At 37.0% G+C, this 230,686-nt stretch carries 238 protein-coding genes, 1 riboswitch and 1 other annotated feature (2 of these 240 only partly in view); of the genes, 11 read left to right on the forward strand and 227 right to left on the reverse strand.

From position 1 onward, the window contains the following. The 90 genes from pnp to DIS06_RS08715 all read right to left on the reverse strand — a co-directional run. Positions 1-483, reverse strand: the 5' portion of a protein-coding gene (gene pnp, locus DIS06_RS08270; protein ID WP_110112787.1) for a polyribonucleotide nucleotidyltransferase. It extends 1,641 nt beyond the left edge of the window; the window shows 483 of its 2,124 coding nt (coding positions 1-483); the start codon lies at positions 481-483; its stop codon lies beyond the left edge, outside the window. Between the two features lie 170 nt (positions 484-653). Next, positions 654-923, reverse strand: a complete 270-nt coding sequence (gene rpsO, locus DIS06_RS08275; protein WP_110112788.1) for a 30S ribosomal protein S15 — start codon at positions 921-923, stop codon at positions 654-656. A gap of 196 nt (positions 924-1,119) precedes the next feature. Continuing rightward, positions 1,120-2,091, reverse strand: coding sequence for a bifunctional riboflavin kinase/FAD synthetase (gene ribF / locus DIS06_RS08280; RefSeq protein WP_110112789.1), 972 nt, complete (start codon positions 2,089-2,091; stop codon positions 1,120-1,122). A gap of 33 nt (positions 2,092-2,124) precedes the next feature. Further along, complete coding sequence (truB, locus tag DIS06_RS08285) at positions 2,125-3,036, reverse strand: tRNA pseudouridine(55) synthase TruB (RefSeq protein WP_110112790.1); 912 nt, start codon at positions 3,034-3,036, stop codon at positions 2,125-2,127. 156 nt (positions 3,037-3,192) lie between these two features. Then, positions 3,193-3,546, reverse strand: coding sequence for a 30S ribosome-binding factor RbfA (rbfA, locus tag DIS06_RS08290; protein ID WP_110112791.1), 354 nt, complete (start codon positions 3,544-3,546; stop codon positions 3,193-3,195). Positions 3,547-3,564: 18 nt separating this feature from the next. Continuing rightward, on the reverse strand, positions 3,565-3,843 hold the full coding sequence (locus DIS06_RS08295) for a DUF503 domain-containing protein (protein WP_110112792.1): 279 nt from the start codon (positions 3,841-3,843) through the stop codon (positions 3,565-3,567). Beyond that, the gene (gene infB, locus DIS06_RS08300; RefSeq protein ID WP_110112793.1) at positions 3,840-5,978 is read right to left on the reverse strand and encodes a translation initiation factor IF-2; all 2,139 of its coding nucleotides are present in this window, start codon (positions 5,976-5,978) and stop codon (positions 3,840-3,842) included. Before infB ends, DIS06_RS08295 begins: the two co-directional genes overlap by 4 nt. Positions 5,979-5,997: 19 nt before the next feature. Next, positions 5,998-6,303, reverse strand: coding sequence for a YlxQ family RNA-binding protein (locus DIS06_RS08305; protein WP_110112794.1), 306 nt, complete (start codon positions 6,301-6,303; stop codon positions 5,998-6,000). Further along, positions 6,300-6,581, reverse strand: coding sequence for an RNase P modulator RnpM (rnpM, locus tag DIS06_RS08310; RefSeq protein WP_110112795.1), 282 nt, complete (start codon positions 6,579-6,581; stop codon positions 6,300-6,302). Before rnpM ends, DIS06_RS08305 begins: the two co-directional genes overlap by 4 nt. A gap of 13 nt (positions 6,582-6,594) precedes the next feature. Beyond that, positions 6,595-7,713 (reverse strand): transcription termination factor NusA, encoded by a 1,119-nt coding sequence (gene nusA / locus DIS06_RS08315; RefSeq protein ID WP_110112796.1) that lies wholly within the window; start codon positions 7,711-7,713, stop codon positions 6,595-6,597. A 36-nt stretch (positions 7,714-7,749) separates the two neighbouring features. Further along, positions 7,750-8,217: a ribosome maturation factor RimP gene (rimP, locus tag DIS06_RS08320; protein ID WP_110112797.1), complete on the reverse strand. Its 468-nt coding sequence runs from the start codon at positions 8,215-8,217 to the stop codon at positions 7,750-7,752. Positions 8,218-8,569: 352 nt separating this feature from the next. Next, positions 8,570-12,877, reverse strand: a complete 4,308-nt coding sequence (locus DIS06_RS08325; protein ID WP_110112798.1) for a PolC-type DNA polymerase III — start codon at positions 12,875-12,877, stop codon at positions 8,570-8,572. A gap of 137 nt (positions 12,878-13,014) precedes the next feature. Continuing rightward, complete coding sequence (locus DIS06_RS08330; protein WP_110112799.1) at positions 13,015-14,718, reverse strand: proline--tRNA ligase; 1,704 nt, start codon at positions 14,716-14,718, stop codon at positions 13,015-13,017. A gap of 203 nt (positions 14,719-14,921) precedes the next feature. Further along, the gene (gene rseP, locus DIS06_RS08335) at positions 14,922-16,181 is read right to left on the reverse strand and encodes an RIP metalloprotease RseP (protein ID WP_110112800.1); all 1,260 of its coding nucleotides are present in this window, start codon (positions 16,179-16,181) and stop codon (positions 14,922-14,924) included. A 6-nt stretch (positions 16,182-16,187) separates the two neighbouring features. Further along, a complete protein-coding gene (dxr, locus tag DIS06_RS08340; protein WP_110112801.1) occupies positions 16,188-17,342 on the reverse strand; it encodes a 1-deoxy-D-xylulose-5-phosphate reductoisomerase in 1,155 nt (384 codons plus the stop codon). Positions 17,343-17,379: 37 nt separating this feature from the next. Further along, positions 17,380-18,168, reverse strand: coding sequence for a phosphatidate cytidylyltransferase (locus tag DIS06_RS08345; RefSeq protein WP_110112802.1), 789 nt, complete (start codon positions 18,166-18,168; stop codon positions 17,380-17,382). 18 nt (positions 18,169-18,186) lie between these two features. Beyond that, on the reverse strand, positions 18,187-18,969 hold the full coding sequence (locus tag DIS06_RS08350) for an undecaprenyl pyrophosphate synthase (RefSeq protein ID WP_110112803.1): 783 nt from the start codon (positions 18,967-18,969) through the stop codon (positions 18,187-18,189). Between the two features lie 136 nt (positions 18,970-19,105). Beyond that, the gene (gene frr, locus DIS06_RS08355) at positions 19,106-19,663 is read right to left on the reverse strand and encodes a ribosome recycling factor (RefSeq protein ID WP_110112804.1); all 558 of its coding nucleotides are present in this window, start codon (positions 19,661-19,663) and stop codon (positions 19,106-19,108) included. A gap of 2 nt (positions 19,664-19,665) precedes the next feature. Then, positions 19,666-20,388 carry a UMP kinase gene (gene pyrH / locus DIS06_RS08360; protein WP_110112805.1) on the reverse strand — a complete coding sequence of 241 codons (723 nt, stop codon included), beginning with the start codon at positions 20,386-20,388 and terminating at the stop codon, positions 19,666-19,668. A gap of 81 nt (positions 20,389-20,469) precedes the next feature. Further along, a complete protein-coding gene (gene tsf, locus DIS06_RS08365) occupies positions 20,470-21,351 on the reverse strand; it encodes a translation elongation factor Ts (protein ID WP_110112806.1) in 882 nt (293 codons plus the stop codon). Between the two features lie 99 nt (positions 21,352-21,450). Then, on the reverse strand, positions 21,451-22,167 hold the full coding sequence (gene rpsB, locus DIS06_RS08370) for a 30S ribosomal protein S2 (protein WP_110112807.1): 717 nt from the start codon (positions 22,165-22,167) through the stop codon (positions 21,451-21,453). A gap of 151 nt (positions 22,168-22,318) precedes the next feature. Continuing rightward, on the reverse strand, positions 22,319-22,846 hold the full coding sequence (locus DIS06_RS08375; protein ID WP_110112808.1) for a hypothetical protein: 528 nt from the start codon (positions 22,844-22,846) through the stop codon (positions 22,319-22,321). A gap of 22 nt (positions 22,847-22,868) precedes the next feature. Beyond that, positions 22,869-23,630, reverse strand: coding sequence for a FliA/WhiG family RNA polymerase sigma factor (locus DIS06_RS08380; RefSeq protein ID WP_110112809.1), 762 nt, complete (start codon positions 23,628-23,630; stop codon positions 22,869-22,871). A gap of 102 nt (positions 23,631-23,732) precedes the next feature. After that, positions 23,733-24,230, reverse strand: a complete 498-nt coding sequence (locus DIS06_RS08385) for a chemotaxis protein CheD (RefSeq protein ID WP_204166774.1) — start codon at positions 24,228-24,230, stop codon at positions 23,733-23,735. After that, entirely contained in the window at positions 24,220-24,864 is a 645-nt protein-coding gene (locus tag DIS06_RS08390; RefSeq protein ID WP_110112810.1) for a chemotaxis protein CheC, read from the reverse strand. Before DIS06_RS08390 ends, DIS06_RS08385 begins: the two co-directional genes overlap by 11 nt. Next, the gene (locus tag DIS06_RS08395; protein ID WP_110112811.1) at positions 24,861-25,307 is read right to left on the reverse strand and encodes a chemotaxis protein CheW; all 447 of its coding nucleotides are present in this window, start codon (positions 25,305-25,307) and stop codon (positions 24,861-24,863) included. The genes DIS06_RS08390 and DIS06_RS08395 overlap by 4 nt, the downstream gene beginning before the upstream one ends. 43 nt (positions 25,308-25,350) lie before the next feature. After that, a complete protein-coding gene (locus DIS06_RS08400; protein ID WP_110112812.1) occupies positions 25,351-27,369 on the reverse strand; it encodes a chemotaxis protein CheA in 2,019 nt (672 codons plus the stop codon). A 14-nt stretch (positions 27,370-27,383) separates the two neighbouring features. After that, the gene (locus tag DIS06_RS08405; RefSeq protein ID WP_110113026.1) at positions 27,384-28,487 is read right to left on the reverse strand and encodes a protein-glutamate methylesterase/protein-glutamine glutaminase; all 1,104 of its coding nucleotides are present in this window, start codon (positions 28,485-28,487) and stop codon (positions 27,384-27,386) included. A 7-nt stretch (positions 28,488-28,494) separates the two neighbouring features. Next, a complete protein-coding gene (locus DIS06_RS08410) occupies positions 28,495-29,361 on the reverse strand; it encodes a MinD/ParA family protein (RefSeq protein WP_110112813.1) in 867 nt (288 codons plus the stop codon). 1 nt (position 29,362) lies between these two features. Continuing rightward, complete coding sequence (flhF, locus tag DIS06_RS08415; protein ID WP_110112814.1) at positions 29,363-30,478, reverse strand: flagellar biosynthesis GTPase FlhF; 1,116 nt, start codon at positions 30,476-30,478, stop codon at positions 29,363-29,365. Further along, positions 30,478-32,517, reverse strand: a complete 2,040-nt coding sequence (flhA, locus tag DIS06_RS08420; RefSeq protein WP_110112815.1) for a flagellar biosynthesis protein FlhA — start codon at positions 32,515-32,517, stop codon at positions 30,478-30,480. Before flhA ends, flhF begins: the two co-directional genes overlap by 1 nt. A 46-nt stretch (positions 32,518-32,563) precedes the next feature. Further along, the gene (gene flhB, locus DIS06_RS08425; protein WP_110112816.1) at positions 32,564-33,640 is read right to left on the reverse strand and encodes a flagellar biosynthesis protein FlhB; all 1,077 of its coding nucleotides are present in this window, start codon (positions 33,638-33,640) and stop codon (positions 32,564-32,566) included. A gap of 2 nt (positions 33,641-33,642) precedes the next feature. Then, a complete protein-coding gene (gene fliR, locus DIS06_RS08430; RefSeq protein WP_110112817.1) occupies positions 33,643-34,419 on the reverse strand; it encodes a flagellar biosynthetic protein FliR in 777 nt (258 codons plus the stop codon). Positions 34,420-34,422: 3 nt separating this feature from the next. After that, positions 34,423-34,692 carry a flagellar biosynthesis protein FliQ gene (gene fliQ / locus DIS06_RS08435; protein WP_110112818.1) on the reverse strand — a complete coding sequence of 90 codons (270 nt, stop codon included), beginning with the start codon at positions 34,690-34,692 and terminating at the stop codon, positions 34,423-34,425. Between the two features lie 13 nt (positions 34,693-34,705). Further along, positions 34,706-35,371, reverse strand: coding sequence for a flagellar type III secretion system pore protein FliP (gene fliP / locus DIS06_RS08440; RefSeq protein WP_110112819.1), 666 nt, complete (start codon positions 35,369-35,371; stop codon positions 34,706-34,708). A 4-nt stretch (positions 35,372-35,375) separates the two neighbouring features. Next, a complete protein-coding gene (locus DIS06_RS08445) occupies positions 35,376-36,014 on the reverse strand; it encodes a flagellar biosynthetic protein FliO (protein WP_110112820.1) in 639 nt (212 codons plus the stop codon). A 33-nt stretch (positions 36,015-36,047) separates the two neighbouring features. After that, the gene (locus DIS06_RS08450; RefSeq protein WP_110112821.1) at positions 36,048-36,410 is read right to left on the reverse strand and encodes a response regulator; all 363 of its coding nucleotides are present in this window, start codon (positions 36,408-36,410) and stop codon (positions 36,048-36,050) included. Between the two features lie 24 nt (positions 36,411-36,434). Further along, positions 36,435-37,628 carry a flagellar motor switch phosphatase FliY gene (gene fliY / locus DIS06_RS08455; RefSeq protein ID WP_110112822.1) on the reverse strand — a complete coding sequence of 398 codons (1,194 nt, stop codon included), beginning with the start codon at positions 37,626-37,628 and terminating at the stop codon, positions 36,435-36,437. Then, the gene (gene fliM, locus DIS06_RS08460; protein ID WP_110112823.1) at positions 37,618-38,619 is read right to left on the reverse strand and encodes a flagellar motor switch protein FliM; all 1,002 of its coding nucleotides are present in this window, start codon (positions 38,617-38,619) and stop codon (positions 37,618-37,620) included. Before fliM ends, fliY begins: the two co-directional genes overlap by 11 nt. 31 nt (positions 38,620-38,650) lie before the next feature. Beyond that, entirely contained in the window at positions 38,651-39,079 is a 429-nt protein-coding gene (fliL, locus tag DIS06_RS08465; protein ID WP_110112824.1) for a flagellar basal body-associated protein FliL, read from the reverse strand. 4 nt (positions 39,080-39,083) lie between these two features. Continuing rightward, entirely contained in the window at positions 39,084-39,293 is a 210-nt protein-coding gene (locus DIS06_RS08470) for a flagellar FlbD family protein (protein ID WP_110112825.1), read from the reverse strand. Between the two features lie 59 nt (positions 39,294-39,352). Continuing rightward, on the reverse strand, positions 39,353-40,159 hold the full coding sequence (flgG, locus tag DIS06_RS08475) for a flagellar basal body rod protein FlgG (protein ID WP_110112826.1): 807 nt from the start codon (positions 40,157-40,159) through the stop codon (positions 39,353-39,355). A gap of 19 nt (positions 40,160-40,178) precedes the next feature. Further along, a complete protein-coding gene (gene flgD, locus DIS06_RS08480) occupies positions 40,179-40,817 on the reverse strand; it encodes a flagellar hook assembly protein FlgD (protein ID WP_110112827.1) in 639 nt (212 codons plus the stop codon). A 10-nt stretch (positions 40,818-40,827) separates the two neighbouring features. Next, on the reverse strand, positions 40,828-42,081 hold the full coding sequence (locus DIS06_RS08485; protein ID WP_110112828.1) for a flagellar hook-length control protein FliK: 1,254 nt from the start codon (positions 42,079-42,081) through the stop codon (positions 40,828-40,830). A 16-nt stretch (positions 42,082-42,097) separates the two neighbouring features. Beyond that, a complete protein-coding gene (locus DIS06_RS08490) occupies positions 42,098-42,697 on the reverse strand; it encodes a MotE family protein (protein WP_110112829.1) in 600 nt (199 codons plus the stop codon). 6 nt (positions 42,698-42,703) lie between these two features. Further along, entirely contained in the window at positions 42,704-43,147 is a 444-nt protein-coding gene (fliJ, locus tag DIS06_RS08495) for a flagellar export protein FliJ (RefSeq protein WP_110112830.1), read from the reverse strand. A 2-nt stretch (positions 43,148-43,149) separates the two neighbouring features. After that, entirely contained in the window at positions 43,150-44,475 is a 1,326-nt protein-coding gene (fliI, locus tag DIS06_RS08500) for a flagellar protein export ATPase FliI (RefSeq protein WP_110112831.1), read from the reverse strand. Then, positions 44,453-45,223: a flagellar assembly protein FliH gene (fliH, locus tag DIS06_RS08505; RefSeq protein WP_162595920.1), complete on the reverse strand. Its 771-nt coding sequence runs from the start codon at positions 45,221-45,223 to the stop codon at positions 44,453-44,455. Before fliH ends, fliI begins: the two co-directional genes overlap by 23 nt. Then, the gene (gene fliG / locus DIS06_RS08510; RefSeq protein WP_110112833.1) at positions 45,216-46,235 is read right to left on the reverse strand and encodes a flagellar motor switch protein FliG; all 1,020 of its coding nucleotides are present in this window, start codon (positions 46,233-46,235) and stop codon (positions 45,216-45,218) included. The genes fliH and fliG overlap by 8 nt, the downstream gene beginning before the upstream one ends. Before the next feature lie 13 nt (positions 46,236-46,248). Then, a complete protein-coding gene (fliF, locus tag DIS06_RS08515; protein ID WP_110112834.1) occupies positions 46,249-47,847 on the reverse strand; it encodes a flagellar basal-body MS-ring/collar protein FliF in 1,599 nt (532 codons plus the stop codon). Between the two features lie 83 nt (positions 47,848-47,930). Next, complete coding sequence (gene fliE / locus DIS06_RS08520) at positions 47,931-48,203, reverse strand: flagellar hook-basal body complex protein FliE (RefSeq protein ID WP_239421976.1); 273 nt, start codon at positions 48,201-48,203, stop codon at positions 47,931-47,933. Between the two features lie 41 nt (positions 48,204-48,244). Continuing rightward, a complete protein-coding gene (gene flgC / locus DIS06_RS08525) occupies positions 48,245-48,700 on the reverse strand; it encodes a flagellar basal body rod protein FlgC (RefSeq protein WP_110112836.1) in 456 nt (151 codons plus the stop codon). Between the two features lie 2 nt (positions 48,701-48,702). Beyond that, positions 48,703-49,098 (reverse strand): flagellar basal body rod protein FlgB, encoded by a 396-nt coding sequence (flgB, locus tag DIS06_RS08530; protein WP_110112837.1) that lies wholly within the window; start codon positions 49,096-49,098, stop codon positions 48,703-48,705. A 467-nt stretch (positions 49,099-49,565) separates the two neighbouring features. Then, positions 49,566-50,345 (reverse strand): GTP-sensing pleiotropic transcriptional regulator CodY, encoded by a 780-nt coding sequence (gene codY / locus DIS06_RS08535; protein ID WP_110112838.1) that lies wholly within the window; start codon positions 50,343-50,345, stop codon positions 49,566-49,568. Between the two features lie 100 nt (positions 50,346-50,445). Then, positions 50,446-51,846, reverse strand: a complete 1,401-nt coding sequence (hslU, locus tag DIS06_RS08540; RefSeq protein ID WP_110112839.1) for an ATP-dependent protease ATPase subunit HslU — start codon at positions 51,844-51,846, stop codon at positions 50,446-50,448. A gap of 15 nt (positions 51,847-51,861) precedes the next feature. Beyond that, positions 51,862-52,404, reverse strand: coding sequence for an ATP-dependent protease subunit HslV (hslV, locus tag DIS06_RS08545; RefSeq protein WP_110112840.1), 543 nt, complete (start codon positions 52,402-52,404; stop codon positions 51,862-51,864). 14 nt (positions 52,405-52,418) lie between these two features. After that, positions 52,419-53,303 carry a tyrosine recombinase XerC gene (gene xerC, locus DIS06_RS08550; protein WP_204166779.1) on the reverse strand — a complete coding sequence of 295 codons (885 nt, stop codon included), beginning with the start codon at positions 53,301-53,303 and terminating at the stop codon, positions 52,419-52,421. 83 nt (positions 53,304-53,386) lie between these two features. Then, positions 53,387-54,691, reverse strand: a complete 1,305-nt coding sequence (trmFO, locus tag DIS06_RS08555) for an FADH(2)-oxidizing methylenetetrahydrofolate--tRNA-(uracil(54)-C(5))-methyltransferase TrmFO (RefSeq protein ID WP_110112842.1) — start codon at positions 54,689-54,691, stop codon at positions 53,387-53,389. 78 nt (positions 54,692-54,769) lie between these two features. Beyond that, positions 54,770-56,845, reverse strand: coding sequence for a type I DNA topoisomerase (gene topA, locus DIS06_RS08560; protein ID WP_110112843.1), 2,076 nt, complete (start codon positions 56,843-56,845; stop codon positions 54,770-54,772). A gap of 100 nt (positions 56,846-56,945) precedes the next feature. Next, complete coding sequence (gene dprA / locus DIS06_RS08565; RefSeq protein WP_110112844.1) at positions 56,946-57,836, reverse strand: DNA-processing protein DprA; 891 nt, start codon at positions 57,834-57,836, stop codon at positions 56,946-56,948. A 200-nt stretch (positions 57,837-58,036) separates the two neighbouring features. Continuing rightward, positions 58,037-58,939: a succinate--CoA ligase subunit alpha gene (sucD, locus tag DIS06_RS08570; RefSeq protein WP_110112845.1), complete on the reverse strand. Its 903-nt coding sequence runs from the start codon at positions 58,937-58,939 to the stop codon at positions 58,037-58,039. 18 nt (positions 58,940-58,957) lie between these two features. Next, positions 58,958-60,118 (reverse strand): ADP-forming succinate--CoA ligase subunit beta, encoded by a 1,161-nt coding sequence (sucC, locus tag DIS06_RS08575; protein ID WP_110112846.1) that lies wholly within the window; start codon positions 60,116-60,118, stop codon positions 58,958-58,960. Between the two features lie 158 nt (positions 60,119-60,276). Continuing rightward, positions 60,277-60,978, reverse strand: a complete 702-nt coding sequence (locus DIS06_RS08580) for a DUF554 domain-containing protein (protein WP_110112847.1) — start codon at positions 60,976-60,978, stop codon at positions 60,277-60,279. A 14-nt stretch (positions 60,979-60,992) separates the two neighbouring features. Continuing rightward, a complete protein-coding gene (locus DIS06_RS08585; RefSeq protein WP_110112848.1) occupies positions 60,993-61,283 on the reverse strand; it encodes an EscU/YscU/HrcU family type III secretion system export apparatus switch protein in 291 nt (96 codons plus the stop codon). Further along, positions 61,280-62,974 carry a hypothetical protein gene (locus tag DIS06_RS08590; RefSeq protein WP_110112849.1) on the reverse strand — a complete coding sequence of 565 codons (1,695 nt, stop codon included), beginning with the start codon at positions 62,972-62,974 and terminating at the stop codon, positions 61,280-61,282. The genes DIS06_RS08585 and DIS06_RS08590 overlap by 4 nt, the downstream gene beginning before the upstream one ends. Before the next feature lie 15 nt (positions 62,975-62,989). Further along, positions 62,990-63,763, reverse strand: coding sequence for a ribonuclease HII (locus DIS06_RS08595; RefSeq protein ID WP_110112850.1), 774 nt, complete (start codon positions 63,761-63,763; stop codon positions 62,990-62,992). 141 nt (positions 63,764-63,904) lie between these two features. Further along, positions 63,905-64,777 (reverse strand): ribosome biogenesis GTPase YlqF, encoded by an 873-nt coding sequence (ylqF, locus tag DIS06_RS08600; protein ID WP_110112851.1) that lies wholly within the window; start codon positions 64,775-64,777, stop codon positions 63,905-63,907. 28 nt (positions 64,778-64,805) lie between these two features. Next, a complete protein-coding gene (lepB, locus tag DIS06_RS08605; protein ID WP_110112852.1) occupies positions 64,806-65,360 on the reverse strand; it encodes a signal peptidase I in 555 nt (184 codons plus the stop codon). Positions 65,361-65,484: 124 nt separating this feature from the next. Beyond that, entirely contained in the window at positions 65,485-65,829 is a 345-nt protein-coding gene (gene rplS / locus DIS06_RS08610; RefSeq protein ID WP_110112853.1) for a 50S ribosomal protein L19, read from the reverse strand. A gap of 182 nt (positions 65,830-66,011) precedes the next feature. Next, positions 66,012-66,746: a tRNA (guanosine(37)-N1)-methyltransferase TrmD gene (gene trmD, locus DIS06_RS08615; RefSeq protein WP_110112854.1), complete on the reverse strand. Its 735-nt coding sequence runs from the start codon at positions 66,744-66,746 to the stop codon at positions 66,012-66,014. After that, positions 66,746-67,264 (reverse strand): ribosome maturation factor RimM, encoded by a 519-nt coding sequence (gene rimM / locus DIS06_RS08620; RefSeq protein ID WP_110112855.1) that lies wholly within the window; start codon positions 67,262-67,264, stop codon positions 66,746-66,748. Before rimM ends, trmD begins: the two co-directional genes overlap by 1 nt. Positions 67,265-67,278: 14 nt before the next feature. Next, on the reverse strand, positions 67,279-67,668 hold the full coding sequence (locus DIS06_RS08625) for a YlqD family protein (protein WP_481746851.1): 390 nt from the start codon (positions 67,666-67,668) through the stop codon (positions 67,279-67,281). Positions 67,669-67,728: 60 nt separating this feature from the next. After that, positions 67,729-67,959 carry a KH domain-containing protein gene (locus tag DIS06_RS08630; protein WP_110112857.1) on the reverse strand — a complete coding sequence of 77 codons (231 nt, stop codon included), beginning with the start codon at positions 67,957-67,959 and terminating at the stop codon, positions 67,729-67,731. Positions 67,960-67,970: 11 nt separating this feature from the next. Beyond that, positions 67,971-68,243: a 30S ribosomal protein S16 gene (gene rpsP, locus DIS06_RS08635; RefSeq protein WP_110112858.1), complete on the reverse strand. Its 273-nt coding sequence runs from the start codon at positions 68,241-68,243 to the stop codon at positions 67,971-67,973. Positions 68,244-68,343: 100 nt separating this feature from the next. Beyond that, complete coding sequence (ffh, locus tag DIS06_RS08640) at positions 68,344-69,687, reverse strand: signal recognition particle protein (RefSeq protein ID WP_110112859.1); 1,344 nt, start codon at positions 69,685-69,687, stop codon at positions 68,344-68,346. Between the two features lie 12 nt (positions 69,688-69,699). Then, a complete protein-coding gene (locus DIS06_RS08645) occupies positions 69,700-70,032 on the reverse strand; it encodes a putative DNA-binding protein (protein ID WP_110112860.1) in 333 nt (110 codons plus the stop codon). A gap of 228 nt (positions 70,033-70,260) precedes the next feature. Continuing rightward, positions 70,261-71,250, reverse strand: a complete 990-nt coding sequence (gene ftsY, locus DIS06_RS08650; RefSeq protein WP_110112861.1) for a signal recognition particle-docking protein FtsY — start codon at positions 71,248-71,250, stop codon at positions 70,261-70,263. A gap of 96 nt (positions 71,251-71,346) precedes the next feature. Continuing rightward, a complete protein-coding gene (gene smc, locus DIS06_RS08655) occupies positions 71,347-74,907 on the reverse strand; it encodes a chromosome segregation protein SMC (RefSeq protein ID WP_110112862.1) in 3,561 nt (1,186 codons plus the stop codon). Positions 74,908-75,066: 159 nt separating this feature from the next. Beyond that, complete coding sequence (gene rnc, locus DIS06_RS08660; protein ID WP_110112863.1) at positions 75,067-75,810, reverse strand: ribonuclease III; 744 nt, start codon at positions 75,808-75,810, stop codon at positions 75,067-75,069. Positions 75,811-76,003: 193 nt separating this feature from the next. Continuing rightward, entirely contained in the window at positions 76,004-76,237 is a 234-nt protein-coding gene (gene acpP / locus DIS06_RS08665; RefSeq protein ID WP_110112864.1) for an acyl carrier protein, read from the reverse strand. Positions 76,238-76,305: 68 nt separating this feature from the next. Beyond that, a complete protein-coding gene (gene fabG, locus DIS06_RS08670; protein WP_110112865.1) occupies positions 76,306-77,049 on the reverse strand; it encodes a 3-oxoacyl-[acyl-carrier-protein] reductase in 744 nt (247 codons plus the stop codon). A 4-nt stretch (positions 77,050-77,053) separates the two neighbouring features. Next, complete coding sequence (gene fabD, locus DIS06_RS08675) at positions 77,054-77,992, reverse strand: ACP S-malonyltransferase (protein ID WP_110112866.1); 939 nt, start codon at positions 77,990-77,992, stop codon at positions 77,054-77,056. 49 nt (positions 77,993-78,041) lie between these two features. Continuing rightward, the gene (plsX, locus tag DIS06_RS08680) at positions 78,042-79,043 is read right to left on the reverse strand and encodes a phosphate acyltransferase PlsX (RefSeq protein WP_110112867.1); all 1,002 of its coding nucleotides are present in this window, start codon (positions 79,041-79,043) and stop codon (positions 78,042-78,044) included. Positions 79,044-79,130: 87 nt separating this feature from the next. Beyond that, a complete protein-coding gene (gene fapR / locus DIS06_RS08685; protein WP_110112868.1) occupies positions 79,131-79,688 on the reverse strand; it encodes a transcription factor FapR in 558 nt (185 codons plus the stop codon). A gap of 267 nt (positions 79,689-79,955) precedes the next feature. Continuing rightward, the gene (gene recG / locus DIS06_RS08690; protein ID WP_110112869.1) at positions 79,956-82,004 is read right to left on the reverse strand and encodes an ATP-dependent DNA helicase RecG; all 2,049 of its coding nucleotides are present in this window, start codon (positions 82,002-82,004) and stop codon (positions 79,956-79,958) included. Then, the gene (gene sdaAA, locus DIS06_RS08695) at positions 82,004-82,885 is read right to left on the reverse strand and encodes an L-serine ammonia-lyase, iron-sulfur-dependent, subunit alpha (protein WP_110112870.1); all 882 of its coding nucleotides are present in this window, start codon (positions 82,883-82,885) and stop codon (positions 82,004-82,006) included. The genes recG and sdaAA overlap by 1 nt, the downstream gene beginning before the upstream one ends. A 26-nt stretch (positions 82,886-82,911) precedes the next feature. Next, the gene (gene sdaAB / locus DIS06_RS08700; protein WP_110112871.1) at positions 82,912-83,574 is read right to left on the reverse strand and encodes an L-serine ammonia-lyase, iron-sulfur-dependent subunit beta; all 663 of its coding nucleotides are present in this window, start codon (positions 83,572-83,574) and stop codon (positions 82,912-82,914) included. A gap of 202 nt (positions 83,575-83,776) precedes the next feature. After that, complete coding sequence (locus tag DIS06_RS08705) at positions 83,777-84,808, reverse strand: PTS sugar transporter subunit IIC (RefSeq protein WP_110112872.1); 1,032 nt, start codon at positions 84,806-84,808, stop codon at positions 83,777-83,779. A 284-nt stretch (positions 84,809-85,092) separates the two neighbouring features. After that, complete coding sequence (locus DIS06_RS08710; protein WP_110112873.1) at positions 85,093-86,772, reverse strand: DAK2 domain-containing protein; 1,680 nt, start codon at positions 86,770-86,772, stop codon at positions 85,093-85,095. 15 nt (positions 86,773-86,787) lie between these two features. Next, positions 86,788-87,150 carry an Asp23/Gls24 family envelope stress response protein gene (locus DIS06_RS08715; protein ID WP_110112874.1) on the reverse strand — a complete coding sequence of 121 codons (363 nt, stop codon included), beginning with the start codon at positions 87,148-87,150 and terminating at the stop codon, positions 86,788-86,790. Between the two features lie 251 nt (positions 87,151-87,401). On the opposite strand from DIS06_RS08715, the gene rpmB reads away from it, so the two are divergent. After that, a complete protein-coding gene (gene rpmB / locus DIS06_RS08720) occupies positions 87,402-87,590 on the forward strand; it encodes a 50S ribosomal protein L28 (protein ID WP_110112875.1) in 189 nt (62 codons plus the stop codon). Positions 87,591-87,743: 153 nt separating this feature from the next. Here rpmB and spoVM read toward each other — a convergent pair whose 3' ends face one another. The 17 genes from spoVM to DIS06_RS08805 form a co-directional block, all read right to left on the reverse strand. Next, positions 87,744-87,824, reverse strand: a complete 81-nt coding sequence (gene spoVM, locus DIS06_RS08725; RefSeq protein ID WP_034328571.1) for a stage V sporulation protein SpoVM — start codon at positions 87,822-87,824, stop codon at positions 87,744-87,746. Between the two features lie 134 nt (positions 87,825-87,958). Beyond that, positions 87,959-88,603, reverse strand: a complete 645-nt coding sequence (locus DIS06_RS08730) for a thiamine diphosphokinase (protein ID WP_110112876.1) — start codon at positions 88,601-88,603, stop codon at positions 87,959-87,961. 158 nt (positions 88,604-88,761) lie between these two features. Continuing rightward, positions 88,762-89,415, reverse strand: coding sequence for a ribulose-phosphate 3-epimerase (rpe, locus tag DIS06_RS08735; protein WP_110112877.1), 654 nt, complete (start codon positions 89,413-89,415; stop codon positions 88,762-88,764). A 2-nt stretch (positions 89,416-89,417) separates the two neighbouring features. After that, the gene (gene rsgA / locus DIS06_RS08740) at positions 89,418-90,299 is read right to left on the reverse strand and encodes a ribosome small subunit-dependent GTPase A (RefSeq protein WP_110112878.1); all 882 of its coding nucleotides are present in this window, start codon (positions 90,297-90,299) and stop codon (positions 89,418-89,420) included. Between the two features lie 17 nt (positions 90,300-90,316). Then, positions 90,317-92,302: a Stk1 family PASTA domain-containing Ser/Thr kinase gene (gene pknB / locus DIS06_RS08745; RefSeq protein WP_110112879.1), complete on the reverse strand. Its 1,986-nt coding sequence runs from the start codon at positions 92,300-92,302 to the stop codon at positions 90,317-90,319. A 5-nt stretch (positions 92,303-92,307) separates the two neighbouring features. Continuing rightward, complete coding sequence (locus tag DIS06_RS08750) at positions 92,308-93,051, reverse strand: Stp1/IreP family PP2C-type Ser/Thr phosphatase (RefSeq protein WP_110112880.1); 744 nt, start codon at positions 93,049-93,051, stop codon at positions 92,308-92,310. A 4-nt stretch (positions 93,052-93,055) separates the two neighbouring features. Next, entirely contained in the window at positions 93,056-94,147 is a 1,092-nt protein-coding gene (gene rlmN / locus DIS06_RS08755) for a dual-specificity RNA methyltransferase RlmN (RefSeq protein ID WP_110113027.1), read from the reverse strand. Between the two features lie 2 nt (positions 94,148-94,149). Next, positions 94,150-95,493 (reverse strand): 16S rRNA (cytosine(967)-C(5))-methyltransferase RsmB, encoded by a 1,344-nt coding sequence (gene rsmB / locus DIS06_RS08760; RefSeq protein ID WP_110112881.1) that lies wholly within the window; start codon positions 95,491-95,493, stop codon positions 94,150-94,152. Then, complete coding sequence (fmt, locus tag DIS06_RS08765) at positions 95,480-96,433, reverse strand: methionyl-tRNA formyltransferase (protein ID WP_110112882.1); 954 nt, start codon at positions 96,431-96,433, stop codon at positions 95,480-95,482. Before fmt ends, rsmB begins: the two co-directional genes overlap by 14 nt. A gap of 3 nt (positions 96,434-96,436) precedes the next feature. Next, on the reverse strand, positions 96,437-96,916 hold the full coding sequence (def, locus tag DIS06_RS08770) for a peptide deformylase (protein WP_110112883.1): 480 nt from the start codon (positions 96,914-96,916) through the stop codon (positions 96,437-96,439). A 55-nt stretch (positions 96,917-96,971) separates the two neighbouring features. Then, positions 96,972-99,386, reverse strand: a complete 2,415-nt coding sequence (priA, locus tag DIS06_RS08775) for a primosomal protein N' (protein WP_110112884.1) — start codon at positions 99,384-99,386, stop codon at positions 96,972-96,974. Continuing rightward, on the reverse strand, positions 99,383-100,597 hold the full coding sequence (coaBC, locus tag DIS06_RS08780; protein WP_110112885.1) for a bifunctional phosphopantothenoylcysteine decarboxylase/phosphopantothenate--cysteine ligase CoaBC: 1,215 nt from the start codon (positions 100,595-100,597) through the stop codon (positions 99,383-99,385). The genes priA and coaBC overlap by 4 nt, the downstream gene beginning before the upstream one ends. A gap of 165 nt (positions 100,598-100,762) precedes the next feature. Beyond that, positions 100,763-100,993: a DNA-directed RNA polymerase subunit omega gene (rpoZ, locus tag DIS06_RS08785; RefSeq protein WP_110112886.1), complete on the reverse strand. Its 231-nt coding sequence runs from the start codon at positions 100,991-100,993 to the stop codon at positions 100,763-100,765. A 2-nt stretch (positions 100,994-100,995) separates the two neighbouring features. Continuing rightward, positions 100,996-101,610 (reverse strand): guanylate kinase, encoded by a 615-nt coding sequence (gene gmk / locus DIS06_RS08790; protein WP_110112887.1) that lies wholly within the window; start codon positions 101,608-101,610, stop codon positions 100,996-100,998. Positions 101,611-101,622: 12 nt separating this feature from the next. Beyond that, positions 101,623-101,883: a DUF370 domain-containing protein gene (locus tag DIS06_RS08795; RefSeq protein ID WP_110112888.1), complete on the reverse strand. Its 261-nt coding sequence runs from the start codon at positions 101,881-101,883 to the stop codon at positions 101,623-101,625. A gap of 68 nt (positions 101,884-101,951) precedes the next feature. Beyond that, positions 101,952-102,827, reverse strand: a complete 876-nt coding sequence (locus DIS06_RS08800) for a YicC/YloC family endoribonuclease (protein ID WP_110112889.1) — start codon at positions 102,825-102,827, stop codon at positions 101,952-101,954. Positions 102,828-103,096: 269 nt separating this feature from the next. After that, the gene (locus DIS06_RS08805) at positions 103,097-105,775 is read right to left on the reverse strand and encodes a calcium-translocating P-type ATPase, SERCA-type (RefSeq protein ID WP_110112890.1); all 2,679 of its coding nucleotides are present in this window, start codon (positions 105,773-105,775) and stop codon (positions 103,097-103,099) included. A gap of 162 nt (positions 105,776-105,937) precedes the next feature. On the opposite strand from DIS06_RS08805, the gene DIS06_RS08810 reads away from it, so the two are divergent. Further along, complete coding sequence (locus tag DIS06_RS08810; RefSeq protein ID WP_204166776.1) at positions 105,938-107,647, forward strand: Rqc2 family fibronectin-binding protein; 1,710 nt, start codon at positions 105,938-105,940, stop codon at positions 107,645-107,647. 87 nt (positions 107,648-107,734) lie between these two features. Here the strand turns inward: DIS06_RS08810 and pyrE are convergent, their stop codons facing one another. The 21 genes from pyrE to DIS06_RS08915 all read right to left on the reverse strand — a co-directional run bounded on the left by pyrE (position 107,735) and on the right by DIS06_RS08915 (position 128,759). Beyond that, positions 107,735-108,373 carry an orotate phosphoribosyltransferase gene (gene pyrE, locus DIS06_RS08815; protein WP_162595927.1) on the reverse strand — a complete coding sequence of 213 codons (639 nt, stop codon included), beginning with the start codon at positions 108,371-108,373 and terminating at the stop codon, positions 107,735-107,737. 2 nt (positions 108,374-108,375) lie between these two features. After that, the gene (gene pyrF, locus DIS06_RS08820) at positions 108,376-109,098 is read right to left on the reverse strand and encodes an orotidine-5'-phosphate decarboxylase (protein ID WP_110112892.1); all 723 of its coding nucleotides are present in this window, start codon (positions 109,096-109,098) and stop codon (positions 108,376-108,378) included. Then, positions 109,070-110,011: a dihydroorotate dehydrogenase gene (locus tag DIS06_RS08825; protein WP_110112893.1), complete on the reverse strand. Its 942-nt coding sequence runs from the start codon at positions 110,009-110,011 to the stop codon at positions 109,070-109,072. Before DIS06_RS08825 ends, pyrF begins: the two co-directional genes overlap by 29 nt. Next, positions 110,008-110,781 carry a dihydroorotate dehydrogenase electron transfer subunit gene (locus DIS06_RS08830; protein WP_110112894.1) on the reverse strand — a complete coding sequence of 258 codons (774 nt, stop codon included), beginning with the start codon at positions 110,779-110,781 and terminating at the stop codon, positions 110,008-110,010. The genes DIS06_RS08825 and DIS06_RS08830 overlap by 4 nt, the downstream gene beginning before the upstream one ends. Then, positions 110,778-113,990, reverse strand: a complete 3,213-nt coding sequence (gene carB / locus DIS06_RS08835) for a carbamoyl-phosphate synthase large subunit (RefSeq protein ID WP_110112895.1) — start codon at positions 113,988-113,990, stop codon at positions 110,778-110,780. The genes DIS06_RS08830 and carB overlap by 4 nt, the downstream gene beginning before the upstream one ends. Continuing rightward, the gene (locus DIS06_RS08840) at positions 113,990-115,075 is read right to left on the reverse strand and encodes a carbamoyl phosphate synthase small subunit (protein WP_110112896.1); all 1,086 of its coding nucleotides are present in this window, start codon (positions 115,073-115,075) and stop codon (positions 113,990-113,992) included. Before DIS06_RS08840 ends, carB begins: the two co-directional genes overlap by 1 nt. Further along, positions 115,072-116,355, reverse strand: coding sequence for a dihydroorotase (locus DIS06_RS08845; RefSeq protein WP_110112897.1), 1,284 nt, complete (start codon positions 116,353-116,355; stop codon positions 115,072-115,074). The genes DIS06_RS08840 and DIS06_RS08845 overlap by 4 nt, the downstream gene beginning before the upstream one ends. Continuing rightward, positions 116,318-117,256 (reverse strand): aspartate carbamoyltransferase catalytic subunit, encoded by a 939-nt coding sequence (locus DIS06_RS08850; protein WP_110112898.1) that lies wholly within the window; start codon positions 117,254-117,256, stop codon positions 116,318-116,320. The genes DIS06_RS08845 and DIS06_RS08850 overlap by 38 nt, the downstream gene beginning before the upstream one ends. A 130-nt stretch (positions 117,257-117,386) precedes the next feature. Beyond that, the gene (locus DIS06_RS08855; protein ID WP_110112899.1) at positions 117,387-118,700 is read right to left on the reverse strand and encodes a solute carrier family 23 protein; all 1,314 of its coding nucleotides are present in this window, start codon (positions 118,698-118,700) and stop codon (positions 117,387-117,389) included. Between the two features lie 166 nt (positions 118,701-118,866). After that, entirely contained in the window at positions 118,867-119,409 is a 543-nt protein-coding gene (pyrR, locus tag DIS06_RS08860) for a bifunctional pyr operon transcriptional regulator/uracil phosphoribosyltransferase PyrR (protein ID WP_110112900.1), read from the reverse strand. 210 nt (positions 119,410-119,619) lie between these two features. After that, the gene (locus DIS06_RS08865) at positions 119,620-120,534 is read right to left on the reverse strand and encodes an RluA family pseudouridine synthase (protein ID WP_110112901.1); all 915 of its coding nucleotides are present in this window, start codon (positions 120,532-120,534) and stop codon (positions 119,620-119,622) included. Next, positions 120,534-120,998, reverse strand: coding sequence for a signal peptidase II (gene lspA / locus DIS06_RS08870; RefSeq protein ID WP_110112902.1), 465 nt, complete (start codon positions 120,996-120,998; stop codon positions 120,534-120,536). Before lspA ends, DIS06_RS08865 begins: the two co-directional genes overlap by 1 nt. 86 nt (positions 120,999-121,084) lie before the next feature. Further along, positions 121,085-121,375, reverse strand: coding sequence for a conjugal transfer protein TraR (locus tag DIS06_RS08875; protein ID WP_110112903.1), 291 nt, complete (start codon positions 121,373-121,375; stop codon positions 121,085-121,087). Positions 121,376-121,580: 205 nt separating this feature from the next. Next, positions 121,581-124,349: an isoleucine--tRNA ligase gene (ileS, locus tag DIS06_RS08880; protein WP_110112904.1), complete on the reverse strand. Its 2,769-nt coding sequence runs from the start codon at positions 124,347-124,349 to the stop codon at positions 121,581-121,583. An 87-nt stretch (positions 124,350-124,436) separates the two neighbouring features. Continuing rightward, positions 124,437-124,682, reverse strand: a binding site (T-box leader). Between the two features lie 68 nt (positions 124,683-124,750). Continuing rightward, on the reverse strand, positions 124,751-125,245 hold the full coding sequence (locus DIS06_RS08885) for a DivIVA domain-containing protein (protein ID WP_110112905.1): 495 nt from the start codon (positions 125,243-125,245) through the stop codon (positions 124,751-124,753). A gap of 81 nt (positions 125,246-125,326) precedes the next feature. Further along, positions 125,327-126,100, reverse strand: coding sequence for a YlmH family RNA-binding protein (locus DIS06_RS08890; protein WP_110112906.1), 774 nt, complete (start codon positions 126,098-126,100; stop codon positions 125,327-125,329). A 55-nt stretch (positions 126,101-126,155) separates the two neighbouring features. Further along, positions 126,156-126,425 (reverse strand): YggT family protein, encoded by a 270-nt coding sequence (locus tag DIS06_RS08895; RefSeq protein WP_110112907.1) that lies wholly within the window; start codon positions 126,423-126,425, stop codon positions 126,156-126,158. A 6-nt stretch (positions 126,426-126,431) separates the two neighbouring features. After that, a complete protein-coding gene (locus tag DIS06_RS08900; protein ID WP_110112908.1) occupies positions 126,432-126,887 on the reverse strand; it encodes a cell division protein SepF in 456 nt (151 codons plus the stop codon). Between the two features lie 14 nt (positions 126,888-126,901). After that, entirely contained in the window at positions 126,902-127,582 is a 681-nt protein-coding gene (locus DIS06_RS08905) for a YggS family pyridoxal phosphate-dependent enzyme (protein WP_110112909.1), read from the reverse strand. 7 nt (positions 127,583-127,589) lie between these two features. After that, positions 127,590-128,423, reverse strand: coding sequence for a peptidoglycan editing factor PgeF (gene pgeF, locus DIS06_RS08910; protein WP_110112910.1), 834 nt, complete (start codon positions 128,421-128,423; stop codon positions 127,590-127,592). 81 nt (positions 128,424-128,504) lie between these two features. Further along, positions 128,505-128,759 carry a YlmC/YmxH family sporulation protein gene (locus DIS06_RS08915; RefSeq protein WP_110112911.1) on the reverse strand — a complete coding sequence of 85 codons (255 nt, stop codon included), beginning with the start codon at positions 128,757-128,759 and terminating at the stop codon, positions 128,505-128,507. Between the two features lie 418 nt (positions 128,760-129,177). Here DIS06_RS08915 and sigG point away from each other — a divergent pair, with 418 nt between their 5' ends. After that, on the forward strand, positions 129,178-129,957 hold the full coding sequence (sigG, locus tag DIS06_RS08920) for an RNA polymerase sporulation sigma factor SigG (RefSeq protein WP_162595921.1): 780 nt from the start codon (positions 129,178-129,180) through the stop codon (positions 129,955-129,957). 33 nt (positions 129,958-129,990) lie between these two features. On the opposite strand, the gene sigE is transcribed toward sigG, so the two are convergent. From sigE to DIS06_RS09035, 23 genes are all read right to left on the reverse strand, one after another. After that, a complete protein-coding gene (gene sigE / locus DIS06_RS08925) occupies positions 129,991-130,710 on the reverse strand; it encodes an RNA polymerase sporulation sigma factor SigE (RefSeq protein WP_110112913.1) in 720 nt (239 codons plus the stop codon). 66 nt (positions 130,711-130,776) lie between these two features. Further along, positions 130,777-131,715: a sigma-E processing peptidase SpoIIGA gene (gene spoIIGA / locus DIS06_RS08930; RefSeq protein ID WP_239421963.1), complete on the reverse strand. Its 939-nt coding sequence runs from the start codon at positions 131,713-131,715 to the stop codon at positions 130,777-130,779. A gap of 295 nt (positions 131,716-132,010) precedes the next feature. After that, positions 132,011-133,150 carry a cell division protein FtsZ gene (gene ftsZ / locus DIS06_RS08935; RefSeq protein WP_110112914.1) on the reverse strand — a complete coding sequence of 380 codons (1,140 nt, stop codon included), beginning with the start codon at positions 133,148-133,150 and terminating at the stop codon, positions 132,011-132,013. 42 nt (positions 133,151-133,192) lie between these two features. Continuing rightward, on the reverse strand, positions 133,193-134,497 hold the full coding sequence (ftsA, locus tag DIS06_RS08940) for a cell division protein FtsA (protein ID WP_110112915.1): 1,305 nt from the start codon (positions 134,495-134,497) through the stop codon (positions 133,193-133,195). A gap of 118 nt (positions 134,498-134,615) precedes the next feature. Then, the gene (locus DIS06_RS08945; protein ID WP_110112916.1) at positions 134,616-134,978 is read right to left on the reverse strand and encodes a small basic family protein; all 363 of its coding nucleotides are present in this window, start codon (positions 134,976-134,978) and stop codon (positions 134,616-134,618) included. Positions 134,979-134,994: 16 nt separating this feature from the next. Next, positions 134,995-135,696, reverse strand: a complete 702-nt coding sequence (locus DIS06_RS08950; RefSeq protein WP_110112917.1) for a DUF881 domain-containing protein — start codon at positions 135,694-135,696, stop codon at positions 134,995-134,997. Between the two features lie 74 nt (positions 135,697-135,770). Continuing rightward, complete coding sequence (locus DIS06_RS08955; RefSeq protein ID WP_110112918.1) at positions 135,771-136,481, reverse strand: DUF881 domain-containing protein; 711 nt, start codon at positions 136,479-136,481, stop codon at positions 135,771-135,773. After that, positions 136,456-137,238: a cell division protein FtsQ/DivIB gene (locus tag DIS06_RS08960; RefSeq protein WP_110112919.1), complete on the reverse strand. Its 783-nt coding sequence runs from the start codon at positions 137,236-137,238 to the stop codon at positions 136,456-136,458. Before DIS06_RS08960 ends, DIS06_RS08955 begins: the two co-directional genes overlap by 26 nt. Positions 137,239-137,404: 166 nt before the next feature. Beyond that, complete coding sequence (gene murB / locus DIS06_RS08965; protein WP_110112920.1) at positions 137,405-138,307, reverse strand: UDP-N-acetylmuramate dehydrogenase; 903 nt, start codon at positions 138,305-138,307, stop codon at positions 137,405-137,407. Positions 138,308-138,981: 674 nt separating this feature from the next. Then, on the reverse strand, positions 138,982-140,082 hold the full coding sequence (gene spoVE, locus DIS06_RS08970) for a stage V sporulation protein E (protein ID WP_110112921.1): 1,101 nt from the start codon (positions 140,080-140,082) through the stop codon (positions 138,982-138,984). 75 nt (positions 140,083-140,157) lie between these two features. Then, complete coding sequence (gene murD, locus DIS06_RS08975) at positions 140,158-141,507, reverse strand: UDP-N-acetylmuramoyl-L-alanine--D-glutamate ligase (RefSeq protein WP_110112922.1); 1,350 nt, start codon at positions 141,505-141,507, stop codon at positions 140,158-140,160. Beyond that, positions 141,508-142,482, reverse strand: a complete 975-nt coding sequence (gene mraY / locus DIS06_RS08980; RefSeq protein ID WP_110112923.1) for a phospho-N-acetylmuramoyl-pentapeptide-transferase — start codon at positions 142,480-142,482, stop codon at positions 141,508-141,510. It lies immediately after the preceding gene. Positions 142,483-142,546: 64 nt separating this feature from the next. After that, the gene (locus DIS06_RS08985) at positions 142,547-144,010 is read right to left on the reverse strand and encodes a UDP-N-acetylmuramoyl-L-alanyl-D-glutamate--2,6-diaminopimelate ligase (protein ID WP_110112924.1); all 1,464 of its coding nucleotides are present in this window, start codon (positions 144,008-144,010) and stop codon (positions 142,547-142,549) included. 219 nt (positions 144,011-144,229) lie between these two features. Continuing rightward, positions 144,230-146,146: a stage V sporulation protein D gene (locus DIS06_RS08990; RefSeq protein WP_110112925.1), complete on the reverse strand. Its 1,917-nt coding sequence runs from the start codon at positions 146,144-146,146 to the stop codon at positions 144,230-144,232. A gap of 73 nt (positions 146,147-146,219) precedes the next feature. Then, entirely contained in the window at positions 146,220-148,460 is a 2,241-nt protein-coding gene (locus DIS06_RS08995; RefSeq protein ID WP_110112926.1) for a penicillin-binding protein, read from the reverse strand. Next, positions 148,460-148,825 carry a cell division protein FtsL gene (gene ftsL, locus DIS06_RS09000; protein WP_110112927.1) on the reverse strand — a complete coding sequence of 122 codons (366 nt, stop codon included), beginning with the start codon at positions 148,823-148,825 and terminating at the stop codon, positions 148,460-148,462. The genes DIS06_RS08995 and ftsL overlap by 1 nt, the downstream gene beginning before the upstream one ends. A 58-nt stretch (positions 148,826-148,883) precedes the next feature. After that, a complete protein-coding gene (gene rsmH / locus DIS06_RS09005) occupies positions 148,884-149,816 on the reverse strand; it encodes a 16S rRNA (cytosine(1402)-N(4))-methyltransferase RsmH (RefSeq protein WP_110112928.1) in 933 nt (310 codons plus the stop codon). Positions 149,817-150,287: 471 nt separating this feature from the next. Next, complete coding sequence (bshC, locus tag DIS06_RS09010) at positions 150,288-151,913, reverse strand: bacillithiol biosynthesis cysteine-adding enzyme BshC (protein ID WP_110112929.1); 1,626 nt, start codon at positions 151,911-151,913, stop codon at positions 150,288-150,290. 91 nt (positions 151,914-152,004) lie between these two features. Then, a complete protein-coding gene (locus DIS06_RS09015) occupies positions 152,005-152,388 on the reverse strand; it encodes a DUF3397 domain-containing protein (RefSeq protein ID WP_110112930.1) in 384 nt (127 codons plus the stop codon). Further along, complete coding sequence (locus DIS06_RS09020; RefSeq protein WP_162595922.1) at positions 152,388-153,293, reverse strand: 2-dehydropantoate 2-reductase; 906 nt, start codon at positions 153,291-153,293, stop codon at positions 152,388-152,390. Before DIS06_RS09020 ends, DIS06_RS09015 begins: the two co-directional genes overlap by 1 nt. 108 nt (positions 153,294-153,401) lie before the next feature. Next, positions 153,402-154,943 carry an acyl-CoA carboxylase subunit beta gene (locus DIS06_RS09025; protein WP_110112932.1) on the reverse strand — a complete coding sequence of 514 codons (1,542 nt, stop codon included), beginning with the start codon at positions 154,941-154,943 and terminating at the stop codon, positions 153,402-153,404. Between the two features lie 21 nt (positions 154,944-154,964). Continuing rightward, positions 154,965-155,177 (reverse strand): biotin/lipoyl-containing protein, encoded by a 213-nt coding sequence (locus DIS06_RS09030; RefSeq protein WP_110112933.1) that lies wholly within the window; start codon positions 155,175-155,177, stop codon positions 154,965-154,967. A gap of 18 nt (positions 155,178-155,195) precedes the next feature. Then, the gene (locus tag DIS06_RS09035; protein ID WP_110112934.1) at positions 155,196-156,536 is read right to left on the reverse strand and encodes an acetyl-CoA carboxylase biotin carboxylase subunit; all 1,341 of its coding nucleotides are present in this window, start codon (positions 156,534-156,536) and stop codon (positions 155,196-155,198) included. 182 nt (positions 156,537-156,718) lie between these two features. Here DIS06_RS09035 and DIS06_RS09040 point away from each other — a divergent pair, with 182 nt between their 5' ends. After that, positions 156,719-157,201, forward strand: coding sequence for an N-acetyltransferase (locus DIS06_RS09040; protein ID WP_110112935.1), 483 nt, complete (start codon positions 156,719-156,721; stop codon positions 157,199-157,201). A gap of 15 nt (positions 157,202-157,216) precedes the next feature. Here the strand turns inward: DIS06_RS09040 and DIS06_RS09045 are convergent, their stop codons facing one another. From DIS06_RS09045 to DIS06_RS09060, 4 genes are all read right to left on the reverse strand, one after another. Beyond that, positions 157,217-157,822 carry an RsfA family transcriptional regulator gene (locus DIS06_RS09045; protein WP_110112936.1) on the reverse strand — a complete coding sequence of 202 codons (606 nt, stop codon included), beginning with the start codon at positions 157,820-157,822 and terminating at the stop codon, positions 157,217-157,219. 152 nt (positions 157,823-157,974) lie between these two features. Continuing rightward, positions 157,975-158,742 carry an enoyl-CoA hydratase/isomerase family protein gene (locus DIS06_RS09050; RefSeq protein ID WP_110112937.1) on the reverse strand — a complete coding sequence of 256 codons (768 nt, stop codon included), beginning with the start codon at positions 158,740-158,742 and terminating at the stop codon, positions 157,975-157,977. A gap of 114 nt (positions 158,743-158,856) precedes the next feature. Next, positions 158,857-159,030 (reverse strand): 50S ribosomal protein L32, encoded by a 174-nt coding sequence (rpmF, locus tag DIS06_RS09055; RefSeq protein ID WP_110112938.1) that lies wholly within the window; start codon positions 159,028-159,030, stop codon positions 158,857-158,859. Between the two features lie 67 nt (positions 159,031-159,097). After that, positions 159,098-159,616 (reverse strand): YceD family protein, encoded by a 519-nt coding sequence (locus DIS06_RS09060; RefSeq protein WP_110112939.1) that lies wholly within the window; start codon positions 159,614-159,616, stop codon positions 159,098-159,100. 161 nt (positions 159,617-159,777) lie between these two features. Here DIS06_RS09060 and DIS06_RS09065 point away from each other — a divergent pair, with 161 nt between their 5' ends. Further along, positions 159,778-160,998 (forward strand): nucleotidyltransferase, encoded by a 1,221-nt coding sequence (locus DIS06_RS09065; RefSeq protein ID WP_110112940.1) that lies wholly within the window; start codon positions 159,778-159,780, stop codon positions 160,996-160,998. A gap of 37 nt (positions 160,999-161,035) precedes the next feature. Here DIS06_RS09065 and DIS06_RS09070 read toward each other — a convergent pair whose 3' ends face one another. Together DIS06_RS09070 and DIS06_RS09075 are read right to left on the reverse strand one after the other, a co-directional pair. After that, a complete protein-coding gene (locus tag DIS06_RS09070; RefSeq protein ID WP_110112941.1) occupies positions 161,036-162,055 on the reverse strand; it encodes a SepM family pheromone-processing serine protease in 1,020 nt (339 codons plus the stop codon). Further along, on the reverse strand, positions 162,045-162,839 hold the full coding sequence (locus DIS06_RS09075) for a patatin-like phospholipase family protein (RefSeq protein ID WP_110112942.1): 795 nt from the start codon (positions 162,837-162,839) through the stop codon (positions 162,045-162,047). The genes DIS06_RS09070 and DIS06_RS09075 overlap by 11 nt, the downstream gene beginning before the upstream one ends. A gap of 181 nt (positions 162,840-163,020) precedes the next feature. Here DIS06_RS09075 and ylbJ point away from each other — a divergent pair, with 181 nt between their 5' ends. Next, positions 163,021-164,244, forward strand: a complete 1,224-nt coding sequence (gene ylbJ, locus DIS06_RS09080; protein WP_110112943.1) for a sporulation integral membrane protein YlbJ — start codon at positions 163,021-163,023, stop codon at positions 164,242-164,244. 37 nt (positions 164,245-164,281) lie between these two features. Here ylbJ and coaD read toward each other — a convergent pair whose 3' ends face one another. After that, on the reverse strand, positions 164,282-164,770 hold the full coding sequence (gene coaD / locus DIS06_RS09085) for a pantetheine-phosphate adenylyltransferase (RefSeq protein WP_110112944.1): 489 nt from the start codon (positions 164,768-164,770) through the stop codon (positions 164,282-164,284). A gap of 70 nt (positions 164,771-164,840) precedes the next feature. Then, complete coding sequence (gene rsmD, locus DIS06_RS09090) at positions 164,841-165,404, reverse strand: 16S rRNA (guanine(966)-N(2))-methyltransferase RsmD (RefSeq protein WP_110112945.1); 564 nt, start codon at positions 165,402-165,404, stop codon at positions 164,841-164,843. 390 nt (positions 165,405-165,794) lie between these two features. Here rsmD and DIS06_RS09095 point away from each other — a divergent pair, with 390 nt between their 5' ends. After that, positions 165,795-166,184 carry a DUF7147 family protein gene (locus tag DIS06_RS09095; protein WP_110112946.1) on the forward strand — a complete coding sequence of 130 codons (390 nt, stop codon included), beginning with the start codon at positions 165,795-165,797 and terminating at the stop codon, positions 166,182-166,184. A gap of 30 nt (positions 166,185-166,214) precedes the next feature. On the opposite strand, the gene DIS06_RS09100 is transcribed toward DIS06_RS09095, so the two are convergent. After that, positions 166,215-166,490, reverse strand: a complete 276-nt coding sequence (locus DIS06_RS09100; protein WP_110112947.1) for a YlbG family protein — start codon at positions 166,488-166,490, stop codon at positions 166,215-166,217. A gap of 88 nt (positions 166,491-166,578) precedes the next feature. On the opposite strand from DIS06_RS09100, the gene DIS06_RS09105 reads away from it, so the two are divergent. After that, a complete protein-coding gene (locus tag DIS06_RS09105; RefSeq protein ID WP_239421965.1) occupies positions 166,579-166,905 on the forward strand; it encodes a hypothetical protein in 327 nt (108 codons plus the stop codon). Here the strand turns inward: DIS06_RS09105 and DIS06_RS09110 are convergent, their stop codons facing one another. From DIS06_RS09110 to DIS06_RS09285, 36 genes are all read right to left on the reverse strand, one after another. After that, positions 166,906-167,352 carry a YlbF/YmcA family competence regulator gene (locus DIS06_RS09110; RefSeq protein ID WP_110112949.1) on the reverse strand — a complete coding sequence of 149 codons (447 nt, stop codon included), beginning with the start codon at positions 167,350-167,352 and terminating at the stop codon, positions 166,906-166,908. Positions 167,353-167,427: 75 nt separating this feature from the next. Continuing rightward, the gene (locus DIS06_RS09115) at positions 167,428-167,844 is read right to left on the reverse strand and encodes a hypothetical protein (RefSeq protein WP_110112950.1); all 417 of its coding nucleotides are present in this window, start codon (positions 167,842-167,844) and stop codon (positions 167,428-167,430) included. Positions 167,845-168,322: 478 nt separating this feature from the next. Next, on the reverse strand, positions 168,323-168,559 hold the full coding sequence (locus tag DIS06_RS09120; RefSeq protein ID WP_110112951.1) for a YlbE-like family protein: 237 nt from the start codon (positions 168,557-168,559) through the stop codon (positions 168,323-168,325). A 10-nt stretch (positions 168,560-168,569) separates the two neighbouring features. Beyond that, on the reverse strand, positions 168,570-168,980 hold the full coding sequence (gene ylbD / locus DIS06_RS09125) for a YlbD family protein (RefSeq protein WP_110112952.1): 411 nt from the start codon (positions 168,978-168,980) through the stop codon (positions 168,570-168,572). Positions 168,981-169,056: 76 nt separating this feature from the next. Beyond that, a complete protein-coding gene (gene lhaT / locus DIS06_RS09130; RefSeq protein ID WP_239421967.1) occupies positions 169,057-169,635 on the reverse strand; it encodes a lipoprotein heptaprenylglyceryl N-acetyltransferase LhaT in 579 nt (192 codons plus the stop codon). A gap of 137 nt (positions 169,636-169,772) precedes the next feature. Next, positions 169,773-170,540 carry a menaquinol-cytochrome c reductase cytochrome b/c subunit gene (locus DIS06_RS09135; protein WP_110112954.1) on the reverse strand — a complete coding sequence of 256 codons (768 nt, stop codon included), beginning with the start codon at positions 170,538-170,540 and terminating at the stop codon, positions 169,773-169,775. Positions 170,541-170,600: 60 nt separating this feature from the next. Further along, positions 170,601-171,275, reverse strand: coding sequence for a menaquinol-cytochrome c reductase cytochrome b subunit (gene qcrB, locus DIS06_RS09140; protein ID WP_110112955.1), 675 nt, complete (start codon positions 171,273-171,275; stop codon positions 170,601-170,603). 3 nt (positions 171,276-171,278) lie between these two features. Further along, entirely contained in the window at positions 171,279-171,788 is a 510-nt protein-coding gene (locus tag DIS06_RS09145; RefSeq protein ID WP_110112956.1) for a Rieske (2Fe-2S) protein, read from the reverse strand. A 272-nt stretch (positions 171,789-172,060) separates the two neighbouring features. Beyond that, positions 172,061-172,525, reverse strand: coding sequence for a YpiF family protein (locus DIS06_RS09150; protein WP_162595923.1), 465 nt, complete (start codon positions 172,523-172,525; stop codon positions 172,061-172,063). Positions 172,526-172,807: 282 nt separating this feature from the next. Continuing rightward, a complete protein-coding gene (locus tag DIS06_RS09155; RefSeq protein WP_110112958.1) occupies positions 172,808-173,347 on the reverse strand; it encodes a ReoY family proteolytic degradation factor in 540 nt (179 codons plus the stop codon). A 96-nt stretch (positions 173,348-173,443) separates the two neighbouring features. Further along, entirely contained in the window at positions 173,444-174,700 is a 1,257-nt protein-coding gene (locus DIS06_RS09160; protein ID WP_110112959.1) for a tetratricopeptide repeat protein, read from the reverse strand. Between the two features lie 334 nt (positions 174,701-175,034). Next, complete coding sequence (gene aroA, locus DIS06_RS09165) at positions 175,035-176,336, reverse strand: 3-phosphoshikimate 1-carboxyvinyltransferase (protein ID WP_110112960.1); 1,302 nt, start codon at positions 176,334-176,336, stop codon at positions 175,035-175,037. 51 nt (positions 176,337-176,387) lie between these two features. Continuing rightward, the gene (locus DIS06_RS09170; protein WP_110112961.1) at positions 176,388-177,491 is read right to left on the reverse strand and encodes a prephenate dehydrogenase; all 1,104 of its coding nucleotides are present in this window, start codon (positions 177,489-177,491) and stop codon (positions 176,388-176,390) included. Between the two features lie 167 nt (positions 177,492-177,658). After that, on the reverse strand, positions 177,659-178,762 hold the full coding sequence (hisC, locus tag DIS06_RS09175) for a histidinol-phosphate transaminase (RefSeq protein WP_110112962.1): 1,104 nt from the start codon (positions 178,760-178,762) through the stop codon (positions 177,659-177,661). Positions 178,763-178,766: 4 nt separating this feature from the next. Further along, the gene (gene trpA, locus DIS06_RS09180) at positions 178,767-179,585 is read right to left on the reverse strand and encodes a tryptophan synthase subunit alpha (RefSeq protein ID WP_110112963.1); all 819 of its coding nucleotides are present in this window, start codon (positions 179,583-179,585) and stop codon (positions 178,767-178,769) included. Further along, complete coding sequence (trpB, locus tag DIS06_RS09185) at positions 179,545-180,783, reverse strand: tryptophan synthase subunit beta (protein WP_110112964.1); 1,239 nt, start codon at positions 180,781-180,783, stop codon at positions 179,545-179,547. The genes trpA and trpB overlap by 41 nt, the downstream gene beginning before the upstream one ends. Then, positions 180,764-181,408, reverse strand: coding sequence for a phosphoribosylanthranilate isomerase (locus DIS06_RS09190; protein ID WP_110112965.1), 645 nt, complete (start codon positions 181,406-181,408; stop codon positions 180,764-180,766). The genes trpB and DIS06_RS09190 overlap by 20 nt, the downstream gene beginning before the upstream one ends. Next, complete coding sequence (trpC, locus tag DIS06_RS09195; protein WP_110112966.1) at positions 181,398-182,165, reverse strand: indole-3-glycerol phosphate synthase TrpC; 768 nt, start codon at positions 182,163-182,165, stop codon at positions 181,398-181,400. Before trpC ends, DIS06_RS09190 begins: the two co-directional genes overlap by 11 nt. Next, a complete protein-coding gene (trpD, locus tag DIS06_RS09200; protein WP_110112967.1) occupies positions 182,158-183,180 on the reverse strand; it encodes an anthranilate phosphoribosyltransferase in 1,023 nt (340 codons plus the stop codon). The genes trpC and trpD overlap by 8 nt, the downstream gene beginning before the upstream one ends. Continuing rightward, positions 183,173-184,690 carry an anthranilate synthase component I gene (gene trpE / locus DIS06_RS09205; protein ID WP_110112968.1) on the reverse strand — a complete coding sequence of 506 codons (1,518 nt, stop codon included), beginning with the start codon at positions 184,688-184,690 and terminating at the stop codon, positions 183,173-183,175. The genes trpD and trpE overlap by 8 nt, the downstream gene beginning before the upstream one ends. A gap of 303 nt (positions 184,691-184,993) precedes the next feature. Then, on the reverse strand, positions 184,994-185,359 hold the full coding sequence (aroH, locus tag DIS06_RS09210; protein ID WP_110112969.1) for a chorismate mutase: 366 nt from the start codon (positions 185,357-185,359) through the stop codon (positions 184,994-184,996). A gap of 12 nt (positions 185,360-185,371) precedes the next feature. Further along, positions 185,372-186,445, reverse strand: coding sequence for a 3-dehydroquinate synthase (gene aroB, locus DIS06_RS09215; RefSeq protein ID WP_110112970.1), 1,074 nt, complete (start codon positions 186,443-186,445; stop codon positions 185,372-185,374). A gap of 249 nt (positions 186,446-186,694) precedes the next feature. Further along, the gene (locus DIS06_RS09220) at positions 186,695-187,468 is read right to left on the reverse strand and encodes a CheR family methyltransferase (RefSeq protein WP_110112971.1); all 774 of its coding nucleotides are present in this window, start codon (positions 187,466-187,468) and stop codon (positions 186,695-186,697) included. A 139-nt stretch (positions 187,469-187,607) separates the two neighbouring features. Further along, positions 187,608-188,054, reverse strand: coding sequence for a nucleoside-diphosphate kinase (ndk, locus tag DIS06_RS09225; RefSeq protein ID WP_110112972.1), 447 nt, complete (start codon positions 188,052-188,054; stop codon positions 187,608-187,610). A 105-nt stretch (positions 188,055-188,159) separates the two neighbouring features. After that, a complete protein-coding gene (hepT, locus tag DIS06_RS09230; protein ID WP_110112973.1) occupies positions 188,160-189,125 on the reverse strand; it encodes a heptaprenyl diphosphate synthase component II in 966 nt (321 codons plus the stop codon). Positions 189,126-189,238: 113 nt separating this feature from the next. After that, the gene (gene menG, locus DIS06_RS09235) at positions 189,239-189,943 is read right to left on the reverse strand and encodes a demethylmenaquinone methyltransferase (RefSeq protein ID WP_110112974.1); all 705 of its coding nucleotides are present in this window, start codon (positions 189,941-189,943) and stop codon (positions 189,239-189,241) included. Between the two features lie 5 nt (positions 189,944-189,948). Next, a complete protein-coding gene (locus tag DIS06_RS09240) occupies positions 189,949-190,722 on the reverse strand; it encodes a heptaprenyl diphosphate synthase component 1 (protein ID WP_239421969.1) in 774 nt (257 codons plus the stop codon). A gap of 376 nt (positions 190,723-191,098) precedes the next feature. Beyond that, the gene (mtrB, locus tag DIS06_RS09245; RefSeq protein WP_110112976.1) at positions 191,099-191,329 is read right to left on the reverse strand and encodes a trp RNA-binding attenuation protein MtrB; all 231 of its coding nucleotides are present in this window, start codon (positions 191,327-191,329) and stop codon (positions 191,099-191,101) included. A 30-nt stretch (positions 191,330-191,359) separates the two neighbouring features. Further along, positions 191,360-191,926 (reverse strand): GTP cyclohydrolase I FolE, encoded by a 567-nt coding sequence (gene folE / locus DIS06_RS09250; protein ID WP_110112977.1) that lies wholly within the window; start codon positions 191,924-191,926, stop codon positions 191,360-191,362. Between the two features lie 137 nt (positions 191,927-192,063). Beyond that, entirely contained in the window at positions 192,064-192,336 is a 273-nt protein-coding gene (locus DIS06_RS09255; protein ID WP_162595924.1) for an HU family DNA-binding protein, read from the reverse strand. Positions 192,337-192,625: 289 nt separating this feature from the next. After that, a complete protein-coding gene (gene spoIVA / locus DIS06_RS09260; RefSeq protein ID WP_110112979.1) occupies positions 192,626-194,104 on the reverse strand; it encodes a stage IV sporulation protein A in 1,479 nt (492 codons plus the stop codon). Between the two features lie 239 nt (positions 194,105-194,343). After that, positions 194,344-195,069, reverse strand: coding sequence for a hypothetical protein (locus tag DIS06_RS09265; protein WP_110112980.1), 726 nt, complete (start codon positions 195,067-195,069; stop codon positions 194,344-194,346). Between the two features lie 32 nt (positions 195,070-195,101). Further along, on the reverse strand, positions 195,102-195,305 hold the full coding sequence (locus DIS06_RS09270; protein ID WP_110112981.1) for a DUF2768 domain-containing protein: 204 nt from the start codon (positions 195,303-195,305) through the stop codon (positions 195,102-195,104). Positions 195,306-195,568: 263 nt separating this feature from the next. Continuing rightward, positions 195,569-196,612: an NAD(P)H-dependent glycerol-3-phosphate dehydrogenase gene (locus tag DIS06_RS09275; protein WP_110112982.1), complete on the reverse strand. Its 1,044-nt coding sequence runs from the start codon at positions 196,610-196,612 to the stop codon at positions 195,569-195,571. Positions 196,613-196,630: 18 nt separating this feature from the next. Further along, the gene (der, locus tag DIS06_RS09280) at positions 196,631-197,941 is read right to left on the reverse strand and encodes a ribosome biogenesis GTPase Der (protein WP_110112983.1); all 1,311 of its coding nucleotides are present in this window, start codon (positions 197,939-197,941) and stop codon (positions 196,631-196,633) included. 309 nt (positions 197,942-198,250) lie between these two features. Continuing rightward, positions 198,251-198,859 (reverse strand): YphA family membrane protein, encoded by a 609-nt coding sequence (locus DIS06_RS09285; RefSeq protein ID WP_110112984.1) that lies wholly within the window; start codon positions 198,857-198,859, stop codon positions 198,251-198,253. 121 nt (positions 198,860-198,980) lie between these two features. Here DIS06_RS09285 and DIS06_RS09290 point away from each other — a divergent pair, with 121 nt between their 5' ends. After that, a complete protein-coding gene (locus DIS06_RS09290; protein ID WP_110112985.1) occupies positions 198,981-199,112 on the forward strand; it encodes a YpzI family protein in 132 nt (43 codons plus the stop codon). A gap of 33 nt (positions 199,113-199,145) precedes the next feature. Here the strand turns inward: DIS06_RS09290 and fni are convergent, their stop codons facing one another. The 8 genes from fni to prsW all read right to left on the reverse strand — a co-directional run bounded on the left by fni (position 199,146) and on the right by prsW (position 206,604). After that, entirely contained in the window at positions 199,146-200,195 is a 1,050-nt protein-coding gene (fni, locus tag DIS06_RS09295; protein WP_110112986.1) for a type 2 isopentenyl-diphosphate Delta-isomerase, read from the reverse strand. A gap of 12 nt (positions 200,196-200,207) precedes the next feature. Next, the gene (rpsA, locus tag DIS06_RS09300) at positions 200,208-201,347 is read right to left on the reverse strand and encodes a 30S ribosomal protein S1 (protein WP_110112987.1); all 1,140 of its coding nucleotides are present in this window, start codon (positions 201,345-201,347) and stop codon (positions 200,208-200,210) included. Positions 201,348-201,598: 251 nt separating this feature from the next. Continuing rightward, positions 201,599-202,177, reverse strand: a complete 579-nt coding sequence (locus DIS06_RS09305) for a lysophospholipid acyltransferase family protein (RefSeq protein WP_110112988.1) — start codon at positions 202,175-202,177, stop codon at positions 201,599-201,601. A gap of 4 nt (positions 202,178-202,181) precedes the next feature. After that, a complete protein-coding gene (gene cmk / locus DIS06_RS09310) occupies positions 202,182-202,853 on the reverse strand; it encodes a (d)CMP kinase (protein WP_110112989.1) in 672 nt (223 codons plus the stop codon). Between the two features lie 169 nt (positions 202,854-203,022). After that, positions 203,023-203,199, reverse strand: coding sequence for a YpfB family protein (locus tag DIS06_RS20125; RefSeq protein ID WP_162595925.1), 177 nt, complete (start codon positions 203,197-203,199; stop codon positions 203,023-203,025). 90 nt (positions 203,200-203,289) lie between these two features. Further along, a complete protein-coding gene (gene ypeB, locus DIS06_RS09315) occupies positions 203,290-204,639 on the reverse strand; it encodes a germination protein YpeB (RefSeq protein ID WP_110112990.1) in 1,350 nt (449 codons plus the stop codon). A gap of 16 nt (positions 204,640-204,655) precedes the next feature. Continuing rightward, positions 204,656-205,771 carry a cell wall hydrolase gene (locus tag DIS06_RS09320; RefSeq protein ID WP_110112991.1) on the reverse strand — a complete coding sequence of 372 codons (1,116 nt, stop codon included), beginning with the start codon at positions 205,769-205,771 and terminating at the stop codon, positions 204,656-204,658. Positions 205,772-205,953: 182 nt separating this feature from the next. Beyond that, the gene (gene prsW, locus DIS06_RS09325) at positions 205,954-206,604 is read right to left on the reverse strand and encodes a glutamic-type intramembrane protease PrsW (protein ID WP_110112992.1); all 651 of its coding nucleotides are present in this window, start codon (positions 206,602-206,604) and stop codon (positions 205,954-205,956) included. Between the two features lie 139 nt (positions 206,605-206,743). On the opposite strand from prsW, the gene DIS06_RS09330 reads away from it, so the two are divergent. After that, the gene (locus DIS06_RS09330; protein ID WP_110112993.1) at positions 206,744-207,715 is read left to right on the forward strand and encodes an asparaginase; all 972 of its coding nucleotides are present in this window, start codon (positions 206,744-206,746) and stop codon (positions 207,713-207,715) included. A 78-nt stretch (positions 207,716-207,793) separates the two neighbouring features. On the opposite strand, the gene DIS06_RS09335 is transcribed toward DIS06_RS09330, so the two are convergent. From DIS06_RS09335 to DIS06_RS09380, 10 genes are all read right to left on the reverse strand, one after another. Continuing rightward, a complete protein-coding gene (locus DIS06_RS09335; protein WP_110112994.1) occupies positions 207,794-208,765 on the reverse strand; it encodes a YpdA family putative bacillithiol disulfide reductase in 972 nt (323 codons plus the stop codon). A 192-nt stretch (positions 208,766-208,957) separates the two neighbouring features. Then, positions 208,958-210,238 carry a Glu/Leu/Phe/Val family dehydrogenase gene (locus DIS06_RS09340; RefSeq protein ID WP_110112995.1) on the reverse strand — a complete coding sequence of 427 codons (1,281 nt, stop codon included), beginning with the start codon at positions 210,236-210,238 and terminating at the stop codon, positions 208,958-208,960. 404 nt (positions 210,239-210,642) lie between these two features. After that, the gene (locus DIS06_RS09345; protein ID WP_110112996.1) at positions 210,643-211,239 is read right to left on the reverse strand and encodes a genetic competence negative regulator; all 597 of its coding nucleotides are present in this window, start codon (positions 211,237-211,239) and stop codon (positions 210,643-210,645) included. Between the two features lie 125 nt (positions 211,240-211,364). Beyond that, positions 211,365-212,282 carry a MerR family transcriptional regulator gene (locus tag DIS06_RS09350; RefSeq protein ID WP_110112997.1) on the reverse strand — a complete coding sequence of 306 codons (918 nt, stop codon included), beginning with the start codon at positions 212,280-212,282 and terminating at the stop codon, positions 211,365-211,367. A 99-nt stretch (positions 212,283-212,381) separates the two neighbouring features. Continuing rightward, positions 212,382-213,152 carry a metallophosphoesterase gene (locus DIS06_RS09355; RefSeq protein WP_110112998.1) on the reverse strand — a complete coding sequence of 257 codons (771 nt, stop codon included), beginning with the start codon at positions 213,150-213,152 and terminating at the stop codon, positions 212,382-212,384. Between the two features lie 8 nt (positions 213,153-213,160). Next, positions 213,161-213,550 (reverse strand): hypothetical protein, encoded by a 390-nt coding sequence (locus tag DIS06_RS09360; protein WP_162595926.1) that lies wholly within the window; start codon positions 213,548-213,550, stop codon positions 213,161-213,163. Positions 213,551-213,634: 84 nt separating this feature from the next. Beyond that, entirely contained in the window at positions 213,635-214,093 is a 459-nt protein-coding gene (locus DIS06_RS09365; protein WP_110113000.1) for a YpbF family protein, read from the reverse strand. A gap of 142 nt (positions 214,094-214,235) precedes the next feature. After that, complete coding sequence (locus DIS06_RS09370) at positions 214,236-214,826, reverse strand: CPBP family intramembrane glutamic endopeptidase (RefSeq protein ID WP_239421971.1); 591 nt, start codon at positions 214,824-214,826, stop codon at positions 214,236-214,238. A 5-nt stretch (positions 214,827-214,831) separates the two neighbouring features. Then, the gene (locus DIS06_RS09375; protein WP_110113001.1) at positions 214,832-216,346 is read right to left on the reverse strand and encodes a RecQ family ATP-dependent DNA helicase; all 1,515 of its coding nucleotides are present in this window, start codon (positions 216,344-216,346) and stop codon (positions 214,832-214,834) included. 30 nt (positions 216,347-216,376) lie between these two features. Beyond that, complete coding sequence (locus DIS06_RS09380; protein ID WP_110113002.1) at positions 216,377-217,426, reverse strand: YpbB family protein; 1,050 nt, start codon at positions 217,424-217,426, stop codon at positions 216,377-216,379. A 253-nt stretch (positions 217,427-217,679) separates the two neighbouring features. Here DIS06_RS09380 and DIS06_RS09385 point away from each other — a divergent pair, with 253 nt between their 5' ends. After that, positions 217,680-217,928, forward strand: coding sequence for a ferredoxin (locus tag DIS06_RS09385; RefSeq protein ID WP_110113003.1), 249 nt, complete (start codon positions 217,680-217,682; stop codon positions 217,926-217,928). 46 nt (positions 217,929-217,974) lie between these two features. Here the strand turns inward: DIS06_RS09385 and DIS06_RS09390 are convergent, their stop codons facing one another. The 13 genes from DIS06_RS09390 to DIS06_RS09450 all read right to left on the reverse strand — a co-directional run. Then, the gene (locus tag DIS06_RS09390; protein WP_110113004.1) at positions 217,975-218,550 is read right to left on the reverse strand and encodes an ECF transporter S component; all 576 of its coding nucleotides are present in this window, start codon (positions 218,548-218,550) and stop codon (positions 217,975-217,977) included. Between the two features lie 155 nt (positions 218,551-218,705). After that, positions 218,706-218,846: riboswitch (FMN riboswitch) on the reverse strand. A gap of 218 nt (positions 218,847-219,064) precedes the next feature. Further along, entirely contained in the window at positions 219,065-219,772 is a 708-nt protein-coding gene (locus DIS06_RS09395; protein WP_110113005.1) for a peptidoglycan DD-metalloendopeptidase family protein, read from the reverse strand. Between the two features lie 88 nt (positions 219,773-219,860). Continuing rightward, positions 219,861-221,012 carry a hypothetical protein gene (locus DIS06_RS09400; RefSeq protein WP_110113006.1) on the reverse strand — a complete coding sequence of 384 codons (1,152 nt, stop codon included), beginning with the start codon at positions 221,010-221,012 and terminating at the stop codon, positions 219,861-219,863. Continuing rightward, positions 220,978-221,538 (reverse strand): RNA polymerase sigma factor SigX, encoded by a 561-nt coding sequence (gene sigX, locus DIS06_RS09405; RefSeq protein ID WP_110113007.1) that lies wholly within the window; start codon positions 221,536-221,538, stop codon positions 220,978-220,980. Before sigX ends, DIS06_RS09400 begins: the two co-directional genes overlap by 35 nt. A 248-nt stretch (positions 221,539-221,786) precedes the next feature. Beyond that, positions 221,787-223,574 (reverse strand): ATP-binding protein, encoded by a 1,788-nt coding sequence (locus DIS06_RS09410; RefSeq protein ID WP_110113008.1) that lies wholly within the window; start codon positions 223,572-223,574, stop codon positions 221,787-221,789. After that, on the reverse strand, positions 223,574-224,290 hold the full coding sequence (locus DIS06_RS09415) for a response regulator (protein WP_110113009.1): 717 nt from the start codon (positions 224,288-224,290) through the stop codon (positions 223,574-223,576). The genes DIS06_RS09410 and DIS06_RS09415 overlap by 1 nt, the downstream gene beginning before the upstream one ends. 289 nt (positions 224,291-224,579) lie before the next feature. After that, on the reverse strand, positions 224,580-225,761 hold the full coding sequence (gene ccsB, locus DIS06_RS09420; protein WP_110113010.1) for a c-type cytochrome biogenesis protein CcsB: 1,182 nt from the start codon (positions 225,759-225,761) through the stop codon (positions 224,580-224,582). Further along, a complete protein-coding gene (gene resB, locus DIS06_RS09425; protein ID WP_110113011.1) occupies positions 225,761-227,401 on the reverse strand; it encodes a cytochrome c biogenesis protein ResB in 1,641 nt (546 codons plus the stop codon). Before resB ends, ccsB begins: the two co-directional genes overlap by 1 nt. A 12-nt stretch (positions 227,402-227,413) precedes the next feature. Beyond that, positions 227,414-227,935, reverse strand: coding sequence for a thiol-disulfide oxidoreductase ResA (resA, locus tag DIS06_RS09430; protein ID WP_110113012.1), 522 nt, complete (start codon positions 227,933-227,935; stop codon positions 227,414-227,416). Between the two features lie 115 nt (positions 227,936-228,050). Beyond that, the gene (locus DIS06_RS09435; protein ID WP_110113013.1) at positions 228,051-228,776 is read right to left on the reverse strand and encodes a pseudouridine synthase; all 726 of its coding nucleotides are present in this window, start codon (positions 228,774-228,776) and stop codon (positions 228,051-228,053) included. A gap of 122 nt (positions 228,777-228,898) precedes the next feature. After that, positions 228,899-229,435, reverse strand: a complete 537-nt coding sequence (locus DIS06_RS09440) for a spore maturation protein (RefSeq protein ID WP_110113014.1) — start codon at positions 229,433-229,435, stop codon at positions 228,899-228,901. Then, positions 229,432-230,031, reverse strand: coding sequence for a nucleoside recognition domain-containing protein (locus DIS06_RS09445; protein ID WP_110113015.1), 600 nt, complete (start codon positions 230,029-230,031; stop codon positions 229,432-229,434). Before DIS06_RS09445 ends, DIS06_RS09440 begins: the two co-directional genes overlap by 4 nt. After that, positions 230,024-230,686, reverse strand: the 3' portion of a protein-coding gene (locus tag DIS06_RS09450) for a D-alanyl-D-alanine carboxypeptidase family protein (RefSeq protein ID WP_110113016.1). Its footprint extends 489 nt past the window's final position; only the last 663 of its 1,152 coding nucleotides appear in the window; the start codon falls outside the window, past its right edge; the stop codon is at positions 230,024-230,026. Before DIS06_RS09450 ends, DIS06_RS09445 begins: the two co-directional genes overlap by 8 nt.

Raw genomic sequence — 230,686 nt, forward strand, 5'->3', positions numbered from 1 at the left:
AAACTCATCATTGATACGACCAACGATTACACCAGCAATTGGCCCTTCAAACGGAATGTCTGATACTGAAAGAGCTAGAGATGAACCAAACATTGCAGCCATTTCAGAAGAGCAATTTTGGTCTACACTCATTACAATGCTAATTACTTGTACTTCATTACGGAATCCATCTGCAAAAAGTGGACGGATTGGACGGTCAATTAAACGACTCGCTAAAATTGCTTTCTCACTAGGTCGTCCCTCACGCTTAATAAATCCACCAGGAATTTTCCCGACAGCGTATAAACGCTCTTCATAGTTTGTTGTCAATGGAAAGAAATCTAAATTTTTTGGTTCTTTTGAAGCTGTTGCTGTACTTAATACTACTGTATCTCCGTAACGAATTAATGCAGCACCGTTTGCTTGCTTTGCTAGTTGTCCAATTTCAACCTCTAACTTACGGCCCGCTAAATCCATGGAGAACACTCGCTTTTCTTGTTCCATATAAAGGAGTACCCCTCTCTACTTATAAAATATGTATGTAAACAAATGTGATAGTGTTAGTATAAACGAAATAAGAAAAAACAAAAGTTTTTTTCACATTATGTAACATCTTTCGGTAATTTTAAATCTACATACTAAAAAAGCGGGAATGCTCCCGCTTTTTTTTCTGATTATCGACGTAAACCAAGCTTGTTGATTAACTCACGATAACGAGTAACATCTTTGTTACGAAGGTAGTTTAGTAAATTACGGCGTCTACCTACCATTTTTAGAAGACCACGACGTGAATGGTGATCTTTCTTGTGCGTACGTAAATGTCCGTTTAAGTTGTTAATTTGCTCAGTTAGGACAGCAATTTGAACTTCTGGAGATCCAGTGTCATTTGCATGAGTTTTGTACTCGTTGATAAGTTCATTCTTGCGCTCTTGTGTGATAGCCATCCTATTCACCTCCTCATTAATTAAACCCCAATTCCCTAGCACAACGTTGGTGAATCGTTACGCCAAGCAATGGTTGTTTTTCATACATTTGTAATCATACTACTTTCATCATATAATTGCAAGTTTCTATGCATGTTTTTTAAAAATAAATATTTAAAACTGGTTCAACTTTAAACAAGTACCTTTTAAAAACAACCTAATTAATTGATTCTTTCACGTGATCATATGAAGACAAAAAATATTGTTGAGCTTCTTTTTTATCTTGAGCAATTTGTGCTACAAGATCATCGACACTCGAGAATTTTTTCTCTGTTCGAATCTTTTTATGCCATTTCACAGTAACTGATTTATCATAAATTTGTTCATTAAAGGAAAACAAATGAACTTCAATTGTTGGTTTATCAAGCTGCTCTTTATGAAAAGTTGGTTTATATCCTATGTTACATACACCTTTATACCACACATTTTCCACTTTCATCTCAACTGCATATACGCCAATCCGAGGTGTTAAATAGGTATCTGAAAGTGCCACATTAGCGGTAGGAAAACCAATTTGTCTTCCTCTTTTATCTCCATGAACAACATGACCTGCTACTGTATAATGTCTTCCTAATAAACGAGGAATTCTTTCTACCTCTCCTTCAGCTATACATTGACGAATAAGTGTAGAACTAATCTTTTCTTTATCATTTGTCAACTTGTTAACAATGGTTTGTGTAAACTGATTGCGAGAATGAAATGGCAATGTTTCCATTGTACCCTTTCCTAGCTTTCCATACGAGTAATCAAATCCTGCCACCACATGTTGAACATTTAGACCAATGATATACTCATCCACAAATTGTTGAGGTAGTAAGCTAGCAAATTCTTTGTCGAAATGAACAATATAAAGAAAATCAATTCCTAGCTCTTCCATGATCTTTTGCTTTTCATTTAGCGGTGTAATCATCTCTACATGTTGAACATTCCGTCCAAGGACAACGGAAGGGTGAGGATCAAACGTCATAACAGCACTTGCTATGGCTTTTTTATCTGCCAATTTTTTAGCGGTTTTAATTACTTCTTGATGACCTAAATGAATGCCATCAAAATAGCCAAGCGCCATGACTGAAGGTTGTATTGCATCTCGCTGAAAATGATGTGGATGTCGAATTTCAATCGTTTCCAAAGTAGAACTCACCTTTTCTTTTAACCGACTTTCTTAAATTACAAGCACTTTCGTCGGTTTAATTAAATGTTGTTTACTAGGATGTTGTGCATAAATTGCTAAACATTGACCGCTCTCATTCATCATTAAGATTGGGCCTTGTGATACATCAACATCTGTCGGACATGGTAATAACGCTCCATTTTTCACTTTCATTGCTAATGTATCATTTATTGTTAGTTTCGGCAAATGAAAAAGAGCACGTTCGATTGGATACAAATGAGATTGAATCGTTCCATCTTCTACTGCTTTTGCAATCTCCTCAAAAGTTAAACAGTCATCCAATGTAAACTGACCTGACCCTGTTCTTTTTAAATCAGACATGTGAGCTGGATAACCCAATTTCTCTCCCATCATAACGGCCAATGTTCGGATATATGTTCCTTTGCTGCATGCTGCACGAAAACGAAAAGAAATTGTTTCTCCTTTGAATTCTGTTCGTTCATCTAGCAACTCACACTTGTAGATGGTCACTCTTCTTGAAGGACGTTCAATTTCAATGCCTTTTCGTGCATACTCGTATAGCCTTACACCGTTTACTTTTACCGCTGAATACATAGGCGGCGTTTGTTCAATCTCTCCCGTAAGTGATTGTAATAAACGTAAAATGTCTTCTCGCGTATATGTTTCCGTTACTTTCTTTTGCTCAACGATTTCTCCTGACTTATCCTCAGTTGTCGTTGAAAAACCAATTGTTACTTCACCTTCATATATCTTTGTTGCACCTGTTAAATATTCAACAATCTTAGTTGCTCGTCCAATACAAATTGGAAGAACGCCCGTCACATCTGGATCTAATGTTCCAGTATGTCCAACCTTTTTGGTATGCAACAGCTTACGCACTTTAAATACACAGTCATGAGAGGTCATTCCTTTTGGCTTATGTAAAACTAAGACACCATCCATTGTAGACCAACTCCTTTCCCTTTTCTTCATTTTCTGCTTACAATGCTCCTACTATGTATCCTTAAAAAAAGGCTGTCCTAGAAGCATAAACCATACTTTTAGGACAACCTCTTAGAAAGATAGAATACCACCATATTTCATGGCATGACAATTCAATTACTGATCGTCATTTTCTTTTTTTATTTCATGTAACAGTGTATCAATACGGTTACCATAATCAATTGACTCATCAAACTCAAAGATAATCTCTGGCGTTTTACGCAAGCGAATACGCTGACCAATTTCAGAGCGAATGAATCCTTTTGCTTTCGCAAGACCTTTTAAAGTATTTTCTCGTTGCTCAGCATCTCCTAACACCGAGATAAACACTTTTGCTTGCTGAAGATCACCTGATACTTGAACGTCTGTAACTGTTACAAAACCAATGCGAGGGTCTTTGATTTTACGACCAATAATCTCACTTAACTCTTTTTTCATTTGCTCGCCGACTCTATTTGATCTTAATTTCATCTTTCTCACCCCTTCTCTCTATAACCACTCAAACGTTGTTACTGTTCGTTCGATTTCAGGAAAAGAATCAATTAAGCTTAATGCTTTTTGCAACTCTTTTTCTGTTGCTATTCGATTTGATGAGATGGCGACGATGCCAATCTTTGTTCGTTGCCATACGTCTTGAAAATCAATTTCTGATACTGAAATGTTGTATTTTTGTTTTAAGCGCATTAAAATACGCTGCAAAACTGCTCGTTTTTCTTTTAAAGAAGCTGCATTATAAATCATGCACTCACACTCTACAACACCAATCATTTACGTTCGATTTCCTCCATCACATACGCTTCGATTATATCGCCTTCTTTAACATCGTTAAAGTTTTTAATGGTAATACCACATTCATATCCTTGTGCTACTTCTTTTGCATCATCCTTGTAACGTTTTAATGCATCAATTTCACCTTCAAAGATAACAATGCCATCACGGATTAGACGAATACTACTATGACGAGTAATTTTTCCGTCTGTTACATAACTTCCCGCAATTGTACCGATTTTAGACACTTTAAATGTTTGACGTACTTCTACTTGACCAATTACTTTCTCTTCGAATTCTGGATCAAGCATTCCTTTCATCGCAGCTTCAATTTCTTCGATTACTTTGTAGATAATGCGGTGTAAACGAATGTCTACTTTTTCAGCTTCAGCTGTACGCTTAGCTCCACCATCTGGACGTACGTTAAATCCGATGACAATTGCATTTGATGCTGTAGCAAGAATAATATCAGACTCAGTAATTGCTCCTACACCTGTGTGGATAATGCGGACATTCACACCTTCAACATCAATCTTTTGAAGAGCTGCTGCTAATGCTTCTACAGAACCTTGTACGTCAGCTTTTACAATTAGGTTTAAGTCTTTCATTTCACCTTGCTTGATTTTCTCAAACAAATCATCAAGACTAACACGTGATTTTTCACCACGTTGTTGTTCTAATTGTTTTTGAGCACGTGCTTCACCAATTTGACGAGCTTTTTTCTCATCTTCAAATACCATGAAGCGATCACCCGCTAATGGTACTTCGTTAAGACCTGTGATCTCAACTGGTGTAGACGGCCCCGCTTCTTTCACACGACGACCAAGATCGTTTACCATTGCACGTACACGCCCAAATGTATTACCTACAACAATCGGATCTCCAACACGTAGTGTACCGTTTTGAACTAGTAACGTTGCAACAGAACCGCGTCCTTTATCAAGTTGTGCTTCTACAACTGTTCCTAGTGCACGACGGCTTGGGTTTGCTTTTAATTCTTCTACTTCACTAACTAATAAAATCATTTCAAGTAACTGATCAATACCTTCTCCTGATAATGCAGATAACTTACAGAAGATTGTATCTCCGCCCCATTCTTCTGCTACAAGACCGTGTTCCATTAGCTCTTGCATTACACGTTCTGGGTTTGCGGATTCTTTATCCATTTTATTAACAGCTACAATAATAGGTACCTCTGCTGCTTTAGCATGGTTAATCGCTTCTATTGTTTGAGGCATTACTCCATCATCTGCTGCTACTACTAGGATTGTAATATCTGTTACTTGCGCTCCACGTGCACGCATTGTTGTAAATGCAGCATGTCCTGGTGTATCAAGGAATGAGATTTTTTTATCATTAACCATTACTTGATAAGCACCGATATGCTGTGTAATTCCACCTGCTTCTCCAGCCGTTACTTTTGTGTTACGAATTGAATCAAGAAGCGTTGTTTTACCATGGTCAACGTGACCCATGATCGTCACAACTGGTGGACGCTCTTGTAGATTTTCTTCATCATCTGCAATATCCATTGTTTCGAAGTCCGCTTCGTCAACAACAATTTCTTCTTCTACAGGTACACCATACTCCCCTGCAATTAATTCAATTGAATCTTTATCAAGCTCTTGGTTGATTGTGGCCATAACACCAAGCATAAATAGCTTTTTAATAATTTCTGATGGCTCTTTTCCTAACGCTTTTGCTAGTTCAGAAACCGTCATACTTCCAACAAATGTTACCTTTTCTGGTAACTCTTTTGTTTTTGGCTGTGGCTTTGGCGCTGACTGTGGTCGGTTGCCACCTTTTTGATTTCGGTTGTTGCCTTTTTTACCTTTATTTGCAGGCTTTTGAGATGGGTTATTTGGTTTCTTGCCATCACGGTTGTTAGGTTGAGGCTTTTTATTTGCAGGTTTCTCTTCACTTGTAGAGAACTCCTGATTGTATTTTTGATTAGCTGCTGATGGAGAAGGTGTATTCTCTTTTTTATAAATAGAATCTAACTTTCCAATTGCATCTGCTTCAAGCGTACCCATATGGTTTGATACCTCGATGCCCATTTCACCTAGCTTCGAAATAACATCTTTACTTGAAATATTAAGTTGTTTTGCATATTCATATACGCGTACTTTACTCATACTTTCACCCCCAAAAGAATTAATCGAGCATCGTAACTAGCTTACTGGCAAAGCCACCATCTAATACAGCTACAACGACACGGGCTTCTTTTCCTATCGCTTGCCCTAGTACGTAACGATCATCCACAAACTTCACTTGAACATTGTAGTGTGTACATTTGTCGGTTACTTTCTTTAATGTATTAGCTGATGCATCTTTTGCTAAGATGACTAACTTTGCATTTTGTTTTCGAACTTCTTTTACAACAAGTTCTTCACCAGAAATAATTTTACGAGCTCGATTTGCAAGTCCTAAAAAAGAGCGCCATCGTTCATCATTCTTCACTTTGACTGTTTCTCCTTTTCCACAAGCGCTAGTAATTCATCATAAAGTTCTTCAGGAATTGCTACATTTAAATGGTTAGCTAAACTGTTTTTTTGTTTTGCTAACGCAATCGCTGCTTCATCTTTACTTAAATAAGCTCCACGCCCGGACTTTTTACCAGTTAAATCAATCGACACGTCGCCTTCTTTTGATCGTACAATGCGTACAAGCTCTTTTTTAGGCTTCATCTCTTGTGTTGCTACACATTTTCGCATCGGGACTTTTTTACGATTGTTCACCTGGTTTCACCTCTTATTCCATTTCTTCGTCATCTTCAACATCGAATGCATCTCGACTAACTAATGTATCTTGATGATTTTGAACGTAAATACCTTCTTGTTCTGCTTCAGATTGACTCTTAATATCGATTTTCCAACCTGTTAGTTTTGCTGCTAAACGAGCATTTTGTCCTCTTTTACCAATTGCTAGTGATAACTGATAATCAGGTACAATAACCGTTGTAGCTTTTCCTTCTTCATCTACCATTACTTCAAGTACTTTTGATGGACTTAATGCATTTGCCACAAATTCAACCGGATCACTAGACCAGCGAACAATATCAATTTTCTCACCTTTTAGCTCATTTACAACTGCTTGCACACGTTGACCTTTTGGACCTACACATGAACCAACTGGATCTACTTCATCATACTCTGAATGAACAGAGATCTTTGAACGGTCTCCCGCTTCACGTGCAACAGATTTTAATTCCACTGTGCCATCATAAATTTCAGGTACTTCTTTTTCAAACAAACGCTTTAAAAGACCCGGGTGCGTACGAGATACATAGATTTGAGGCCCTTTTGTTGTACGCTCAACTTTTGTAATGTACACTTTAATGCGGTCATGTGGCTTGTACTGTTCGTTTGGCATTTGTTCCGTTTGTGGAAGTAATGCTTCAATTTTCCCAAGACTTACATAGATAAATCGTGCATCTTGTCTTTGAACAATTCCTGTCATAATATCTTCTTCACGATCGCTAAATTCAGAGTAAATAACTCCACGTTCTGCTTCACGTACACGTTGTGTTACAACCTGTTTTGCGGTTTGAGCTGCAATACGTCCAAAATCTTTAGGTGTCACTTCAATCTCAACCACATCGTCTAACTGATAGTTTGGATTGATTAATTGTGCTTCCTCAACTGAAATTTCTAAACGAGGATCGTATACGTCAGCTACAACGTCTTTACGTGCAAACACACGCATTGTTCCTTTATCTAAATTCATATCTACTCTTACGTTATGCGCTTGATTAAAGTTTCGCTTGTAAGCAGAAATTAGTGCTGCTTCAATCGCATCAATAATGACATCTTTACTAATACCCTTCTCTTTTTCGAGTAAAATTAGGGCATCTAATAACTCGCTGCTCATCGTCGTTAATCCCCCTTTAATGATTACCATTCAACGTTAAAATACAATTGCTAACCTAGCAAATGCAACTTTGTCATACGGAAGGACTACTGTCTTTGTACGTGTTTTAATTTTCACTACTAACGTAACAGTTTGTCCGTCAAATGATTGAAGTTCACCTTCAAACTCCTTCTCACCCTCAATTGGTTCGTATGTTTTTATGTATACATGTTTACCAACAGAACGTTCAAAGTCTGATTCCTTTTTAAGAGGTCGCTCAGCACCCGGAGAAGAGACTTCGAGGAAGTAGTTATGTTGAATTGGATCAAGCTCATCCATTTTTTCACCTAATCGCTCACTCACAGTACCACAGTCCTCAATATCTACTCCTGTTTCAGAATCAATAAACACACGTAAAAACCAATTAGGACCTTCTTTTACATATTCAATATCAACAAGTTCTAAACTCATCTCTTGGAGAATAGGTGTCACTAATTCTTCTACAACTTCTGTTATCTTACTCATTCTATTCCTCCTTTCAAGAACCCTTCTCTTTAAAAGGCTTTCCTTGAGCTTATGTTATACGTTTTTTATATCTCTTATGAAAAAGAGTGATTGGTCATTGATAAAAATTCCCTGCTAAAATAGCAGGGTATCATAAGCTTGCTCTGTTAAAAATTAAAAACGAGCCTACGCACAATGAGCAATCTCGCCTGAAGCACTAGAAAGAAACGTACTGCTACTTCCACGACTAGGACTTCACCTTACTAAGTAAACCCGTACCAATAAGAAAGAGTGGGTTTCCCCACTCCTTCTTCGTCCGTATCCTTAGCATTTCCAACATTACTATATCATAATCAACCTTTTTATGCAAATGTTAGAAGAGCGAGAGCTGGTTTTGATCAGGAAGTGATCCTAAACAACCGTGGTTATCTAAATACTCCAAAATAGTTTTTGATATTTTCCCACGCTGTTGTAAATCTTCTTTCGATAAGAATTCACCATCTGCTCTTGCTTTTACAATGTTAATTGCAGCGTTGGTACCAAGCCCTGGAATTGAATTGAATGGTGGAATAAGTTTATCTCCATCAATAATAAATTCACTTGCACTTGAACGATACAAGTCCACTTTCCCAAACGAGTACCCTCGTTCGCACATTTCAAGTGACAATTCCAATACTGTTAGTAAGTTCTTTTCCTTCGGTGAAGCATCTAACCCTTTTCCATTAATCTCTTCAATTTTTGCACGAATAGCTGTAGAGCCCTTCACCATTGTATCAATATCAAAGTCATCCGCACGTACTGTAAAGTAAGCTGCATAATAAAGTAACGCGTGATGCACTTTAAAATAAGCTATACGTACAGCCATTAGTACATAGGCTGCAGCATGGGCTTTTGGGAACATATATTTTATCTTCTTACAAGAATCAATATACCAAGCCGGTACATCATTTTTAATCATTTCCTCTTCAAATTCTGGTGATAACCCTTTTCCTTTACGTACAGATTCCATGATTTTAAATGCTAAGGAAGGTTCTAGTCCTTGATAGATTAAATAAACCATAATATCATCACGACAACCAATTACTTCACTAAGCGTACATGTTCCATTATGAATTAACTCTTGAGCATTACCTAACCATACATCAGTTCCATGCGATAACCCAGAAATTTGGACTAACTCTGAAAAAGTTGTCGGCTTCGTGTCTTCTAACATTTGACGAACAAACCGTGTACCGAACTCAGGGATACCTAGTGTCCCTGTTTTACACATGATTTGCTCTTGTGTCACACCAAGAGATTCCGTTCCACTGAAAATCTTCATCACTTCCGGATCGTCAGTCGGGATGGTTTTAGGATCAATTCCACTTAAATCTTGAAGCATACGAATAACGGTTGGATCATCGTGTCCAAGTATATCAAGTTTTAGCACATTATCATGAATTGAGTGGAAGTCAAAATGGGTGGTTCTCCATTCTGCACCTTTTGCATCAGCTGGATATTGAATTGGTGTAAAATCAAACACATCCATATAATCAGGGATAACAATAATTCCTCCTGGATGCTGTCCTGTTGTTCTCTTTACACCTGTACACCCTGACACTAAACGATCTACTTCTGCGCCACGTAAATGAAGGTCGTGATCTCCTGCGTATCCTTTTACATATCCATAAGCTGTTTTTTCTGCTACCGTACCAATCGTACCCGCTCGATACACATTATCTTCTCCAAACAACACTTTTGTGTAATGATGCGCACGTGGTTGGTATTCACCTGAAAAGTTCAAGTCGATATCAGGAACTTTATCTCCTTTAAACCCAAGAAAGGTTTCAAATGGAATATCGTGTCCATCTTTTTTATACACACTACCGCAATTAGGACAGTCTTTATCTGGTAAGTCAAATCCTGACCCAACTGAACCATCATTAAAGAACTCCGAGTGTTTACACTCAGGACATACATAATGAGGTGGTAGGGGATTGACCTCTGTAATTTCTGTCATAGTGGCAACAAAAGAAGAGCCAACTGATCCACGCGAACCAACAAGATAACCATCATCTAATGATTTTTTTACAAGTTTATGAGAGATTAAATAAATAACCGCAAATCCATGTCCAATAATACTTTTTAACTCTTTTTCAAGACGGGCTTCAACAATTTCCGGTAATTCATCTCCATAAATGCTTTTTGCCATTGCATAACTCATTTCACGCATTTCTTCATCTGCGCCTTCAATCTTCGGTGTGTACAATTCATCCTTAATTGGTTTAACTTCCTCAATCATTGCTGCTACTTTTTGTGTATTCGTTACAACAATTTCTTTTGCTTTTTCTTCTCCTAAGAACGAGAAACATTCTAGCATTTCATCTGTCGTTCGAAAGTGCACATTTGGTAATTGATGACGATTAAGTGGATTAGCTCCACCTTGTGAGCTAACTAAAATTTTTCGGTATATCTTGTCTTCTGGATTTAAATAGTGAACATTTCCTGTTGCAACAACTGGTTTATTAAGCTTTTCACCGAGTTTTACGACGTTCCCAATGATTTCTTTTAGTGCTTGCTGATTATGAATCAAATCAAGTTCAATTAAATGGTCATAATTAGTCGGTGGTTGCACTTCAATATAATCATAAAATTCCGCCGTTTGTTCAACCTCTTCAGGTGATTTTTGCATCATCCCTTCAAACACTTCACCTTTATCACAAGCTGTTCCAATTAATAATCCTTCACGTAACTTCTCAAGTTGAGACCTAGGAATACGTGGCACGCGATAAAAATATTCGAGGTGAGCAATCGAAACTAATTTAAATAGATTTTTTAACCCTCGATCGTTTTTAGCTAAGATTGTCACGTGATAAGGCCTTGCTCGCTGATAAGCATTCCCTTGTCCCATGTAATCATTTAATTGATTATGATGCGTAATGTCTTTCTCCAATGTATCTTTTAACATTTTAGCTAACAAGTAGCCCGTTGCTTCTGCATCATATATCGCTCGGTGATGCTGTGTGAGGTCAACATCAAATTTCTTCGCTAATGTATTTAAACGATGGTTTTTCATATCAGGATATAAGAACCTTGCTAATTCCAGTGTATCAATGACCCCATTTGGCGCTTTTTCTAAACCTATTTTCTTCAGTCCTACGTTTAAGAACCCCATATCAAAACTGGCATTATGGGCAACTAAAATTGCATCACCCATCCAATCATGAAACTTTTTTAGCACCTCTTCTACCTCAGGCGCCTCTTGAACCATGTCATCTGTAATACCAGTTAAATCAATGGTTGTTGCTGATAGAGGATGGTGAGGGTTAGCAAATGACTCAAATCGGTCAATAATCTCTCCTTCCTTCATCTTAACAGCAGCAAGTTCAATAATTGTATCATACACAGCTGAGAGGCCCGTTGTTTCTACGTCGAACACAACATATGTTGCTTCAGTTAAATCAATAGGTTGGGCATTATAAGCAATGGGGACACCATCATCAACAAGATTCGCTTCGACACCATAAAGAATCTTAATGCCATTTTTCTTACCAGCTGAATACGCTTCTGGAAATGACTGAGCAACTGCATGGTCTGTGATAGCAATGGCTTCATGTCCCCACTTTTTAGCTTGTGCTACTAATTTACTAACAGGTGTCACAGCGTCCATTTGGCTCATTGGTGTGTGCAAATGCAGCTCAACACGCTTGTCTCCTTCAGGAGCTGTGTCTTTTCGCTCTTGTGGTTGGATTTCGTTCACATCTTTCCCGATCATCACAAGGTCACGTACAAACGTATCGTTTTGTACACTTCCTTTCACTTTCAACCACATGCCTTTTTTAATGGCTTGTAACAGTGGGATGTCTTCTTTATCACGCGAGAACATTTTGACCATAATGGAATCTGTATAATCTGTAATTTTGAATACCAGTAACGTTCTTCCACTACGTAGCTCTTTTGTCTCTGCATCAAACACATATCCTTGAATTGCGATTGCTTTCTCTTCATCATTAATGGATTGAATCGTTTTAATTTCATCCTTAATGGTATATCCAATCGTGACAGGACCTGTTGGACCCTCACCGTCTTGTTGTTCTTTTTCTTTATTTTGCATATCAGTAATGGCTTGCAATACCCGTTCTTTGTCTTCTTGCTCTTTCTGCTCAACAAACTTACTATATTCCTCTTGAGAGTGAACCACTTCTGTGACAACTTGCAAAGTCGGAAAGCCATATGCAGTGTATTGATCACTAATAAGCTGACCATACTTTTTCTTCAACGCTATTCCTTCTGCATCATTTCGAACACATAACTGTAGCTTAATTCCACTAGAGGTTGGTTCTTGTTCTTTCAATAAGGATAAAAATAGCGGTGAAATGCCTTGCAATTCACTTACACAATGTTGCCAGTATGCTTGTATATCATTTTCTTGACATTCTTTGTCATCTGTTCGAATCGAAAAGGACACGTTGGCAATATGTGAAAATTTTGCTTTCATTTGTGTTAAAAGCATTTCATATAGTTGAAAGGGCAATACTTTTTTGACATAAAGATGAAAATGCCATTTTTTTTGCTCTTTATGAATCACGACTTTTTCAATAGCTCCTTGCTCAAAATAAGGAACTACTTGATCACTCGTTAACTCTAATTGTTGCAATAGCAAAGCAAATCTCTCTTTTTGTTCTGCTGATTGTGGGCTCACTTCGCTCCCCCCCTTATTCGTTCATTTCACTGTTTGTTATTTTAACATAAAGATCATTCAAAAAAGAAGAGAAGATAAGGCTGATTCAAAAAGGGTCACAAACACCTTTTTGAATCAGCCTCCTCTATAGATAACAATTATTTAGTTGTGAGTAATTGTTGAATCGTTTGTTGTAACTCTGCGACAGCAACTTCTAATTGTTCACCTGTTTCACGAACCTTTACTTCTACAATTCCCTCTGAAGCACGTTTACCAATTGTAACACGCACCGGTACACCGATAAGGTCAGAATCAGCAAATTTAACACCTGGTCGCTCTTGACGATCGTCAAGCAATACTTCATAACGGTTATCTAACAATTCATTATATAATTGTTCAGCCACTTCTTTTTGTTCTTCATTTTTCATATTCACTGGGATTAAGTGAACATGGTAAGGGGCTACTGCCGTTGGCCAAATTAGACCATTCTCGTCATTGAATTGTTCAGCAATAGCTGCTAGTATACGAGATACTCCAATACCGTAACAACCCATGATCATTGGTTGAGTACGTCCATTTTCATCTAAGTATGTTGCATTCATTGCTTCACTATAACGTGTACCAAGCTTGAATACATGTCCTACTTCAATTCCTTTAGCAAACTTAATGATACCTTGTCCATCTGGAGAAGGATCACCTTCTTTAATAAAGCGCAGATCAACATATTCAGCTTTGAAATCACGCTCTGGGTTGACTCCTTTATAATGGTAGCCTTCTTTGTTTGCTCCGCAAATACCATTCACAACAGCTTGTACACCATTATCTGCAATTACTTCGATACCTTCTGGTAATGCAATTGGTCCAAGAGAACCAACGGCACAATTCATCGCTTGTTTTGTTTCTTCCGCTGAAGCTAATTCTACTACAGATGCTTCAAAATAATTTTTCACTTTAATGTCATTTACTTCATGATCTCCACGTACTAAAACAAGAACATAACGATCATCAACTTTGAAAAGTAATGATTTAATACATTTGGCTTCTTCTACGTTAAAGAACTTTGCCACTTCTTCGATTGTTTTTTCATTCGGTGTTTCAACTTTTTCTAATGACTCTTCCGCTACATTTTCTTTTTCATATGTTGTCACAACAGGCGCCATTTCAACATTTGCTGCGTAAGAAGATGTATCTGAATAAGCAATCGTATCTTCCCCGATTTCTGATAACACCATAAATTCATGCGTATCTTTTCCACCCATGGCGCCAGAATCCGCAATTACTGCACGGAAGTTCAGGCCACATCTTGCGAAGATTCGACTATAGGCATTATACATTTTGTCATACACTTCATCTAAGCTTTCTTGTGACGCATGGAATGAATAAGCATCTTTCATAATGAATTCACGACCACGTAATAAACCAAAGCGCGGACGCTTTTCATCACGAAACTTTGTTTGAATTTGATACAGATTAAGTGGTAAGCGCTTATATGATTTGATTTCATCACGTAATAAACTTGTAATAACTTCTTCATGTGTTGCACCTAGTGCAAATTCACGTTGATGACGATCTTTCATTCGCATTAACTCAGGACCATACGAATACCATCGACCTGATTCTTGCCATAATTCAGCTTGTTGTAAAGCTGGCATTAATAATTCAACCGAACCTGCGCGGTCCATCTCTTCTCGAACAATTTGCTCTACCTTTTGTAACACGCGTTTTCCTAGTGGTAAAAAGCTATAGACACCACTCGAGTTTTGACGCATATATCCGGCACGTAGCAATAGCTGATGACTTTTCACTTCTGCATCTGCTGGAACTTCTCTTAATGTTGGAATTAATGTAGAACTTTGTCTCATAACATCGCACCTCTTCAATAACTATATGAATGATTTCAAAAACTAATAAATAATAAACGTACTGAACTCTCTAAAGACAAACTCTTTAACATTCAGAATGGGATGACACACTAACAATCCTTTATTCATTATAATGGTTTAACAGCTTATTAGAAAAGTTAGACATGAAGAAAAATCTCCATGTCTAACAATCTTTTTACATTTTATAAAAAGAAACGCTGAATGTCATTCCATGTTACAACTAACATCAATAACATCAGTAATGCAAACCCAACAAAGTGAACTAAACCTTCTTTTTGTCGGTCGATCGGTTTACCTCGTACTGCTTCAAGAGCAAAGAACATTAAGCGCCCTCCATCAAGTGCTGGAATTGGCAATAGATTAACAATACCAAGATTAATACTCAGTACAGCAGCCCATTTCATCAAATAATAAATACCTGATTGAGCAACTTGATCTGTCGATACATAAATTCCAACTGGGCCTGATAACATATCAATAGAGAATTGTCCTGTAATTAACTTTCCTAATCCAACGACAATTTCTTTTGTCCACATAAATGTTTCTGTTACCCCATTTTTAATGGCTCCAAAAAATGATTTTTCAACGGGAGCATACACTCCAATTAATCCTATCGTTTCATCATCCACTTTTTGACTTCCTGGTGTGACGTTAATCTCAGTTGTTTCATTATTACGGTTAATCGTAAATGTTAACTCTTCATTTGGGTGCTGTCGGATAATCGTGACAACATCGTTCCACGTTGTTACACTTTCACCATCAATCGCTTGGATTTGATCGCCTTCTTTTAATCCAGCTTCAATCGCTGCCCCATCTTTTGTAAGCTCACCCATAATAGGTCTATCAACAGCATACCCTTGGGCAATTCCAATGAAAACAAAGACAAAGAACGCGAGTACAAAGTTCATTAAAGGCCCTGCAAAAATAGCCATTGTACGCTGCCCTAATGTTTTAGAAGCAAACTGACGGTTATAAGGTGCAATCTGAACTTCTTCACCATCGACAACAAAATAAGACGTTTCACTTACATCAAATCGTTGTAGACGTTCTTCTTCATCCGATTCGTATCCAGAAACAAACAGTTTGTGCTCTAGGTCTGCTTGTTCGACTTCAATGACTTTCGCATCTGGATGTTGTTCTTTGTTATTAATTACAACTTTATTTACTTTTCCTCGCTCATCGAACTTTAACCCGACAATTTGACCAGGTTTTACATCAATCATTTCTGGATCTTCACCGGCCATACGTACAAAGCCACCTAACGGTAATAGGCGAATGGTGTACACTGTTTCATCTTTCTTAAATGAAAAGATTTTAGGACCAAATCCAATCGCAAATTCACGACATAAAATACCCGCTCGCTTTGCAAATACAAGATGACCTAGTTCATGAAAGAAAACTAAAGCTCCAAAGATGACAATAAATGCAATGACTGTGTTCAATGGGTATTACCCCCTTTTAGTAGTTAAAGATCTAACAAACTGCCTTGCTTCTAAATCTACTTCTTTAATGGTTGATAGACAAGGGTTTTGCATTACAGTATGATCCTGCATGGCTTTTTCAATCATATCTTCAATTTGCAAGAATGAAATATGACCATCTAAAAAGGCTGTAACTGCTGCTTCATTTGCTGCATTTAAAACGGTTGGCATCGTTCCGCCTTGTTGTCCTGCTTCAAATGCGAATGCTAAACATCGGAAGCGATTGTAATCCATCTGTGAAAAATGTAACTTACCTACTTCCCATAACTGAAGTCTTTTTGCATTGGATAATTCAAGGCGATTCGGATAAGTTAAGGCATATTGAATAGGAGCACGCATATCAGGAGTACCTAATTGTGCAATGACACTTGTATCCTTAAACTCAACCATTGAATGAATGATACTTTCTTTATGTAACACGACTTCAATCTTATCGTATGGTAAGCCAAACAGCCAATAAGCTTCAATGACTTCTAAGCCTTTATTCATCATTGTTGCAGAATCGATTGTGATTTTAGCACCCATTGACCAATTAGGATGATTTAAGGCATCTTCCACTGTCACATCTTTTAATTGATCTCTTGTTTTATCACGAAAGCTGCCACCTGATGCTGTCAAGATAATACGCTCAACTGCACGATCATCTTGCCCTTGTAGGCACTGATAAATAGCAGAATGCTCGCTATCTACTGGTAAAATTGGCACATTATATTCTCTTGCCGCCTCCATTACAAGATGACCTGCAGTAACTAACGTTTCTTTATTGGCTAAGGCAATCGGTTTTCCTCTTTTAATTGCTTCAAGTGTTGGTTCTAATCCCACACTTCCTAAAACAGCATTGACTACCACGTCTGCTTCCTTATAAATAGCAGCTTCAACTAATCCTTCGTGACCGTAAGAAAATGTGATATGCGGAAATTCAAGCTGCAATTTGTCTCTGTCTTCCTTATTTAAGACAGAGACAAACTTTGGAGAGCACATTTTAATAATTTTTCTTGCTTCATCAATATTACGACCTATAGAAATAGAAACTAATTGAAAATCGTCTGGATGCATATTAATAACATCCACTGTTTGCTGACCGATAGATCCAGTTGCTCCTAGTAAAGCAATTTTCTTCAAAGTATATTCACTCTCCCCACAACAAAGACATGCTATTTTACAACATTAACAAGAAATATAATATTGGTAAAACAAATAATAAGCTGTCAAATCGATCTAAGATTCCGCCATGACCTGGTAAAATATTTCCTGAATCTTTCACCTCGTAATGACGTTTTAATGCAGATTCTACTAAATCACCAATTTGTCCGAATACGGAAATTACTACCCCCACTAGTAAAAGCTTACTCACTGATTCATCCAACGGGGATAAAAGGCTAAATAAAATAGCCACGACGATGGCACACGCAATGCCACCAACAAATCCTTCGATCGTCTTGTTGGGACTGATTTCAGGCCATAATTTCCTTTTCCCTATAGCTCGTCCAATAAAATAAGCTCCGGAATCAGTAGCCCAAATAAGAAATAAAACAAAAAAGATATACGTTAATGCTTCTTGTCTAATTTCAATGAAATAGTAAAAGCCCATTCCTACATAGATTGTAGACAGCAAAATAAACGCTACATCATCAAATGTAAATTGATTTTTAATTAGTACTGTGTAAGTTAACAAGAGCAGTACAGCTACAAGTGCCACTTCTACTTTATGTTCACTAAATACATGAAAAGTTGAATCCATACTTCTTGGCAATAAGAAAACCCATAACAGCAAGATACTAATCACGCTAGGAAATGACATCATATTAATCTTTTTCATTCGTAATAACTCAAGTACTCCAATTGTTGCTAATAGATATACCATTAACGTAAACGGTAAGCCACCTGCAAACACAATTGGTGCAAACACCGCTATTGCAATAATAGCAGTAATAATGCGTTGTTTCATTATTTGTTCAACACCTTTTTATACACCACCAAAACGGCGACCTCGATTTTGAAATTCTTCAATAGCTTGAATTAAATGCTCTTCTTTAAAGTCTGGCCATAGTACATCGGTAAACCAAAACTCAGTATAAGCGAGTTGCCATAACATAAAGTTACTTAACCTTAGTTCGCCACTCGTGCGTATTAATAAATCTGGATCTGACAGCTCTCTACTCATTAAATAAGATGAGATTGTCTCTTCTGTTAGCTTAGATTCATCCATAAGACCATTCTTGCTATCTTTTACAATAGCTTGAAGCGCTTTGACCATTTCGTCACGACTTCCGTAATTAAGTGCAAAGTTTAAAACAAGCCCTGTATTACTCTTTGTTTCACGAATCGCTTTATTTACAGCAGTTAAAGTATGAGTAGGTAATTCATTTTTATTACCCATTACCCGAACTTGAACATTTTCCTCAATTAATTCAGGAAGAAAAGTCCCCAGGAATTCCTCAGGTAACTTCATAAGAAACTCTACTTCTGTTTTCGGCCTCTTCCAGTTTTCGGTAGAGAATGCATATAATGTTAACACTTTTACACCTAATTCACTTGCAGATTTTGTGATTTGTCGAACTACTTTCATCCCTTCATTATGTCCCATAATCCGAGGAAGTGCTCTTTTTTGAGCCCAGCGTCCGTTTCCATCCATAATAATTGCAATATGCTCAGGAATTGTATGCTTTTTTACTTCTATCTTCCGTGAGGAAAGCGATTCTGATGTTACTGCTTGTTCTTTTTTAAAAAGTTGAAGTTTTTTGAACATGCAAATGTCCCCCGTTGTGTATCGCTACTTTGTACGACTAATCAACGTAGCGATCTCCTATTACACATTATTAACAAAAAAACCCCCTGTAAACAATAGAGGGTCTTTTACAATGTATATTTTACCTTGAAATCAATTAGACTTCCATGATTTCTTGTTCTTTATCTTTTGTAATTGTATCAATTTTTGCGATATACCCATCTGTTAGCTTTTGGATATCATCACCGTAACCACGTAAATCATCTTCTGTGATTTCGCCATTTTTCTCTAACTTCTTCAGATCATCGTTGCTATCACGACGAATATTACGTACGGCTACTTTTGCTTCTTCTGAAGATTTTTTCACAAGTTTGGCAAGATCGCGACGACGCTCTTCTGTTAAAGCCGGTATCGATAAACGAATAATAGATCCATCACTTGTTGGTGTTAAGCCTAAGTCAGATTTCATAATCGCTTTTTCCACTTCACCAATTTGTGATTTATCATAAGGTTGAATCACTAACATACGAGCTTCCGGAACGCTAATTTGTGCTAATTGATTAACCGGAGTCTGTACACCATAGTATTCTACTGTAATTTTATCAAGTAGAGAAGCACTAGCACGACCTGCACGAATTGAAGCTAATTCGCGAGAATATGCTTGAATTGCTTTTTCCATTCTTTCTTTTGTTGAATCTAATACTTGCTTTGCCATCATTATTTCCCCCTTACAACTGTTCCAATATTTTCACCTAAAACGGCACGTTTAATATTACCTTCTTCCATAATAGAGAAGACAATTAAAGGAATGTCATTGTCCATGCAAAGTGATGAAGCTGTTGAGTCCATAACAGCTAATCCATCTTTTAATACATCGATGTATGATAGCGTTTCATATTTAACCGCATCTGGAACTTTTTGTGGATCTGCATTGTATACACCATCCACATTGTTTTTCGCCATTAAAATGACATCTGCTTCAATCTCCGCAGCACGTAATGCGGCTGTTGTATCTGTTGAGAAATACGGATTACCTGTACCAGCGGCAAAAATGACAACGCGCTTTTTCTCTAGATGACGAACAGCTTTTCTTCTTATGTAGGGCTCTGCTACTTGACGCATCTCAATTGACGTTTGAACACGCGTTTGAACACCTAAGTTTTCAAGACTATCTTGAAGAGCTAAAGAGTTCATAACAGTTGCTAACATGCCCATATAATCAGCAGCGGCACGGTCCATACCCATCTCACTACCAATTTTCCCACGCCAAATGTTGCCGCCACCTACAACCACAGCTACTTCAACGCCTAATTCATATACTTCTTTTACTTGTTCTGCAATTGATTTAATAACTGATGGGTTAATACCGAAGCCATCATCTCCAGCTAACGCCTCACCACTTAATTTCAGAACGATACGATTATATTTTGAAACACTCATATTAAACCTCCATTGTAAAAAGTATGATCCACTTTTTTTCAAAAATAGGGAACACAATGTGCTCCCTATTTAACAGCATTCTTACTTTTTAACTTGGCTCATTACTTCTTCAGCAAAGTTATCTTGACGTTTTTCGATACCTTCACCAACTTCGAAACGTACGAAGCTTTGTACAGTACCACCTTTGCTCTCAACAAATTGACGAACTTTTACATCTGGGTTTTTAACGAATGCTTGATCAAGTAAGCAGATATCTTGGAAATACTTACTTAAGCGTCCTTCTACCATTTTCGCAACAATGTTTTCTGGCTTGCCTTCGTTTAATGCTTGTTGAGTTAACACTTCACGCTCACGATCAGCTTCTTCAGCCGAAACTTGGTCACGTGATACGTATTTAGGGTTGATTGCAGCGATGTGCATTGCTACGTCTTTAGCTGCTTCTTCATCCATTGTACCTGCTAAAAGAGTTAATACTCCAATGCGTCCACCCATGTGTAAATAAGCACCAAATGCATCTGCATCTGTTTTGCTTACAATTTCAAAACGACGTAGAGATAATTTTTCCCCAATTGTTGCAATTGCAGAGTTGATGTGTTCTTGAACAGTTGTTCCACTTTCCATCTTTTGCTCTAAAGCTTCTTCAGCTGTAGCTGGTTTGTTAGCTAAAAGGTGTGCAGCTAATTCTTTTGTTAACTTTTGGAAACCTTCGTTCTTTGCAACGAAATCTGTTTCAGAGTTTACTTCTAAGATTACTGCATCGTTTCCATTTACTTCAATGAAAGTTAAACCTTCTGCAGCGATACGGTCAGCTTTTTTAGCAGCTTTTGCAATACCTTTTTCGCGAAGGTAATCGATTGCTTTGTCCATGTCACCATCAGTTTCAGTTAGTGCTTTTTTACAATCCATCATACCTGCACCAGTTTTTTCACGTAATTGTTTTACCATTTGAGCTGTAATTGCCATATTCATAATCCTCCTAAAATGAAGTATGTATATAAAATATTAAATCCGTGTTAAAAAAGGTGATAAAAGGCTTATTCCCTCTTATCACCTTTCGCTCAATTAAGCAGTTGTAGTTTCAGTTGCTACTGTTTCTTCACCTTGTTTAGCTTCTAGGATTGCATCAGCAATTTTAGAAGTTAAAAGTTTTACAGCGCGAATTGCATCATCGTTTGCAGGGATTACATAGTCGATTTCGTCTGGATCACAGTTTGTGTCAACGATACCAACAATAGGAATATTTAATTTTTTAGCTTCCGCCACTGCAATACGCTCTTTACGAGGATCGATGATGAATAGTGCATCTGGAAGTTTCTTCATATCTTTAATACCGCCTAAGAACTTCTCAAGACGCTCTAACTCTTTGTTAAGTTGAACTACTTCTTTTTTAGGTAGTACATCAAATGTACCATCTTCTTGCATTTTCTCGATATCTTTTAAACGTTTGATACGTTTTTGGATTGTAGAGAAGTTTGTTAAAGTACCACCTAACCAACGTTGGTTAACGAAGTACATACCAGCGCGAGCTGCTTCTTCTTTAACAGAATCTTGAGCTTGTTTCTTCGTACCTACGAATAACATTGTACCGCCTTCAGCAGCAAGCTCTTTTACGAAGCTGTAAGCTTCTTCTACTTTTTTTACTGTTTTTTGAAGATCGATGATATAGATGCCGTTACGCTCAGTGAAGATATATTTCTTCATTTTTGGGTTCCAACGGCGAGTTTGGTGACCGAAATGTACACCAGCTTCAAGTAATTGTTTCATTGAAATTACTGACATTAGTGTTTCCTCCTAAATGGTTTTTTTTCCTCCGCTTATTTCATCTTTAGTCAAGACTACGTTTGTAGCACCATCGACTAAATCCAGTAAGCGTGTGTATTAACACCAAAAACAAATATAGCATACTCAATTGTGACTAGCAAGCACAATTTCAACTTTCTTGTCGAAATTGTAACATTAGTTCAATCTCCGTCTTACCTCTATGTAAATTCTTGGCTATTTCTTCTATTGTTAACCCCTTTTTTTCTAAAAAAATCGCTTTTTCTTTTATCTGTTCTAGAGATAACTCATTGTGCTCGTCTTCGTCCTCGTTGCTTCTCTGTTTTTTTAATACTTTTGTATCGCTATCATTTATTTGTTTTTCTTCATCAAATAGTTCCGTTAAACTTTCTGTTGGTTCACTTTTTAAATCGACGGATGAAACAAACGTTTTTTTAGCTGTCGATGCAAAAGGTTGACTAGACTTTTCTTTAGGCTGATTTAATCTCATAAAAAAATCATCATTTTGCTCTTTTATTTCTGTCACATAAGCTAGTACAATCTCTTCCATTTCACGAATGGTCTGTTGTTGTTTCTTTTCTAACTCCTTTACACGAGAAAGCTGCATGTACAAGAGCACAATGCAAAACAAAGACAAGCCGTGAATAAGAAAACTAATAACAATTAATAGTGTTGTCATGTTAAATCCTCTAGTATTTATTTTAAATAATTTTACTTAAAGTCGTCCGAAGTTTAAAAATGGCCTTTGAATGAATTTGTGAAATTCTCGAAGTGGATAATCCTAATACTGTCCCTATCTCTGTGAACGTTAGCTCTTCTTTATAAAATAAAGATAAAACGATTTGCTCTTTTTCGTTTAACTCCTTAATGACTTCACTGAGCTCTTTTACTGTTTCTAGTTTCACAACTTCTTCTTCAGGAGAAACCACTTTTTCATCTTTAATCGTATAGGTTTGGTAATCAGAGTCATCTGATTCTCTAGCTTGATCTTCAATCGATAGTACATTAGCAAAAAAACCTTCGCTAATTGACTGAAGAACCTCTTCTTCTGTTAACCCAACTTCTTGTGCAATCTCACTTGGTGTTACATTTCGTAAATAACGCTGTTCAAGCTGTTCAATTGTACTTTCAATTCGTTTAGCTTTCTCTCTTGCACTTCGTGACAACCAATCCTCTTTACGAAGGCCATCTAAGATAGCTCCTCTCACTCTAAATGACGCATATGTATCAAATTTTAATTCACGTCCATGATCAAACTTTTCTAATGCATCATATAAACCAATTAAACCTAAACTTCTTAACTCATCTTTATTAATTGTCTTTGGTAAGCTCACTGCCATTCGCTGTACATGATAATTAACAAGAGGTATATATTTTCTGACTAACATATTGCCAGCATGAGGATCTCGTGATTGAATCCACTGTTCCCAATACTGCTGCTCTTCGCTTGTCGAGAGCTTCACGAAAATTCCCCTCCCTTATTAGTATTTGACACAACCTATCTATGTCGATTAGACCAAGGCAAACAATTACTACCTTAATTTATAATTGTCAATCAACTCACATTAGATTTCTGAAACCCCAAAATTTACTGTACGAATCGTAAGAACTCCCGTTTTTGGATTAAACTCAATTGTTCTTCCATTTTGTCCACCTGTGTCTTGCGCAACAATTGGAATACCATACTTTTTTAACTGTAATGTAACAGCCTGTACATTTCTCGGACCAATCCTCATCAAGTCGTTGGTAGAATGAAATTGGAACATTTGAGCACCGCCTGCCATCTTTGCCTTTAGTTGAAATCTACTAGCCCCTTGTACAAGTAACTCTTTCATTAAAGAATCAATCGCTGTATCTGCATACTTCGCTTTATTCACTTCACCGCTTTTAGCTAACGAAGAATCTGGTAACATAATATGAGCGAGTCCAGCAATACTATGATGCAGGTCATATAAAACGACACCTACACATGAGCCTAGTCCTGCTGTACGAATTAAAAATGGGGCTTTTACAACACTTAAGTCAGCAATTCCTACTTTAATAACATTTGAATTATGAATCATAATCAGCAACTCCAAGTGCGGTGAAAATTGGTTGTAGAGATCCCGGATTAGGTACAAGTAAAAAGTGCCCCTTCACTAACGGCTGTTTGTTTAATTCTGTGCGTGTTAAGACTGTATCAATTACGATAACTGAATCGCTTTGTTGTAGCACTTCTAATAAACCGTTACTTAGTACAGCTCCAACCATATCTATACATAAGCTTGGTACAGATGGAAGCAACGATAAATTTGTAAAGTCTGACAAAGAAGATACATACGACCCTGATAATATATTTCCTAATTCTTTTAAAGCTGATAAAGCTAACTCTGACAGGCGCAGTTGCTCAATGGAAGAAATATTTTCATCCAGCATGACCTGTAAGAATTCATAGGCTTCTTCAAGAGGCAAGAAGAAAAATAAATTGCTTGGTATATCACCTTCAACTTGTAAAAACACACTTACAACAACATGATCTGGGCCTCCGATTAAATTGATTGCTTCACTAACGCTTGCAACCTTTACATCAGGTACACTCATGTTAATAGGCATTTTTAACAAACTCGACAACGCGGTAGCTGAATGTGCTGCACCAATATTTCCAATCTCCTTGAGCACATCACGATGTGTTGAATTTAACGATTCTTTCTCACTCATACTTTCTTCGTCTCAGCTTCCTTATGAACGTTTAATACTTTTTGTAAATTTAATAAAATGAGTAATCGTTTATCAATTTTAATAACACCGTTTAAATAATCGATGCCAATTCCATCCACCACTTCAGGGGGAGGCTCGATGTCTCCCTCCTTAATATCAACAACATCATTAGCTGCATCAACGATTAAACCCACTTCTATATCGTCTATCGAAACAATAATAATCCTCGTGTTCTCTGTATAGTCAACTGATGTCAGACCAAAGCGGCTACGCAAGTCAATAATAGGCGTGACAACTCCTCTTAAATTAATAACACCTTTTACAAATGGTACAGTTCGAGGAACTCGCGTAATATGCTGTAATTTCTCAATTGACTTTACTTGGTTAACCGGAATTCCGTACTCTTCATCTTGTAGCTGAAAAATAATCGTTTTCATTTCCATTGCAAGGCTCCCTTTCTTTTCTATTTACCCTATAACTCAACCATTATTTAATCAATGCATTACAATCAATAATTAGCGCGACTTGTCCATCTCCTAAAATAGTGGCCCCAGATATAGCAAACACATTCGTCAAATACGTTCCAAGTGCTTTTAAAACGACTTCTTGTTGACCGATGAAAGAATCGACAATTAAGCCAGCCATTTTATCACCTTTTTTCACAATAACAACTGAACAAAACTCTTCTTCTTTCACGTCTCCGGGAACTTCAAATACATCTTTCAAGTTAACAAGAGGCACAATCCTTCCGCGAAAATCAATTACTTTTTGACTATGAGCATGTAAAATGTCTTCTTTTTTTACAATGGCTGTTTCAATGATAGAAGATAACGGCAATGCATACTTCTCATCCGCAATCTCGACTAACAGAACCGAGATAATAGACAGTGTTAATGGCAATTGAATAGAAAAGATTGAACCATATCCTTCTCTTGAATCAACAGAAACCGTTCCTCCTAATGACTCAATCGTATTTTTCACCACATCTAGTCCAACTCCGCGACCAGAAACATCAGAAATCTTGTCTGCGGTTGAAAATCCTGATGCAAAGATTAATTCACTTGCTTGTCTATCTGTTAAATTAGCCGCTGCTTGTTCACTAATAACTCCTTTAGAGATCGCTTTCTTCAATACTTTTTCTCGGTTAATTCCAGCACCATCATCTTCAATGTCGATAAATACGTAATTTCCGCTATGGTACGCTTTTAGACGAACTGTACCTTCTTCACTTTTTCCTTTTTGTTGTCGAACATGAGGCATCTCTACTCCATGATCAATTGAATTACGAAGAAGATGCACAAGAGGATCGCCGATTTCATCAATAACTGTTCGATCAAGCTCTGTTTCTGCACCAACAATTTCTAGGTTAATCTTTTTCCCTAAATCCTTTGCAAGTTGACGAACCATTCGAGGGAAGCGATTAAACACCGTCTCAACAGGTACCATTCTCATGTTTAGAATAATATTTTGTAGATCACTCGATATACGTGACATTCTCTCTACCGTTTCATTCAATTCAGCATTTTTCAAATCCTTCGATATTTGCTCTAAACGCCCTCGATCAATGACAAGCTCTTCAAACAAATTCATCAAACTATCAAGTCGATCAATATTTACTCTTATTGTTTTTTGTGTAGCTTGAGACTTTTGTGTTGACTGTTGATTTGCTTGTACTTCTTGTTTCTCTTTTATTTCTATTTGTTGAACATTCTTTTCAACATTCTCTACATTCACTTCTTCTTGATTTTCTTCTGTAGAAACTTCTATGACATCTACGCTTGTAATTTCCGATACTTTTAAAATACGCTTTTTAACTTCCTCTTGATCTAGTTTTGTTAAAAGTGTAATAAGGAAGGTGGAATCAAATCTTTCTTCCTCAAGTTGTTGAACTTCTGGTACAGTTTTGATAACTTCACCCATTTGCTCAACAACTTCGAATACCATATAGACTCTAGCCGCTTTTAACAAACAATTTTGTTGCAATGTGACCATCACTTCTAATACGTTAAATCCTTGTTCTTTTGACTGTACAATGACAGTTTTTTCGAAATCATCATATGTTAGAGCAAAAGAAGGTCCACTTACCTCTTCATTTGTTTCTTTCTCTTTAGGCTTCTCTTCACAATCACCGTGTTCAATTCTTTGTAATCTAGCAACAATTTCATTCACATCACGCTTGCCGTCCCCACCATTAGCAATTGACTGTACCATGGCTTCTAAGTCATCGATTGAGCCAAATACAACATCTAACACACTTGTCGTGACTGTAACTTTGTGATTTCGTATTGCATCTAAAACATTTTCCATCATATGAGTTAAATTGGCTAAATCATCAAAACCCATTGTAGCGGACATACCTTTTAATGTATGTGCTGAACGAAAAATTTCATTCACAATCGCTATATTACTAGGTTCTTTTTCAAGAGCTAACAAGTGATCGTTAATATTTTGTAAGTGCTCCTTACTCTCTTCAATAAAAACTTCTAAATATTGAGCCATTTCCATGACGATGACACCCCTTACAGTTTCTTTATATATTCTGTTATTTTATTTGAAATCCGGTAAAGTGGCTCAACACAATCTACCAGACTAGTTGCTATTGCAGCTTTAGGCATTCCATATACAACGGATGTTTCCTCTGACTCAGCGATTGCTTTTGTATTACCAGAACCTTTTAATTTCTTTAAGCCTTCTGTTCCATCTGATCCCATCCCTGTTAGAATAACCGCTATTCTTTTATAGTCATGCAATAAACTAATTGATTCAAACAGTCGATCTACTGCAGGTCGATGGCCTCTAATAGGTTCTGATTTATCAAGATTTAACGCTAAAGATGCTCCTACTTTTTTAACCGTTAAATGCAGACCTCCCGGAGCAATGTAAGCTGTTCCTGACTTTAAAACTTCACCATTTTCTGCTTCTTTCACGGGAATTGAACATAGAGCATTGAGTCTTGTTGCTAACGACTTTGTAAATCCCGAAGGCATATGTTGAACAATGACAATTGGTGCGTCGATTTGCTTAGGTAATCCCTTTAATACTTCCTGTAACGCTTTTGGACCGCCTGTGGACGTGCCGATACAAACGATTTTTTTACTATGTTTCGTTATTGTTGGCGTTAACGACTTAGTTAGTTCTATTTTACTAGTATCTTCCCGCAAAAAAGAAGCCTGCTTGATAACTGAATCATTTGACATACGTTTGTTATGAAAGACACTTATATTGGCTTGACTAGCCATCATCACTTTCTCAACCAATGCTTCTTTTACTTTATGTAAATCTAGCGAAATAGCTCCAGATGGCTTTGCTAAAAAGTCTACTGCCCCGTATTCCAAAGCTAAAATCGTATTTTGCGCACCTTCATACGTTGTGCTTGAAATCATCACGACAGGAATTGGGGTTTGTTTCATAAGTTGTTGAAGCATATCTAAGCCATTCATTTTAGGCATTTCAACATCTAGCGTAATGACATCTGGATTACACAGCTCGATCTTCTTAAGCGCATCTTCACCATTTCTAGCTGTACTGACTACTTGAAAACGGCCATCTTCTTCTAAGAAATCACTGATTAACTTACGCATAAAAGCCGAATCGTCTACAATTAACACCTTCACTTTATGCAATTTCATCCTACCCTTCAAGAAAGAACTTTTTCAACTTCGAAATAAAGCTTGATTTGTCCACTTTCGTTTCTTCTCTACTGCTGTTTAACAGATACTTCTGTGTGATAGACATAATAGATTTACTTGCCTCTGATTTTAAATTGTGTAAAAGGAAGGGTACTTGATTACTAACTGCTTTATAGACCGCTCGATCATCTGGAATAATTCCTAGCAGAGTTGTCTGTCTTTGTAAAAATCTTGTAACAGCTCCATTTAAGCGATGATAAACAGACAGCCCTTCTTTTTCAGAAAGCGCTCGATTAATGACAATATGAATAGACGATTGAATATTATGTACAACCATAAATTTTATTGCCGCATACGCATCTGTAACAGAAGTAGGCTCAGGTGTAGAGATAACGACAATCTCTTGAACCGATTGTAAAAAGCTTAACGCTCCTTCTGACATCCCCGCACCCATATCAAAGATTATATAATCATAGTCATCTACCACACTACTAAGCTGAACGATTAAATATTCAATTTTTTCTAAAGATAGTTCAAAGATTGAATTAATTCCTGTTCCTCCAGCAATGTAAGAGATGTTTTCAGGTCCGGTTCTAATAATCTCTTGAATTGTTAACTGTTGATTGAACATATCAACGATTGTCTTTTCAGAAGAGGCCCCCATTAAAATATCAATATTTCCCATTCCAATATCCATATCAAATAGTAGCACATTATAACCTTTTTTAACTAAGGAGAGTGAAAAATTTAACGAAAAGTTTGATTTTCCCACTCCTCCCTTTCCACTTAATACCGCTATCGCTTTCACACTCTTCTGTTTCTGCATCGATTTTAATTGGAGGCGCAAACGTTCAGCTTGGTCGTTCATACTAATTCTCTCCAATTACATAATTTATTATTTTACAAGTATCAGCTTGAGCTAAATCATCTGGCACATTTTGGCCATTTGTTACATAACTCACACCTTTTTTAGTACTAAGAACCATATTGATAATGTTTCCATATGTTTCTGTTTCATCTACCTTTGTAAAAATGAATGAATCAATTGGAAAGGTTGAAAACTGACTATAAATTGCTTTCATATCAGTTAGTTTAGCCGTCATGGCTAGAACAAGAAACGTCTGCATCTCATGATCAAACGAAACAATATTCTGCAAATCTTTCACATACTTAGCTTCTCTGAAATTTCGGCCGGCTGTATCAATGAATACAACATCGTAACTTGAAAATGATTGAATCGCCATTTTAAAGTCTTCCTTGTTGTAACAAACTTCGATTGGTGCACTTAAAATATTCGCATACGTCTTAAGCTGGTCGATTGCTGCAATTCGATACGTATCCGTTGTAATAAATGCAACTTTCTTGTGATGTTTAAGTACACATTCTGCTGCTAACTTAGCTAACGTCGTGGTTTTTCCTACACCAGTAGGTCCCACCACATTAATATACTTTTTGTTAAACGTTATTCCTTCACAAGTATGAACATTTACTTTATCTACAAGCCATTGTTTGACCCACGCTGTTAACTCCGCCTCAGGCTTATTTACATTTAAATAGTGATGCTCTAATAAAGATGGAGTAAGCTCCTCGATGATGCCTTCATCTACTTCTTGTTCTTTCAGTTGCGCTATAATTTCCTTTACAGCCTGTGGATAATGAGTTATGTTATTTAATTGGTTTGATGATAATTGAGTAACTAATGCTTTCAATTCTTTAATTTGACAAGATACACTCTCTTCTCTATCATCAGATGGTTTGACCTTAAATACAGGATTTTCTATTTTTATTTTCTGCTTTTTCGGTCGGCTTTTTTCAACCGTGTCAATTGCTGCAATTACTTCAATGTTTTTCTTTGTAAACATTCCTAGAAAACCACCTGTTTGAACAACTTTTGAGTTTAAAATAACTGCATTATCGCCTAGTTCAGCACGAATGATCTTCATGGCTTCAGGCATCGTAGGCGCCACATATTTTTTTACTTTCATTAGTCAATATTCACCAACCCTACACTTTGAACTTCAACGTTTGCTTCTAATTCGTTGTAAGATAATACCGGAACATGAGGTAAATATCTTTCAATTAACTGTCGTACATACATCCTTACTGCTGGAGAACATAAAAGAATAGGCTTTTGTTCCTGGATAGATGAACGTTCAACTTGTTCAGCAATGTTTTCCACTATTGCTTGAGAAATCGCAGGATCTAAGGACATATAATTACCATGTTCCGTTTGTTGAACACCCTCTGCTAATACTTTCTCTACTCTCCCAGACAATGTAATGACTTTTAACGAATCTCCCTCTATTGCATATTGATTCGTAATTTGTCTTGCCAGTCCTTGCCTCACATACTCAGCAAGTAGATCTGTATCTGAAGTCATCTTTCCGTAATCCGCTAGCACCTCAAAGATAATAGGTAAGTTACGAATTGACACGCGTTCTTTTAATAATTTAGATAGCACTCTTTGCACTTCACCTACTTGAAGAGCGCTAGGCGTCACTTCTTCTACTAAGATTGGATAGGACTCCTTTAAATGATCGATAAGTTGTTTGGTTTCTTGACGCCCTAACAGTTCATGCGCATGAACTTTAATGATTTCTGTAATGTGAGTAGACACAACAGAAGGCGGATCAACAACCGTATAACCAAACATTTCGGCTTGCTCTTTCATCGTATCATTGATCCATTTAGCAGGCATTCCAAATGCAGGCTCCATTGTATCGATTCCCTCTATCGATTCATCTTCTACACCCGGACTAATTGCTAAGTAATGATCGAGTAATACCTCACCTTTAGCCATTTCATTGCCCTTTATCTTTAATCGATATTCGTTCGGTTGTAATTGGATGTTATCTCGTATTCGAACGACTGGTATAACTAAGCCTAACTCTAGCGCAAGCTGACGTCGAATCATAACAATACGATCTAATAAATCTCCACCTTGACTTGTATCGGCAAGCGGAATTAATCCATAACCAAATTCAAATTCAATTGGGTCTACACTTAACAAGTTGACAACACTTTCAGGGCTTTTCATATCATCGACTTGAACTTCTTCTTCAGGAAGGTCTGCTTCTTTTTTCTCCTGATCAGTTTGAACACGCGATAAGAAATATCCTCCAAAACCTAATAAAAGGGCAATTGGCATCGTAATAATATCATTCATCGGCGTTACTAATCCTAGCACGGCAATTGTTACAGCAGTTACGTACAGCATAGCAGGAAAAGCAAGTAATTGCTTTGTAATATCTTGACTTAAATTTCCTGTAGAAGCTGCCCTCGTTACAATAATACCAGTGGCTGTTGAAATCATGAGCGCAGGGATTTGGCTCACAAGGCCATCTCCAACTGTTAACAATGTAAAGGTTTGAGATGCCTCCCCAATACTCATTCCCATTTGCATCATTCCTATAATGATTCCGAATAAAATGTTAATCAATGTAATGACAATTCCTGCGATTGCGTCTCCTTTAACAAATTTACTTGCTCCATCCATTGCTCCATAAAAATCAGCTTCTCGTTGTATCTTTTCACGGCGTTCAATCGCTTGATGTTCTGAAATCATACCTGCGTTTAGATCGGCATCAATACTCATTTGCTTTCCAGGCATTGCATCAAGGGTAAATCGAGCTGCCACTTCTGACACACGCTCCGCCCCTTTTGTAATAACTAAGAATTGAATAATAACCAAAATAACGAATACAACAAATCCAACAAGCGGATTCCCTCCAATAACGAAACTTCCGAACGTTTCAACTACTGTCCCAGCTTCTCCGTCACCTAAAATGGATCGAGTAGTCGATACATTTAAGCCTAGACGATATAAAGTTAAAATGAGCAATAACGATGGGAAGACTGATAACTCTAACGGTTCTTTCATATTCATTGACACGAGTAAAACTAAAAGAGCAAGAGAGATATTCAGCATAATGAGTAGGCTTAAAAGCCATGAAGGCAGTGGGATAACAAGCATCACGATAATTAATACAACACCAACAATGACGGGTAAATCTCTTGCGGACATGAATCATTCTCTCCTTATAGAAAACCATTAAAATAACAATTACACTTTATTTTTTTAGTCGATATACGTAGGCTAAAATTTCTGCAATTGCTTTGAAAAATTCTTCTGGTACAGCATCTCCCACTTTAGCCTGATCATAAAGGGCTCGTGCTAGTGGTCGATTCTCAACCATAGTAATCTCATGACTTGCAGCAACAGCTTTTATTTTCTGGGCAATATAATCGACTCCGCTTGCTACTACAAATGGGGCGTCCATTTTACTTTCATCGTATCTTAAGGCAATGGCATAATGAGTCGGGTTTGTAATGACAACATCTGCTTTCGGAACTTCTTGCATCATCCTTGACATCGCCATTTCTCTTTGCTTTTGTTTAATCTTTGACTTAATGAGTGGGTCTCCCTCAATGTTTTTATGTTCATCTTTTATATCTTGCTTAGACATTCGAATGTTTTTTTCATAGTCATACTTTTGATACATATAGTCAAACGTAGACAAAAACAAAAGAACAAGAGCTCCTGCAACACCCATTTGAAAAGTGAGTTTTGCTAATAAAAATAACCCGTCACTTAAGCTCGCTTGTGAAAGTAACAACACTTCTTCAATATTTAACCAAAGAACAGCAAAAGTGACTACACCAATAAATACGATTTTCAAACTTGACTTTAATAACTCAACAATTGCGCGAATAGAGAAAATACGTTTAGCACCTGATATAGGATTTATTTTCTCAAGCTTTGGTTGAATGGCTTCTGTTGAAAATAAAAAACCGATTTGCATATAATTAGCTGCAACTGCACCTATTAGCGCAACTAACATAATAGGTCCAATTGCAGTTACCATTTTAGGTAACAATTCAAACAGAATCATAAATAAATTGTTTTCCGTGACATCTAGAAGTAAATAGGATTGGAATGTTTGCTTCATCATTAAAGTAATTTGCTTTAAAGCAAAGCTTCCTCCAAACCATAAATATAAAAACACAATCAATAGTACAATAGCTGTACTGACATCTTGACTCTTAGCGACTTGTCCCTTTTTTCGAGAATCTTGACGCTTTTTCGGTGTTGCTTTTTCTGTTTTCTCACCAGCGAAGTATTGTAAATCTAAACGCACAAGCATCATTGCTACACTCCTCCTAGAATCGCAATGAGCCCGCGCATTGCTTTTAACATTTCTTCAAAAATCCCTTGCATGACAAGAAAAAAGCTTGCCATAACAACAATCAACAGAATAAACGTGACCATTATTTTCAGTGGAAAACCAACAACAAAAATATTTAATTGTGGGACCGTTCTTGCTACAATCCCTAGTGCTACGTCCACAAGTAAAAGTGAACCAACAATTGGTAAAGACATTTGTACAGCAACTAAAAACATAGTGGAAAACGTTTTTATTACATGCATCACAAACACTTCACTTCCAATAGAAAAGAAAAGCTCCTGAACACCAATTACTTGATAGCTATAATAAATTCCATCTATTAATAAATGATGACCATTTGTCGATAATAAAAATAAAAGAGCAAATACATATAAATATTGTCCTAACAAAGGACTCTGAGCTCCGGTTTGTGGATCAATTACATTTGCAATGGCAAAACCCATTTGAAAGTCAATTAAACCACCTGCAATTTGAATTGCCATAATCATGATATAAGCAATTAACCCTATCATAAGCCCTACCATACACTCTTTTAAAATCAACATAAAATACATGTTATTTAATTCCATAGTAGGAGCATTAATTGTTGTCACTGCTACAACTGATAGTGCTACAGCTAACCCCATTTTATGTGTTGCCGGAATTGTACGATAAGAGAACAAAGGAACTGTTAAAATAAAGGACGCCATTCGAACAAACATGAGTAAAAACGTTGGGTAGACAAGTAACAATTGTTCCATATTCTATCCTACGTATTTATGTAAGTTTGCAAAAATGTCATAAGTAAACGCAACCATTCTCGATAACATCCACGGACCGAAGAAAACAATACCAACTAACACTGCAACAATTTTAGGAATAAAGGCTAGCGTTTGTTCTTGAATTTGAGTCGTCGCTTGAAAAATACTAACGACTAATCCAACAACAAGAGCTAATAATAGTAACGGCCCACAAACAACTAACACTGTATAAATTCCTTGTTCTGCAATCGATATAACAAATTGTGAATCCATAATTTCTCACCTATTAAAAACTTAGTAGTAACGATTTTATAACCAAATTCCACCCATCAACTAATACAAACAATAATATTTTAAAAGGGAGTGAAATCATCACCGGTGGAAGCATCATCATTCCCATTGACATAAGTACACTAGCGACAATCATATCAATAACCAAAAAGGGAATGAAAATCATAAATCCGATTTGAAATGCTGTTTTGATCTCACTAATAGCAAAAGCAGGCACAAGCGCAGTTAACGGAATGTCCTCAATTGATTTCGGCTTTTCCATTTGGGCATACCCTAAAAATAAAGCTAGATCTTTTTGACGCGTATGATTGCTCATAAATTCTTTTACAGGTAACGCCGCTTTTTCATACGCTTCTTCTAAATCTATTTGATTATTAAATAAAGGTTGTAATGCTTGTTCGTTTACTTGTGAAAAAGTTGGTGCCATAATAAAGAATGTTAGAAATAAAGAAAGACCTATAATGACTTGGTTAGGTGGCATTTGCTGCGTACCTAATGATGTCCGAACAAATGATAGAACAATTACGATTCTTGTAAAACATGTCATTAAAATTAAAATTCCAGGCGCCAGCGATAAAACAGTCAATAAGAGTAACAATTTAATCGAAGTGGAGACATTTTCAGGATCACTCGTGTTAAACATTTCAATCATTTCATTCATGTTGCTATTTATCCCTCTCTAACTCATGTAACACTTTTTGTCTTCTTACTGCCATTTCATTCATTTCTTCCTTCAGCAAGTGTTTAAAATTTGTAGGCGTATGATCTGTATGCGAATTTCTTTTTGTCCACTTCTCAACAATATTCGGAAAAATCGTCGAAACATCTGATTGACTAGTTTGCACTTGGGCATATTTTTGTATAATCTCTTTTTTTTCTTCACTTGAGAGCTTTGATAAAAGTTGAACGTTGTCTCCAACACCTACTACAAACACTTCATTACCTACTTTGACAACTTGAACAGACTTATTACTTCCGACATTTACACCACCAAGATTTTGCACCATATTATTTGATTGTAATAACTGATTTCGTTTATTTAAAAACTTCAATAATATGAATAACAATCCAATCACAAATACAAAAGCAAAAATCATCTTAAAAAAATCCCAACTAGAGATTGTTGTAGACGCACTAGTTGTTGACTTTTCATCTCCGCTGGGAACATTTGTATCTTCACATTTAGTTGGATTCTCCATACACTCTGTCACAGAGGGTTGACCTTGCTCCGCATGAACAGAAATAGACGGAGCAAAAATCGTAAACAAAGTTAGAAGAACAACATATATACTTTTTTGAAACAAAACAGTGTCACCCTCTTAGTTGATAAATAATAATTAGCCAATTGACTTTGATATTGCTTCAATAACACGATCCGCTTGGAACGGTTTTACAATAAAATCTTTTGCTCCTGCTTGTATGGCATCAATGACCATTGCTTGTTGCCCCATAGCAGAACACATAATGACTTTTGCATCAGCATGAACCTTTTTAATTTCTTTTAGTGCAGTAATGCCATCCATTTCAGGCATTGTAATATCCATTGTTACTAAGTCAGGCGTGTGTTCTTTGTATAATTCAATTGCCTGTGCTCCATCAGCAGCTTCTGCTACTACTTCATAACCATTTTTAGTTAAGATATCCTTAATCATCATGCGCATAAATGCTGCATCATCTACAATTAAAATTCGTTTTGACATCATTTGTTCCCCCTAGAATAATTGTTAACTTAGTTTATTAATTCGGTCGCGCTGGCTCAAGATATCTGTTAAACGCACACCAAAACTCTCTTCAATGACCACTACTTCTCCTTTTGCAATCAGCTTATTATTAATCAAAATATCAACAGGCTCACCTGCTAGCTTATCTAGTTCAATAATAGATCCTGAAGATAGCTCTAGTATGTCTTTAACTGTTCGCCTCGTACGCCCCAGTTCAACAGTCACTTGCAACGGAATATCTAAAAGCATATCTAGATTGCGAGATTCTGATTGCGATACACTCGAAGACTCAAAGTTTGAAAATGCTGCAGGTTGCACATTTACAGGTTGTGATGGCTTAACAGGTTGAGACATTTGTTGTTGAAGTTGTGGCTGTGAGTATGATGAATTCTCACCCTTTTTCATAGAAGTATCTTGAACTGTTTTATTGACCATCTCCGATACAGGCTCTGCTGTTACAGATGGGTTATGTAACGGCTTTGACATCGTCACTTCTTCATTTGAGCTATTTGGTAACAACTCGCTTACTAGACTTCGAGCAAACGGTAATGATAGTAATTGCATAATGTTAGAGTTAATTAACTCCCCTACTCTTAGCTTAAATGACACTTTTACAAGTATATCATCATCTGGTATCAATTCGGTTCCTGTATTTTGTAAAATATCCAGAATATCTAAATTAGGTGGGGAGATATCCACTTTTTTATTAAAGATTGTTGACATTGATGTAGCAGCTGATCCCATCATTTGATTCATAGCCTCTTGAACAGCGCTTAATTGAATTTCATTCATCATTTCTGGTGGGTCAATACCATCTCCGCCAAGCATCAAATCAGCAATAACCGAAGCATCCTTCTGCTTAATAACCAGTAAATTAGTTCCTGCAATCCCAACTGTATATTGTACTTCTACAGCCACATATGGATTAGGAAATTCTTGTTGTAGTTCGCTCTTAGTAATAACTGAAATATGTGGTGTTGTAATATCTACTTTTTGATTTAATAACAATGAAAGAGCAGTAGCGGAACTTCCAAATGATATATTCCCAATCTCTCCAATTGCATCTTTTTCAATTTCTGTAAAGTAGTCATCAACAAAAGGTTGATTCCGTTTCTCCTCAAGGATAGGCTCTTCATCCAATGATGTTCCTTTTAGCAAAGCATCGATCTCTTCTTGCGATAACATATCACCATTCATCGTCCTGTTCCCCCCTTTTGAAATCTTCAATAATTTGAACAGCAAGTTTCTTTTTTACTTTTCCTGGTTGTACGAAGAACTTTGGTAATTCTCCAACTTTCACAAGAAGTGGTTGTTCAATTTCTTGGTCTAAACGAATAACATCACCAATATCTAATGCCAAGAATTCTTGAATCGAAATATTTGTTCTTCCGAGTTCTGCGATAACTGGCACTTCAGCAGTATGAATTCGTTTCTTTAACTGTTCAATTTCTCGTTCATTCGGTTCTTTCTTCGTTGATTGCATCCAATAGTGCACAGACAACTTAGGAATAATTGGCTCAAGTGTAACATGGGGAATACATATATTAATCATCCCCGTTGCCTCACCAATTTGTGTATTTAATGAAATAACAACCACCGTTTCATTTGGTGCAATCATTTGCAAAAATTGTGGGTTCACTTCAAAGTCACCTAAAATGGGATCAATGTGTGCTAGCCCGCTCCACGCTTCTTGCATACTATCTAATGTCTGATCAAAAATGGTTTGTAGAAGTTTTGTTTCGATTTCTGTTAAATTTTCAATTTTATTCATCCCTTCGCCTCTACCACCGAGCATACGATCTAGCATGGCATAAGCGATATTAGGATTTACTTCCATAATGACTCTACCTTCAAGTGGAGGCACTTCAATTACGTTTAGCAATGTCATTTTCGGTACAGAACGAATAAACTCTTCGTACGGAATTTGATCAACGGATACTACATTCATTTGCACGACTGTACGAAATTTTGCAGAAAATAAAGTAGTTAGAATCCTAGCATAATTCTCATGTAGTCTCGTTAAACTACGAATTTGATCTTTTGAAAAGCGCAGAGACCGTTTAAAATCGTACACTTTTATCCGCTTTTTACTTTCTTCAATTTTCAGTTCATCCGCATCCATCTCTCCTGTCGACAACGCAGACAACAACGCATCAATTTCACTTTGTGATAAAACATCATCAGCCAACTATTTCACCTCCTACAATGATCATATTGGTTTACTGTAACATTTTGGAGGTCGTGTAAATTCTCACAACAGTACCTTCTTGCATTAACTCGTTTATTTTTGCTTGTATTCGTTTTTCAAATTTCGTAAGTCCTTCTTTCCCCTCTAGATCCTCTGCTTTCATATCTGATAATTCTTTAATAATAATATCTTTGACTTGAAACTCTCGTTTTTGTAATTCTTGTGCTGCTTTTTTATTACTTGTTTGAATTTTAAATGAAATCCGTACAAATTGATTACTTGCTAAGTTTGTTGTAATCTCATTGATATCAATAGACGATTCGATCACTTCATCAATTGAAGGACCTGTTTCTGGTTTTTCATCATCTGTTTTCACAATCACGATGACAGCAATTACGCCAACAAGTGTTAATGCAAGCAAAATGATAAACATGATGTTAACAAGCTTATTTTTAAACACTGTGCTATACCTCCTTATCTCCTTGTAACCCTAACACATTAATTTTCCGATAAAAGGCTATCACACACTCTTCAACTTCACTTACTGTTTCTATCACGACAAGCTTTTTACCACTTGTTAACGTAATCGTCGTATCCGGAAAAGCCTCAACTTGTTCTATGTATAATGCGTTTAAAGTAAATGTTTTTCCATTTAATCTCGTTAAAGTCACCATTGATTGGTGGAGATGAAAAGAAAACTGGTTTTCATCTCCTTACCTCCTAGTCCATTACATTATCGTTTGAGATTGATTAGCTCTTGTAAAATTTCATCAGAAGTTGTGATAATGCGTGTATTCGCTTGGAAACCGCGTTGTGCCACAATCATCTCAGTAAATTCTTCTGAAAGGTCTACATTTGACATTTCAAGGGTACCTGGAACGAGAATACCCACACCTCCACCTCCTGGTACATTCAACTCAACTTCTTCATCTGAAGTATTAGCTGTATTTCTAAAGAGGTTTTGTCCTATTTTCTCTAATCCATCATTATTGGAAAATTTCGCAATACCAATTGTTCCAATGTTAACTAAGCCACCATCTTCATCCACATACGTCACTGCTCCATCTGCTCCAATACTAAAACTTTTAGCGTTTATTGGAATGTTTAGAGGTGTTTCATCAACATTGAGTAAGTAAAGACCATCTGCGTTTACAATAGCCCCTTGTGCATCCAAGTAGAAGTTACCTGCTCTTGTATACCCTTCAATTGCACTACCGTTAGATGATCCTAGTGCAAAGTAGCCATCACCAGAAATAGCTAAATCCAATGTTCGACCTGTCGTCTGTAAACTTCCGGTTGTATGGACTGTGTCAATGGCTGCTAACTGTGAACCTAACCCTACTTGTTTAGGATTAACCCCTCCACGAATATCTCCTGGTCCACTTGCACCAGCAATCTGTTGGCTTACTAAGTCTTTGAAAATGGTTCTTCCTTTTTTAAAACCATACGTATTAACATTGGAAATATTATTTCCAATCACATCGAGCTTTGTCTGAAAATTTTTCATTCCGCTAATTCCAGAATACATTGAACGTAACATTTATTTGCTCCCCCTTTATCTATCTACTAACTTTTATAATTTGATTTAAGGCAATAGATTCATCATTAACTATCAGTGTAAGTGTGCCATTTTTTACTGATACAGAATTTACAGCAGCTGTCTGCTCGACTTTGTCTGACCCTTTCCATGTCACGTGCTTCCCAATTAGTGTACTAGCTTGAACAAGTGAATTGTTCTCAATTCTTGTATCTGTACGATGAACAGTTGAAATATTGGCAGGTTCAAGTTGTGTCCCATCTGTTAATTCAAATAAAACTTGTTCTCCTTTATATTGAATAGACGCGATGGTTCCTGTTCCTTGTTGGACGGAAGAATGGCCGTCACCTTGCTCTGCTACTTTATGCCATGTGACTTCTTTTCCAACAAATTGTTGATATTGAATCAGTGACATTTGATTCATTTGTGTTGTAAACTTTTCAAAGCTTTTCCCCATATTCGTAATCTGCTCTAATGTTGAAAACTGAGCCATTTGTGCAATAAAGTCTTTATCTTCTAACGGATTCATGGGATCTTGATTTTGCAGCTGTGTCATTAAAATGCGCAGAAAGTCATCTTTACCTAATACATCATTCCCCGTCTGCTTAGCTGGCTTTTGATAGTTTTTCAAATATAAACTTGAATCAATTGTGTTCGACATATACTCCCACCTAAACGTTGTAATTAATTAGTGCATCTTGCAATGTCTCGTTAAACGTATTTTCCTCTGTTGATTCAGACGGCTCTATGTCTTGATCGGTTGATTGTTTCTCTCGTTCTTTTTGTTGTTTGGTGTGACCATCCATGTAAGATCGTTCCATTAGAATTGGCTGTTGCTGAACTTCAATCTTTTCAATTGAAATTTGTTGATTTGCAAATGCTTGCTTTAATGACTGAATCTGGTCATCTAGTGCTTCCTTAGCAGTAGCTGTGGATGCAATGATACGAGCAATCATGTGATTGTCTTGCTTCATCAGTTCTACTTGTAATGAACCTAGGTGTTCTGGGAATAGTTTAATAACTAGTCGGGTTTGTTGTGCATGCTTACTAAAAATAGATTTGGATAAAATCTCTTGCACTTGTTTAATAAATTGTTCCGAATCGATGTCACTTTTTGTTCTACTATTTCCTACATGCAATACAAACTGCTGAACTCTCGTCATTTCTCCACTTACAAAAGAAGGTGGAGTAGTGAGGAAGCTTCCTGTACTACTTTTTGCTTCTTCACCATTATGACTAGTGAAGTTTGCTTTTAACGACGGGGAAACAATAGGCAGTGAAAATTTCTTCACATCAGAAAATAATTGAGTAGAAGACAACCCTTTTGACTCTTGAACTTTAGCAAGCATTTCTTTTGCAACTTCAAGTAAACTCGTTAATTCAGACTTAGATAGCTTCATATCAAAGATACGAGGTTGATTTAGACTATTCTTTAACACCTGCATTTGGTTAGTAAATTCTTTAGATATTTCTTTTAAGAGATGCAGCAAGCTAGAGATAGATTCGATTTCCGTTTCGTTTTTGACATTCACTACGTCCATTACTTGTATACTGTCTGAATGACCACTACGGTATTCAATCATATCCGCTAATAAATCGACTAATTGAATCAGCTCCGATTCATCCTTTTCATCTGTTGTTACATGGTTCATCATCTCTAGAACTGGTGCAAACAGAGCACTTTCTTCATTGGCTTCTTCATTGCTGTACTGAAGGTGCATCCCCACTATCTCCATAAGAGTGTTAATTTGTTCATCTGTCGTTACTGGCTTTTTATTCACGCTTGATGTATGAGTCTCATCCATCTTAGAACGTTCATTTATTGAATGTAATACATTACTAAATTCATTAAATTTGGACTGCTTATTTACTTTGTTAAACGATTGCTGCCTCTCATTTCTTATTGAGAGTAACTCTAGGTTCATTTTATACACCTCCTCGTTATTCAAGGTCCATATTTTGAACGAGCAACGATGTGTATTTTGCTGCTGTTTTTGGGTCCATCTTTTCTAGCACCGCTGACCTTTTATCACTCTTTAATTGTTGAAGCAACAACAAACCTTGATCTTCTGTTAGCTCAGATACAATAAGAGCTGTACGCTTTGGGGTCATCTTTTCATAAGTAGACATAAGTTCTTTTAGCTCTATATTTTCTCCCTTGCGCTCTTGCTGTTGTTCATCTAATAATTCTTGTAACTGCTGAACTTCTAGCTGTAGCTTTTCTTTTTCAGCAGATAACGTATTGACTTTTTTCTCATATAAATCAATTGTTTCGTTTCTATTGTCTAATTCGTCTTGAAGACTTTCTATTTGTTTGTTTTGTTCTTCAACACTTCTCTTTTGCACTTCTTCCTTTTCACTATCGATAAAAGGCACATATTCAGCCATCTGTACTACTTTATCTTTGACATCTACCCCCGCTACAGTTAATACTCCAAATAAAATCGACAGAGAAAAAAGCGCAGGGATAAAAATTAGTAAGAAAAACACTTGGAATTTACTATATTTTCTTTCTTGCTCTTGATCTGTTACGTTACTCATACTCACCTAATGCCCTTTCAGCATGTACTGCTGGATAGAAACTTCGTCCATCAGCTTGTTTTCTAGTTCTTTTTGACTTTGCACATAACGGTGATAGTCATTCCCTTTGATCTTTTCAAACTTTTTTACTTCTATATTTTTTTCTTGTAATCTTTCTTCTTTTACATACATTGCCTGTCTTGCTATCATGACTTCTTTTTGTAACAACGTAATAGCATGTTCGATGTTTGTTAAAAATTGCTGAAAATTTTTAACCTCTAGGATTGATACACCGAACATCATTCGATTTGCTTGCTTTTCTAACATTTCTTCTTTTTGTTTAAGTTTGTCATATAAACGTTGACCCACTTTTTCAAACTTATCGACTGATTCATTATATTCAGCTAGGAGACGACTTTTTTCGTTCTCTTTAACGGACATCACTTTGGCAAATTTAAAATGGTATGTCATCCTCATTCACCTTTCTCAATCAATTGTTTTAACCTTTCAACACTATGTACAATTGATGCTTTCTCGTCTGTTCTTTGCTTTAGAAAAGAAATGATTTGAGGGTAATAGTTAATTGCTTGATCGATTTCTAAAGACGATCCTTTTTTATAAGCTCCGATATTAATTAAATCTTCAGAATCTATATACGTAGCAAGAAGTCCTCTTAACGTTTCCGCAGCTGTTCGGTGAGTAGAATCAACAATATGATTCATGACACGACTAACACTCTTGAGCACATTAATCGCCGGATATTGACCTTTATTTGCAATTGCTCGATCTAACACAATATGGCCATCAATAATCCCTCGAACTGTATCAGCAATCGGTTCGTTCATATCATCTCCATCAACTAAGACGGTATAAAATGCTGTAATAGACCCTAAATGATTTGTGCCTGTACGTTCTAATAGACGAGGTAATATAGCAAAGACAGAAGGTGTATATCCTTTTGTAGTTGGTGGTTCACCAACTGCCAAACCTACCTCACGCTGAGCCATTGCAACTCGAGTAACGGAATCCATCATAAACATGACATTTAATCCTTGATCTCTAAAATACTCAGCAATTGAAGTAGCGGTATAGGCCGCTTTTATACGAAAGAGAGCGGGTTGATCTGATGTAGCAACAACCACAACAGATTTTCTTAATCCTTCTTCACCTAAGTCTCTTTCAATAAATTCTCGTACTTCTCGTCCACGCTCTCCAATTAACGCAATTACATTTAAATCTGCTTTTGTATTTCTAGCTGTCATTCCAAGTAACGTACTTTTTCCAACTCCACTACCTGCAAAAATACCCACACGTTGCCCTTTTCCAACCGTTAGCAAACTATCAATTGCTCGAACACCAACTTCAATAGGCTCTGAAATAGGAGGTCTACTTAATGGGTTAGGAGGATTCTGATCTGTACCAACTTTTGTGAGACCAGCTGGCAATTCTGTTTCATCTAAAGGATTCCCTAACGAATCCAACACTTTTCCTAACAAGCCATGACCAACACTAATTTGCAACGGTTTTCCGGTTGCTTCTACAATAGATCCTGGTGAAATATCCCGTACGGATGTATAAGGCATTAAGATCACATGCTCATCTCGAAATCCAACCACTTCTGCTTGAATTTTATTTAGATGCATACTTTGGTGATGGCCAACATGGATATAACAAACATCACCTATAGATGCACGTGGACCTTTTGATTCAATCATTAATCCAACTACTCGATTTACTTTTCCGTATCTTTTCAATGATGGGGTATGATGAATTTGGTTAATTAGTTGTTCTACTTTCACGACTCATATCTCCCATTAAAAGTTCTGCTAGCTTTTGTTTTAATTCATTTAATTGGCTATCAACAGACACATCAATTCGTCCAAAAGCTGATTCAAGAATACAACCATGTGTACTTAACCCTTCGTCTACATAAATAAATAAGGTTGCTTCGCCATTCAATAAAGATAGTAATTGCTGCTTTTGGTCATGTACAATTTCATAATAAGTAGGTGATACAAAAAGCTGAATTTCTCTTTCGTCCCTCACTTCTTTTATTGCACTTTTAACCATTGAGAGGTACGATGTTTTATCTACATTAAATTGCTGGTCTATAATTTTCTGCGCCAACGTAAAACCGAGCTGGAAAATGACTTCTTCTGACTGTTGAAGGTAATCGTAGTACGACTCCTTTGTCTGGTTCGTAATCGTTACAGCTTCGGAAATTAGCGCTTCATAATCCGCATAACCTGCTTTCTTCCCTTGCTCCACCCCGTCTTCATACCCTTTTTGCATTGCTTCTTGTTCAAGGTACTCTTTCTCTTGTTCCCATTGTTGACGTTCTAATTCTATTTGATTTCTTGCTTCTACAAGAAGCGCTTCAGCCTCTTGTTGTAACTGATCAGATTGCCGCTTGGCCCGCTTTATAATCTGCTCAGCCGTTTCCTCTTTCTCAGTATTCACCTGTTTTCCATAAGAAAGAGACTTAATTACAATTTCCTTTTTTGCGCGCTCCTTCTCTGCATAAGAAGCTTTGATAATGTTAGACAATAATATCATCTCCTCCACCACGCGCGATGACAATTTCGCCAGCATCTTCTAACCTTCTAATGATGGCTACAATACGTGATTGAGCTTCCTCTACATCTTTCAAACGAACTGGACCCATAAATTCCATTTCCTCTTTAAATGTGTCAGACATCCGTTTTGACATATTACGAAAGACAATTTCTTTTACTTCCTCACTCGCTACTTTCAAGCTTAAAAGCAAATCTTCATTTTCAACATCCCGAATAACACGCTGTATAGAACGGTTGTCTAATGCAACAATATCTTCAAAAACAAACATTCTCTTTTTAATTTCTTCGGCTAATTCTGGATTTTGAATTTCAAGTGTATCTAAAATGATTTTCTCGGTTGAACGATCTACACCATTCAATACTTCAACAACGGTTTCGATTCCACCAGTTTGTGTATAGTCTTGAGTCACAGTAGTAGAAAGTTTACGTTCTAATACTTGCTCTACTTCATTAATGACGTCTGGAGATGTACTGTCCATTGTTGCAATTCTTCTTGCAATATCTGCTTGTTGCTCTTGCGGCAATGATGATAAAATTTGCCCCGCTTGCATGGAGTCTAAATAAGATAATATAAGTGCAATCGTTTGTGGATGCTCATGTTGAATAAAGTTTAACAGTTGCATTGGATCGGCTTTACGTGCAAAGTCAAAAGGTCGAACTTGTAAAGATGATGTTAAACGATTAATAATCAACATCGCTTGCTCAGAGCCTAGTGCCTTTTCTAGCACTTCTTTTGCATATCCGATTCCGCCCTGCTCAATATAATTTTGCGCAATTACTATTTGTTCAAATTCCTCTAAAATGGCTGCCTTTGTTTCAGGTTCAATTTTCCTCATTGTTGAAATTTCAAGAGTTAATCTTTCAATTTCTTCTTCACTTAAATGTTTGTAAACAGATGCTGATACATCTGGACCAAGTGAAATGAGTAACATTGCAGCTTTTTGTTTCCCTGTTAATTCACCTTTTTGAAATGATTTTGTCACTTACCTTTCCCCCTTAGTCCTCGGAGATCCATGTACGCATTAGCTTTGCAAACTCTTCCGGTTGCTCTTTTGCCATTTTTTCCAATCGTTGATATCTTTTTTGCTCATCAGTTAACGATGGCTTTCTTTCTAAAGACGTCACTTCTTGTTCTTCTATGTACTTATCAAGTTCATCAGTAAAGTCATCAGTTTGCTTTGTTGACTTTCTAATTAATAAAACAAGTAAAACAATAATAACTAGAAGTAACACACCCGCTACGATATATACCCAAGTCGGAATAACAGAAGATGTTCCATTTTGAGGAGATTCAGCTTTTCCATAAAAAGGTTGAACTGAAACCATTACCTTGTCTGCAACCTCTTCCTCTGTAAGCTCTGGTACGGTTCCATCTTGTTGAATCGTTGTACGAACGATTGTGCTTAATAATTGTTGAATATCTTGGACACTCTCTTCTGATAATGTATTTGGATTATCAGGGGTAGGAGGTTCTACCATCACTTGAATTCCTAAATCTCTCACCTTGTATGGGCTCTCTACAATTTCTTTACGAATTCGATTAACATCGTTGTTAATTCGCTCCTCCACACGTTCATAGTCGCCATCTTCTCCCACACCAGCTTCTGCATAGTTTGGAATGTCATCCTCTCCCGTTCCTACTGTTCCCCCTGCCTGCGCTCCACTTCCTGAGAAAGTTTCAGTAATGCGCTCAACACTTACCGCAATTCCTTCCATATTTTCATCATCGACTGGTACTACTAAATTTTCTTCTCGATTTTCTTTCGTAAAATCCACATCAGCAGTAACTGAAACCACCACTTTGTCATGTCCCATCATCGTGCCTAACATTCGTTGTACTTGACGCTGAATATCTCGTTCTATTTCTTTCTTCAACCCATGTTGAGCGACAAAAGAACTAGAATCAGATAAATTTTCTTGATTATTTAGGTCAAAATACTCAAAGTTTTGATTCATAATGACGATATTCTCTGTAGGTAAGTTTGGTACACTTTTAGATACTAGATGATAAAGCGACTTAATTTGCTTTTGATCAAATTCATATCCAGGTTTTGTATTTAGAACAATCGACGCAGATGCTTGTTCAGCTTGATCTTTAACCCAAACACTTTCTTGAGGCAATGTAATCATGACATTTGCATCATTAACACCTTCAATATTTTTGATTAAGTTTCCAAGCTCTGTTTGCATTGCATCAAGTTTGAGTACATCAAATTCATTATCTGTCATTCCGAATCCAGCATTATTACTAAAAAATGAATAGTCGATACTTCCACTATTCGGAATACCTTGAGCTGCTAAATCGACCTTTAATGAGTTCACAGCCTGCTCCGGAACAGAAATTGTTGTCCCATTTTGTGAAATTTCTGATTGAATCCCTCGCGCATCTAATTCCGCTTTGATTTGACCTGTTTCTTGAGGTGATAAATTACTGTAAAGCGGAACAAAGTTTTCTTTATTAGCTAAAACAGATAGTAACACAACTACTAGAAGAGCAATGAGACTTCCTCCAATGATCGAAAACTTTTGTGCTTTAGATCGCTTATCCCAAAATGCGCTTAGTTGTTCTTTAAATATTGCTAATCTTTCGTTCATTATCTTCCTCCGGTTATTGCTACTTTTGTATCTATAAACATAACCGCTTAAAAGCTGTATCAATATTTTTTAGTATGAAGCTATTAAATTGGCATTCTCATGATCTCTTGATACGCTTCTACAGCTTTATTACGTATTTCAATGGTTGTTTGAAGTTGTATACTAGCTTTTTGTGAAGCAATCATGACTTCATGTAAGTCTACTTGCTCTCCTCTTACTAATTTCTCTGTTGCAATATCAGAGCTATTTTGTGATTCATTTAGTTTGTTGATGGAATCCTTTAGAAACGTTGAGAATTGTTTATGTACATCATTCGCTGATATTGCTTGTGACGTTTGAACGTTTCGATCAATCATTGGTATTTGATTCGAGATTGAATTAATCATCTTTTTTCGTCCTACTTTCCAATTTCAAGTGTTTTAATTAGCATGTTTTTTGTGGAATTTAACACTGTAATATTAGCTTCATATGAGCGAGTAGCACTAATTAAGTCTGCCATCTCTTTTAATGGGTCAACATTAGGCATTTGGACATAACCTTGCTCATCAGCGTCGGGGTGCTGTGGATTATAAACGAGCTTAAATGGCGACTCATCTTCTACTACGCTTGTCACTTTTACTCCACTACCTATAGCCTGCGATTTTCCACTTAAAGCTTGACGAAACACCGTTGCAAAGTTTTGATCCTTAGGGCTCGTCACAACCATTTTTCGTCGATAAGGTTCCCATTGTCCATCGACATTTTTCGCTCTTGTTGTGTCTATGTTTGCCATATTTGACGAAATAACATCCATCCTCAGTCTTTGGGCAGTAAGTCCTGATGCAGTTGTATTCATACTATGAAAAATAGTCATCTTTACTTACCTCCTTGGACAACGGTTCTTAACGAGTTAAATTTGCCGCTTAGCCGTTCCACTAACGCTTCGTAATAAATTTGATTTTGGGCCATTTCTGACATTTCTTTATCGATATCAACACTATTACCATTGGGATGATACGCTATATCTTTTCTCGTATGTACATTCAATCCAGTACGAGAGGAATTAGTAAAATGATAGTGTCTGTTATCCGTTCTATTTGCTGTCATCGAAGGATTCATTGCCTGATGAAGAGCTGACTTAAAAGATAAATCTTGTGCTTTATAATTTGGTGTATCTACATTCGCAATATTTTGGGAAATGACTTTCTGCTTCTGAGAAGCGTAACTCAAACCATATTCAAGTGATTGCATTGTCTTTGAAAATAACTCCACACAAACCCCTCATTTTCTTTAGTGATTGAAACGAAAGTGTAAACTTTCTGACAAATTTCGACTTATTACTCAATAACCCATATTGTAAGTAAAAAAGGTAGAAATGTCTATGTATTTTAGCCAATTTTCACTAATACATCTAAATTTTATCAGTTCCTTTACATCAGAAAATAAACAAAAAATCCCATATATTTTTGCGCATCTATATCTTCTCAAAGTTAACATGATTAATATGTAACAAATGTCACACGTATTTAAACATAAGCCATTTAAAAGACCTTGTAAATAAACCAAAATATAGAAATTATTAATTTATCGAAATCTATTGACAATATTACGTAATGATATGTAATTAGAATTCCAATACACATTCTTTGTTTATTTAAACAAAAAGAGGTTGTACCGATAAGGAGCTTCTCGCTTCCTTCGATACAACCTCTTTTATTTATTCATTTCTAGCAACCGTATTAGTTAGACTTTAACTTTGAAAGTTCAACTAAGAACTTATCATTTAACACTTTAATATACGTTCCTTTCATGCCTAAAGAACGAGACTCAATAACACCAGCACTTTCAAGTTTACGTAGTGCATTTACAATAACAGAACGCGTAATTCCAACTCGATCTGCAATTTTACTTGCTACTAGTAACCCTTCATTTCCATTTAATTCCTCGAAAATATGTTCAATTGCTTCTAACTCACTATATGATAACGAGCTAATTGCCATTTGTACAACTGCTTTACTACGCGCTTCTTCTTCAATTTCCTCTGCTTTTTCACGTAGAATTTCCATTCCAACAACGGTTGCTCCATATTCAGCTAGGATTAAATCATCATCTTCAAATTGACGATCGAGACGAGCAAGGATTAGTGTACCTAAACGCTCACCACCACCGATAATTGGAACAATTGTTGTTAAACCAGCTTTAAATAGCTCTTTGTTTTCTACTGGAAACGCAGTGTATTCACTATCCACATCTAAGTTCGAAGATGTCTCATTAATATTGAATAGATTTTTTGTATATTCTTCAGGGAATTGACGAGCCTCTAACATACTTTTCATACGCTCATTTTCAATTTGCTGCTTAATTGCGATTCCTAATAATTTACCGCGGCGGCTTACAACAAATGTGTTTGCTTCAATTACTTCACATAATGTTTCTGCCATTTCTTTAAAGTTTACTGGTTTACCAGCCGCTCTTTGTAACATTGCATTAATCTTTCTTGTTTTATTTAATAACTCCATTATTGTTCCTCCTGCTACTTCGGTTTCTTTAAGCTCCTCTCACTTACCTATCGAGCGATGCTCAATTGATTTTTTGAAAGGAGGGTGTAAATTTAGTCTATTATAAGATAAATTGACTTAGATCTTTGTTACTTGCAATCTTGCCCAACTTCTCTTCTACATACTGAGGAGTAATGACAATCTTGTCTAATGTTACATCAGGTGCTTCAAACGATAGATCCTCTAATAAACGTTCTAATATTGTATGAAGTCTACGCGCACCAATATTATCCGTATCTTGATTAACGTGAAATGCTACTTCTGCAATCTTACGTATAGCATCGTCTGAAAATTCAATTTGTATACCTTCTGTTTCCAATAGCGCTTTATATTGCTTTAAAAGCGCATTATCAGGCTCCGTTAAGATTCTCACAAAATCTTCTACTGTTAATTTTGTTAATTCCACACGAATTGGAAAACGGCCTTGTAATTCTGGAATTAAGTCAGATGGTTTAGAAAGATGAAACGCTCCAGCCGCGACAAATAAGACATGATCTGTTTTCACAGCTCCATGTTTCGTTACAACGGTTGACCCCTCAACGATTGGTAAAATATCTCGTTGAACTCCTTCTCTTGATACATCTGCAGAAGACCCACCTGAATTTTTACGAGCAATTTTATCAATTTCATCGATGAAGATAATGCCATATTCTTCAGCACGGTTAACAGCTTCAGCCGTTACTTCATCCATATCAATTAGCTTTTGAGCTTCTTCATTCGTTAATACTTTACGTGCATCACGAACTGTTAATTTACGCTTCTTTTTCTTTTTAGGCATAAGACTACCAAGTGCATCTTGCATATTCATGCCCATTTGCTCCATACCCGATCCTTGTAGCATATCAAACATAGAAGGTTGCTGCTCTTCAACTTCAATTGTTACATAATGATCTTCAAGCTCACCTAGTGCAAGCTTATGAGCCATTTGTTTTCTTTTTACTTCGATTGTCTGATCTTCTGTCTGATCTGTTTGAGTGTGCTCTCCTTGAGCATTATTTGAAAATAACATTTCAAAAGGGTTTTTAAATGACTGCTGCTTCTTATTACTCGGCACAAGAAGGTCTACAAGACGCACATTAGCGTTTTGCTCTGCTTTATCTTGTACTTTATTCATCTTTTCTTCTTTTACCAGTCGAACAGAAGTTTCAACAAGATCTCGCACCATCGATTCTACATCACGACCAACATAACCAACTTCTGTGAATTTTGTTGCCTCTACCTTAATAAAAGGTGCTCCTACAAGTTTTGCTAGTCTTCTTGCAATTTCAGTTTTACCTACACCTGTTGGACCAATCATTAAAATATTTTTAGGGACTACTTCATCACGCAATTGTTCGTTCAGCATACCTCGTCGATAGCGATTTCGAAGTGCTACTGCTACTGCTTTTTTAGCATTTGTTTGGCCAATAATATATTGATCAAGCTTTTCAACAATTTGTCGAGGCGTTAAATGAGAATTCATTAAAAAATCCCCTTTCTACAATTCTTCCACAATGATATGTTCATTTGTATAAACGCAAATTTCACTTGCAACAGTTAAAGCTGCTTTTGCAATTTCTCTTGCTGTTAGGTGAGTACCAGCATGTTGCTTTAACGCGCGCCCAGCAGATAACGCATAATTCCCACCAGAGCCAATAGCTAAAATACCATCATCAGGTTCAATTACTTCACCTGTTCCAGAAACAAGCAATAGATGTTCTTTGTTCATAACGATAAGCATTGCTTCTAAACGACGCAACACTTTATCGCTTCTCCATTCTTTTGCTAGTTCAACCGAAGCTCGTTGTAGATTTCCATTATACTCTTCAAGCTTGCTTTCAAACATTTCAAAAAGAGTAAATGCATCTGCCACTGAGCCAGCAAATCCAGCTAAAACTTGACCTTGAAATAAACGTCTTACCTTTCTTGCTGTATGCTTCATCACAACAGCATTACCAAACGTTACTTGACCGTCTCCAGACATTGCACATTCTCCATTATGATGCACTGCAAAAATGGTAGTAGCATGAAAGTTTGACAATGTAATCTCTCCTTTTACGCACGAGGATGGTGATTCATATAAACAGCTTTAAGTCGATCTTTTGTGACATGAGTATAAATCTGTGTTGTTGATAAATGTTCATGCCCTAAAAGTTCTTGTACCGCCCGAAGATCTGCACCTTCGTTAAGTAAGTGTGTTGCAAACGTATGTCGAAACATATGCGGAGTAATATGTATGTTCTCAGCTGTTTGTTTAACAACTTTATCAAGAATTAGACGAATTCCTCTCACTGTTAACGATGTTCCTCGATAGTTTAAAAACAGCGTATTTGTATATGAATTTGATTTTTCATGCAAGTGAGCTCGACCTTCATTGATATATGTTTGTAACGCTACTTTTGCGTAACTTCCAAAAGGGACATATCGTTGCTTTTTCCCCTTCCCAGTAACGAGAACTGTTTGGGCTGAAAAATCAATGTCAGTCAATTTCATTGATGCACACTCACTTACTCGGATACCGGTTGCATACATAAGCTCAATAATAGCTTGATTGCGTTGTCCTAATGGCGTTGACACATCGCAAACTTGAAATAACGCCTCCATCTCCTCTTTAAACAGGAAACGAGGATTTCTATGCTCTTTTTTAGGCGATGATACTAAAACAAATGGATTTTCACTCACAAGCTCTTCACGATGTAAATAACGATAAAAGCTACGTAAAGTAGATATTTTTCTTGAAATTGAGCGTTTTGCATACTGCTTTTCGTGTAATTGCGTTAAAAAATTTCTTGCATCTGCATATGTAACGTCATTCAAACTTTTTATGTTTTCACCAGTTAAAAAGTCAATAAAAATCTGAATATCTTTTTCATAGCAAACAATTGTATATTGTGAATAGTTTTTTTCGATTTGTAAATATTCTAGAAAGGAATTTAACATTTTCGTTACAAATCCCACTCTTATCACCTCACAAGGGCTACTAAATAGTATCACAATTTAGTAGCCCTTGCAAACAATTTCGTTTATTTTTTTATAAAATTCTGAATTGTTTCTAACGCTCTTTTTGCATGAGCTTCGTTTCGCTCTTGCTTACTTTTAATCTTCACCTCTAAGTCTTTAAATAAACCAAAATTTGCATTCATTGGTTGGAAATTTTTCGCACTTGTATGTGTAATATAATGCGCCATACTTCCAATTGCCGTTTCTTGTGGTAAAACAGCTAACTCTTCACCTAATACTAAACGAGCTGCATTCATACCTGCCATTAACCCACTTGCAGCTGACTCAACGTATCCTTCTACACCTGTCATTTGACCAGCAAAGAATAAATCCTCACGATCGCGGTACTGATAAGTTGGCTTTAAAAGCTTTGGAGAATTAATAAACGTATTTCGATGCATAACTCCATAACGAACTACTTCTGCATTTTCTAACCCTGGAATTAAACGAAGTACTTCTTTCTGAGCTCCCCACTTTAAATGCGTTTGGAATCCAACAATGTTGTAAAGTGTTCCGGCAGCATCATCTTGGCGAAGTTGGACAACCGCATAAGGTCGCTTACCTGTTTTAGGATCTTCCAATCCAACTGGTTTTAAAGGTCCAAATAACATTGTCTTTTTACCACGTTGTGCCATAACCTCAATTGGCATACACCCTTCAAAATAAATCTCTTTTTCAAACTCTTTTAACGGTACAGTTTCTGCAGAGATGAGTGCTTCATAGAACGTGTTAAACTCTTCTTCTGTCATTGGACAGTTTAAATAAGCTGCTTCTCCTTTATCATAACGAGACTTTAAGTATACTTTGTCCATATCAATGCTATCTTTTTCTAAAATTGGAGCAGCCGCATCATAGAAGTAAAGATAATCTTCACCCGTTAAAGATCGAAGTTGTTCTGAAAGTGCTTGTGACGTTAACGGCCCTGTTGCAATAACAGTAGGCCCTTCAGGGATTTCTGTGATTTCCTCATTAATAACTGTAACATTTGGATGATTCTTTACACTTTCTGTTACATGAGCTGCAAATTCATGACGATCTACCGCTAATGCTCCTCCCGCTGGAACCGAACATGCGTCAGCAGCTTTAATAATAACAGAATCTAAATGCCTCATTTCTTCTTTTAACACACCAACAGCATTTGTTAACGTGTTTGCTCGTAATGAATTACTACACACCAACTCTGCAAACTTATCTGTGTGATGAGCTGGTGTTTGTTTGACCGGTCTCATTTCATACAAATGAACTTTTACGCCTCTCTTAGCAATTTGCCAAGCTGCTTCACTACCTGCAAGCCCGGCACCAATAACATTTACTACCTGTTCTTTCATTATATAGCCTCCCATTTTTAATGCTTGTCTATTTTATCAAGACATATAAAGAGGTGAGCAAACAATATGCTCACCATTTTATCCTTGTGGTTCTTCTTTATAATCGCAATTCGTGCACGTCACTTGAGTGCCTTTCTTTTGTTTCTTTTCAACTAATAAGCTCTCACACTTTGGACACTTTCTTGCAATTGGTTTATCCCAAGACACAAAATCACATCCTGGAAAACGGTCACATCCATAAAACATACGTTTCTTTTTTGACTTGCGTTCTACAATGTTACCTTCTTCACACTTCGGACAATTAACACCAATTTCTTTTACAATTGGCTTCGTATTTCGACATTCTGGAAAATTAGAACACGCCATAAACTTACCATAGCGTCCCATTTTATAGACCATTGGTGAGCCACATTCCTCACAATCCTCACCTGCTGGTTCATCTTTAATTTCTACTTCCTTCATTTCTTTCTCCGCTTTTTCAAGACGTGTTTCGAAATCTTTGTAAAAATCATCAATGACCTTAATCCATTCTACTTGACCATCCTCGATGTCATCAAGACTTGTTTCCATTTTTGCTGTAAATTCGACGTCGATAATTTCTGGAAAGAATTCCAGAATTAGCTCTAATACAATTCCACCAAGCTCTGTCGGAACAAAACGTTTATTGTCTAATGCAACGTAACCTCTTTTTTGAATCGTGTCAAGAGTTGGCGCATATGTAGACGGTCTACCAATACCAAGCTCTTCTAACGTTTTTACAAGCCTTGCCTCTGTATACCTTGGGGGCGGCTGGGTAAAATGCTGTTTTGGCTCAACATCTTTGGAGTAAGCGGTTTCGCCTTCTTCTAGATCTGGTAACATTTTTTCTTTTTCTTCTACTTGATCATCGCTACCCTCTACATACACTTTCATAAAACCAGGAAACTTTATTTTTGATCCATTAGCTCGAAATACAACATCTGAATTTATCAAGTCTACTGACATTGTATCCATAATAGCCGGAGCCATTTGACTTGCTACAAATCGTTCCCATACAAGTTTATAAAGTCGATATTGATCTCTTGATAAATGCTCTTTTATCTCATTTGGCTTACGTAAAGTCCCAGTAGGTCGAATTGCTTCATGAGCATCTTGAGCTTTAGCATTTTTTTTCTCTTTTCGTTTTTCATTACTTCCGTACTCTTTACCATATGCATTCACAATATATTCATTAGCTTCGGCTTGAGCCGTATCGGAAATACGAGTAGAGTCTGTACGCATATACGTAATTAAACCAACCGTACCTTCTTTACCAAGATCAATTCCTTCATATAATTGTTGCGCAATCATCATTGTTTTCTTCGCTCTAAAGTTTAACTTTCTTGCTGCTTCTTGTTGTAAAGATGATGTTGTAAATGGAGGAGCTGGATTTCGTTTTCTTTCTTTTTTTGTTACTTTTGAAATTGAAAACTCGTTACCATTTAAATTCTTTAGTATGTTTTGTACGTCTTCTTCATTTGAAAGAGAAACTTTTTTGCCCTTATATTCAATAAGATTCCCTTCAAAATGATCATTTTCTTTTTGAAACGAAGCATTAACCGTCCAATACTCTTCTGGCTCAAAACTCGAAATTTCTTTTTCGCGTTCAATGATCAAGCGAACAGCGACAGTTTGTACTCGACCAGCACTTAGTCCTTTTTTTACCTTTTTCCACAGTAGAGGACTCATGTTATATCCAACAAGTCGATCAAGAATTCGCCGAGCTTGTTGAGCATCTACTAAATCCATGTTAATAGCACGTGGATGTTTAAAAGATTCTTTAATTGCATCTTTTGTAATCTCGTTAAAGACCACTCGACAATCAGATGTAATATCAATGTCTAAGCTATGCGCGAGGTGCCAAGCAATCGCTTCTCCTTCGCGATCTGGATCGGCCGCTAAATAGATTTTCTTTGCTTTTTTAGCTGCTGTTTTTAACTCTTTTAATACAGGGCCTTTTCCCCTGATTGTAATATACTTTGGTTCAAATGAATCTTCAATTGCGATGCCCATTTGACTTTTTGGTAAGTCACGAACATGGCCCATTGATGCTTTTACTTTATACTTTTTTCCTAAATATCGTTCGATTGTCTTTGCCTTTGCTGGCGATTCTACAATTACTAGGTAGTCAGACATCTATTTGTTCCTCCTCAAGAGGTAAAATAAAATCTTCATTATTATTAAATATTCCAATGCAATTTGTCAAACATGAATTAATAAATTGTTATTGACGATTTTATTTACTTTTATTCACATATAGCTCTTCACATACATCCTTGGCGGTTAAAACTAGCTTCGCACCTAATTGAATAAGCTTATTTGTTCCACATGATGTTTCTTCAAATATAGACCCTGGTATTGCAAATACTTCACGGCCTTGTTGCAACGCTTGATCCGCTGTTATAAAAGATCCGCTACGCTCTTTTGCTTGGACTACAATTGTTCCTAAAGATAAGCCACTAATGATACGATTACGCATTGGGAAGTACCATTTTTTCGGCCGAAATGTTGGTGGATATTCTGATAACAATAAATGTTGCTTGGCAATGATTTTTGCTAACTCTTTATTTTTACTTGGGTAAATATGATACATACCACTACCCAAAACAGCAATTGTCTTGCCTTGTGACTCAATAGCTAACTTATGAGCTGCTGTATCAATACCTTCTGCTAAACCGCTAACAATAAGCCAATTGTTCTCCACGAGAGGATTTATTACCGTTCTTAATGCAGCATAGCCGTATTGAGTAGGTTGACGTGTTCCTACCACACTAACGACTTGTTTAGATTTTAATAGAGATGTATCACCCTTTACATATAAAACCCAAGGGGGATCATAAATATGACGTAGAAGCTCTGGATATTCATTGTCCCAAAAAGTGATACACTGAATTTGTTCCGCTTCATAATTATCTAGAATATCTTGTATTGGAATAGTTTGCAAATCTTTTTTTAAGCGAGTTGCTTGTTCACGAGAGAAAGAAAAGAGATTTTCAAAGTCAAAAGAGGAATATTGATAGAGGTTTTTTAGTGAGGAATCATGCTTTAGTAAAGCATAAATGGCTTTCCACGTCATAGATGAACAGTGAGTTAAATGAATTAGTTTTGTTTTTTTTTCTAAATTCATTTGAAATCTCCTTTTTCGTCTAGTTTTTTCGTAACTTTTGCTTTAGTTAATAAACAACAAAGGTAGTGAGTTTTCACTTTAGCCAGACCCCTTTCTAAAGCTCATGTGATGAAGGGTTCAGAGACTTCTTCTCTATACTTTGTTTCTTTTAAAGCAGCACAAAATAGTCCCCAATAATGGAGACTATTTTGTTAAAAGGTTTAGTGTGTTTTACACTTTTCATAGATGCCTTTTTCTTGTAAAACTGAAATGAGCGTTTCACCCATAACAGATGGTGTTTCTGCTACTTTTATTCCACACTCATTCATTGTTTTAATTTTTTCAGCAGCCGTTCCCTTGCCACCTGAAATAATTGCTCCAGCGTGACCCATACGCTTTCCTGGAGGTGCTGTTTGACCACCAATAAATCCTACAACAGGCTTGGTCATATTCGCTTTTACCCATTCAGCTGCTTCCTCTTCTGCAGTACCACCGATTTCACCAATCATAATTACTGCATACGTGTCTTCATCTTCATTAAATGCTTTTAATACGTCGATAAAGTTCGTTCCGTTTACTGGATCTCCACCAATTCCAACAGCTGTAGATTGACCAATACCAGCTTCTGATAATTGATGAACAGCTTCATATGTTAAGGTACCAGAACGCGATACAACGCCTACATGACCTTTCTTGTGGATGTAACCAGGCATAATACCAATTTTACATTCTTCTGGTGTAATTACACCTGGACAGTTTGGACCGACCAAGCGTGTACGTTTACCTTCCATATAACGCTTCACTTTGACCATATCTAACACTGGGATACCTTCAGTAATACAAATAACAAGATCTAAATCAGCATCTACTGCTTCCATAATTGCATCTGCTGCAAATGCAGGTGGAACGTACACGACTGACGCATTGGCACCTGTTTGTGCTTTTGCATCTGTTACTGTATCAAATACAGGTACACCTTCTACTTCTGTTCCACCTTTACCAGGTGTTACACCACCTACGATTTTTGTACCGTACTCAAGCATTTGTGTTGTATGAAATAAACCTACTCCACCTGTAATCCCTTGTACAATAACTTTTGTATCTTTATTAATAAATACGCTCATTCCTATCCCCCTGCCTTTCTACTTCACTAGTGAAACAATTTTTTGTGCACCGTCTGCCATAGACTCTGCAGCTGTAATATTAAGGCCAGATTCTTCTAAGATTTTCTTACCTAATTCAACGTTTGTTCCTTCTAGACGTACAACTAACGGTAAGTTTAATCCTACTTGCTTCGTTGCTTCTACTACACCTGAAGCAATAACATCACATTTCATAATTCCACCAAAGATGTTAACGAAAATACCTTTTACACTTTGGTCAGACAAAATGATTTTAAAGGCTTCTGTTACTTTCTCTGCTGTTGCACCGCCCCCTACATCTAGGAAGTTAGCGGGTTCTCCGCCGTAGTGCTTAATAATATCCATCGTTGCCATCGCAAGACCTGCACCGTTTACCATACAACCGATGTTTCCATCTAATGAAATGTAACTTAAGTCGTATTTAGATGCCTCAATTTCTTTTGCATCCTCTTCCTCTAAATCACGATATTCAACAATATCTTTTTGGCGATATAGAGCATTTGAATCAAAGTTCAATTTCGCATCAAGTGCCATAACATTTCCATCACCTGTTACAACAAGTGGATTAATCTCAGCAATTGAACAATCTTTTTCAACAAATGCTGTGTATAGACCCATCATGAATTTAACTGCTTTTCCAACAAGTTCTCTTGGGATATTAATATTAAATGCTAGACGACGAGCTTGGAAACCTTGTAACCCAACTGCTGGATCGACGTACTCTTTAAAGATTTTTTCAGGTGTCTTTTCAGCTACCTCTTCAATCTCTGTTCCGCCTTCTTCAGATCCCATCAATACTACTTGGGACGTTGCACGATCTAATACTAATCCAATGTAGTATTCTTTCTTGATGTCACAACCTTCTTCAATAAGTAAGCGTTTTACTTCTTTTCCTTCAGGACCTGTTTGGTGAGTAATGAGCGTTTTCCCTAAAATTTCTTCCGCATATGTACGTACTTCCTCTATGCTTTTCGCTACTTTCACGCCACCAGCTTTACCGCGACCCCCTGCGTGAATTTGCGCTTTAACAACGGTTACTGTAGAACCTAATCCTTTTGCTGCTTCAATCGCTTCTTCAACCGTATATGCTACACGACCGTTTGGAACAGCAACCCCATATTTTCTGAGGACCTCTTTCCCTTGGTACTCATGGATATTCATTTCCCATCCTCCTATCATATGTAAACAGATAAAATAGACTGCGCTTTCATTGTATAAGAATAATTGTCTAATTGTCTACTATTCTACAAAAAAATATAAAAATTCTGAGAAAATGATTAGAATTCATCTCGTTTTTTGTGGAAATTACACAATAGACTTTACATATATATGTATAAAACAGACGTAAGAATAGCAGTCACAACAATGGCCGGAAGTAAGTTAGCGACTCTAATCGTCGTAATTTCGAGTAAACTCAATCCAATCGCGACAATCATTAATCCACCCGTTGCTGTCATTTCTACTATAAACGAATCCATTAACTCTGATGGAACCCACCTTTCAATCTGAGTTGCAAAAAGAGCAATACCGCCTTCATATAGTACGACTGGAACAAATGAAAACAACACACCTATCCCTAACGTAGTAGCTAATATAAGGCTAGTAAATCCATCGATAATTGACTTTGTGTAAAGGACACTATGGTTACCTCTTATGCCACTATCTAACGCCCCTATAATTGCCATAGCGCCTACTACAAAAATTAACGTAGCTGTCACAAACCCTCTTGCAACTCCTCCACCAGACCCTCCAATCTTCTTTTCAAGCCAATCCCCAACACCATTTAATCTTTTGTCAATATCTAACCACTCACCAATCACTGCTCCAATAACTAAACTAAAAATAACAATAAGAAATTGTTCACTTTTAAGCCCCATCTGTATTCCTAATAAAGTGACAGCCAAACCAATTCCTTTCATTACCGTCTCTTTTATTCGATCAGGAATTCGACTAAATAACTTGCCAATAAGTGTACCTGTAATAATGCATAACCCATTTACAATTGCCCCTAATAGCGCCATTCTACTCCCTCTTTCTAATCTCCACTGTACGATCGTTTCATTTGTTTATCAATTTTATAGACGAATGAAAAGATTTCTGCTACCGCTTGATAGAGCTCTTCTGGAATTTTTTCGTTAATTGTGAGTTGACCGAGTAATTCTACTAATGTCGCATCCTCTTGAATAGGAATACCATGGGATTTTGCTTCACTGATAATATTATCCGCTACAAATCCTTTTCCCTTTGCCACCACTTGAGGAGCTTCATCTTTTAACGATTCATAAGACAACACAACAGCCTGTTTACGTTTTTCTTCACTCTTCATACTCGTATGTCTAATCCTCCTTCATACTTGTAGTGTGTGCTCGCAGGGAAGTGGCCCAACTGTTTAACGTCTCTGTTTATGGTTCTAGATACTTTTACGGTTGATAATTGATAGTTAAGCTTATGAAGTTCTTCCTGTAGCCTCACTTTCATTGTTTCAGCAAGAGGTGATACCTTCTCAAACGATTCATTAATCACATTCACTGTGATGACACGGTTTTGTACAAGAACGTCAATAATGGTTTCTTTCATTTGATCTAGGTGTAAATAAAACAAAATATGACAATAATTAGGGTCAATCTGCCCATTCTCCTTTTTCCGACCATTCCATTGTACCGTTATATCATGGAGACTCTGTCCAAGTTGAAAAGGCATTTGCATGTAAATCGTTGTTAGAGGACCTTGTTCTTGATTTAATAGCTGAATTCCCGTTAACTTATGAATTAGCTGATCCACAACTTCTAATACAGAGACAGAGGATGTAGTATGCTGTACTTGTAACAATAAGCTCTTCAATGAGTGTGTGTACGCTTTCTCATTTTGTAGTGATGCCACAACGTCTCCTTCATGTTGCAACCCTAGTGATTGCAACACTTGCATAAATGCTCTATAAAAAGGCTTATTCTCTTTTCCTTCGTTATTTTGAACATGTAAAAGAGAAGATAAATCATCCGTTAAAGCTAAGCTTCCAAGGTGATGTAACTTACTTTTCAAATCGATATGTTCAATGTTCTGTCCATCTTTCATATAAAGAGAGGCTAGCATATCTTCAAGTACCGTTAAAAGTGGCGATTGTTTCATTCCTTGAAGCATTGTATTTGATGTGAAAAAATGCTCGTATATCGCATTTTTTGTCACTAGAGGTTGAGCAGACTGTGAATCTATCTTTTTCACATAGTTTGCCATATGCTCTATCACATTTTGTTCAGACCATCCTTCAGGAATAAGCTTTGCTTGTTGCAATAAAGAAAAAGCTTTATTTGCATGTTCATGATCACTATGAGACAGCCATGTCTTCATGGCTAACGTAAGCGTCTCTTCTCCTTCTTGAATAGAAAGAGGTTTTATAAACGTTTCAACCATTTTTTGTAGCGGTAGAAGTTTTTCGTTGTTATCTTGCAATAAAAGTTGCTGTAACTTTACAAGATCACTTGATAAATGATACTCTCGCTGGACAGCGGAAAGAGCTTTAAATGTTTCACTTATAACAGGTAGTCTCATTTTAACCAACTGCTCTACAACTTGCTTGTCTTGTACAGTCATTCCGTCATCTGTGAAAAGGTTCATTAACTCTCCTATTCTTTGTTTAGATAAAGGCAATCCTTTTTCCATGAAGAATGCAACAAATTCGTTATTTCTTTTCGTAACAGGCACTCCTAATTCTTTTAGTAACGCTGCTTGTTGGTGATTAACTCCGTAATCGAGAGAAGATGGCGCAGCATGTGAGAGAACTTTTAATTGAGGGCCATTCGCGGTTGTCTCTTTCACTTCGAACCAATACGGATGCTGAACAGATAGTGCTGCTTCTAACTTAGCTACTAGCGACATGCCATTTATATGTACTAAAGCTGTATGATTTGAAAACAGCTTCAGTATTTTCCCTTGTACAAAATCTCCTTGTGATAAATGAAGTTTTTTCCCTTGCTTCATCACTTCTTGTTGAAATAACTGTTGAAAAGATGAAACAATCATTGCTACTCTCCCCTTTTATGTTGTTAGTTTTTCTTTAATAGGAGCAAATGATTTTCGATGTTGCTTTAATACACCGTAACGCTCAATCGCTTCTAAATGCTGACTAGTACCATAACCCATATGCTTTTCAAAGCCATATTGCGGGTACTGACTTCCTAGCTCTTTCATCATACGATCTCTCGTTACTTTCGCAATAATAGAGCTTGCTGCAATGGAAATACTTGTCGCATCTCCTTTAATAATGGACAGCTGAGGAATTGGAACAGCAGGTAATTTCATCGCATCAATTAATAAATAATGCGGAGAACAAGAAAGTTGTTCAATTGCTTGTTCCATTGCTTTTTTTGTTGCTTCATAGATATTAATGTCATCAATAATAGAAGCGTCCATGACTCCAATGCCAACAGCAACCGCTTCGTGCATAATAATTTCATAAAATTCGTCTCGTTTTTGCTCCGATACTTTTTTAGAATCTGTTAGTCCCGGTAGGTAAAAGTCTTTGGGTAATATAACAGCAGCAGCTACGACAGGTCCGGCTAATGGCCCTCGACCTACTTCATCTACACCCGCAATGCACTCGATTCCTTTTTCGTATAATTCATTTTCATAACGCATCATTTGCTGAAATTGATCATGTAAAGTCTTTTCTACCTCAAATTGTTTGAGTTTTTGTTTTAATAACTGCTGTACCCCTTTACGTTCGTCTTGCTCACATTCTTTAAAGAAAGCATCTTGCCTTGACTTAACATCGCCTAGCATTTGTTTAATTTCTTTAATTGTTCGTTTCATCCATTCTCTCATCCTTTACCTGTATTCTATATCGTCTTCTTTCCTCTATTTATTAACTTAAGCATAGACATAAAGCTCATATAAAATAGACCGTCAACAAACCCCTTAATCAATCTGGATTCATGTGACGGTCCTTTTCGCTTATTCACTCACTTTTTCGTCTAACTCTTCTGGAAAGTCAAATGTAAACGTTCCAATTTTATCTGTACGTAGCTCTCGTAAAATGAGCTCTGCTGTTTTATCGTAGTCTACGAGTCCTCCAGGCATTAAACACCCTCGTTTTGTGCCAATGGCATCAAACAGCTCCACAATCTCTTCTGGGATCTCTGTTAATCCATAGCGTGTTTTTAATGCTTCTGGGTAATGTTGTGTTAAAAATCTCAGTGCATATACCGCAATATCTTGTAAGTTAATAATCGTATCCTTTATTGCCCCTGTAGTGGCTAGTTTATAACCGACCAATTGGTCTTCAAACTTCGGCCATAAAATCCCTGGAGTATCTAGTAATTCAAGCTCTTTACCAACTTTAATCCATTGTTGTGCTTGTGTCACCCCAGGACGATCTCCCGTTTTAGCGATTTTTTTACTCGCTAAACGATTAATTAGTGTGGACTTCCCTACGTTTGGAATCCCTACAATCATCGCTCGAATCGCACGAGGTTTGACAATCCCTTTTGCTTTCATACGATCGAACTTGTCTTTCAATATTTCTTTTGAAGCTGTGACGATCTGCTTCATTCCTTTTCCTGCTTGAGCGTCAATGGCAATCGCTCGAACCCCACGCTCACGATAATAAGCTAACCACTGCTCTGTTACACGTGGGTCTGCTTTATCAACTTTATTTAAAAGAACAAGGCGTGGCTTGTTTGAGATAATTTCATCAATCATCGGGTTTTGTGAAGAACGAGGAATACGTGCATCTACTAATTCATACACAATATCAATTAATTTTAATTTTTCCGTTACTTGTCTTCTGGCTTTTGCCATATGTCCCGGAAACCATTGGATGGTCATGGGCGTTCACCTACTTACTTATGTCTCATCATTCGGCAATACGAGCTTCTTTAATTGGCCAGTATACCGTTTTGGTTTCTCCTAATACACGATCCATTTCAATGAATCCAATTTGACGGCTATCCTTACTATAACGACGATTGTCGCCCATAACAAATAAATGACCTTCAGGTACGACCGCTTGTCCACCTGTTATATCTTCTAGCTTAAAGTCTTGAGTTAAGCTACCGTCAATAATTTCACTTTTATACTGCTCTAAGTACGGTTCATCATAAGGCTTACCATTAATGTACAGCACATCATCTTTGTACTCAATATGATCTCCTGGTAACCCAATAATACGTTTTATGTAATCTTTATCTTCTGTTGCATGAAAGACTACAATATCAAAACGCTCTGGCTCTCCAATTTTATAGGAAAGTTTGTTAACAATCATTCGATTTTGATCATGTAGGGTTGGCATCATTGATAATCCATCTACTACTATTGGTGCGAATAAGAAATAACGAATCACAGCAGCTAATAAAACAGCGATCACAATCGCTTTTAACCATTCCCATAGCTCACTTTTTCCACGGGCCATTGTCAATCCCCCAACCTTTATATACTACACTACACATTTTATTTTAAACGATTAGGTGTTCTTTTCATAATAAAAGTCGTTTTAAATTTGAAAAAAGGAGCTTGTTAACCAAGCTCCCTCATCTTTATCGAATCTCTTTAATACGCGCAGCTTTACCGCGAAGAGCACGTAAGTAGTAAAGTTTCGCACGACGTACTTTACCACGACGCATAACTTCGATTTTTGCAATTTTTGGCGTGTGGATCGGGAATGTACGCTCAACACCTACACCGTAAGATACCTTACGAACTGTGAATGTTTCGCTAATACCACCGCCACGACGCTTAATAACAACACCTTCGAATACCTGAATACGTTCACGGTTACCCTCAACGATGTTTACATGTACACGTACAGTATCACCTGGGCGGAACTCAGGAAGGTCTGTTTTTAATTGTTCTTTTGTGATTTCTTCGATTAATTTTTGCATCGCGTGTTTCAACTCCTTCCAACAGATGCTCTTATCAATGCCATTTGATCATTGCAGCGGAACATCGTTTTAACAGGCATCGGCATATCCTGCCTTAGCCACAAGGAATATCTTAGCACAATCTAAAAACATATGCAAGATAAGATGAATATTTTTTTATGATTAGGAAAAGAGCATTGCCACTATTTTTCCTCATCTTTGATTCTGGCTAATAATTTCTGTTGATTCGTCGTTAGTTGAATCTTTTCAAGCATGTCAGGTCGTCTATGAAGTGTTCTTTTTAACGTTTCACTTTCACGCCACTGCTCAATTTTCTTATGATCACCGGACAGTAATACATCTGGTACCTTCATTCCTCTGAAATCTGCTGGCCTTGTATAATGAGGATGCTCTAGTAACCCCGTGCTATGTGAATCTTTTACGGCTGATGCATCGTTTCCAAGAACTCCAGGAAGTAAACGAACAACACTATCAATTACAACCATTGCTCCAAGCTCTCCACCTGTAAGAACAAAGTCACCAATGGAAATCTCGTCTGTTACGACATATTGGCGAATTCGCTCATCATAACCTTCATAATGCCCACAAACAAAAACGAGGTGCTCTTCTTTCGCTAACTCTTCCGCTTTTGTTTGCGTATATTTTTCACCTTGAGGACATAACAAAATAACACGTGCATTTTTCGTTTCTTTTGTTATGTCGGCAACTGCATCGAAAATAGGCTGTGGTTTTAAAACCATACCAGCTCCACCACCATAAGGATAATCATCCACGGTTTGATGTTTATTATCAGCATATTGACGGAAGTTGACAACGTTCAATTGCACGGCTTCTTTTTCTTGAGCCTTTTTTAAAATAGATTCTCCAAATACTCCTTCAAACATCGAAGGAAACAATGAAAGCACATCGATCTTCATCAATCTAATAACCCTTCCATCACACGAATTTTAATCACTTGATTCGGAATATCAACTGATTGTACGATTTCGTTAATATAAGGAATAAGCGCTTCTTTTTTTCCCTTTCGTTGAATGACCCACACATCATTTGCTCCTGGTGTTAGAATTTCTTTTACTTTTCCAATCTCTTCTCCATCTTCTGTTACAACTTGACAGCCAATAATCTCATGGAAATAGAACTCCCCTTCATTTAATTCACCAAGTTGATCTTCTCGTACTTTAAGCAAATGATTTTTGAATGGCTCTACATCATTCACATTATTATATCCTTCAAATGTAAGAAGATCGAATGACTTATGCTGACGATGGCTTGCAACCTTCACTTCAATTCCTTCGTCACTGTTTTCTTTAAATATGTATAACGTATTCCCTACTTTGTATCGCTCGTCTGTAAAGTCTGTACGAGAGACTACACGTACTTCTCCTTTAATACCATGTGTATTTACAATCTTTCCAACGTTAAACCACTTTTCCATTTACCTATTCACCTCTACCTAATGTCTATTACAATTCCATCTTTAAGCACAATTGTTTTGGCCTGTTGAAGCTGACTCCAGTCATCCCCAACATTCACTTCAATAAGACCTTCTACTTCTTTCTCCACTAATTCGCTTCCTAGTGTTAGTTTACCTAATTGTTCAATTTGAAAATCAAGAACTCGAATCTTTTCTAAACGATTCTCTTTTTCTTTCTCAAATTGAGCACGTAATAGCGAGGAAGAGTGGTGTGCTTTTTCAGTTTGCTTCATCTGAAACATCAATTGAGTAATCTCTTTTTCAAGCTGTGTTTTTCGTTCTATAAATCGCTCATAAAGCTCTTGTTTACTTTTTTCTGTTAATACTTGCTTAACAATAACACGTTGTAAAATATGCACAGACATCCCTCCTAAAATTAGTATATAAAATAACACAAAAAAAGGGGAGGTTACCCTCTCCCTTTTTTACTCGTGTATTTCTATATACACTTTCTTATCGTGCTGAGATGCTGCTGTATACACAACAGTTCGAATTGCCTTTGCAACGCGACCTTGTTTTCCAATGACTTTTCCAACATCTTCAGGGTGAACACTTATGACATAAGTCAACTTCGCTTCCTCAGACTTTTCTTGAACCGTCACTTTTTCTGGATAATCAACAAGCGCCTTTACAATCGTTTCGATTAATAATGTCATCTCAAGCTAGATTATTTTCCTAATTTAGCGTTATGGAATTTCTCCATGATGCCTTCTTTAGAGAAAAGGTTACGAACTGTATCAGATGGTTTTGCACCGTCTTGTAACCATTTAAGAGCTAACTCTTCATTGATTTTAACTTCAGCTGGTTGAGCTACTGGATTGTAAGTTCCAACTGTTTCAATGAAACGTCCATCACGTGGTGAACGAGAATCTGCTACTACAATACGATAAAAAGGAGATTTTTTTGCTCCCATGCGTTTTAAACGAATTTTTACTGCCATTTTTAAAGCACCTCCGAATATGTTTCAACAAGATAATATAATATCAAAAAGACTAAATGGTTGTAAAGGTTTTTTTCTTAACAGTGGAAATTTATTTTCCTTAAGAGAAAAATGGAAACTTCATTCCTTTTTTCTTACCTTTTGACATGCTTGTCATTTGCTTCATCATTTTTTTCATATCTTCAAACTGTTTCAAAAGACGGTTTACCTCTTGAACAGATCGACCGCTGCCTTTTGCAATACGCTTTTTACGGCTAGCATTTATGATTTCAGGATGAATTTTTTCTTCTTTTGTCATGGATTGAATAATAGCTTCAACATGACTAATTTGTTTTTCGTCTACTTGTAAGTTTTTGAGTCCCTTTACTTTATTAGCACCAGGAAGCATACCAATTAACTCATCAAGTGGACCCATCTTACGTACTTGTCCAAGCTGATCTAGGAAGTCATCGAATGTAAAAGAGAGTGTACGAAGTTTATCTTCTAACTCTTTTGCTTTTGCTTCATCAACATTCGCTTGAGCTTTTTCAATCAGTGATAGTACATCACCCATTCCTAGAACACGAGATGCCATACGCTCTGGATGGAACGCCTCTAATGCATCAAGTTTTTCGCCAAGACCCACAAATTTAATTGGTGTGTTTGTAACAGAACGAATAGAAAGTGCAGCACCCCCACGAGTGTCACCATCTAGTTTCGTTAAAACAACCCCTGTTAAACCAAGCTGTTTATTAAAGCTATCTGCCACATTTACTGCATCTTGACCTGTCATTGCATCAACAACAAGGAAAATTTCATCTGGATTTGACAACTCTTTAATTTGTTGCAACTCATCCATTAAATTTTCATCAACATGCAAACGACCAGCTGTATCAATTAATACATAGTCATTATGTTCTGCTTTCGCATGAGCAATTGCTTGCTTGGCAATTTCAACAGGACTGACTTGATCGCCTAATGAAAAGACTGGCATACTTAATTGTTTTCCAAGCGTCTCCAATTGTTTAATCGCAGCGGGTCGATAAATATCCGCTGCTACAAGCAATGGATTACGGTTGTACTTTTTGCGCAATAAATTCGCTAGCTTACCAGTTGTCGTTGTTTTACCCGCACCTTGTAAACCTACCATCATAATGACAGTTGGCGGTCGACTAGATACTGCAATTTTACTTTGCTCTCCACCCATCAGCGCAGTTAATTCTTCTTGTACAACTTTTACAACTTGCTGACCAGGTGTTAAGCTTTTCAATACTTCTTGTCCTACTGCACGCTCACTTACGCGCTTTACAAAGTCTTTTACAACTTTAAAGTTTACATCCGCCTCAAGCAGGGCAAGTCGCACTTCACGCATCATTTCTTTCACGTCAGCTTCAGTTACTTTCCCTTTACCTTTTAGCTTTTGCATCGTACTTTGTAAACGGTCGGCTAACCCTTCAAATGCCATGTATGCCGCCCCCTAATCTAATTTCTCAAGCGAATTTAGAAGAGTAGAAAGCTTGTCATTATGTTTGAGTTCAGATTCAAGCTCAGCTTTCAATTGTTGAACAATTGATTGGCGCTCTTGAAATCGTTCTAATAACAACAGCTTTTCCTCGTATTGTTCAAGCATTTGCTCTGTACGTTTAATATTATCATAAACTGCTTGACGACTCACATTAAATTCTTCTGCTATTTCACCTAGAGAATAGTCATCTAAATAGTAAAGAGACATATAACTTCGTTGCTTTGGTGTTAACAAAGCTTGATAAAAGTCATATAGGTAATTCATTCTTGTCGTTTTTTCAAGCATAAGACTACCCCCTTGTTAAGTGAAAAGCCTTTACAACATAACAGTCTACAGATAAGCAATTTGAATGTCAAGTTTTTTTCTTAACACCCTTTAGAAATTGATTATTAAACAAATGAATACGTCTAGAAAAGCACGTATAAATAAAACACCTCTTACCTATCTACTCAATGATTTGACTAGAACTTTATAGGTAAAAGGTGTTCTAAACTGAGACAAACGATGAACTTTTTATTCCTTTTCGTTCTCTACTTCGTTTGCGAACAATCCGTAAACGTACTGCTCTGTTTGGAACTGCTGTAAATCATCCATTTTTTCTCCAAGACCGACAAATTTAACAGGTAAGTCTAACTCGTTACGAATCGCAATGACAATCCCACCTTTTGCCGTTCCATCTAACTTTGTTAACACAATGCCTGTAACATTAGTTGTTTCAGAGAACGTCTTCGCCTGACTCAATGCATTTTGTCCTGTTGTCGCATCTAATACGAGTAACACTTCATGAGGTGCACCAGGAACTTCACGTTCAATAACTCGCTTCACCTTCTCAAGTTCTTTCATGAGATTAACTTTATTTTGGAGACGGCCGGCTGTATCACACAATAAAATATCAGCATTACGAGCTTTTGCCGCTTGAACTGCATCGTACATGACAGCGGCTGGGTCTGATCCTGCTGATTGCTTAATCACACTAACACCTACACGCTCTCCCCACACTTCTAACTGTTCAATTGCCCCAGCGCGAAACGTGTCTCCTGCTGCCATCACAACGGACTTACCTTCTTGCTTATATTTATGTGCTAACTTACCAATTGTTGTCGTTTTACCTACTCCATTTACCCCGACGAACAAAATTACCGTTAACCCATCTTTTTGAATATTTACATCTGATAAATCTTCCTGCCCATTCTCATAAATCTCTACTAACTTTTCTGAAATAACCCCTTGTACTTCTCTAGGATCTTGGATGTTACGACGCTTTACTTCCATTTTCAAATCATCGATTAGATCCATAACTGTCGACACACCTACGTCTGCACTAATTAAAATCTCTTCTAATTCTTCGAAGAAATCTTCATCTACCTTTCGATATCGAGCAACAAGGTCGTTCACTTTTCCAGAAAAAGATTCACGTGTTTTTGTCATGCCATCTTTAAATTTCTTTGTCACTGAATCTGTTTGTTCTGTTAACTTTTCTTTTAAACGCTTAAAAAAACTCATTCAATTACACCCTTCTTTCTATATGATGACCATTACTAATTATGTAGAATGATGGGGCTGAGCCAAAAGGATAGCCCCCTTTGACTTAACCTCTCGTTAAACGTATTGCTTTGAATCCTCTAACCTTACAGATACAAGCTTTGATACACCTGATTCCTGCATCGTCACACCATATAATACGTCGGCTTCTTCCATCGTTCCTTTACGATGCGTAATGACAATAAACTGTGTTTCATCACTAAATTTCTTTAAGTAAGTAGAAAAGCGTTGTACATTCGCTTCATCCAAAGCTGCTTCTACTTCATCTAGAACGCAAAACGGAACTGGACGTACTTTTAAAATAGAGAATAACAAAGCAATTGCTGTTAATGATCGCTCTCCACCAGAAAGCAAACCGAGGTTTTGAAGCTTTTTCCCGGGAGGTTGTGCAACAATATCGACTCCTGTATTTAACAAATCCTTCGGGTTTGTGAGTCTTAGGTCAGCTTTTCCACCACCGAATAGTGACTTAAATACTTCATCAAATTCTTCACGAATACGATAAAATATTTGAGAAAAACGCTTTTTCATCTCCTCATCCATTTCTTCAATAACTTGATATAGTGTATCCTTCGCTTCTGATAAATCATTTTGCTGTGAACTTAAGAAATTGTAACGCTCTGAAATTCGATCGTATTCATCAATTGCTCCTAAGTTAACAGTCCCTAATTCTTCAATCGCCATTTTCACAAGCTTTATTTTTTTACGCGCTTCATCAATTGATCCTGTTAAAGGATATGCTTCCTTAGCAGCTTCAAAGCTAAGTGAGTAGTCTTCACTTAACTGATGGAGTCGATTATCAAGCGCTACTTCCAGACGATTAATTTTAACTTCTTCATCTTTTAAAGCGTCGGCTACTTGTTTATATTGTCGTTGTAATTCTTTTAACTCTCGTTCTTCTTCTTCCAGTTTATTTTGACGCTTTAATCGTTCCGCGCGCTGTTCATCCATTTGTTGGAGCGCTTCATTTTTTTCTTTTAACTTCCTTTGGGCCGCTTCCTCAAGCTGAACCTCACCTGAATCATTCGTTCCCATTTCACTTGTTAAAAGAGATAGATCTTCTTGAACTTCTTTTAATCGTGTTTTTGTTTGTTCTAACTCAAACGTAATGCGATCAAACTTCTCGCGTTGATTGTCTAGGGATTGCTCTTGCCCAGCTAACTCAACTTTAATATCTGTCAACTCTGTTCGAACGGTTTCTTTAGATAGTTGTTGAGAATTTTTTTGAGCAGTTACAGCTTCAATTTCTTTTTCTAGATTTCCAAGCGTATTTGTACTAGTTGTGACAATTTCTTTTAAGTGTGAAATCCGATCAGCAATTCGGCTTTGGTCCGCAGTAAAACCAGCAATATCATGATCGTACATCGTTAATCGATCATTTACTGCCTTTTCTTCAATTTCTAATTCACGAATGTCATGATTAATTTGTTGTCCAATTTCTTTTAATTGAGCAAGCTCTTCAGACTCCTGAACTAATTGACTCTCAATCGAGCGAATGGAGTCTTTCATCTCTTTAACTTCTTGTTCAAGATTCTCTGTTTTTACTTCCATCTCTTGTAACTTAATTGTGATTGTTTCTACTTCTCTTTGACGTCCTAAGAGAGAATTCGCCTTTTGCTTAACCGCTCCTCCAGTCATTGAACCACCTGGGTTTACAACATCTCCCTCTAGTGTGACAAAGCGATACCTTTGACCTGTTTGTCTAGCAAGTTCATTTGCACCTTTTAAATCTTGTACAATCACGACTGTCCCAAGTAAGTTGCCAATCACGCGGCTATATTTCTTATCATACTGAATTAAATCTGCTGCTATACCAATAAATGCTTGGTGCTGTTGTAATACATGGTGTGTTTGAGAAGGCAACTGTCTTTCTGTTACAGATGTTAACGGCAAAAACGTTGCTCTTCCATTACCAGTACTCTTTAAGAAAACAATGGCACTTCGAGCGCTCTTTTCATCTTCTACAACAATATGCTGAGTTGCTCCTCCAAGCGCAATCTCAAGTGCTGTTTCGTATTGCTTAGGTACGTGAACAAGCTCTGCAATGGCACCTTCAATACCTAGTAATCTAGAACCCCTTGCTTTTAACACTTCTTTTACGCCTTGGAAATAACCTGCGTAATCATCTTGCATTTCTTCGAGCATTTCTTTTCGAGACTTTGTTTGCTGAACAAACTGATAGGCTTGATACAAAGTAGACTCTTTCTTTTGATATTGCTGCTTTAACACTTCAAGCTCTTCTTTTTTCTTCTTCTGAATTGCCAATGCTTCATTTAGTTGCTCACGAAGTTGCGAAAGTTTAATTGTCAAAGTTGCTTTCTTTTGTTCAATTTCTTTCCTTTCGCTAATATATTGCTCATTTGTTTTCGTCAATCTCGTTTGCTTTTCTACGGTTTGTTGATGCTGTTGCTCTAAAAATGTCATTTCATTACGTGATGAAGTTTGTTCATTTAATAGCTCAAAGTATTCGCTCTTTAAATGCTCAAGCTTCTCATTGAGATTTTCACTATATTGAACGAACAGAAGCTGTTTTTCTGCTAATGCCTTCTTCATCTCTTTTACTTTTTGCTCATATTGCTGTAAACGACTCTCTTCTTTTTCACGCACATTGGTTAGTTCTATAATTTTGTGTTTATATTCCTCTACAAGTCGTTCTAGTTGCTGTTTATTTTGAGATGCATTTTTCTTACGTTCTTTTAAAACTTCTTTTCGCCCTTCAAGCTTCTCTAACTCTTCACTTGTGATAAGAAGATGTTGCTGAAGGTGCTGTAATGAATTGTCAATCTTTTGAATAGTGATTCGTTGATTCTGAATATCAGATTCATAGCTAGACGTTTTTTCTAATAAATGGGCTTCTAACTTCTGATGCTCTGAAAACTGTTTTTTTAATAATTCCCATTGTGTATGTAAATCTTCAATTTCATAGACAATGACAGCGACGTCCATTTTCTTTAATTCTTCTTTTTTATCTAAATAATCTTTAGCAATTGAAGATTGTATTCGAAGTGGTTCTAATTGCCCTTCAATTTCATGTAAAATATCAACCACTCGGTTTAAGTTTTCTTGTGTTTCAAGCAACTTTAACTCTGCTTTTCGTTTCCTTGTTTTATATTTCAGCACGCCGGCTGCTTCTTCAAAGATCTTTCTTCGTTCTTCTGGCTTACTACTTAAAATCTCTTCTACTTTTCCTTGACTAATAATAGAGAACGCTTCTCTTCCTAAACCGGAATCCATAAATAAATCCACAATGTCTTTTAAACGACACGGTTGATTATTAATAAGAAATTCACTATCACCAGAACGATAAACCCTTCTTGTAATACTAACTTCGTGAAAGTCTAAAGGTAAGAATTGGTCACTATTCTCTAACGTTAATGTTACTTCTGCAATATTTAAAGCTCTACGTGTATCACTTCCTGCAAAAATAATATCTTCCATCTTTGCACCTCGAAGTGATTTTGCGGATTGTTCACCTAAGACCCAGCGGATAGCATCTGTAATATTACTTTTTCCACTTCCATTTGGACCTACAACCGCTGTGACACCAGGTACAAAATCAATTGATACCTTTTCTGCAAACGATTTAAAACCTACTACGTCTAACCGTTTGAGGAACATTAAGATTCCCCCTCACATTTCTTCTAATATTTATCTTCATTCAACCTACTCATTACTGATCATTCTGTAAATATAAAGTTTCATGTAAGTACATTTTCGACTCCTTTCAGTTATAACTGAAAGGAGTCGAAAACCTACATATTCTCGTTCTCTTCTACTTTATATTTGAGACGATTTTAACTTTTCAATAGCAACTTGAGCAGCTTTTTGTTCTGCTTCTTTTTTTGACCTTCCAACACCTGTTCCTAATACTTCTCCATTTAACGAAACACGAGACATAAATTCACGATTATGGGCAGGTCCCTTTTCTTGAAGTACTTTGTATTCTAAATGACCCGCTCCATCGCGTTGAACAATTTCTTGTAATTGACTCTTAAAATCCATCACATGAGAAAAAGCACCTTCATTTATCTTTGGGAAGACAACTTTTGTTAGAAATGCATTGACCGTTTCAATTCCTTGATCTAAATATAAAGCACCAATGAATGCTTCAAACACATCCGCTAATAAAGCAGGACGTTCGCGACCTCCTGTCATTTCCTCACCTTTACCTAATAAGACGAGTTGTCCAAAACCAAGAGTGTTGGCAAATGTGACAAGCGATGGCTCACATACAACCGCAGCACGCAACTTTGTTAATTCTCCTTCACTCATAGTGGGATACTTTTTAAAAAGAAATTGCGAAACGGTTAATTCTAAAACTGCATCTCCTAAAAATTCCAAACGTTCATTGTCTTCATACGGTCTTTTGCGATGCTCATTCACATAGGATGAATGTGTAAATGCTTGAATCAATAATGGTTCATTTTGAAAGAATATCCCTATTTGCTCTTGGAAATTCTTAAAATTCTGCTTGGCTCTTCCACCAATCCGCCTTTCACGACTCGAATAATGTCTAGGCATAAACTATCTCCACCTAACTACCGCAATTGCTGCATAATTTTTTTGTAATATACCTCATTATAAAACGAGAAATAACAAAAGATACACTCTCTTTTATAAAAAACTTATAATTTTTCGAAATCCTCTTAAAAAGCAGAGAAAGCCCCGCTTATTAAACGGGACTTTGAAAAAGCAAAAGATTATGCTTTACAGCTTATTGCTTGCTCTGTATGTAATTAACAGCATCTCCAACTGTTGCAATTTTTTCTGCTTCTTCATCAGAGATCTCCATGTCAAACTCATCTTCTAATTCCATTACAAGTTCAACTACGTCAAGAGAATCAGCACCTAAATCATCTTTAAATGAAGACTCAAGTTTCACTTCACTCTCATCAACACCAAGACGATCCACGATAATTTTCGTTACACGCTCTAATACTTCTGCCATTGCTCTTCACCTCCCCTCAAGTTATTATAGATGATTCAACATAAAAATACTATCATCCAATTGTCTTCTTACATCACCATTCCGCCATCTACATGAATGGTTTGTCCTGTTACATAACGGCTATCATCTGATGCTAAAAACGCAACGACTTTGGCAATATCACTAGGATCTCCAAAGCGAGCAAGCGGAATTTGCTTTAGCATTTCTTGCTTAACTTCTTCAGATAACTTATCTGTCATATCTGTAGAGATAAACCCTGGTGCTACTGCATTAACAGTGATGTTACGGCTAGCAAGTTCTTTTGCAGTTGTTTTCGTCAGACCAATTACACCTGATTTTGCTGCTACATAGTTCGCTTGCCCAGCATTCCCACTAACTCCCACAATAGAAGAAATATTAATGATGCGACCATGTCGCTGTTTCATCATTTGACGAGTGACAGCTTTTGTGCAAAGAAACACACCTTTTAGATTTGTTGAAATCACATCGTCCCACTCATCTTCTTTCATTCTCATCAATAAGTTATCACGTGTAATCCCTGCATTATTTACTAAAATATCAAGTGAACCAAATGTAGAAATCGCTTCTTTTACCATATTCTGTACAGATTCACCGCTCGCTACATCTGCTTGAATGGCAATTGCATCACTACCAGATGCTTTTATTGCATCTACTACTTCTAACGCTTTAGCTTCACTACCAGCATAGTTCACAATCACTTTTGCTCCAAGTTTTCCAAGCTCTAACGCCACAGCTCGACCGATTCCACGAGAGCCACCTGTTACAAGAGCTACTTTACCTTCTAGTGTCATACTTTCACCCCTTGAGTGCTTGAATGGTTGCTTCTAATGAAGCCACATCATAGATTGAATAAACAGTTGCACGTCGATTCACTTTTTTTACTAGTCCTGACAACACCTTACCTGGACCTATTTCAATAAATGTATCTACACTTTGTTCCAGCAACAATTCAACTGATTCTTGCCAACGAACTGGTGAATAAAGCTGTTCAACTAATTTGGTTTTTATTTCATTTTTATCTATAATAGGCTGTGCTATTACGTTAGCTACAACAGGAACTTCAGCATCACGGAATGTCATTGTGCTTAATGTATCATCTAGTTGTTGTGCTGCTGGTTTCATTAACATTGAATGAAACGGTCCACTTACAACTAATGGGATGGCACGTTTTGCACCTTTTTCTTTCGCAAGAGCCGATGCTTGTTCCACTCCATCTACAGTACCAGAAATAACAATTTGACCAGGACAATTAATATTTGCAAGTTGAACCTCATTACCTTGTGCTGTAATTTCATCCGTTACTGCTTTCAGTTCATCTTCGTTCATCCCTAAAACAGCTGCCATCGTTCCTTGTCCTGCTGGAACAGCTTGATCCATGTACGTTCCTCGTTTATGAACAGCAATCACTGCATCTTCAAAGGATAATACATTAGCCGCTACAAGTGCGCTATATTCTCCTAAACTATGACCCGCTACAAACTGAGGCTTTACATGGTGCTTGTTCAATTCTCGTAAGATGGCAACACTGGTCGTTAACAAAGCTGGCTGAGCATGATAAGTCAATGTCAGGTCTTCTTGAGGCCCTTCAAAAATAATCGTTGATAACGGAAATCCTAAAGCTTTATCAGCTGTTTGAAAAGTAGTCTTTACTTCTTCAGATGAGTCATAAAAGTCTTTACCCATCCCTACAGTTTGAGAGCCTTGACCCGGAAATAAGAAGGCGATTTTCCCCATTGTACTTCTCTCCTTTTATCTTCACAATTATTAATTGTACTCAACCTTACTAGATTGAATCAGTGGTGTATACTTCTTCAATCGCTGTCTTAATGGTTTTTGTTACATCATGCTCCACCATATTCATCGCTTGCTTAATAGCACTAAAAATCCCCGTTGCATCTGATGAACCATGAGCTTTAATAACAGGAGCCTTCAGACCAAACAAACCTGCGCCCCCATACTCAGAATAGTCCATTTTGGCTTTTAAACCTTTTAGTTGTGGCTTTAAAACAGAAGCAGCTACTTTACTTTTAAAACTACTTGTTAACTCCGATTTTAGCATTGAAAAAAGCGATAAAGCTGTACCTTCAATTGTTTTTAACGCAATGTTTCCAGTAAATCCATCTGTAACTACTACGTCTGCAACGCCATTTAATAAGTCACGAGCTTCCACATTCCCGATAAAATTAATATTTGCATCGGTTAACAACTGAAAAGTTTGCTTTGCTAAATCATTTCCTTTTTTCTCTTCTGTCCCAACGTTTAAAAGTCCTACCCTTGGAGAAGAAATATTACGAACTTTTTCTGCGTAGATAGACCCCATAATTGCGTATTGAAGCAAGTGAGTTGATTTCGCATCAACATTTGCACCTACATCCAACATTAAGAAACCTTGACCATCAATCGTTGGCAACGTCGGTGCCAACGCCGGACGTTCAATCCCTTCCACTCGTCCAACTACAAATAAACCTGCAGCCATTAACGCCCCTGTGTTTCCAGCAGAAATACAAGCGTCGGCTCTTCCTTCTGACACTTCTTTTGCCATTAAGACCATCGATGCATTCTTTTTACGTCTTACTGCTCGAACAGGCTCATCTGTTGCTTCAATTACTTCTTCTGTATGAATAATGTCAATACGCTCGGAGTTTGTTACATATTTTTTGATTTCTACTTCATTACCAATTAATGTGATATGTAATTGTTTATACTGTTCAATTGCTTTTTCTACTCCATGGATAATTTCCTTTGGAGCATGATCTCCACCCATTGCATCAATTGCAATTTTCATGTTGTGTCTCATCCTTTTCAAAATCTATCACTTTAAGATTACAGCTGTACTTGGCGTTTACTTAAAATCTATCTTCCACTTTTGCTTTTACTTACTTGAACGATACATTTTAAATACGCCTGAAAATACTTGCTCTTTCCCTACAAAGCTATTTACTTCCACATTCGTTCTTCCTTCTTCAATTCCTGTTACTTTTGCTTTTGCAATCACTCGCTCATGTAGCTTAACAGGGCGATGGTAACGAATCGTTGCATCTGCTGTTAATGCTAGCTCATCGTTAATAACAGCTACAGCTAAGGAATTGGCTTGTGCAAACAAATGATGTCCTCGAGCAATGTGGTTTCGTTTGAATACATGATCTTCTTTTACATCAAAAATGGATAAAGCTGATTGATCCAACTCAATGTCAATGATCTCTCCAATTACTTCTTCAATCGGAAGAGAACGAACTTCATCTTCAAGCTGTTTTGATGCGACATGCTTAATTCGCTCACGTAACTCAGGAATTGAAAGTTCAAGACGATCTAAACGAATCGTTTGAACGCTTACTGAAAAATGATCTGCTAACTCTTCATCTGTAATAAACGGGTTTTCTTCAATTGTTGACCTTAAAAGTTGTTGTCGCTCTTTTTTATTGCGCTTCATATACACCATCCGAACTTTTAATACTAGGTACTAATAGCAGTATATAATTAATACCCTATTATTGCAACTACTTTTATTGTTATTTTATAAAGGTTAAGTATAACTGATTGCACTTTTAGGAGCAAAAGAATGCCGGTTCACTTCAAAGCATTAACACCAAATCCCCTGCCTTTATAATCCAGTTGTCCGCGGATAAACAAAGCAAGGGATTTCACAAAGTGTCTATCAGGAGTTTTCATGTTGATAAGCCTTAAACTTATTCTTCATCTAATCTAGCTTTTCACCACTTAATACACCTGTCTCTTCTAAATGTAAACGCAAATGCGAAAACTCTTCTGCTTCCCAAAACGCAGCGGAATTCACTAGCTTTGTAGCATCCTCTCGCGCTACTTCTAAAGCCCGATAATCATGAACCATATCCGCTACTTTAAATTCAGGTACACCACTTTGTTTTCTCCCAAAGAAGTCACCTGGTCCTCTTAATTCTAAATCTCGTTCAGAGAGCACAAACCCATCATTTGTTTCCGTCATAATGGTCATACGCTCCTTCCCTACTTCCGATTTAGGATCAGCCATTAAAATACAATATGATTGCTCACTACCACGCCCAACACGCCCCCGTAACTGATGCAATTGAGAAAGTCCAAAGCGCTCTGCATCATAAATGACCATCACTGTCGCATTCGGAACGTTCACTCCTACTTCTACGACAGTTGTCGAAACAAGCACTTGTACATCATTCACACTAAAGTCTTTCATTACGTGCTCTTTTTCATCAGGCGTTAAGCGACCATGCATTAACCCTACTTTCCACTTACCTTGAAAATAGTGCGTTAGTGTACTATGGACATCAATCGCATTTTGAACATCGAGCTTATCAGACTCTTCAATTAACGGACAAATCACATAAGCTTGCCTTCCTGCGGAAAGCTCCTTGTCTACAAATTGTAAAATACGCTCAAGCATATCATGCTTTACCCAATACGTTTCAATCATTTTACGCCCTGCAGGCATTTCGTCAATAATTGAAACGTCCATTTCACCGAATACTGTAATGGCCAGTGTACGTGGAATAGGGGTTGCCGTCATAAATAGCACGTCTGGATTTCCACCTTTTTCTCGAAGTATTCGACGTTGCCCAACACCAAAGCGATGTTGCTCATCTGTAATAACTAACCCAAGTTTACAAAACTGTACTTCATCTTGAATAAGGGCATGCGTACCAACAAGAACATGAATTTCTCCTTCTTGAACTTGACGTAACACTTCTTTGCGCATTTTACCTTTAACAGAGCCCGTTAGCAACCCAACCTTTACATTCACTTTCTCAAGCATACTTTGTAATGATTCAAGATGCTGTTCTGCTAAAATTTCAGTAGGCACCATTAATGCACCTTGACGACCTGATAAAACCGTTGCGTACAAGGCAATTGCAGCAACAACTGTTTTACCAGACCCTACATCACCTTGTAATAACCGATTCATTCGATAAGGTGACTTCATATCCATGGTAATTTCATTCACTACCCGCTTTTGTGCATCGGTCAAAGGGAAAGGCAACAAGTTTGTAAATTCAACTAAAGTCGAAGAGTCAAATGCTTGCACAATTCCAGGTGATTGTTCTCTTTCCATCTTCCTTAACGCTTGCATTTTTAATTGAAATAATAAGAACTCTTCATACACAAAACGGCGTCTAGCTTGCTTTAAATCACTATGATCACGAGGTAAATGAATCATCTTCAACGCATCTTGTCTAGATAGTAACTTATAACGATTACGTAATGAGTCAGGAAGAATCTCTTCTAACTCTTTTCCATATTGATTTAAAGCTAATGTAATAAAGCGTCGTAACGCTTTAACTGTGATGTCACCTTTCGTTGCGTAAATAGGCTCAATCGTTTGCTGGCGCTGAAATGGCGAGAACTGTATTTCTTGTAATGTAATGGTTTGGCGATGTTGATCCCACTTCCCGGTAATTGTAACAGTTTCATCAAGAGACAATTTCGACTTATAATAAGGACGGTTAAAACAAACTACCGTCACTAAATACCGCCCTACTAAAAGTCTAAATGTCAATCTCGATCTCTTTTTCCCATAGTAAGTAAGAGTTGGTATACTGTGAACCTTACCTTCAACCGTTACTCTTTCTTCATGTTTAACTTCTGCTAAGTCTTTTAACTGGTAATCTTCATACCGATACGGGAAATGTTCTACAAGATCACGCACGGTTACAATGCCCATGTCTTGCAATGCCTGCTCTGTTTCCTCTCCAATCCCTTTAACCGTCGAAACAGATAAATCTCCTAGTCTACTCACTAGTTATTTAACGGAATACCAAAGATTTTCGCCTCAAGCTCGCGACCTGTTGGTGTTGCCGCTAATCCTCCTTGAGCAGTTTCTCTTAATGCTACAGGCATCGTTTGACCAATCTTAAACATCGCATCGATTACTTCATCACATGGAATACGACTTGTCACTCCCGCTAATGCCATATCAGCTGCAATCATTGCATTTGCCGCTCCCATTGCATTTCTTTTCACACAAGGTACCTCAACTAGCCCTGCTACTGGATCACATACAAGCCCTAACATATTCTTCAGTGTAATCGCCATCGCTTCTGCAGCCTGACTTGGTGTTCCACCAGCTAACTCAACAATTGCTGCTGCAGCCATTCCTGACGCAGAACCAACTTCCGCTTGACATCCACCCGCTGCGCCTGAAATTGAGGCATTGTTCGCTACAACAAACCCAAAAGCACCTGATGTAAACAAAAACTCAACCATTTGTTCACGTGTCGGGTTTAATTTATTTTTCACAGCAAAGAGTGTACCAGGAACAACTCCTGCTGATCCAGCTGTAGGGGTTGCACAAATTGTGCCCATCGCTGCATTTACCTCATTCGTCGCAACTGCTTTACTTACTGCATCTAAAATAAAGTCACCCGATAATCCTTTGCCGCTTTTAATATAGTTTTGAATTAAAACAGCATCTCCACCTGTTAAACCTGTAACCGATTGAACACCTTTTAATCCTCTTCCAACAGCCTCTTCCATTACCTGTAAGTTACGATCCATTTTCTTAATCACTTCTTCACGAGATAAACCTGTGACTTCAACTTCTTGCTCAATCATAATCTCTGCAATTTTCACTTGTCTACTTTCTGCAAGTTCTACAAGTTCAGCAACATTACGAAACATAGTAATCCTCCTACCTTCTTTTGACTTTATTCAACCATGCGTGTTACTTGACTGATATTTGGCAATGCTTGCAATTCATCAATAATGTAATCTTCAATATTTTGATCAAGCTCGATAGCCATTAATGCGACTTTTCCTTTTTCTTTACGCGACACTTCCATATGCCCAATATTAATCGAATGCTTTGTTAAAATATTTGTAACTGCTGCAATCGCACCAAATCGATCATTGTGGACAACGAGAATAGCGGGGTTTGTACCTGATAAATTCAATTCAAATCCATTTAACTCAGTAATTTGAATCTTCCCGCCTCCAATTGAAATACCAACTACTTCTATTTGACTGTTTTCATCACTAATTGTTAAACGAGCTGTGTTAGGGTGTTCCGTCACAGCTGCTTCTTCAATAAATGCGACTTCAATACCTGCTTGCTTCGCAATATTCAATGATTCCGGAAGACGTGGATCAAATGTATCGAAGTCCAGAACACCACCAATAATTGCCACATCGGTACCATGGCCTTTGTATGTTTGAGCAAACGAACCATAAAGAGATACCACTACTTTTTCTGGCTGTCTACCAAATAAAGTGCGAGCCACTCTGCCAATCCTAGCTGCTCCTGCTGTATGTGAGCTTGAAGGGCCAATCATAATTGGTCCAATGATATCAAAGACTGATTTATACTTCATAAAGCATACTCTCCTTCTCCCAAAAAGAGATCATTTATTCAAAAGTTATCTCTCTTTATGTTACTTTAACATATGTCATTTTGAAACACTTTCATATTGAAAATTACAGTCTTTTGATTAAGATTATATTTTCTGAAAAAAGAGAGTTGACTTCCTCTACGAAAGTCAACTCTCTTCTTCAACTCAAAACATTCACCTAAGGTTATGCTGTCTTTTTCTCTATACCACGCACTTCATCAACTGTTTTAATTTTAAAATTCTTAAACACAATCGAACCTAAAAACCCTACAACAGCACCAACTAATGCACATAACAACGCACAAATTGTTACTTTGACTGGATCATTAAATCCATACATAACAGCTAAACCTGCAATCGGAGTGGCTGTACCCGTCGCGTCATTCACTAATCCAAACATCGAAATAATGACACCAGCTGCTGCTCCTCCGATAAAGTTTGTTACATAAACAGGAATAGGGTTAGCTGAAATAATATCAGCTTGTGTTAATGGTTCTACAGCTACTGAAATCGTTGTACGACGATCACCAAATTTTAAGCGATCAAATAAAACGTAATTCATAAAAGAAGAACCCATTACTGCTAATGCACCAATCGCCATTGGTAAACCTGTTAAACCTAACATTGCTGTTAGTGCCATTGAACTTAAAGGAGCAGTTGCAACGACTGTAATAACTCCTCCAAGGATAATACCCATTAAGATAGGGCTAGCGTTTGTTGTTTCCGTAATAATTCCACCAATTTTCAACAGTGTTGCATCGACAAGCGGTGTCACACCAACCGCAATTAAGCGCGTTAATGGTGCCGCAATAAGGATATTCCCAATTAAGTCCAACCCAGCTGGTGCTTTTCTTTCAATCCATTTCACAATAAAAGCCATTACATATCCAGCAAAAAAGCCTGGAAGTAGACCAAGTCCCGAGCAAACAACCCCCATCATCAAAGCATACACAGGAGATACGCCTAGCGCTAATGCAACTAAAGCAGCAGCAGCTACTCCACCCATTCCACCGGCAGCAGAACCTACATCTCCCAAAAACTTAATGCCTAATAAATCGCCACCTACATATAACTGAAAGGCTTCTACTAGAAATGCGGCTACTGCAGCGCTAGCTAAAGCTCCCATCGCTTTCATTCCATATGGTGCTTTGTAACTAAATAACCAAAAGAAAAATAGAACAAGTAACAATAAAAGTGTACCTTGTATAATACCCATCTTTATTTCTCCCCCTATGTAGTATTCATCGCTGTGACGTCATTGTTTCCTTTCTCAGTTATTTATATCCTCCAAAAAGTTATCACAATATAACTATTTTTTCAATAGATTTAAACTAATACACGAACTTTTTTGAGACAAAATTAAATAATGTTCGTTTTCGCCCCCTCATTGTATAGACTTATATAAAAAAACCTGCACGTCATTTAGATTTTTCCCTACTTTTCATTTTTTAATAATAAAAAAGCCACCCTCATGCTATAGCACAAGAGTAGCTTGTTAGTTTATTCAACGGCGAAGATGTATGAATATAACGGTTGATCACCTTTATGCGTTTCAACTTCTACTTGATCAAATTCAGATTCAACATACGACACTAGTTCGTCTACATGCTCGTCCTCTACATCTTCTCCTTGCAGAATGGTTAAGATTTCAGCATCTTCATCAATCATATAAGCAAGAAGTTTTTTAGCCGCTTCTAGCTTATCTTTATCTTTTACTGAGATTTTACCGTCTACAATACCCATAAAATCGTCTTTTTCAATTTCTAATCCGTCAATACTTGTATCACGAACAGCGTATGTCACTTGTCCTGTTTTCACATGAGAAAGTGAGTCCGTCATTGTTTGTTCATTTTCTTCTAGGGTTGCTTGAGGATTGAACGCTAGTAATGCTGTCATCCCTTGAGGAACCGTTTTAGATGGAACCACTACAACATCTTGATCGACAACTTGCGCTGCTTGACGAGCTGCCATTACAATATTTCCGTTATTAGGTAGAATAATCACTTTTTTCGCATTTACTTGCTCAATCGCTTTTACAATATCTTCTGTACTTGGATTCATTGTTTGGCCACCTTCAATGACCACTTTTGCTCCAATACTCTTGAACAATTCTGCAATGCCTTTACCCATCGAAACTGTTACAACACCATATTCTTCTTGTTGAGATGGTGTTGCTTGCACTGCTTGCGTTGTTTGACTTTCTTCAAACAGAATATTGCTATGTTGCTCACGCATGTTCTCAATCTTCATATTGATTAAATTTCCATATTGTTGACCGTAGTTTAACACTTCACCTGGATGCTCTGCATGAATATGTACTTTTACAATATCTTCATCAGAAACAACTAGTAAAGAATCACCCCATTGACTTAGGTCTTGACGAAACTTTTCTTCTGAAAAAGGATTCGTTTTTACTTTTTCTCCTTCAAATCGAACCATAAATTCTGTACAGTATCCAAATTCAATATCTTCTGTACTCATATGAGTTTGAGCATATTTATGGTGCTCCGCATTCACTAATTCATTTAGCGAAGGAGCTCCAGCTGGAACACCCGGTAATTTTTCACCTTTTAATTCAGCCACAAACCCTTCATAAATCATAACTAAACCTTGACCACCACTATCTACTACCCCTACTTCTTTTAGTACAGGTAAAAGATCTGGTGTACGATTTAAAGATGCTTTCGCTTCTGCTAAAACTTCTTCCATAAACAACACCATATCTGGCTGTTTTTTCGCAATTGCTGTAGCTTTCTTAGCTGTATCTTTTGCAACAGTTAAAATTGTTCCTTCAACTGGCTTCATCACCGCTTTATAAGCTGTTTCAACCCCTGCTTCAAGAGCTTGAGCAAATTCCACACTATTAATCGTTTCTTTTTGTTCAATTGACTTAGCAAACCCACGAAATAGTTGCGATAAGATAACACCAGAGTTACCACGAGCACCCATTAATAGTCCTTTTGCTAATGCTTGCCCTACTTTACCAATATGATCTGACACATTATTTTTTACTTCTTTAGCACCAGATGTAATAGACAAGTTCATATTCGTTCCTGTATCACCATCTGGCACAGGAAATACGTTTAGTGCATCCACCATTTTCACGTTATTTGATAAATGTTGTGCACCTTGGATCACCATCTCTGCAAAACGTTTTCCATCTAAAGCTGTAATCGACACTAATCTTCCTCCTCACTACACGTTCGTTACACGAACACCTTGCACATAAATATTTACTGAATCGACTGTTAATCCTACTGTTTGTTGAAGTGTATATTTTACTTTAGTTTGTACATTATGAGCAATTTCAGAAATCTTCGTCCCATAACTTACAATAATATACATGTCAATATGTACTTCATCATTCTCTTGTCTAACAATAATGCCACGTGTAAAATTTTCTTTACGAAGAATGTCAGTAAGGCCATCTTTAATTTGGTTCTTAGAAGCCATTCCTACAATCCCATAGCAATCAATAGCAGCTCCTCCAGCAATTGTTGCAATTACATCAGTAGAAATATCAATTTGACCGTACTTTGTTTTCATTTCGATGGACATACTTTTTCCCCTTTCTATTTTCATAGGTTATAGCCATTTTACTATAAATAAGCTATTTTTAAAAGAACATTCCCTATTTGTCCTATTTTACTACTTATTATTATACAACATATCTTCAAAATATATGTCAAGGAAAATTTCTTGAAAGCTTTTCATAAGAAGTATTGCAATCTCTATCCCCCTGTGATAAATTAATATAGTATTTCTCAAGGTAGAATTGAGTAGTTTTGTTTGTGTTAGGAGGGAAAAGCATGGCACGTAAATGTGTAATCACTGGTAAAAAAGCTCGTTCAGGTAACGCACGCTCTCACGCTATGAACGCTACTAAGCGTAAATGGGGTGCTAACGTTCAAAAAGTACGTATCCTAATTAACGGTAAACCAAAACGTGTATATGTATCAGCTCGAGCTCTAAAGTCTGGTAAAGTTGAACGCGTATAATATTGGATAATAAAAAAAGCACCATATCGATATGGTGCTTCTTTTATTATGTCATAAACAAACTTTCACAAAAAACAAACACCCCATCGCCTTAAGGTAATGGGGTGTTTTCATGGTTGCGTGACCGTATAAGGACATACATAGAAGTTTTTATTATTCTTTTTTGAATGAGTTTAACATTGCTCTTACAATGCCACCTAAAAACTTTGGAAGTTTGATTGTATAAAATTTCATACTGTCCCTCCTAACTATCGTTCACATTCCATCTCGCTATATCGTCGAGTCATCTCAATCTTTATCCTATTCATAAAGTAAAAAATAAGTACCATAGGTGTTGAACTTCTCATGATGTTTCAAACACACTTGATTCAACTTTTTTTATCAGTACTTCTTATCATCATTAATATGCCTTTAGCAAATGAAAAAGTACCTCTTTGTTCAAGAAGTTCGTTGCTAATACATAAAGTGGAACCCCACTCCATATAGTGGTTTTTCAACGGATACTTAAAGCCTTTTAGTGTTACATCTTCAACAACAGGAGCAAAAGGAATAAACGAGACATAAGGATAGGAATCGTCCTTTGTAATTTCATACTCACCTTCACTGAACAGTTCAATGACGTTTTGTTGGTCAATTAATTGAATCGACATTCTTTTTTTTAATCCTTTGTAAAGAAGTTGCACAGCACCAAACATATGATCTAATCGGCCGCCCGTGGCTCCAAATAAACGGATAGTAGTAGGTTTTTGAGCAATCGCCCAATTTAACGCAATATCTAAATCAGTTTCGTCTTTTTCAGCTGGATATAACTCGACATCTTCCATATGTTTACGTACATATTCTAATTGTTCTTTCGTAATTGAATCAAAATCTCCAAAAGCTTTTTGAGGGAAGATCCCTTGTTGCAGTAAGGAAAATACACCTCTATCTACCCCTACCCAATGTTCACTTTGCCACTTATGTAAAGAAGGAACAGTTTCATTCGGACCTCCTGCTAAAATATGAATAATCATCGGCTATTCTCACTTTCCTTTTTGTATAGACTTTAACAAAACATCCCTTGCTCACCTATCCATTTAAAAAATGGATTGCATAAGCAAGGGATGTTATAAGCTGTGATAGATGAGTTACTTTTTCATATCAACCCTTCTTTTTACACAGTACTAGATAGTTACCAGTTACTTGGACGAAGAGATTCAATTGCCCTTTGTCGATTATCTGTATTATAGATTGCAGAACCAGCTACAAGTACGTTTGCACCTGCTTCTGTACATTTTTTTGCTGTTTCTTCATTTATCCCACCATCAACTTCTACTTCAATTGACAAACCACGAATTTCAATCAATTGCGAAATTTGTTCAATTTTCGGTAGTACACTTGGAATAAATGCTTGTCCACCAAACCCTGGATTTACTGTCATGAGCAAAACAAGGTCAATATCATTTAAAATGTGTTTAACCATATCAATTGGAGTGGCTGGATTAAGTGCTACTCCTGCCTTCATTCCATGCTCTTTAATGAGTTGCACAGTTCTGTGTAAATGAGGGCATGCTTCTGCATGGACAGTCAAAATATCTGCCCCTGCCTTTGCAAATGTTGGAATATATACATCAGGATTTTCGATCATTAAATGAACATCTAAAGGTAAAGTTGTTACAGGTCGTATCGCCTCTACAATCAGAGGACCAATTGTAATGTTTGGTACAAAATGACCATCCATGACATCTACATGTATGTAATCAGCTCCACCAGCTTCAACGTCCTTAATTTCTTCTGCAAGCGTTGCGAAGTTAGCAGATAAAATGGAAGGTGCAATCTTTATCATTCTTAATACCTCGGCTTTCTTTGCTTTATTTCATCAATAAACTGTACATAATGTTCATAACGGTAAGACGGAATGGTCCCTTCTTCTAATGCTTCTTTTACCGCACACTTTGGTTCTTTCAAATGCAAGCAACCACGGAATTTACACGAATAGCTTAATCGCGCCATTTCAGGAAAACAGCTCGATAAATCTTCTAGTTCAATATCAATAAAGTCTAAAGAACTAAACCCTGGAGTATCGGCTACTAAACCTCCACCAATCGCTAAGAGCTCCACATGCCGCGTTGTATGCTTCCCTCGACCTAAGGATATAGAAATATCATTTGTTTTCAATTCCAATTCGGGTTTTAACGCATTTAATAACGATGATTTACCGACTCCAGATTGTCCAGCAATCACCGTGACTTGTCCTTCAAATAATGGATAAAGTGCAGAAATACTTTGTTGTTCGACTGTTGAAGTTAAAATGACTTCATAACCTATGTTTCGATAATCTTCAGCATATTGTTCAATCATTGGCTTTGTCTCTTCCGGTACTAAATCCATTTTTGATATACAAATAATCGGTTTGATATCATTAGATTCAACTAGTACCAAGAAGCGATTTAATAATAATGTACTAAAACCTGGTTCAATTGCTGAAAAAACCAATAAAGACTGATCTACATTTGCAATAGGTGGTCGAACTAATTCATTTTTTCTTTCTCCAACTTCTAAAATGTACCCTTCAAGCTCATTTTCAGCTTGAAATACCACGTCATCTCCGACAAGAGGTGTAATTTTTTGCTTTCGAAATACACCCCTGCCGCGACATTGTGTAATTTGTCCATCATGAAGAACATAATAAAATCCACTTAAGGATTTAATAATTCTTCCTTCTGGCATAAGCTCACTCCTTATTTTTACGATTCATCTTCGTAATCAATTACTTGTTCTTCAATAATACTTTCGTCTCGAACGACTTGATATTTAGCCTGTCCTCCAGGTGAAATGGTTAGCTGGATTTCTTCTGTAACTGTTTCTGTTATCGCCCATTCTTTATAAGGAACAGTCACATCATACTGTAAATCTTCTACATAAATTTTGACTTGCTGTGGTTGACCTTCAATTATAGGCTCGTATGGAATCGTAACCGTTCTCGTAACCGTTTTAGGAGGCTTCTCTTCTTGACCTTGTGATACTGTAATCGTTACAGTATCTCCTTTTTGAACGGTTTCATTCGACTTAGGACTCTGTGAGATAACAAGACCTTCACCTACTGTATCAGAATATTCTTTCTCGCTGACAACTTCAAGTCCATATTCTGATAAATAGTCATTCACACTTTTTTCTGTCCAACCCGAAAAATCCTTTAATATAATGTCAGGAGGACCAGTACTCACCCATAAGGTAACTGTAGTTTGTTCTGGAATAACCTCTTCTGTTTCTTTCGGTACTTGATCTACAATGGTCCCAGGCGTTTCTTCACTCTCAACAGGAACGGTTCGTACTTCTTTATAATTTCGTTCCTCTAGTAGTTTTTTTATATCCTCAGCATTCCGACCAATGTAACGATCAAAAACTACTTTTTCTTTCCCTGCACTGCGATAAATAGTAATAGGGGAACCTTCTTTTACAACTTCTCCTGCACTAGGGTCGGTTCGAATCACCTTCCCTTCTTCAATGCTATTGTCATAGATAACTTGAGTATCTTCGACTTTAAGCCCTAGAGAAAGCACTTGCGTCACAGCACGTTCATATTCTTCGTTTTGCAATTCAGGAATCGTAATGTCTTTTGGTAATAACAAAGAAGGAATAAATGTAACAGCTGCGATGCTCCCTGCTGCTAGTAAAAGAATGATAAAGATAAGTGTAGGAACCAGTTTACTTTTTTTCTTTTTAGAAGTTGGGCTTACTTCTTTCGTGCTTTCTTTTGATTCCTTCGTCTCTTTCTTTAAATCCTCCGTTGCTGAAGGTCTCACAATTGTGTGATTAGATTCAGAATCAAGATAGTCATCTGTAATAATTGGAATCGCTTTTGTCACTTCATCGTCATCCGGAATAGAAAACTTTGCTTCACTCATTCGATCTGGCTCAAGCGCTGTTCGTAAATCTTCTTCCATTTCCTCTACCGATTCATATCGATAAAAGGGGTCTTTTGCAGTTGCTTTTAATACAACATTCTCAATACTTTGAGGAATTGCTGGGTTCCAACGTTTCGGAGAAGGTGTGTCTGTTTGTAAATGTTTAAGTGCAATTGATACAGCAGATTCACCTGAAAAGGGAACGCGTCCCGTTAACAATTCGAACAACACAATACCTAGTGAATAAACATCGGACTTCTTATTTGCCAAACCTCCTCTTGCTTGTTCAGGAGACAAATAATGAACGGACCCTAGTACTGAGTTCGTGTGTGTAATCGTAGTCGAACTTAATGCAATAGCAATTCCAAAATCTGTTACTTTTGCTGTTTCATGATCATCAATTAAAATGTTTTGAGGTTTTAAATCTCTATGTACAATGCCGTACTGATGAGCATGGGCAATGGCTGATGTAATTTGCATCATGATATTTACTGCTTTTTCAATAGGCAAAGGAGCTTGTTGCTGAATGTATTGTTTTAATGTATAACCAGCAACATATTCCATCACAATATAGTAAATACCTTCTTCTTCTCCAACATCGTATATGCTGACAATATTAGGATGTGCGATGCTCGTAGCTGATTGTGCTTCACGATGAAAACGCTTTATAAATGACTCGTCATTCGCAAAATCTAGACGAAGTACTTTGATGGCTACATCTCGCTCAAGAATCATATCTCTTGCTAAATAAACATTCGCCATTCCACCTCCGCCAATCACTTGTAAAATTTTATAACGATCATTTAGCCGTTTACCAATTAGCACCGCTCTCACCTACTTTCACTTATAAAATCAACAAGAACAAGTGTAATATTATCTTCTCCACCTAGTTCGTTTGCTAAATCAATAAGGTGAGATCCTTTCTGCTGCAATGGTTTACCGCTTAAAAGCGTTTCTTTTAACTGCTCTTCAGACACTTTATTTGACAATCCATCTGAGCATAATAAAAGGACATCTCCTTCTTCAACCTCAATCGTTTTAACATCCATCATCACTTGTTTTTCTGTTCCTAAAGCGCGTACTAAAATATTCTTTCTTGGGTGGTGTTCAGCATCTTCCTTAGAAATTTGGCCATTTTTAACAAGTTCATTTACTAAAGAGTAGTCTTCTGTTATTTGATTAAAGCCATATTCATTTAAAAGATAGCAACGACTGTCACCGATATGACCTACTGTACAAAATGAATGGGTGCAAATAGCTACGACAAGGGTCGTTCCCATTCCTTTACATTCTTCATGCTCGTTCGAATAGATAAATAGCTCTTCATTCACCTTGATGACATGTTCCCTTAACCATGTAGAAGCTTGATCAGGGGCAGTAAGTTCTTTTCCATTCTCCCAATAAAGTTGTAATTTTTTTATAGCCATCGCGCTGGCAACATCACCAGCACGATGACCTCCCATACCGTCAGCTACAATGGCTAACCTTTGACCATGGGAATTTACAAATACCCCTCCAGAGTCTTCATTGTGTTGCCGTATTTTCCCTCGGTCTGTCAGAAAAACAGCTCCCATACGATCACCTCGTCTCTTCTTTACGCTCCTTCGCACGCAATTGTCCACACGCAGCGTCAATGTCATGACCTTGTTCACGACGAATTGTTACGTTAATACCACGTTTCTTTAATACGCGTTCAAATTCGAAGATTTGCTCACGTGGAGTACGAACATAGTCACGCTCTGGAACATAGTTCACGGGAATTAAATTAACGTGACATTTCAAATCCTTTATTAACGTAGCTAATTCTTCAGCATGTTCTACCTGGTCGTTCACTCCACCAAATAAGCCATATTCAAAGCTAACTCGTCGTCCTGTCTTCTCTGTATAATATTTAATGGATTCGATTAACTCTGGCAACTTATAGGCACGGTTAATTGGCATTAAACGCGAGCGAATTTCATTGTTTGGCGCATGCAAAGAAACTGCAAAATTAATTTGTAAGCTTTCATCGGCAAAGTTATAAATCTTTGGAATGATTCCACTTGTCGATACCGTAATATGTCTAGCTCCAATGTTTAAACCGTCGTCACTATTGATAATCTTTAAGAAGTTTAACATTTCATCATAATTGTCAAATGGCTCTCCTATCCCCATAATTACGACATGACTCACTCGTTCTCCTTGTTCGTCTAGAGCCTTTTGAACTTTTACTACTTGAGCAACAATTTCTCCCGCTTCTAAATTTCGTTTTAATCCACCTAAAGTTGATGCACAGAATGTACAACCGATACGACACCCTACTTGAGTTGTCACACAAATTGAATTCCCGTATTCATGACGCATTAATACCGTCTCAATTGTGTACCCATCGTGTAATTCAAATAAGAATTTCATCGTTCCATCTGCTGATGTTTGTTGTACAGCTGTATTTAACGTAGTTAGTGCAAAGTTTTCTTTCAATAATTCACGTAAATCTTTTGATAAATTGGTCATGTCATCAAAAGATGTGACGCGCTTATGATACAACCAATCGTATACTTGCTTCCCACGGAATTTCTTTTGACCTCGCTCTACTAACCAATTCTCTAACTCATGCAATTGCAATGAGTAAATGGATGGTTTACGATTGTCCTTTTCTTCTTCTTTCTTTTTCGTTACTACTTTTTCCATTTTTACACCTGCTTTCGTAAACATGCAATATAAAATCCATCACTATGTTGTTGGTCCGGAAGTAGCTGGATTTGACCATGTTTAACGTTTTGTTTAAGTTTCTCCGGTACTCTATCTATGAACGTTTCATCTTCTTTAAACTCATTATTTCTTTGTAGAAACGCTTGTACAACATCACTGTTTTCTTCTTGATCAATGGTACATGTACTATACACTAGTATACCATTACTTTTCAAAAGAGGAGCGACTGCTTCTAGTATTTGAAGTTGTATACGCGAGAGCTGATCAACGTCGCTTTCTGTTTTTACATATTTTAAATCTGGCTTTCTTCTCATGACACCAAAACCTGAGCAAGGAGCATCTACTAGAATTCGGTCAAAACTTTCTTTTATAAATGCATTGCCAGCTTTTCGGCTATCTAAAACGGTCGGTTCAATGTTACTTAATTGTAAGCGTGACGCTTGTTCTGCTATTAGCTTCACCTTATGATCATGGATATCTAGTGAAACCACTTTTCCTGTACCGTTTAAAAGTTCCGCAATGTGAGTAGACTTACCACCAGGTGCTGCACAACTATCTAAAATTGTTTCATTTTCTGCAACATTTAGGGCATGTGCAACCAGCATCGAACTTTCATCTTGAACAGTAAACATTCCTGTTTTGAATGCTTGTGTATAAGCGGCATTTCCCTTTTGTACTTCTAATGCTTCAGGAGCAAATTCTCCCTGTTCAACCATAATGCCTTCTTCTTGTAATTGAGACTTTACCTCTTCGACTGTAAACCTTGCTGTATTTACACGAATGGTTTGTTTTGGTGCTGTTAAATTCGCCAAACAAATCTCTTTTGTACGCTCAATCCCGTATTGCTCTGACCATCGTTTAACAAGCCACAAAGGATGACTTGTTTCAATCGCTACTCGCTCTAATGGATCGTGAATCTCATCAAACGACCTTACTCCTTCACGTTGAATGCTTCGCAACACTCCATTTACCATCGAGGAAATCCCTCTGTGCCCTTTTTGCTTCGCAATTTCAACAGCCTCGTGAATAATGGCGCGATCAGGTACACGATCAAGATAGATCATTTGATAAACTGATAAGCGTAATAATACACGAACCCATAATTGTAACTTTTTCGGGCTCTTAATAAACGGTTCTAAATAATAGTCTAACGTATCACGCCTTTGAATCGTTCCATATACAATTTCCGTCAACAGCCCTGCGTCTTTGCCTCGAATTTCATGCTTTTCAATACTTTTATTTAATAACAAATTACTAAACGCTTGGTTTTTCTCAATGGAAAGCAAAATGTCAAGAGCAACGTTTCTTACATTATACCCGCTCATTCTGTTCTCCTAACTTCGTTCCTACTTCGATGTTTGTGCCGCGTAAAAACTGTTCAGCATCCATTCTTTTCTTTCCTGCAGGCTGTATATCTGTTAACTTAATTGCCGTTTGGTTACCAGTTACAACAACAATCCCATCAGAATCAATTGTGACAATTGTACCTGGATCTGCATCTGTTGGAGATTTCACTTTTTCTCCCCACCATACTTTTATTACTTTTCCTTCTAACGACGTATAAGCAACGGGCCAAGGATGTAAACCACGAATGTGATTGTAAATTTCTTCCCCAGTGCGACTCCAATCGATTTTCTCTTGTTCTCGCTTAATGTTATAAGCAAATGTCGCCTTTTCATTGTCTTGCGGAATAGGTGTCAAGTTACCTTCTAGCAATGTTGGCACTGTCTGTGATAATAACTTTGCACCAGCTTCTGATAGTTTGTCGTGTAAGGTTCCCACGTGGTCGTTCTCTTCAATGGGCACTTCAACAGTAGTTAAAATATCGCCCGCATCTAGTTTTTCAACCATATACATAATGGTTACACCTGTTTTTTCTTTCCCTTGTAAAATAGAATAGTGAATTGGTGCACCACCACGTAGCTCGGGTAAAAGAGAAGCATGAACATTGATACAACCATGTTGTGGAGCATCTAAAATTGCTTTGGGTAAAATTTGCCCAAACGCAGCTGTGACAATTAAATCTGGCTTATAAGCTAATACTTTTTCATATTCTTCTTCTAACCGAATCTTTTCAGGTTGCAGCACCGGGATACCATGCTTTTCAGCTTCTACTTTCACTGGCGGTGGCGTTAATACTTTTTTGCGACCTTTTGGGCGATCTGGCTGCGTAACCACCGCGGAAATATGATATCCATCTTTAATTAGCGTTTGTAAAACTGGAACAGAAAAGTCGGGTGTTCCCATAAATACAATGTTAGTCATAAATTAATTCTCTCCTTTTAGCTCATCTTCTTCATAATATTGAGTCACTTTCTCTGTAAACAACACACCGTGCAAGTGATCAATTTCATGTTGAATAGCACGTGCTAAAAACCCTCTCGCTTCTAAAGTAAAAGGTTTACCACGACGATTGAGCGCTTTGACTTTAATGTGATTCGCACGGGTTACATCACCAAAAAGGCCCGGAAAACTAAGGCAGCCTTCAGGACCTGTTTGCTCACCATACTCTTCAATAATGACCGGGTTAATTAGTTCAATTTTCCCGTGGCGATCATCAATATCAACAATCGCAATTTGTTGCGAAATACCAACTTGTGGAGCAGCTAATCCAACTCCATCCGCTTCAAGCATTAAATCATACATACCATTTAACAATTTAATTAGCTTATTATCGAACAGTTTAACAGGCTCACATTTTGTTTCAAGCACTTCATTAGGATAATAAACTAAGTTTAATTTAGCCAATGTGTAACCTCCTATGTTTGTTTTATTTAGTTCCACAGTCATTAACTATCCATATTTACATCATTGAATACGGATGTAAATCGATTGTAATCGTCAAGTTATTTTGTTGGACTTCCTCTTGATAACGTTCAAGAACGTATTTCAAAAGAGGAATCAATCTCGGTTCCAGCTTGTATTTTATCATGCATTGATATCGATATCTATCTTTTATCTTTGCGATTGGAGATGTAACCGGACCCAATACAATCGTTTGACTTGAAAGGTGTTGTTTTAAGTATTGACCAATCTTGTCAGTAACCGATACAACTTTCGTTACATTTTCATGGGAAACTGTCAGCAGAGCTAAATAATAAAACGGCGGATAACGATGAAGCTTCCTTGTCATCATTTCTTGCTCATAAAACGTATCATAATCATGGTGACTAGCTAATTGGATACTATAATGTTCAGGGGTATACGTTTGAATGACTACCTCTCCAGGAAGTGTGTGTCTCCCCGCACGCCCGCTTACTTGTGTTAACAATTGAAACGTTTTTTCAGATGCACGAAAGTCTGGTAAATGAAGCATTGTATCCGCTGATAGGACACCTACTAGCGTGACATTTGGAAAGTCGAGTCCTTTGGCAATCATTTGGGTACCTAACAAAATTTGCGCCTCTCCGTTCCCAAACTTATTTAACAACCGCTCGTGAGCACCTTTTCGACTTGTTGTATCGACATCCATTCTTACAACGGTCGCTTCTGGTAACACTTTTGTTAACTCTTCTTCAACTTTTTGTGTGCCTGTACCAAAGAAACGGATATGATCACTATTACACTCAGGACACACAGTATGTGTCGCCTGTTCAAAGCCACAGTAATGGCATTTTAACCGATCCTGATACCGATGATACGTTAAAGAAATCTCACAATGTGGACAAGAATGGACAAAACCACAATCACGGCACATGACAAACGATGAATGTCCTCTTTTATTAAGGAACAATACAATTTGCTCCCCTTTTTCCAAACGATCTTGTATCTTCTCAAAAAGCAACGTCGAAAACATAGAACGATTTCCATTACGAAGCTCTTCACGCATATCGACAATATCAACAGCAGGTAGAGCTGAGTTATTCATTCTTTTTGATAAAGTAAGTAATTCATATACTCCTTTTTGTGCCCTTGCAAAAGATTCTAATGTTGGTGTTGCACTCCCTAGAATCACTGGACAACCATGATGTTCCCCACGATAGATAGCCACATCACGAGTATGGTAACGAGGGTTTTCTTCTTGCTTATAGCTTGTTTCATGTTCTTCATCAATAATAATAATGCCTAAGTTTTTAAAAGGCGCAAATACAGCAGACCTCGCCCCAACAACAACCGACACTTCTTTACGTTGAATTTTACGCCACTCATCGTATTTCTCACCTGTTGAAAGTCCACTATGTAAAACCGCTACCTTTGACCCAAAACGCCCTTTAAATCGTTTAACCATTTGCGGTGTCAAAGAAATTTCAGGCACAAGCATAATCGCTTCTTTCCCCGCTTGCAATACCTTATCGATGGATTGTAAGTATACTTCTGTCTTTCCACTACCAGTTACGCCATACATTAAAAAGACGTCATGCTTATCTTCTTCAATGTGCTTTAAGATAGGAGTAATAGCTTTTGTTTGTTCATCTGTTAAAGCAAATGGTTGTGAAGGGGTAAAAGATGCATCATCATAAGGATTCCGATATACTTCAAGTTCTGTTTCTTTCAATAACTTCTTTTCGACTAAGGATTTAATGGGTGCTTGAGTTACTTGGAGTTGCTCCATTAAATCTTTCAATTTAATCTCCCGCGGATGTTGAACAAAAAATGAGAGTACGTGCTTTTGCTTTTCAGCTTGCTTTGGCAGCTCATCGATTTGATTTTGCAACTCGTCTTTTGAAGCGGCTGGTTGAATCGCTTTAACCAGTTTTTTATTTCCACGATTTTTCACAAGATAGACAACTTCTAGCAATCCCTTTTGAATATCTCGATAAAAGGCAGCAGCTGCATCCGTTTTCTCGACTTCACTCCAGCGAATAGCATTCTTTTTTAAAAAGAATGGTTGCACCTTTTCATGTAACGTTTCAATAAATTGTTCATTCACGAGTGTAATTTCTTTATCATACTTTGCTTTCATTGCCGCAGGTAGCATTGCTTGAAACGCAGAAATAGCAAAGCATAACGTTCGCTCTGTAAGCCATTCTCCTAGTTCTAACAATTCACTTGTTAAAACTGGTGTTAAATCGACCATCTCATGTATAGATCGAAGGCGCTTCACATCAGTTTCTTCCTTTAATCCAATAACAAACCCTTGTATCTTTCGAGGTCCAAACGGAACAATCACTCTCATTCCTGGTTGAATAATGCCTTGCCATTTATCAGGAACAGCATAATCAAACGCACGGTCTGTTTGTTTGGTCGCCACATCCACAATGACGCTCGCTATCTTCATTCATGTAACCCTTTCATCATTAATTTCACTTCATGTAATACATTCTTGGCTACTTCATGTTTTGTTAAAAGTGGAAACTGTTTTTTCTCACCTGTTCGTTTATAGAAAGTAACGACGTTCGTATCTACCCCAAATCCTGCACCTTCTTCGGTTACATTATTGGCTACAATCATATCTAAATTTTTCTTTTGAAGCTTTTGTTGGGCATACTCATCTACTTTCTCTGTTTCCGCTGCAAACCCAATGAGCAATTGATGCTCTTTTCGTTCACCTAATGTTTTTAAGATATCTTGTGTGCGTTCAAGTTCAATAATGGCTTCGCCTGGCTTCTTTTTCATCTTTTGTTCATGTACATGTTTTGGACGATAATCTGCTACAGCAGCTGACTTGATCACAACATCCATTGTGTGATATCGCTCTATTACCTCTTCGTACATTTCTTGTGCACTATCCACTTTCACAACTTCGACTCCTGCAGGATATGGAATATTTGTCGGTCCTGTCACCAATGTCACATTGGCTCCTTGCTTTGCCGCTTCTCGTGCAATGGCATATCCCATTTTTCCTGTTGAGCGATTTGTGATAAACCGTACAGGGTCAATTCTCTCTTTCGTTGGACCCGCTGTAATTAGGACCTTAACACCTTGTAAACTCTTCTTATCTTCTTGTTGGCTTGTAAAATACCTCGTTAACACACTAACAATTGTTTCAGGCTCTTCCAGTCTTCCTTTTCCAACGTATCCACAAGCTAAATAACCTTCACCTGGCTCTAAAAACTGATAACCAAAAGAAGCTAATGTACTCATATTCTTCTTTACAGCAGGGTGATCATACATATGAACATTCATCGCTGGCGCAATCCAAACAGGCGCCGTCGCCGCAAGCAGTGTTGTTGATATCATCTCATCTGCAAGACCGTTGGCTAACTTTCCAATGATATTTGCTGTTGCTGGTGCTACTAAAATAAGATCTGGCCAATCAGCTAAGTCAATATGAGCAATTACTTCTGGATTTTTTTCATCAAATGTATCTGTATAGACAGGATTTCGAGACAGTGCTTGGAATGTGAGTGGTGTAACAAATTCACATGCCGACGGTGTCATCATCACTTTCACCTCTGCACCCGCTTGAACTAATTTACTTGTTAATGCAGCTGCTTTATAGACAGCAATGCCTCCACTTACACATAGTAAAATACGTTTACCTTTCATATCATTATCCCCTATCCTTTACGTATCAACGAATGTCTTTTGAATTACTTATTCACATAAGTTTTACTTTAAAGTTTGAACGAGCTTGAAATGATGGTCAAGTAAAAAGTTTAAAACTCAAAAAAATAACAACCTATCAAATAGGTTGTTATTTTAACATGTGACTTACTCACCTAATTCGTCAGAACCATTGTCTTCCTTTGTTGATGTTGTATAGTGCAACATTTCCGCATTAATTTCCTCTAAAGCTTTACCAACATGTTTATGAGAAACAGGCTTTGCAATTTCACTATTATCATTTACTTGTAATTGACGCGCACGTTTCGCTGCTACCGTTACAAGTGTATATTTTGAATCTAACTTTTGCATTAATGAATCAATAGATGGATAAAGCATAATTATTCAACCTCCAGCATTCTTTTATAACGTCTTGCTACACGATCACGTCGACAATGTTCTGCAGTGACAATCGCCTTAATACGATCACATGCACGATCAACTTGATCATTTTCTACTACGTAGTCATAAGCGTCCATCATTTCGATTTCTTCTTTCGCTACTTTCATACGGTTATTAATTAAGTCTTCAGATTCCGTGCCACGACCAATAATTCGACTTTTTAGTTCTGTCAAACTTGGTGGAGCTAAGAAGATAAACAATCCTTCAGGAAATGCTTCTTTCACTTGAAGTGCACCTTGTACTTCAATTTCTAAGAAAACGTCTCTTCCCTCTGACAATGATTGTTCAACATAATCAACTGGTGTACCATAATAGTTGCCTACGTACTCTGCCCACTCTAATAACTTTTTATTTTCAATCATATGTTCAAATTCTTCACGACTCTTGAAGAAATAATCCACGCCATTTACTTCACCTTCACGCGGCTTTCTTGTTGTAGCTGAAATTGAATAATGCAACTCAATATCTTCTTGTGAAAACAATGCTTTTCTTACTGTTCCCTTTCCAACGCCAGATGGCCCTGAAAGAACAATTAGTAAACCTCTTTCTTTCATCAGTTGCTTTGCCTACCCTTCTAATAGATCTTCTTTATTCGTTAGTCGCTGTGACACAGTCTCAGGTTGTACAGGAGCTAACACCACGTGATCGCTGTCCATAATAATAACAGATCGCGTTTTTCTCCCTAATGTCGCATCAATTAATGTTCCTCTATCTTTAGCATCTTGCACAATACGCTTAATGGGTGCAGATTCTGGATGAACAACTGAAATCATGCGGCTTGAAGAAATAAAATTACCAAAACCTATATTAATTAATTTACCGCTCATTAATCAATATGCCTCCTATTGTATCTCCAAATGTATAATTAGTCACTTATTCACTCAAATGAACGTCATTATTCAACATTTTGGACTTGTTCTTTAATTCGTTCAAGTTCGCTTTTCATTTCAATGACATACTGAGCAATTTCTCCGTGGTTTGCTTTCGCACCAATCGTGTTCATTTCTCGATTTAGCTCTTGAACCAAAAAATCGAGCTTGCGCCCAACAAGGTCTCCTTCATTCATCGATTTTGCAAATTGAGACACATGACTTTGAATACGTATTAACTCTTCATTAATATCTGACTTATCAGCGAAGATTGCAACTTCTGTTAACACTCGCTGCTCATCAAACATTTCATTTACATACTCTTGAAGCTTACGTTTAATTTTCTCTTTATATTGCTCAGATACAGACGGAGCTAATTGGAAAATTTGATCTCTTAAACGACTAATTTTATTTAAATGTGAAAATAGATCTTCTTGAAGTTCCTCTCCTTCAATCTGTCTCATCTGAACAAGCTGTTCTACCGCTTGGTTTACAGCTTGAAGGACAAGGTCATAAATAGGAGTTTGGTCTGTTTCTTCTTCAATAGTTGTTAAAACGTCTGTCATATGGAGAATGTCTTGCAACTTTATATCATCAGAAATCTTATACTTTTCTTTTGTGCCTTGCAAGACTTGAATATATTGATCGAGAAGATGAAAGTCTGCTTGAAGTTTTTTTGGGGCCATTCCTTCACCAGAAACGGTCACAAACACTTCGACTCTACCTCTTTTTATGTATGTTTGAATGATCTTTTTGACTTTGTCTTCTATTTCCATTAATTGTCTAGGCATACGGATATTCATTTCACAAAAACGGTGGTTAACAGATTTCATTTCTACTGTTACAGCGTACTGCTGATTCTCCGCTTTACCTCTGCCAAAACCTGTCATACTTTTTATCATCGTTATCACATCCACTATGTACATCTTACATAAAAAGCAATCTAAAAGAAAGTCTTAGTTCAAAAAAATCCACAGTTATCGAAGTGCATCCCCCCATCACAGAGGTATCAAGCACTTAGGGAGGCTGCTTGAGAAAAGATTGAAGTGGTTGAACTAACCGCTCAAGATTTCTCTCTTTTCATAAAAAAGCACCCCAAACGTTAGATTCGGTGTCTAACATTCGGGATGCACTTCACATTCTTGATGAAAACCATAATTCTATTTTGAGATTATGACTTTTTTCTCGTTAATAAAGAGCCTGCTAACAAGAATGTTGGCACACTTGCTAGTCCTAAGATAATAAGCCATTCTCTTGGTGCAATTGGCATTGTATGGAAGATTGGTTGTAACGGCGGATAGTAAATAACAACAAGCATAAGCAAGATGGATGAAATAACCGCACCCACTAAATATAAGTTTTCAAACGGATTTCGATCGAAAATAGATTTCTCACTACGACAATCAAATACATGAATAAGTTGTGCCATTACAAGCGTTGCAAATGCAATGGTTTGTGCATATTCTAAATTCGCTGGTGTATTATCATACACAATCATAAATGCCGCTAATGTCACAACTCCAATTAGAAATCCACGGCTAATTACTTTCCATCCAAGCCCTCGTGCAAATACGCCTTCTTTAGGATGTCTCGGCTTCCGTTTCATAACGTTCTCTTCCGGCTGATCTAACCCTAGTGCCATAGCTGGAAGTCCATCGGTTACTAAGTTTACCCATAAAATTTGAATAGGAACTAACGGTAAAGGTAGTGCTAATAACATTGCAAATAGCATAACAAGAATTTCTCCTACATTTGATGCTAGTAAGTAGCGAATAAACTTACGAATGTTTTCATAAATGTTTCGCCCTTCTTTTATCGCTGACTTAATCGTTGCAAAGTTGTCATCTAATAAAACAAGTGAAGAGGCTTCTTTCGCAACATCCGTTCCTGTAATCCCCATTGCAATTCCAATGTCTGCTGCTTTAATAGCAGGAGCATCATTCACTCCATCACCTGTCATCGCTACAATATGTCCTCGTGCTTGCAATGCTTTGACAATTTTAAGTTTATGCTCAGGTGATACACGAGCGTATACATAGACGTCATCGACAATCTCTTCTAATTCTTCTGTTGTCATCTTTGATAACGTAGATCCCTCTAATACTTTCCCACCAGGCTTTAAAATTCCAAGCTGAGAAGCAATGGCTTTTGCTGTAATGACGTGATCTCCTGTGATCATGACGGTCTTAATACCAGCTTGGTTACACTCTTTTACGGCTTGCTTTACTTCTGGCCTTGGTGGATCAATCATACCTTGTAACCCTAAAAGAGTCAGGTTTCGTTCTGCATCATTTTCATTTATCACCTTTTCATTCGGTGAAAGTTCACGAAATGCAATGGCGATTGTCCGTAACGCTTGACTAGCTAATCCATCAATGGCTCCTTTTACTTCGTTAGTCACATTCCCTGCGAGAAGTTGCCTTTTATTTCCCCATAAAATTTCTTTACTATTAACTAATAATACATCTGGAGCTCCTTTTGTGATGATATATTTTTTATTCGATTGATCTTCTACAATGACACTCATCATTTTACGTGTAGAATCAAATGGAAACTCTTGTACAATTTTAAATTGAGCCTTTGCACTCGACTCATCTAAACCTGACTTCATCGCTGCTACTAACAACGCTGCTTCTGTTGGATCTCCATCGATCATATAGTCATCATTTTTTCGAATAAGCTGAGTTTGGTTACAAAGCAAGCCAAATAGTAACAATTGTTGAAGTGGCTTCACGTCAGATGGATGAACTTTTCGGTCATCGATATAAAACTCACCTTTTGGTTCATACCCTGTTCCTGAAACGGTCCACGTCGTTCCTCCTGACCAAAGATGTGTAACAGTCATTTTATTTTGAGTCATCGTACCTGTTTTATCAGAACAAATAACAGACGCACACCCTAACGTTTCAACAGCTGGAAGTTTACGAACAATCGATTTTTGTTTAATCATTCGCTGTACACCTAATGAAAGAGCCACCGTTACAATCGCTGGTAATCCTTCAGGTATCGCTGCTACTGCCAACGATACACCTGCTAAGAACATTGTATAAAGATCATGTCCTTGAATAACTCCGACAACGACAACTAACATCGTTAAGAGCAAGGCCACAACAATTAAGATTTTACCAAGCTGCTCTAATTTTCGTTGTAGTGGTGTAATCATTGTTTCTGCGCTTTGAAGCAAGTTTGCAATTTGCCCCATAGCTGTATTCATACCTGTTCCTACAACGACCCCAATTCCGCTTCCTCTCGTAACCAATGTACCCATAAATGCCATATTTTCTTGATCACCGAGCGCAATCTCATCTCCTGAAAGCGCTTGGGTTGTTTTGGCAACAGGTAATGATTCACCTGTTAATGCAGACTCTTCAATTTCTAAGCTTTTCGCTTCAATAATTCGAAGATCCGCTCCAATTCTGTCCCCACTTGTAAATTTCACAATATCCCCTAAAACGAGCTCTTTTGATGTAACTTTGCGCCATTCTCCATTTCGCATAGCCATCACTTGCGGAGCAGATAATTCTTTTAGTGCGTGCAGTGACTTTTCCGCACGCCGTTCTTGATAGAAGCCTAGACAACCATTTATAATCACAATGGCGATAATAGCAATGGCGTCAATATATTCACCGAGCAAACCTGATATTAATGTAGCAGCTAACAGAACAAGAACCATAAAGTCTTTAAATTGCTCTAAAAACAAAAGAAGAGCAGACTGTTTTTCTCCTTCGTCTAACTCATTGAATCCATGCTCTTTTTGACGCGCTACGACATCTTGATCAGTAAGCCCGGTGTCCTTTTCTGTTTTTGTCATTTCTAATGTTGCTCGCTCACTTAATTCATACCATTTCATTGCATCCCTTCACACCCTTTTACATGAGTTCAATGTTTGCTAATTTATTGATGCTTATATGGTATGCTTATTCAGACTCGTCCTAAAAAATGCTATACTTTTACGATAGATGAAAATGTTAGCTCGCAAAGAGTCATTTATTTAATTGAGGATGTGAACCTAATGTCATTTGATGGAATTTTTACATATGCCATATTACAGGAATTAAAAGAAGGATTAGAAAGTAGTCGTATTTCAAAAATTCACCAACCGTTTTCAAACGAATTAATGCTACAAATACGCACAAAAGGTGAGAATCGCAAATTATTGATTTCAGCTCACCCTAGCTATGCCCGTACTCACTTTACAAAAGAGTCATATGAAAATCCTTCGGAACCACCGATGTTTTGCATGTTACTTCGCAAACACTTAGAAGGTAATATTATTGAAAATGTCTATCAGCTTGGATTAGATCGAGTTATTGTCATTGAAACGATTGGACGGAATGAAATTGGAGATGTGACCTCGAAACAGCTTATTATTGAAATTATGGGGCGTCATAGCAATGTGATTTTAGTGGATAAAGATAAAAACATCATTATTGATAGTATTAAACATATTCCGATGTCATTAAATCGTCATCGTACACTGTTACCTGGTCATCCATATGTACTGCCTCCAAGCCAAGAGAAGGAAAATCCATTCACTACAGATGAGGAAACGGTATTACGCAAGATTGACTTTTACGGCGGGAAATTAGCCGACCAGCTTGTGCAATCATTTGAAGGACTCTCTCCACTTTTAACAAAAGAAATTGTGCACCAAGCAGGTCTTGCGAATCGTTCCACACTGCCAAAAGCGTTTGTAAACATGATGAACGTCATTCAACAACACGCATTTCAGCCTTCTATTACAACAGTGGGAAATAAAGAATATTTTTATATATTCCCCCTAAGTCACTTAGATGGTGAAACAAAAACGTTTTCTACCGTTAGCTTACTACTAGATCGCTACTATTATGGGAAAGCAGAGCGCGACCGAGTCAAACAACAAGCAAACGACCTTCTTCAATTTATGAATAATGAACGAAAGAAGAATGAAAAGAAAATTAAAAAGCTTGAAAAAACGTTAACAGATGCCGAAAATGCTTCAACGTATCAACTATATGGTGAACTATTAACAGCAAACATGCACATGGTTCAAAAAGGTGATACTGAAATTGAAGTGATTAATTATTATGATGAAGAAGGTGGAACTGTCACCATTCCGTTAGATCCACAAAAAACACCTTCTTTAAACACACAAAGTTATTTTAACAAGTATCAAAAAGCAAAAAAATCGATTTCATTTGTGCTTGAACAAATCGAAAAAGCAAACGAAGAAATTCGTTATTTTGAAACACTTATTCAACAAATGGAAGCTGCCTCTCATAAAGATATTGCAGAGATTCGTGAAGAGCTCATTGAAGAAGGCTATTTAAAAAATAAGCAAGGAAAGCAAGCGAAGAAACAAAAGAAGCATACACCAACAGTGGAGCACTATATAGCAAGTGATGGTACAACTATATTGGTAGGGAAGAATAATAAACAAAATGAATACTTAACAAACCGACTTGCTTCACGAGATGATATTTGGCTCCATACAAAAGATATTCCTGGGTCGCACGTCGTCATTCGTGATAATAATCCGTCTGAAGAAACGATTCTCCAAGCGGCAAACCTTGCAGCGTATTTTAGTAAAGCTCAACGTTCTAGCTCGGTACCCGTCGACTTTACAAAAATTCGTCATGTGAAAAAGCCAAGTGGTGCGAAGCCCGGCTTTGTCATTTACGACAACCAACAAACCGTCTACGTTACGCCAAATGAGGAACTCACATTACAATTAAGAAAATAGATTCTCCATTTAAAAAAAAGAATAATTAAGTCAAGTCCTCTGCCATTACGTCTTTTACAAACTTTCATCGCAGGGGACTTGATGCATTTAGACTTGCTGTTTCATCCACTCTTCAGAACGAGGGTTTTCACGCCATTTTAATAACTTTGTGAATTCATTTTGTTCAATGGCATTTTGTTCGATTGCGACTTCTACTAATGTTGAATAATTACTTAAAGAAAACACCTTAATGTTTTCTCTTTTAAATAATTCAGTGGCTGCTTCTAATTCATAGGTAAAGATAGATACCACACCTAATACCTCACAACCTGCTTCTTGAAGCGCTTCAACGGCTGTCATCACACTTCCACCTGTTGAGATTAAATCTTCAACAACCACAACCTTCTGCCCATTATTTACTTTTCCTTCAATTTGATTGCCTCGTCCATGTCCTTTTGCTTTACTGCGTACATAACACATCGGCAACTCTAAGCCTTCACTGACCCATGCAGCATGAGGAATCCCTGCGGTTGCTGTACCAGCAATGACTTCAACTCCGTTAAAATATGTTCGAATTAAGTGTTGCAACCCTTTTGCGATTTCTTTGCGCACTTCAGGATAAGAAAGCGTTAGTCGATTATCACAATAAATGGGCGACTTAATGCCCGATGCCCATGTAAAAGGCTCATTCGGTTGTAAGTTAACGGCCTTTATATCGATTAATTGCTTTGCAATTTGCTTTTTCATACTCATGATGTCACACTCTCCTCATTCCATTGTGCTAACATTTTTTTATAGACCTTTAAGGGATTAGTTGCTCGTGTAATGGACCGCCCAACAACAATTGCACTCGATCCATTTTCTTTTGCCACAATCGGAGTAGCTACACGCATTTGATCATCGACACTATCAGTTTCTAACCGAATTCCTGGTGTTACAGTTAAAAACGTATCTCCTAATTTTGTACGGATGCGAGGAACTTCAAGTGTTGAACATACGACTCCATCTAAACCACTTTTCTTTGCAAGTGATGCGTAGTGAACAACCACATTATCCATCGGTTGAAGCACAAGTTGCTCATTATGTAGCATAGCATCTGATGTACTTGTAAGTTGCGTTACTGCGATACACTGAGGGCGCTTTATTCCACTTGGTGTTCCAGCATCTAACCCTTCAATTGCAGCTTGCATCATTTGTGTCCCGCCTAACGCATGAACATTAACAAGGTCAACTCCGTACGATGCTAGAGACCTCATTCCCTGCCTTACAGTATTAGGAATGTCATGAAGCTTTAAGTCTAAGAAAATCTGATGTTCTTGTTCTTTTAAAAAAGATAGAATAGACGTTCCCTCTTTGTAAAAGAGTTCCATGCCCACTTTTACAAATAAGCGTTCATGTTCAAATTTATTTAAAAACGTTTGAACCTCTTGTTTTGTTGAAAAATCAAGAGCAATAATAAGCGGATTCTTCACGACTTTTCCAACTCCTTCCCACACATTCTGACACATGACTAAATCCATGTGATTGTAATAATGATGGTAAGTCTTCAATAATGGTAGGACATACATATGGATCAACAAAGTTAGCCGTCCCTACCGCTACTGCACTTGCCCCTGCATATAAAAATTCAAGTACATCCTCTGCATTCGTTACTCCACCCATACCAATAATCGGAATCTGAACTCTTTGGCTTACTTCATACACCATTCGAATGGCTACCGGTTTAATTGCTGGACCTGATAAACCACCTGTTGCATTTGCTAGAATTGGCTTTGCTGTACGAAGATCTAACCTCATACCGAGTAGTGTATTGATCATCGTCAATCCATCCGCACCCGCTTGCTCAATTGCTTGTGCCATCGTGACAATATTAGATACATTAGGTGATAATTTCACGTAAACTGGAACAGCTGATACTTCTTTTACTTTTCTCGTTAGACTGGCTGCAACGCTTGGATCAACACCAAACGCAATTCCACCTTCTTTTACATTAGGGCATGAAATGTTTAACTCTAATGCTTTTACGTTGTCTACACGCGAAATTTGTTCTGCAACATGAACATACTCTTCTACAGAAGCCCCTGCTACATTCGCAATAATTGGTACATCATATCGCTTGAGCCAAGCTAATTCTTCATGAATCACTTTATCTAAGCCTGGATTTTGTAGACCAATTGCATTTAGCATTCCTGACGATGTTTCTGCTACACGTGGAGTGGGATTTCCAAACCTAGATTCTGCTGTTGTTGCTTTAATCATAATGGCGCCTAATTCATTTAAAGAATACAGGTTCGCATATTCTCGCCCAAACCCAAAACATCCTGATGCTGGCATAATAGGATTCTTTAATGACAGTCCTGGCAACTGTACATTTAATAGACTCATAATAAAACCTCCCCTGCTGCAAACACTGGACCATCTGTACACACTTTTTTATAGGCATTCGATCCCTCATCCACTCGACATACACATGCAAAACAAGCACCAATGCCACAACCCATTCTTTCTTCTAAAGAGATGAATAAAGGTTTCTCTGTGTATGTAGCTTGAAGTGCCTTTAACATGGGCGTCGGTCCACACGAAAACAACACGTCATACTGAATATTGAATTGATTAATGACCGTTGTGACAAACCCCTTTGTTCCATATGTCCCATCCACCGTCGCAATATACGTTTCGCCAAGAGTTTGGAATTCTTCTTCATAAAAGACATCTTTTTCTGACTGAAACCCTAGTACGTGAATGACCTTTATTCCTCTATCGGTTAATCTTTTAGATAATTCATAGAGAGGGGGTACACCAATTCCTCCACCTACAAGTAAAGCTGTTTCTCCTTCTTTTAACTCATCAACAGGAAATCCTTTTCCGAGCGGTCCTAAAACATCTATAAAGTCACCACATGTTTTTTCTGTCAATCGTTTCGTCCCAATTCCTTCTGCTCGGTAAATCATTGTAAACTGATTTTCTTCTTGGTGAATCGAAGCGATGCTAATAGGCCTTCTTAATGTAGGAAGATAATCATTGTTTATACGGAGATGAACGAACTGACCAGGCTCGTTCATCTCACGTACTCGTTCTCCTTTTAATGTTAGTTCGTACACATTATGAGTTAATTGTTTTTGCTGCACGACTTCCATCATTTCTTTTTTTCTCATACATATGCCACCTCACGTGCTGACATCGTTTTTCGCATTGGAGATGTATGAAACCCGATTGTTTCTAACACACGCAAGATTGCTGTTGCTGTATCTAGCGATGTTAAACAAGGGACACCATTCTCTACTGCTTCGCGACGAATTCGGAATCCATCTCTTGCAGGCTGCTTTCCTTTTGTCAGTGTATTGATCACAAGCTGCGCATCACCTTTCCGAATAACATCTAGTAAGTTTTTATCGTCACTATCGATTTTGTTTACGATCTTTACAGCAATTCCTTCTTGTTCAAAAGTAGCTGCTGTTCCTTCAGTTGCTAAGATTTGATAACCAATTGCTGCAAAGCGCTTCGCAATGGAAATGGCTTCTTCTTTATCTTTATTCGCAACCGTCATTAACACAGATCCGTATGGTTTAATCGACATCCCTGAAGCAATCAACCCTTTATATAAAGCTTTTTCATACGTCGTATCTTGCCCCATCACTTCACCAGTTGATTTCATTTCTGGACCTAGTGTAATGTCAACTCTTCTCAACTTAGCAAATGAGAAGACAGGCACCTTTACATACACACCTTCTTCTTCTGGATGAATACCAGTTTTATAGCCAAGCTCGTTTAAACTTGTTCCTAAGATTACTTTTGTTGCTAAATTTGCCATCGGAATACGCGTAATTTTACTTAAAAATGGCACCGTACGGCTTGAACGTGGATTAACTTCAAGCACGTATACTTCACCTTTGCACAGAACAAATTGAATATTTAGTAATCCAACAATTTTTAAGCCTCTTGCAATTCGAATTGTGTAATCAACAATTTGATCCTTTACTTCTTGTGATAAAGTTTGTGGTGGATATACAGCAATTGAGTCACCAGAATGGACACCCGCTCTTTCTACATGTTCCATAATCCCTGGAATTAGCACCGTTTCTCCATCTGATATCGCATCCACTTCAATTTCTTTTCCTGTTAAATAGCGATCAATTAAAACGGGATGATCATCATGTACCTTCACTGCATGTGCCATGTAATGCAGCAACTCTTCTTGTTTATAAACAATTTCCATCGCACGTCCACCGAGCACATAAGACGGACGTACAAGCACTGGATAACCAATTTCTTCTGCTACTTGGATTGCATCTTTTACCGATGTTACCGTTTTACCTAGCGGTTGTGGAATTTGTAATCGTGATAATGTCGCTTCGAACTTTTTACGATCTTCAGCCGCATCCAAGCTTTCAAGAGATGTTCCTAAAATTTGTACACCACGAGCTTCTAGTTCTTCTGCTAAGTTGATTGCTGTTTGACCACCAAATTGAACAACAACTCCAACTGGCTTCTCTAAGTCAATAACGTGCATCACATCTTCAATTGTAAGTGGCTCAAAGTACAACTTGTCAGAGATACTGAAATCCGTTGACACCGTTTCTGGGTTATTGTTTACAATGATAGCTTCGTAGCCTGCTTCTTTAATAGCCCATACAGAATGAACCGTTGCGTAATCAAACTCGACACCTTGACCGATACGAATTGGACCAGAACCTAGGACAAGTACACTTTGTTTTTCTGTTACAATCGATTCATTTTCCGTTTCAAATGTTCCATAGAAGTACGGTGTTGTCGATTCAAACTCCGCTGCACATGTATCAACCGTTTTATACACTGGCATTAGCTCATTCTCTTTTCTGAAGTTGTAAATCATTAACTCTGTTTCATCCCAAAGTTTCGCAATGGCACTATCAGCAAACCCCAACTCTTTTGCTTCTTTTAACACTTCTACGTTCCATTTGTTTTCTTGTAAATGTTGCTCAAATGCAATAATTTTTTCTAGCTTCACTAAGAAGAAAAGATCAATTTTACTCCACTCATGGATCTCTTGAATTGTGACGCCGCGACGTAACGCTTCTGCGATATAAAACAATCGCTCATCTCCAGCTTTACGAATACGCTTTTCAATAAGTGCATCATCAAATGACGATCCATCCTTTAATTCCAAGTGATAAATATTGGACTCTAATGAACGAACAGCTTTTAAGAGTGATTCTTCAAATGTACGTCCAATTGCCATCACTTCTCCTGTCGCCTTCATTTGAGTTCCTAATTTACGGTTGGCAGATTCAAATTTATCAAATGGCCAACGAGGAATTTTTGTTACGATATAGTCAAGCGCTGGCTCAAAGCAAGCATACGTTTTTCCTGTTACAGGATTCATCATTTCATCTAGTGTTAAACCAACTGCAATTTTTGCTGCTAATTTTGCAATTGGATAACCTGTTGCTTTTGATGCAAGTGCTGATGAGCGACTAACACGCGGATTTACTTCGATAATGTAGTATTGAAAGCTTTCTGGATCAATCGCCAATTGAACGTTACATCCACCTTCAATTTTTAACGCTCGAATGATTTTTAATGATGCGTTACGAAGAAGCTGATATTCTCTGTCACTTAATGTTTGACTTGGTGCTACAACAATAGAATCACCTGTATGAATACCTACTGGGTCAAAGTTCTCCATGTTACATACAACAATGGCATTGTCATTGCGATCACGCATCACTTCATATTCAATCTCTTTAAAGCCAGCGATACTCTTTTCAAGAAGACATTGTGTAACAGGACTTTGCTTTAATCCACTTGTGACAATTTCTATTAGCTCTTTTTCATCCTCACAAATTCCTCCACCTGTTCCTCCAAGTGTATAAGCTGGACGTACGATGACTGGATATCCAACTTCTTTCACAAATGCAAAGGCCTCTTCAAGGTTATGAATGATTTCACTTGATGGTACTGGTTCTCCTAACTCATTCATTAACGAACGGAACAGCTCTCGGTCTTCCGCTTGTTCAATTGCGGATAGCTTTGTTCCTAAAATTTCAACTCCCACCTCATCAAGGATACCTTCTTTTGCTAACTCAACCGCTAAGTTCAGACCTGTCTGACCTCCTAATGTTGGAAGAATTGCATCTGGGCGCTCTTTTCGAATAATAGAGCTTACAAACTCAACTGTTAGTGGCTCAATGTATACTTTGTCTGCAATCTCTGAATCTGTCATAATTGTCGCTGGATTTGAGTTAACAAGAATAACTTTGTATCCCTCCTCTTTTAAAGCTAAACACGCTTGAGTTCCTGCATAATCAAATTCAGCTGCTTGCCCAATTACAATTGGACCTGACCCAATTACTAGAATTGTTTCGATATCTGTACGCTTTGCCATTAGCGATTCCCCACTTTCTGTTGTTGTTTCATAAGCTCAATAAACTGATTGAAAAGTCCATTTGCATCTTCTGGTCCTGGTGATGCTTCAGGGTGATATTGAACGGTAAAGGCAAGATGTTCTGTATGCTTTAACCCTTCAACAGTTCCATCATTTAATGCAAGATGTGTCACTTGTAACTTTGTTCCATTTAATGATGGTTCACAAACGGTATAGCCATGATTTTGAGAAGTAAGAGCAACTTTATTCGTCTTAAGATCTTTCACCGGATGGTTTGAACCACGATGACCGAACTTCATTTTCTCTGTATCTGCCCCACATGCGAGCGCAAACAGTTGATGACCTAAACAAATCCCAAACAACGGTATTTTCCCAATCACATTTTGAATCATCGTAATTGCTTCTGGTACATCTTTTGGATCTCCAGGTCCATTACTCAACATAATGCCGTCTGGATTCATTTGTAGAATTTCTTCTGCTGTCGTGTTATACGGAACAACCATTACATCACAGTTACGCTTTGTTAATTCACGTAAAATGCCATGTTTCATACCAAAGTCGACTAGCACCACTTTTTGGCCTCTTCCTGGACTTGGGTAAGGACGAACAGTTGACACTTTTTGAACAGAATCAATTGGCAACTCATGCTGTTTTAAAGAGCGAGCGACTTCTTCTACATCGACATCCATTCCACAAATCTTCCCTCTTAACGTTCCATATTCACGAATTTTTCTCGTTAACATGCGTGTATCAATTCCTGATAAGCCAGGGATATCCTTTTGTTTTAAAAACTCATCGACCGTTATATCACTTCTAAAGTTTGAAGGTACTTCACATACTTCTTTGACGATTAAGCCATGAACGGAAGGTTCAATAGATTCAAAGTCATCTCGGTTAATTCCATAGTTTCCGATTAATGGATATGTAAGGGTAACGATTTGCCCACAGTATGAAGGATCTGACAAAATCTCTTGATAACCTGTCATGCCAGTATTGAATACCACTTCCCCAATCATTTCTGTTTCACTACCAAAGCGTTGTCCAATAAACGTTGTACCATCTTCTAAGATTAATTGACTTTTCATACTTCTACTCTCTCCTTTTCCCATACACATTTTCCTTCCACAAGCGTCATCACTGGCCATCCTTTACATAGCCATCCACCAAATGGTGTGTTCTTTCCTTTTGAAGCAAACGTTGTTGGATTAATTGTTGCTTCTTCATGAAGATCAATAATTGTTAAATCGGCTATTTTTCCAACCTCAATTGTTCCATATGGCAAGTTAAACGTCGTAGCTGGTTTTTCTGCCATAAAGTGAACGAGCTGCTCTAACGTCATTAATCCTTTTTGAACAAAGTGTGTATACAATAACGGAAATGCAGTTTCTAGCCCTACAATCCCAAATGGTGCAAGTTCCATTCCTTCCGCTTTTTCTTCTGCTGTATGCGGGGCGTGATCGGTTGCAATAAAATCAATTGTTCCGTCTAATAGACCATCAATTAATGCTTGCTTATCTTCATAACTTCTTAAAGGTGGATTCATTTTATAGTTAGCATCTAAAGTTGGAATGTCATCTTCACAAAGTAACAAGTGATGAGGTGTTACCTCCGCTGTGACATGAATGCCAGCTTTCTTTGCATCACGAATGACTCGAACCGACTCTTTCGTACTCACGTGGCATACGTGATAATGACAGTCGGCTGCTTCTGCTAACAAGACATCTCGTGCAATTTGAACAGCTTCACAAATAGATGGAATTCCGTTTAGGTTATTTCTCTTTGAGAATTGACCTTCATGAACACACCCTTTGTTAATGAGGTCGTTATCTTCACAGTGAGCGACAATTGCCATATTCAATGACGCCGCTTTTTTCATCGCTTCATACATCATGCCTGTTGACTGAACACCTACTCCATCATCTGTATAAGCAAACGCTCGCTCTTGTTTTAACTCTTCAAAGTTTGTCAGTTCCTTACCAAGTTGACGCGTAGTAATGGATGCGTATGGTAATACCCGAACATGAGCTGTATCTTTAATCTTTTGATTTAACCATTGCAGCTGTTGTTTAGAATCTGGAACAGGTCTTGTATTTGGCATAGCAGCAATCGTTGTAAATCCTCCTTTGGCTGCAGCAAGAGTTCCTGTTTCAATCGTTTCTTTCTTTTCGCCGCCTGGCTCTCGAAGATGCACATGTAAGTCAACAAATCCTGGGGAAATAAACTTTCCTTTTACATCGATTATTTCTTCGTCTTTACGTTCAATGCTTTCGTTTATTTCTGTAATGATCCCCTTTTCGATTTTCATTTCTACCTTTTCAATCTTTCCTTTATTTAGCCATGTGCCATTTTTGATGATAGTTACCATGGGTCATACCCCTTTCGACTGATTGTAATGAGCGTGCTAGTACTGCCATGCGAATGAATACACCATTTTTCATTTGCTTAAAGATTCTTGAACGATTACACTCTACAAGCTCATCCGCAATTTCGACTCCTCTATTCACTGGAGCTGGATGCATAATAATACTACCTTTTTTCATTCGCTTCTCACGCTCGACTGTTAATCCATAAGCTTCATGATAAATATCTTTTAAAGAGTGAGAACTTTCATCATGCCTTTCAAATTGAATGCGCAACAACATGACAACATCGGCCATCTCAATCGCATCATCGATCTCTACATATTGACCACAGATAGTTGATTTATCTTGCCATTCTTTCGGACCTGATAGATAAACATTTGCTCCTAACTTTGTTAACATTTCTGCATTTGATTTTGCGACGCGACTATGTCGTAAATCTCCAATGATTGCCACGTTAAGTCCGTTAAAGCTACCAAACTCTTGACGAATCGTCATTAGGTCTAACAAACATTGTGTAGGATGCTGGCCACACCCATCTCCTGCATTAATAATCGGTATAGATACTTCATGTTGAAGTTGTTTGTAGTACTCATCTTCTGGATGACGAATGACGACTGATTTCACACCAATTGCTGCAAGAGTTTCAATGGTGTCATATAAGGTTTCACCCTTTTGTACACTAGAGGTCATCACTTCAAAAGGGATGATACTCAACCCTAATTTATGTTGCGCTATTTCAAAGCTACATCTTGTTCGCGTGCTTGCTTCAAAAAACAAGTTTGAAACAAACATCTGCTTTGAAGGCTTCCAAATCATTTGTTCTTGCTCATACATTGTTGCATCATCTAAAATTTGCAAAAGCTCACGCTGATTTAAATTAGATACCGTTAATAAATGCTGCACATGAATCCCCCCATTTAATAAAAAACACCCTATCCAAATGGCGGAAAGAGTGTAAGAAAGTAAGCTACCTTAAGAGTAGCTGTTTCATACACCTTTCGATGCCTCTCTGGACTTCATTTAAAAGGTGTGATTATGAAATTTTTTGATGAGTGACTTTCACATCTCTCTCTGGAATAAGTTTCTCTTCATGTCGTTCCTTCGGAAGCACAAGGTTCAATACAACTCCTACAATTGCTGCTAATGCCATACCATCAAGTTCTACTTGTTCTGATAACTCAACGACTGCTCCTCCAACTCCTAGTACTAAGATAATCGACGCAATGATAAGGTTTCGCTTTTCTCCTAAATCAATTTGTGCTTCGATCATCATTCGTAAACCGGATGAAGCAATGATCCCGAACAATAAGATTGATACGCCTCCCATTACCGGTGTAGGTACTGTAGAAATTAAAGCCGTAATTTTCCCAATAAACCCAAACATGATGGCAATGACCGCCGCTCCGCCGATTACAAATACACTGAATACTCTCGTAATGGCTAGAACACCGATGTTTTCTCCATAAGTTGTATTTGGTGGTCCACCAATTAGTGCTGCAAGCATTGTCGCAACCCCATCCCCCATTACAGTACGATGAAGACCCGGTGTTTCAATATAATCTTTGTCTACTACTTTATTTAACACAAGTAAGTGACCAATATGTTCTGACAGTGTCACAATTGCGACTGGTACCATGATTAGCACAATTCCCCAAGAAAAAGACGGAGTGTACGTCACAAATGGCACATAAAACTGTGGTACTTCAAACCATGCTGCTTCTTTTACTGATGTTAGGTCAACTAATCCTTGTGTATAAGCGAATCCATATCCTCCAACAATCCCCATTAACACTGGAATAAGTCCAATAAACCCTTTAAAGAAGATTGAACAACTGACGGTAATTCCAAGTGTCACAAGCGCAACTAGTAAGTGTGTAGTACTATGGTGTCCATCTGCATCATTCATCGCCATACCAACTGCTACGTTTGCTAAGCTCAACCCGATGACAATAATGACTGGACCTACAACTACTGGTGGTAATAACTTCATCACCCATTTAATTCCCGTCTTTCTTATGACAAGTGCCACTACTCCGTATATTAACCCCGCTAAAAAACAACCAACCATTGCTCCTTCAGGTCCTGATGCCGCTTTAGCAGCAATGATTGGTGCAATGAAAGCGAATGAAGATCCTAAGTAAGCAGGAACTTGCCCTTTTGTAATGAGCAGAAAAGCAAGTGTTCCAATACCACTCGATACAAGAGCAATCGCTGGGTTTAACCCTACTAAAAATGGAACTAATATTGTCGCACCAAACATCGCAAACAAATGTTGTATACTTAGCGTTAACCAACTCACTGGTCTTGGTACATCATGTATATCTAGCACAATCTCTTTGTTATTCATCTTTCTTCCTCCTCTACTAACTAAAAAGACCTCTTTATTCCGTGAGGAGCAAAGAGGTCTTTTCGCACATAGTAAACACACTACGCCTATAGACAAGTAGTATTTACAATTACGTTAGCCCCCTTTTGCAGCCTCACGGGACTGCGATTTAAAAGGGAATATCTATTCATTTTTCAAAAATTGCTACTTGATCTTTTTCATCTATCTCATTCAATTGAACCACAATTTTTTCAGATTTAGCTGTCGGAATGTTTTTACCAACATAATCTGCTCGTATTGGCAATTCACGGTGCCCACGATCTACTAGTACTGCTAATTGGATATTTGCAGGCCTGCCTAAATCAATTAAAGCATCTAATCCTGCTCTCACCGTACGACCTGTATATAGTACATCATCAACCAAAATGACTTTTTGATTTGTGATTTCACAAGGAAGGTCCGATCCTTTTACTAACGGCTCTTCATTATTGGTGACTTTTGTTAAGTCATCTCTGTAAAGAGTAATGTCAATTTCCCCTACTGGAAGACTTTTTCCTTCTATCTGTTCGATTCGTTCTGCTAATCGTCTTGCTATATAAATACCCCTTGTTTTAATTCCTACGAGCACACAATCCTCAATTCCCTTATTCTTTTCAATAATTTCATGGGCAATTCGTGTTAATGCTCGTCGAATGGCTTGCTCATCTAAAACCGTTGCTTTTACTTCCACCTGTATCACCTCTTGTGTCGTTTAATGACATAAAAAAATCCTCTGCACCATGAAAGATGAGAGGATTTTGCACACTAAAACAAAGTAGTAAGATAAGACCACACAGTGTCTTTAACCTAACTATATACCGTTTCCTTCTCAGCCTCACGGGACTGTTTTTAAAGGTTTCTTATTAAGTTATTTAGAGTATGCCATCATATGATTTATTTGTCAACTTCTTTTCTCTAATAAATCTAACATCTCTTCAAATTCTTTTGGAAGCGGAGCTTCAAATTCCATGTATTCTTTTGTACGCGGGTGAATAAAACCTAGTACACCTGCATGTAATGCTTGTCCTTCAATTGGCAACGTCTTTTTCGGACCATACTTAGAATCTCCAGCTAATGGATAACCAATGTATTTCATATGAACACGAATTTGGTGTGTGCGCCCAGTTTCTAGTTGACACTCTACAAATGTAAAATCTTTAAATCGTTTTAATACATTAAAATGTGTAACAGCATCTCGACCGTTTTCATCTGTCACTGTCATGCTTTGACGATCGGTTTTATCACGACCAATTGGTGCATCAATCGTTCCATGGTCATGACTAATGACACCATGCACAATGGCTTTATATCTTCTTGTCACTGTTTTAGCAACAAGCTGACTAACAAGCGATTCATGAGCCATATCATTCTTGGCAACCATTAATAAACCTGACGTATCCTTGTCAATGCGATGCACAATTCCAGGACGAAGTACACCGTTGATTCCTGATAAATCTTTGCAATGAGCCATTAATCCGTTGACAAGTGTACCACTATAATGACCAGGGGCTGGATGAACAACCATTCCTTTTGGCTTGTTCACAACTAGCACATCGCTATCTTCATAATAAATCTCTAAATCCATATCCTCTGCAACAACATCAAGTGCTTCTGGCTCTGGAATTTCGACAGTAATGGCATCTTCTACCTTACACTTATAATTACCTTTTACCACTTTATCATTTACTTTTACATGATTATCTTTTATCCATTGTTGCACTTGTGAACGAGACCATTCTTCATTTACCGTTGACAAGAATTTATCAATTCGTTCATTTTTATGTTCCTCATTTACTACTAACTGCATAACTTCCATTAACCGTTCTCCTTTTGTGTTTTTCCTTCAAATAACGTTAGAACAAACATAAGAGCAACCCCTACAACAAGCGCCGCGTCCGCTACGTTGAAGATAGGAAAATCATATGAGAAAATGTATGTATTTACAAAGTCAACGACCTCTTTTCGAAATACACGATCAATGAAGTTTCCAATAGCTCCACCCAACATTAGTCCTAACGCAATTCCAAACCACTTTTCTTCTGGTTTTAATTTTTGAATATAAATAATAAGACCAATTACAACAATAACTGTAATGATATAAAAGAACCACATTTGTCCTTGAAGAATTCCCCAAGCGGCTCCTCGATTACGGTGTGATGTAATATAAAGAAGATTTTCAATAACAGGGATACTTTCTCCTAATTGCATTTGCTTAACAACAACCCATTTTGTCACTTGATCCAATAGAATGACAAATAAAGCAAGAATATAATAAAGCAAAACCATTTCCTCCTGACATAAAATGAAAACACTCCATTCTAAAGCATTTTAGCACATATTATGTCTTTTTTTAAGCATGTTCTCTGTTAATAACGTAAAACAAATAATTCTTCCTCGGTACGAGCAGTAGGAATGACTTTTAATTTTTCAATTGACATTCGTTCTCCCGTCAATTCATCTATTCCGAACACACCAAATTCTAACTTTGTTAATGCACGTTCAACATCTCGTAAATCTGCTTTTATGGTATCCATTAAATAACGCTCTTTTTCATTTTGGATACTAATTAATTCGGGACTGTACTTCATTAATCGATTTTCTAGTTCTTCTTTGATAATGACTAACTCTTGCTCGATGGGAAGATAGTAATCGTGCATACATAAGTACCTCCTTGTGCAGTAACGTTTAGATTAATGTTTATATTGGTTATATTGTTGCCTGGACACTTCATCAAATGACAACACAACTTTTTCCTTCTGCTCTAAACGTTGCTCTACACAAGTTGCCAATTTCGTGCAAACTTAAAAAGGTGACGATAACGTCAATATATGACGTTAAAGCCACCCTTTTTTTGCTACCTCATTAACCTACGTAGTTTGCTTTTACGACATCTGCACAACGTGTACATAACGTCTCATGTTCTGCATGACTACCAACAGTTTCTGATACTGTCCAACAACGTTCACACTTCTCGCCTTCAGCTACTGATACAACGATAGCTACCTTTTCAAACGTTTGTGCGTCAGCTGGAGTAGTTGATAAATCTCCTGCAACTTCAAAATCAGATACAATAAACAACTGCTTAACATTCTCTTCAATTGAATCTAACAATGCTTTTGTTTCTGAATTTGGATACATCGTAATTTTTGCTTCTAACGATTTCCCAATGACTTTTTCATTACGAGCTGCTTCAAGTGCTTTTAATACATCGTCTCGTAACTCCATAAATGCATCCCACTTTTTCTCTAATTCATCAGCACCTTCAATTTCACGCGCTTCAGGCATATCCACAAGTTGAACACTTTCTTCTGTAACACCAGAAATGTGCGTCCACACTTCATCTGCTGTATGCGACAAGATTGGTGACACTAATTTTGTTAGAGCTAATAATGTCTCATAAAGAACTGTTTGAATACTGCGACGCTCTACATTGTCTGCTGATTCGATGTATAGAACATCTTTTGCAAAATCTAAGTAGAATGAGCTCATATCGATTGTGCAGAAGTTATGAATCGCATGATAGATTGCTGCAAACTCATATGTTTCATAAGAATTTTTCACTTTTGAAACTAGTTTATTCAGCTTCACTAACATGTAACGATCTACTTCGCGCAGTTCACTCATTGAAACCGCGTCAGTTTCATGATTATAATCAGCTAAGTTTCCTAATAAGAATCGGAACGTGTTACGGATTTTACGATACACTTCTGCTACTTGCTTTAAGATATTATCGGATACACGTACATCTGCTTGATAATCAACAGATGCTACCCACAGACGTAAAATATCTGCACCTAGTTGATTCATGACTTTAGATGGCAACACAACATTTCCAAGTGATTTACTCATCTTACGGCCCTCACCATCTAGAGCGAACCCATGGCTTAATACACCTTTGTATGGTGCTTTTCCTGTTACCGCAACACTTGTAGATAATGAAGAGTTAAACCAACCACGATACTGGTCAGATCCTTCTAAATATAAGTCTGCTGGACGTTGCAAATCATCTCGCTCTTCTAATACTGCTTGGTGTGAAGAACCAGAGTCAAACCATACATCCATAATGTCTGTTTCCTTTGTGAAATGACCATTCGGGCTTCCTTCATGTGTAAACCCTTCAGGAAGTAAATCTTTCGCTTCACGTTCAAACCAAATGTTTGAACCATGTTCTCTAAATAAAGTTGAGACATGTTTAATTGTTTCATCTGTAATAATTGGCTCATCATTTTCTGCATAGAATACTGGAATTGGTACTCCCCATGCACGTTGACGCGAAATACACCAATCTCCACGATCACGAACCATGTTGTAAAGGCGCGTTTCTCCCCAAGCTGGTACCCATTTTGTTTCTTGTACAGCTTCTAATAATTCGTTTCGGAAATCCTTGATTGATGCGAACCACTGAGCTGTTGCACGGAAAATCGTTGGTTTTTTTGTACGCCAGTCATGTGGATACGAATGTGTAATAAAGTTAAGTTTTAATAATGAACCATTTTCTTGTAATTTTTCTGTGATTGGTTTATTTGCTTCATCATAGAATAATCCTGCAAACCCTTCAGCTTCTTCTGTCATATACCCTTTTGCATCAACTGGACATAAGACACCTAATCCATATTTTTGACCAATGATAAAATCATCTTCACCATGACCTGGAGCTGTGTGTACACACCCGGTTCCAGCATCTGTTGTAACATGGTCTCCTAACATAACAAGAGAATCACGGCCATAGATTGGGTGTTGAGCGACAATGTTCTCTAATTCAGAGCCTTTATGGGTACGTACTACTTCATACTCATCCCACTCAATTGCTTTAGCCACTGCTTCAACAAGTTCAGACGCTACCACAAACTTTTCGTCATTTGCTGCTACAACACTATATTGTAAATCTGCATGTACAGCAATTCCTAAGTTTGCTGGAATTGTCCAAGGAGTTGTCGTCCAGATGATGATTTTTTCGTCTTGGCTTAATACACCTTTTCCATCTTTCACTGGAAATGCTACGTAAATAGATGCCGAACGTTTATCGTAGTATTCAATTTCCGCTTCTGCCAAAGCTGACTCGCTTGAAGGAGACCAATAAACAGGTTTTAACCCTTTGTAAATGTAGCCTTTCTTCGCCATTTCGCCAAATACTTTAATTTGCTGCGCTTCATATTCTGGCTTCAACGTCACATAAGGATTTTCCCAATCACCACGAACGCCTAAGCGCTTAAATTGCTCACGTTGATTATCAATTTGTTCCCATGCATACTGTTCACAAAGTTTACGGAATTCAGCAACGCTCATTTCTTTACGATTTACTTTTTTATTTTTCGTTAAAGCTGTTTCAATCGGTAATCCGTGTGTATCCCACCCTGGAACATAAGGAGCACAATAACCTGTCATCGATTTATAGCGAACAATGAAATCCTTTAATACTTTGTTCAAAGCATGCCCCATATGGATGTCACCATTTGCATACGGAGGGCCATCATGTAAAACAAATAAAGGGCGCTCTTTTGTACGTTCTTGTACCTTCTCATAAATGTTCATATCTTCCCAATTTTGTTGCATTTGTGGTTCACGATTAGGAAGATTTCCACGCATTGGAAAATCAGTTTTTGGCATTAACAATGTATCTTTGTACTCCATTTTTTCAACCTCCATAAAACGTTAAAAGTAAAATTTTGATAAGGAAAAGCAGTTTTAAGACAATAAAAAAAGACCTTCTCATCCCAAAAAAGGGACGAGAAGGTCTCCCGCGGTACCACCCTTGTAGACTTTTTACACTCTCTATAAATAGGAGAGGAAAGGAAAAGTCCTCTTGCATATTCGTAACGTGAATAAACCGCTTATGTCTACTATTAAGTTCGACATAGAACTCCAGGGTGATATTCGTTTCTTTCTTTTATATCGGGCTCTCACCAACCCCAATTCGCTTAGATAAAAGGTTAAAGAAACTACTGTCCCTTTCCTCGTCATTAACGTATGAAATATAATCTGTTATCAAATTATATGCTAATCGCTGTTAAGAAGTCAAGACGATGTCATGACTACTCTACTTTTTGTTCCTCAAGCTTCATTTCATACTCCATTAGATGATCCCAGTCATCTGCATTAAGCATTTCAAGTTGTGCTTCCACTAACATTCTAAAGCGTGTACGGAATACTTTTGACTGCTTTTTAAGTTCTTCAATGTCAATTGCAATTTTACGTGATTTAGATAACGATTCATTAATAATGCGGTCTGCATTTTTTTCTGCTTCTTTTACAATAAGCTTTGCTTCTTTATCTGCATTTCGCTTTACTTCTTCTGCTGCTTCTTGTGCGATTAAAATTGACTTATTAAGCGTGTCTTCAATGTTGGCAAAATGACTTAAACGCTCTGTTAGTTCATGCACTCTTGTTTCAAGCTCTTTTTTTTCGCGAATCAGTAGTTCGTAATCTTTGATTACTTGATCTAAAAATTCGTTTACTTCGTCCTCATCATATCCTCGGAACCCACGATTAAATTCCTTATTATGAATATCTAAAGGGGTTAAAGGCATAGTAGCCACCTCCATGTTGTCTCAATCTCATTAATTATGGTAAATTCGACATTTTTTTATGAAACCCTTCAAAAAACAAAATTATTTTTGTTTTCCTACAACAATTCGCCACTTATCTTTTTTTGTTTTGCCATCAATTGATATGATTTTACCTCTGCCGTATCCTCGTAATGACAGCATATCTCCTTCTCTACACTCAAAAGAAGGCTGTTCAATCGTTTTCCAATTGACTTTTGCTAAACCATGTTCAATAAGTACCTGAACTTTTTGACGTGAGATATTATGTATGTTTGCTAAAATAACGTCTAAACGCATAGACGATACTGTACACGTTTGTTCTATTACTTCTTCTCGTATTTCGACTAACTGTTCGCTGAGAATGCTTTTTAGATGCACTTTCCCTTTACCAATTGATTGTAGATTAGACTCAATATAACTAGCGGTTTCGTTTGCAATGACTAATTGAACTTGATCATCTTGCACAAGAATATCACCAAACTTAGAACGTCGCAACCCAAGGGACATGAGCGAACCTAACACTTGTGGATGTTCAATGGTTACAAACTTTTTAGCGTATTCAATCTCATAAAACGCTAATTGAAAGTCTTCAAGTTCTGGCACGTAATAATCTGGATAAATCAATGCCCGTTTCCTTTCAGAAGATTCAATTCCTCCTTGAAACGCAATGTTCACATCACCTTCTGTTCCAATAATTGAAAGAGCAATTTGCTGCTCTCGAGGATCTAAGAAATCGGTTAACTTTGGGCTGTATTGATTTGTTACTTCTTCTTTCCATTCAAGAACTTGGTCAATAAAACCACGTTCCTCTTGTCGAAAATGTTGATAAATTGACATGTATGTTCTCCATTTTAAAGAGGCATGTAAAAAAAAGGAATCAGGTGGATTCCTTTTATACCAGTCCTAACATTTGAAATAAGGCAACTAATCCCGACGAAGCAAATCTTAGTACAAAAATAGCAACAATCGGTGAAATGTCAATCATTCCAAGTGGAGGAATAATTTTTCTAAATTGCTCTAAATACGGTTCACATATTGTTCCTAACATAACACCAAATTTTGATTCACGCAAATTTGGTACCCACGATAACAAAATGTAAATAATAAGTGCCCATGAGTAAATTTCAATGAGCCTTAATAATAAAACTAATACAAACTCCATCTACAATTACCACCTCTTTTTATTGATTGCTTCTTGCTCAGCCATCATACTCGAAACCTTCCCTGTCACATCTACATTATCAGGTGTACATAGGAAAATATCAGTACCTACCTTCTGAATATCGCCACCTAATGCATAAACAGTCCCACTTAAAAAGTCAACAATACGGACACCTTGGTCGCGAGAAATACTTTGTAAATTCACCACAACAGCTTTCCGATTTTTTAAATGATCTGTAATTTCCTGCGCTTCAGCATATTCGCGTGGTTCGTACACAACCATTTTGGTTGATTTTTGAACACTCTGTAAGCTTATAACATTTTGTTGTTTCATTTGCGACTGCTTTTGTTGTTTATCTTGTATCATATCTTCGCTCTCTTCGACTAGTTCTTCTTGTTGCTCGACATATTCTTGCTCATCTTCTAAACCGAAAAAGTTGCGAAATCGATTTTGAAACGACATAAATCGCCACCCCCTTACTTTTCATTACCTACAAGAATAGTTCCCAAACGAATAAATGTAGCACCTTCTTCGATTGCGATTTGATAATCATTCGACATTCCCATTGATAGTTCAGTACATGGTGCATATGATAAAGAAAGAGCTTGTACACGTTGTTGAAGCTTTCGTAATGCTTTAAAACAATGACGTATTGTATGGTCATCTTCAACATGAGGGGCCATTGTCATGAGTCCTATTACTTCAATATTTGCAAATGATTGAAGTTCTTCAATAAATGGCATGACTTCCTCTTCACTTATTCCGTGTTTGGACTCCTCTTGTGAAACATTCACTTGAACAAAACATTTTATTTTCTTTTGTGCACGCTTGTCGATTTCTTTCGCTAAAGATATACGGTCTAACGAATGAATATAATCTACTCGTTCAATGATGTTTTTTACTTTTCGCGTTTGTAAGGTGCCAATAAAATGCCAGCTTACATCTCCTTGTATAGATCCTTGCTTTTCAATCATTTCTTCATCGCGATTTTCTCCTAGGTGTGTAATACCTGCTTCTACTGCTTCTTGTGCGCGATTTGTTGAAACATATTTTGTCACAGCAATAATACGAATTTCATTAGGATTGCGCTTTGCTAGGTCACATGACTCATCAATTTCACGCTTAATGTGCTCTAAGTTGTGCAAAACTGTTGCCACTTTCTACTCAATCCTCCTTAAAACCAATAAAACTTAACATACGTCCCGTTCTCCCTTTATCTCGACGGTGTGAGAAAAATAGGTCATCATGACAACTTGTACAATAAGAAGTGGTCATGATATTTTCTTGTGGAACACCTGCTTTTTGTATTAGTAGCTCATTTGTTTTCTTTAAGTCTAAAGCATATTGCCCTTCACTCACAATTTGATATGTAGATTGACTCTTTTCTTCACCAAGTACTTGATGAATAAATGTAATGACTCTGTCGTCTACTACATAGCAGCACTGTCCGATAGAAGGCCCGATGGTTACAAATATATCTGTAGGTAAAACGCCTTCTTCATTCACCCATTTGCCAATCATACTTCCTACAATATCTTTAACAGTTCCTTGCCAACCTGCATGCGCTAAACCAATTAAATGTTTGCTTGGTGCAAAGAAGTAAAGAGGTACGCAATCAGCAAAACATAATGTTAATAACAGATTCGATTCGTCTGTATAAATGCCATCTGTTACTGGAACTCCATCTTTGTACTCATAAACTCCCTTTTCACAGTCTCCTTTTGTTACCTTTACGACTTTATTATCATGAACTTGTTCAGCACATACCCATTGTGATAACTCCATCTTTAAGACATCAGAAACAATTTGACGATTATGAATAACATCTTCTTTATGATCATTAACATGTAAGCCTAAGTTTAATGACGCAAAAGATTGTTGACTAACTCCACCATTTTTTGTCGTAAAACCACTAACTAATCCTTTATGTTGTTTCATCCAACTTTCAAGAATCATTGTCGATTTATGTTCGCTTAGTTGAAAAATATCAGGATTCATGTAAGCATGCACACCTTCGTTTCATCGATTGTTATGCAAATATTGTACCACATTTATATAATCGCTGTTGACAAAATTGTTTTATTTCTCCTCGTATTCATACGTTTCTTTATATCGAACTAAAATAACATCTGCCCCAATTTTAACAATATTTGTCCATGGAATGACAACATCATCCTCTTTTCCAAAAAAGCCAAGCATTCTTGAACTATTAATAATGACTGCTTCAATTTTCCCTGTATTTAAATCAATATCAATATCTCCAATATTACCAAGCTTTTTCCCATCCGCCACATTGACAACATCTTTCGTCTGAAAATCTGAGATTCTAATCATATACCGCCCCTCCATCTTTTGACTCTATTCTATATATATTTATCACTTTTAGTATTCATGAGAAGATTATTATTACAATTTCACACACTTTTAAAAGGATACACCCTATTTGTGAAAGTCGATTTTGGTGAATTTTTGTTTTGGATAACAAATAATGACCCATAACTTACTTCTACTTCAATTAACCTTAAAACGTTACCTTTTAAAAATCACTCTAAAATAACAACATTTGAAAAAAAGAGCCTGATAAAAGAAAAAAACTTCCAATGACAAATCTCTACAAATCCCTAGCTTCGTTGCCGATTCAATGTGCCAAATTAAACACACCTTCTCACCTCTATGTAATCGTATATGCATATTTTTTCCTTCAAAGGAGATACTGAACTCTGAACATCATCTCCTGTTAGGAGGGAAAGAATTGACAAGAAACAAAGTAGAAATTTGCGGAGTAGATACTTCAAAGCTTCCTGTATTAAAAAATGATGAAATGCGTAAACTTTTTACGCAAATGCAAGCTGGAGATGTATCAGCTCGAGAAAAGCTTGTAAATGGGAATCTACGCTTAGTACTGAGTGTGATTCAACGTTTCAACAATCGTGGAGAGTTTGTTGATGATTTATTTCAAGTAGGTTGCATTGGATTAATGAAATCCATTGATAACTTTGACTTAAGTCAAAATGTTAAATTCTCTACCTATGCCGTGCCAATGATTATTGGTGAGATAAGAAGATACTTACGGGATAATAATCCTATCCGCGTGTCACGATCTCTTCGTGATATCGCCTATAAAGCTTTACAAGTTCGAGAACGATTAATGAGTGAAACATCAAAAGAACCATCAGCAGAAGAAATATCTAAAGTATTAGACGTTCCACACGAGGAGATTGTGTTTGCCCTTGATGCTATTCAAGACCCTGTCTCATTATTTGAACCAATTTATAATGATGGTGGCGATCCTATTTATGTGATGGACCAACTAAGCGACGAACGCAATCGAGATTCACAGTGGGTTGAAGAATTAGCATTAAAAGAAGGAATGCGACGATTAAATGAACGAGAAAAACTCATTTTACGTAAACGATTCTTTCAAGGTAAGACTCAAATGGAAGTAGCTGAAGAAATTGGTATTTCACAAGCACAGGTATCAAGGCTTGAAAAAGCAGCTATTAAACAAATGAATAAAAACATCCAAAGCTAATAAAAAAACATGGGGTAACCCCATGTTTTTTTATTAAACCATTTTGTTAAACTCTTTTCGTAACCGTTTTATAATTCTTTTTTCAAGTCTTGAGATGTAAGATTGAGAGATTCCAAGCATGTCCGCTACATCTTTTTGTGTTTTCTCTTCCCCACCACTTAAACCGAATCGTAATTCCATAATTTGCTTCTCTCGATCATTTAATTGATGTAGTGCTTTTAATAGTAACTTTCGATCTACATTTGCTTCTAAATCTTTCGTAATAATATCTTCTTCTGTACCTAGTACATCGGATAATAACAACTCATTGCCATCCCAATCAATATTCAATGGTTCATCAAACGATACTTCTGAGCGTATCTTATTATTGCGTCGCAAATACATCAAAATCTCATTCTCAATACAACGTGAAGCATACGTAGCTAACTTAATCTTCTTTTCAGGGTTAAATGTATTAACAGCTTTAATTAAGCCAATTGTTCCGATACTAATTAAGTCTTCAATGTTAATTCCCGTATTTTCAAATTTCCTAGCGATATACACAACTAACCTTAGGTTTCGTTCAATTAACAACGACCTAGCTGCCTCATCTCCCGTTGGAAGTTTCTTTAACAAAACTTCTTCTTCTTCCTTCGTTAAAGGAGGTGGTAAGGCTTCGCTGCCACCAATATAGTATACTTCATCGGATTTAAACCCTAACTTCATTAAGATTTTATACCAGAGTAGCTGTAACTTAATTCGATATGTAGACATATAAACTCCCCCTTTTAAAATATAATGGTATGAGATAAATCACGAAGCTATTTGACTGATTGCTTTCTATGATGCCGAAGATACCTCACCTGTTACCATCACTTTTGGATGTACAATGCATTGATACTGATTTTCTACAGAAAGCTGTGTATGGCTAATTCCAATTAGTGCTTTTTTTATGTGTAAGTTCTCGTTTTGATATTCAATTCTTACATAATCTGGCTTAATAGCCAGTAACAATTGATTAGCGTGTCCTACACTTCGATAGGGAACAAAGCGAACTTTTGCATACCATTCAACGTCGATTTCTTGCGTATGGGAGAACGATTGTACATCTTTACTCATTTCCATCACTGAATTTGGCAAAATATCTTTTACAGATTCAGCTGTAATAATTAGGACTGGGGTTTTGGTTAGAGGGTCTACAAGTTGATTGCCACTATCAATTAAACCGGTTAGGGCAACAACCTCTTTATTCATCACGATTTCCACTTTCACTAGTTGATCAAATGTAATCTTTTTCATGCGTAAGTCTTCTACACGATGTTTTGAAAAATAAGCAAGAACAGGAAATCCTACTAGTACAAATAGCCAGCTAACTGGGTCTCCAAAGCTTGTTGTTTGACTCATAACGGAACCTTCAAACACTAAGAACTGATCTTCAAATAAAAAGTGAACGCCCATTAATCCGCCGCCTACAACAAACGTAGCAAAATAGAAAGTAAAAGCATTTTCTAGAAAAAAACGCAATCGTTTGTATCCAAATGTAACTAAGACCATACATACAGAAAAAAGAATTTTCACAAAAGGATGAAGCATAATGGCAGCAAAGGGAGTAAACATAAAGACAACAATTAAAGAACCAATAAAAGCTCCTAAACAAAGGCGCCACCATTTAAATGATCGCTTTAAGATTGTACCGCACAGCATCAGTAAAATTGCATCTAGACTAAAATTCAACAGCCAAATAATGTCAAGGTAAACGGGCAATGTTCTACTCTCCATTCCTCCTTAATCTTTCCTGTTAAAAATTAGTATATAGTACATCCTATGAAGATGTCTGTCAGTTCATGCTGATAAAGAAAGAGAAGTTTTGAAGAAAATGTCCGATTCTTGTCAATTATCCGCATTTTATACACTTAACTGATAGAGCATTCTCGCACACTACAAAATAATGGTAAAGGTCGCTTCGGTTCCTCAAAGTTATAATTTAGTATAACTAAGTAAACATACAGTATTATCTCTTCTTTTCTAGTACACTAAAAAACACACCCTTATAAATAAGGATGTGTTTTTTGAATTATCGTCTACGATTACGGTTTCTTAAAAACGTAGGAATATCTAGCGTTTCTTCTGGCTGCTGTGAACCGCGACTAAAATCTTGTTGTTGTACAGGCTGCTCTTCACGTTTCATCTCACGTTTTGGCTGCTGAGGCTGTGATTTATGAGCAGAAGGGCGTCCCATTGGTTTAGGTTGTGATAAGTCTTGTTCGCTAAAACCTGTCGCAATCACAGTAACCACAATTTCATCTTTTAAGTTTTCATTAATAACCGATCCAAAAATCATGTTCACTTCTTGATCTGATGCAGATGCCACAATGTCAGCTGCCTCTTGTACTTCATAAAGACTTAAGTTCGTACCACCTGTGATGTTCATAAGAACACCTTGTGCTCCATCGATTGATGTTTCTAATAATGGACTTGAAATGGCTTTTTTCGCTGCTTCCGCTGCACGGTTCTCACCAGTAGCAATACCAATTCCCATTAACGCTGAACCTTTATTTGACATAATTGTTTTTACGTCTGCAAAGTCTAAGTTAATTAACCCAGGAACTGCGATTAAATCTGAAATACCTTGAACACCTTGACGTAATACGTTATCTGCTTCACGGAATGCTTCTAGCATTGGTGTATTTTTATCTACAATCTCAAGTAAACGATCGTTTGGAATCACAATTAACGTGTCAACAGCTTCTTTCATTGATGCGATACCACCAGCTGCTTGTGTTGCACGCTTGCGTCCTTCAAATGTGAACGGGCGAGTAACAACACCTACTGTTAATGCACCAAGTTCACGAGCGATTTGAGCAATAACAGGTGCTGCTCCAGTACCTGTACCGCCTCCCATACCAGCTGTTACAAAGACCATATCCGCACCTTTTAAGGCTTCTTGAATTTGCTCTTTACTTTCTTCAGCTGCTTTCTTACCAACTTCAGGATTAGCACCTGCACCTAAACCTCTTGTTAGCTTTGCGCCGATTTGCATTTTTGTTTCAGCTTTTGATAAGTTTAACGCTTGTGCATCCGTATTAACAGCAATAAACTCCACACCTTGAACACCGTGCTCAATCATGCGGTTTACTGCGTTATTACCTCCGCCACCTACTCCAATGACTTTAATTGTTGCTAATTGATCTACACTTGTATCAAACTCCAACATGATAGTTCCTCCTAATTCATCGAAATTGCTAGTATCGAAGCACTAATCAAAGAAGTATCCAAAAAACTTCTTCATGAAGGTTTGGTCGTTTTTCTTTTTTGCTTTTTGCTTCGGTTGTTGTTGCTGTTGTGGTGGTAATTGTTCTTTCGATTGATTCACAAACTCTTTTTCTACTGTTATCTCTTCCATGACAGGTGCCCCAATGTTACGGCCTTGAATTTTAGCATTTTTGTATGCAAACTTAATTAAGCCGACTCCTGTCGTATAATGAGGTTCACGTACTCCAATGTAATCTGGTACAGCAATACGCACATTATGGTGTAAGATATCTTGAGCCAATTCAGCTACTCCTGACATCGCTACTACTCCACCTGTTAATACGTAGCCACCAGGTAAGTCTGCATAGCCTAATCGCTGTAATTCATGAGAAACAAGCTCTAGAATTTCTTCTAATCTCGCTTCAACAATTTCAGAGATTTCTAGTTGATTAAACTGTTGGTGCTGATCACTTCCGATAATCGGTACACTAAAGACTTCTTCCTCCGATGCATAGTCATAAAAAGCATGTCCGTGTTTAATTTTAATGCTTTCTGCATCTTCAGTTGATGTACGTAAGCCAATAGATATATCCTTCGTAATATGCTCTCCACCTAGTGGAACTACAATTGCAGTTTGTAAGTTACCTTGATCAAATACTGAAATTGTGGTTGAGCCTCCACCAATATCAACCAATGCTACTCCTAGATTTTTTTCATCTCGAGATAACGCAATTGAACCCGCAGCCAAAGGTTGCAAACAAATATCACTAATCTCAAGACCTGCTCTTTCTACACATCGAAGTAAGTTATGTAAGATTGTTCTTGAACCTGTAATCAGTGTACCTTCCATTTCTAAACGTACACCTATCATTCCTCTTGGATCATTAATGTCTGCTAAACCATCTACAATGAATTGTTTTGGGATAACATCAATGATTTCACGATCTGGAGGAATGGACATGACTTGTGCCGCATCAATTACTCGCTGAACGTCTTCGTTCGTAATTTCACGGTTTTCACTCGATACTGCTACTACACCATGGCAATCTTGTAATTGTACGTGATTTCCACTTATCCCCACAACTACTCTCTTAATCGTAATTCCTACCATGCGCTCTGCCTGTTCTACCGCTTTTCTAATTGACTGAACAGTTTCATCTATATCAACGATTGAGCCTTTTTTTAATCCTTTTGATTTCACATTTCCTACACCAATGATATTCAATGAATCGTTACCCATCTCTCCGATGATTACTTTCACACTGGATGTACCGATGTCTAGACTAACATATACTTCATTGCTGTTCATTCTTTGGCACCTCCTTTGGCCTCCTAAACATATCAACTTCTTGCTAGAAGAACAACAATTATAAAATTTTTATTATATGAAAATATTCAACATGTATATCTTTTTCCCTTTTGGAAAATCAATTTTTTTCGACTTTTTCTCGTGTATTTGTCCATTTTGCTAAAAGTATTCGACGAATAACCGCTATATTTTGAAATAATCGAACGCCAAACGCAAAAACAGCTGCTAAATATAAGTCTACACCAATATGTACACCGAGAAAAGCTAAACTTGCCGCAAGGATAATATTGAAAAAGAATCCAGAAATAAATACTTTTTCATCATAGATATTTTGCAAATATGCTCGAATTCCACCAAAAAGTGTATCGAGTGCAGCTAGTACTGCAATGGATAGATAATTAATATATTCCTCTGGTATTCGAACCTCAGAAAGTAGCCCTAGTACAACGCCTACAATTAAGCCTAAAAAGGGTAACCACATTTTCTGTTTCTCCTTTCTACTCTTTTTCTACAGGCGACATATTTTTAATTCGGACTACTTGATCATACGCTGGTACCGCAACTTCTTCTAACGGTTCTGAAATAGTCAACCTTAAATTATCAGCAGCAAAATCATCCATTGCATTCGACACTTGCATTCGATTATATAAGCGATTAGCATCCTTGGCGATTACTTTAATTTCAAACGGAAATCTTGTCAACCAATAATCATTAACTTTTGTTCGACCATTAATGTCACGAATAACCGTTGTTGCTATAACACGTTGACCCGCAATGGATATTTCACGTGCATTATAAGAGTTTAACTCATTAATAAGTCTTTTTAGTAATTCTGGAGAAATTCCCTCGACTTTTTCACCAACAAGTGACTCATCAAAAAGCGGTTCTACTGTTAACACGAGACCATTACCTGTCAGTTCTGTGAGACCAGCTTCTTTCTTTAAATCATTTAAAGCATCTTTTAATACTTGCTGATTATTCTGCTCAGCTTCATAACTTCTTAATTGTTCATCGTATGTTCGAATTTCTCTTAAGATCTTCGTTTGTAATTCTTGTTCTTTTTTTATATCTTCTCGAAGTTCCCAAGCGTCTCGTGTATCTCGAACAATGGGTTGCTTTGTAGTTTGAAACTGAACAGCAATCATAAGACCAATAACAAATGTAATAATAGTGAATTGAATATTCTTCTTGCTGTTCAAGTTTAAACTCTCCTCTTTTTTCATAAATAGAAGGTTTATACCAAACACTTTGGCATTATCTAATGATTATGCAGTTAACTTGTTTCTGCCCCGATTACGGGAACCATTTCTATTGTATCCTGCTTTGACATTTTTACAACAACATTATCTCTCACCAATTGATCTTTAACGCCTCCCGCAATATTTAATGCTGGGTATAAGACATCAGGATCACCGATGGCACGAATAACAAATGGAGCAGGAAATTGATTTCCATCTATCGTGATCACAGGACCATTACAAACGATGTATGATTCTTTTGTAAGACGTTGACCATTTATTGATACTGCAGAAGCTCCTGCAATGAGTAATTCATTTACTACATTAAATACGTGATTTTCATGAACAATATAGTTGTTCACATTTTGTTCAGATGGGACATAAGAAGCATCAGATAGTGTTACCTCTACTCCTTTTCCCTTTACTTTAATTTTCCCTGTATACATCCTAAGCTTTTCTACATCTTCAACTAAGTTAAATAAAACTTGCTCTTGTTGTGCAAGTTTTTCTTCAACCTTTCGAACGCTTTCCTGCTTATTAGCTAATTCTTGCTGAAGCCTGTTGTTTTCTTGCTCTTGGTCGATAAGCATTTGCTTATATTGATACTCTCGTGTCCATTGTCGCTCCTCTAAAAGTTGCGCATTTTTTATTTTTGCAAACTGATAAGAGTATGAAAGCATGAAGCCAAGGACTAAAAATACTAACGATAAGAAAACATACTTACCCCTCAACTTCACCTTCTTCATCTCCCTTTTCTTTTTCATATGGAATAAAAGTAGGTCTTTCTTCTAAGTCAATAATCCCTCTTTGTTCCGGCGTCAGTTCTTTTACTACTGAAGGATAAAGAATAATTTTATCTGAAAAATTACTGATCTTTGCACTTACTTCTCGTCCATCATTCATGAATAACTTAATATGCAATGCTTCAGAATCAGTTGGAGTATGATACACTTCAGAAATTGCATCTGTAATACTTTTCGGAACCTTTGCGAGCTCTTGTACAAACTCTTGGATAACCTCTGCATTGTTCCAATCAATAAGTAGTGGCGCATCTGAAGAAATGGGCTCTCCCTTTACACCACTTAGCACTTTTCCTGCTTCATTTATCGGGAAATATTTACCTTTTTCTACTACATAGGCTACTCTTTTATATTCCATTACATGAATAGTGACTTTATTCGGAAACGTTTTATCAATTACGACCTCTTTAACCTCAGGATGACTCTCGACTTTCTTTTTTACTTCGTTTTTATCTACTTTCCAATAGCTTGTCTTAGTTGATAACTCACTCATAGACACAATTTTCTTGTCGCTAACATATTGATTGCCAGCCACATTAATCTTTGAAATACTACTAAGCGATGATTGAAAATACACAATTAGTAGAATAAGGATAAAAAACAGCGAAAGATAAAATACAAGTCGCTTGTTCGCTTTATTCTTTCTTTGCTCTTTCAACTTAGGTACACGATCTTCTAGAACAATTAGTTTTCCTTTTTCCATTTGGTTTCACCCTTATCAGCATCAGAAGATAAACGCCTTTTTAATGAAGTTGTTTATCTTCTACTGTCTATAATGAGATTACACACATTATAGCACATAACGAAGAGCTTATTCTCTATATTTTCCATTTAATTAATCATTTCATCGTTCATATTTCCTTCGTTATTTAATCAATAATCTCAATTTCAGTATGCATCTCTACATCAAATTGATTTTTTATAGTCTTTTTCACATGATCAATTAATTGTAAAACATCTAACGCCGTTGCTCCACCTGCATTCACGATAAAGTTAGCATGTTGTTCACTAATTTTTGCGCCTCCAATGGCATATCCTTTTAGACCTGCTTCTTGAATCAACTGACCGGCATATTGTGGTAAAGGATTTCGGAAAATGCTACCTGCACATGGATAATTCCACGGCTGAGTTTCCCGGCGATAATCCTTATTTTTCTGTAAAACAGCAACAATTTCTTCCCGTTTTCCTTGCTTTAAATCCAAGATAGCTTCAATACATACACCAGGGCGTTTCGCTTGCAAAATTGAATGGCGATAAGAAAAATCAAGTTCTTCTTTAGTAAGCCATTCCATCGATCCGTCTTCAAATAGAATATGAGCTTTCGTCACAATATGAGACATATCCGCACCATGAGCACCTGCATTCATGTAAACGGCTCCACCTACTGATCCAGGTATCCCACCAGCAAATTCTAATCCTGATAAACCTTGCTTGGTTAACATAGTCGTTAATTTAATAAGAGAATACCCGCCACCTACGCGAACAGTTTCGTTATTCACCTCAAGATGGTCTAACCCATTTCCAAGCTTAACAACTACTCCTCGAATTCCTTCATCAGAAACAAGTAAATTTGAGCCTCGACCAATAGCGCGCCATTTCACATTATGCTTTCTAATGATACTCATTACTTGTTGTAAATGTTCAATTGTATCTGGTTCTACTAATAAATCAGCCGGACCACCTATTTTAATTGTTGTATGATTGGAAAGTGGTTCATTTTTTAAGACTTTTCCAATATTCATTTGTAGTAATTCTTTTTCTAATACTTCCATAAGGACCTCCTAAAAACATTGTTAGTTTATTCATGTTGTCATTTTCGAATAGTTATGTTTCATTATTATATGATATTCACCTATAGAATGTACGTAATCCATTCTCCACAGATTATCGCACTTTTCATTTTTCATTGTAAAGCCATTATTAAAGGAACTCTATACCCGTTACAATACAATTTTATTTCAGTATAAAATCTTGGTGATCCTTTTATGTAATAATGTAACATTTGAACATATTTCTATTTAGAAAGTGTTCTCTATAACTTTCGAAAATATCATTGTTTTTTTGTCTTATTTCTAGGCATGCATTTTCATTCGTGTACTTATTGTTCAAAAGGAGCATTACAAAAGGAGCATGCATGTTTGCTGCCCTTTCATTTATACCACTTTTCTATTAAAAATAAAGTCTCTTTGTGCGCTTTTATAACGAACTACCTTACATTTGACAAAACAGCTTACTTTACACATCATACCATACATACATAGATTTTTGATTATGAACAGATTACAATTTAGAAACATTTTGACACAAAATAAGCTTTGTCTAAAAGGAGAGATGCTCCTTTTGACAAAGCTTACAAAACGTCCTGCGTATCGGGAGTCAAATCAGTCATTGAATTAGTCATGAACTTTATTGACAGCCTCAACAGCAACCTTGCGAACATTGATGTTTAATAGCGAGAGTAACGACTTACATTGAGCAAAACACCTACTGCCGCTAACATAAGGGTTAACGAGGATCCCCCATAACTTAAGAAAGGAAGAGTGATACCTGTTACTGGCATTAAACCTGTGACAACTCCAATATTAATCATTACCTGAATCGCGATCATTGATATAATACCAAGAGCTAAGAAGCTACCATATAAATCCGGAGCACCTAGTGCTATACGGATTCCTCTCCACAATAATAAGCTAAATAAAATTAGAATGAGAGAACCACCGATAAAGCCTAGCTCTTCTGCTAAAATAGCAAAGATAAAATCGGTTTGAGGCTCTGGTAAATAAAAAAACTTTTGGCGACTTTGACCTAAGCCCAGACCTAACAATCCACCTGGACCAATTGCATATAACGATTGGATAATTTGAAACCCACTTCCTAACGGGTCTTCCCATGGATCTAAAAAAGATGTAATTCGCTTTATCCGATATGGAGCAGATAACACAAGTCCAACAAAGCCTCCTACACCTATAAGACCTAGCCAGACGAAGTGACTAATCTTCGCACCAGCGACAAAAATCATGACTACACAAGTTCCTACTAACACGGTTCCAGTTCCTAAGTCAGGCTGTAACATAATAATTCCAAAGGCCAAAAACACAAGTCCTAGTGATGGCATTAAACCTTTCTTAAAAGACGTAATGTTTTTCTGATTATCAGATAGAAATTTCGCTAGAAACGTAATCATCGCAAATTTCATAAACTCTGATGGTTGAATGGAGAAAGCCCCTACTCCAATCCAACTTTGTGAACCATTTCGAACGAGTCCAACACCTGGTATCAAAACCATAATAAGCATAACAAAACACACAATAATAATCGCTTTTGCCCATGTTCTCCAAGTCCAATAATCAATGTTCATAATTACGAACATCGATACAACACCTAGACCCGCAAATAACATTTGCCTTTTTGCAAAAAAGAACGAATCATCAAATTTATATGTTGCCCACACAGCACTTGCACTATATACCATAATAAGCCCTATTGTGAGCAACGAAAGTGTAACGATGATTAGAAAGAAATCAGGAGTAGACCTCTTTGTCGACAATGCTATACACCTCTAAGCTATATATTAGGGCGCATTATGCTCAAACGATTCTTGTAAGTATTTATAGACAAGCCCTTATTTCAGTTTATGCACACTTTGAATAAAGATGTCACCACGTTCTTCAAAAGTTTTAAATTGATCCCAACTTGCACAAGCGGGTGATAATAATACAACATCACCTTCATCTGAATAACTGTATGCATCGATTACTGCTTGTTCAACATTATCGACACGTTTTACGTTTTGTATTCCCATCTCTTTTGCTACACGTTCTATTTTTTGCGCTGTTTCTCCGAAGGTAACAACGGCTTTCACATGTTTCAATGAACTTTTTAACTCATCGAATTCGTTTCCTCGGTCTAGCCCTCCAGCAAGCCAGATCGTGGGCTGTGTAAATGCAGAAAGTGCAACTTTGGTAGCAAGTATGTTCGTTGCTTTTGAATCATTATAAAATTTTCGGCCGTTAATACTTGTGACATACTGTACACGATGCTTAACTCCTGTAAAAGTTGTTAATACTTTACAGATTGCCTCATTTGAACATCCATACAGTTTGACAACTGCGACCGCTGCTAAGATATTTTCAAGATTGTGCTTACCTGGTAAAACAATTTTATCTAATGGAATAATGGCTTCATCATTAAAATAAACCATATTATTTTTGACATAAGCACCTTTTTCAAGTTGCTTTGTTGTTGAAAACTGAACGATTGTTGCTTGTGTATCTTTCGATGCTTTTACAACGACTTCATCATCTGCATTCACTACTGCATAATCATTTGTTGTTTGATTTTTAAAAATAGATGCTTTCGCTTCTATATATTCTTCTTTCGTTCCATGATAATCAAGATGCGCATCAAAGATATTTAATAATAATGAAATATGTGGCTGAAACTTGTTAATTCCCATCAACTGAAAAGAAGATAACTCCGTTACAATGACATCTTCTTTTTCTGCTTCTTGTGCAACTTCACACGCAACCGTCCCAATATTTCCCGCGATACGTGGACGTCTGTTTCCGCGCTCTAACATCTGATAAATTAACGTTGTTGTCGTTGTTTTTCCGTTACTTCCTGTAATCCCTATAAAAGGTGCTTCACTCACTTCAAAAGCCAGTTCCACTTCTGTAATAATGGGAATGTTTCTCTTGAATGCTTCTTGAAGAAGTGGATTCTTATATGGAATACCAGGGTTTTTGATAATAACATCAATATTTGTTAGAAGTTCTAATGGATGATGCCCGCAAACGACTTGAATACCTAACTTTTCTAGTTGTTGCGCTGCTTCATTTTCTTCATAAGGTTTTTGATCATTTACAACAACAGAAGCGCCTAATTGATGAACAAGCTTTGCAGCTGCCGTGCCACTTTTAGCTAATCCTAAAATTAATACATGTTTGTTTAGATACGTATTCGTTTTTTTCACTTAAATCCACACCTCAATATAAATTCCAAGCATCGCAAACAGTAATCCTACTGCCCAAAAGGTTACAACTACTCGCCATTCTGACCAACCGCTTAATTCATAATGATGGTGAAGCGGGCTCATTTTAAACACTCGTTTCCCTGTTGTTTTAAATGAAGCTACCTGAATAATAACGGATAATGTCTCAATCACAAATACTCCACCAATAATGATAAGCAAGAACTCTAACTTCATTAGAATAGCAATTGTTGCAATTGCACCGCCTAGTGCTAGTGAACCTGTATCTCCCATAAATACTTTCGCTGGATGCGAGTTAAACACTAAAAAACCAAGAACAGAACCAACTACAGCTACTGAAAAAATCGCTACCTCAAATTGAGAAGCATTCCAAGCTAAAACAGCAAATGCTCCGAACGCAATAGCACTTGTACCTGAAACTAACCCATCTAATCCATCTGTTAGATTAACAGCATTCGAGAATCCAACTAACCATATCACTAGGAACACAATATAGAACCAACCTAAGTCAATTGAAAAATTGACAATTGGAATGGATACAACTGTCGATAACTCTGCTTGACGTGAAATAAGATAAAAGATAATAGCAATGATTACTTGACCTAAAAACTTTTGTTTTGATGTTAAACCAAGGTTTCGTTTTAAGACTACTTTAATAAAATCATCTAAAAAACCTAACAAACCGAATCCAACCGTTACAAGCAATAATAAGTACGTCTCAACAGTCGGCTCTAGATATTGATTTGTCATAATTAGCGTTGTCACAATAATGGACAGTAAAATCATTACGCCTCCCATTGTAGGCGTTCCGGATTTTTTTTGATGTGACTTCGGCCCTTCATCACGTATGCTCTGGCCAAATTTTAATCTCCTTAAAAAAGGGATGAAGATAGGCGAAAGGATAACTGAAATAAGAAATCCTAACGCGATGGTAAATAAGATTACTTGCTCAAGCACAACTTTTCCTCCTCTTGCTGCATCGATTGAATCTGTTCTTTTCTATAATCGGCTGCTGTTAGTATCATTTTTTCTCCTTAATGAACTGACGTGCCACTTCACGATCATCAAAATCGAAGACTTGATCCCCAACAATTTGATATGTTTCATGCCCTTTACCAGCAATTACAATCACATCATCCGCTTTAGCTTGATTAATGGCATATTGAATGGCTTCTTTACGGTCAATGATTGAAACATAATTTGAAGTCTCTACTCCATCAATCATATCTTGAAGAATTTGCTGTGGACTTTCACTTCTTGGATTATCAGATGTTAAAATGGCTTCCGTACTATTTTCAGCCGCGATACGAGCCATAATTGGTCTCTTCGTTCGATCTCGATCGCCACCACACCCAACAATAACATATATACTACCTTTTGCGAATTGTTTCACGGTTTTTAACACATTTTCTAAACTGTCTGGTGTATGTGCATAATCAACAACAACTGTGAACGACTGTCCTTCATCTACTACTTCAAATCTACCTGCTACACCTTCAATATTGGCAATTTCCTTTACAATAAGGGATAGCGATACACCTGAAACGAGGCAAGCAGCTGTTGCAGCTAATACGTTGTACACACTAAACTTTCCAATCAACTTCATCTTTACTTCCGCTTCTTCATGAGGCGTTACGAGCGTAAAAGTCGTACCTGCGTTCGTCATCTGAATATTTTTGGCTTGAATATCACACTTGTTGTCAATTCCATATGTAATAACCGTTGCAGCCGTATTTCGTATGTACTCATTTGTCGCTTCATCATCTGCATTTAATACAGCAAATTTTGGCTTGCTATGATTATAAGCATTTCCTAATTGCGCAAACAATAGCCCTTTTGCTCGGCGGTAATCATCCATTGTTTTATGATAATCAAGATGATCTTGTGTTAAGTTTGTAAATACGGCAACATCGAAATCACAACCATGCACCCTTCCTAAGTCCAGCGCATGAGAGGAAACTTCCATCATCGCTACATCCACATGTTCTTCTATCATGCGATGAAACGTTTGTTGCAACGTAACAGATTCTGGAGTTGTGTTCTTTACATCATATGCTTGATCACCAATTCGAATCTCAATTGTTCCAATTAAACCTGTTTTTTTCTGATTTGCTTTAAAAATATGTTCCATTAGATGGGTGGTTGTCGTTTTTCCATTAGTTCCTGTCACACCAATTAGATGCAATTTTTGTGTAGGCTGTTGATAAAAGGCATCTGCTAAGACAGCCATTGCACGCTTTGTATCTTTGACGATAACAACTGGAATATTTACATCTAAAGGTTTTTCCGCAACAATCGCACTAGCTCCTTTTTCAACAGCAACATGGGCAAAGTCATGACCATCTACTGTATATCCCTTCACGCATATAAATAACGATCCATCTTTTACTTCTCTTGAATCCATCTCAATCGATGTAATTTTTACATTTTCTTCTGGTATGCTTTTAAAATCGTGCAAAGACGATAACAATGTGTACAGTTCCATTCTAACCAGTTCCTCTCTTCTAATTAAGTTCTAACCCTTATATGTCCCTTGATCATCTCTTTATAGATTATACTACAGAAGCCATTATCACTCTCATTAGGTTAATAAGGTATTATTTTTGTGAAATTTGAAAACCTCTTTTGCAAACAACGTCAACATTTATCTTACAGAAAAAGAAGCCACGGGGGAATTTCCCCAAGGCTCACTCTCATCTACTCATTATTCTCCCATATATATCCTGATTCTCGAACCTTCCTTGACTTTTGTACCAGGTGCTGGTGATTGCTTTATGACTTTATCACCATCTCCGCTAATATCGATCTTTAATGTAAGCAATTGTTGTTGCAACTCTTTAGGTGACAAGCCAACCAAGTCCGGCACCTGAATAAGAGGAGTGTCAGGCCACATTAGCTCTTTCTCAATTTGATCTTTACGCGGTTTAACTCCCATTGTACGTAAGCTATCTTCCATCATTTTACCAACAATAGGTGCTGCGACTACTCCACCGAATTGAATGGTGCCTTTTGGGTTATCAACCGCTAAATAAATTACAAGCTGCGGATCATCTGCAGGTGCAAAACCAATGAATGAAACAATATGATTGTTTTCTAAATATCTTCCATCTTGTGCTTTCTGAGCTGTACCTGTTTTACCACCTAAACGATAACCTTCAACAAAAGCTGGACGTCCTGTTCCTTTTGCGACTACACTTTCGAGTGCAAATCGTACTTGCTTTGATGTCTCTTCAGACACAACTCTTCTTTTGGCAACAGGCTTATTTTCACTAACTACTTTACCTGTAGAAGGGTCGATCCATTGTTTTGCTATATATGGCTGATAGAGTATTCCACCATTTACAGCTGCTGAAACGGCTGCAACTTGCTGAATTGGTGTGACAGATACGCCTTGTCCAAATGCAGTTGTTGCTTGTTCAACTGGACCTACTCGCTCCAGTGGAAATAAAATTCCTTTTCCTTCTCCTTGAAGGTCAATTCCTGTTTTATCACCAAAGCCAAAGTTGCGAATATATTTAAATAACGTATCTTTCCCTAAACGATCTCCTAGTTCAACGAAACCAGGGTTACAAGAGTTTTGAACAACTTCTAAAAATGTTTGTTGTCCATGTCCTCCCTTTTTCCAACAACGAAGTCGAGCACCACCAACTTCCGCTGCTCCATCATCATAAAATTGATCACTTAATAAATCAACCTTTTTTTCTTCTAATGATGCTGCTAGAGTAATAATTTTAAATGTTGAACCAGGCTCATACGCACTCCAAATTGGTAAGTTACGATTGTATGTTTCAGGTGAAACATTTCGAAAGTTAGCCGGATCAAATGTTGGTCGACTAGACATCCCTAGGATCTCTCCATTTTTAGGATTCATCGCAATTGCAATAATTCCATCTGGATTATACGTTGATTGAGCAATGTCTAACTCTCTCTCCATAATGGTTTGTACGCGAGAATCAATCGTTAACTTCAAGTCTAAGCCATCTACTGGTGATGTATAATCATCAGCAATATCAGGCATTTTCTTTCCTTTAGCATCCGAATATAACTTCACGTAGCCTTTTTTACCACTTAGCTCTTTATCGTAATATAGCTCTAAGCCTGTTAAACCCTGATTATCAATTCCAGCAAAGCCTAAAACGTGGGATAAATAGCTCCCAAATGGATAATGACGAATGGAATCTTCCGCAATGTAGACACCTTTTAAATCTAAAGCCCGAAGTTCATTCGCTTTTTCATGTGAGATTTTTCGTCCTTCAGGTTGCAAATACACACTTGATGCTTTTTTTGTAATTTGCTTATACGCTTTTTCTTTTGACATATTTAAAACAGCTGCAATTTCCTCTGCTGTTTGAGCTGGGTCTTCAATTTGCCTCGGCATAACAAGTACGGTAGGTGCACTCTTATTGGTGGCTAATGGAACACCATTTTGATCTAAAATTTTACCACGCTCCGGCTCAAATGGAATGTTTCGACTCCACAACCCTTTCGCTCTTTCTGTCAATATGTCTCCTAATACAAATTGAACATAACCAAGCCTTACATCAATGACAAAAAAGATACATATTCCGACTAATAGTACAGTAACGAGCCTTTTTCGTACTGTAACCCCTGATACACGCATATACTAGAACCTCCTCTAAATAGGCTCGTTCCAATATATGCTTGTACAAAGATTACTAGAACTAATGATTTTGCTAGTCTAATGGCTTTTTCTCATCCTCTTCGTCACTTTCTTCTTCGTTACTCTTCTCTTGTTGGACTTTTGCTATTTTTTGTGGGGAATCCAGTTTTACAATTAAATAGTCTCCTTTTTTAATTGTTCCATTGACTGGGATATTTTGCTCAATAACAAATCCATTTCCAACGGCACTTGGTTGTAACTCTAAGAATTCACTAAGGCGAAGTACATCACGATACGACCAGCCTGTTAAATCAGGAACCTGCAATTTACTATCAGTCTTTATGAACACTTTTTGACCTTTTAACATACGTTCATCATTATTCGGTGACTGTTCCGCTACTTTCGTACCTTTTCCTACTACAATGGGTTCGAGTCCTTGCTCTTTTAACTTTGTGGTAGCTTCAGTTACTGATTGACCAATATACGAATCAACTGTTGAGCCGTGTTCAACTTTGGATTTTGTTTGATTCTTTTCCTTCGGTTCTTCTGGCTCAATCTTTAGATATTGCAGACTGTTTTTCATCACAGAGTTAAATACCATAGAAGTTGGAGCTGATCCTGTTTCTTGTAGTGTAAGCTTTGGCTTTTTCACCGCTACATAAACAATTAACGAAGGATCATCTGCTGGAGCAAACCCTAGGAAAGAGAAAAGGTTTTTACCATGACCACTTTGGTACCTTCCATTTTGGTCTGTAATTTGTGCAGTACCTGTTTTACCCGCTACTTGATAACCTTCAATGTTATATGGCTTACCTGTACCATCCTCTTCTGTCACAACCGTTTCTAATATATCTAATACCTTTTTAGATGTTTGCTTAGAAATCGGTTCTCCAATCAATTTAGGTTTCGTTTCTCTTTTCACTTCTCCGGTCGTGCCATCTACTACTTTTTGAATGACATACGGCTTCATCATTTTTCCTTCATTTGCAATAGCAGTGGCTGCTTGAATTTGTTGTATCGGTGAAAATGCAGACCCTTGTCCAAATGCCGTGGTGATACGATCACGTACGTACTTAGACACGATGCGGCTAGAAGCTTCGTTTGGAAGGTCGATCCCAGTCTTTTTTGTAAAACCAAATCTCTCTAAATACTGAAGGTACGTTTCCGTCCCAATTCGCTCGTTTACAAGCATAGCAATAGCCACGTTCGAAGATCGACGAATTCCTTCATCAAACGTAATTGTTCCCCAACCAGCTCCTCTATTATGATCTCGTATAGGCCTTGATGGATCTTCTGGAATTCGGTAGCCACCCGATTTATACAATTCGTTTCCGTTATAGGCTCCTTCTTCGATAGCAGCTGCAAGTGTAAAAATTTTCATAGTAGAACCTAGTTCATAACGACCTTCAACAATAGGATTACCATAGCTTGTAATATCTCGAATATTAGGGTTAAAGCTCGGGCGACTAGACATCCCAAGAATCTCACCTGTTTTTGCATTCGCAACAACAGCCATCATTTGTTCAGGTTCATATTCTTTCTCTGCTCTACTTAACGCTTCTTCAACAAACGTTTGAATTTTCTCATCAATGGTTAAGTATACATTATCACCATTTTTTGGCGGAACAATTGATTCTTTCGGGTCAGGTAGTTTAATTCCATTTCGCGCACTCTGATACTTCATATAACCATCTGTTTCAGCTAACTGCTTATTAAATACTTGCTCAATCCCCATTTTCCCGACGATCTTACCTGTATCGTCTTTTTGGGCATAACCTAAAATATGAGAAGCAAATACACCATTCGGATACAAACGCTTTGCATCTCGAACAAACGTTATACCTGGCAATTGCAGCTCTTCAATTTTTCGTTTTAATTCATGACTAATATCTCTTCCTCCAGGTCCTAACTCTACTTGAAAGGAATCTTTTGTTAATAGATTCTCTAATTTTTGTTCTTCCATTTCAAGCAATGGTGCAAGCTGTTGAGCTGTCTTCTCAGGGTCTATCACATGCTTTGGCTCTTTTTTATTCTTTGTTTGATTTTTATCTAAAATGGCAACCACTGTGTAAGCCCCAGTATCGTGGGCAACAGGCTCTCCTCGACGATCATAAATAGTTCCACGGTGTCCTTCAATCGTACTTTGTCTCGTATACTTTTTTTGAGCGATTTGTGCTAAAGCTTCTCCTTCTGCTTTACCTGTAGCTTGGATATAGAAAAAGCGACTTCCTAATATAAAAAAGAGCAAGGCGAATATTGAAGTTAATATCGCTGCTCCTATGGTTATATTTTTATTTTTTTGAGTTGAATTCATTAGTCTTTAACAACCTTTACGTTGTTTTCATTTAAATCCAAGCCAAGTTTTTTTGCTTCTGCCCAAATACGCTCATACGTGCTTAATTCTACAACTTCTAGCTTTAGTTCATTATTTACACGTTCTTGTTGTTCAATTTGCCCTTCTAGGTTTTGGATACTTGCATTAACCTCATATAAAGCAGCTTGATTTGACACAACTTGCACAGCACCGAACAATAACATTGCGAAAAACCCTACATAAATTAACTTTTCCCCTAGAGAAATCCGACGCTTCTTTTGTTTTAAAACACGCTTGGATTGGCTTTGACTTTGCTGCTGATGTTGCTGTTGATGTTCTTTCGTTTGATAAGCGACATTTGCCAATACGTTCCCCTCCCTCTTTTTTATGAGCTTTTTGTGTCAAAACGCGTTATGTAGCAACTTATAATTTCTCTGCAATCCTTAGTTTTGCTGAACGTGCGCGATTATTTTCGTCCAACTCATGCTCAGTTGGTAAGATTGGTTTCCTTGTAATTAACTTTAACTTTGGTTTGAACTCATCAGGTATAATCGGTAAACCTGGAGGTAAGGGTGGTGTTGTACTTGCTTTTTTAAACGTAACTTTACAAATACGATCCTCAAGTGAATGGAAGGTAATTACACTGATACGTCCACCTGGGCTTACCACATCAATTGCTTGTTCAATTGCATCTTCAAATACTTGCAATTCATCGTTTACCGCAATACGTATTGCTTGGAAAACTCGCTTAGCAGGATGTCCACCTGTTCTTCTAGCAGGAGCTGGAATAGCATCCTTAATGATCTCTACAAGCTCTAGTGTCGTTTCAACTACCTTTTTCTCTCGGTAGGCTTCAATCTTTCTTGCAATCTGCTTTGAAAATTTTTCTTCGCCATATTGAAAAAAAATCTTTACTAGCTTTTCATATGGCCATTCATTCACAACATGATAAGCAGAAACCGGTGCACCCTGATCCATTCTCATATCCAATGGTGCATCATGATGATAGCTAAATCCTCTTTCAGGCGTGTCTAATTGAGGTGATGATACTCCTAAATCAAATAACACACCATCAACTGAGGTAATACCATGAAGTTCAAGTTCTTCTTTTAAATAGCGAAAGTTACTTTTGATAATTAATACTCTATCCATATAAGGTTGCAATTTTTGCTTCGCATTTTCAATAGCTATATCATCTTGGTCAAAGGCCACTAATTTCCCACCTTCACCTAGCTGCTTTACAATATATTCACTATGTCCTGCTCCACCTAAAGTACAATCTACATACGTACCATTCGGCTTAATGTTTAAGCCATCTGCTGCTTCTTCCAACAAAACTGTTGTGTGATTAAACATGCTGACACCTACTTCTTTTCATTAACTACTCTTTGCTTCTCGTGTAACATTTGAGTTGAAACGTATAAACATTTGTTATCTTCAAATGATGTGTATACGCTTTTTCTATTATATATCAAAATTCAACATATTTTCAGCTATTTCTACAAAAGATTACGTAGAATTTTGTCCTTCTTTTAGAGAAATCGTCTTTTTATTAACTCCCTCTTTTAAAAAGGTTTAAAACATAGAAAAATATGGTAGTTAGTTTCTATACGTATCTCATACTTTTCTTTTACTAAAAACAAATTTGAATGCTTTTCGGTTTGCTAACGTCTATCTATGTCGACCTTGACATGTAGGGGTAACAACTCAAAGCGTTACTTTATTCATTTTATCCTTCCTAAGAAAATTTATTATCTTCCTAGAATAACTTTCTTTGTTCTTTATTCTCGTTCCAAAAATAAAATCCTGCTTTTAAGCAGGATTTTATTAGAGAGAAACTACTTTTAATTTATGATTAAATTCGACTTCCTGCCTTAATAAATCTGACACAAATTGCACTCCATATTTATTAAGATAGTAACATACATTCCATACTCTCTCTTGAGGAGCACCCATCGGCCTTACAGCCAATTCAATTGCATTATACTTTTTAAGGATAGCTTCATTTTTTGTTAATTGTTTTGCTTCGACAATTTTTTGAGCAACTTCAAGCTGCTTTTGAATATTCACTCGATTTTTCAGTAACAATTCTTCAAAATATGGGTCTTCTTGTAGAACGTTTTTTCGAAGTTTTTGATGAACTTTTTCAAATTCTTCTTTTGCTTGGTTAAAATACGCTTCATAAGGATTACGTACATCATTCATAAGCCAAGACTCTCGTTGTTGGTGAATCCCACTATTTAGCGCTTCTTCAATTGAAATATTCAATTCTTTCATATAACTTTCGATTGTACGGTCGATTAACGCATACGATAGACGTGGTAACACAGGCGGCATTTTAAAGTTAAATAGTTCAAAAGCCGGTTTCAATTCAGCCCAATAGGCAACCTCTCCAGGACCTGCAATAAACGAAAGGGTAGGGAATAAAAACTCTTGCATAATGGGCCTAGTTACCACATTGTTACTGAGACGTTCAGGATGATTTCTCGCAACGAATAAAAGCTCTTCTTGTGACAGAGCAATTTCACCTTGTTTCCCAACAAACTGTTGACTTCCCCCATCTCTCTCGAGCAATATTCTCTCTCCCTCCTTTGAATAAAAAAGGTGGGCTGTTTTTTCTGTTGCGTCGATGAGCGGTTTATATAACTGTTTCACTTCACTTTGTTGATTGATCACGGAAGCTGATAGGTTTGCATTCTGCTCAACCAAGTTTACAAAGAAAGAAGATTCTATCTTCCGAACTTCAGGTGAAGCTGCATCTATTAAAATTAACCCTGTGTGAGCAAAAAGTCTAGTAGTCAATGTAGCAAAGAAGTCTACGTATGTTTTTGCTTCCGTTAGACAGTCCATTACTAACGCTCTTACATTGTTAGAATGCTCTGTTTCACTAAACGATTGAAAAACACCTTCTATCCACTTTTCACAAGCTTGATGATCAATAGTCATTGATGAAACCATTTCTTTTGTTTGCTGTTTATTTTTCAACGCTTTTTTAATTAGTTTTTGTTTATCAGACACATAAACATGATTTATTTCTGCAAAGTCATGATCCTCTCCAGCGATCCAGAATACTGGTAACACAGGAATCCCTAGAGCTTTCTCTTGCTGACGTGCAAATAACACAATAGAAATGACTTTGTGAATGGTATAAAGCGGTCCAGTTAACAAACCTGCTTGTTGTCCTCCGATGACAACAACACTATTTAAATCTCTTAGCTTCTCGATATTCTCTAACGTTTTTGATGAAGCACCGTGTTTCTTATTAAACGCACGCAAGTAGCCTACTAGCTCTTCACGAGGATATGATTGAGCCTTCAGATCTCGAACTCTTTTTTTATATACATCTTGTTCATGTATATTATAGTGAAAAAAAGCTAGTGCTTTGTCTATTCCATTTATGTAGTCATTTGTTAATTGATTAGTCGATGTAAACGAGACATCTGTAACCTGCATGAAAGAACTTCCTTTCTTCGCTCTAATTCCTAAATCATACACACATAAACCTATTATGCACATTGTATATATGTTCGTCTAGTAACGTGACTTATAACGAAGAAATTCGCAAAATAATTCCACCAATCATAAGACCCACGTATAGAATCGAAAATAACAGAAGGTTAACACGCCAAAATCCCTTTAACACTTTCGGCAAGTGAATATCCTTTTTTACTTTCCAATGTAGAAAAATAGTGAGCATTCCAATACCTAATAAAAGTAAAGTAATTAACCACCAATAAGATACTCCCGATATTGCATAAGTTAAATAATGTGCTGCTAAAATTAAAAAGAACGTCATAATATATGTAGCCAGATGAAAAGACTTCTTTTTATTTTTAGTTATTTTTCGTAAAACCATGTAACTAAAAATAAACGCCAGAAGTGGTAACGTTACAAATGTCGCAAAAATACTTCCTAAAATGGTACCCATTATAATTCTCCTCTCTCTTTATTCTCTATCCCTTTTATCGAATGATATAAAAAATTTGTAAGTGGCATCTCTATTTTTTTTCGAGAAGCTTCTTCTAAAATGTACCCTAATATAGCATCGATTTCAGTGCTATTCCTCCCCATCACATCTTTTAACATCGACGAATGGTTGTCTGCCGTTTTACGACAGATGGTTAACACCCCTTGCCAATACACCTCTTCATTCTTTAAGGCCAACCCCTGTTTCACTTCATTAAATAGTTGTGTCATCGTATGGAAAAACGCTGGGTTTTTTATTAACTCACCGTTCTTGACACGGTAAAGAGCTGTAAGGGGATTAATGATAGCATTAACAACTAATTTTCTTATGACTATTTCCTGCCAATCTTCTTCTAGCGTAAATACAAATGAAGGTTGATTAATCCTATGTAATAAAGAATTTGCTTGTTCATGGATTCCTTTATATATGCCTATACGAGTCATTCCCACCCCTGTATGGACGACTGCATTGGCACCTACTTTTAACGCTCCGTGTTCCACTACCCCTATTAAAAGATGCTCATGGAATAAAGAGTCAATGATAGAAAGATGTTTCATCCCATTTTGAATAAATAAGATTGGAGTAGATTGAGGTGTTAATTGAAGGTAATGTAACACTTCTTGTAGGTGGTACTGTTTGACCGCTACAATAATCAAGTCAACTTCTTCAATTGGTTCTTTTAGCTGTTGTCCAGTCACTCTAACACATTTCTGTTGGTCATTCTGAGTAAGAACTACACCATTTTCGTTAATAAATTGTGCTTGTTCTTGCGTTCTCGTATACAGTATTACTTTAAACTCTCCGCCTAAATATGCACTATATAGTAAACCGATAGCCCCTCCACCGACGATGGCAATTCTTTTCATCTTTATCCCTCTTTTTATTTCTTTCATTTTCTATTTCGGTTTGTTTCTTTTTTTATCCTTTATTTTCAATGAAGAAAAAGCCCGATGACAAATGTCACCGGGCCTTTATTATACTGGATAAACAGGGTGCTTGCGAACACCAAATGGCATTTCTTTGGATGAATAGTATGCAAAGCGTTTAATTAGTGTATCTCGCAGCTGATTAGCAGGTACAATATCATCTACAATCATTTCGGACGCTAATTTGTATATGTCGATATGCTCTTTGTATTCTTGTTGTTTTTGTTGAACGTACGCAATACGCTCTTTTGGATCTTCAATTTGGTTGATTTTATTCGAGTAAACAGCATTAACTGCGGCTTCTGGACCCATAACAGCAATTTGAGCAGTTGGCAAAGCAATACAACAATCTGGTTCAAATGCCGGGCCAGCCATCGCATACAAACCTGCTCCATATGCTTTTCTCACAACAACTGAGATTTTTGGTACAGTTGCTGAACTCATTGCAGCAATTAGCTTCGCTCCATGACGGATAATTCCTGCTCTTTCTACTTTTGTCCCAATCATAAATCCTGGCACATCTGCTAAGAACAACAATGGAATATGGAACGCATCGCAAAGTTGGATAAACTTTGCTCCTTTATCTGCAGAATCAACAAATAGAACGCCACCTTTTACTTTAGGCTGATTCGCAATAATTCCAACCACTTTCCCATCAATTCTAGCAAATCCCGTTACTAATTCAGGAGCAAATAACTTTTTAATTTCAAAAAAGCTTCCTTCATCAATGAGAGCGTCAATCGCTTCGTACATATCGAACGGTACGTTTTGATTCTCAGGGATAATATCTACTAGTGGTCTCCCCTGCTTTGGTGCCACTGATTCACATTCTTTTGTGTGTTCTTGAAAATTGTTAGGGAAGTATTTCAAGTAGTTTCTAGCATGAGCAATGGCTTCTTCTTCTGAATGAGCCAGCACATCTCCACAGCCACTCACTGTGCAATGCATTCGTGCTCCTCCCATTTCTTCAAGCGTCACTTTTTCACCAATAACTTTCTCAGCCATACGGGGAGAACCTAAATACATAGAAGCATTGCCATCAACCATAATAACAATGTCACAAAATGCTGGAATATAAGCCCCACCTGCTGCAGAAGGGCCAAACAATAAGCAAATTTGCGGAATCATGCCAGAAAATTTGACTTGATTGTAAAAGATTTTTCCTGCACCTCTACGATTAGGGAACATCTCTAACTGATCCGTAATACGCGCACCAGCAGAATCAACTAAGTACAATAAAGGTACTCTTAATTTCTCAGCTGTTTCTTGAATTCGAATAATTTTTTCAACTGTACGCGCTCCCCACGAACCTGCTTTAATCGTAGAATCGTTCGCCATCACACAAACCGTTTCTCCATTGACTTTTCCGATAGCTGTTACAACGCCATCTGCAGGTAAATCTCCAGCCATATTGTTTGCGAACATACCGTCTTCCTCGTATTGTCCATTGTCAAACAACAACGCTAAGCGATCGCGAACGAATAATTTGTTTTGTTCCTTTAACTTTTGGTGGTATTTTTCATGTCCACCTGCTTCGATCTCACGACGCTTTTCTTCATATCGTTCTTGCAAGTTTTTCGTATGTATCATCATGTCATCCCCTTTGTATGATTATTCTACCGTTACTAAAACATCGCCTTCATTTACAAAGTCACCAACATTGACATTTACTGCTGCAATCTTACCTGCTTCTGGGCTTTCTACTGGAATTTCCATTTTCATAGATTCAAGAAGTAATACAACTTCTCCTGGAGATACGTCACTACCCTCTGCTACTAATACGTTTAAAACCATTCCTGCCATGTTTGCTGTAATTTCTTTCATAATTGATTTCCTCCCTTTTTAGCCCTTTACTAATGATGTTGATAAAAATGATGTATCATATTGTCCTGCAATAAACCGTTCATCTTTTAAAATCTCTTTAAATAACGGAATGTTTGTTTTTAGACCTTCAACACTTCTTGTTTCAAAGTAAGCATTTGCTTTTTCAATCACTTCTGAACGAGAAGAGCCGGTAATAATTACTTTTGCAATCATTGGATCATAAAACGGCGTGACCGTATTTTGGTTTCCATACCCGCTATCTACTCTAACCCCATCACCTTCTAATAAGTTAAAAGTAGAGATTGTCCCAGGTGACGGAAGGAACGTAACAGGATCCTCTGCATATACACGAAATTCCATAGAATGATTTTTCCTCATAATTTCTTCCTGCTTAAGCGGCAGTGCTTCGTCCTGCGCAACAAGAATTTGCCATTTAACTAGATCGACTCCTGTTACTTGCTCTGTAATCGGGTGTTCTACTTGAAGACGTGTGTTCATTTCTAGGAAATAAAAATTCTCACTTTCGTCTACAATAAACTCGACTGTCCCTGCGTTATAATAGCCTACAGATCTTGCTGCTTGTACAGCTGTTTCACATATTTGTGCAGTTACTTCTTCTGATAGAAATGGTGACGGTGTCTCCTCAATTACTTTTTGATTACGGCGTTGAACAGAGCAATCACGTTCAAATAAATGAACTACATTTCCTTGTTTATCACCAAATACTTGTACTTCAATATGTCTAGCATTTGTAATCAACTTTTCGACAAATAGTTCATCGTTTCCGAAATAGGCTTTTGCTCTAGCTTTTGTAGATAAATATGCTTTTTGTAACTCTTCGTCATTATTACAGCGAACCATTCCAATTCCACCACCGCCACCGCTAGCTTTTAGCATAACAGGGTAACCAATGGAGCGAGAAAACTCAACTGCTTCTTCAACGGTTGATAGCGTCTGTTCACTTCCCGGCACAACCGGCACATTCGCTCGTTTCATTGCCTCACGAGCAGCAACTTTATCGCCCATCATCGCAATAACATCAGAAGAAGGCCCAATAAATATAATTCCTTCCTTTTCGATTTTGTTAGCAAAAGCCGTGTTCTCTGATAGAAATCCATACCCTGGGTGTATCGCATCGACTCGTTCTTCTTTCGCAATTCGAATAATTTCATCGACATTTAGATAAGATTTTTGAACTGGAGCTTCTCCAACTCGGTAAGCTTTCGTTGCTTTTTTTACATACGGTAAATTTGCATCTGCATCCGAATAAATAACAACTGTTTCAATGCCTAGTGATTCGCACGTTTTTATAATACGTGCTGTGATTTCACCCCGATTAACAATTAAAATCTTCTTCATCCTTCCATCCCCTTTCTAAAAAACCCCCTTGCAAAACTTATATTTCTACATTTTTTCCTAGAATCCTCCTCTTTTTTTGCAAACGCTTACTAATTTATATGCAGAATTTTTTTTATTTTTATTATATAATCATTATATACACATCATCAGATTGTCTGAAAAGAACACAAGGGGGATTTTTTATGACATATGAAGTGAAGCGTTTACAAATCAACTACAAAACTTTAGATGAATTTAAAAAGTTTAAAGAATATGGAATTCAAGAATTATCTATGCTAGAGGATTTAAATGCTAAAATCTCAGAAAACGAAATCAATTCTCCATTTTATGGAATTTATTTAGGTGATAGCTTAGTTGCAAGAATGAGCTTATATAAGCGAAACAAACGATTCGATCAGTACTTTGAGCCCCAACAAGATTACTTAGAAGTTTGGAAGCTTGAGGTGCTAAGTAATTATCAACGTAAAGGGTTAGGTGCCACACTAGTGGAATTCGCTAAATCATTTAACTTGCCGATTAAAACAAGTCCTCGTGTAAAATCTAGTGAATTTTGGGCTCGCATGGGCTTTTTACCTGTTACGTATGACATGGATCGAGATTTAGGAGAGAACCCACTGATTTGGCTACCTCAAGGGGTTATGGAACAAAAACAAACAGCTGAATAATTCAGCTGTTTGTTTTTATTTCTCTAACCTTTCTAAATTCCCGTTTTTATCCATCTGAAATTTCACCTTTTTACTTTTATCATCCTCTTTTAACACGACCATTTTTCTAGCTCGTTCCATAATTTCTATTAATGATTTATAATCATCCTCTACAATTAATAGGTTGTTTTGCAACATTCTTTTTTCTTTTTCTAGCTGCAGCACTTGTTCTTGTAGGTTTGCTAATTTCCTTTGCAAACTTTCATTTGTTTGAACAAGCTCAATTGAATTTTGCTGACCTTGCTCCATTCTTTCAAGAAAACGGATCACTTCAGCGATACTTAAACCTTTACTTTCCTGATTAGCATAATCAACAATATCTTTTTTTACGTGTGATTCCTTTGAGAGTGCAGTTGACTTTAAATCTTTTCTTTGCTTTTTTGCAAGTTCGATTCCCGTCTTATACTTCTTTCGTACATATGAATTCCAACGAAATCCACAAGCTGCCGACGTTCTTGATAGTTTTTGTCCTACTTCTTCGAATGCAGCAAGTTGGGTGCCACCTTCACGTATATGTCGCAACACGATTTCCGCTAACAACAAGTCTTCATCTGCAGTCCATGCGTCTTGTCGAGAAGTCATCTAGCTATCCCTCCTAATAGGTTTTGTTACATAGTATGCAACTACTAGAAAAGATAGACTATTGTTACCTTACCTTTTACACCTTAAGTATGCTACACATTACTCACGTAAAGAGTTACATGTGCATCTTGTTATAAGTACATAACCAATCTCTATTTACTTTTCATCATAAACTTCTCCACAGCTAGATAATGTGGCTCTGATTCCCACAACTTTGCACACGTTAAAATCTCTATCCGAATTCGATCCCATAGATTGCTTTGTTCCCACTTTCTTTTTACCACTTGTTTGTATGCTACCAACACTGGTGTAGGCTTTTGAATCATTTCCTTTAACACTTCATCTGCTTTTTCTGTGAGATTCTCATAATTTGTTATGTATTGTAAAAAACCAAAATCTTTTCCTTCTTGCGCAGTATATAGTTGTGCTGTTTGTAACATTGTTAATGCTTGATGATAAGGTAGTTTCTCAAATAAAATGGCGCCACCACCCCATCCCGTTGTAATCCCCAGGTTCCCCTGAGCAAAACCCATTCGACTGTGGTTACTGCCTATTCGAATATCACAAGCAGCTGCAATTTCACACCCTCCCCCTACTGCTGTTCCATTGATTAAAGCAACCGTTGGCTTCTCTAATGTTAATAACTCATACACAATCCTGCCCATTTTCATAAGCATAACAGTTGCTTCTTCTTCTGTTTTAATAGTATGAAACACCTCAAGGTCTCCACCACTGCAGAAAGCTTTATCTCCACTGCCTGTAATAATCAACGCTTTAATCGATTGATCATCTTTACAAATTTGGAGCGCTTTTTCTAAATCGTTCATTACATCATAGTCAATTGCATTTCTTCTTTGTGGCCTGTCAATGATAAATGTTGCAATACCGTTATCTGCTACACTGAATAAAGTTTTTTCCATTTCAATCCCTCCCCTTATACTTTGTTCTTCAAATAAAACCAAAATCCTTCTATCCAAAAAACGTAATGCACATAACAAAAGGCCTTCCAAACGGAAGGCCTTTTGTTATGTGCATTACTTGCTTACTACTTCTTTTCCTTTATAAGTTCCACAAGACTTACATACGCGGTGTGATAGTTTCATGTCACCACAATTTGGGCATTCTACCATACCAGGAACTTGTAATTTGAAGTGCGTACGACGCAATCTTTTTCTAGTTTTAGATGTTCTTCTAAAAGGTACAGCCATTATTCCCACCTCCTTAAAAGGTATTAATAATCATATGAAGGCCGGTAACGCCGGATCTTCGCAATGTTTATTTTTCTTTGTTTTTAAAGAAATCTTGAAGCCCCGCTAATCTTGGATCAATTTTGTTTTGTTGATCTTCTTCAGATACAACTTCCCAATCTTTACCAGACTGCGGCGCACCCTCTTGTTGCTCGTCTTCACTAGCGAAAACTTGCAGAGGAATTTCGAGAAGGATTAGTTCTTTAATGATTGGCATTAAGTCAATCGTTTCTCCTTCAACGAATTGTACATCTTCATTTTCTTCATAATCAGCTGTTGCTTTTAACAGGAATGTTTCAGTTACTGTTACATTAAATGGATAAAAAACGTCTACTAGCGTTCGAGAACATGGTAATGTCATCTCACCACTAACATTTAAATGAAACGTTACTTTAGATGAGTTAATATCGGCTCTCCCGCTCACATGAACGGTTGACATACGACGAATTTGTGGATCAACATCCTTAAACTCTTCACCATCTATTTTCTCATCTAACTTTAACCCTTTGTGTTGTAACTGATACAACTGATGTACTGTCCATTTCATTGTTTATCACCTCAAGGCAACAAAAGTAATTATAGCTTTCACAAGATTATTTGTCAATATTTTTTCTTTACACTATAATAGACTTATTATGACTCATCCATACAGGTTGTAAAATGAAAAAATATTGATCAAACTACACGTTAGCTATAAAAGGAGTTACTATGCAAGCTGCAGGAATTATTGTTGAATATAACCCATTTCATAATGGACATTATTATCACATTAATGAAACAAAAAAACAAACGCAATCAAACTGCATTGTGGCTGTCATGAGTGGCCACTTCCTTCAAAGAGGGGAACCCGCTCTCGTTTCAAAGTGGGCTCGAACAACTATGGCGTTAAAAGGTGGTGCAGATCTTGTTATTGAGTTGCCATATGCTTTTTCTACTCAACAAGCAGATTCATTTGCCACAGGTGCTATTTCTCTCTTAGACGCTCTACACGTTCAGTCTCTTTGCTTTGGAAGTGAAAATGGGCATATCGATGAATTCATTCAAACAACATCGCTTTTACAAGAACATGAAGAGAAATTATCACTTCTTACAAAGAAAGCAATGCAACAAGGATATAGTTATCCGAAAGCTTCTTCTTTAGCATTCCAAACTCTTTCGCACGAAAAAGCAGAATCCATTAATTTATCTCAACCAAATAATATTCTTGGACTTAGTTATGTAAAAGCAATTAACAACTTGCATGCATCTATTAAACCACATACCATTACTCGAATTCAATCTCAGTATCATGATACTGAACTTTCAGACACATCCATTGCAAGTGCCACTAGTATCCGAAATGCATTATTTTCACGTTCTAGCAGCCTTTCAGATATTTCATATCACGTACCAGATTTCACACTAGCTCTTCTAGAAGACTACTTTAAGGCGTATCATACTTTTCATCATTGGGAAAATTACTTCTCTTTCTTAAAGTATAAGTTGCTAACAATGACAGCCGAACACCTTCAACAGATTTATGAAATAGAAGAAGGAATTGAGCATAGACTGCTCGATTACATAAAAGAAGCACAGTCTTTTCATGAGTTTATCGACAAAGTTAAAACAAAGCGTTATACATGGACGCGCTTACAGCGTATTTGCACACATATTTTAACACACACAACCAAAGAGCAAATGACCTTTACTAAATCTCATGGTGCTGATTATATTCGAATATTAGGAATGTCTCAAACAGGGCGAACTTATTTAAAAAAAATCAAAAAACAAGTTGAACTTCCTCTTGTTTCTACGGTATCTCAGTGTGACATCCCTTCTCTTGCCTTAGATATACAAGCAACAAACGTTTATAGTATGAGTTTAACTGAACCTTACCGAACAAGTCTTATGTTAAAGGAGTACAATACACCTCCAATTTTGTTACCTTAACACTAGTGACAAAAAATAACAGGATCTTAAGATCCTGTTATTTTTTGTCTAGCTGTTCTAAATACCTAATAGCGTCATCAAATGTATCGATTGGAACAATCTTCATTTTAGTGTTAATTCCCTTACCTGCTTTTAAGGCTTCCTTATAGTTGGAATTCTTAATGCCCCCTTCGTTTGGAGCCAAAAAGATATCTGCACCAGATTGATCTGCTGCTACAATTTTTTGCTCAATACCACCAATTCTACCTACTTGTCCTTTGTCATCTAGCGTTCCTGTGCCTGCTATTTCATACCCGCCTGTTATATCTTCCTTTACAAGTTGGTTATAAATCTCTAATGAGAACATAAGCCCCGCTGAGGGACCACCAATTTTATTTGTATCCATTTTAATATCAGGATTCACTTCTATTTCTCGGTCAGTCACTAAGGAAATGCCTAAACCTACCCGCTTCTCTGAGCCTGGAAATTCTTTCACACTTACTGTTGCTACTTTCTTATCTCCTTCTCTCTCAAATTGAATGGATACTGATTCTCCTGCTTTCTTATTTGAAACATAGGAAATAAGGTCGTCCGCTTCATTGATATCATAATTATCTACTTTAAAAATACGATCTCCTACTTCTAACTTACCATCAGCAGGCATATTTGCGACTACACTCATCACATATACCCCATGGTTCGTGAATGAAATTTCTTTATTTGCCTTTTCATACGCTACAGAAATAGCAGATTCTTTAGACGTTTCCATCATGTGTAACTGGCGATATGTATACTCTTTATCTGTTTCACCTTCCCGAAGAATCTCTTCAACAGGATAGATATGTTGAAAGTCTTGGATATGTGCCAATAAGTAAGAAAGAGGTGTCGCCTTCCCCATTCGAACAGTTGTTAACATTAATGACCCCTCTTCTTCATATCCACCTTCTACTTGAACAATTGGAGCAAGTTCTTGAGCCATTCCCGGCTTTGTAATGTAGTAAGGAAGTGGAAAAAATGTTAGTCCTCCTGCTAATAATATTCCACATAAAAAGACAAGTATATATGATTTAGATTTCATGCTGGTTCTCCTTCCACTTCTCTATTGCATCTTTAATTTTTGGAATTTGTTTAAATGCTTCTTCTTCCCCAATTGAAATAATTTCTTTAATGTTTGTGAAAGCTCTAGAACTGAACATTTCTAACTGAGGTCTAATCATGACATCAGACGCAATTTCTCTATTTTTCACAAGTTCATCTTGTAAAATATCTAGACTTTGTAAAATGACATCAAAGATTGATCCCACTTCGGCGTTAATTTTCACACGTGAAACATCCACTCCTATCACAATATCCGCCCCCATTTCTTTAACAACAGATACTGGAATACGATCCACAACTCCTCCATCAACTAATAATCGTCCGTTCCACGGTTCCGGAACAAAAATACCTGGAATTGAGATACTAGCTCTTACAGCTTCAGCTACCGGTCCAGTTTTAAATACAACCTTTTCACCTGTTTTCAAATCTGTCGCAACAATAGCAATAGGTGTATTTAACTCTTCAATATTTTTCCCTTGTGTAAACGTACGAACAAGATCTTTAATACGATTTCCTACAATGAAACCCATCTTAGGAACAGTAAAGTCTAAGTAATATTTACGCTTAAACGCATGTGCGATTTTATACAATTGTTCCATCTCTAGTCCTGTTGCATAAAAAGAGGCGACAAGCGCTCCCATACTACTTCCTGCAATGTAGTCAATTGGAACATTTTCTTCTTTTAATACCTTCATGACACCTAAATGGGCAAATCCCCGTGCTCCACCTGATCCAAGTGCTATGCCTACTTTAGGATTTTTCAATTGACTAGCCTCCTCTTATAAGAAACTCAATTAACTGGTCTAAATGAATGACCTAGACTCGTATATTGATATATAGGGTATGTACAACCTCATTATGATGGATTCTTACGTAATTTTATCATTTTTCAAACCGTTACGCATTTATATATAAATCGAAACATTCAATCAAGGAGATGAGAATTTGAGTAAGTCCCTTATTAAGACGTTCTTATTAGCGGTTGCAGCAACTGCGTTAGCACTTACTTTAATGATTTATCCAAAGGAAGCATTAGAAGCGTCTACTAGAGGATTAACTATGTGGTGGACCGTCGTATTTCCTTCTCTCTTGCCATTTTTTATTATTTCAGAGATGTTAATTGGATTTGGCATTGTCCGCTTTGTTGGTGTATTGCTAGAACCATTGATGCGACCACTGTTTCGCGTTCCAGGTGCAGGAGCTTTTGTCTTGGCAATGGGAATGGCTTCAGGTTTTCCCGCTGGAGCGAAATTAACGGCGAACTTACGCATAAAAAACCAACTCGAGCAAGTCGAAGCCGAACGACTTGTCTCTTTTACGAACTCATCAAACCCTATTTTTATTTTCGGTGCTATAGCTGTTGGTTTTTTTAGTAATCCACAGCTAGGTATCATCCTAGCACTAGCTCACTATTTAGGTAATATTTGTGTTGGTTTAGTCATGAGGTTTCATGGTTCATCTTCTACAGAAATCACTGAAGAAAGAAATGTGCAAAAAGCAACTCTTCGCTATGCTTTTCAAGAGATGCATCGTACACGACTAGAAGACAATAGACCTATCGGCAAATTGCTAGGAGATGCAGTCACTTCTTCAATTCAAACATTATTAATGATTGGTGGATTCATTATTTTATTCTCTGTATTAAATAAACTTCTATACTTAATGAACATTAGTTCTATACTGAGTCACTTTATTTCCTATATATTTAACTTCTTCAACATGACGAAGGAATTAAGTTTGCCTTTTATTTCAGGGATGTTTGAGATTACATTAGGAAGCCAATTAACAAGTCAAACAGATGAAGCTTCCTTACTTCATCAACTATTAATTGTCAGCTTTATTCTCGCTTTTAGTGGCTTTTCTGTGCAAGCTCAAGTAGCCAGTATCTTAGCAGAAACAGACATTCGATTTTATCCATTCTTTATTGCTCGTATTTTCCACGGCTTCTTTTCTGTCATCATTGTATTATTACTTTGGAATCCTTTGAGCTCTTATATAAAAATGTCTCACCACAATGGCGAAGCTATAGCGACATTCTATCCACATACACCTTATGAATGGATTAATGATTATTTCTTCCTTTGTCTTCGTTACGGACCGATTATCACTATTGCTTCACTTTGTATTTATATTTATATACGCCATACTCGATGGCGAACATCTCTATAAAAAAAAACAAGCACTGCCAAATCTGGCAGTGCTTGTTTTATACACTTTGCTGAAATTTTTGTGTGAGCGCTTCCTTAACAAGAGGTGGAACGAGTTCTGAAACATCTCCACCATATTTTGCAACTTCTTTTACAATGCTTGAACTTAAAAATGAATATTGATTATTTGTCATCATAAATAACGTTTCAATCTCTTTTTCGATTACTCGGTTAACAGATGTAATTTGCATCTCATATTCAAAGTCTGATACAGCACGTAATCCACGTAAAATCGTACTAGCTCCTTTTTGTTTAGCATACTCCATTAATAAACCGCTATGGGATTCTACGACGATATTTGAGATTGAACTTGTCACTTGCTGCAATAGTGCTACCCTTTCTTCTACAGTAAACAATGGATTTTTCGATGAGTTGTTTAATACTACCACATAAACTGTATCGAATACATTGGCTCCCCTTTTGATAATATCTAAGTGTCCTTTCGTAACTGGATCAAAGCTCCCTGGACAAACTGCAATACTTCCCATCTGTATCCCCCTCTATTTAGTAAGTAGATAAACTTTCTCTATAGTATGTATTAAATACCTTGTGATTTTTTTACAGAGAACTTTGTTTATATTTATAAATACAAACCGCAATCACTCCATATGTTTCCTCCTTCACCCTTTCAAATAGGCCTATTTCATTAGGTAGGGTAACATCATTGGAATGTTCTGCTACAATTACTCCTGTTTCAGACAAAAGACGATGTTCACTAATTGTCTCGATAAGCGCTTTCAGCTTTTGTGCTTTATATGGTGGATCTAATAAAATTAAATCAACTTGTACTTCTCGCTTTATAATCGCTTTTAATGCTCGCTCTGCATCATTACGATACACCTCAGCCTGTGATTCAAATTGACACGACTCTAGATTACTTTTAATCGTTTGAATAGCTTTACCATCTCGATCTACAAATATTGCTTTGTCCATTCCGCGACTTAGCGCTTCAATACCTAGCCCTCCACTACCTGCAAATAAATCTAACGCTAACCCCCCATTAAAATAGGGTCCAATTATATTAAAAATTGCTTCCTTTACTTTATCTGTTGTGGGGCGTGTTGTCATACCGGGAACTGCTTTGAGCATTCTTCCTTTTACATTACCTGATACTACTCTCATCACTATCACTACCTTACTTTTACAACTATTTCTTCATTATCCTAACACAAAACAAATTATGAAGACTATAAATTTTCATTATTTATCCTATACATTAATCTTTTTTTTAATCTCATGTATAGAATGAGTTTCAAAGGACATAATTGATAGTAACAACATCATCGAATAGATGTTGTTGCCAACCGCGGAGAAGACTTACGTTTCCCCATAAGTTCTTCCTCCGGTTTCTCCTCTCCCTTTGCCTTCTTAATTTGATTTTATTTAATGACCATTAAATAAAATCAAAGGTGGAAGGGCCCTGCATCGAAAGATTGCGGGGTTTTTTTATGTTTACTCTTGTCATATTCAATGGTACAGTATGGTTGAATACATACTGCAGGAGGCTTTTATATGATTCAACGCTTTATTGAGTTAGGAGAAGGCTACTCTGATATTTATGAGCTTTTCGAGATTGCGAAAAATAATGAGCATCGCCTTTCTCATCTACTTATGCTTCGGACAATAAAAGATAAGAAGACTGTTGCTTCTTTTGTTGTTATTCTACAACCAACGCTTGAAGGAGAGTTTCAACCTTTATATATTTGCCGAGAGGGAATCACTCTTTTAAACGAGAAAGATAGTAAACGAGTAGAGTTATTTAAACACCTAGCACATTCCCTTAATAAAGAAGTCATCACACTTGATGTGAAACCATCCACTACTTTTCCTGAAAATGCATTATTTTATCAACACTTAATCGGTATTTTACGAATGAACCGTTATATTCCCCCAATGAAATAAAAAAAAGGTGGAAAACCTCCACCTTTTCGCTTATATACCTATTTTATAATCATATTCTTTCGCTTTATCCGGCTTAGAGTTTTCAAACTCCGTTTTTAAGAATGGTTTATAGGAAGGAACAACTTTCTTGACGAAGGATAAGGACTTAATCTTCTCCATAGTAACATCCACTTGATCCATGTTACAGTACAACACAACATACTTCAGCTCTTTTGATACGTATTGAACATTCCCAAACCTTCTTAATGCTTTCGCCTGCTTCACGGAATGAATATATACGACGATCCCTTGACGTTCAACAAACATAAATGGTTCCCCTCTTATTATGTACATTTTATAACAGTCTAGCACATAAAATTATCACCTTGCAATACTAAACATATGATAACGAGAGGTGATCGCATTGTACCTTAATGATATCTGGCTTATTTTCTTAGAAAATCTTCAAGCTGATGAAGGAATCATACTTGTAGAAAAAAAGTTAATTACTAACGTTCCGTTCCTTTACATTTCTTCGACACACTCTATTCAAACTAAAATAGATGAAACAATCTATGCTTCATCTATTTTAGCGACAACTTCTACAAAAGTAACATGGAAATCCTCTTTTATACGTCAAGAACATCGTCTATTTGTGTATCAACATCGTTTTTTTGTTCCGCAACAAAAAATGTTTTGCTGTGGAAACCTTTGCGAGGATTGCATTCGGTTAAAGCGTTAATTATGCGCTACAACCACAGCTACCTCCTGAACCACAGCCTCCACTACAACTAGACATCGTATCAAAGAAAGGGTTTCCTGTTGGTACTTTGACATACTCTGAAACAGACTTTCCAATGATCACACTAATTTCATCAAGCAGTTTTTGTACCTCTTTTTCTGCTTTCTTAAATGCAACCACACTTTCATGTAAGTCTACTTCGCGCTTTAACACTCTAATTTTTTTTGTGATACTTGAATAATCAGGGTGGTATTTGCCAAAGCGTTGCACATCCTCATACTGTTCTTTCATTTTGACAAACTCTTGTATAAGTTCTTGTGCTTGTTTATCTTGCTTCAATGTATAAAAGCTCTGTCGATAATGCTCCGCAACTTCCGATTGTAAAATTAAGTTTGAAAGTTGCTCAGCCTCATCAATGAGCTCAACTGTTCTTAATGTTGTGAGCATGTAAAGCTACACCTCCTATTTCATCTTATCACGTTTTGTAGTTAATTGAGAAATAGAAAGTAAATCTCACCTTACTTATGGCTGAATGTGGACCGTAAATTCTTTTACAAGTCCATAATTTTCCCCTTCATTTTTCATTAATTCAAGCTTAACCGTATGCTGCCCTACAGGTAAGTTTCTTACTGTAAAAGCAGCTTGAGTTACCTTATTAACAAGCTTATTATCTACAAAAACGTTAATAAATCCTTGACCTTCTTGATTTTGATCAAATTGATTTGTAAATGAAAAATCGTCAATTACACATTCAACAAATACACTTTTTCCTTTTACATGTTGATGCACAGTCATTGATCGGTTGTTTACTGGCGCTATTACTTCAACATGTTGTGATAACGATGACATAACCAACTCTTTTGTTTCAGGCTTAGGTTTATCCTTTTGGCAACTAACTAACATTAGTAAAGCTAAACATCCAATAACAGGTCGTAACACACTACCACTCCTTTTATATGTAGTGTTTACACGATGGATATTTTTACTCTTTTTAACTAACACTTTCTAATACGTCTTTGCTTAAAGAAAAAGTTCATGAAAGAGCATCGTTTTGAAAGTTGTTAGAGTCAAAATCACCTTCACCGCTACTTGCTCGATGGAAACATCTCTGTTAATACCTAACACGTCATGTATAATAAAAAACTTTTAGGTGGGACATAATGAAATGATTCCTTCTCAAAAACGAACAATGACGTTTCTATCATCATTAGGTTATAACAACAAGTTCGTTTCATTGCGCTCTAGCCACTCGACTCCATTCCACTATTCTTTTAAACTGATTTTCCCAATCAACAAAAATATCCAAACTATCAAGAGCGTATAACTCATAATAGTTCGGATGCCTTATCAACTAAAAGACTTATCTCACAACCTTAAGCTTATGTCTAACCTAACCTTCCTACACAACAGACAGCTTTTACTGATTTTTCATTGCTTGGAACATATGAAACATCATATTCGCCATTTGAACAGAGTTAGAAAATTGTTCCACTCTATCAGGGATGGTTTGCTTAAAGTATTGCAAAGATGCAAGTTCAAACTTTTCTAATTCGTTCGGGTCACGTGTTAGCTTTCGATACCAAACAGGCTGCTGTCTTATAAAATCAATTAACTTCGGCTTTGAAACAATGTAATCATACACATCTTTACGCATAAATCATCACTTAATCTTTCCGGAAGCCAAACGGATTATTTGGCCCTGCTGAGCCACCCCCACCACTTGGTTTGTTCGATTGAAATTGCTGTAATACTTGTTGAATGTTTGAAATAGCAGAATTAACATTCGTAATATGATGTTGCATTTGATTCATGTCAACATTTTTTAGTGACGTTAATAGTGTTGTTAGAAAGTCTTTCTTTTCGCCTTCAGACGTTTCTGTTTCACTTGCTTCTACTTTGTTCGTTTGATAAGGTGCCCACATCTCATCATTCGCACCAAATAAATACCAATCTTCATACAATTGTTTCCACGTCTTCTTTTGCCCACGTACTTCTTCTATTAGCTTTGGATGTTGTTTCACAAATTCTTTAAATTCCGCAACAGATGGATGAAGATCACGTTTTGTCTCAGTCATTCTCACTCACCTCATACACATTAGCCTACTATATTGTAGCGTGTACAACCTCAATGTGTTCGCCCATTTTTGAGATTTATTTCTCTTTTTTTCGTATACATAAAAAATACGTAAGAGCGATAGAAGCAACACTAAGCCAAAACGTAAAATATCCTATCTGTGGAACAAACTCGTCTAACACACGATATCGTGGCATCATAAAAAATACATAGTCAATGATATCGTTATGAAGAGTCCAAACTGCTGTCACAATAAGGTGCCACGGCTTTAATTTATAAAAGGCACTGTATAAGACTCCTTGCATGGCCATCGCAGCATGTGAAGCAATTAACATGAGCATAATAGGATCTATTACACCTGTTACTTTGTACACTAATACATTCATTACAACTGCCCAAATTCCATATTTAAACAGCGTTACAATTGCTAACGCCTCAAATAAGGGAAAGTTACGCTTTAAGAGAAAGCCAATTAAGACAATGACAAAAAACAAGCTAGCTGTTGGACTATCTGGAACAAACAACAGAAATTTCCCAGGAGTTTGAGCTAATTGACTTCCGTACCAAATATATCCGTACACTGTTCCTAAAATATTGATAACTAATAGCAACCATAAAGAGCGTCTATCTTTTAACGTATAAAAAAGCCAATTCACAATCATTCTCCTTTTTCTTCATTATTAACAGTATGTATAACTCTGCAATTAATCAGACAACTATTCCTAGTTTATCTAAGATTTATTCACAATCGTACAAAAAAAGCTGACTTTAAAGTCAGCTTTTTCTTTCTTATTTATTCCTTGCCAATATTCGCAATGTATTCAGATAACGTTTTTAATTCTTCATCTGTACCTTTAAAGATACCCGCTGGCATGCTTCCTTGTCCATTTTTAGCAATGTTAGCGATTTCTTCAGGTGATAGCTCTAGCCCTGTTAATGCAGGAGCAGCTGGACCACCTTGTAAGTTATCACCGTGACAAGTTAAACATGTTTGCGCTTCAAGAATTTTATATCCTTCAGCTTCTGTATCGATTTCGACTTCATCACGAATTTCACCTTGAGCTTCTTTCGCTTCCCAATCTACTGCAACTACTGACTCCCATGTTAAATAGAAAGTTGCTGCAATAGCTAGTAGCATAAAGCCTGTTGCAAAAGGGCGTTTTGCAGGACGACGTTCAGGACCTTTATCAATGAATGGAGCTAATAAAAGCGCTCCGAACGCAATACCTGGAATAATGAATGCCCCAATGACATTGTACGGACCTGATGCATACGTATACTTCAGTAATTGATATAAGAATAAAAAGTACCAGTCTGGTAACGGAAGATATCCTGTGTCAGTCGGATCTGCAACACGCTCTAGTGGAGACGGATGCGCCACTGTTAAACAAAGATATCCAATTAAGAATACAGCTCCTACCATCCATTCTTTTAATAAGAAGTTTGGCCAAAAAGCTTCCGTTTTACCTGGAAATTCAGAGTAATCTTTCGGAATATTCGGTTTTCTCTCCGCTGGAACACGAGAGTCACCAACGAATTTCATACCTTTACCACGATGCATGCTATTTCCCCCTCCTTTTTTCATAAGGTTTTAAGATCAAAGTGTAGTAGATAATTAATCTTATAGTGGACCTGAAATACCTTGTTTACGAATCATTAAGAAGTGAGCACCCATTAAACCAAGTAGCGCACCAGGTAAGAAGAATACATGAATCGCAAAGAAACGCGTTAACGTTTGAGCACCAACAATTTCAGGATGACCAGCTAATAATATTTTAACTTGCTGACCAATTATCGGTGTAGATTCTGCAATTTGTAACCCTACTTTTGTCGCAAATAGCGCTTTCATATCCCACGGTAGTAAATAACCAGTGAAACCTAAACCTAACATAACAAAGAAAATAAGAACACCAACAACCCAGTTTAATTCACGTGGCTTTTTGTATGCTCCTTGGAAGAATACTCGAAGCGTATGTAAAAACATCATAACGATTACTAAACTAGCTCCCCAGTGATGCATACCACGGACAATTTGTCCAAACGCAACTTCATTTTGCAAGTAGTATACAGACTCCCATGCATTTTTAATATCTGGTACGTAATACATTGTTAAGAACATCCCAGATAAAATTTGAATCACAGTAACAAAAAATGTTAATCCACCAAAACAATAAACAAATGCTGAAAAGTGATGAGCCGGATTGACATGTTCAGGCACTTCGTGATCAGCAATATCGCGCCACAAAGGCGTAATATCTAGACGTTCATCAACCCAGTCGTAGATTTTATTTAACATTTATTACGCCCCTCCTCGTGGTTTTGCTTTTCCTAAATACAAAGTACCATCTTTGATTTCTTGAACATACCCATCTAACGGTGCCATTGGTGGTGTACCAGGTACGTTTGTTCCATCTTTCTCGTACAGACCATCATGGCAAGGACAGAAAAATCTAGTTGGATGATTTTTATCACCCGCCCAGTTTACAGTACAGCCTAAATGCTTACAAACTGGCGATAGAGCAACAATGTCACCCTTTTCATTTTTGTATACCCATGCTGTCTTTGGTTCTTCTGATTCATACCATGCATCTACCTGTTGAATCTTAAAGTTAACACGCGTTGGCTCTTCAGTGATTTCATCAACTTGCGCAACCGCTACCAATTCTTGATCTGTGCCTTTGCGTAATACTGGATCAACTGCAAAGCGCACCATCGGCATTAACATACCAGCTGCCATGAATCCACCGACACCTGTTAGGGTATAATTCAAAAATTGTCTTCTTGATACCCGATGTTTTTTCTCGCTCATGTTTTTCCCCCCTCTATCAAAAGTTCAGTCCATCGGACAGTATATGAACAAATATATAAAACTAGGACATACTCATGATATATCAATATTTATCCAAGGTCAATATGAGGATAGCCTCTAAACGTGGCAATCATGTGTCAATTTCTATTTTTTTCTTATTTTCTCTATCTACTGTTATTACAATATTGGTTGCGCTTACAAATAAGAAAAAAAGAGTAAAAATCTATTTTTATCGACTTTCACCCTCTTACAAAATATTCTATTTCGAAAAGTTATTTCTCTTTTTTCCATTGTTCTAAAAACAGATTCATCATCTGTTGCACTTGATCTTGAATGACTTTCACTTTATATTGATCATCTAAATTTTCTAATGGCAAAGAAGGTAACCAAAGAAAGCTTTCCCCTAATTCATTTTCGTACTGCTTCCATGCACTATCACTCGTCATAATAAATACATGTTTAAACCTATTTTCTTCCATATTATTTTTCCACAATAACAAACGATTCTTTTGAAGTTCAAGATCTTCTTCTTTCAAGTATGTAAAAGAAGGACTTAAAAATAAGCGCCCTTTAAATTGTCGCTCTATTTCTGACGTCAACAATGTCATATATTCTCCCATAGATGCATTCGTTTTAATTGAACTACCAAAGTCTAATGGGATAACAGGTAGTAATATCGAATCAACATAGTCTTTTGCTTGTAAATACATATCTACATCTTTTGTGAACCACTTCATCGTTTCATACCTCATCTCGTTTATACTAGCACTTTTTAAACATATTATTTTCTTTCTATTTTATTATACAAAAAATCACAGAAGATTTACATTAGACAACCTTTATAAAAAGATAACGCGTGTACTTCGCGATAAAAAACAAAGTGCCAAGTTTACGTTTGCGGAATACTTAAAGCGAAGTATCCCCCAAAATAAACTTGGCACTCACGTTGAACGTGACGAGAATTTTTCAGGCCGTAATCCTCGACATGAACATACTATCTGATTGATTCATAAACTGACTCATGTCAAATTATTCAAATAATCTGTTAGTCTTTTAAATTCTTCTTTATTATGATTATCTAATGCTTCATCAATCAACTTTAGTAGTTTGGAGCGCTGAAAAGATTGCACAGATTCTTCTAAAACTCGTTCTGCTATCAATTTGTCTTTTTCATTCGCATGCATGTTTTTAGGCATATGTGGATTGTCTTCTAACACTACAACGTATTGAGGCGATGAATATGACGATCGAAAATTCAACTGAATATAAATATCTTCATCTCGGTTTAAGCGAATATCATGAAATGATTTTTCTGCATCAGTTGTCATAATGTTTTCTTTGTAAAAGCGAAACGGTGGTTCCTCCACGCAGTGAGTGGACATGACCATGCCTCTTGGACAAAACTGAGCTTGCTCAACAAAATGTACTTTCTTCATTAATTGATCATGACTCATTAAATAATTTAAAATCCACACACATTCACGTCTTTTTAATTGATAATTCGTTAAAAACCAACGGACAAACTCTTTCTTCTCGTTGACAGAAACAGGGGTCGCCATACTCTCACTTCCCTCCTCTGTAATTAAAATCTTTTAAAAGCACCCTTTTGACATACATATTCAACATTTATATTCGAAAGTCCTTTGAACTATTGTTTATTCTTCTAATTGAAATAATATGTCTTGTATCTCAATTGAAGTTGGATCCAAACTTAATAACTTCGTGAAAATTTCCTTGGCTTTTTGTCGCTCTCCCTCCTCTAATAAGAAATATCCGTACTCCTCTAAAAATGCGTATTCTTCTTTAAAAACAGTATATGCTGTCTCATAGTGATTTAATGCCTCTTTATACTGTTCTGTTTCTTGATAAGCTCTTGCTAAATCCCATTCAAAGTGAGGATCATATTCGTTATATTCAGTGGCTAATTTAATATTCTCAATAACATCTTCATAACGCTCTTGACTCATATATAACTTTGAAAGTGTTAAGATTGCTTCGACATACCCAGGATCTAATGCAATCGCTTCTTTAAAGCCAGCCTCCGCTTCTTCTTCATTTCCTTGTTTAAGTGCTAGCTTTCCTTTATAGAAGTACAGTTCTTTTTGGAATTCATCTTGAGAAATCCCTTCCTGTACTACTTGTGATGCTTCAGCAAGCATTTCTTCATGCTCATATGCTTTAGCTAAATATAAATAAAGAGAATGATACTGAGGATCAAGCTCTTTTAATTGGTTTAATGTTTCAATTGCTGTTTGGTAATGACTAGCCTGGTAAGCAGCTATTCCATACTCAAATAATGTATTAATTTCTAGTTTCTCTTTTAATGATTCATCGAAATAAGGCAATGCTTCTTCAAATTTTCCAACTCCACTTAAACATTCAGCAAGTCGCTGCCTTACATCAATACCATTTATCTCTTTTTCTTCTTGTAACAATGATTGATAGTAAGGAATCGCTTTATGAAATTCACCTTGACTATTGTAGAATTCTGCTAAGCCGAAATCGATAATTAATTCACTTGGTAATAATTTTTTTGCTTCTAAAAGCTTTGTCTCACTTACTTCGCTTAAACCTTGCATTTGGTATAAATCTGCTGTGAGTAGCAATGACTGTACATAAATTGGATCATCTTTACTCACTTCATCTAACATTTCAATTGCCTCTTCTTCTTTTTCAAGGTCAATTAGAATTTCAGCTTTTAACATATAAAGTTGTCCTTCATCCGGATACAGAAACAATAACTCGTCAATAATTTTAATCGCATCTTCTAATAGTCCCCATGTATAGAGTTGTTCTGCAATTAAAAATTTCTCATTATCATTTGCTTTTTCGTGAGCTTGTTTTAAAAGGTTAAGTCCCTTTTCTACTTCGTCACTTTCAACATAGCGTATCGCTTGTTCTAATTCTTTCATTTTTGCATGTTCTCCTTTATATCTATTCAAATCTATTTTATTTTTCATTTCAGTGTGAATTGTTTTAAGGTAAGATACACCTATCATAAAGGAGATTAATGTGGAGTTCAACAAAACGGTCTACACTTTGAATAAACAAACCCGCCATACATTCGTTTATATACGAATATAATAATGGCGGGTTACTTTCATTTACGTTATTTCCACAAATATTGTTGTTCGCTACTAAATAGTGATTTGCGGCTGATTTCCGTTAATAATTACGCATCTGGCGCTTCAACCCGCACCTACCAAAACGGCGTCTTCTAAAGATAAAAATCGAAACAACAGTCAATTAAAGAGAGCTTTCATTTAATAAATACTCTAAATCCGTAAAAAAGTTAGGGTACGATACATGAATGGCTTCTGCTCGCTCAAGGAATGTATCTCCATTTGTAATACATGAAGCAATTGCTAGCATCATCCCAATGCGATGGTCTCCATGACTATCAACAGTACCTCCACTCAGTTGTACCCTTCCCTCAATGATCATCCCATCATTTGTTGTGACAATGTTGGCTCCTAACTTCTTTAATTCTGATACTACAGTATCGATACGATTTGTTTCTTTAACTTTTAACTCTTCAGCATCTTTAATAACGGTCTTTCCGCTTGCTTGTGTAGCAAGTAATGCGATAATCGGAATTTCATCAATTAATCGCGGAATTATATCTCCACCAATTTCGATACCGTGCAAATCTGATGTTTCAATAACGAGATCGCCAACAGGTTCACCATTAACAATTCGTTCATCTTTAACCTCAATTGAAGCGCCCATTTGCTGAAGCACATCAATGATTCCAGTGCGGGTAGGATTAAGTCCAACGTTACGTAAAGTAATATGACTGTTTGAAACAATTGCACCTGCCACTAAAAAAAATGCAGCAGACGAAATATCACCCGGTACATGAATGTCTGTTCCTTTTAACGTTTGACCACCTTCTATAGAAATAGTTGTTCCTTTCACATCAACATCCACACCAAACGCTGTTAACATGCGCTCTGTATGATCTCTTGACTTATGAGGCTCTGTTACAACTGTTGTACCTTTCGCATGTAACCCCGCTAGTAAAATAGACGACTTAACCTGAGCGCTAGCCACAGGAGACTCATAGCGAATTGGACGCAAAGTTCCTCCTCTTGTGGATAATGGCGTAAACTGCCCAAGCTCTCTACCATCGATCTTTGCACCCATTGAACGAAGTGGAACCGTCACTCGTCCCATTGGCCTTTTTGCAATAGATTCATCCCCAATTAAAGTTGTGTGAAATGGAGCACCAGCTAAAATGCCTAGCATCAATCTTGTCGTTGTACCCGAATTCCCTACATCAAGTACTCCACTAGGCTCACTTAACCCATTTACTCCCTTTCCATCTATTTCAACATAATCATGTTCACGCTTAATGGAAACACCCATTTGTTGAAAACAAGAAATTGTACTCAAACAATCCTCGCCAGGTAAGAAATGATAAATCTTTGTTTTCCCCTCTGCAATTGCGCCGAACATGACAGCTCGGTGGGAGATTGATTTATCACCTGGTACGCGTAGTTCACCATTTAAGTTTCCACCATTTTTGTATAACTGCTTTTGACTCATATTCTATTCTCCTTTACCTTTTGATTCACCTTACTTTTGCAAAGATAGAAGTTAATCAGCAATAAATGTGGCATAGGATTGCTTTTCTAAACAAACTCTTGCTTGTTTCCGATCGTCGTCTGTTTGAAAACTCAAGCGTAAAACCCCATAAATATCTTCTCGAGTCTCTAAAATACGTATATTTGTAATACTAATCTCTTCTTCTGCTAAATAGCCCGTTACCTCCGATATAATACCAGGGTAGTCGGGAACATCTACATACAAATCATAAAAAGAAGGGATAGCCCCTTTTGTTCTGGTCGGTAGTTGATCACGGAATTGCTTTGCTTTTACGAAGTAATCATAAATTTTGCTCGCATCTTTTTGTTTAATAATCTCTCGAACATGCCCCATCTCTTCTAGCCAGTGGTCAAACATATGTAGTAAAGAATCATGATTATGCAGCAAAATATCTCGCCACATCGCTGGACTGCTTGATGCGATACGAGTAATATCTCGAAACCCTCCTGCTGCTAGTTGTTTTACTAATTCATTTTCTTCTTGGTAATGCTCTGCTTGATGAACAAGACTCGCTGCAATAATATGTGGAAAATGACTAATAACACCTACTAATTTATCATGCTCTTTTGGAGATAATACAACCATATTCGCTTTTGTACCTTCTAATAAGGCTTTTAACTCATTTAACGCTTGTTCTGTTATCTTTTCTGTAGGCGTTAATACGTACATCGCATTTTCAAATAAATGCCCTCTTGCTGCTGTTACACCACTTTTATGAGAGCCTGCCATTGGGTGACCCCCAATAAACTGCCATCCTTTTTCTGTTAAGAGCTCTGCTTTTTTAACAATTTGCTCCTTCGTGCTACCTACATCAGTAATGATAACATCTGACTTTAATGAAAATGTTGCTAGCTCCTCAATGATTTGTTCTGCTTGCGCAACAGGAACTGCAATAAAAATAACGTCTGCTTGTTCAGCTCCTACTTGTAGGGAAAGAGCAATCTCATCCACAACGGTTAGTGTATGAGCCAATTGAAGCTGCTCGTTATGAATATCATAACCAACGATTGTTGCCTCTGCGTATGTATTTTTAATGTTTAAAGCTAGTGATCCACCAATTAACCCAAGGCCAATAATTAAGACTCGTTTCTCCATGCTATCCACCTCTATTTTCTATCTAAATAACGTTTCATTTTATTTTAAGTCCCTTTCTATACAGGAAGAGGTTGTCCATCTAAGAGCGGTTAGACCATCTGAATAAATTAGTATTCATTCGATGTACCCACTCTTTTTACTGGAGCAACCTCTTTTCAATTACCTCATTATAGTGATTTTGCTTTTAAATCACTTACATATTGCTGAAGGTGCTGAATAATTTGCTCGTTTTGCTCTTTAGATCCCACCGTGATACGTACAGAAGTTGGAAATCCTAAAGCATTCCCTGAACGAACAATAATTCCTCTTTCTAATAAATACTGAAATACTTCGTCTCCTTGACGTTTAAAATCAATAAGGACAAAGTTTGCTTCAGATGGATAGCAATGTAAATCATTTTCTTTACAAAATGCATAGTATTGTTTTAATCCGTCTTGATTTTGTTTTTTACATTCTTCAATAAAATTAGTGTCTTGTAGAGAAGCTAATGCTGCAACTTGTGCTAATCGACTCGTATTAAATGGTTCACGAGCGGGTTCAATTTGTTGCAGTAGCGTTTCTGATGCAATACCGTAACCGATGCGTAATGCAGCAAGTCCGTATGCTTTTGAAAATGTTCGTAAAATAATTAAATTCTCAAATTCTTTTAACAGCGGTACTGTTTCTGGAAAGTCAGTTGCTGTTACATACTCATAATAGGCTTCATCTAATACAATGAGTACATGCTTTGGTACATTGCGTAAGAAAGTGAGAAGTTCTTCTTTCTCGACGTATGTTCCTGTTGGATTGTTAGGGCTACAAACCCACACAACCGTTGTTTTATCATCAATTGCATTTACCATGCCTGTTAAATCATGATTTCCATCTACAAGTGGCACCTCACGAATTTCAGCACCCTCGATTACTGCATTATGGCGATATTGCGGGAATGTTGGTGTAGCCATCACTGTGTTGGTATCAGGAGATAACAACGCTCGACAAATGATTTGAACAACCTCATCCGACCCGTTTCCAAAAATCAGCTGTTCTTTTTCTACACCAACATGCTTTGCTAATTCTTCACGCAATTGAGCTGAATAACCATCTGGGTATAGAGCAAGATTATCTAATTCCGATGTAATTGCCTCTTTCGCGAGGGGAGAACAACCATATGGATTCTCATTAGATGCTAATTTAATAACAGACTTTAGATTATATTCACGCTTTACTTCTTCAATTGGCTTTCCAGGTTTGTATGGATTCAACTTTAACAGCTGTTTCTTGACTTTCATGTTGCTACACCTCACATTTTTGTATCGGTAAAACGATGGATGTAACATATTCCTCGAAGTCTCTTACTGCTTGCTCTCTCGTTTGCTCATTGAGTAACAAGTTTTGTAGTGATCCTATCTTATGAACAATCGCACTCCCAATGACAATCCCATCACTATAGTCTTTCAACAGTTCCACTTGCTCTTTCGTTGAAATCCCAAATCCAACCGCTACAGGAATATCGGTGTGTGCTTTAACTTCCTCTAAAAATTCGTTAATATCGGTTGGTAACGTTGTTCGAACACCCGTCACACCTAACGACGAAACACAATAGAGAAACCCTGTTGCACCTTTCGCAATTTTGCGAATACGCGCTTTAGAAGTAGGGGCAACCATAGAAATATAAGATACTCCATGTTCCGCTGCTAAACCACGAATTTGTTCGCTTTCTTCATAAGGTAAATCAGGAATAAGTACGCCATCTAACTCATTTTCACTCACTAAAGCGAAAAAGGATTCTAATCCTAATTGTAACACAGGATTAAAATAGGTAAAGAGAATAACAGGAATTTTTAAACCTTTTTTTCTCATTTCCGGTACAAGACTAATCGCTTTACGAATCGACATCCCGCCTTCTAAAGCGCGCTTTGATGCTTCTTGAATGATGGGACCATCTGCAAGAGGGTCTGAATATGGCACGCCTAACTCTAGGACGGAAGCTCCTGCTCTTTGCAATGATAATGCAAGTTCAATTGTTGCATCTGCAGATGGATCTCCAACTGTAATAAATGGAATAAATAACTTATCGTGTTGCGGTAAGCGGTTCTGAAACGTGTTGTTCATTGTCTTTCTCCCCCTCTAATAATGTAATGAGTGACTGAACATCTTTATCTCCACGACCTGACAAACACACTAAAATTGTTTCGTCTTTTGTCATTTGAGCTGCTATCTTAAATGTTTCTGCTAATGCATGAGCTGATTCAATCGCTGGGATAATCCCTTCTTCTTGAGCTAAAATTTGCAATGCTTCAATCGCTTCATCATCTGTTACACTTTTATAATTGACACGACCAATCGTTGCTAAGTGTGAATGCTCAGGACCAATCCCTGGATAGTCAAGTCCAGCTGAAATGGAATACGGCTCCGTAATTTGTCCATTTTCATCTTGCATTAAATACGTTAGTGTCCCATGGATGACACCTTTTGTCCCTTTCGCCATTTTGGCAGCGTGCAAATTCGTGTCTAAGCCTTTGCCCCCAGCCTCTACTCCAACAAGCTGAACACCGTCTTCTTTAATAAAGTCATAAAACATTCCGATCGCGTTGCTACCACCACCTACACATGCAACAACTGTAGTAGGAAGCGCACCTTCCGCTTTTAAAAATTGTTGTTTGGCTTCTTCACCGATAATTTTTTGAAAATCTCGAACCATCTTTGGGTAGGGATGAGGACCAATTGCCGATCCGATTAAATAAAAGTGATCTTCACAATGTTGAACCCAGTAACGAATGGCTTCGTTCGTTGCATCTTTTAATGTTTTTGTTCCAGAAGTTGCTGGAATTACTTCTGCTCCTAGTAATTTCATCCGAAAAACATTCAATGCTTGTCGCTCAATGTCTTCTTCACCCATGAATACTTTGCATTCCATTCCGAACTTAGCCGCAACTGTTGCTGTAGCTACTCCGTGTTGTCCGGCCCCTGTCTCAGCAATTAGTTTCGTTTTCCCCATCCGTTTAGCAAGGAGAGCTTGCCCAATTGCATTATTGATTTTATGAGCACCTGTATGATTTAAATCTTCACGCTTCAAGTAAATCTTTGCCCCTCCGATTCGATTCGTCACATTTTCTGCATACGTAAGAGCTGTTGGTCTCCCTGAATATTCTTTTAATAGTGTCATATATTCTTCTTGAAAAGCTGGGTCGTTCATTGCATCTGCTAATGCTTTTTCCACTTCTTCAAGTGGGTTCATTAATGTTTCTGGAACATATTTTCCGCCAAATTCTCCAAATCTACCAAACTGATCAGGCTTGTTGTATGTCATAAAAAACCTTCCTTTCAATGGCTGTTATTTTTTCGCAATCTTTAATTCCATCCGTTTCGATACCACTTGATAAATCAAGGCCAATAGGATTATACACGAGAAGTTCTTTTACATTTTCGCTTGTAATTCCTCCGGCAATAAAACACTTTTTTTCATTTAAAGCTGCTTGCTGCGTGTAAAGTGGAACATTCGTCCAATCAAATGTTACACCTGTTCCACCAAATTGATTTTTCACCTTACTATCAACCACGTACCCATCAACAACCTCTTGATACTTTCTCATATTGGCTAACGTATCGGTTTGATGAGGTAATGCCTTCCACACTTCATACCCCAAATCCTTTAACGATTGAAGCTGTGCAACAGTTTCCTCACCATGACATTGAATGACGTCTAGTGACGCTGTTTTGGCCATTTGATGCATGACTTCAACCGATTCGTTTACAAATATACCGACTAATCGTTTATCGGTACCTGAATGATTTACTAACCAGTTCTTAATTAGCTGTGGTGACACATAACGCTTACTTTTTTCATAGAAGATAAATCCAATATAGTGAGCTTGACTTTTGAGCACCATCTCTAATTCTTTTCTATTTTTAATACCACAATACTTAACGAGCATGAACAGGCTCTCCGAATAACTTTTTAATCGCTTCTTGCTGACTTTTTTGTCGCATTAAGGATTCACCTACTAACACACCGTGAGCACCTGATTGTTTCACGTAACGAATATCTTCGTACCTTCCAATTCCACTCTCACTCACTAACAAACTATCTCCTGGAACAAATTGGGCAATCTCATTCGTTTGTTCAATACTAGTTGTAAATGTGTGTAAATTTCGATTGTTAATACCGATAATTTTAGGAGTGAACACATGTAGAATCGACTCTAATGTCTCTTGAGCATGTACTTCTACTAAACATTCTAACCCCTCTTCATACGCTTGTTTGTATAACTCGTGCAACTTCAATGGCTCTACCGCTTCGCCAATCAATAAAATGGCATCTGCTCCAATTCTTGCACTCTCAATTACTTGAAGAGGATCAATAATGAAATCTTTTCGTAGAATCGGCAAGTGAACTTGCTTCTTAATGTCAGTCAAGAATGTTCGATGCCCTTTAAAATACTGCTCATCTGTCAAAACAGATAGCGCATCTGCTCCACCTTCTTCATAAGAACGAGCAATATCTATATGGTTAAAATCTTCTTTAATCATTCCTTTTGAAGGTGATGCTCTCTTTACTTCTGCAATAAGTCCAAGTGTTCGATTCGGTTCAGATAACGCTTCATATAGTGAATAACGCTGAACACTTTGTTGTTCTGGAACTTCTAACTTTGCAATTTCTTCTTTCTTTGTTTGAAGAATTTGTTTAAGCATGTTGAACCACCTTTCGAGACTTTAAACGTTGTAATTGTTGATACGCTGTTTTTTTCTCTATCATTTGCTTAGCTAATTGTACACCCTCTACTAAAGAGTCTACTTTCCGTGCCACGTAAATAGCGGCAGCTGCATTTAATATGACCGCATTCCGAGCACTTTCGTTTCCTTCATTTTGAAAGATTGATTCAATTAACACTGCACTTGCTTTTGCATCTGATACTACTAACTGACTCAATTTCCCTCTATTTAATCCAAAGTCTTCTGGGGTAATTGTGTACTTACAAATTTCTCCGTTTTTAAGTTCGACAATGTCTGTTTCTGTGGCGACACTGATTTCATCTAGTCCATCGCGTCCTGCTACAAAAAGCACATGATGAGAACCTAATCTCTTTAATGCTTCTGCTAACTTTTCAGCTAACTCAATCGAATAGACGCCAATGACTTGCTTTTTACAGTTTGTTGGATTAGCTAAAGGTCCTAGGGCATTAAACACCGTTCGAAACCCAAGTTCTTTACGAGGAGTTGCTGCATGCTTCATCGCTGGGTGATACATTGGTGCAAATAAAAACGACATTCCTACTTCGTCAATTGCTTTGGTTGCCTCTTCATCATTGGCTTCAATATTGATCCCTAAATGTTCTAATACATCTGCACTTCCACTTTTCGAAGAAACCGCTCGATTACCATGCTTCGCAATTTTCACTCCTACAGCCGAAGCTGCAATTGCACTGGCCGTTGAGATATTAAAAGTTGAAGCTCCATCTCCACCCGTTCCGCACGTGTCTACAATATCATCATGAGCTAATTGAATGACATTCATGTTTTTTCTCATTCCCTTTACAAGCCCCGTAATTTCGTCAACTGTTTCACCACGGTACGTCAATACAGTTAAGAAACTAGCAATCTGCGCAGCTGGAACATTTCCTTGCATCATTTCATCCATTATCAACTCCGCTTCACTTTCTTTTAAGGTATGTCCGCTCAAACATTTCATTAGAAGTTCCTTAAACATAGACATTCTCCTTTTTATCATGGATTTGTTGCGCAAGCTGAATGGTTTTGATTAACGCACTTGCTTTGTTCCTCGTTTCTTTCCATTCGAGCTCTGGCTTAGAGTCTGCTACAACACCTGCTCCCGCTTGAACATACGCTTGTTGATCTTTTAAAATAATGGTCCGAATGGCAATACAAGAATCAATATTTCCATCAAAACCTAGATAAGCAATCGTTCCTGCGTAAACATTTCGGGCAACTGGCTCAATTTCATTTAAAATTTGCATTGCTCTTACTTTAGGTGCTCCGGAAACCGTTCCTGCTGGAAAAGCAGAAAGCAACGCATCGATTGGGTGAATACGATGATCAAGTCTGCCTGTCACTTTTGAGATTAAATGCATAACATGTGAAAATTTAACTTGTTCCATTAAAACAGGAGTTTGAACTGTTCCATACTCAGCTACTCTTCCAATATCGTTTCGAGCTAAGTCAACAAGCATATAATGCTCAGCTCTCTCTTTCTCATCATTAATTAAGTCCTCGTACAACCGCTGATCTTCTGCTTCATCTTTTCCTCTGCGGCGCGTACCTGCAATTGGATGGATTTCTAAATGACCGTTTTCAATTTGAATTAACCGTTCTGGTGAACTACCAATTAACTCCACTCCATTTACTTTTACATAAAATAAATAAGGTGATGGGTTGATTAGTCGTAGCACTCGGTAGATATCGAATCCCGCAACCTCCGTTGGCAATTGAAACCGCTGAGATAGAACCGCTTGAAACACGTCTCCACTTTTGATGTACTCTTTAATTCGTTCCACATCATTTACAAAGTCAGATTTTTCATAAGTTGACGTAACATTTTCAAAAGACACTTCTCGGTGTTCACTTGAAAACATGAGTGGCGTTTTTGAGTGTTTACTTTCAGCAATTTTCTCAACCAGTGTATTGATTTTCACTCTTGCCTCTTCATATTTTTTTACTTTTTCTTCGTTTCCGTCATCCTCTTCTAAGCAAACATAATGAATGACACTAAGTTCTTTTTTTGAATGATGATACACAAGCATGGTTTCACAATACATAAAATCAAATGTGGACATGTGTAAATCGTTTTTAGAATGTGTTTGCACTTTTTCAATTTGAGTAACTGCATCATAGCTAATAAAGCCTACTGCTCCACCCTTAAATGGGATGTCACTATCAGGTATCTTTACCTTTAAAACTTGTTGAACATCATTAAACGCCTCTTTAAACGATGAAAAAGAACGAATAGGCTGCTGATCTTTATCCTTGATGATGTATGCCCCCTGCTCTTCTTTTAAATACAGAAACGGATTCATACCAATAAAAGAATAATTCGACCAAGGTGACGTTTCATCATTACTTTCTAATAAATAAGTTGCGTCATCTTTTACCGTTTGAAATAAATCGACGGGTGTAATCGTGTCAACAAATAACTTCTTTACAATAGGAATTGTTAAAAAATGTTTGGAATCTTCTAAAAATGAGGTATATAATTTTTGCATCGTATCTAATCCTCCATTTCAATCAATGGAAAATGAGAAAAGTGAGGTTGTTAAAGAAGGTATAAAAAATAAAAACCCAAAGACATTAAAAATGCCTTTGGGTAAACGACGATATACTAAATAAATATAACGCAATAGCGTTATAAACCTCGGCTCAGCTCTCTCATTCTCGTCTACCCTAAACTAATCTCTACTCTAAACTTTTACTTAACTACTCAGTACTCAACTATGAGTTATTAGTTGCTATTCTATAATGTTTCCTTCCTACTTGTCAATGAAAAGGTGGTAAAGATTTTCCTAATATCATTTCGTTAAGTCAGGTCGTAATATAATCGCTTCGTTTAGATAAATGTGATGAATTTGTGATTGCGCTGCATTCGTATTAACAGTCGCCATGATTCGTATACATTTAGGCAACGCATTTGGAACCGTAATTTCTTGCATACACATCACGGGAACAAACGACCACCCCTCCATTGTACGAATTGCTTTTGCAGGAAAATCTGCATTTAAATCATCTGTTAGTGAAACAAAGATTTGAGCAACTTTATCCGGTTCCAGGTTGTTTTGTAAAATAATCTGACTCATCAACTTTTTCGTTTCTTCTATAATCTCATTGGCATCATTTTTCTCTACCGTAGTCGCACCTCTAATACCGCGAATAAACATACATCTTCCCCTTTATTGGTTTTCTAATAATGAGAGAACAAATTGATCTTCAACTTTTTCAACAAAAGGTTGTCCGATGGACGTTAACAGCACCATATATACGTCATTAGCTTTCGCTTTTTTATCTGTTTTCATCTTCACAAGAAGGTCATTCGGTTTCAGCGTTGACGGGATTTCTGTTTCATACCCAAACTTTTCAAGCCACACCTTCATTGTTGCGACATCGAAATTTGAATACCCTAATTTGTTACTTACTTTCATCGCAAATAACATCCCAATTACAACCGCCTCACCATGACTGATTTCACCATAACCTAACTCTGCTTCAATTGCATGTCCAAGCGTATGTCCAAAGTTAAGATGTGCCCTTACACCTGACTCTTTTTCATCCTCTCTTACAATCGCTGCTTTAACTGCAATTCCTTTGTTAATCGCATAGATAAGATTGTCACCTTTTAAATCACTCAACGAATGTATATTATCTTGTAGCCATTGATAGAACAGTTCATCATGAATAAATGCATGCTTAATCACTTCAGCAAACCCTGAGCGCCATTCTCTTTCTGGTAGAGTTGTTAACAGGTTGGTATCATAGAACACAGCTTCAGGCTGATGGAAAGCGCCGATCATGTTTTTACCTAGCTCATGGTTAATGGCAACTTTCCCACCAACAGCACTATCATGTGCTAATAAAGTTGTTGGAACTTGAATGAATGAAATACCTCGCATATACGTCGCAGCAACGAATCCAGCTAAATCACCAACAACTCCACCTCCTACCGCCACAATTAAAGCGTTTCGATCTAACTTCTTTTCAAGGGCGTATGTTTGACACTCATAATAATGCTGAAACGATTTTGCATGCTCCCCACTTGGTACAACATATTTATCTACCGGAAAAGATAATTGTAATAAAGCTAAAATACTCTCGCCATAATGTTTATCAACTACTTCGTCCGTAATAATAAGTAAGCCCGATGCATTCGGCTTCACCTTTTTTATAACCTCTGGTAATTGAGGTAAAATACCTTCACCAACATATAGCGGATATACTTTTGACGCTGTTTCAATCTTATACTCTTTCACTTGACATCCCTCGCATTCTCTACATTTTGGTCATTAAGCCTATCTAGTATGTATCCCTCTGTAATCACGCATAACTAGGAACAAATCGTTAAATCGTTTTCGATTTTATGTATGACTATATCATAGGATTGATTTATCGTGTAGAAAAACTTAAATGATGAAATAAACATGCATCACTTTTAACGAAAGAGCTCTTACCTGTCAATCTATTACCTTTAATAGACTGCCCAAGTAAGAGCTCTATTCATTTTATTTCTTACGGTAGAAAAACGTATCTGCATTTTCAAATCCATATAATTGCGGATGAAAGATTTGCTCGGTGCTTCCCACAAAGAAAACGCCTCCCTGTCGAAGTGACTGACTAAACTTTTGATAGAGAAGGTTTTTAGCTTCTTCTGTAAAATAAATAAGAACATTTCGACAAACAATTAAATCAAATTCCTTTTCAAATGAATCTGCTAACAAGTTGTGTTTCTTAAAAGTTACAGACTTTTTAATTTGATCGTCTACTTTATAGAACATTCCTTGCTTTGTGAAATATTTTGCTTTTATCGTTTGTGGCACTTCTTGTAAAGCTCTTTCTGCATACAAACCTATTTTTGCTTTTTCAATGACATTTTCATCTAAGTCTGTGGCTAGAATATCAATTTGTGAAAGAGGATAAAATGACGAAAGAACCATCGCTAGTGTATAAGGCTCTTCCCCAGTTGAGCAAGCTGCACTCCATACTTTCAATCGCTTCTTATTTTGTGTTAATTGTGGTAAGATTTTACCCTCTAGTACTTCCCACCTTTTTGCATTACGATAAAATTCTGATACATTAATCGTCATCCGATCTAAAAACTCTCCTAACAGTTCGTTATCTTTTTCCAACTGTTCAAAGAAAGATTGAAAACTAGTAAACCCTTTCTTCTCGTATAAAGAGGCTAATCGTCTTTTCATTTGAGCTTCTTTATATAACGATAAATCAATTCCTGTTTTCTTTTTGATCCCTAAAACAAACTGACTATAATCTTGTGACATACATGTATCCCCTTACTTTTGAACTATCTCTTTTATAAGTATATCGTAAAAAGAAAAAAATAGTTTATAAAAAAGTGACCGCTTCTAAAAGAGGACAACCTCGTTTTAGAAACGGTCACTTTTTTATAATACGATAGATTTAATATACCCAAGTGTTCGTTGTTTTTTCATAAGATACAAGCTCTTCTTCTTTGAAGAATAACCCAATCTCTCGCTCTGCACTTTCTGGAGAGTCCGATCCATGAATGACATTCTTATCAACGATTAAGCCGTAATCTCCACGAATCGTGCCCGGTAGCGCTTCTTTAGGATTTGTTTTCCCCATCATTTGTCTCGATGATGCAATGACATTTTCCCCTTGCCAAACCATTGCAAAAACAGGACCTGATGTAATAAATCCTACTAAGTCGCCAAAGAATGGCTTTTCTTTATGTTCACCATAATGATTTTCTGCTAGTTCTGTTGAAATGTTCATCAGTTTCGCACCCACTAATTGAAAGCCCTTTCTTTCAAAACGTGCTACGATTTCTCCAATGATGTTTCGTTGTACCCCATCTGGTTTAACCATAATAAATGTTTTTTCCATTTTAAATCTCCACCCCTGAAGTATGTATAAATTGAAAGCGCAATCACGCCCAAAGAAATAGTACCACTCTTTTCAGATTTTTACAACTTCAAGGATGGAATTTATTTAAAATTTACGCTTTCCGACAAATTTTGCTATTTGATACAAGGGCTTCTTTGCTTTATTATTCGGCAAATGATCTAATACGTTTATCGCTTTTTGTAAATATTGATCACTCATATCAAGAGAACGTTCAATGACATCTGAGGATTTTATGTATGTGATAATTTCTGCTATCAGTTCATCTTTATGTTCAACAACGAATAATTGTTCTACCTTGTTGCGAAATTCCCTATTCTCCATCGCAAATAAGACAGGCAACGTAATATTTCCTTGTAATAAGTCACTACCAACCGGTTTCCCCAATTGTTCTGCTGATGAAGTAAAGTCTAAAATATCATCGGTGATTTGAAATGCCATGCCAACGTAATATCCAAATCGATATAACTCTTTATGTATGTCTTTTGAAGCACCCGTTGCAATTGCACCCAATTGACAACTAACAGCTATTAACAATGCTGTTTTTCTTCTAATTCTTCGTAAATAAGTGCGTAAGTCTTGATTTAAATTATATTTATCTTTTATTTGTTCAATTTCTCCTAATGATAGCTGTACCATTGTATTCGACAAGATCTGGTGAGCTTCTATTTCTTTTATACGAGTCATCATTTCTAGTGAACGAGCAAAAATATAATCGCCTGTATACATTGCAATACGATTATCCCATTTCGCTTTAATGGTTGGCTTCCCTCTGCGCTTATCTGCATCATCAATTACATCATCATGAACAAGCGATGCCATATGAATGAGTTCAAGGGAAACAGCTATGTATTTCACTCGTTCAATGTTATAGTCTCCAAACTTCCCTGCTAACAACACAAAAATGGGACGAATGCGCTTTCCTCCTGCTTGTAACAAGTGTAGAGATGCTTCTGTAATTAATGGTTCATCAGTCTGAACGGATTGCTCTAATTCTTTTTCAATTAACGCAATATCCGTATTCAAAAAAGTGTACATCATTTTTAGTTTCATAGGATTCACCTTGCATTTTAAATTACTTCATACCTAGATTGAATGAGCATAAAAAGATGAAAGGCCTCACATCAGTCGGATAGCCTTTCATACAACAAATACAATTTACATATCTAACGCTTGCACCCTAAATGCATAGCTGCAACTCCACCTGTATAAGACTTCACTTCAACGTCAACAAGGCCTACTTGTCTAAACATATTCGCTAATTCATCTCTTCCAGGAAAGTCACGAGCGGACTCTTGCAACCAAGAATACTCATTGTAACTTTTAGCAAACATCTTTCCAAGTATCGGCATCACATATTGAAAATACATATAGTATAGTTGACGATAACCAATTAGTGTAGGCTGAGAGGTTTCAAGACACACGACTTTTCCACCTGGTTTCACAACGCGATGCATTTCTTGCAACGCTTTTAAATAATCGGGAACATTTCGTAATCCAAACCCAATTGTTACATAATCGAATGTATTATCTTCAAAAGGGAGATCCATTGCATTTCCATGAACTAACTCAATAGTTGAAAAAGGAGATTGATTAACTTTCTCCTGCCCAATTTGGAGCATATTTTGACTAAAATCCAATCCAACTACTTTTCCTCTTTCACCCACCGCTTCAGCAAGGCTTAAGGTCCAATCAGCAGTCCCACAACAAACGTCTAGCGCTTTCGCACCCTTTTGTACATTCATACGCTTCATTGTATCTTTGCGCCACGCTTTGTGACGCTGAAAGCTAATAACAGAATTCATTTGATCATAATTTTTATAAATTTTTTCAAACACATTATGGACACGTTGTTCTTTTGATTGCTGCATAACTTTTATCCTTCTCCTACAACATTTTTACAATGCTTATGTTTGTTTAAAAGTTCATAAAGATAGTCCTTAAATTGAGCATTTAAGTTAACCTGACCTTGTAAATAACGTTCAATAACACTTGCAGATTCGCGCACTTGAGACAGGACAATTTCTTCAACATTTTCTTCCTGTTCTAATACTTGTAGCAGCAGTGAAGGTGCTTCTTCCTCTTCCCTTCTAAGTTCACGCAAAAGACTGCTAATTAATATGACGTGCTCTAAAAGTTCTTTCCACTCTTCTCGTTTAAAATAATCGCACAAGCAATTGACTAATGCTGCTTCAACTGTACGAAAATTCACCATTATATCCTTAACGTCTGTTGTATCATTTTGATATAGTTTTATCTTTGAAACATTAACATGTTTAATGGCAGAAGCGACTTCTTTAATTAACTCAATTTGTTCACTTCTAGACAAATAATAATAATAAAGTCCACTATAGTAGTCACCAGCTAAAACCGTTAATTGTCTTTCTTTTAATAAAGACTCATTATTTCCAATTGTTTGAATAGAGACGAGGTCGTGAGTATCGAGTGCAATTTGAACAAGCATGATAGGCAATACATATTTAGACTTTTCGCGCTCTTCAACTGATATACTATCTAGAAATGAACATATGCATATTAACTTATCTTCATCAATTTCTGGATGATGAATAAATTGTTTTACATATGGATGATTTAATTCAACTTGAAGTTGCTCCTTCATGTTTGCAACTGTGTCGTAGATGTTTTGCACAATTATCACCCTTGTCTCCCTTTCACACGCTATATTTCTTCTTACTTCTTGACATTTAAATAGACAGTGTCAATTATATCATAAGTAAGGCTTAAAAAAACGTTTTTTCTCTATTCTTGCCGGTTGATTCCCCTTGTTATACATACTTCTTTATTCTGATTTAAATAGATCGCTCATCTTTTAATTGAATCATTTCAGGCCTGAGCGCAAGTCCACTAATAAATATACAAGGGGCTGAGTCAAAAGGAGCAAAGAGTGCCCCATTTGACTCAACCCGCAACAGCCCTTGTCTATAAAGACTAGTACAGTCAATGCGCAAAATAACAAGGGATGTTGCGTAAAACTTTTTATTTATCGTAACTTTTAAAACAATCCCTTATTTTTTAGGTTCTGATTCAATTTCACCGTGAGATGTCTGGATAAGAGCTTTTCCACGAACTTTGACTGCGGATGTATGCTCGGTGAATTGAGCAATTAAAACTTCACCTTTATCAAGCTTTTCTGAATGGTGAAAACGAGTATCAGCTCCTCTTGTTAAACCGATTACATTTACCCCATCTTCAATGGCTTTAATAACAATATATTCTGTACTCCCGTTTGCTTTCATAACAATTCTCCTTCTCTTTTCACGATTCGGTTACGCTTTAATTAACGATAAAACCTCTGCTCTTGCTGCAACATCCGTTTCTAAAATGCCTCTTACAGCTGATGTGATTGTCATGGACCCTGGCTTTTTAACACCTCGCATAGTCATACACATATGCTCAGCTTCAACGATAACCATGACACCATGAGGATTTAATGATTCAACGATGGAGTCGGCTACCGTTGATGTAATACGCTCTTGTAACTGCGGACGTTTAGCTACCGCTTCAACCGCTCTGGCTAATTTGCTAAGTCCTGTTACTTTACCACCTTTAGGTATGTAGGCTACATGAGCCTTTCCATAGAAAGGAACTAAATGATGTTCACACATCGAATAAAACGGAATATCTTTTACTAGCACAAGTTCTTCATGATCTTCACCAAACACCGTTTTAAAATGCTCTTTAGGATCTTCATTCAATCCCGAGAATACTTCTTCATACATTTTAGCTACACGCTTTGGGGTATCTAGTAACCCTTCTCGATTTGGATCTTCTCCAATGGCTTCTAAAAGAAGTCTAACCGCTTGCTCGATTTGAGGTTTATTGACAGATGACATTTTGACATCCTCCAAGTATAAGTTTAAAGAAATTCTAGCATAGACGCTATCCAAAGGCAAAAAAGAAAGGTCGCTCGATTTGCGACCTTTCTAAGCTCTTTATACATGACTAGTAAACAGTCATTTTTATGTAAAGATTATTTCACAGCATCTTTAAGAGCTTTACCTGGTTTGAATGCAGGAACTTTGCTCGCTGGAATTTCGATTTCTTCACCAGTTTGTGGGTTGCGACCTTTACGAGCTGCACGCTCACGAACTTCAAAGTTACCAAAACCGATTAATTGTACTTTATCGCCTTTTTTTAGAGTTTCTAAGATAGACTCAAAAACAGCATCAACTGCTTTTGTAGCATCTTTCTTTGAAAGCTCACTCGCTTCTGCAACAGCATTAATTAATTCTGTCTTGTTCATGCCATTCACCTCCTCCCAAAATAGGGTCTTATCCATAACTAGAAGCCGATGTACAGAATCTAGTAACTGTTTATATATCATTTCTTTACAAAATGATACATTCTTATACATAACTATTATGTATTAACAATGCTTATAATAAACGATAAACCTCTATAATTCAATGTTTTTAAGCATACTCTATACAAAAAACATAGCGATCAATCAATTTCTGATAAAAGATTAACATATGAACAAGTCCACCGCAAGTTAATTAAACAAAAAGAGGCCCCTTTAGAGGAGCCTTTCCTTATAAGATAATGGCAATCAATCCACCAGAGCCTTCATTAATGATACGCTCTAGTGTTTCTTTTAGCTTGTATCGAGCATTTTCTGGCATAAGAGATAATTTTGCTTGTATCCCTTCTCTTACGATAGAGCTAAGTGAACGCCCAAAGATGTCCGAATTCCAGATTGATAGTGGGTCATCTTCAAAATCTTGCATTAAATAACGTACAAGCTCTTCACTCTGCTTTTCTGTACCAATAATTGGAGCGAACTCAGATTCGACATCCACTTTAATCATATGAATCGAAGGTGCAACTGCTTTTAATCTGACACCGAAACGAGCACCTTGCCTAATAATCTCTGGCTCATCTAAACTCATATCAGCAAGAGACGGTGCAGCGATACCGTATCCTGTTTGCTTTACCATTCTTAATGCATCTGACACTTGATCATACTCTAACTTAGCATGAACAAAATCTTGCATTAACTCTAATAGATGATCGCGGCCACGAATTTCGACACCTACAACTTCTTTTAAAATTTGGTCATACAAGTCGTCTGGCGCATATAAGTCAATTTCGGCTATCCCTTGACCCATCTCAATTCCAGCTAACCTTGCTTGTTCAATAAACTCATACTCACTAAATTGATCCACAACTCGATCGACATCTCTTAATCGTTTAATATCTTTTACGATTTCTTTTACTGCTTCTTGATAACTTTCTCTTAACCAATGTTTGTCTTTTAATACCATTACCCAGCTTGGTAAATTGACATTGACTTCTAACACCGGGAATTCGAATAGAGCTTCACGTAACACGTTCATAACATCTGTATCACGCATACTCTCAACGCTCATTGCTAAAACCGGAATATCGTATTTTTGAGTGAGTTGTGCTCTTAACTTATCTGTATCTGGATGATACGGCTGAACCGTATTAATAATCATAATGAACGGTTTTCCAACCTCTTTTAATTCGTTAATTACTCGCTCTTCTGCTTCAACATAATCATGACGAGGAATTTCTCCGATTGATCCATCTGTCGTAATGACAACTCCAATCGTAGAATGCTCTTGAATTACTTTTCGAGTACCAATTTCTGCAGCTTCATGAAACGGAATTGGTTCTTCATACCACGGTGTATTAATCATGCGTGGTCCGTTTTCATCTTCATAACCTTTCGCACCCGGTACCGTGTATCCAACACAATCAACTAATCTTATGTTAACCTCAAGTCCGTCATCTACCTGAATGTTGACTGCTTGATTTGGAACGAACTTTGGCTCAGTTGTCATAATCGTCTTACCCGCAGCACTTTGCGGTAATTCGTCTTGTGTTCGAGCGCGCTCCGCTTCATTTTGAATATTCGGTAAAACTACTAGCTCCATAAATTTTTTGATGAAAGTAGACTTACCTGTACGTACTGCACCAACTACTCCTAAATAAATATCGCCACCTGTTCGCTCAGCGATATCCTTGAAAATATCTACCTTTTCCAAAAGATCCCCTCCGATCTATGAGTTCATGGGATATGATATCCATTGCGAGAATAAATTAGGACAATACATATCTATGATGTTGTCCTATTAAAATATGACTTCTCTTACAAAAATTTATGATTTTTTTCCTATGTTGACTAACTTCACGATTGCAAACAGTATCAGTTATGGTAAAGCGTGAAGAAGAAAGAAAAAACCCTTTCTCACTGAATTTTATTCAAAGAGAAAGGGTTCATGACTTATTTTTCTAAAAATATTGGTTCTTTTGTTTTTTCATCAATTGTATATGGCAAAGAATACGCTGGTACAAAGTCCGATTTTCTCATTAACAACTCTCGAATATCGTCTCCTTGCTTAAATTGATGATCCTCTTTCGATAACGCATCATATAAGTCTGCAGAGTAATCAATGAATATGTTACCTTCATGATTCATGACTAATGGTAAGTTATTTCCTGAGAACGGACTTACTACATAAGCTGGCTCTTTAAAATTTAATTTTTTATAATCAATCGAAAAAACACCTTTTGCTAACACTTCTTTAAACGGGGCATATCCACTATTTTTTTGACGATACATATTTAAGTGAACGTTTACTTCGCGTATCTTCTCTGCTGTTCTTAAGTCTATTAACTTAACAGTTGGATTTTCTTCAACGTTTGTTAATACATATGAAAAAACGCCTCCGCTTTCAAATGAGGTTCCAGGTGCTTCTTGCATATAACGAGGAATAAGTTTGTTAAAGTCGATTGGATACTTTTGATAAATAGGGGTTTTCATATCTCGATCTTTAATCGGGAGTAACCCTCCACTGTCCTCTTGATATTGATCAACAACAGTTTGAACAGCTGCAATTTGATCTTTATATGGAATTTGATTTTTCTGAAGTTTTTCCTCAGGATACAAGCACCCTGATAATAATAAAGTAATACTAGCTAACAACGCTAAAAATGTAAGCCTTTTCATATTGTACCTTCCTACCTTATGTATCATATTTTCTACTCAGGTGTTGGACCACTAAACACAACAAAGAAAATAATAATTCCTGCCAAAATCATTAGTACGTATGCAATAAATGCGATAATGGTTTTTAATATGCGGTTTTTAATCACATATCGACTCAAGTAAATCGACAAAACTGAAATAAACATAAAACCCATCGAACCAAGGGAAATCCACATCTTCATTAACGCTGGGGACATGACTATCAACTCCTTTTCCGACAACCATTATACCATATGTATCGAAAAGATAGATTGAAAAATAAAAAAGCTGAAGTGAAGGGGGCATCTTCACCTCAGCATCGACTAAACATCCCACGCTAAAATAGTTCTACTCATCATTTTTACACTGTATCTTATGCATGAACACCCGTTTAGGCATCATCAATTGGTTAATTTCTTTGTATTGTTTTTTTACAATGACTCACTTTGAACTGTATCAACCTTTCGAATGTTCACATTCATTAGTCATTCATTCGTTCGCCTAAAATGTTTGCTAAATCTTCCATTTCATGCGTTTTTGTTCGAGCCATTAATGAATCTACAGCATCCTTTGCCTTTACGTTATTAAATAACACATCATATAACGCAGCTGTAATTGGCATTTTCACCTCATACTTTTGAGCAAGTTGATAAGCTGCTTTTGTTGTACGTACACCTTCTACAACCATTCCCATATTAGCTAGTACTTCATCTAAGTTATATCCTTTTCCTAATAAATTACCAGCTCGCCAGTTTCTTGAATGAACACTTGTACATGTCACAACTAAATCTCCAATTCCCGTTAAACCTAAGAACGTAAGAGGATTTGCTCCGAGTTTACTTCCTAATCTGGCAATCTCAGCTAGGCCTCTCGTAATTAAAGCAGCTTTTGCATTATCTCCGTACTCTAAACCATCTGTAATACCAGCAGCTAAAGCGATAATGTTTTTCAATGCCCCTCCAATTTCAACTCCAATAATATCCGGGTTTGTATACACACGGAAATATTGCTGATTAGTAAAAAGATCTTGAACTTTTTCAGCCGCCTGCATATTATGAGAAGAAACTGTCACAGTAGTAGGTTGTCTGCGACTCACTTCTTCTGCGTGACTAGGTCCTGATAAAACAACGACATCTGCTAAAAGCTCATCTGGCATTTCTTGTTCAATCATTTCAGAGATACGCATTAATGTATCTGGTTCAATCCCTTTACTTACATGAACAATCGTCAAAGCATCACTTGCCACTTCTTTTAACTGTGCCATTACTTCGCGCATTGCTTTTGTCGGTACAGCCAAAACAATGGTTTCCACTTCACAAATCGCATCTGCTAAAGATGTAAATCCTTTTAGGGTTTGAGGTAGCTGAACATCAGGCAAGTATTTGTTATTGGTATGATTCTCATTAATCTCTTGAATAATTTGCTCACGGTGCCCCCAAATACGCACCTCATGTCCATTGTCAGCAAGAACAAAAGCCAAAGCTGTTCCCCAACTTCCTGCTCCTAATACTGCAATCTTCTCCACCTATATCACATCCTACTTTTATTTTCGTGCTCTTGGGATCATTTTAATTGGTGTACCTTCAAATCCGAACGCTTCACGTAGCTTATTTTCTAAGAAACGCTCATATGAAAAGTGCATAAGTTCAGGATCATTCACAAACACAACAAATGTTGGTGGTTTAACAGCAACTTGCGTTGTGTAATAAATTTTCAAACGACTTCCGTTATGAGTTGGTGTTGGATTCATTGCAACAGCATCCATAATGACGTCGTTGATTACACTTGTTTCTGCACGCAATGAGTGATTTTCACTAGCTAAATTAATCATTGGCAGAAGTGTATGTGTACGCTTTTTCGTTTTAGCTGATAAGAAAACAATTGGTGCATAATCTAAGAATAAGAAGTGATCACGTATTTTTTGCTCGAATTGTTTCATTGTCTTTTCGTCTTTTTCAACTGTATCCCATTTGTTTACAACAATTACAACCGCTTTACCAGCTTCATGAGCATACCCTGCAATACGCTTGTCTTGCTCGATAATTCCTTCTTCCGCATTTAGTACAACAAGAACAACATCAGAACGCTCAATGGCCTTTAGTGCGCGAAGTACACTGTATTTTTCTGTACTTTCATACACTTTTCCTTTCTTTCTCATTCCTGCCGTATCAATAACAACGTACTCTTGGTCTTCTTTTGTAAACTGCGTATCAATGGCGTCACGAGTTGTTCCTGCAATATTACTTACAATTACACGCTCTTCACCTAATAACGCATTAACAAGAGACGACTTCCCTACATTTGGACGACCGATTAAAGAGAAGCAAATCGTCTCTTCAGAATACTCCGTTTCTCCTTCTTTAGGAAAATACTTAGCGGCCTCATCTAATAAATCTCCTAATCCAAGTCCATGAGTACCTGAGATTGGGAACGGCTCACCAAACCCAAGAGCATAAAAGTCATACATAAGCTCTCTCATATCTGGGTTGTCAATTTTATTAACGGCTAATACAACAGGTTTCTTTGACTTATATAGAATTTTTGCTACTTCTTCATCAGCACCGGTAATTCCATCTCGACCGTTAGTTAGGAAAATAATTACGTCCGCTTCGTCAATCGCAATCTCTGCTTGGTGCTTAATTTGTTCAATAAAAGGCTCGTCTCCAATGTCGATTCCGCCTGTATCAATAATATTAAAGTCCGTGTTTAACCACTCACCTGAGCTATAAATACGATCACGTGTTACTCCTGGAATATCTTCTACAATTGACACTCTTTCTCCTACAATACGATTAAAAATCGTTGACTTTCCAACATTCGGTCTTCCAACGATTGCTATAATTGGCTTTGGCATATCATTACTTCCCTTCTTTTATCTATAAATATGTAAGTTAATTTTCTGAACGAAAATATAGCATGCTACATATAAGGTTTGCTTCATAAACCGAGGTCATGCATTCAATGATGCATGACCCCGACTGTTTGTTAATGAGGAAATTAGAACCTATTAACACTCTCAAACTGTTACAGTTGAGATAGCCTTTTCAATCTAATAATTTTATCAAAAAAAGTAATAAACAACAATATAATCTTTTATGATCAAATTTCTTAACAAGAAAGTACACGTAATTGATGAACTTTTAGCGCCTCTCTCACTCTTCTTTTACTTATAGGTAGTTTGTTTTTGTTTGTTCCATTTTAGCAGGTATCCATCAAAATAAACGGTCATTTTCAAAATCCCTTCCCATACACTAATAGTTAACACCGTGATGGCTATAATGTCTAATAGCAATAAAGCACCAATCTCGTAAGGAAAAGACAGCGTTCTAAGTACAAAAGAAAAAAATAAATCACCTTGACAGATCGCAATAATAGAACAAATAATTCTCATTTTATACGTTTTAACTAACATAAAGATCACATAAAGAATAAGAGTACTAACTATTAAGCGTTTATCAATAAAGATCCATACAGGATCGTACAATTCAAATAAACAAAAGCTTGCATAAGCGATAGCTCCAATAAATGAAGCTATGAAATAATAAACTTGTTGTCTAACTTTCACACGTGAAAAGCTTATATAACTCATAATGAGTAACAGTAAATATGTACCACTGACTGTCATCGTAAGCAATTGGACATTCGTTAAGGATAAACTAATACTAAATAATATAATGGCTGTATACCAAAACCGTTGCTTTGTTTTGTCCATAAAGAACGTTGTGACAATCCACCCCATCCATGCAAACCAATAAAAATAAATTCCTTCCATTTTTTCACCACCTTTTATTTCCATTATGTATCATTCGAAAGAAACTTAATCTTCATTGCGGTATAAATGAAAGCAGTTTGGTAAATATATAAAGGATGATGGTACGAAGGAGGAATAAAAAATGAGTAAAGACCGCCAAGAAAAGAAGTTAAAACAATCAAAAAAAGTAGAATCTGATCGTGACCAAGGACTTCATTATCCAGGGGCAACAAATCTTCAAAGTCCTGAGGAAGCACGTGATATCAATAGATAACAAAAAGGCCTGATGCTTGATCAGGCCTTTTTGTTATCTTTGCGCATAATATGCAGTTGAAATCCCTTTTTCCGTTAACCAATGATGAGTTTGACCACTTATCACAACGGGTGTTTTCTGTAACGCCGCAACCGAAGGTGCACCTAAAGCCGTCATCATAAATCTCAGTTCTTCATGCACATCGTTTACTTCTTGGATAACGTGATCTACACCTTCATTTACTAAGATAGATAAAAACCTACCCGCCATCGCAACAGCAGAAGCACCTAAAGCCACACTTTTAGCAACATCCACTGTCGTTTGAATACCACCTGAACCGATAACAGACAAACCTTTTTCTGCCTGACATACTTCAGCAATAGAAGCAGCTGTAGATATTCCCCATTCATTAAAGAACGAAAATTGCTTTTCTCTTCGTTCATTTTCAATTCGTGAGAAATTAGTACCACCGTACCCACCTATATCTAAGATGTTAACTCCCACTTCTCGGAGCTGTTTCGCTACCTTATTGTTCATGCCAAACCCGACTTCTTTTACAATAACAGGAACCGAAATTCCTTTTACAATTTGTTCAATTCGGCGCAATGCACCAGTAAAATCACGATCTCCTTCTGGCATAACCAGTTCTTGAATGACATTTAAGTGAACCTGTAAACCATTCGCTTCAATCATATCCACCGCTTGTTGCGCTTGCTCAACTGTCGCTTCGCTACCCAAGTTTGCAAATACAACACCTGTTGGATTCTCTTGTCTAACAACAGCATAGCTTTGTCTTTCCACAGGATCTTTAATGGCTGCCATTTGTGAACCAACAGCCATCGCTAAGTCACACTCACGCGCCACTTGTGCAAGAGATCGATTAATGTTTTCTGTTTCTACTCCACCGCCACCTGTCATCGCATTGATAAAAATTGGCGAACTTAAAGAAAGTTCGCCAATTTGAGTATTCAAATCTATTTTATCAACACGTAGGTTCGGCAAGCTATTATGAACAAATGAAATATCGTCTAATCCATGCAAACGATGTTGACCTGTATTTAATGCATGTTGAATATGGTCAATTTTTCGTTGCGCTCTACTCATAAAGCATCACCATTACTTTAATTTTTTTAGTTGATCTCCAATCATGTCACCTAATTGAAAGCCTTTTACTTCTTCAATCGGCTCATAATTACGATAGTCTTCCTCTGATTGTTTTTCTTCAAGATCACGGATACTTAAAGACATTCTTTTTTCACTTTCATTCACATCTAATACTTTTACTTTTACCTTTTCTCCCTCTTTTAATACTTCATGAGGAGTAGAGATGTGTTTATTTGCAATGTGTGAAATGTGAACTAATCCTTCAACGCCAGGAGCTACTTCAACGAATGCACCGAATGATACAAGTCGCTTTACAGTACCATCTAGCACATCTCCTCGCTCAAACTCTGATGAAATATTTGTCCAAGGGCCCTCTAATATATCCTTAATTGATAATGATACACGACGATTCTCTTTGTCAACTGATAGTACTTTCACTTTTACTTGCTGACCTTCTTCTACAACGTCCGATGGCTTCTCTACACGTGTATGTGCTAATTGTGAAATGTGAACTAACCCATCAACTCCACCGATATCAACAAATGCACCGAAGTCTGTTAGGCGTTGTACCTTTCCTTCTAACACTTGGCCTGCTTTTAAAGAGCTCATAACAGTTGCTTTTTCATTTAGTAACTGCTCTTCTACTACATCACGATGAGATAAAATCACACGATTCTTCTCTTTATCTAACTCTTTCACTTTTACAGTTAACGTTTTACCTTTGTAATCTTCGAAGTTTTCAACAAAGTATGTTTCAACAAGAGAAGCTGGGATGAATCCTCTTACACCAATATCAACGACTAATCCACCCTTTACAACCTCTTTTACTTCCGCTTCAAATACCTCTTTAGACACAAGCTTCTGCTCAAGGTCTTCCCATGCCTTTTCAGCATCAATCGCACGTTTGGATAAAACGAGTAGTTCATCTTCTACTTTAATCACTTTTGCTTGCACTTCTGTACCTACATCAATAGCATCTGTAGCTTTTTCAATATGCAAGCTTGATAATTCACTGATTGGAATAATTCCGTCTAGTTTACTCCCCTCTACTTCAACAAGAACTTGCTTTTCTTCGACTTTTGTTACGACACCACTTACGCGATCTCCCACTTCTAATGCGTTAAATTCTACTTGATTCATATCTTCTACCATCGTCTAATCCTCCTTAGTTACTAACCTACAGTATGTATTAAAATAAAAGAAGCTAATTTTCACTCAAAGCAAGATACCTCTAGATGTTTGAAACCATTGTTCTTTTTGTTACTTATTCTAGAGATATCCTTTCCATTGAGATTAGATTCTTTTAACAATTAGTAGTGTATATAACTACGTATAGAAAAAACTCTCTTTGTTACTAACTTCTAATAAATAGAATCTTTTGTCAAGCAAAAAGGTGCCAACTATTAATATTTTTCAAGCAATTCTGCAATTTCAGCCATAATCGCATCCGTTACCTCGTCAGCCGATGCTCTTCGCTCACGAAACTCACTCATGTTCATTGGCAGTCCGTAAACTACTTTCACTTTTCGAAACGCCTTATATGGCCCTATAATCGCACAAGGAACAACGACAGCATCAGAACGCAACGCAAAGAATCCTACACCCGCTAACCCTTTTCCAAGTTTTCCATCTCTGCTTCTTGTACCTTCCGGAAACAAACCAAGCACTTTTCCTTCTTTTAAAAGGGCAATTCCTTTTCTTAAAGCTTCACGGTCTCCCATCCCTCTTTTAACAGGGAAAGCTTGTAATCCCGGTAAGATACTTTTTAATATTGGCGCACGAAACAACTCTTCTTTTGCCATAAATGAAATCGGTCTTGGACATGTAATCCCTACTGCTGGTGGATCTAAGTTATCAATATGATTGGAACAAAGAATAACTCCACCTTCTTTTGGAATATTCTCTGTCCCAATAGCTTCAACTCGATAGATGGGCTTTAATACGCCTTTCACAACAGACCTTGCAAATGTATAAAAGCTCATCTCCTCATATCCTTTCATTCACAATTGCAAGTATACGATCTACAACATCATAAATAGTTAATGAGGTTGTATCAATTTGGGTAGCATCCTCTGCTTTTTTCAACGGCGCCACTTCTCGTTCTGAGTCTAACTTATCTCTTTTAGCGATTTCCTCTTTTAATTGCTCAATGTTAGAGGTAAATCCTTTTGATATATTTTCTTCATGTCGTCTTTTGGCGCGTTCTTCAACAGAAGCTAGTAAAAAAACCTTTACCTCTGCATTCGGTAATACATGAGTACCGATGTCACGACCATCCATTACAACGCCACCACTTTTTGCTAATTGCTGCTGACGAGCTACCATCTCTTCTCTTATACCCCGATGCTTTGCCACAATTGATACAGCATTTGTTACCTCAGATGAACGAACTTCCATCGTGACATCTACCCGATCTAAGAGGACAATCTGACCATCATTAGAAGGCTGTAAATCAATTGTAGTACGCTGTAATAACGCTAGAAGTGCATCTTCATTTTGCAAATCAAGATTTTGTTGTTGAGCTTTATAAGTAATAGCACGATACATAGCACCCGTGTCTACATAAATGTATGACAATTTCTCTGCAATAATTTTAGCAACCGTACTTTTCCCAGCAGCTGCTGGGCCATCGATTGCAATTGAAATACGTTTTTCCATACTTCCTCCTTAAATTCACAAAAAATAAACAGACCTTATTCTTTTATCTGCTATAGAAATGGACTTTCAACATATATGATGATAGATGACGAAAAAAAGAGCAGGTAATGATCCTGCACCTTGCTCGTTTATCGATAAATTATCTATTGTTATTTTATCATACGACTGTTTATGGGTCGAATGTTTCAATAATTTTATTGAAATTATTTTTCGCCACCCCTTCATATTGAATTACCTTCGAGAAATATGTACTATGATCACTTGCTAACAAAATACATTGCGCAATAAATAAAAAAATAAATTGTATAATCGCTAACTTAATTAAAAGCCCTTCAATCCTTTTCATACAGTTCACACCCTTTTTATCATTATGGATAGATGGAAGGACCTTCATACATAAAAACCTCTCTATTTGCAAATAGAGAGGTTCTAGTCATTACACTTGATTATAGAGAGGCTCTGCATTTTGAAGCTTGTCCACTTGCTCTTCATACCCATCCTTGGCATTAATAAAGATGCGATACGTATCATTGTTAATCGTTCCTAAAAACTCGTAACACAACACTTCTTCATTTACATCGTTTTTAATTAAAGCTACGCGTTCTTCCATAATCTTCACATTTTGATTAATTTTACTTCGAGCTTCTTCTTGAGATATTGTTGGCTCAGGAATTTCTCGTAGGCGATGTGACAATAAAAAATCTTTAGCAGAAAAGCCTACAACCTTACCATCTTCTAAAGAAACCTTCATCTTCACAGCATTTGGGTAAATTCTCACACCAGCTTCTGTCTCCTCTACAAATGTGAAGACTCCTGTGTTTTCATATTGTGCACTCTCAGACATCACAACACTTTCAAAATCATGTTCTTTTAAAAATGTGTGTGCTTTTTCCATCGCTTCATTCAAACTGATCTTTTGTTCTTTGACTTCAGTGTTCTGTAATACCCAAATCGGATATCCACCTTTTTTTGTTACGTCCATGTATGTTTCTTGCTTTGTTTGTGGATCGGTAATCGTTAAGCTATAAAAGCTATGATCTGCACCCTTTCCACTTTCTGCAACGTTAATCTTTTCATTTCCTTTGAGTTCTAAAAATGACCGTGCGACTTCTTTCGCCACATTTTCATTAATATCGCGTCCTTTTAATTGGGAAAACTCTCGATGCTTGTTTTGATTTGTCACAAAGCTTGGACCAAAACTACTTTCTTCATATGACTCCATGCTTTTTTCAACGGTCTTTAGTCCATCGACAATTGTATTATCGGCTTGTTTTTCTTTTGTTGCTAAAGCCAGTTCTACATCCATCCAGCGTAAATTATTTTCAATAACAAGGTGCTGCACTTTTCGCATTTCGTTTTGAATGTCTGACGATGTTTTATAGAGAGATTGCAGTGTCCCGTATTCCTCATCTGTTAGCGGAGAAGCACTTAGATCGCGAATCGCCACCTTGTAACTAAAATCACCGATGTTTGACAGAAATTCTTCTGTTTTATTAAAAGGCAATAACGCTAAAGGTAATTGTCCTAAATTGCTATGTGCTTCCGATGTCACTCGCCATACTTCCGCTAAAGCAGGCGAAAGCTGATCACGTGAATTCATTGCCAATGTTGAGCCGATTTTATCGTTTAATAAGTCTAGTTCATATGTTAAATCATGAAATGCACGTTGATAACTATTTTCTGCTTGAATTAACACCGCATCTTTTTGTTGATGCTCTGTATAACCCCAATATCCTACACCAACAATTCCTATTGCTAAAATTGCAATCAATATACTTCTAAACATGATCATTCACCTCTCTTTATTCACAGAATATATGTTTTCCTATTTGCTTAATTTGTGGTCGAGACCAAATCCATGCACTCGTTGCAGTATTAGGATTAAAATAATACTGGGCATTTCCTGTTGGGTCCCATCCATTAATTGCATCTAAAACCGCTTTTTTGGCTGTCTCATTTGGTTCTAACCAAATTTGTCCGTCTGCCACAGCCGTAAAGGCTCTCGGTTCAAAAATAACCCCTGCTACAGTATTAGGGAAGGTTGCGCTGTTTACTCGATTTAAAATAACCGCAGCTACCGCTACTTGACCAATATACGGCTCACCACGCGCTTCTCCATAAACCGCATTTGACATTAACTGAATATCGTTCTGAGAAAAACCATTTGGTACATTTGCTGCTTTTACTTGTGGAGCAGCTGACTCCTCCGACTCTTCAGTTGTATTTTGTTGTTTCCCTGCACCTTGTTGATTACCTCCACCTTGCTGAGTCCCACCTTGTGCACCTTGTTGATTACCTCCACCTTGCTGAGTCCCACCTTGTGCACCCTGTTGGTTACCTCCACCTTGCTGAGTCCCACCTTGTGCACCCTGTTGGTTACCTCCGCCTTGCTGAGTCCCACCTTGTGCACCTTGTTGGCTACCTCTGCCTTGCTGAGTCCCACCTTGTGCACCTTGTTGGCTACCTCTGCCTTGCTGAGTTCCACCTTGTGCACCTTGTTGAGTTTGACGTCTAGGGTTTGCCTTCTTTTGTTGATCCAATGGCACACCACCGTAGTGAGTAAATTTGTTTCCACTATTAATTTGTTTCTTTACAAAGTGCTCATGGTATTTTGTAGCTTTTGCTAACTTGTTCTTTGCCTCTTGACCTGCTAATCCGTCAATCTTGAGACCAAACTCATACTGAAAGTTACGTAACGCCCAGTACGTGCTCCATCCAAACACGCCATCAATTTGTCCATTATAAAAACCAAGGTATTGTAAGCGTGATTGTAATTCAATAACGTCATCCCCTACTGCTCCGTGTTGAATGACTTGGTTTGAAAATGCTGAAGCTGATTGAGGAATTGTAAAACCTATCACTAACGTTAATACACTTGTTACCAATAACGCTTTTAGACAACGCTGAAACGATAACATTAAATAACCTCCTACATCACACCAAAGTTATGATAGGAGTATTTTTTGTAATGGATGCTTTTTTATACAACATCGGAAGAATTTGTACAAAATATCTTACTAACCTTCTACTTTACAAGCTATTTTCAAACACAAAAAGCTCAGCTAAATCTCTCTTGCTACGAAAGAGCGATCAACTGAGCTTAATGTAAGGAAAACTGTTTAGCTTTCTTCACTTTACGTAATCCAAACCACCACAAACCAATCATAAAAGGAATAATAAAAAGAATCCACTGATCCATCGTGATAATGATAAAGTCGTATAATCCGTGTAAAAAAAACGGTATGAATAATGAATATGTAATCCACTGTGAACGTTCTTTCCCTTGGGAAAACTTCCCTTTCCCTAAGTAATACCCCATGATGACACCGAATAACGCATGGCTCGAAACTGGAAGCATGGCTCTTCCGATAGCCGTTTCTAATCCATTTGCAAACAGAAATAAAACATTTTCTACAGTTGCAAACCCAAGAGATACAGCTGCACCGTACACGATCCCATCATAATGCTCGTCAAACTCTACATGCTGATAAATAGTAAAGTATAAAATAAACCATTTAAAGAACTCTTCTAACAAACCAACTGTAAAAAAGGCCTTAATAAAAGGATCTTGTAATAACTGCTCTTCTTCTAATACGTATTGAATGAACATGATTGGCAACACCAGCATGGCACCAAAAATAAACGTTTTGAAAACCATCGAAATAGGTTCACTCTCATATTCATCTTTTAGATAGAAAAAGCTTAGCAGTGCTAGTCCCGGCGCAATACCTGCAGAAATAATTCCTAACATAAAAAGCGCCTCATTTCCTCTATTTTTTTTAATGTTAACATGTTATTGTAAGAAAGAAAATTATTTCCTAATAATTCATTCAGTGCATATAGAAAATGTTTGATCTATCAAACATTTAAACAGAAAGGAGACGGAATGAATGAAAACCGTTTATATCATCCATACAGGCGGAACCATTTCAATGAAAGAAGATGAACAAACAGGCTCAGTTGCACCTAGTAAACAAAACCCCTTAATGTATTCGACACCTTCAATCACAAAATTAGCAAATGTAATTGTTGAAGAAGTATTTCATTTACCTTCTCCTCATATCACACCAAACGAAATGCTTCTTTTATCTAAAACAATAGAAAAGAACATTCAACACCAACAAATTGATGCCGTTGTCATTACACACGGAACAGATACACTCGAAGAGACCGCTTACTTTTTAGATTTAACCATTCAAACTGACATTCCAATTGTACTGACTGGTGCTATGAGATCAAGTAACGAAATTGGTTCAGACGGTCCTCATAATTTTATTTCTTCTTTGCGTGTAGCAATTAGCGATGAAGCAAGAGGTAAAGGGGTACTTGTTGTCATGAATGATGAAATTCATACAGCAAAGAATGTGACCAAAACGCACACAAGTAACGTGGCAACTTTTCAAAGTCCTCAATACGGTCCAATTGGTATTGTAACGAAACAACACGTTCTATTTCATCACATGCCAACAATTCGTGACTTATATGTTGTGGATAAAGTAGATAAAAAAGTGATTTTACTTAAAGCATATGCAGGGATGGATGAGCAGATCCTACATGCAGTGTGTGATATGAACATTGATGGATTAGTAATTGAAGCATTAGGACAAGGAAATCTTCCCCCTCGCACCATCGATGGGATTAAACACTTGCTACAAAAGAACATCCCTATTGTACTTGTTTCTAGATGTTTTAATGGCATCGCACAAGACGTATACAGCTATGAAGGTGGCGGTAAACAACTTAAAGATTTAGGTGTTATCTTCTCTAATGGGCTAAATGGACAAAAAGCAAGAATTAAACTATTAACAGCTCTAGAAAAAACATCTGACCCTTCTCATTTACAAACAATGTTTTTAAAGTAATTTACCATGAACAAAGAGGAATTGATTTAACCAATTAAACACATGTTAAATCAATTCCTTTTCATCACAAATAGATCATTACATTTTATTCTTATTTTTTATATAGGTAGCGATTTGCTCTCCGTGAAATCGGCCATTTTCAATAAAAATCTCATTTGCATTATTTCCAGCAGCAATCACACCTGCTATAAAAATCCCTTCAACATTCGTTTCCATTGTTTCTTCATTATATAACGGCCTACCAGTTGCAGAATGAATTTCTACACCCATCTTTGTTAAAAAGGAATGATCAGGATGATAGCCGGTCATGGCAAAAACAAAATCATTTGGAATTGTATATTCTTGATCACCTTGAACATAGGTGACTGTCTGTTCAGTAATTCCCTTCAAATGTGCACCAAATTTCATATTAATCACTTCATGACGCACTAAGGCTTCAAACTCTGGAAGAATCCAAGGCTTTACACTTTTTGAATATTCTAACCCTCGATATAAAACTGTTACACGAGCATCCGATTTGACTAATTCTAAAGCTGCATCGACACTAGAATTCTTTCCACCAATAACCACAACGTCTTTATCAAAGTATGGATGAGCTTCTTTAAAGTAGTGATAAACTTTTGGTAAATCCTCACCTGGAACCCCCATATAATTCGGATGATCATAATAGCCCGTTGCGATAATGACGTATTTCGTTTTATAAGTTTCTTTCGATGTTTTAACTATAAACGTACCATCTTTTTGCTTTTCAACTAAACTCACTTGTTCAAACGCATTTATCCTTACTTTTTTTCGTTTGACTACTTCTCGATAATAAGCAAGTGCTTGATTACGAACCGGTTTGCGGTTTTCTGTAATAAAGGGTACACCACCAATTTCTAATTTCTCACTAGAACTAAAAAACGTTTGGTGAGTAGGATAATGATAAATAGCATTTACAATATTACCCTTTTCAATAACTAGAGGGTTCATCCCTATATTTTGTAATTCAATAGCAGCAGAAATTCCACAAGGACCTCCCCCTACTATAATTACTTCTTCATTCCTCACTTCATTCACTCCTTCATTTATCAACAACTACATTTAAAATTGATAAAAGTGCTCAGTCCTATTAGCATAAAAGAATGTTCTCCTTCTATTATGCTTAAATCCTTGTCTTTTTTATTTTAACGATCATCATCTAACTGAAAAATCCCCTATCTAATGATAGGAGATTTTTTCTATGCATGCAATTGTTCTGTTTTAAATCCATCCTCTAAATCGAGATGCTTCTGCCATTTTTCGCACCCCGACCATATAGGCAGCCAGACGCATGTCTACCTTACGAACCGTTGACGTTTCATAAATATTATTAAAGGATTTAACCATCACTAATTCTAACTTCTCTTCTACTTCTTCTTCTGTCCAATAGTAGCCTTGGTTGTTCTGTACCCATTCAAAATAAGATACAGTTACCCCACCTGCACTTGCTAACACATCTGGAACAAGTAAAATACCTCGCTCAGTCAAGATTTGGGTTGCTTCTAGTGTTGTCGGACCGTTAGCGGCTTCTACAACAATGCTCGCACGGATGTTATGAGCATTTTCTTCAGTAATTTGATTTTCAATCGCCGCAGGGACTAAAATATCACAATCAAGCTCTAATAATTCTTTATTGCTAATCGTATTGTTGAATAACTTGGTAACTGTACCAAAGCTATCACGTCGATCTAATAAATAATCAATATCTAAACCATTTGGGTCATGAAGAGCACCGTAAGCATCAGAAATTCCAACTACTTTTGCTCCAGCGTCATGCATAAATTTCGCTAAAAAGCTTCCTGCATTTCCGAATCCTTGAACGACAACACGAGCACCTGTTAACTCAATTCCACGCTTTTTGGCTGCTTCCCTAATGCAAATAGTCACACCTTTTGCAGTCGCTGTTTCACGACCATGAGACCCGCCTAAAACAAGTGGCTTTCCTGTAATAAAACCAGGAGAGTTAAATTCATCAATACGGCTATATTCATCCATCATCCAAGCCATAATTTGGGAATTCGTGAAAACATCTGGTGCAGGAATATCTTTTGTTGGGCCTACAATCTGACTAATTGCCCTTACATAGCCACGACTTAAGCGCTCTAATTCCCCAAAGGACATGTTTCGCGGATCACAAACAATGCCACCTTTTCCTCCACCGTAAGGTAAGTCAACAATACCACATTTTAAACTCATCCAAATTGAAAGCGCTTTAACTTCTTTTTCAGTAACATTTGGGTGAAATCGAATACCACCTTTTGTTGGACCAACTGCATCATTATGTTGAGCACGATAACCGGTAAATATTTTTACTGAGCCATCATCCATACGAACAGGAATTTTGACTGTCATCATGCGAATTGGTTCTTTTAACAATTCAAATACTTCCTCAGGATAGCCTAGCTTTTCTAAAGCTTTATGTATCACAGTTTGTGTTGATCTTAGTACATCATGTTTTTCTTCTTGATTGTTTACTTGGTCTTTCGTCTTGTCGGCTACCATCTGTGAACCTCCTAAAGTGAATCAAATTATCAATTCGTTGATGCTACTTTCATGACATAGTATACACGTTTCCATAAATTATGCAAACAAAAAAATTCACTTTTCGTATTTTTTTGTACACTTAACAGTAAACGCTTTCAAACATCTTCTAATAATGATAAAATAATCATTCTTCCCCTTACATGATACAACTTATCTTCTCCATTTTCCACCTAAAATGACTAAAAAAATAGTGGATGTATTGGTTTTTAAAAAGACCATTTAGTTAAACAAAATAACGCTTGTTCAACTAAATGGTCTTTTTTATAACTTGATTGTTTTTATAAAAACCTGTAACTAACCTACATCAAGTCGCTATGTTTAATAGATTATTTTAAAAATAATATTGCTTTAGAAAGGAGCTGTCATTTAAATGTGTTTGAAATATAAGTCATTGCTTCAGACTCTAATAACAGCTTTCCATATTCGTGAACTCGATGTTTTGTAATAGTAGAAGGATGACCATACTCAGCAAGCAGTGCAATTAAATCAGACATTTGAACTTCTACTAATTGATCATGATCAAACAACAAGTAAAAACGGTTATCATATGAATATAAAGCGCCTCCTACTTTATAAAGGAGCGACAAGCGGTTTGCAAGTTGAATAACATCTTCAAATGAACAGAACTCAAAAAATACATCTGTGCTTTCATCTAAGGTAACTTGCATTTCAATATACTCATCTATATATTCATCTTCATCTTCATCAATTTCTTCACTATCTTTCGTTGTGACAATAATAACCATACCTTGCGCTTGAAGTGCAAATACTTCAACAGACAGAGAGCTAGTTGGCTGAAAGCCTAATTCATCACACGCTTGTTCAATCATCTCTCTAAATAGTTGCTGAACCTTAAACGAGTCACGCCATAAATCTTCCTTTGTTAATCCTCTTTCAGATAAATCATCATACGTTAAAAACACTTTGATCTTATCATAATTTAATCGTTCAAGCCTCATGTATGCCCCTCCCCGCTCGCGCTCACATCTACATGATTGTACTTAATGTAGCATATGTAATTTTTGGAAAACGGTTCGCACTATAATCATGAGTTTACATGTTTCTTTTTAGAAAGACAAGCATGTTAAGCGTCTAATTCTGCTAATTTTTCATTCAGCCATTCATTCCAAGAATCTTTTGTATGTCCTACTACAAAAGGTTGTGCTTTTTCACGCTCATCCTGATCTAACATATCAAAAGCATAACCACCTAATCCAACATGCACACCAGGAAATTGCTTCTTCATTTCAGAAGCCACTTCTACTGTTTTCAATGCATTATCTGGCATTGTACAAGACATAAAGAGGAATGTGGGATTTACTTCTTTCACAATCAAAGGCAAGTCTTTTTCCTCAATACTACTCCCTAGATAAATCACTTCGAACCCTTTTCTTCGTAAAAAGAAGGTAAAAATCAACAATCCTACTTCATGCGTTTCTCCCGGTCCACATACAGCAATCGTTTTTGGAAGTAAACCACTTGAAGGTAGCGAATAAAAGATCATGCTAATTCTTGCTTTTAATAACTGAGACGCGTAATGTTCGTGTGCGCTGGTAATTTGCCCTTTCTCCCACATGTCTCCAATTTGTACAAGAGCAGATCCTAAAATGTCCATGATTACTTTTTCGACTGCATATAAGCTAAATGCGTGGCTAATTAAATCTTGCGCTTTACTTTCCTCAAAAGATAATAATGCACGTAATAACTCTTCTTTTATCTTCTGTGGTGAATCCACCGTTCCGTGATTTTCGTCTTCTTCAACCGATGTGCTTTCTGTTTCTAACAATGACACAGCTTGACTAATTGTAAAGCCGCTATTTACTTTTTCTGTTAACCATTTCAGCTTTTTAAAGTCTTCATCTGTATATAAACGATGACCTGATTCATTACGAACAGGATTTAAAATATGATACCGTCGCTCCCACGCTCTAAGTGTTCCTGGCTGAATATCAACCATATTTGAAATGGCTTTAATATTATATTTTCCTTCTTGAGAAGCCATACATACCCTCCAACTACTTTATGAACTGTGTAAGATACTTGCATTATAGTCTATCCTATTTACTATGTAAATTTTGTATATGCTTATGTAAGCTGAAGGTTATTTTGTACGACTAATAACAATATAATGCGTTTCTGAACGTGCCCCGAGTCGAAATGGTATAGCTGTCGTTCCATATCCATTACTCACAAATAACGTTGTGCCGTTTACTTCCTTCAATCCTCCTATTTCATAAGGACCGATTCCAAAGAAACGAATTTGCCCTCCGTGTGTATGTCCACTTAAGACAAAATCAATTTTATCTTCCTTTTTCACTTTATGAATAATAGAAGGATTATGACTAACTAAGATTTTAAAGCTCTCTTCTTCACAGTCCTGTAAAGCCAGATGTAGTTGCGCTCTCTTCTTCGACGTATCATCTACTCCAAGTAAATCAAAAGACTCTCCCTCTGCGGACTCAAACTTGACAGCTGTATTATCTAAAATAGTCACTTGCTCACTTAGCAATAACGCATCTAGCTCGTGATAATCAACTTCATAATCATTGTTTCCCCAAACAAAATACACTGGACCTAATTTTTTTAACTGTCGGATGTTATGGAGGACTCTTGAGAATGGCACTCCCTTTTCTGTTAAATCTCCTCCTATTATTACAATGTCTACTTTTTCTTTTATTTTATGTAATAAGCGGTCTGGTATTGTTCTCCGATGAATATCAGAGATAAAAAAGATACGTAACGATTCAAATGTTTTTGGAAAGCGTGAAAGTGTCATATTATGATGAACGACTGAATTTCGCTTAGCTTCTATCCACATATAACCAATAAAAATAAGTACAAATAAACTTGCACAACCAATTAATAATGCCATACTTCCTCCTACAGCTGCCTATCTACAGCTTGCTTTCGTAAATCTATAGAAATAATACCATAGATGAAAGAGAAACATAATATGAGCAAGGTCTGCCAAAAACCAAACGTAAACAGAATAAAAAAGCTAGCACTCATACATAAAGACAAACCAACATTTGACCATGATAACGGACGTTGCTTTTTTATCATGTACATTTGTTCGATTGCTGTACGAATGAAGACAGAATAGCATAAAAATGAAAGAGAAAAAGCGAACATCACAACGATATATTTAAGTGGACTCATCAACATTTGAAGAAAAAGATCGGTTACACGAAAAGAAACATTTATCGGAACCCACCGAATGACAAGAGAATGACATACAGCTGCTATGACAAGCAAAATGAGTTTTTTCATCACACCAACTCCCCCTCTTTTTTTGTTTTATGAAACGAAAGAGGGGTTTATGTTAAAAGATTTTAGTTGTAAACTGATACACTTTTACTTGTTCTCATGATACAAATTAATATCATATTCATTCTTCATAAGTTCAAACACATTGTGCCTTGATTCCCACTTTTCATGTGTAGGCCATAAATCTTTGCTTTTTTGAATAATTTCACACCTTAAATCATGAAACTCTTTTTCAGCTTTCTCACCTTTTTTATGAACTTGTAAAAGATGCACATACAGTGACATGACAGCAAGTATCATAAATAAATGATACGTTTCATTTAAAATAAAACCAATGACACCACTAATACTAAACATAGAAAGATGAGAAAGTGAAAAAAACAAATAACATCCAAATAAGATTAATGCTCCTAAAAAGGCAAATGTGAGCCTTTTTTCTTTTCGCTTTAATCCATCGAACTTCTTCTTTCGCTCAATAACACTTTGTAACATATACTTCGTCGGCTCGTCCGTTGAATGGTGCAACTTTTGAATGTTACGTTCCATTTCGACACCCCCTTGTGTTTACTACACGATATGAGGTTGTCTACTCGTTTATGTTACAATCCTTCATTAGTTATGCTAACTGTTTTTACATTGCTTCTGTCGGATACGGCGGTATTCTGATACAGCTCTACTCTTCTGTCACCTAAACACCCTTACTCTCGTTAAACCTTATATGCAACCCTAGCATAAAATCAATTAAAAAATGAGCAACAATGGTTACAAACAAACTCTGTGTTAGCTCGAATAACCACCCTAAAAAAAAGCTTAATGTCACAACCATGACGAGCAAAAACCATTTACTTAAATAGCGAATATGCATAAGCGCAAATATGATACTAGCCCAAATGATGCCAAAATGAACTTGCAAAACACCTCTAAACAGCAGTTCTTCTGCTATTGCAACAACAAAACATAACAAAATCAATTGAATAAGTGAAAGGTCTTTAAATATTCTTTTGTTAATTCCCCCGTCATCATACATATGAGGAGGTAGAAGCTTCATAAAGAGTATATCCACCAGTACAACAATAACTGCACTTCCACCTCCATATAGGAGAATAGGAACGAAATCAAACTTAAAATACGAAGTAATTTCAGTTACACTTTTATACTTCCAAAAACCTATTCCTAGTGCGATACTAAAGAGAAATAATTGGGTCATGTACAGTTGATGTAATAATTCTCTGTGAGACATTTCATCAATTATTTTTTGTTGATTTTTAAACATATCCATTTTATTCACTCACTTTGACGAAGTAACAAAGCTAACTCCTTTTCCCAACCATTGAACATCCACTGTTTAGTGGCATTGTTTTTTTTATAATAATCTTCAAACTGAATTCCACATTCATCACAACAATTCACCGGACGATTTAAAAGTCGATCATCAAAGTAAGCGAGTAGCACTTCTCTTCGACAACCTTTGGTTAAGATGAATTTCGTTAATGCCACATGCTTTTTTTGTTTATCTTTAATCCGCTTGTTAATCGCTGCTACAACCTCTTTATAGATTACTTCTAGATTAAATTGTCGATTGATTCCTTCTTCATTTAATACTTGTTCTTTCTGTAAATAATAACGAATAAATCGCCAATGCGTTTCATGTATACCTACAATACGACTAATGTGGTCCTCCAGTTTTCTCATTTCTTCTGGCCCTTCATAAGCTTTAATCAACAATAAAACTTGTTGAACAATTGTTGGTGTCGGTAACTCCATCTCCATTAAAGAGTAGGCTAAGTCATTGTCTGACTCATGATAAAGTAAAACTGCTATGCTATCATTCCCGTCTCGTCCGGCTCTCCCAATTTCTTGAAGATATGCTTCAAGTTGTGTGGGAGGGTGATAATGCACAACAAATCGGATATTATCCTTGTTTACTCCCATACCAAATGCACTTGTACAACAAATAATATCAATTTGATTGTTAAGGAATTGTTGTTGCACTAACAAACGTTGTGATTGCTCCATACCTCCATGATAATACTCCACTCGCGTATCGTAGTGACTTTTTAGGAAAGCTGATAACATTTCTGTCCAAGCTCGACTTGAACAATATATAATACCTGGCCCCTCCAATACTTTTACATATTCAAGTAGCAGCTGTTTTTTCTCTTCTAAATCCATCACACGTTGTACACTAATCGCAATGTTAGGACGATCAACAGAATAAATATGCTTTGTTACATGATCTAAGTTTAAATATTGAAGAATATCATTCACTACCTCTTTAGTAGCAGTAGCTGTTAACGCCAGTGTAGTTGGTTTTTCTAAAGCCTCCCATACACTTCCTAGCCGTAAGTAATCTAAACGAAAATCATGTCCCCACTGTGAAATACAATGAGCTTCATCAACAACAAACAAGCCGATATTGGCTCGTTGTAACGCCTGAAGGACTTTTGAACTTTGTAAAATTTCCGGAGACGCATAAATAAATCGATACGATTCTAAATGATGAAGCGCATGTTGTTTTTCACCTTCTGTTAAAAAGCTATTTAAAGCGACTACTCTCTTTTCACCATTTGCTTTTAATTGCTGCACTTGGTCTTCCATTAATGATAGCAGAGGGGAAACGATAAGTACTGGTTGATTCATCATATAACCAGGTAATTGATAACATAATGATTTCCCTGTTCCTGTAGGTAAGACTGCTAACACATGCTTTTTATGTAAAATGTCTTCAATAATCTCACGTTGACCTGTCCGAAAATGATTAAAGCCAAAAACTTTTTGTAACACTCGTTCAATTGTCAATTATATCACCACTTTTATATTCAAATGCATTTATGCAAACCATTTTGCAAGCACAATCCGGATTTGAAAATATGAAATATCTTCTCCTACATGTTCTTTTATGTCTTTCAACTTATGTGTTTCTAATACATTAACCGCTTCTTTCACTTTCAGTTGAGACTCTACCGATACATAAGAATCAATTGTAAAATCAGGAACAAGTAGCGCTAACTCTGCAATATGATCTTCGATTGTACTTACTTTTAAACGACGAATGGATGCAATTTCCTCAATCGAGTAATGACGCTTTAAAAGAGAAAATGTGCGCAATGTCGATGCTGTAATTGGTAAGTGAACATTCAAGTCTTTTAGCAATGATGACAACACTGGAAACAGTGAGTATTGGTCATTTATTAAATGGATCATTTTATGAACAACCCCTAATTGAAGAAGGTGAACATAAGACTCTTCTATCTCGTACATAGCCGCAACTTGATGTTTAGTAAAACCAATTTTTTCATATCCCGTCAATTGTAACACAAATAAATCCGCATCTCGCTTTGAACACTCTTGTAAACAACTCTTCATTTCTTCATACAATTGAGTAGCAAGATCTTCTCGATTGGCTTTGTTTTTAAGTAAATAATCTTTAACCCACATAAATGTTGCTTCGTTTTTTGTGACCGGTATAAACTGTCGATTAAAGTATTGCAAATTGGATAGCGTTTGAAATAAAAGTGTAAGCCTCTCTATAAAGAGAACTGTGGCGTTTGTAAATTGCCATCCGTTTAAGGAAGGTGGAAACGGATGTTCTCGAAGTTGCTCGTTTAGATATTCTTGTCCAGCTGTTGTAATGATATATTTTTGTTCATCCACTTTCATAATTAATTCGTTTTCAATCAGTTTTTTCACTTCAAGTGAAAATGTTTGCTTATTTAAGTATGAAAAAGATTGAAACAAAAAGGATAAGCGATACAATTTGCTATCTTGAATGGTCTGTGCTGATTTTTTCCCCACTAATAGGTGATAAACACCAAATACTGTACGCTCACCTTTAAACTTTTCAATACAATATAAAATGACAATCGCAATATAACTCATCTCCACACCCCTTCTTCTACCTTCATTTTACCAAAAACAAATTAACTCCTCACACCTTACATTTCTTTCCCACGTTTAGTTCCTCCTATATAGGGAATCAATAGTAGTGAAACCCTTGTCTGATAAGTATTCTCAGTCACTTTTCTATTGAAAAGTTTTAAGAACAGCCTTACAATAAATAGTGAGAATGTTACCTGTTTGTAAAGAGCAGAAATAATAATGTGAGTTCATTACTTTTTTGGGAGGTCTTGTTATGCCAAAGTACACAATTGTTGATAAAGAGACTTGTATTGCATGTGGTGCATGCGGAGCTGCTGCACCTGACATTTATGATTATGATGATGAAGGTATTGCATTCGTAACATTAGATGACAATGAAGGTATTGTTGAAATTCCTGACGTATTACTTGATGATATGATGGATGCTCAAGAAGGTTGTCCAACGGATTCAATTAAAGTTGCTGACGAACCGTTTGACGGTGACGCACTTAAATTTGAATAGGTGATGAAAAAAGTCCCTCCTAGTTTGAACTAGGAGGGACTTTTTATTAGACTGTCGCTTGCTTGACAATCCATGTTCTCATTTTTGTAAATAACAACATAAAGATGATACCTGTCACAATTCCCTTTATAAAATTAAACGGTAAAATCCCCGTAACAATTAATTGTTTTGCTTCCTCACTTGATAACGCTGGTGCTTGTAAAAACATTGTATAAGCTGGCAATAATACATAGTAATTTAACACACTCATTAAAACCGCCATTGCAATTGTACCTACCACTAATCCAATTGTTATCCCTTTTGTATCACGGTATTTTCTGAACATATATGCAACAGGCAGGATGAACAATAACCCTGCAACAAAGTTTGCGACCTGTCCAACCGGCACTCCTGTCATGCTTCCTTGAATCATATAATGTAGAAGGTTTTTAATGCCTTCTACTATAATCCCAGCAATAGGACCATAAATAATAGCTGCTATTAATGCAGGTAGTTCACTAAAATCAATCTTTAAGAATGGTGGAATGCCTGGCAAAGGAAAATTAAACATCATCAATACATACGAAATACTACTTAACATTCCCAAAGTGACTAGCTTTTGTGTTTTTTTTGTTTGTTCCATAAAATCCTCTCTCCTTTTCGATCCACCTCTTGCTAAGAAGAAAGATTCAAGCAGCTATACCAAATAAAAACTCCCTCAACAAAGAAGCTGAGGGAGAGTGTTTTTCGGCAAGCTCAATAAACGTTCAACAAACTAAGTTTTTTGAACGCTTGAACCTCCATCCTCTCCCATCCAGACTGTACTGTCGGCTTTGGAATCACACCAAATCCTGCTCGTTTTAACAACAAGCTCGCGGACTTAAAACATTATAGTTTATCACCGCCGGTCGGGAATCTCACCCTGCCCCGAAGATAGATCATCATTTAATTATGAGTTCATTATACGTTATCTCGAATTAAAAGGGAATAAGAAAGTATTGTAATTTAAAAATTTATGAATGATTATTCACTTTTCACCCTAACTTTACTTTCCATAATAGACAGAATAAAACATCCCTTGCCTATCTATCCAGTCATTTTCCACTGAATACTATAAGCAAAGAATGTGTTCATAAAATCTTTTCCGCACCGGGTTTTTAGTTTGTTAAAGTTGTTTGTACTTTCAGTGCTTGTCCAATATGGAGAAGATCAGAGCTCAATTGATTCAACTTCTGTAACTCTTCAACCGTCACGTCATGTTTTTTTGAAATACTCCAAAGTGTATCACCTTTACGAACTGTAACAACACGTGATACCTGTGTTTGAGGTACTTGCTTAAACACAACTTCTGTTACTTCATCAGTAAGATAGGTATAAAGCTTTGTTTGATCTAAAACCATCAACGGATTAATGGCATTTGATTTCTCAATGTTCCACGTTCCTTTATGTACCTCAAAATGTAAGTGAGCTCCTGATGAACGCCCTGTGTTGCCAACTTCTCCAATTTGTTGAGAAGCTTGTACACGTTCACCTTCTGTGACAAACCGTTTATGCAAATGTGCATAAACGGTTTCATAGCCATTGTCTTGTTCAAGAAAAACAACATGTCCATACGTATCTGAATAATAAGAGCGCGTTACTGTCCCGCTACTAACAGCATAAACAGGCGTACCTATTGATGCCGCAATATCAATCCCGTAATGTTGTTCATTTCTTGAGCCAAATACATCGGTCATAACCCCATCTACAGGCCAATGCCAACTTTGTTGCTCTTCGGCCTTTGCCATCTTCCCACTAACAAAAAGCAAACCAATACAAAGTCCCATAATAAGTACAACTAAAATCCTTCTAGCTAAATCAAGCATTACGTACAGCCTCCTATGTATGTTTCATACATACATATACTGTACGCAAATTGCATTTTTTATAGACCATTTTTTGTAAAAATATTCATTATGGCTCTACTACATTAGGTGCAACAGGTGTTTCTTGAAGCTCATCGACCTTTAATTCCCCTATTTGAGGATTAGCAAACCCTTTGAAGCGAACGGCTTTATAACCAAAGTCTTTTGCGGTAAACATGAGTGCATAGAGCATATAACGTAAAGATTCAATCTCTTTTTCGTTAACGGATGCATCAAACTCGTATATAACTGTTTCGTTTTCAATTGTTACTTTAGGAATATTGATATCCTCTGGAATAGAAGCCTTTAAAAAGTATGTGTCATTATCTTTCTTCATGACTTCTAAAGCTGCATTGATTGTTTCAAAGGGTTGAGGTGTCGGAACCAGATAAGTTGGATGTGATTCACTCGGTTGATAAGTCATATACCCTTTTTGTTTAGCTGGATTAGGTGAGATCTCAACATACTTTCCTAAGTGTCCAAACTCCACTCCTTTTGTGTCCCCTGAGTAAAGTTCGACTTTTTCAAATGGTAACCAACGAAACGTTTCTTCTAGTGACTGTTGAAAGACAACCTCTCCTGTCCCTCCTAAATTAGCCGTAAATCCCTCTGGTACACTTACCTTTACACCCTCTTTTGATTCGACTAGTTGTACTTTTTCCAGCATATTTTCTGATAATCCTAACTGCTCTTCATTGACGGTTTCAGAAATACTTTTTATATCCTCTACTGTAATTGGTTCTTTTTTATCGATAATATATGTTAAAGGAACAACAATTTGAGCTTGTGGATCGGGAATACCAATTGTAATGAATTTTTCATTTCGATTTTGTAACGAAGGTTGAACCGCCAGTGAAGGATTTACTTCTTTGCTCTCAAATAGTTGTGGCTGATCTTCTTTATCTTCTGACTTCTTTTCATATGGTGTTGCTTCGTCTTTGCGTTGTAATTCATTTAGTGGACGTTCACTCGACTGATGATATACATTTTGTTGTTGAACAAACGACATAGAGACTACAACAATAATGAACACAGCTGCTATTGAAGCGATACTAGGTACTAGCCAAAGTTTCTTTTGAGGTTTTGACATTTTCTGTTCAGTTTGTTGATAAATTTGTGTAGGTGTTCGTTCATCTCGAATGGTTGGCATTTGCGAGAGTAGTTCTTCAATTTGTTTTTCGTTCCATTTTTCTTTGTTCATTATTGCTCCCCTCCTTTTCAGCTAATCTTGTCATTTCTTTACGTAAAGCTTGAATAGCACGGTGTTGCGTTGTTTTCACTTTGCTCTCCGTCCACCCTAAGATCGCTGCTGTTTCTTGAATTGACAACGATTGAATATAACGTAAAATAACAACTGAACGTTGATCTACCGTACATGTATCTAAACATCGATACATCATCGCAACTTCTTCACTTTGAATAGCAACCTCTTCAGGCAGAAGGTTATTGTCTGTAAGCTGATTGGATGTCCAATCAAACAGATTCATCACTCTATTTTTCCAACTCGTTTGTTTTCTTAAAAAATCAATGGCAACGTTTCGAGCAATTGAAAATAACCATGTTTTTTCATGACTCTTTCCTTCAAACCGATCATATGACTTGAACACTCTTATATATACTTCTTGAACAAGATCTTCCGCTTGATCACGATCTCGTATCATATACACTAAAAATTGAAAAACATCTTGATGATATTTTTCATATAGGTGATGAAAAGCTGGATTCAAAAAATTTCCCTCCTACTCCTATTTATATAGTCGTATCTAGCCACCAAAACGTTACATTACGTTTTCATTTTTATTTTCTTGATTTTCCCTTCAATGAATCACAATATGAGTACTTAATGAGGAAGTTCCATGACTGCATACACATTCCCTCTCATTATAAGGGATTTCAATCTATTAGAAAGTAAAAATTCGGTGGACGTTTATCTCCACCGAATTTTTACTTTCTATATGTTTCGTATGAAACAAGATTATTCGTCATCATTATGCTGTTTTCGAGGTAATGTAATGGAAAATGTCGTTCCTTCATTTAAAATACTATGAACACTCATTAATCCATCATGAGCTTCTACAATATTCTTGGCGATGGCTAAGCCTAGACCTGTTCCCGCTTTTCCTCTCGTTCTCGCTTTATCTGCTTTGTAGAAGCGTTCAAATACAAATGGCAAGTCTTCTTGAGGAATCCCGACGCCTGTGTCTTTTACTGCTAAACGAAGTTCATGATCTGTACTTTCTAACTGTAAAGCAACTTCTCCACCTTCATCTGTATGACGAATAGCATTGTCAATTAAATTTGTTAACACTTGCTCAATCCGATCTGGATCCAAAAGAATTGGCTTTTCTTCTTTTACCGTACTATTTAGTCTCAAGTGAATATGTTTATCCTTCGCCAACCCTTGAAACTTACGTAAAACTCGCTCGGTAAACTCCATGATGTCTATATACTCAGCATGAAGCTGGACATGTCCAGCTTCCATACGAGCTAAATCAAGTAATTCGTTAACCAGTCTTCCCATTCGAAGCGACTCATCATGAATGACTTTTGCAATTTCTTTTTTCTCTTCATCCGTACTTGCAATATCGTCGATAATCGCTTCACTATACCCCTGTAACATTGCAATAGGTGTACGCAGTTCGTGTGAAACATTCGCAATAAAATCTTTTCGTAACTTGTCTAACTTTCTTTCTTCTGACATATCTCTTAATACGGCTACGGCTCCACGAATTTTTGTTTGATTATAAAGAGGAGACATTAAAATAACCCACGTTCTCCCTTGAATGGTCACTTCTGTACTTTGTTCTTCTTCACTTTTTACAACTTCTTGAAATAAGTGAGATACTTTTGAAGGAAGCTCTGAAACATTCTTATTATCCATTCCTTGCTCATAATACCATGCTCGTAAAAAGTGTTCTGCTGGGGGGTTTGTGATTAACATCGCTCCATCACGATTAAATGTAATGACTCCATCTGCCATACTACTCAAGATGCTTGAAAGCTGCTCTTTCTCTTGACTGAGTGCATTAATATTAAATTTTAATTGCCTCCCCATTTGATTAAAAGCAATGGCAAGCTCTCCAATTTCATCATGTGTTAAAATGGGAACTTTTGTGTCAAAATTTCCTTTGGCCACTTCAAAAGCTGCTTGTTTCATTTTTCGTAAAGGTGCTGTAATTCTAGTCGATAGGAAAAACGCGAAGATAGTTGTTAAAATAATAGCAATTCCCGCGGCTAGAAAAATGAACTTTGTTGTATATTTTGCAGGTTCTTCTATCTCTGATAAAGGCTGATAGATATACACAGCGCTTTGACCGTCACGAGACTGAAATGGTACACCTACAATATAGATAATTGAATCTTTACTACTAGTATTGTTGCTTAAATCGTTACGTTTTTTTACAAGTTCACCTTGTGTCAAAACTTTTTTTAAATCTTCATCCTTTTCAACTAATGCCATCATGGTATCTTTTTCGTACCAATGATCTTTTGGCGAATGCCAATACGACTGATTTCCTTTTATAATGAGCATATCACTCGTATCTACTAATTCACGAGCAATTGATAAACCTAATTGCTCATCTTCAGTCTCTTCCACAATTTTTGCAATCTTTGAAGCTGTTTTTGTTAAATGATTTTCTGACTCTTGCAAATAAAACGTTTCAAAAAATTGCATTAGCAGCATGGTCAATACAAACAACACAAACGATACTAGTAGTAAAATTGTAAACCACAGTTTTCCTACTACGCTACGCCAAAACATTATTCAGCACCAATCTCAAATTTATAGCCTACTCCCCATACGGTTACAATCATTTTGGCAGCTGCAGGTGAAACTCGGTTTAGTTTTTCTCTAAGTCGTTTAACGTGTGTATCAACCGTTCTCAAGTCCCCAAAAAAGTCATAATGCCATACTTCACGCAACAATTGTTCACGATCATATACTTTATCTGGCGTCTTAGCTAAAAAACAAAGTAGTTCATACTCTTTTGGAGTCAAACTTACTTCTTCACCATCTGCTGTTACACGATGCGCATCATTGTCGATTACTAAATGCGGAAACACAATTAAGTTCTTCGCACTTGTATCTGTCGTTAAATAGCTAGTCGGTGACGAACGTCGCAGCAATGCTTTAACGCGCAAAATCACTTCTCTTGGACTAAAAGGTTTAACAATGTAATCGTCTGTTCCCACTTCAAATCCTTGTACACGATTCGCTTCTTCTCCTTTTGCTGTTAACATGATAATCGGCGTCGCTTTCTTTTCACGAATATATTTACAAACTTCAATGCCGTCTTTCCCTGGCATCATAATGTCTAGTAGAATTAAGTCATACTCATTATTTAACGCTTTATCTAGTGCTTCATCTCCATCTTCAGCTTCTTCAATCTCATATCCTTCTTTTTCTAAATACATCTTTAATAGTCTTCTAATTCTTTCTTCGTCATCCACAATTAAAAGCTTCGCTTCATTTTGCATCTTCGTATCCTCCTAACGATAGTACGCTTCTACTTACCATTCTATCGGTATTTTCATGAAAATAAAAGAGAATGTCCCCTACGTAAATAAGGGAATTTTAAAAGCTGATATCGTAAATCTTGTAGCTATTTAATAAGTATGAACGTAGTTAATTTTCACGAAACCACATTAAAATAGCATTTTAAAAAAGAGCCATATAAGAGAACGCTGTATGAGTAAAAAAACCTGCCAATCAATCCATTGCTTGTAGTGGATGAAATCAGGCAGGTTTTGTATCCCGTGTTACTTCTTATGCATAAGAGTGTAAACCAGCAATTACTAAGTTTACAACGACTAGGTTAAACATAATGATAGCAAAACCAACGACTGCTAGCCATGCTGATCGCTCACCGTGCCACCCTTTTGATAAACGCAAATGTAAAAATGCTGCATAGAAAAGCCATGTAATAAGAGCCCATACTTCTTTAGGATCCCAGCCCCAAAATCGAGTCCAAGCAATCTGTGCCCAAATCATCGCAAAAATTAACCCACCTAATGTGAACACTGGAAACCCAATTGCTACTGAACGGTAACTAATTTCATCAACTAAATCTAAGTTTGCCTTTTTTACGAGTGGTTGTAATGCCTCTCCAATTCGTCGACGTAAAATCAAACGTAACAAGCCATATAAAACAAGCCCACCTGCTAACGACCAAACTAGCGTATTTAAATTTTGAGCATTAATAATGGCCGGAACCTCCAAGAAAGGTTTCATTGCTCCTTCTGTTAACAACTCACCTTGATGTGGCCCTATTAAAACAGGTAATTCATATGTTATTTGTGCTTGTTGCTCATTTTTATCAATCCAATTAAACTGTGCTTCATACTTCATTGCACTAAACGTCATTGTTATTAAAATAAACGCAAGCGTACTAACTAAACTATAAATAATAAACTCTAACCAAAATGTTTTTTTCGTCTTTTTTGTTTGATCAACTGATTTGATTAAATAAATTAGTGCAGCGATAAAGCTAACGGCTAGAATGGCTTGTCCAGTTGCTGTTGTAATTACATGAATGTATAACCAATGTGTTTGCAAAGCTGGAATCAGTGGTGAAATATCTCTTGGAAACATGCTTGCATAGGCAATGATTAAAAGAGCGACAGGTAATGCAAACAACCCGAGTGCATTTAGTTTATAAATAAAGTAAATCCCAATGAATGCTCCAACAAGCATCATGCCAAAAAATGTTGTAAATTCGAATAAATTACTAACAGGAGCATGTCCTGCAGCTATCCATCTTGTAATAAAATAACCTAACTGTGCGACAAACCCAACAATTGTGACGATAATACCTAATGTTGCCCATTTACTTATATTTTGTGAACTTCGTTTATCACGAATCGAACCACCAAAAAAGAACGTTGCGAATAAATACGCAATAAATGCTGTATATAATAGATTACTACTTAAACTAGCTAGATCCACCATTAAACCTCCTTAACATGTTCCTTTTCTTGCTGAACTTGATCCTCTAATTCTGTAAATGATGTACCAGTTAACGTTTTATTTAATTCATTTCTTAGGCCATACCAATTTTTATTCGTATGAGCGGCTAACCATATATCGTTATCAACTCGTTGAATCCATAAGCGACGATGATTCCAATACATACCTTGAATTACACCAATCATAAAGATAGCTCCACCTAAGCCTAAAATCCATAATGTTAAGTCTTTTCTAACGGTTAGACCTGTTACATTCTTCGTTTCAACCCCAGCAAACGACATTTTGTATTCGTTTTCTCCGAGTGGTTCAAGATTTTCACGAATCGCTACAAACGCAACCTCACCTTCTGGTTTAGAAGGCGTTATCATTTTAAATACAAAAGCTGGATTGTTCGGTATTCTCGTTTTCGTATTTGGGTTACCATCACTATCAAAAAAGAAATCTGGGAAATAACTTACTAACTCCACTTCGTGTCCTTTTCCTAGGTCATACTTCTTTTGAGGGTTATGCAAATCCACCTTTAAATTTCCAAATGATTCGTTTGATGCTTTATTTACTAAATTGAATGACATCGCACTGAATTCGTTTAACTTATAGTCTACTTGATACATGGCGTAACCTTCATGTTTAAGAGGTTGATTGACTCGAATCTCATAATCTTTTAATTTTTTAAGCTCAGGTTCTGCCCCATGTACGATTTCACCTTGACGTTCGTATAGGGTCACGTCCGCTTGATAGTTTCGAACAACAGCACCATCTCCAACACGATTAATTGCATCTTCAAAAACTTCTTTCGATTCGTCTTTGTTGTACATCTCAACTTTAAACTGTTCATTTTTCAGATAGTATTGTCCTTCTGTTCCTGGTACAACTTTTGTCTCACCTTCTCGAAGCCATAGCACTTCATCCACATACATGCCGGGAACAAATCGCAACATCGCTCCAATTAAGAAGATAATAAGACCAATATGATTGACATATGGACCCCATCGTGAAAAACGACCTTTCTCTGCAAGAATGTTACCGTTTTCTTCAAAGATGTGATAGCGCTTCTTTTTTAACGATTCTTTCACCTTGTTATAATCAGCTTCGGTCCACTCTTTTGTCACACTAACAAGACGTTGACGTTTTAAGAAGTTAGGGTGTTTTTTAGGATTTTGTTGTTTTAATGCACGATGTAACGGTATCACACGGTCTAAACTACAGATAACAAGTGAGATACCAATTGACGCAATTAAAATCATGTACCACCATGAACCATACAGGTCATGGAATCCTAATTCATAATATAGTTTCCCAGTCCATCCATACGTAGTTTCATAGTGTTCACTTGGAGAAGCAGTGGGAGGTATGTACATTTCTTGTGGATAAATCGTTCCTAGCGCTGATGCAATAAGTGTAACGACAATGAGCCATACACCTACTTTTACAGACGAAAAAAAGTTCCATATTTTATCAATTACTGTCTTGTTATACGTTTGTGAACGCCTTGCACTTCCTTCGTACCTCATATCTAATACTGTTTTAGATGTCACATCTTCTTCTATGGGCTTCCCACACGACTCACATAAAACGGTACCGTGCGGGTTTACATGACCACATTCACATTTTACCTGTTTCATTGCCAAAACTCCCTACGGTTTGATCATTTCCATATACTCATTGATTTTCTTTTCATCAAGTCCTCCGATAAACACATCTACCACTTTACCATCTGGATTAATTAAAAAAGTTGTCGGTAATGGACCTACTCCATAGGCATTTATTACTTGGGCTCCACGGTCAATAACAACAGGAAATGACAACTTATAGCGATTGACAAACTGTTGAACAGCTACGTTTGTCTCATCATTATTGACAGCTATAATTTCAACACCTTGATCTTTATATAAGTTATATTGCTGTTCCATGACAGGCATTTCTCGTTCACATGGCTTACACCACGTTCCCCAAAAGTTTAAGAAGATACCTTTCCCCTTATAGTCGGATAACTGATGTTGTTGTCCTTGTAAATCTGTTAGGACGAAATCAGGAGCTTGGTCTCCAACGGTTATTTTTTGTTTGTCGGTAAAGAAATTTACGTACAGCGTGTACCCTAGCGCTGCTAATAGTACGGATAAAATGATGGTTCTCATGAGCAAACGCTTATTCTTCATTGTTTCAACCTCTCTAAAACGTTCTCAAAAATTTTTTCGTACCAATTATATCATTTTTTCACTATACAAATGTTGAAAATATTATGAAGGTTATGTGACACAAACTGGTAAAGAATTATTTACCAGTTTGCGCCATAGAATATAGTTGTTTCACTTCATGTGATGATAATTCTCGAGCTTCTCCTGCATTAAGACCACGCAAGTCTAAGAATGCATAACGCTCACGTTTTAATTTCAAAACAGGGTGACCAATCGCTTCTAGCATACGGCGAACTTGACGGTTCTTCCCTTCATGAATCACTAATTCGACAATCGCTGTTTGTTTGCGTTTATCGATAGACAACACTTTTACTTTAGCAGGAGCTGTCTTTCCGTCTTCTAATACAACCCCTTTTTGCAGTTGTTTAATTTTTTCACGCAATGGAATACCTTTTATTTTTGCCACATACGTTTTTTCAATTTTGTATTTAGGATGCATCAATAAATTAGCGAATTCTCCATCATTCGTTAATAAAATAAGGCCTGATGTCTCATAGTCTAATCGACCAATTGGATAGATGCGTTCTTCTGTGTATGGAAAGAAATCCACAACTGTTTTACGCCCCTTATCGTCGTTAGCAGCTGAGATAATACCACGCGGTTTATATAATAAGAAATATACAGGTTCTTCACGTTCAAGAGGAACACCATCTACTTCAATCTTGTCTTGATTCCCTACTTTAGTACCAAGCTCTTTTGTTACTTGACCATTTACTTTTACTCGACCTTGTCCAATTAATTCTTCTGCTTTTCTTCTTGATGCAACTCCTGCATGTGCAATCACTTTTTGTAATCGTTCCATTTGTACTTCACCTCTTGTAACATCTTACTTCTTTACTATCAAATACACAAGTGTCTCACAAATGAAAAAAGCACAACCTCTGTAGGCTGCACTTCCAAAAGAATATTCTGTTAATTGATTCGTTACATCGTTCCAAAAATGAGTGTAACAACAATAATAGACGCTACAACACCTACAAGATCAGCAAGCAGCCCAACTTTAACCGCATCTCCCATTTTCTTAATCCCGATTGCTCCAAAGTAAACAGTTAAAATATAAAACGTTGTATCTGTGCTACCTTGCATGGTCGACGCTAATCGGCCAATGAATGAATCCGGTCCATATGTCGAAATGAGATCCGTTGTGATCCCTAAAGCTGCTGTTCCTGATATTGGTCGAATGAGCGCGAGTGGTACGATTTCTGCAGGTACACCGATTGCTTCTAAAGCAGGTCTCATTAGAGATAAAAAGAATTCAAGTGCACCCGACGCACGGAATATAGCAATTGCCACTAACATGCCGACTAGGTAAGGGATAATAGATAGTGCAATTTGAATTCCGTCTTTGCCACCTTCAACAAATGATTCATATGTGGGCACTTTTTTGTACGTACCATATACTAAAATCACACCTATTATGAGTGGAATCAACAACAATGAAACTTGATTCACAACACTCATCTACGTTTCCCTCCTTTTTGCATCCTCCGATAATAGAAGTAGCGATCAAAGAGAATAGCACCTAATGTTGAACAAATGGTAGCGAGCAATGTTGTGCCTACAATTTCTGCAGGGTTCGCTGAATCATACGTGATACGAAGGGCAATCACTGTTGTCGGAATTAATGTTAAACTAGATGTGTTAATGGCTAGCAATGTAATCATTGACCGACTAGCTTCATCCTTATTATTGTTTAATTTCTTTAACTGCTCCATTGCCTTAATTCCTAAAGGTGTTGCTGCATTTCCAAGACCAAACATATTAGCCATCATATTTGATAAGATATATCCAATTGCTGGGTGGTCTTTTGGGATATCAGGAAATAATTTTGTAATGACTGGACGGAATAAACGAGCTAATTTATCAAGTAACCCCGCTTGTTGCGCAATATTCATAATCCCTAGCCAAAATACTAAAATACTAATTAAACCAATGCTAATTGTTACAGCTTCTCCTGCTCCTTGAAAGATTGCTTTATTCACTTCTTCCACGCGCCCATTAATGACTGCAAACACTAAACCAATAATGGTCAACATCACCCAAATGATATTAACCATGTGTGTTTACTCCTAAAAACGAGAACATTAGTCCTTTTAATTTATTCCAAAAACCACTTTCACCATCCCCTATACCCTTTTTAAAATAGACGGGAATACTTTCAATGATTTCACCATTATAAGAGACACTTAACCTCCCTACAATATTAGGAGTAGATGCATCATCTTTCCATTTATCACTAGGCTTTAACAGCTTTGCTTCTAACTGAATGTTTGTCTTTTCATCTTCTTGCAGAGGGTATAGTACATCTCGTTTTATATATAATTTATCCTCATAATATGGATTGTTAACACCTGTAAATTCTCCTTCTTTCACAACTTTCACTAACTTATAAGACGAAAAAGCAGACTCGTACATTGAAATATGGTCATTCCAGTCACCTGGAGCATTAAGAGTTACAGCAATTAAATCCAAACCATCTTTAGACGCGGTTGTAACAAGCGTTCTTTTTGCTCGCTTTGTATAGCCTGTTTTCCCCCCAGTCGCATAAGGATACAAGTTTGTTAATAATTTGTTTTTATTTTTCCAAACACGATCCCATTTTTCTTCAGGATGCGGCATGCGATAAAGTTTTGTACCTGAAACTTCTTTGAAGATTTCATTTTGCATCGCATACCGAGTAAGAATGGCCATATCGTAAGCAGTTGAAAAATG

The sequence above is a fragment of the Bacillus sp. CGMCC 1.16541 genome (assembly GCF_003184905.1).
Taxonomy (GTDB): domain Bacteria; phylum Bacillota; class Bacilli; order Bacillales; family Bacillaceae_H; genus Priestia.

What these genes read in the sequence shown, in the direction of transcription:
- fliJ (WP_110112830.1), bottom strand. Translation starts at nt 43,147, where the DNA reads ATGACATACCATTTTAAATTTGCCAAAGTGATGTCCGTTAAAGAGAAC.
- hisC (WP_110112962.1), bottom strand. Translation starts at nt 178,762, where the DNA reads ATGAAAGTCAAGAAACAGCTGTTAAAGTTGAATCCATACAAACCTGGA.
- DIS06_RS09345 (WP_110112996.1), bottom strand. Translation starts at nt 211,239, where the DNA reads ATGAGGCTTGAACGATTAAATTATGATAAGATCAAAGTGTTTTTAACG.
- DIS06_RS08375 (WP_110112808.1), bottom strand. Translation starts at nt 22,846, where the DNA reads ATGACAACACTATTAATTGTTATTAGTTTTCTTATTCACGGCTTGTCT.
- ffh (WP_110112859.1), bottom strand. Translation starts at nt 69,687, where the DNA reads ATGGCATTTGAAGGGTTAGCCGACCGTTTACAAAGTACGATGCAAAAG.
- DIS06_RS08810 (WP_204166776.1), top strand. Translation starts at nt 105,938, where the DNA reads ATGTCATTTGATGGAATTTTTACATATGCCATATTACAGGAATTAAAA.
- DIS06_RS09035 (WP_110112934.1), bottom strand. Translation starts at nt 156,536, where the DNA reads ATGAAGAAGATTTTAATTGTTAATCGGGGTGAAATCACAGCACGTATT.
- DIS06_RS08470 (WP_110112825.1), bottom strand. Translation starts at nt 39,293, where the DNA reads ATGGTGACTTTAACGAGATTAAATGGAAAAACATTTACTTTAAACGCA.
- trpC (WP_110112966.1), bottom strand. Translation starts at nt 182,165, where the DNA reads ATGCTTAAACAAATTCTTCAAACAAAGAAAGAAGAAATTGCAAAGTTA.
- DIS06_RS09020 (WP_162595922.1), bottom strand. Translation starts at nt 153,293, where the DNA reads ATGAAAAGAATTGCCATCGTCGGTGGAGGGGCTATCGGTTTACTATAT.
- DIS06_RS09415 (WP_110113009.1), bottom strand. Translation starts at nt 224,290, where the DNA reads ATGCAAAATGAAGCGAAGCTTTTAATTGTGGATGACGAAGAAAGAATT.
- DIS06_RS08985 (WP_110112924.1), bottom strand. Translation starts at nt 144,010, where the DNA reads ATGGAACTGTACACATTGTTATCGTCTTTGCACGATTTTAAAAGCATA.
- flgC (WP_110112836.1), bottom strand. Translation starts at nt 48,700, where the DNA reads ATGACTATTTTTCATAGTATGAATACAACTGCATCAGGACTTACTGCC.
- DIS06_RS08410 (WP_110112813.1), bottom strand. Translation starts at nt 29,361, where the DNA reads ATGAACGACCAAGCTGAACGTTTGCGCCTCCAATTAAAATCGATGCAG.
- DIS06_RS09320 (WP_110112991.1), bottom strand. Translation starts at nt 205,771, where the DNA reads ATGTTATCGTTTCAGCGTTGTCTAAAAGCGTTATTGGTAACAAGTGTA.
- DIS06_RS09170 (WP_110112961.1), bottom strand. Translation starts at nt 177,491, where the DNA reads ATGGAGAAACGAGTCTTAATTATTGGCCTTGGGTTAATTGGTGGATCA.
- DIS06_RS20125 (WP_162595925.1), bottom strand. Translation starts at nt 203,199, where the DNA reads ATGAAAAGGATTGAAGGGCTTTTAATTAAGTTAGCGATTATACAATTT.
- nusA (WP_110112796.1), bottom strand. Translation starts at nt 7,713, where the DNA reads ATGAGCAGCGAGTTATTAGATGCCCTAATTTTACTCGAAAAAGAGAAG.
- murB (WP_110112920.1), bottom strand. Translation starts at nt 138,307, where the DNA reads ATGGAAGTATTAGAAAAAGAATTACTACAAATGAATATTGGAAAAGTC.
- spoVM (WP_034328571.1), bottom strand. Translation starts at nt 87,824, where the DNA reads ATGAAATTTTATACAATCAAACTTCCAAAGTTTTTAGGTGGCATTGTA.
- DIS06_RS08795 (WP_110112888.1), bottom strand. Translation starts at nt 101,883, where the DNA reads ATGAGCGGTAAATTAATTAATATAGGTTTTGGTAATTTTATTTCTTCA.
- rsmH (WP_110112928.1), bottom strand. Translation starts at nt 149,816, where the DNA reads ATGTTTAATCACACAACAGTTTTGTTGGAAGAAGCAGCAGATGGCTTA.
- DIS06_RS09440 (WP_110113014.1), bottom strand. Translation starts at nt 229,435, where the DNA reads ATGAGTGTTGTGAATCAAGTTTCATTGTTGTTGATTCCACTCATAATA.
- sdaAA (WP_110112870.1), bottom strand. Translation starts at nt 82,885, where the DNA reads ATGTTTCGTAATGTTGCTGAACTTGTAGAACTTGCAGAAAGTAGACAA.
- rimP (WP_110112797.1), bottom strand. Translation starts at nt 8,217, where the DNA reads ATGAGTAAGATAACAGAAGTTGTAGAAGAATTAGTGACACCTATTCTC.
- DIS06_RS08890 (WP_110112906.1), bottom strand. Translation starts at nt 126,100, where the DNA reads ATGTCAATTTATCAACATTTTCGACAAGAGGAACGTGGTTTTATTGAC.
- DIS06_RS08390 (WP_110112810.1), bottom strand. Translation starts at nt 24,864, where the DNA reads ATGAGTGAGAAAGAATCGTTAAATTCAACACATCGTGATGTGCTCAAG.
- DIS06_RS08590 (WP_110112849.1), bottom strand. Translation starts at nt 62,974, where the DNA reads ATGATTGTTTCATCTTTTCAACAGTTATTTCAACAAGAAGTGATGAAG.
- DIS06_RS08895 (WP_110112907.1), bottom strand. Translation starts at nt 126,425, where the DNA reads ATGGAGTTTGTATTAGTTTTATTATTAAGGCTCATTGAAATTTACTCA.
- fni (WP_110112986.1), bottom strand. Translation starts at nt 200,195, where the DNA reads ATGAGTAGAGCGCAACGAAAAATTGACCATATTCAACATGCATTAAAT.
- spoIIGA (WP_239421963.1), bottom strand. Translation starts at nt 131,715, where the DNA reads ATGGAGAGTAGAACATTGCCCGTTTACCTTGACATTATTTGGCTGTTG.
- DIS06_RS08595 (WP_110112850.1), bottom strand. Translation starts at nt 63,763, where the DNA reads ATGAAACGAACAATTAAAGAAATTAAACAAATGCTAGGCGATGTTAAG.
- aroH (WP_110112969.1), bottom strand. Translation starts at nt 185,359, where the DNA reads ATGTTTATTCGCGGTATTAGAGGTGCGACTACGGTAGAGAAAAATGAT.
- fliF (WP_110112834.1), bottom strand. Translation starts at nt 47,847, where the DNA reads ATGAACGAAAGATTAGCAATATTTAAAGAACAACTAAGCGCATTTTGG.
- gmk (WP_110112887.1), bottom strand. Translation starts at nt 101,610, where the DNA reads ATGAAAGAAAGAGGTTTACTAATTGTTCTTTCAGGGCCATCTGGCGTT.
- ylbD (WP_110112952.1), bottom strand. Translation starts at nt 168,980, where the DNA reads ATGACTGAGACAAAACGTGATCTTCATCCATCTGTTGCGGAATTTAAA.
- DIS06_RS08875 (WP_110112903.1), bottom strand. Translation starts at nt 121,375, where the DNA reads ATGCACGATTACTATCTTCCCATCGAGCAAGAGTTAGTCATTATCAAA.
- DIS06_RS09265 (WP_110112980.1), bottom strand. Translation starts at nt 195,069, where the DNA reads ATGAAAAGGCTTACATTTTTAGCGTTGTTAGCTAGTATTACTTTATTA.
- rlmN (WP_110113027.1), bottom strand. Translation starts at nt 94,147, where the DNA reads ATGGAAAAAGTAGTAACGAAAAAGAAAGAAGAAGAAAAGGACAATCGT.
- DIS06_RS08400 (WP_110112812.1), bottom strand. Translation starts at nt 27,369, where the DNA reads ATGGAAATGGCTCAATATTTAGAAGTTTTTATTGAAGAGAGTAAGGAG.
- ccsB (WP_110113010.1), bottom strand. Translation starts at nt 225,761, where the DNA reads ATGGTGGATCTAGCTAGTTTAAGTAGTAATCTATTATATACAGCATTT.
- DIS06_RS08345 (WP_110112802.1), bottom strand. Translation starts at nt 18,168, where the DNA reads ATGAAACAACGCATTATTACTGCTATTATTGCAATAGCGGTGTTTGCA.
- rpsB (WP_110112807.1), bottom strand. Translation starts at nt 22,167, where the DNA reads ATGTCAGTAATTTCAATGAAACAATTACTTGAAGCTGGTGTACATTTC.
- bshC (WP_110112929.1), bottom strand. Translation starts at nt 151,913, where the DNA reads ATGCAGGTTACAGATGTCTCGTTTACATCGACTAATCAATTAACAAAT.
- rpe (WP_110112877.1), bottom strand. Translation starts at nt 89,415, where the DNA reads ATGATAAAGATTGCACCTTCCATTTTATCTGCTAACTTCGCAACGCTT.
- DIS06_RS09065 (WP_110112940.1), top strand. Translation starts at nt 159,778, where the DNA reads ATGCAAGCTGCAGGAATTATTGTTGAATATAACCCATTTCATAATGGA.
- DIS06_RS08625 (WP_481746851.1), bottom strand. Translation starts at nt 67,668, where the DNA reads ATGTCTGTGCATATTTTACAACGTGTTATTGTTAAGCAAGTATTAACA.
- DIS06_RS08800 (WP_110112889.1), bottom strand. Translation starts at nt 102,827, where the DNA reads ATGATAAAAAGTATGACAGGTTTTGGCAGAGGTAAAGCGGAGAATCAG.
- DIS06_RS09155 (WP_110112958.1), bottom strand. Translation starts at nt 173,347, where the DNA reads ATGGCGACCCCTGTTTCTGTCAACGAGAAGAAAGAGTTTGTCCGTTGG.
- codY (WP_110112838.1), bottom strand. Translation starts at nt 50,345, where the DNA reads ATGGAGTTATTAAATAAAACAAGAAAGATTAATGCAATGTTACAAAGA.
- menG (WP_110112974.1), bottom strand. Translation starts at nt 189,943, where the DNA reads ATGCAGCAATCAAAAGAACAACGTGTCCATAATGTGTTTGAAAAAATT.
- flhA (WP_110112815.1), bottom strand. Translation starts at nt 32,517, where the DNA reads ATGTCCGCAAGAGATTTACCCGTCATTGTTGGTGTTGTATTAATTATC.
- DIS06_RS08450 (WP_110112821.1), bottom strand. Translation starts at nt 36,410, where the DNA reads ATGTCAAAACGAATTTTAATTGTAGATGATGCAGCATTTATGCGCATG.
- fliP (WP_110112819.1), bottom strand. Translation starts at nt 35,371, where the DNA reads ATGAATGAAATGATTGAAATGTTTAACACGAGTGATCCTGAAAATGTC.
- DIS06_RS09220 (WP_110112971.1), bottom strand. Translation starts at nt 187,468, where the DNA reads ATGTCACAAGATTATAGTCAGTTTGTTTTAGGGATCAAAAAGAAAACA.
- DIS06_RS08295 (WP_110112792.1), bottom strand. Translation starts at nt 3,843, where the DNA reads ATGATTGGTGTTGTAGAGTGTGAGTGCATGATTTATAATGCAGCTTCT.
- DIS06_RS09350 (WP_110112997.1), bottom strand. Translation starts at nt 212,282, where the DNA reads ATGGCTTCTCAAGAAGGAAAATATAATATTAAAGCCATTTCAAATATG.
- DIS06_RS09150 (WP_162595923.1), bottom strand. Translation starts at nt 172,525, where the DNA reads ATGAAGTGGTTCACAAAAGATGTAGATATGTATTTACAAGCAAAAGAC.
- DIS06_RS08915 (WP_110112911.1), bottom strand. Translation starts at nt 128,759, where the DNA reads ATGATTAGAATCTCAGATTTTCAGACGAAAGATGTTGTCAATGTGGCG.
- trpD (WP_110112967.1), bottom strand. Translation starts at nt 183,180, where the DNA reads ATGTTTAAGGAACTTCTAATGAAATGTTTGAGCGGACATACCTTAAAA.
- DIS06_RS09370 (WP_239421971.1), bottom strand. Translation starts at nt 214,826, where the DNA reads ATGGATATGTTTAAAAATCAACAAAAAATAATTGATGAAATGTCTCAC.
- infB (WP_110112793.1), bottom strand. Translation starts at nt 5,978, where the DNA reads ATGAGTAAAGTACGCGTATATGAATATGCAAAACAACTTAATATTTCA.
- mtrB (WP_110112976.1), bottom strand. Translation starts at nt 191,329, where the DNA reads ATGAAAGCAAACGGGAGTACAGAATATATTGTTATTAAAGCCATTGAA.
- DIS06_RS09135 (WP_110112954.1), bottom strand. Translation starts at nt 170,540, where the DNA reads ATGCATCGTGGTAAAGGTATGAAATTCGTTGGTGACTCTCGTGTTCCA.
- rbfA (WP_110112791.1), bottom strand. Translation starts at nt 3,546, where the DNA reads ATGAAATTAAGATCAAATAGAGTCGGCGAGCAAATGAAAAAAGAGTTA.
- pyrE (WP_162595927.1), bottom strand. Translation starts at nt 108,373, where the DNA reads ATGAAAAAGCAAATTGCAAAGCAATTAATCGATATAAAGGCCGTTAAC.
- DIS06_RS08705 (WP_110112872.1), bottom strand. Translation starts at nt 84,808, where the DNA reads ATGGGTATTATACAAGGTACACTTTTATTGTTACTTGTTCTATTTTTC.
- DIS06_RS09395 (WP_110113005.1), bottom strand. Translation starts at nt 219,772, where the DNA reads ATGCTTGATTTAGCTAGAAGGATTTTAGTTGTACTTATTATGGGACTT.
- cmk (WP_110112989.1), bottom strand. Translation starts at nt 202,853, where the DNA reads ATGGAAAAACGTATTTCAATTGCAATCGATGGCCCAGCAGCTGCTGGG.
- fabD (WP_110112866.1), bottom strand. Translation starts at nt 77,992, where the DNA reads ATGGGGAAAATCGCCTTCTTATTTCCGGGTCAAGGCTCTCAAACTGTA.
- sigE (WP_110112913.1), bottom strand. Translation starts at nt 130,710, where the DNA reads ATGTCTACATATCGAATTAAGTTACAGCTACTCTGGTATAAAATCTTA.
- DIS06_RS08855 (WP_110112899.1), bottom strand. Translation starts at nt 118,700, where the DNA reads ATGAATAACAAAGAGATTGTGCTAGATATACATGATGTACCAAGACCA.
- DIS06_RS09025 (WP_110112932.1), bottom strand. Translation starts at nt 154,943, where the DNA reads ATGATACATACGAAAAACTTGCAAGAACGATATGAAGAAAAGCGTCGT.
- acpP (WP_110112864.1), bottom strand. Translation starts at nt 76,237, where the DNA reads ATGGCAGAAGTATTAGAGCGTGTAACGAAAATTATCGTGGATCGTCTT.
- DIS06_RS09070 (WP_110112941.1), bottom strand. Translation starts at nt 162,055, where the DNA reads ATGAAATCTAAATCATATATACTTGTCTTTTTATGTGGAATATTATTA.
- DIS06_RS09340 (WP_110112995.1), bottom strand. Translation starts at nt 210,238, where the DNA reads ATGGTAGCCGACAAGACGAAAGACCAAGTAAACAATCAAGAAGAAAAA.
- ndk (WP_110112972.1), bottom strand. Translation starts at nt 188,054, where the DNA reads ATGGAAAAAACATTTATTATGGTTAAACCAGATGGGGTACAACGAAAC.
- DIS06_RS09435 (WP_110113013.1), bottom strand. Translation starts at nt 228,776, where the DNA reads ATGGAACGATTACAAAAAGTGATTGCACATGCAGGAGTTGCATCAAGA.
- DIS06_RS09390 (WP_110113004.1), bottom strand. Translation starts at nt 218,550, where the DNA reads ATGGAACAAACAAAAAAAACACAAAAGCTAGTCACTTTGGGAATGTTA.
- rpmB (WP_110112875.1), top strand. Translation starts at nt 87,402, where the DNA reads ATGGCACGTAAATGTGTAATCACTGGTAAAAAAGCTCGTTCAGGTAAC.
- DIS06_RS09285 (WP_110112984.1), bottom strand. Translation starts at nt 198,859, where the DNA reads ATGGAAGGAATTTATTTTTATTGGTTTGCATGGATGGGGTGGATTGTC.
- DIS06_RS09255 (WP_162595924.1), bottom strand. Translation starts at nt 192,336, where the DNA reads ATGAACAAGACAGAATTAATTAATGCTGTTGCAGAAGCGAGTGAGCTT.
- sucC (WP_110112846.1), bottom strand. Translation starts at nt 60,118, where the DNA reads ATGAATATCCATGAGTACCAAGGGAAAGAGGTCCTCAGAAAATATGGG.
- DIS06_RS09050 (WP_110112937.1), bottom strand. Translation starts at nt 158,742, where the DNA reads ATGGAAAAAACTTTATTCAGTGTAGCAGATAACGGTATTGCAACATTT.
- rpsP (WP_110112858.1), bottom strand. Translation starts at nt 68,243, where the DNA reads ATGGCAGTAAAAATTCGTTTAAAACGCATGGGAGCAAAAAAATCTCCT.
- prsW (WP_110112992.1), bottom strand. Translation starts at nt 206,604, where the DNA reads ATGTTAGGAATTATTTCTGCAGGTATTGCGCCGGGACTAGCACTGCTA.
- fliR (WP_110112817.1), bottom strand. Translation starts at nt 34,419, where the DNA reads ATGGAACAATTGTTACTTGTCTACCCAACGTTTTTACTCATGTTTGTT.
- DIS06_RS08885 (WP_110112905.1), bottom strand. Translation starts at nt 125,245, where the DNA reads ATGCCTTTAACCCCTTTAGATATTCATAATAAGGAATTTAATCGTGGG.
- priA (WP_110112884.1), bottom strand. Translation starts at nt 99,386, where the DNA reads ATGAAGATAGCGAGCGTCATTGTGGATGTGGCGACCAAACAAACAGAC.
- DIS06_RS09305 (WP_110112988.1), bottom strand. Translation starts at nt 202,177, where the DNA reads ATGAGCTTTTATACATTTGCAAGGTCTGTTGTGAAAGGCGTATTAAAG.
- tsf (WP_110112806.1), bottom strand. Translation starts at nt 21,351, where the DNA reads ATGGCAATTACAGCTCAAATGGTAAAACAATTACGTGAAAAAACTGGT.
- folE (WP_110112977.1), bottom strand. Translation starts at nt 191,926, where the DNA reads ATGTCATCTGTCAATAAACCTCAAATCGAGCAAGCGGTTAGACTTCTT.
- DIS06_RS08485 (WP_110112828.1), bottom strand. Translation starts at nt 42,081, where the DNA reads ATGAACCTAGAGTTACTCTCAATAAGAAATGAGAGGCAGCAATCGTTT.
- rimM (WP_110112855.1), bottom strand. Translation starts at nt 67,264, where the DNA reads ATGGAAAAGTGGTTTAACGTTGGAAAGATTGTAAATACACATGGTATT.
- DIS06_RS09355 (WP_110112998.1), bottom strand. Translation starts at nt 213,152, where the DNA reads ATGGCATTATTAATTGGTTGTGCAAGTTTATTTGTACTTATTTTTATT.
- lepB (WP_110112852.1), bottom strand. Translation starts at nt 65,360, where the DNA reads ATGGCCCGTGGAAAAAGTGAGCTATGGGAATGGTTAAAAGCGATTGTG.
- pgeF (WP_110112910.1), bottom strand. Translation starts at nt 128,423, where the DNA reads ATGAATCCTGATATTTTTCAACTAAGCGAACATAAATCGACAATGATT.
- der (WP_110112983.1), bottom strand. Translation starts at nt 197,941, where the DNA reads ATGCCAAAGCCAATTATAGCAATCGTTGGAAGACCGAATGTTGGAAAG.
- DIS06_RS08945 (WP_110112916.1), bottom strand. Translation starts at nt 134,978, where the DNA reads ATGTGGTTACCCTTTTTAGGCTTAATTGTAGGCGTTGTACTAGGGCTA.
- rpoZ (WP_110112886.1), bottom strand. Translation starts at nt 100,993, where the DNA reads ATGCTTTATCCATCTATTGATTCATTAATGCAAAAGTTAGATTCAAAA.
- DIS06_RS08960 (WP_110112919.1), bottom strand. Translation starts at nt 137,238, where the DNA reads ATGGAAAAAGGAAAACTAATTGTTCTAGAAGATCGTGTACCTAAGTTG.
- DIS06_RS09445 (WP_110113015.1), bottom strand. Translation starts at nt 230,031, where the DNA reads ATGGTTAATATCATTTGGGTGATGTTGACCATTATTGGTTTAGTGTTT.
- carB (WP_110112895.1), bottom strand. Translation starts at nt 113,990, where the DNA reads ATGGCAAAGCGTACAGATATCGAAACAATTCTAGTAATTGGGTCAGGT.
- flhF (WP_110112814.1), bottom strand. Translation starts at nt 30,478, where the DNA reads ATGAAAGTAAAAAAATATGTGGCGCCTACGATGCCTGAAGCCATGAAG.
- DIS06_RS09190 (WP_110112965.1), bottom strand. Translation starts at nt 181,408, where the DNA reads ATGCTCGTTAAGTATTGTGGTATTAAAAATAGAAAAGAATTAGAGATG.
- trpE (WP_110112968.1), bottom strand. Translation starts at nt 184,690, where the DNA reads ATGCAAAAATTATATACCTCATTTTTAGAAGATTCCAAACATTTTTTA.
- DIS06_RS08330 (WP_110112799.1), bottom strand. Translation starts at nt 14,718, where the DNA reads ATGAGACAAAGTTCTACATTAATTCCAACATTAAGAGAAGTTCCAGCA.
- DIS06_RS09030 (WP_110112933.1), bottom strand. Translation starts at nt 155,177, where the DNA reads ATGAAAGAAATTACAGCAAACATGGCAGGAATGGTTTTAAACGTATTA.
- DIS06_RS08865 (WP_110112901.1), bottom strand. Translation starts at nt 120,534, where the DNA reads ATGGAAGTTATGCAGTTAGTAGTAAATGAGGAACATAAAAATGAACGA.
- DIS06_RS08830 (WP_110112894.1), bottom strand. Translation starts at nt 110,781, where the DNA reads ATGAGAAAAAAAGAAATGATGGAAGTCGTGCAGCAAAAACAATTAACT.
- trmFO (WP_110112842.1), bottom strand. Translation starts at nt 54,691, where the DNA reads ATGAAAGAACAGGTAGTAAATGTTATTGGTGCCGGGCTTGCAGGTAGT.
- fliY (WP_110112822.1), bottom strand. Translation starts at nt 37,628, where the DNA reads ATGAATGGTGATATGTTATCGCAAGAAGAGATCGATGCTTTGCTAAAA.
- DIS06_RS08825 (WP_110112893.1), bottom strand. Translation starts at nt 110,011, where the DNA reads ATGAGTCTATTAAATGTACAGTTGCCAGGACTGTCATTAAAGAATCCT.
- DIS06_RS08715 (WP_110112874.1), bottom strand. Translation starts at nt 87,150, where the DNA reads ATGTCCATCGAAATGAAAACAAAGTACGGTCAAATTGATATTTCTACT.
- DIS06_RS08805 (WP_110112890.1), bottom strand. Translation starts at nt 105,775, where the DNA reads ATGAAATGGTATGAATTAAGTGAGCGAGCAACATTAGAAATGACAAAA.
- trmD (WP_110112854.1), bottom strand. Translation starts at nt 66,746, where the DNA reads ATGAAGATCGATGTGCTTTCATTGTTTCCTTCGATGTTTGAAGGAGTA.
- DIS06_RS08995 (WP_110112926.1), bottom strand. Translation starts at nt 148,460, where the DNA reads ATGAATTCAACTCAAAAAAATAAAAATATAACCATAGGAGCAGCGATA.
- DIS06_RS08990 (WP_110112925.1), bottom strand. Translation starts at nt 146,146, where the DNA reads ATGCGTGTATCAGGGGTTACAGTACGAAAAAGGCTCGTTACTGTACTA.
- DIS06_RS09270 (WP_110112981.1), bottom strand. Translation starts at nt 195,305, where the DNA reads ATGTCCCCAGCGTTAATGAAGATGTGGATTTCCCTTGGTTCGATGGGT.
- flgG (WP_110112826.1), bottom strand. Translation starts at nt 40,159, where the DNA reads ATGTTACGTTCAATGTATTCTGGAATTAGCGGAATGAAAAATTTTCAG.
- DIS06_RS09145 (WP_110112956.1), bottom strand. Translation starts at nt 171,788, where the DNA reads ATGAGCGAGAAAAAACATCGGGTATCAAGAAGACAATTTTTGAATTAT.
- DIS06_RS09110 (WP_110112949.1), bottom strand. Translation starts at nt 167,352, where the DNA reads ATGCTCACAACATTAAGAACAGTTGAGCTCATTGATGAGGCTGAGCAA.
- hslU (WP_110112839.1), bottom strand. Translation starts at nt 51,846, where the DNA reads ATGAATTCTCATTTAACGCCTCGACAAATTGTTGAAAAGCTTGATCAA.
- DIS06_RS08845 (WP_110112897.1), bottom strand. Translation starts at nt 116,355, where the DNA reads ATGGTAACTATCATCAAAAATGGCACATGGCTAAATAAAGGAAAGATT.
- ypeB (WP_110112990.1), bottom strand. Translation starts at nt 204,639, where the DNA reads ATGTTTAGAAGTATATTGATTGCAATTTTAGCAATAGGAATTGTTGGT.
- ylqF (WP_110112851.1), bottom strand. Translation starts at nt 64,777, where the DNA reads ATGACCATCCAATGGTTTCCGGGACATATGGCAAAAGCCAGAAGACAA.
- DIS06_RS08645 (WP_110112860.1), bottom strand. Translation starts at nt 70,032, where the DNA reads ATGCTTGAAAAAACGACAAGAATGAATTACCTATATGACTTTTATCAA.
- flgD (WP_110112827.1), bottom strand. Translation starts at nt 40,817, where the DNA reads ATGTCGAACACAATTGATTCAAGTTTATATTTGAAAAACTATCAAAAG.
- DIS06_RS09385 (WP_110113003.1), top strand. Translation starts at nt 217,680, where the DNA reads ATGCCAAAGTACACAATTGTTGATAAAGAGACTTGTATTGCATGTGGT.
- resB (WP_110113011.1), bottom strand. Translation starts at nt 227,401, where the DNA reads ATGAAACAGGTAAAATGTGAATGTGGTCATGTAAACCCGCACGGTACC.
- qcrB (WP_110112955.1), bottom strand. Translation starts at nt 171,275, where the DNA reads ATGTTAAATAAAATCTACGACTGGGTTGATGAACGTCTAGATATTACG.
- DIS06_RS09015 (WP_110112930.1), bottom strand. Translation starts at nt 152,388, where the DNA reads ATGGGTACCATTTTAGGAAGTATTTTTGCGACATTTGTAACGTTACCA.
- DIS06_RS08900 (WP_110112908.1), bottom strand. Translation starts at nt 126,887, where the DNA reads ATGTCGTTTCAAAATCGATTTCGCAACTTTTTCGGTTTAGAAGATGAG.
- resA (WP_110113012.1), bottom strand. Translation starts at nt 227,935, where the DNA reads ATGAAGAATAAGCGTTTGCTCATGAGAACCATCATTTTATCCGTACTA.
- ileS (WP_110112904.1), bottom strand. Translation starts at nt 124,349, where the DNA reads ATGGAGTACAAAGATACATTGTTAATGCCAAAAACTGATTTTCCAATG.
- ftsA (WP_110112915.1), bottom strand. Translation starts at nt 134,497, where the DNA reads ATGAACAGCAATGAAGTATATGTTAGTCTAGACATCGGTACATCCAGT.
- dprA (WP_110112844.1), bottom strand. Translation starts at nt 57,836, where the DNA reads ATGAATTTAGAAAAAAAAACAAAACTAATTCATTTAACTCACTGTTCA.
- DIS06_RS08955 (WP_110112918.1), bottom strand. Translation starts at nt 136,481, where the DNA reads ATGAAGAAGGTGAAGTTGAGGGGTAAGTATGTTTTCTTATCGTTAGTA.
- fabG (WP_110112865.1), bottom strand. Translation starts at nt 77,049, where the DNA reads ATGACACTAGAAGGTAAAGTAGCTCTTGTAACAGGTGGCTCTCGTGGA.
- aroA (WP_110112960.1), bottom strand. Translation starts at nt 176,336, where the DNA reads ATGAGTCAAAAGCAGTTATACAAAAATGGTGGAAACTTAAATGGTGAA.
- DIS06_RS09290 (WP_110112985.1), top strand. Translation starts at nt 198,981, where the DNA reads ATGAGTAAAGACCGCCAAGAAAAGAAGTTAAAACAATCAAAAAAAGTA.
- rpsA (WP_110112987.1), bottom strand. Translation starts at nt 201,347, where the DNA reads ATGGTAGAAGATATGAATCAAGTAGAATTTAACGCATTAGAAGTGGGA.
- rsgA (WP_110112878.1), bottom strand. Translation starts at nt 90,299, where the DNA reads ATGCCAGAAGGAAGAATTATTAAATCCTTAAGTGGATTTTATTATGTT.
- trpA (WP_110112963.1), bottom strand. Translation starts at nt 179,585, where the DNA reads ATGAACAACACGTTTCAGAACCGCTTACCGCAACACGATAAGTTATTT.
- ftsY (WP_110112861.1), bottom strand. Translation starts at nt 71,250, where the DNA reads ATGAGTTTTTTTAAGCGTTTAAAAGAAAAGTTAACAGAACAAACAGAT.
- sucD (WP_110112845.1), bottom strand. Translation starts at nt 58,939, where the DNA reads ATGAGCGTATTTATTAATAAAGATACAAAAGTTATTGTACAAGGGATT.
- DIS06_RS08350 (WP_110112803.1), bottom strand. Translation starts at nt 18,969, where the DNA reads ATGTTCAAAAAACTTCAACTTTTTAAAAAAGAACAAGCAGTAACATCA.
- DIS06_RS09410 (WP_110113008.1), bottom strand. Translation starts at nt 223,574, where the DNA reads ATGTTTTGGCGTAGCGTAGTAGGAAAACTGTGGTTTACAATTTTACTA.
- DIS06_RS09120 (WP_110112951.1), bottom strand. Translation starts at nt 168,559, where the DNA reads ATGCGTAAAGATGTGTATGATTACATTGTTTCAAAGCCGAAGTTAATT.
- DIS06_RS09045 (WP_110112936.1), bottom strand. Translation starts at nt 157,822, where the DNA reads ATGACTTCTCGACAAGACGCATGGACTGCAGATGAAGACTTGTTGTTA.
- rsmD (WP_110112945.1), bottom strand. Translation starts at nt 165,404, where the DNA reads ATGAGAGTAGTATCAGGTAATGTAAAAGGAAGAATGCTCAAAGCAGTT.
- rpmF (WP_110112938.1), bottom strand. Translation starts at nt 159,030, where the DNA reads ATGGCTGTACCTTTTAGAAGAACATCTAAAACTAGAAAAAGATTGCGT.
- DIS06_RS08385 (WP_204166774.1), bottom strand. Translation starts at nt 24,230, where the DNA reads ATGATTCATAATTCAAATGTTATTAAAGTAGGAATTGCTGACTTAAGT.
- DIS06_RS08585 (WP_110112848.1), bottom strand. Translation starts at nt 61,283, where the DNA reads ATGAAGAGTGAAGAAAAACGTAAACAGGCTGTTGTGTTGTCTTATGAA.
- fliE (WP_239421976.1), bottom strand. Translation starts at nt 48,203, where the DNA reads ATGATTGATCGAAACGTTCAAACGTCACAAGCAATATCAGCGAATGAT.
- frr (WP_110112804.1), bottom strand. Translation starts at nt 19,663, where the DNA reads ATGGCAAAGCAAGTATTAGATTCAACAAAAGAAAGAATGGAAAAAGCA.
- truB (WP_110112790.1), bottom strand. Translation starts at nt 3,036, where the DNA reads ATGGATGGTGTCTTAGTTTTACATAAGCCAAAAGGAATGACCTCTCAT.
- ftsZ (WP_110112914.1), bottom strand. Translation starts at nt 133,150, where the DNA reads ATGTTGGAGTTTGATACAAGTGTAGATCAATTAGCAACAATTAAAGTC.
- DIS06_RS08395 (WP_110112811.1), bottom strand. Translation starts at nt 25,307, where the DNA reads ATGGAAATGAAAACGATTATTTTTCAGCTACAAGATGAAGAGTACGGA.
- DIS06_RS09380 (WP_110113002.1), bottom strand. Translation starts at nt 217,426, where the DNA reads ATGAGTTATATTGCGATTGTCATTTTATATTGTATTGAAAAGTTTAAA.
- DIS06_RS09360 (WP_162595926.1), bottom strand. Translation starts at nt 213,550, where the DNA reads ATGAAAAAACTCATTTTGCTTGTCATAGCAGCTGTATGTCATTCTCTT.
- DIS06_RS09060 (WP_110112939.1), bottom strand. Translation starts at nt 159,616, where the DNA reads ATGAAATGGACAGTACATCAGTTGTATCAGTTACAACACAAAGGGTTA.
- DIS06_RS09100 (WP_110112947.1), bottom strand. Translation starts at nt 166,490, where the DNA reads ATGTTTGTTGAACGTCAAGGGATCGTCGTATATATTCATTCCGTGAAG.
- fliQ (WP_110112818.1), bottom strand. Translation starts at nt 34,692, where the DNA reads ATGGATTCACAATTTGTTATATCGATTGCAGAACAAGGAATTTATACA.
- DIS06_RS08630 (WP_110112857.1), bottom strand. Translation starts at nt 67,959, where the DNA reads ATGACATTATTAATCGAAACGATTGTAAAGGCGCTTGTTGATTATCCA.
- DIS06_RS08840 (WP_110112896.1), bottom strand. Translation starts at nt 115,075, where the DNA reads ATGAAAAGTCAATTAATCTTAGAAGATGGTACAACGTTTATTGGACAA.
- DIS06_RS08580 (WP_110112847.1), bottom strand. Translation starts at nt 60,978, where the DNA reads ATGGCGCTATTAGGGGCAATTGTAAATGGGTTATGCATTATTACAGGT.
- sdaAB (WP_110112871.1), bottom strand. Translation starts at nt 83,574, where the DNA reads ATGAAGTATAAATCAGTCTTTGATATCATTGGACCAATTATGATTGGC.
- DIS06_RS09400 (WP_110113006.1), bottom strand. Translation starts at nt 221,012, where the DNA reads ATGAACAAAGAAAAATGGAACGAAAAACAAATTGAAGAACTACTCTCG.
- flhB (WP_110112816.1), bottom strand. Translation starts at nt 33,640, where the DNA reads ATGATGCTTGTGCGTTTAGATTTACAATACTTCGCTGGTGAGAAAACA.
- DIS06_RS09365 (WP_110113000.1), bottom strand. Translation starts at nt 214,093, where the DNA reads ATGGAACGTAACATTCAAAAGTTGCACCATTCAACGGACGAGCCGACG.
- DIS06_RS09095 (WP_110112946.1), top strand. Translation starts at nt 165,795, where the DNA reads ATGATTCAACGCTTTATTGAGTTAGGAGAAGGCTACTCTGATATTTAT.
- DIS06_RS08730 (WP_110112876.1), bottom strand. Translation starts at nt 88,603, where the DNA reads ATGATTATTCATATTTTAGCAGGAGGTCCGAATGAAACTGTTCCTTCT.
- fmt (WP_110112882.1), bottom strand. Translation starts at nt 96,433, where the DNA reads ATGACTAACATTGTATTTATGGGAACACCCGACTTTTCTGTTCCAGTT.
- smc (WP_110112862.1), bottom strand. Translation starts at nt 74,907, where the DNA reads ATGTTCCTCAAACGGTTAGACGTAGTAGGTTTTAAATCGTTTGCAGAA.
- plsX (WP_110112867.1), bottom strand. Translation starts at nt 79,043, where the DNA reads ATGAAAATTGCAATTGATGCAATGGGTGGAGATCATGCTCCAAAGGAA.
- topA (WP_110112843.1), bottom strand. Translation starts at nt 56,845, where the DNA reads ATGTCTGACTACCTAGTAATTGTAGAATCGCCAGCAAAGGCAAAGACA.
- xerC (WP_204166779.1), bottom strand. Translation starts at nt 53,303, where the DNA reads ATGTTAAATTCCTTTCTAGAATATTTACAAATCGAAAAAAACTATTCA.
- DIS06_RS09040 (WP_110112935.1), top strand. Translation starts at nt 156,719, where the DNA reads ATGACATATGAAGTGAAGCGTTTACAAATCAACTACAAAACTTTAGAT.
- rnc (WP_110112863.1), bottom strand. Translation starts at nt 75,810, where the DNA reads ATGCCTAGACATTATTCGAGTCGTGAAAGGCGGATTGGTGGAAGAGCC.
- rpsO (WP_110112788.1), bottom strand. Translation starts at nt 923, where the DNA reads ATGGCTATCACACAAGAGCGCAAGAATGAACTTATCAACGAGTACAAA.
- fapR (WP_110112868.1), bottom strand. Translation starts at nt 79,688, where the DNA reads ATGAAGCGCAATAAAAAAGAGCGACAACAACTTTTAAGGTCAACAATT.
- rsmB (WP_110112881.1), bottom strand. Translation starts at nt 95,493, where the DNA reads ATGAGCGGGTATAATGTAAGAAACGTTGCTCTTGACATTTTGCTTTCC.
- DIS06_RS08490 (WP_110112829.1), bottom strand. Translation starts at nt 42,697, where the DNA reads ATGAGTAACGTAACAGATCAAGAGCAAGAAAGAAAATATAGTAAATTC.
- DIS06_RS09330 (WP_110112993.1), top strand. Translation starts at nt 206,744, where the DNA reads ATGAAAACCGTTTATATCATCCATACAGGCGGAACCATTTCAATGAAA.
- coaD (WP_110112944.1), bottom strand. Translation starts at nt 164,770, where the DNA reads ATGGGAAGTATTGCAGTTTGTCCAGGGAGCTTTGATCCAGTTACGAAA.
- DIS06_RS08750 (WP_110112880.1), bottom strand. Translation starts at nt 93,051, where the DNA reads ATGGGAGCTGTTTTTCTGACAGACCGAGGGAAAATACGGCAACACAAT.
- trpB (WP_110112964.1), bottom strand. Translation starts at nt 180,783, where the DNA reads ATGACATACAACAAGCCTGATCAGTTTGGTAGATTTGGAGAATTTGGC.
- hepT (WP_110112973.1), bottom strand. Translation starts at nt 189,125, where the DNA reads ATGAAACTAAAAATGATGTACACTTTTTTGAATACGGATATTGCGTTA.
- pyrH (WP_110112805.1), bottom strand. Translation starts at nt 20,388, where the DNA reads ATGAGTGTTTCAAAATATAATCGTATCGTTCTGAAATTAAGTGGTGAG.
- rplS (WP_110112853.1), bottom strand. Translation starts at nt 65,829, where the DNA reads ATGCAAAAATTAATCGAAGAAATCACAAAAGAACAATTAAAAACAGAC.
- coaBC (WP_110112885.1), bottom strand. Translation starts at nt 100,597, where the DNA reads ATGAAAGGTAAACGTATTTTACTATGTGTAAGTGGAGGCATTGCTGTC.
- DIS06_RS09160 (WP_110112959.1), bottom strand. Translation starts at nt 174,700, where the DNA reads ATGAAAGAATTAGAACAAGCGATACGCTATGTTGAAAGTGACGAAGTA.